The 177,569-nt window shown below is 36.8% G+C and carries 168 protein-coding genes, 3 pseudogenes and 5 other annotated features; of the genes and pseudogenes, 46 read left to right on the forward strand and 125 right to left on the reverse strand.

Annotated elements, in window-relative coordinates:
- Positions 1–330: 330 nt before the first annotated feature.
- Entirely contained in the window at positions 331–966 is a 636-nt protein-coding gene (locus tag ACIGHG_RS13240; RefSeq protein WP_336471085.1) for an NAD(P)-dependent oxidoreductase, read from the forward strand.
- A gap of 42 nt (positions 967–1,008) precedes the next feature.
- Here the strand turns inward: ACIGHG_RS13240 and ACIGHG_RS13245 are convergent, their stop codons facing one another.
- The 3 genes from ACIGHG_RS13245 to ACIGHG_RS13255 all read right to left on the reverse strand — a co-directional run bounded on the left by ACIGHG_RS13245 (position 1,009) and on the right by ACIGHG_RS13255 (position 3,861).
- A complete protein-coding gene (locus ACIGHG_RS13245) occupies positions 1,009–1,440 on the reverse strand; it encodes an Rrf2 family transcriptional regulator (protein ID WP_090919615.1) in 432 nt (143 codons plus the stop codon).
- Positions 1,441–1,747: 307 nt separating this feature from the next.
- Positions 1,748–2,974: an ABC transporter permease gene (locus ACIGHG_RS13250; protein WP_336471084.1), complete on the reverse strand. Its 1,227-nt coding sequence runs from the start codon at positions 2,972–2,974 to the stop codon at positions 1,748–1,750.
- Positions 2,975–2,976: 2 nt separating this feature from the next.
- A complete protein-coding gene (locus tag ACIGHG_RS13255) occupies positions 2,977–3,861 on the reverse strand; it encodes an ABC transporter ATP-binding protein (protein WP_336471083.1) in 885 nt (294 codons plus the stop codon).
- 211 nt (positions 3,862–4,072) lie between these two features.
- Between ACIGHG_RS13255 and ACIGHG_RS13260 the strand changes: the two genes are divergently transcribed.
- The gene (locus ACIGHG_RS13260; RefSeq protein WP_336471082.1) at positions 4,073–4,906 is read left to right on the forward strand and encodes a 5'-nucleotidase, lipoprotein e(P4) family; all 834 of its coding nucleotides are present in this window, start codon (positions 4,073–4,075) and stop codon (positions 4,904–4,906) included.
- A 231-nt stretch (positions 4,907–5,137) separates the two neighbouring features.
- Positions 5,138–5,929, forward strand: a complete 792-nt coding sequence (locus ACIGHG_RS13265) for a M15 family metallopeptidase (protein WP_396548884.1) — start codon at positions 5,138–5,140, stop codon at positions 5,927–5,929.
- A 25-nt stretch (positions 5,930–5,954) separates the two neighbouring features.
- Here ACIGHG_RS13265 and ACIGHG_RS13270 read toward each other — a convergent pair whose 3' ends face one another.
- The 4 genes from ACIGHG_RS13270 to ACIGHG_RS13285 all read right to left on the reverse strand — a co-directional run bounded on the left by ACIGHG_RS13270 (position 5,955) and on the right by ACIGHG_RS13285 (position 9,858).
- Entirely contained in the window at positions 5,955–6,401 is a 447-nt protein-coding gene (locus ACIGHG_RS13270) for an acyl-CoA thioesterase (RefSeq protein WP_336471081.1), read from the reverse strand.
- 269 nt (positions 6,402–6,670) lie between these two features.
- Positions 6,671–7,432 (reverse strand): succinate dehydrogenase iron-sulfur subunit, encoded by a 762-nt coding sequence (sdhB, locus tag ACIGHG_RS13275; protein ID WP_090919635.1) that lies wholly within the window; start codon positions 7,430–7,432, stop codon positions 6,671–6,673.
- Positions 7,425–9,218 (reverse strand): succinate dehydrogenase flavoprotein subunit, encoded by a 1,794-nt coding sequence (gene sdhA, locus ACIGHG_RS13280; protein WP_090919637.1) that lies wholly within the window; start codon positions 9,216–9,218, stop codon positions 7,425–7,427. The genes sdhB and sdhA overlap by 8 nt, the downstream gene beginning before the upstream one ends.
- 13 nt (positions 9,219–9,231) lie before the next feature.
- Complete coding sequence (locus tag ACIGHG_RS13285; RefSeq protein ID WP_336471080.1) at positions 9,232–9,858, reverse strand: succinate dehydrogenase cytochrome b558 subunit; 627 nt, start codon at positions 9,856–9,858, stop codon at positions 9,232–9,234.
- 301 nt (positions 9,859–10,159) lie between these two features.
- Here ACIGHG_RS13285 and ACIGHG_RS13290 point away from each other — a divergent pair, with 301 nt between their 5' ends.
- Positions 10,160–10,609 carry a YslB family protein gene (locus ACIGHG_RS13290; protein ID WP_336471079.1) on the forward strand — a complete coding sequence of 150 codons (450 nt, stop codon included), beginning with the start codon at positions 10,160–10,162 and terminating at the stop codon, positions 10,607–10,609.
- Between the two features lie 198 nt (positions 10,610–10,807).
- On the opposite strand, the gene uvrC is transcribed toward ACIGHG_RS13290, so the two are convergent.
- From uvrC to ACIGHG_RS13370, 16 genes are all read right to left on the reverse strand, one after another.
- Positions 10,808–12,589, reverse strand: coding sequence for an excinuclease ABC subunit UvrC (uvrC, locus tag ACIGHG_RS13295; RefSeq protein ID WP_336471078.1), 1,782 nt, complete (start codon positions 12,587–12,589; stop codon positions 10,808–10,810).
- Positions 12,590–12,604: 15 nt separating this feature from the next.
- Positions 12,605–14,014 carry a hypothetical protein gene (locus ACIGHG_RS13300; protein ID WP_396548888.1) on the reverse strand — a complete coding sequence of 470 codons (1,410 nt, stop codon included), beginning with the start codon at positions 14,012–14,014 and terminating at the stop codon, positions 12,605–12,607.
- Between the two features lie 47 nt (positions 14,015–14,061).
- Positions 14,062–14,967, reverse strand: a complete 906-nt coding sequence (locus ACIGHG_RS13305; RefSeq protein ID WP_336471076.1) for an FTR1 family iron permease — start codon at positions 14,965–14,967, stop codon at positions 14,062–14,064.
- A gap of 18 nt (positions 14,968–14,985) precedes the next feature.
- Positions 14,986–15,741: a hypothetical protein gene (locus ACIGHG_RS13310; protein WP_336471075.1), complete on the reverse strand. Its 756-nt coding sequence runs from the start codon at positions 15,739–15,741 to the stop codon at positions 14,986–14,988.
- 63 nt (positions 15,742–15,804) lie between these two features.
- Complete coding sequence (locus ACIGHG_RS13315) at positions 15,805–16,551, reverse strand: glycosyltransferase family 2 protein (RefSeq protein WP_090916505.1); 747 nt, start codon at positions 16,549–16,551, stop codon at positions 15,805–15,807.
- Positions 16,551–18,023: an alkaline phosphatase family protein gene (locus ACIGHG_RS13320; RefSeq protein WP_336471074.1), complete on the reverse strand. Its 1,473-nt coding sequence runs from the start codon at positions 18,021–18,023 to the stop codon at positions 16,551–16,553. The genes ACIGHG_RS13315 and ACIGHG_RS13320 overlap by 1 nt, the downstream gene beginning before the upstream one ends.
- Positions 18,011–18,973 carry a lysylphosphatidylglycerol synthase transmembrane domain-containing protein gene (locus ACIGHG_RS13325; RefSeq protein ID WP_396548891.1) on the reverse strand — a complete coding sequence of 321 codons (963 nt, stop codon included), beginning with the start codon at positions 18,971–18,973 and terminating at the stop codon, positions 18,011–18,013. The genes ACIGHG_RS13320 and ACIGHG_RS13325 overlap by 13 nt, the downstream gene beginning before the upstream one ends.
- Positions 18,906–19,853: an SDR family NAD(P)-dependent oxidoreductase gene (locus ACIGHG_RS13330; protein ID WP_336471072.1), complete on the reverse strand. Its 948-nt coding sequence runs from the start codon at positions 19,851–19,853 to the stop codon at positions 18,906–18,908. Before ACIGHG_RS13330 ends, ACIGHG_RS13325 begins: the two co-directional genes overlap by 68 nt.
- Before the next feature lie 238 nt (positions 19,854–20,091).
- Positions 20,092–21,264, reverse strand: a complete 1,173-nt coding sequence (locus ACIGHG_RS13335; RefSeq protein ID WP_336471071.1) for a hypothetical protein — start codon at positions 21,262–21,264, stop codon at positions 20,092–20,094.
- A 168-nt stretch (positions 21,265–21,432) separates the two neighbouring features.
- Positions 21,433–21,747 carry a thioredoxin gene (gene trxA / locus ACIGHG_RS13340; RefSeq protein WP_336471070.1) on the reverse strand — a complete coding sequence of 105 codons (315 nt, stop codon included), beginning with the start codon at positions 21,745–21,747 and terminating at the stop codon, positions 21,433–21,435.
- A gap of 210 nt (positions 21,748–21,957) precedes the next feature.
- The gene (locus ACIGHG_RS13345) at positions 21,958–22,935 is read right to left on the reverse strand and encodes an electron transfer flavoprotein subunit alpha/FixB family protein (RefSeq protein ID WP_090916497.1); all 978 of its coding nucleotides are present in this window, start codon (positions 22,933–22,935) and stop codon (positions 21,958–21,960) included.
- Between the two features lie 31 nt (positions 22,936–22,966).
- A complete protein-coding gene (gene etfB / locus ACIGHG_RS13350; protein WP_336471069.1) occupies positions 22,967–23,740 on the reverse strand; it encodes an electron transfer flavoprotein subunit beta in 774 nt (257 codons plus the stop codon).
- 78 nt (positions 23,741–23,818) lie between these two features.
- Positions 23,819–24,592 carry an enoyl-CoA hydratase gene (locus tag ACIGHG_RS13355; protein WP_336471068.1) on the reverse strand — a complete coding sequence of 258 codons (774 nt, stop codon included), beginning with the start codon at positions 24,590–24,592 and terminating at the stop codon, positions 23,819–23,821.
- 16 nt (positions 24,593–24,608) lie between these two features.
- Complete coding sequence (locus ACIGHG_RS13360) at positions 24,609–25,196, reverse strand: fatty acid metabolism transcriptional regulator FadR (protein WP_461781904.1); 588 nt, start codon at positions 25,194–25,196, stop codon at positions 24,609–24,611.
- Between the two features lie 108 nt (positions 25,197–25,304).
- Complete coding sequence (locus tag ACIGHG_RS13365) at positions 25,305–26,990, reverse strand: long-chain-fatty-acid--CoA ligase (RefSeq protein ID WP_336471066.1); 1,686 nt, start codon at positions 26,988–26,990, stop codon at positions 25,305–25,307.
- Positions 26,991–27,308: 318 nt separating this feature from the next.
- The gene (locus ACIGHG_RS13370) at positions 27,309–27,893 is read right to left on the reverse strand and encodes an RNA polymerase sigma factor (RefSeq protein WP_336471065.1); all 585 of its coding nucleotides are present in this window, start codon (positions 27,891–27,893) and stop codon (positions 27,309–27,311) included.
- A 365-nt stretch (positions 27,894–28,258) separates the two neighbouring features.
- Here ACIGHG_RS13370 and ACIGHG_RS13375 point away from each other — a divergent pair, with 365 nt between their 5' ends.
- Both ACIGHG_RS13375 and ACIGHG_RS13380 read left to right on the forward strand, forming a co-directional pair.
- Positions 28,259–28,762, forward strand: coding sequence for a DinB family protein (locus tag ACIGHG_RS13375; RefSeq protein WP_336471064.1), 504 nt, complete (start codon positions 28,259–28,261; stop codon positions 28,760–28,762).
- 127 nt (positions 28,763–28,889) lie between these two features.
- Positions 28,890–29,348, forward strand: a complete 459-nt coding sequence (locus ACIGHG_RS13380) for an NUDIX hydrolase (RefSeq protein WP_336471063.1) — start codon at positions 28,890–28,892, stop codon at positions 29,346–29,348.
- Between the two features lie 124 nt (positions 29,349–29,472).
- Here ACIGHG_RS13380 and ACIGHG_RS13385 read toward each other — a convergent pair whose 3' ends face one another.
- The 8 genes from ACIGHG_RS13385 to ACIGHG_RS13420 form a co-directional block, all read right to left on the reverse strand.
- The gene (locus ACIGHG_RS13385; protein ID WP_336471062.1) at positions 29,473–29,631 is read right to left on the reverse strand and encodes a hypothetical protein; all 159 of its coding nucleotides are present in this window, start codon (positions 29,629–29,631) and stop codon (positions 29,473–29,475) included.
- A 190-nt stretch (positions 29,632–29,821) separates the two neighbouring features.
- A complete protein-coding gene (locus tag ACIGHG_RS13390) occupies positions 29,822–30,514 on the reverse strand; it encodes an ABC transporter permease (RefSeq protein ID WP_336471061.1) in 693 nt (230 codons plus the stop codon).
- Positions 30,515–30,542: 28 nt separating this feature from the next.
- A complete protein-coding gene (locus ACIGHG_RS13395; protein WP_336471060.1) occupies positions 30,543–31,223 on the reverse strand; it encodes an ABC transporter permease in 681 nt (226 codons plus the stop codon).
- Complete coding sequence (locus ACIGHG_RS13400; protein ID WP_396548897.1) at positions 31,216–32,139, reverse strand: ABC transporter ATP-binding protein; 924 nt, start codon at positions 32,137–32,139, stop codon at positions 31,216–31,218. The genes ACIGHG_RS13395 and ACIGHG_RS13400 overlap by 8 nt, the downstream gene beginning before the upstream one ends.
- A 265-nt stretch (positions 32,140–32,404) precedes the next feature.
- The gene (locus ACIGHG_RS13405) at positions 32,405–33,340 is read right to left on the reverse strand and encodes a HAMP domain-containing histidine kinase (RefSeq protein WP_396548899.1); all 936 of its coding nucleotides are present in this window, start codon (positions 33,338–33,340) and stop codon (positions 32,405–32,407) included.
- 1 nt (position 33,341) lies between these two features.
- Positions 33,342–34,037 (reverse strand): response regulator transcription factor, encoded by a 696-nt coding sequence (locus tag ACIGHG_RS13410; protein ID WP_336471057.1) that lies wholly within the window; start codon positions 34,035–34,037, stop codon positions 33,342–33,344.
- Positions 34,038–34,226: 189 nt separating this feature from the next.
- Positions 34,227–35,594 (reverse strand): DUF4179 domain-containing protein, encoded by a 1,368-nt coding sequence (locus ACIGHG_RS13415; protein WP_396548901.1) that lies wholly within the window; start codon positions 35,592–35,594, stop codon positions 34,227–34,229.
- The gene (locus tag ACIGHG_RS13420) at positions 35,584–36,159 is read right to left on the reverse strand and encodes a sigma-70 family RNA polymerase sigma factor (RefSeq protein ID WP_336471055.1); all 576 of its coding nucleotides are present in this window, start codon (positions 36,157–36,159) and stop codon (positions 35,584–35,586) included. Before ACIGHG_RS13420 ends, ACIGHG_RS13415 begins: the two co-directional genes overlap by 11 nt.
- Positions 36,160–36,616: 457 nt before the next feature.
- Between ACIGHG_RS13420 and ACIGHG_RS13425 the strand changes: the two genes are divergently transcribed.
- From ACIGHG_RS13425 to ACIGHG_RS13435, 3 genes are all read left to right on the forward strand, one after another.
- Positions 36,617–37,240 carry a kinase gene (locus ACIGHG_RS13425; protein ID WP_336471054.1) on the forward strand — a complete coding sequence of 208 codons (624 nt, stop codon included), beginning with the start codon at positions 36,617–36,619 and terminating at the stop codon, positions 37,238–37,240.
- A gap of 326 nt (positions 37,241–37,566) precedes the next feature.
- Positions 37,567–37,740 (forward strand): hypothetical protein, encoded by a 174-nt coding sequence (locus ACIGHG_RS13430; RefSeq protein WP_336471053.1) that lies wholly within the window; start codon positions 37,567–37,569, stop codon positions 37,738–37,740.
- Positions 37,741–37,932, forward strand: coding sequence for a YwbE family protein (locus tag ACIGHG_RS13435; RefSeq protein WP_020060052.1), 192 nt, complete (start codon positions 37,741–37,743; stop codon positions 37,930–37,932).
- A gap of 226 nt (positions 37,933–38,158) precedes the next feature.
- On the opposite strand, the gene ACIGHG_RS13440 is transcribed toward ACIGHG_RS13435, so the two are convergent.
- The 6 genes from ACIGHG_RS13440 to zapA form a co-directional block, all read right to left on the reverse strand.
- A complete protein-coding gene (locus ACIGHG_RS13440) occupies positions 38,159–39,355 on the reverse strand; it encodes a class I SAM-dependent rRNA methyltransferase (protein WP_336471052.1) in 1,197 nt (398 codons plus the stop codon).
- A 201-nt stretch (positions 39,356–39,556) separates the two neighbouring features.
- A complete protein-coding gene (locus ACIGHG_RS13445) occupies positions 39,557–40,633 on the reverse strand; it encodes a nitric oxide synthase oxygenase (RefSeq protein WP_336471051.1) in 1,077 nt (358 codons plus the stop codon).
- Between the two features lie 226 nt (positions 40,634–40,859).
- On the reverse strand, positions 40,860–43,220 hold the full coding sequence (locus tag ACIGHG_RS13450) for an endonuclease MutS2 (RefSeq protein ID WP_396548904.1): 2,361 nt from the start codon (positions 43,218–43,220) through the stop codon (positions 40,860–40,862).
- Positions 43,221–43,240: 20 nt separating this feature from the next.
- On the reverse strand, positions 43,241–44,959 hold the full coding sequence (gene polX, locus ACIGHG_RS13455; RefSeq protein WP_396548906.1) for a DNA polymerase/3'-5' exonuclease PolX: 1,719 nt from the start codon (positions 44,957–44,959) through the stop codon (positions 43,241–43,243).
- A gap of 54 nt (positions 44,960–45,013) precedes the next feature.
- A complete protein-coding gene (locus tag ACIGHG_RS13460) occupies positions 45,014–45,553 on the reverse strand; it encodes a CvpA family protein (protein WP_090916461.1) in 540 nt (179 codons plus the stop codon).
- Between the two features lies 1 nt (position 45,554).
- The gene (gene zapA / locus ACIGHG_RS13465) at positions 45,555–45,824 is read right to left on the reverse strand and encodes a cell division protein ZapA (RefSeq protein WP_139207680.1); all 270 of its coding nucleotides are present in this window, start codon (positions 45,822–45,824) and stop codon (positions 45,555–45,557) included.
- A 124-nt stretch (positions 45,825–45,948) separates the two neighbouring features.
- Here zapA and rnhC point away from each other — a divergent pair, with 124 nt between their 5' ends.
- A complete protein-coding gene (gene rnhC, locus ACIGHG_RS13470; RefSeq protein ID WP_336471409.1) occupies positions 45,949–46,887 on the forward strand; it encodes a ribonuclease HIII in 939 nt (312 codons plus the stop codon).
- A 266-nt stretch (positions 46,888–47,153) separates the two neighbouring features.
- Here rnhC and ACIGHG_RS13475 read toward each other — a convergent pair whose 3' ends face one another.
- The 7 genes from ACIGHG_RS13475 to ACIGHG_RS13505 form a co-directional block, all read right to left on the reverse strand.
- Positions 47,154–47,657 (reverse strand): hypothetical protein, encoded by a 504-nt coding sequence (locus ACIGHG_RS13475; RefSeq protein ID WP_336471048.1) that lies wholly within the window; start codon positions 47,655–47,657, stop codon positions 47,154–47,156.
- A gap of 99 nt (positions 47,658–47,756) precedes the next feature.
- Positions 47,757–49,148: an asparagine--tRNA ligase gene (gene asnS, locus ACIGHG_RS13480; RefSeq protein ID WP_336471047.1), complete on the reverse strand. Its 1,392-nt coding sequence runs from the start codon at positions 49,146–49,148 to the stop codon at positions 47,757–47,759.
- Between the two features lie 50 nt (positions 49,149–49,198).
- Positions 49,199–49,452: a binding site (T-box leader), on the reverse strand.
- 211 nt (positions 49,453–49,663) lie between these two features.
- Positions 49,664–50,698, reverse strand: coding sequence for a DUF4179 domain-containing protein (locus ACIGHG_RS13485; RefSeq protein WP_336471046.1), 1,035 nt, complete (start codon positions 50,696–50,698; stop codon positions 49,664–49,666).
- Positions 50,688–51,218, reverse strand: coding sequence for a sigma-70 family RNA polymerase sigma factor (locus ACIGHG_RS13490; protein ID WP_396548910.1), 531 nt, complete (start codon positions 51,216–51,218; stop codon positions 50,688–50,690). Before ACIGHG_RS13490 ends, ACIGHG_RS13485 begins: the two co-directional genes overlap by 11 nt.
- A 169-nt stretch (positions 51,219–51,387) precedes the next feature.
- On the reverse strand, positions 51,388–53,808 hold the full coding sequence (gene pheT, locus ACIGHG_RS13495) for a phenylalanine--tRNA ligase subunit beta (protein WP_396548911.1): 2,421 nt from the start codon (positions 53,806–53,808) through the stop codon (positions 51,388–51,390).
- A gap of 18 nt (positions 53,809–53,826) precedes the next feature.
- On the reverse strand, positions 53,827–54,861 hold the full coding sequence (gene pheS / locus ACIGHG_RS13500) for a phenylalanine--tRNA ligase subunit alpha (protein ID WP_090916448.1): 1,035 nt from the start codon (positions 54,859–54,861) through the stop codon (positions 53,827–53,829).
- Positions 54,862–54,905: 44 nt separating this feature from the next.
- Positions 54,906–55,134 (reverse strand) — a binding site (T-box leader).
- Between the two features lie 165 nt (positions 55,135–55,299).
- Positions 55,300–56,064, reverse strand: a complete 765-nt coding sequence (locus ACIGHG_RS13505) for a TrmH family RNA methyltransferase (protein ID WP_396548914.1) — start codon at positions 56,062–56,064, stop codon at positions 55,300–55,302.
- Between the two features lie 114 nt (positions 56,065–56,178).
- On the opposite strand from ACIGHG_RS13505, the gene sspI reads away from it, so the two are divergent.
- From sspI to ACIGHG_RS13520, 3 genes are all read left to right on the forward strand, one after another.
- The gene (gene sspI / locus ACIGHG_RS13510) at positions 56,179–56,388 is read left to right on the forward strand and encodes a small acid-soluble spore protein SspI (protein ID WP_090916444.1); all 210 of its coding nucleotides are present in this window, start codon (positions 56,179–56,181) and stop codon (positions 56,386–56,388) included.
- 193 nt (positions 56,389–56,581) lie between these two features.
- Complete coding sequence (locus ACIGHG_RS13515; RefSeq protein ID WP_336471036.1) at positions 56,582–57,154, forward strand: HD domain-containing protein; 573 nt, start codon at positions 56,582–56,584, stop codon at positions 57,152–57,154.
- A 150-nt stretch (positions 57,155–57,304) separates the two neighbouring features.
- Positions 57,305–58,021 carry a CPBP family intramembrane glutamic endopeptidase gene (locus tag ACIGHG_RS13520; RefSeq protein WP_336471035.1) on the forward strand — a complete coding sequence of 239 codons (717 nt, stop codon included), beginning with the start codon at positions 57,305–57,307 and terminating at the stop codon, positions 58,019–58,021.
- Between the two features lie 226 nt (positions 58,022–58,247).
- Here the strand turns inward: ACIGHG_RS13520 and ACIGHG_RS13525 are convergent, their stop codons facing one another.
- From ACIGHG_RS13525 to ACIGHG_RS13535, 3 genes are all read right to left on the reverse strand, one after another.
- Complete coding sequence (locus ACIGHG_RS13525; RefSeq protein ID WP_336471034.1) at positions 58,248–59,528, reverse strand: L-cysteine desulfidase family protein; 1,281 nt, start codon at positions 59,526–59,528, stop codon at positions 58,248–58,250.
- Between the two features lie 403 nt (positions 59,529–59,931).
- Positions 59,932–61,737 carry a DHA2 family efflux MFS transporter permease subunit gene (locus ACIGHG_RS13530; protein ID WP_396548917.1) on the reverse strand — a complete coding sequence of 602 codons (1,806 nt, stop codon included), beginning with the start codon at positions 61,735–61,737 and terminating at the stop codon, positions 59,932–59,934.
- Positions 61,738–61,750: 13 nt separating this feature from the next.
- Complete coding sequence (locus tag ACIGHG_RS13535) at positions 61,751–62,404, reverse strand: HlyD family secretion protein (protein WP_336471032.1); 654 nt, start codon at positions 62,402–62,404, stop codon at positions 61,751–61,753.
- Positions 62,405–62,691: 287 nt separating this feature from the next.
- Between ACIGHG_RS13535 and ACIGHG_RS13540 the strand changes: the two genes are divergently transcribed.
- Positions 62,692–63,309 carry a TetR/AcrR family transcriptional regulator gene (locus ACIGHG_RS13540; protein ID WP_336471031.1) on the forward strand — a complete coding sequence of 206 codons (618 nt, stop codon included), beginning with the start codon at positions 62,692–62,694 and terminating at the stop codon, positions 63,307–63,309.
- Between the two features lie 49 nt (positions 63,310–63,358).
- Here ACIGHG_RS13540 and ACIGHG_RS13545 read toward each other — a convergent pair whose 3' ends face one another.
- From ACIGHG_RS13545 to ytxC, 7 genes are all read right to left on the reverse strand, one after another.
- Complete coding sequence (locus ACIGHG_RS13545; RefSeq protein WP_090916432.1) at positions 63,359–64,444, reverse strand: M42 family metallopeptidase; 1,086 nt, start codon at positions 64,442–64,444, stop codon at positions 63,359–63,361.
- 71 nt (positions 64,445–64,515) lie between these two features.
- The gene (locus ACIGHG_RS13550; protein ID WP_090916430.1) at positions 64,516–65,007 is read right to left on the reverse strand and encodes a dUTP diphosphatase; all 492 of its coding nucleotides are present in this window, start codon (positions 65,005–65,007) and stop codon (positions 64,516–64,518) included.
- A gap of 380 nt (positions 65,008–65,387) precedes the next feature.
- Positions 65,388–65,747, reverse strand: a complete 360-nt coding sequence (gene rplT, locus ACIGHG_RS13555) for a 50S ribosomal protein L20 (protein ID WP_090916428.1) — start codon at positions 65,745–65,747, stop codon at positions 65,388–65,390.
- 40 nt (positions 65,748–65,787) lie between these two features.
- Positions 65,788–65,985, reverse strand: coding sequence for a 50S ribosomal protein L35 (gene rpmI / locus ACIGHG_RS13560; RefSeq protein WP_020060080.1), 198 nt, complete (start codon positions 65,983–65,985; stop codon positions 65,788–65,790).
- Between the two features lie 21 nt (positions 65,986–66,006).
- Complete coding sequence (gene infC, locus ACIGHG_RS13565; RefSeq protein WP_020060081.1) at positions 66,007–66,510, reverse strand: translation initiation factor IF-3; 504 nt, start codon at positions 66,508–66,510, stop codon at positions 66,007–66,009.
- 62 nt (positions 66,511–66,572) lie between these two features.
- Positions 66,573–66,691: a sequence feature (ribosomal protein L20 leader region), on the reverse strand.
- A gap of 200 nt (positions 66,692–66,891) precedes the next feature.
- Positions 66,892–68,823 carry a threonine--tRNA ligase gene (gene thrS, locus ACIGHG_RS13570; protein ID WP_336471030.1) on the reverse strand — a complete coding sequence of 644 codons (1,932 nt, stop codon included), beginning with the start codon at positions 68,821–68,823 and terminating at the stop codon, positions 66,892–66,894.
- Positions 68,824–68,873: 50 nt separating this feature from the next.
- Positions 68,874–69,100: a binding site (T-box leader), on the reverse strand.
- A 32-nt stretch (positions 69,101–69,132) separates the two neighbouring features.
- The gene (gene ytxC / locus ACIGHG_RS13575) at positions 69,133–70,014 is read right to left on the reverse strand and encodes a putative sporulation protein YtxC (protein WP_336471029.1); all 882 of its coding nucleotides are present in this window, start codon (positions 70,012–70,014) and stop codon (positions 69,133–69,135) included.
- Positions 70,015–70,163: 149 nt separating this feature from the next.
- On the opposite strand from ytxC, the gene ACIGHG_RS13580 reads away from it, so the two are divergent.
- Positions 70,164–70,361, forward strand: coding sequence for a DUF4177 domain-containing protein (locus ACIGHG_RS13580; RefSeq protein ID WP_336471028.1), 198 nt, complete (start codon positions 70,164–70,166; stop codon positions 70,359–70,361).
- Positions 70,362–70,662: 301 nt separating this feature from the next.
- Here ACIGHG_RS13580 and dnaI read toward each other — a convergent pair whose 3' ends face one another.
- The 11 genes from dnaI to ACIGHG_RS13635 all read right to left on the reverse strand — a co-directional run bounded on the left by dnaI (position 70,663) and on the right by ACIGHG_RS13635 (position 83,725).
- The gene (dnaI, locus tag ACIGHG_RS13585; protein ID WP_090916419.1) at positions 70,663–71,598 is read right to left on the reverse strand and encodes a primosomal protein DnaI; all 936 of its coding nucleotides are present in this window, start codon (positions 71,596–71,598) and stop codon (positions 70,663–70,665) included.
- Positions 71,599–71,627: 29 nt separating this feature from the next.
- A complete protein-coding gene (locus ACIGHG_RS13590; RefSeq protein ID WP_336471027.1) occupies positions 71,628–73,016 on the reverse strand; it encodes a replication initiation and membrane attachment family protein in 1,389 nt (462 codons plus the stop codon).
- 344 nt (positions 73,017–73,360) lie between these two features.
- Positions 73,361–73,822 carry a transcriptional regulator NrdR gene (gene nrdR, locus ACIGHG_RS13595; protein WP_090916416.1) on the reverse strand — a complete coding sequence of 154 codons (462 nt, stop codon included), beginning with the start codon at positions 73,820–73,822 and terminating at the stop codon, positions 73,361–73,363.
- A gap of 362 nt (positions 73,823–74,184) precedes the next feature.
- Positions 74,185–74,568, reverse strand: coding sequence for an adenosylmethionine decarboxylase (gene speD, locus ACIGHG_RS13600; RefSeq protein WP_170857660.1), 384 nt, complete (start codon positions 74,566–74,568; stop codon positions 74,185–74,187).
- Positions 74,569–74,939: 371 nt separating this feature from the next.
- Positions 74,940–75,968 (reverse strand): glyceraldehyde-3-phosphate dehydrogenase, encoded by a 1,029-nt coding sequence (locus tag ACIGHG_RS13605; protein ID WP_336471026.1) that lies wholly within the window; start codon positions 75,966–75,968, stop codon positions 74,940–74,942.
- Between the two features lie 109 nt (positions 75,969–76,077).
- On the reverse strand, positions 76,078–76,680 hold the full coding sequence (coaE, locus tag ACIGHG_RS13610) for a dephospho-CoA kinase (protein ID WP_336471407.1): 603 nt from the start codon (positions 76,678–76,680) through the stop codon (positions 76,078–76,080).
- Positions 76,681–76,728: 48 nt separating this feature from the next.
- On the reverse strand, positions 76,729–77,361 hold the full coding sequence (gene ytaF, locus ACIGHG_RS13615) for a sporulation membrane protein YtaF (RefSeq protein WP_336471025.1): 633 nt from the start codon (positions 77,359–77,361) through the stop codon (positions 76,729–76,731).
- A 121-nt stretch (positions 77,362–77,482) separates the two neighbouring features.
- Positions 77,483–78,313, reverse strand: a complete 831-nt coding sequence (gene mutM, locus ACIGHG_RS13620) for a DNA-formamidopyrimidine glycosylase (RefSeq protein ID WP_336471024.1) — start codon at positions 78,311–78,313, stop codon at positions 77,483–77,485.
- A 12-nt stretch (positions 78,314–78,325) separates the two neighbouring features.
- Entirely contained in the window at positions 78,326–80,959 is a 2,634-nt protein-coding gene (gene polA, locus ACIGHG_RS13625; RefSeq protein WP_336471023.1) for a DNA polymerase I, read from the reverse strand.
- A gap of 296 nt (positions 80,960–81,255) precedes the next feature.
- Positions 81,256–83,016 carry a two-component system histidine kinase PnpS gene (gene pnpS, locus ACIGHG_RS13630; RefSeq protein ID WP_336471022.1) on the reverse strand — a complete coding sequence of 587 codons (1,761 nt, stop codon included), beginning with the start codon at positions 83,014–83,016 and terminating at the stop codon, positions 81,256–81,258.
- A complete protein-coding gene (locus ACIGHG_RS13635) occupies positions 83,009–83,725 on the reverse strand; it encodes a response regulator transcription factor (RefSeq protein ID WP_090916402.1) in 717 nt (238 codons plus the stop codon). The genes pnpS and ACIGHG_RS13635 overlap by 8 nt, the downstream gene beginning before the upstream one ends.
- Positions 83,726–84,328: 603 nt before the next feature.
- Here ACIGHG_RS13635 and ACIGHG_RS13640 point away from each other — a divergent pair.
- Positions 84,329–84,652, forward strand: a complete 324-nt coding sequence (locus ACIGHG_RS13640; protein WP_396548926.1) for a YnfA family protein — start codon at positions 84,329–84,331, stop codon at positions 84,650–84,652.
- Between the two features lie 48 nt (positions 84,653–84,700).
- Here ACIGHG_RS13640 and ACIGHG_RS13645 read toward each other — a convergent pair whose 3' ends face one another.
- From ACIGHG_RS13645 to ACIGHG_RS13665, 5 genes are all read right to left on the reverse strand, one after another.
- Positions 84,701–85,174, reverse strand: coding sequence for a MaoC family dehydratase (locus tag ACIGHG_RS13645; RefSeq protein ID WP_090916398.1), 474 nt, complete (start codon positions 85,172–85,174; stop codon positions 84,701–84,703).
- Positions 85,175–85,380: 206 nt separating this feature from the next.
- The gene (mdh, locus tag ACIGHG_RS13650) at positions 85,381–86,319 is read right to left on the reverse strand and encodes a malate dehydrogenase (RefSeq protein WP_336471020.1); all 939 of its coding nucleotides are present in this window, start codon (positions 86,317–86,319) and stop codon (positions 85,381–85,383) included.
- Positions 86,320–86,339: 20 nt separating this feature from the next.
- Complete coding sequence (icd, locus tag ACIGHG_RS13655) at positions 86,340–87,632, reverse strand: NADP-dependent isocitrate dehydrogenase (protein WP_396548928.1); 1,293 nt, start codon at positions 87,630–87,632, stop codon at positions 86,340–86,342.
- A 132-nt stretch (positions 87,633–87,764) separates the two neighbouring features.
- Positions 87,765–88,883 carry a citrate synthase gene (citZ, locus tag ACIGHG_RS13660; protein ID WP_336471018.1) on the reverse strand — a complete coding sequence of 373 codons (1,119 nt, stop codon included), beginning with the start codon at positions 88,881–88,883 and terminating at the stop codon, positions 87,765–87,767.
- A gap of 428 nt (positions 88,884–89,311) precedes the next feature.
- Complete coding sequence (locus tag ACIGHG_RS13665; RefSeq protein WP_090916390.1) at positions 89,312–89,773, reverse strand: DUF441 domain-containing protein; 462 nt, start codon at positions 89,771–89,773, stop codon at positions 89,312–89,314.
- A 299-nt stretch (positions 89,774–90,072) separates the two neighbouring features.
- On the opposite strand from ACIGHG_RS13665, the gene ytvI reads away from it, so the two are divergent.
- Positions 90,073–91,179 (forward strand): sporulation integral membrane protein YtvI, encoded by a 1,107-nt coding sequence (gene ytvI, locus ACIGHG_RS13670; RefSeq protein ID WP_090916388.1) that lies wholly within the window; start codon positions 90,073–90,075, stop codon positions 91,177–91,179.
- A 160-nt stretch (positions 91,180–91,339) separates the two neighbouring features.
- Here the strand turns inward: ytvI and ACIGHG_RS13675 are convergent, their stop codons facing one another.
- The 8 genes from ACIGHG_RS13675 to dnaE all read right to left on the reverse strand — a co-directional run bounded on the left by ACIGHG_RS13675 (position 91,340) and on the right by dnaE (position 102,073).
- On the reverse strand, positions 91,340–91,729 hold the full coding sequence (locus ACIGHG_RS13675; protein WP_336471017.1) for an FxsA family protein: 390 nt from the start codon (positions 91,727–91,729) through the stop codon (positions 91,340–91,342).
- A gap of 87 nt (positions 91,730–91,816) precedes the next feature.
- Entirely contained in the window at positions 91,817–93,574 is a 1,758-nt protein-coding gene (pyk, locus tag ACIGHG_RS13680) for a pyruvate kinase (RefSeq protein WP_336471016.1), read from the reverse strand.
- 54 nt (positions 93,575–93,628) lie between these two features.
- Complete coding sequence (pfkA, locus tag ACIGHG_RS13685) at positions 93,629–94,588, reverse strand: 6-phosphofructokinase (RefSeq protein ID WP_090916382.1); 960 nt, start codon at positions 94,586–94,588, stop codon at positions 93,629–93,631.
- Positions 94,589–94,716: 128 nt separating this feature from the next.
- A complete protein-coding gene (accA, locus tag ACIGHG_RS13690) occupies positions 94,717–95,691 on the reverse strand; it encodes an acetyl-CoA carboxylase carboxyl transferase subunit alpha (protein WP_336471015.1) in 975 nt (324 codons plus the stop codon).
- Complete coding sequence (gene accD / locus ACIGHG_RS13695; protein ID WP_090916378.1) at positions 95,679–96,548, reverse strand: acetyl-CoA carboxylase, carboxyltransferase subunit beta; 870 nt, start codon at positions 96,546–96,548, stop codon at positions 95,679–95,681. The genes accA and accD overlap by 13 nt, the downstream gene beginning before the upstream one ends.
- A 197-nt stretch (positions 96,549–96,745) precedes the next feature.
- On the reverse strand, positions 96,746–97,381 hold the full coding sequence (locus ACIGHG_RS13700) for a FadR/GntR family transcriptional regulator (protein WP_336471014.1): 636 nt from the start codon (positions 97,379–97,381) through the stop codon (positions 96,746–96,748).
- Positions 97,382–97,395: 14 nt separating this feature from the next.
- Positions 97,396–98,652: an NADP-dependent malic enzyme gene (gene ystJ, locus ACIGHG_RS13705; RefSeq protein WP_170857661.1), complete on the reverse strand. Its 1,257-nt coding sequence runs from the start codon at positions 98,650–98,652 to the stop codon at positions 97,396–97,398.
- 91 nt (positions 98,653–98,743) lie between these two features.
- Positions 98,744–102,073, reverse strand: coding sequence for a DNA polymerase III subunit alpha (gene dnaE, locus ACIGHG_RS13710; protein WP_336471013.1), 3,330 nt, complete (start codon positions 102,071–102,073; stop codon positions 98,744–98,746).
- A 251-nt stretch (positions 102,074–102,324) separates the two neighbouring features.
- On the opposite strand from dnaE, the gene ytrH reads away from it, so the two are divergent.
- Entirely contained in the window at positions 102,325–102,666 is a 342-nt protein-coding gene (gene ytrH, locus ACIGHG_RS13715) for a sporulation membrane protein YtrH (protein ID WP_081625685.1), read from the forward strand.
- On the forward strand, positions 102,663–103,163 hold the full coding sequence (gene ytrI, locus ACIGHG_RS13720; RefSeq protein WP_020062411.1) for a sporulation membrane protein YtrI: 501 nt from the start codon (positions 102,663–102,665) through the stop codon (positions 103,161–103,163). The genes ytrH and ytrI overlap by 4 nt, the downstream gene beginning before the upstream one ends.
- 20 nt (positions 103,164–103,183) lie before the next feature.
- On the opposite strand, the gene ACIGHG_RS13725 is transcribed toward ytrI, so the two are convergent.
- Complete coding sequence (locus ACIGHG_RS13725; RefSeq protein WP_336471012.1) at positions 103,184–104,116, reverse strand: DHH family phosphoesterase; 933 nt, start codon at positions 104,114–104,116, stop codon at positions 103,184–103,186.
- A 116-nt stretch (positions 104,117–104,232) separates the two neighbouring features.
- Here ACIGHG_RS13725 and ACIGHG_RS13730 point away from each other — a divergent pair, with 116 nt between their 5' ends.
- The 3 genes from ACIGHG_RS13730 to murI all read left to right on the forward strand — a co-directional run bounded on the left by ACIGHG_RS13730 (position 104,233) and on the right by murI (position 106,586).
- Positions 104,233–104,535: a YtpI family protein gene (locus tag ACIGHG_RS13730; protein WP_336471011.1), complete on the forward strand. Its 303-nt coding sequence runs from the start codon at positions 104,233–104,235 to the stop codon at positions 104,533–104,535.
- A gap of 14 nt (positions 104,536–104,549) precedes the next feature.
- On the forward strand, positions 104,550–105,308 hold the full coding sequence (locus ACIGHG_RS13735) for an arylamine N-acetyltransferase family protein (RefSeq protein ID WP_336471010.1): 759 nt from the start codon (positions 104,550–104,552) through the stop codon (positions 105,306–105,308).
- 486 nt (positions 105,309–105,794) lie between these two features.
- A complete protein-coding gene (gene murI, locus ACIGHG_RS13740) occupies positions 105,795–106,586 on the forward strand; it encodes a glutamate racemase (protein ID WP_336471009.1) in 792 nt (263 codons plus the stop codon).
- A 117-nt stretch (positions 106,587–106,703) separates the two neighbouring features.
- On the opposite strand, the gene ACIGHG_RS13745 is transcribed toward murI, so the two are convergent.
- Positions 106,704–108,017 (reverse strand): DRTGG domain-containing protein, encoded by a 1,314-nt coding sequence (locus ACIGHG_RS13745; RefSeq protein ID WP_336471008.1) that lies wholly within the window; start codon positions 108,015–108,017, stop codon positions 106,704–106,706.
- A 231-nt stretch (positions 108,018–108,248) separates the two neighbouring features.
- On the opposite strand from ACIGHG_RS13745, the gene ACIGHG_RS13750 reads away from it, so the two are divergent.
- A complete protein-coding gene (locus ACIGHG_RS13750; RefSeq protein ID WP_336471428.1) occupies positions 108,249–108,413 on the forward strand; it encodes a hypothetical protein in 165 nt (54 codons plus the stop codon).
- Positions 108,414–108,452: 39 nt separating this feature from the next.
- On the opposite strand, the gene ACIGHG_RS13755 is transcribed toward ACIGHG_RS13750, so the two are convergent.
- Entirely contained in the window at positions 108,453–109,136 is a 684-nt protein-coding gene (locus ACIGHG_RS13755) for a metal-dependent hydrolase (protein ID WP_336471007.1), read from the reverse strand.
- Positions 109,137–109,433: 297 nt separating this feature from the next.
- Here ACIGHG_RS13755 and pepQ point away from each other — a divergent pair, with 297 nt between their 5' ends.
- Complete coding sequence (gene pepQ / locus ACIGHG_RS13760; RefSeq protein ID WP_336471006.1) at positions 109,434–110,531, forward strand: Xaa-Pro dipeptidase; 1,098 nt, start codon at positions 109,434–109,436, stop codon at positions 110,529–110,531.
- A 108-nt stretch (positions 110,532–110,639) separates the two neighbouring features.
- Here the strand turns inward: pepQ and ACIGHG_RS13765 are convergent, their stop codons facing one another.
- A complete protein-coding gene (locus ACIGHG_RS13765; protein WP_396548935.1) occupies positions 110,640–111,035 on the reverse strand; it encodes a hypothetical protein in 396 nt (131 codons plus the stop codon).
- Between the two features lie 418 nt (positions 111,036–111,453).
- Positions 111,454–111,780, reverse strand: coding sequence for a cupin domain-containing protein (locus ACIGHG_RS13770; protein WP_336471405.1), 327 nt, complete (start codon positions 111,778–111,780; stop codon positions 111,454–111,456).
- A gap of 206 nt (positions 111,781–111,986) precedes the next feature.
- Between ACIGHG_RS13770 and ACIGHG_RS13775 the strand changes: the two genes are divergently transcribed.
- Positions 111,987–112,619 carry a TetR/AcrR family transcriptional regulator gene (locus tag ACIGHG_RS13775; protein WP_336471005.1) on the forward strand — a complete coding sequence of 211 codons (633 nt, stop codon included), beginning with the start codon at positions 111,987–111,989 and terminating at the stop codon, positions 112,617–112,619.
- Between the two features lie 17 nt (positions 112,620–112,636).
- Positions 112,637–113,107 (forward strand): DUF4188 domain-containing protein, encoded by a 471-nt coding sequence (locus tag ACIGHG_RS13780; RefSeq protein ID WP_336471404.1) that lies wholly within the window; start codon positions 112,637–112,639, stop codon positions 113,105–113,107.
- Between the two features lie 41 nt (positions 113,108–113,148).
- Here the strand turns inward: ACIGHG_RS13780 and ald are convergent, their stop codons facing one another.
- Together ald and ACIGHG_RS13790 are read right to left on the reverse strand one after the other, a co-directional pair.
- Positions 113,149–114,282, reverse strand: coding sequence for an alanine dehydrogenase (gene ald / locus ACIGHG_RS13785; RefSeq protein WP_336471004.1), 1,134 nt, complete (start codon positions 114,280–114,282; stop codon positions 113,149–113,151).
- Positions 114,283–114,427: 145 nt separating this feature from the next.
- Positions 114,428–115,227 (reverse strand): annotated as a pseudogene (locus ACIGHG_RS13790) (SDR family oxidoreductase).
- 151 nt (positions 115,228–115,378) lie between these two features.
- On the opposite strand from ACIGHG_RS13790, the gene ACIGHG_RS13795 reads away from it, so the two are divergent.
- The 3 genes from ACIGHG_RS13795 to ACIGHG_RS13805 all read left to right on the forward strand — a co-directional run bounded on the left by ACIGHG_RS13795 (position 115,379) and on the right by ACIGHG_RS13805 (position 116,838).
- Positions 115,379–115,837, forward strand: coding sequence for a universal stress protein (locus ACIGHG_RS13795; protein WP_090916348.1), 459 nt, complete (start codon positions 115,379–115,381; stop codon positions 115,835–115,837).
- Positions 115,838–115,944: 107 nt separating this feature from the next.
- Complete coding sequence (locus ACIGHG_RS13800; RefSeq protein ID WP_090916346.1) at positions 115,945–116,136, forward strand: ProA domain protein; 192 nt, start codon at positions 115,945–115,947, stop codon at positions 116,134–116,136.
- An 84-nt stretch (positions 116,137–116,220) separates the two neighbouring features.
- On the forward strand, positions 116,221–116,838 hold the full coding sequence (locus tag ACIGHG_RS13805; RefSeq protein WP_336471003.1) for a hypothetical protein: 618 nt from the start codon (positions 116,221–116,223) through the stop codon (positions 116,836–116,838).
- A gap of 25 nt (positions 116,839–116,863) precedes the next feature.
- On the opposite strand, the gene argH is transcribed toward ACIGHG_RS13805, so the two are convergent.
- Both argH and ACIGHG_RS13815 read right to left on the reverse strand, forming a co-directional pair.
- Entirely contained in the window at positions 116,864–118,252 is a 1,389-nt protein-coding gene (gene argH / locus ACIGHG_RS13810; RefSeq protein ID WP_090916342.1) for an argininosuccinate lyase, read from the reverse strand.
- Positions 118,249–119,454 (reverse strand): argininosuccinate synthase, encoded by a 1,206-nt coding sequence (locus ACIGHG_RS13815; RefSeq protein ID WP_090916340.1) that lies wholly within the window; start codon positions 119,452–119,454, stop codon positions 118,249–118,251. Before ACIGHG_RS13815 ends, argH begins: the two co-directional genes overlap by 4 nt.
- 169 nt (positions 119,455–119,623) lie before the next feature.
- On the opposite strand from ACIGHG_RS13815, the gene ACIGHG_RS13820 reads away from it, so the two are divergent.
- Positions 119,624–119,941, forward strand: coding sequence for a radical SAM protein (locus ACIGHG_RS13820; protein WP_336471002.1), 318 nt, complete (start codon positions 119,624–119,626; stop codon positions 119,939–119,941).
- A 461-nt stretch (positions 119,942–120,402) separates the two neighbouring features.
- On the opposite strand, the gene ACIGHG_RS13825 is transcribed toward ACIGHG_RS13820, so the two are convergent.
- Entirely contained in the window at positions 120,403–120,636 is a 234-nt protein-coding gene (locus ACIGHG_RS13825; protein ID WP_396548939.1) for a Spo0E family sporulation regulatory protein-aspartic acid phosphatase, read from the reverse strand.
- A gap of 667 nt (positions 120,637–121,303) precedes the next feature.
- On the opposite strand from ACIGHG_RS13825, the gene ACIGHG_RS13830 reads away from it, so the two are divergent.
- Positions 121,304–121,954, forward strand: a complete 651-nt coding sequence (locus tag ACIGHG_RS13830; protein ID WP_090918183.1) for a YitT family protein — start codon at positions 121,304–121,306, stop codon at positions 121,952–121,954.
- 27 nt (positions 121,955–121,981) lie between these two features.
- On the opposite strand, the gene ACIGHG_RS13835 is transcribed toward ACIGHG_RS13830, so the two are convergent.
- The gene (locus ACIGHG_RS13835; protein WP_336471001.1) at positions 121,982–122,812 is read right to left on the reverse strand and encodes an EcsC family protein; all 831 of its coding nucleotides are present in this window, start codon (positions 122,810–122,812) and stop codon (positions 121,982–121,984) included.
- A gap of 125 nt (positions 122,813–122,937) precedes the next feature.
- Between ACIGHG_RS13835 and ACIGHG_RS13840 the strand changes: the two genes are divergently transcribed.
- Positions 122,938–123,369, forward strand: coding sequence for an NUDIX hydrolase (locus ACIGHG_RS13840; RefSeq protein ID WP_336471000.1), 432 nt, complete (start codon positions 122,938–122,940; stop codon positions 123,367–123,369).
- Between the two features lie 40 nt (positions 123,370–123,409).
- On the opposite strand, the gene ACIGHG_RS13845 is transcribed toward ACIGHG_RS13840, so the two are convergent.
- From ACIGHG_RS13845 to ACIGHG_RS13870, 6 genes are all read right to left on the reverse strand, one after another.
- Positions 123,410–124,603, reverse strand: a complete 1,194-nt coding sequence (locus tag ACIGHG_RS13845; RefSeq protein ID WP_336470999.1) for an acetate kinase — start codon at positions 124,601–124,603, stop codon at positions 123,410–123,412.
- A gap of 298 nt (positions 124,604–124,901) precedes the next feature.
- The gene (locus ACIGHG_RS13850; RefSeq protein ID WP_336470998.1) at positions 124,902–125,888 is read right to left on the reverse strand and encodes a class I SAM-dependent methyltransferase; all 987 of its coding nucleotides are present in this window, start codon (positions 125,886–125,888) and stop codon (positions 124,902–124,904) included.
- Between the two features lie 361 nt (positions 125,889–126,249).
- Positions 126,250–126,750, reverse strand: a complete 501-nt coding sequence (tpx, locus tag ACIGHG_RS13855) for a thiol peroxidase (RefSeq protein WP_336470997.1) — start codon at positions 126,748–126,750, stop codon at positions 126,250–126,252.
- 153 nt (positions 126,751–126,903) lie between these two features.
- Positions 126,904–131,022: a right-handed parallel beta-helix repeat-containing protein gene (locus ACIGHG_RS13860; protein ID WP_336470996.1), complete on the reverse strand. Its 4,119-nt coding sequence runs from the start codon at positions 131,020–131,022 to the stop codon at positions 126,904–126,906.
- Between the two features lie 232 nt (positions 131,023–131,254).
- Complete coding sequence (ytfJ, locus tag ACIGHG_RS13865) at positions 131,255–131,650, reverse strand: GerW family sporulation protein (protein WP_336470995.1); 396 nt, start codon at positions 131,648–131,650, stop codon at positions 131,255–131,257.
- Between the two features lie 10 nt (positions 131,651–131,660).
- Positions 131,661–132,296, reverse strand: a complete 636-nt coding sequence (locus ACIGHG_RS13870) for a DUF2953 domain-containing protein (RefSeq protein WP_336470994.1) — start codon at positions 132,294–132,296, stop codon at positions 131,661–131,663.
- Between the two features lie 155 nt (positions 132,297–132,451).
- On the opposite strand from ACIGHG_RS13870, the gene ACIGHG_RS13875 reads away from it, so the two are divergent.
- A complete protein-coding gene (locus ACIGHG_RS13875; protein WP_090918200.1) occupies positions 132,452–133,255 on the forward strand; it encodes an NAD kinase in 804 nt (267 codons plus the stop codon).
- Positions 133,256–133,399: 144 nt separating this feature from the next.
- Here ACIGHG_RS13875 and ACIGHG_RS13880 read toward each other — a convergent pair whose 3' ends face one another.
- From ACIGHG_RS13880 to refZ, 7 genes are all read right to left on the reverse strand, one after another.
- Positions 133,400–134,962 carry an amidohydrolase gene (locus ACIGHG_RS13880; protein WP_336470993.1) on the reverse strand — a complete coding sequence of 521 codons (1,563 nt, stop codon included), beginning with the start codon at positions 134,960–134,962 and terminating at the stop codon, positions 133,400–133,402.
- A 140-nt stretch (positions 134,963–135,102) separates the two neighbouring features.
- Complete coding sequence (gene mbcS / locus ACIGHG_RS13885; RefSeq protein WP_336470992.1) at positions 135,103–136,689, reverse strand: acyl-CoA synthetase MbcS; 1,587 nt, start codon at positions 136,687–136,689, stop codon at positions 135,103–135,105.
- 201 nt (positions 136,690–136,890) lie between these two features.
- Positions 136,891–137,085, reverse strand: coding sequence for an alpha/beta-type small acid-soluble spore protein (locus tag ACIGHG_RS13890; RefSeq protein WP_336470991.1), 195 nt, complete (start codon positions 137,083–137,085; stop codon positions 136,891–136,893).
- A 79-nt stretch (positions 137,086–137,164) separates the two neighbouring features.
- Positions 137,165–138,376, reverse strand: coding sequence for a tRNA uracil 4-sulfurtransferase ThiI (gene thiI / locus ACIGHG_RS13895; protein ID WP_090918208.1), 1,212 nt, complete (start codon positions 138,374–138,376; stop codon positions 137,165–137,167).
- A gap of 6 nt (positions 138,377–138,382) precedes the next feature.
- Complete coding sequence (locus ACIGHG_RS13900) at positions 138,383–139,525, reverse strand: cysteine desulfurase family protein (RefSeq protein ID WP_336470990.1); 1,143 nt, start codon at positions 139,523–139,525, stop codon at positions 138,383–138,385.
- A gap of 398 nt (positions 139,526–139,923) precedes the next feature.
- Entirely contained in the window at positions 139,924–141,633 is a 1,710-nt protein-coding gene (gene ezrA, locus ACIGHG_RS13905; protein ID WP_336470989.1) for a septation ring formation regulator EzrA, read from the reverse strand.
- A 357-nt stretch (positions 141,634–141,990) separates the two neighbouring features.
- Entirely contained in the window at positions 141,991–142,629 is a 639-nt protein-coding gene (gene refZ / locus ACIGHG_RS13910; RefSeq protein ID WP_090918214.1) for a forespore capture DNA-binding protein RefZ, read from the reverse strand.
- Positions 142,630–142,864: 235 nt separating this feature from the next.
- On the opposite strand from refZ, the gene ACIGHG_RS13915 reads away from it, so the two are divergent.
- Positions 142,865–143,344 carry a GAF domain-containing protein gene (locus tag ACIGHG_RS13915; RefSeq protein ID WP_336470988.1) on the forward strand — a complete coding sequence of 160 codons (480 nt, stop codon included), beginning with the start codon at positions 142,865–142,867 and terminating at the stop codon, positions 143,342–143,344.
- Positions 143,345–143,480: 136 nt separating this feature from the next.
- On the opposite strand, the gene megL is transcribed toward ACIGHG_RS13915, so the two are convergent.
- A complete protein-coding gene (gene megL, locus ACIGHG_RS13920) occupies positions 143,481–144,656 on the reverse strand; it encodes a methionine gamma-lyase (protein ID WP_090918218.1) in 1,176 nt (391 codons plus the stop codon).
- A 351-nt stretch (positions 144,657–145,007) separates the two neighbouring features.
- Here megL and rpsD point away from each other — a divergent pair, with 351 nt between their 5' ends.
- Entirely contained in the window at positions 145,008–145,610 is a 603-nt protein-coding gene (gene rpsD, locus ACIGHG_RS13925; RefSeq protein ID WP_090918220.1) for a 30S ribosomal protein S4, read from the forward strand.
- A 69-nt stretch (positions 145,611–145,679) separates the two neighbouring features.
- On the opposite strand, the gene ACIGHG_RS13930 is transcribed toward rpsD, so the two are convergent.
- From ACIGHG_RS13930 to acsA, 12 genes are all read right to left on the reverse strand, one after another.
- Positions 145,680–145,832: a transporter gene (locus ACIGHG_RS13930; RefSeq protein ID WP_090918221.1), complete on the reverse strand. Its 153-nt coding sequence runs from the start codon at positions 145,830–145,832 to the stop codon at positions 145,680–145,682.
- A gap of 225 nt (positions 145,833–146,057) precedes the next feature.
- On the reverse strand, positions 146,058–147,407 hold the full coding sequence (locus tag ACIGHG_RS13935; protein ID WP_336470969.1) for an MATE family efflux transporter: 1,350 nt from the start codon (positions 147,405–147,407) through the stop codon (positions 146,058–146,060).
- A gap of 2 nt (positions 147,408–147,409) precedes the next feature.
- A complete protein-coding gene (locus ACIGHG_RS13940; RefSeq protein ID WP_336470968.1) occupies positions 147,410–148,771 on the reverse strand; it encodes a glutathionylspermidine synthase family protein in 1,362 nt (453 codons plus the stop codon).
- On the reverse strand, positions 148,768–150,147 hold the full coding sequence (locus ACIGHG_RS13945) for an ATP-grasp domain-containing protein (RefSeq protein ID WP_336470967.1): 1,380 nt from the start codon (positions 150,145–150,147) through the stop codon (positions 148,768–148,770). Before ACIGHG_RS13945 ends, ACIGHG_RS13940 begins: the two co-directional genes overlap by 4 nt.
- A gap of 15 nt (positions 150,148–150,162) precedes the next feature.
- Positions 150,163–151,515, reverse strand: coding sequence for a phenylacetate--CoA ligase family protein (locus tag ACIGHG_RS13950; RefSeq protein WP_244547938.1), 1,353 nt, complete (start codon positions 151,513–151,515; stop codon positions 150,163–150,165).
- Between the two features lie 499 nt (positions 151,516–152,014).
- Positions 152,015–152,581 (reverse strand): mechanosensitive ion channel family protein, encoded by a 567-nt coding sequence (locus ACIGHG_RS13955; RefSeq protein WP_090918231.1) that lies wholly within the window; start codon positions 152,579–152,581, stop codon positions 152,015–152,017.
- Positions 152,582–152,642: 61 nt separating this feature from the next.
- On the reverse strand, positions 152,643–153,899 hold the full coding sequence (gene tyrS / locus ACIGHG_RS13960) for a tyrosine--tRNA ligase (protein ID WP_336471402.1): 1,257 nt from the start codon (positions 153,897–153,899) through the stop codon (positions 152,643–152,645).
- A gap of 65 nt (positions 153,900–153,964) precedes the next feature.
- Positions 153,965–154,191: a binding site (T-box leader), on the reverse strand.
- Between the two features lie 101 nt (positions 154,192–154,292).
- A complete protein-coding gene (locus tag ACIGHG_RS13965; protein ID WP_396548947.1) occupies positions 154,293–154,535 on the reverse strand; it encodes a hypothetical protein in 243 nt (80 codons plus the stop codon).
- Positions 154,516–155,061: an RNA polymerase sigma factor gene (locus ACIGHG_RS13970; protein ID WP_336470965.1), complete on the reverse strand. Its 546-nt coding sequence runs from the start codon at positions 155,059–155,061 to the stop codon at positions 154,516–154,518. The genes ACIGHG_RS13965 and ACIGHG_RS13970 overlap by 20 nt, the downstream gene beginning before the upstream one ends.
- Positions 155,042–155,497: a hypothetical protein gene (locus ACIGHG_RS13975; RefSeq protein WP_336470964.1), complete on the reverse strand. Its 456-nt coding sequence runs from the start codon at positions 155,495–155,497 to the stop codon at positions 155,042–155,044. The genes ACIGHG_RS13970 and ACIGHG_RS13975 overlap by 20 nt, the downstream gene beginning before the upstream one ends.
- A gap of 178 nt (positions 155,498–155,675) precedes the next feature.
- Positions 155,676–156,308, reverse strand: a complete 633-nt coding sequence (locus tag ACIGHG_RS13980) for a LysE family translocator (protein ID WP_396548949.1) — start codon at positions 156,306–156,308, stop codon at positions 155,676–155,678.
- Positions 156,309–156,462: 154 nt separating this feature from the next.
- On the reverse strand, positions 156,463–158,181 hold the full coding sequence (acsA, locus tag ACIGHG_RS13985) for an acetate--CoA ligase (RefSeq protein ID WP_396548951.1): 1,719 nt from the start codon (positions 158,179–158,181) through the stop codon (positions 156,463–156,465).
- Between the two features lie 185 nt (positions 158,182–158,366).
- Here acsA and ACIGHG_RS13990 point away from each other — a divergent pair, with 185 nt between their 5' ends.
- The 7 genes and pseudogenes from ACIGHG_RS13990 (at position 158,367) to mscL (ending at position 164,175) form a co-directional block, all read left to right on the forward strand.
- A complete protein-coding gene (locus ACIGHG_RS13990; RefSeq protein WP_396548953.1) occupies positions 158,367–158,999 on the forward strand; it encodes a GNAT family N-acetyltransferase in 633 nt (210 codons plus the stop codon).
- Positions 159,000–159,014: 15 nt separating this feature from the next.
- Positions 159,015–159,659: an acetoin utilization AcuB family protein gene (locus ACIGHG_RS13995; RefSeq protein ID WP_396548955.1), complete on the forward strand. Its 645-nt coding sequence runs from the start codon at positions 159,015–159,017 to the stop codon at positions 159,657–159,659.
- Positions 159,656–160,822 carry an acetoin utilization protein AcuC gene (locus tag ACIGHG_RS14000; RefSeq protein WP_336470960.1) on the forward strand — a complete coding sequence of 389 codons (1,167 nt, stop codon included), beginning with the start codon at positions 159,656–159,658 and terminating at the stop codon, positions 160,820–160,822. The genes ACIGHG_RS13995 and ACIGHG_RS14000 overlap by 4 nt, the downstream gene beginning before the upstream one ends.
- Before the next feature lie 396 nt (positions 160,823–161,218).
- A complete protein-coding gene (locus ACIGHG_RS14005; RefSeq protein WP_336470959.1) occupies positions 161,219–162,076 on the forward strand; it encodes an alpha/beta fold hydrolase in 858 nt (285 codons plus the stop codon).
- Positions 162,076–162,345 (forward strand): annotated as a pseudogene (locus ACIGHG_RS14010) (alpha/beta fold hydrolase); the annotation flags it as partial. The gene ACIGHG_RS14005 and the pseudogene ACIGHG_RS14010, both read left to right, overlap by 1 nt.
- A 365-nt stretch (positions 162,346–162,710) precedes the next feature.
- Positions 162,711–163,460 carry a C39 family peptidase gene (locus ACIGHG_RS14015; RefSeq protein ID WP_336470958.1) on the forward strand — a complete coding sequence of 250 codons (750 nt, stop codon included), beginning with the start codon at positions 162,711–162,713 and terminating at the stop codon, positions 163,458–163,460.
- Positions 163,461–163,776: 316 nt separating this feature from the next.
- Positions 163,777–164,175, forward strand: a complete 399-nt coding sequence (gene mscL / locus ACIGHG_RS14020) for a large conductance mechanosensitive channel protein MscL (RefSeq protein ID WP_396548958.1) — start codon at positions 163,777–163,779, stop codon at positions 164,173–164,175.
- A 44-nt stretch (positions 164,176–164,219) separates the two neighbouring features.
- On the opposite strand, the gene ACIGHG_RS14025 is transcribed toward mscL, so the two are convergent.
- The 5 genes from ACIGHG_RS14025 to ACIGHG_RS14045 form a co-directional block, all read right to left on the reverse strand.
- Positions 164,220–164,492, reverse strand: coding sequence for a DUF3917 domain-containing protein (locus ACIGHG_RS14025; protein ID WP_090918251.1), 273 nt, complete (start codon positions 164,490–164,492; stop codon positions 164,220–164,222).
- Between the two features lie 136 nt (positions 164,493–164,628).
- Complete coding sequence (gene ccpA / locus ACIGHG_RS14030; protein WP_336470956.1) at positions 164,629–165,627, reverse strand: catabolite control protein A; 999 nt, start codon at positions 165,625–165,627, stop codon at positions 164,629–164,631.
- Between the two features lie 305 nt (positions 165,628–165,932).
- Positions 165,933–167,003, reverse strand: a complete 1,071-nt coding sequence (locus ACIGHG_RS14035) for a bifunctional 3-deoxy-7-phosphoheptulonate synthase/chorismate mutase (protein WP_336470955.1) — start codon at positions 167,001–167,003, stop codon at positions 165,933–165,935.
- 227 nt (positions 167,004–167,230) lie between these two features.
- Complete coding sequence (ytxJ, locus tag ACIGHG_RS14040) at positions 167,231–167,557, reverse strand: bacillithiol system redox-active protein YtxJ (protein ID WP_336470954.1); 327 nt, start codon at positions 167,555–167,557, stop codon at positions 167,231–167,233.
- Between the two features lies 1 nt (position 167,558).
- Positions 167,559–168,107 (reverse strand): DUF948 domain-containing protein, encoded by a 549-nt coding sequence (locus ACIGHG_RS14045; RefSeq protein ID WP_336470953.1) that lies wholly within the window; start codon positions 168,105–168,107, stop codon positions 167,559–167,561.
- 361 nt (positions 168,108–168,468) lie between these two features.
- Here ACIGHG_RS14045 and ACIGHG_RS14050 point away from each other — a divergent pair, with 361 nt between their 5' ends.
- Together ACIGHG_RS14050 and ACIGHG_RS14055 are read left to right on the forward strand one after the other, a co-directional pair.
- Complete coding sequence (locus ACIGHG_RS14050; RefSeq protein ID WP_336470952.1) at positions 168,469–169,485, forward strand: trypsin-like serine peptidase; 1,017 nt, start codon at positions 168,469–168,471, stop codon at positions 169,483–169,485.
- 414 nt (positions 169,486–169,899) lie between these two features.
- Positions 169,900–171,015, forward strand: a complete 1,116-nt coding sequence (locus ACIGHG_RS14055; RefSeq protein WP_336470951.1) for an aminopeptidase — start codon at positions 169,900–169,902, stop codon at positions 171,013–171,015.
- A 294-nt stretch (positions 171,016–171,309) separates the two neighbouring features.
- Here the strand turns inward: ACIGHG_RS14055 and ACIGHG_RS14060 are convergent, their stop codons facing one another.
- A complete protein-coding gene (locus ACIGHG_RS14060; RefSeq protein WP_336470950.1) occupies positions 171,310–171,741 on the reverse strand; it encodes a VOC family protein in 432 nt (143 codons plus the stop codon).
- 293 nt (positions 171,742–172,034) lie between these two features.
- On the opposite strand from ACIGHG_RS14060, the pseudogene ACIGHG_RS14065 reads away from it, so the two are divergent.
- Positions 172,035–172,400: pseudogene (locus ACIGHG_RS14065) on the forward strand (hypothetical protein).
- Positions 172,401–172,545: 145 nt separating this feature from the next.
- Here the strand turns inward: ACIGHG_RS14065 and ACIGHG_RS14070 are convergent.
- From ACIGHG_RS14070 to ACIGHG_RS14085, 4 genes are all read right to left on the reverse strand, one after another.
- A complete protein-coding gene (locus ACIGHG_RS14070) occupies positions 172,546–173,043 on the reverse strand; it encodes a GNAT family N-acetyltransferase (protein ID WP_336470948.1) in 498 nt (165 codons plus the stop codon).
- 47 nt (positions 173,044–173,090) lie between these two features.
- Positions 173,091–173,273: a hypothetical protein gene (locus tag ACIGHG_RS14075; protein WP_396548963.1), complete on the reverse strand. Its 183-nt coding sequence runs from the start codon at positions 173,271–173,273 to the stop codon at positions 173,091–173,093.
- A gap of 143 nt (positions 173,274–173,416) precedes the next feature.
- On the reverse strand, positions 173,417–174,331 hold the full coding sequence (locus ACIGHG_RS14080; RefSeq protein ID WP_396548965.1) for a phosphotransferase family protein: 915 nt from the start codon (positions 174,329–174,331) through the stop codon (positions 173,417–173,419).
- Positions 174,319–176,151, reverse strand: coding sequence for a M3 family oligoendopeptidase (locus ACIGHG_RS14085; protein WP_396548967.1), 1,833 nt, complete (start codon positions 176,149–176,151; stop codon positions 174,319–174,321). The genes ACIGHG_RS14080 and ACIGHG_RS14085 overlap by 13 nt, the downstream gene beginning before the upstream one ends.
- 472 nt (positions 176,152–176,623) lie before the next feature.
- On the opposite strand from ACIGHG_RS14085, the gene ACIGHG_RS14090 reads away from it, so the two are divergent.
- A complete protein-coding gene (locus tag ACIGHG_RS14090; RefSeq protein WP_003202991.1) occupies positions 176,624–177,175 on the forward strand; it encodes a dihydrofolate reductase family protein in 552 nt (183 codons plus the stop codon).
- Positions 177,176–177,569: the final 394 nt, after the last annotated feature.

Here is a 177,569-nt window from a genome sequence, read left to right on the forward strand (position 1 = left end):
ATATCTACACAATGCTTTTGAGCTATATCTTTAAAGGATTCTACGCCATTAAGATAAGCAGTAACAGCCGATAACTTGGTTTCTAAAGAGTATTTTGTCATAAAAAAACTGCACCTCCAATTGTTAGACGGTGTCTAACAATTGGGGTGCAGTTCATTCTCTGCGGTGCCTTTTCTATATTTTATTCCCCTTTCTCCAAATTGTTTTTTATGTTGACAAAGAAATACAGTTGTAACTATAATGGTTACATATAGTTGTAACTGAATCTGTTACAAATTAAATGCAGATGGATACATTTTATATAAAACAAAGTGAAAAAGGAGAATGAATATGAAACTTGCAGTGGTAGGCGCAACTGGTAACATCGGAAAACAAATCATCGAGGAAGCTTTAACACGCGGGCATGAAGTAACAGCGATTGTACGCGACGCATCTCGCGTAGAAACAACACATGAAAACTTACATGTTGTAACAGGTGATATCTTTCATGTAAGCAGCATTGCAAAAGAAGCAGCAAATCATGACGTTTTAATTAGTGCATTTGGTCCTAAACATGGTGAGGATGAGAAACTTGTAGAAGCAACACATTCTTTATTACAAGCAGCAAAACAAGCTGGCGTCTCTCGTCTTGTGTCAGTTGGAGGCGCAGGTAGCTTAGAAGTAACACCTGGCTTACAAGTTGTTGATACACCAGACTTTCCTGCAGAATGGAAGTCAATCGCATTAGCTCATCGCGATGCATTAGAGGTATATAAACAATCCGATTTTAACTGGACGAATTTAAGTCCTGCTGCAATGATCGAACCAGGAGAACGTACAGGCAAATATGTAACAGGTACAGATCAGTTATTAATAGATGAAAATGGTGAAAGTCGCGTTTCCATTCCAAACTACGCTGTTGCTTTATTAGACGAAGTAGAAACTCCTCAATTCCTACGTCAACGCTTCACAGTGCGTAACGCTTAACGAAAAAGAACCTAGCCTTGCATGATAGAAGGCTAGGTTCTTTTATTGTTTTATTTTTTCTTCTAAATTCGTAACGAGCTGTTTTACCTTTACATTTGCAAGAACATTTTCCATTGCTTCTTGCGCTTGCAATAATATAATTTCTAACACATTTTGAATGTTTGCCCCAACTGGACATTGTACATTCGGATTATCATGAAAAGAAAATAAATGTCCTTCTTCCACAACTTCAACTGCTTTGTATACATCAAGTAATGTCACTTCGTCTAAATCCCGAGCTAAAGAAGTACCACCTTTTCCAGCTTGTACATCAACTAGTCCTGCTTTTTTTAGCATTCCTGTAATTCGGCGAATAACGACTGGGTTTGTATTGACACTACCAGCAATCCATTCAGATGTACAACGTGAAGTTTTATCAACTGCTAGTAATGTTAACATATGAACAGCCACCGTAAAACGACTACTAATCCCCACTTGTATTCCCCTCCTTTATTCCATTATCTATCATTCATAAAAAATAACGTACCTTTTATTATATACCACTTTCTTTCGCTATATAAAGTGAAACTTTAATCAGTGGGGGGTTCTTCATCCCCCACTGATTATTAGCCCTCCCAATCGGGCTTTTACGGGCAGTTTATCTCCCACCTTACTTCTTTGCTTTCGCTGAATTTTGAGGCGGGAGTATTACTGCCCACGAATAGCGGGATAAAATAAACAGCATTGTAAATCCAGAGAAAAAATCCTGATTTACTTATAAAAGAATCAGGATTTTTCTGTATTAATGACGCTTTATAAATTTAGCAAGATCTTTAAATTTCACTTTATCGGAATAGCTCATGACACCGTTTACGTAAATACGACTTGCAATAAAGTTTAAGAAGAAGATTGTCGCAAGTAATAACGATAAGGCAATGCTAATTTCTAAAGCGCCAGCTTCTCCAGCTACAACTCGTGAGAATGTGACCATTGGCGTAAAGAAAGGAACATATGAACTAATCACAACAATCGTACTATTTGGGTCTGATAATGATTTAATACTAATGAAAAACGCTGCCATAATTAAAATTGCGACTGGAAATGATACTGATTGTAAGTCTTCTGTTTTTGATACAACAGCTCCAGCCGCTGCATACATCATCGCATATAATAAATAGCCAGTAATGAAAAATACAATAAACAGACTAATAACTTTTACATCTAACTTCGCAAAATCAATCGGAAGACCAAATAAAGACGCATTATCTAAATCTACCCATCCAATTAAAACTGGAACGAGAACACCACATGCAAGGATAGCAATTTGTAGTAACGCTGTTGTAACAACAGCAAGAATTTTAGCGTACATCATATACAGCGGCTTCACTTTCGAAAGCATAATTTCCATAACACGAGAGGATTTTTCTGATGCGATATTCATCGCAATTGTGTTTCCAAACGCTATGATAAACATATAGAGTACAAATATAAACACATATGCAATACCGAAGGAGGAAGCACGATCTTTTATTGCTTCTTCTTTCACCGAAATATCTGTTTGTAATTGCTGCGCCACATCAGACGGCACCTTATGTTTCGAAAGAATCACTTGCGTATATTGCTGTTTCAAATAGTTCGCTATAATAGTAGACGTTTCTTGGCTTGAAAAACCATTGTACATATACGTTACTTCGGGAACTCCATTTTTTTCTTTAACATAAAAGAGACCATCTAACTTTCCTTCTTCAACTTGTTTATGAAGTTTTTCTAACTGTTCTTTCTTTTCTATTCGTATTTGAGCTGATGGCAGAATTTTATTTAGTCCCTCTTCTTGCACTATATATGTCGCACTATCCATTACGATTGCCAACTTATCTTTGTCTTTATTTTTATCTTTATCAGAAGTAAAGTGATTAAAAGCAAAAATTCCAAATACCACTAAAAACAAAATCCCACTTGTAATCAGTGATTTTTTTGAAAGAAATGATTCTCTAAAATAAAATGAAAACACATGAAAAAATTTACGCATTCTTATTTCGCCCTTTCTACAAAGATTTCATTTAAGGTCGGTTCTAGCATTTTAAACTGACGTAAATGCACACCTTGCTCTTGTAATTTTTGTAAGATTGATAGGGCTTCTGTATCTTCCTGAACTTTAATATAAAGATAACCAAGACGCTTCTCATACACAATTTGTAATGTTTGCAATGCTTTTTCATTTTCTTCGTTATCTTCGATTGTTAAGTTTCGAAATCCGTATTCTTTTTTTATATTACTTAAGTGACCTTCTACAACCGCCGCACCTTGCTTTAAAATACACACATGCTGACAAAATGATTCAACTTGTTCCATGCGATGACTCGATAAAATAATTGTTTTCCCTCTTTGAATTTGTTCTTCAATAATATTTGCTAGCATTTCAGCATTTACGGGATCCAATCCACTAAACGGTTCATCTAAAATGAGTAACTCTGGGTCATGTAAAAGCGCTGCGATCAATTGTATTTTTTGTTGATTTCCTTTCGAAAGTTCCCCTGCCAGCTTATACTTATATTCAGGGATTGCTAATTTTCCTAACCAAAAATCAATGGCTGTATCTACTTCTTTCCTTGTCATTCCTTCTAATCTCCCAAAATAGCGAAGCTGATCAATTACTCGACTTTTCGTATACAAACCTCTCTCTTCAGGAAGATAACCAATTGTTACACCACTCTTCGAAATCTCTTTCTTATCCCACGTAATACTGCCCTCATTTGGCGTTAATAAACTTAACAGCATTTTAATGGTTGTTGTTTTTCCTGCACCGTTTCGTCCTAGCAGTCCTAATACTTCGCCCTTCGGCAAGGTAAGATTTAAATGATTCACTGCAACGTTTTCACCAAACTGCTTGGTTAATTGTTGAATCTGCAATGTCATACTTTTCTCTCCTTAAAATTAGTCCTATAAATTTAATAATATGCAAAATACGTATATTTTTACCATATTTTATTATAACATTGCACATACTAATTTATATACGTATATCAATATGCAAAATTGCATATAACTTCATTATATTATTGCGATATAATTAATTATATCACAATAATATAATGAAGAAACGAATTACATACCTTGGGAGGACACTATGAAGAAGAGAAAACTAACAACACTGTTATCTGTTGCATTGTTATCTACAACTTTAACAGCATGCAACACAACAGCAGAACAGACATCAGCAAAAGCAAAAGAAGAAAAAGTCCAACTAACAGATCAACAATTAATGGCTGACTTATGGTATCAAACATCTGGTGAAGCGAAAGCATTATACCACCAAGGCTACAACATTGGTACACTAAAGCTAGATGCAGCTCTTGCTAAGGGAACAAGCAAGAAACCAGCTGTTGTACTAGACTTAGACGAAACTGTTGTTGATAACAGTCCACACCAAGCAATGTCTGTAAAAACAGGAAAAGGCTATCCTTATAAATGGGATGACTGGATTAATAAAGCAGAAGCGGCAGCTCTTCCTGGCTCAATTGACTTCTTAAAACATGCAGAATCAAAAGGCGTAGATATTTACTATATTTCAAATCGTAAAACGAATCAGTTAGATGCGACAATTAAAAATTTAGAACGTATCGGTGCTCCGCAAGCAACGAAAGAACACATCTTGCTACAAGATCCGAAAGAAAAAGGAAAAGAAAAACGTCGTGAACTCGTTTCAACAACGCATGATATCGTCTTATTATTTGGTGATAATTTATCAGACTTCATTGGTTTCGATGGATTATCCACGCAAGATCGTAATAAGAAAGTAGAAGAATTAAAAGCGCAATTTGGCGAGAAATTTATTGTTTTCCCAAATCCTATGTATGGTGACTGGGAAGGCTCTTTATATAACTATGACTTTAAAAAAACAGATGCAGAAAAAGATAAAATTCGTAAAGACAACTTAAAAGCATTTGAAGATAAAAAATAAAGGGTGGCACTGTGCCATCCTTTATTTTTTTCTTATAACATAAAAATAGAGTTAACGGCAGGTTATAATTGTGCCACTTAAAACAGACGGAATAATAATCGACATTTTTTTACAAATTTTTTTCATTTTCATTACATCACGACTCCCTCGTTCCTTTTTATGTAAGATAGATTTATAATGTAAAAAGATATTCAAGTACGAGCAGTTTAGAAAGGACTATATCGGTTAAAAATGATTAAAAAACGAATTATAAAAAGAACTCTTTTAATTTCGATTATTATTCTCATTGTTATTTCTTTAATAAATTTTCTTTCCAAATCTTTCATACATAATCAAGCAGAAGCAGTTGAAACAAAAAAGCATGCTGAACATCCAAAAGAGGAGATTCCACCGTTCCCAAAAGCAAGTACGACAGCAAAAAAAACAGATGATCAATATAGCCTTGTCAATAATCCGGATTCATTACTCGTGTTAGTCAACAAGCATCGAAAGCTACCAGACTCTTATACACCAAGTGATTTAACAAAACCAAATGTTCCGTTTTTATCTCCGAAAGATAAAGAAAAAACATTACTTCGTAAGCCGGCAGCAGATGCCTTAGAAACAATGTTTGAAACAGCAAAAAAACAAGGAATTGAGCTTTCAGCTGTATCTGGATTTCGCTCTTATAAACGACAACAGTCATTACACAATACATACGTAGATCGTCAAGGAAAAGAAGCTGCTGATTCGTTAAGTGCCGTTCCTGGAACAAGCGAGCATCAAACAGGACTTGCTATAGATATTAGCTCTAATTCAGCAAACCTTCAATTGGAGCCTGTATTCGGAGAAACACCTGAAGGAAAATGGGTGGCAGAGCATGCGCACGAATTTGGATTTATTATCCGTTATCCGAAAGATAAAACAAACATTACCGAATATGCTTTTGAGCCATGGCATCTTCGTTTTGTCGGCAATCCGCATGCCACATATTTATATACGCATCACTTGACATTAGAGGAAGCAATGGAAGACAAAAAATAAGAGAGCTATACGCTCTCTTATTTTTTTAATCTACTAACCTTTGTTTCCATTCCACCGACCAAGGTACTCCTTTTCCTGTTTTTTTAGAAGCCTGTACCATCGCTCCTCGCCCCACCAAACAAATCTCTCCTGCCTCATTCTTCACCATATAGTGTAAATCTAAAGATGAATTTCCGACATTTTCCGCTTTTACATACACTTTTAGGTTCTCATCAAAGAACACTTGTTTTAAAAAATTACATTGTAAATCTGCTACTACAATCATCGTTTCTGACGATTCATGCACCCACTCTTGCATAAAACCAAGTTCTTTAAAAAATTCAATACGAGCTTCTTCAAAATAAGTAAACGCAACACCGTTATTCATATGTCCAAACATATCCGTTTCACAAAAACGAACCTTTACAGGAATGTAGAATGAAAATGCACTCGCCCACTCTTCAAAATGTTCAATATAATGAATCTTCTTCACAAACACCCATCTCCTTCTCGTATACTCTCTTTAATATTATTTGATTTTTCGGAAATTTAAAATCAAAATGCATTGCTATACTAAACAAAAAGGAACCTGCACCTCTCTTTGTTTTACCGACGCCCGTGGTAGAAATAGGCACTGACCGCTTCTATGCATGGCCAGATCCTCTCGCCCATCCAAAAAGAAAGAGGTTTTTTATGTTGTGCTTCAACTTGTATTTATATAACTATAAAAATTGCCTCTTCAAACTGAAGAGGCAATCTAGATTAATAGTTATTGTCACTACCAAAAAAATCTTTAAAAGATTGAATCGTTGTGTCACGGTTTAATGCAGCAATCGATGTCGTTAATGGAATTCCTTTTGGACAAGATTGTACACAGTTTTGTGAGTTACCGCAGTTTGCAAGTCCCCCATCACCCATGATTGCACGTAAACGATCCGCTTTATGCATTTCACCCGTTGGATGTGCATTAAATAAACGTGCTTGTGAAAGTGGTGCTGGACCAATAAAGTCAGATTTGTTGTTTACGTTTGGACATGACTCTAAACATACACCACAAGTCATACATTTTGATAATTCATATGCCCACTGACGTTTCTTCTCTGGCATCCTCGGTCCTGGACCTAAGTCATACGTTCCATCAATCGGAATCCATGCTTTTACACGCTTTAACGCGTTAAACATACGACTACGGTCTACTTGCAAATCACGAATAACCGGGAATGTTTTCATTGGTTTTAAGCGAATTGGTTGTTCTAGTTGATCAATAAGTGCTGTACATGATTGACGTGGTTTTCCGTTGATTACCATCGAACATGCTCCGCACACCTCTTCTAAACAGTTCATATCCCAAGCAATAGGTGTTGTCTTGTTCCCTTTTACATCAACAGGGTTACGGCGAATTTCCATTAATGCCGAAATAATATTCATATTTGGGCGATAGGGAATTTCAAATTCTTGATCATACTCCTGTGAGTTCGGGCCGTCTTGTCTTGTAATAATAAGGCGGATTGTTTTCTCAGACATGTTGCTTATCCCCCTTCTCTTCTCCCTTAGCAGCTACTTCATGTTTTGAAGAATAATCACGCTTACGTGGTTTGATTAATGAAATATCAACGTCTTCGTAATGGAATGCTGGTGCCTTTCCTTCTCCTTCAAACTTCGCCATTGTTGTTTTTAAGAAGTTCTCATCATCACGATCTGGGAATTCTGGTTTATAATGTGCACCGCGGCTTTCATTACGGTTATATGCACCAATTGTAATAACACGAGCTAATTCAAGCATATTTGCCAGTTGACGTGTAAACGAAGCACCTTGGTTACTCCATTTCGCCGTATCGTTAATGTTAATGTGTTTATAACGTTCCATTAACTCTTCGATTTTCGCATCTGTTTCTAATAATTTTTTATTTTCACGAACTACTGTTACATTATCTGTCATCCATTCTCCAAGCTCTTTATGAAGAACATATGCATTCTCATTACCATCTAACGTTAAAATATTATTGAATTTTTCTGTTTCAATTAATTCATTTTGCTCATATACAGCAGATGAAACAGCATCAGATGATTTTGAAAGTCCTTTCATGTATTCAATTGCATTTGGTCCCGCTACCATTCCGCCGTAAATCGCTGAAAGTAATGAGTTAGCACCTAGTCGGTTACCACCATGCATTGAATAATCACACTCACCAGCTGCAAATAACCCTGGAATACTTGTCATTTGCTTATAGTCAACCCATAGTCCGCCCATTGAGTAATGAACAGCCGGGAAGATTTTCATCGGTAGTTTACGAGGATCATCACCTGTGAATTTTTCATAGATTTCAATAATTCCACCAAGTTTAATATCTAGTTCTTTCGGATCTTTATGAGAAAGATCTAGATATACCATATTTTCACCGTTAATACCTAACTTTTGCTCTACGCAAACATCAAAGATTTCACGTGTTGCGATATCACGAGGTACAAGGTTTCCGTATGCAGGATATTTCTCTTCTAAGAAGTACCATGGTTTACCGTCTTTATACGTCCAAACGCGTCCACCTTCACCACGTGCAGATTCACTCATAAGACGTAACTTATCGTCCCCAGGAATTGCAGTCGGGTGAATTTGAATGAACTCACCATTTGCATAATATGCACCTTGTTGATATACAGCAGATGCTGCTGTACCTGTATTAATAATAGAATTTGTAGATTTTCCGAAGATGATACCAGGGCCCCCTGTTGCCATAATTACAGCATCAGCTCGGAAACTTTTAATTTCCATAGATTGTAAGTCTTGCGCTACGATTCCACGACATACACCTTCGTCATCGACAACAGCGCGTAAGAAATCCCAGCCCTCATATTTCGTAACAAGACCTGCTACTTCATGACGGCGTACTTGCTCATCTAACGCATATAATAATTGTTGTCCTGTTGTTGCACCAGCGAATGCTGTACGGTGATGCTGCGTTCCACCGAAGCGGCGGAAGTCTAGTAATCCTTCTTCCGTACGGTTAAACATTACACCCATGCGATCCATTAAGTGAATAATACCAGGTGCTGCATCGCACATCGCTTTTACAGGAGGTTGGTTCGCTAAGAAATCTCCTCCATAAATTGTATCGTCAAAGTGGATCCATGGAGAATCCCCTTCACCTTTTGTATTTACAGCACCGTTAATGCCGCCTTGCGCGCATACAGAGTGAGAACGTTTCACTGGTACTAAAGAGAATAGTTCTACATTCACGCCTGCTTCCGCTGCTTTAATCGTTGCCATTAAGCCGGCTAATCCACCGCCAACTACGATAAGTTTCCCTTTCATGCTCTCCCACTCCTTACAAGTTTGCTAGATTCGGATTAATGAACGCAAATAATGCGCTCACTCCTACGTACGATAATATTAAGAAAACTGCTAATGTTACATACGTAGAAATACGCTGTGAACGTGGTGATACTGTGATACCCCAGCTAATAAAGAATGTCCATAATCCATTTGCAAAGTGGAAAATAGCTGATAAAATCCCAACTAAATAGAAGCCAAACATAAATGGATTGCCTAAAATATTTGCCATCATATCATAGTTTACCGTTTGTCCAAGCGCAGCCTGAATGCGAGTTTCCCAAACGTGCCAAGCTAGGAATATAAGTGTAAACACACCAGTAAATCGTTGCAGAACGAACATCCAGTTACGGAAATAGCTGTAAGATGTTGCATTGTTCTTAGCTGTAAATGCGATATATAAACCGTATACAGCATGGTACAGCAATGGTAAGAAAATTACAAAAATCTCCAATGCGTACCGAAATGGAAGCTGTTCCATAACATGAGCAGCACTATTAAAAGCCTCTGCTCCTCTTGTTGCAAAGTTGTTTATTACTAAGTGTTGCGTCATAAAGACGCCAATTGGAATGACACCCATTAACGAGTGCCACTTGCGAAATGTATACTCGCGGCCTTTCATGTCCCCATTACCCCCTCGAATGTTTGACTGCTGTTTGTCACATTACTTTATAACAATAGCATTTTTCCACTATTGTTATAAGAAAAACTGAAAAAATTATTCGAAATATTTCAGCATAATTTGATAACAAATTCATTTTACTCCTATTTTTGTCGAAGCGTCAAGAAAACGTATACATAATCTATATATAATTTTCATATTCTTTTTTCATTCTCTACATCAGATTTTTTCCAAAGAAATAGCTGTGTTTATCTATATAAAATGGTATATAATATTGGCAGTATAGAAAGTGGGGAATATTGTGAGTACAAAAAAAATCGAGAGCGAATCTTTACAAAATATTTCAATCAATGCATTTGCCTATGAATTGCTTCGGGGAGAATTACTCCCTGACTTAATAGGGAAAGAATTAGATGCCATTTTATATTGGGCTGGCAGAAACTTAGCACGAAAATATCCGTTAGAAACAATCGATGAAATAAGCCAATTTTTCGAAAAAGCTGGTTGGGGTGACTTAACGGTTATTGAACATAAACGTCGTGAAATGCACTTTAAACTAACAGGTGCTCTTATTGAAGAACGCCAGCAACAAAAGAGACATTCTTCTTACCAATTAGAAGCTGGTTTTATTGCCGAGCAAATTCAAAAGCAGCGTAGTGTGATTGCTGAATCTTACGAAGAGCAGAAAAAGCGCTCTAGCTCTGTTACATTCCTTGTGCAATGGGATGCAAAAGATCCTGTCGAAGTATAATGCACATTCATAAGTCAACTAGACACGACCATGTCCAGTTGACTTTTTTTATCCCGCTATTTGCGGACATGCGCCCCGCTAATGAAAGTTTTACTTTCTCTACATAAATCCATTTTAATTTTTCAATGCATAAACAGTCACTTTATATTATTTGCGACATTTTTTGATTATAACCAAAAAAATAGAAGACATTGCTACCTACAATGTCTTCCCTGTTAAATACGTATGAATGGTTTCGGCTATGTTTTGCGGCATTCCAGCTTCTATAATGTCTGTAACAGATGCTTCTTTCATTTTCTTAAGAGAGCCAAAATGTTTTAAAAGTGTTTTCTTTCGTTTTTCCCCGACTCCTGGTATATCATCCAATGCCGATTGAATAACAGATTTCCCATGAATTTGACGATGAAACGTAATCGCAAAGCGGTGCACTTCGTCTTGAATACGCTGCAATAAGTAAAACTCTTGACTGTTACGCTCTAGCAGAACAGGTTCCGGTGGTTCACCAATTATTAAATGGGATGTGCGATGTTTATCATCTTTCACAAGCCCTGCTGTTGGAATAGAAAGACCGAGTTCATTTTCTAACACATCACATACTGCAGCGAGATGACCTTTCCCACCATCAATTACAATTAAATCTGGAAGTGGTAAGCTTTCTTTTAAAACACGTGTATAACGACGGCGCACAACTTCACGCATCGATTCATAATCATCAGGTCCTTGCACCGTTTTAATTTTATATTTACGGTACTCTTTTTTGGCAGGTTTTCCATCGTTAAATACAATCATCGCGGAAACCGGATTTGTTCCTTGAATGTTAGAATTATCAAATGCTTCAATTCTATGCGGCGTTTCTATCCCTAGCTGTTCTCCTAATTTTTCGACCGCCTTAATGGAGCGTTCTTCGTCGCGTTCAATTAAATAAAATTTTTCATGCAGTGCAATTTTAGCATTCTTACTCGCTAAGTCGACAAGTTCCTTTTTCTGGCCCCGTTTTGGCTGCGTTGCATCTACGTCTAAAAACTTTCCAATCAATTCATGATCAATGCTGCTTGGTACAACAATTTCTTTCGGTTTAAAGTGATTATTTTGTTCATAAAATTGTCCGATAAACGTTAGGAATCCTTCTTCCGGATCATCATAAATCGGAAACATCGAAACATCCCGTTCAATCAACTTTCCTTTTCGAACGAAAAATACTTGCACGCACATCCAACCTTTATCAACCGCATAACCAAACACATCGCGGTCGACTAAGTCACTCATAATCATCTTCTGCTTTTCCATTATTGCATCCATATGAGCAATTTGATCTCGCAATTCTTTCGCTCGTTCAAACTCTAATTTTTCCGATGCTTCATACATTTTCGTTTCCAATTCCGAACGAATCTCTTTATGTCCACCATTTAAAAACTTAATAATTCCATCTACAATTTCTTTATTTTGTTCATCTGTTACCTCTTGTACACAAGGCGCTAAGCATTGTCCCATATGATAATATAAACAAACTTTATCTGGTATATTTGTACATTTCCGAAGCGGATACATACGATCTAACAATTTTTTCGTTTCATGAGCTGACTGTGAATTTGGATATGGACCAAAATATTTCCCTTTATCCTTTTTTACATTTCTCGTAATAAGCAAACGCGGTTGTTTTTCAGCTGTAATTTTAATAAATGGGTATGTTTTATCATCTTTTAATTGGATATTATACTTCGGATCATATTTTTTAATTAAATTTAACTCTAAAATAAGAGCCTCTAAATTTGAAGAAGTGACAATATATTCAAAGTCAACAATTTCTTCTACAAGCCGAAGTGTTTTTCCATCATGTGAACCAGTAAAATACGAGCGCACACGATTTTTTAACACCTTTGCCTTCCCGACATAGATAACTGTTCCTTGCTTATCTTTCATTAAATAACAGCCCGGTTGGTCCGGTAAAATCGCTAGTTTTTCTTTTAAATACTCGTGCACGCGCTCTCTCCTCTCTTACCTTTTCCACTCGTATAACACGATTGTATGATAAACAGGGTCAAATAGCGGGTTAGAACGAAAGACGGCAACTTCTTTTACCTGTCCTTTTATATCAACCCCTTGTTTTTGAAACCCTTCAATTAAATGGTTCGTAACGTATATTGTATCATTCTTATGATATTTTTTATCTTGTAAAAAATAGTCATATGTGTAAAAGCGTTTATGTTCATATGGTACATGCAAATATTCCATAATCCGTGTCTCTTCCCATGTATATACGATGAACGGCTGCTGTTTTTCTTGTAAATACGACACAAGCTGATACGTTGCAGGTACAGCTTCTTTTTGTTCCTGCATAAGCGGTATACTAATAACAAGTTGAAACGTTGCAAATAACAGCAATAAAATTCCGCTATGCCTTTTTAACCATGAAATAGCAAGTACGCAAAGTACTATTGCTACAATTGGATAAGAGTGACGCGGTTTATCAATATTTTGTCCAAGTAAATTCCACACAAAATATACAATGCCGAGCGCGATTAACAATTTCGGATAGCAACGTATGTTCTTCCATTGTAAAACAAATAGAAGCAAAAAGAAAAGAAAGAAACTTGTAAGAACATACGAATGGACACCTATCCCTGCAAATCCAATATTCTCGGAAAGCAAACGAAACAGACGTGATATAAGCGGTTCACTCGTTTCTGTAACAGCACCGCCCCATTCTGTAAAATGACCTTCTACAAATCCAAACGAAATTTTCCATAGTCCCTCTACACCGCCGATATTCCAAATAAGCGCTCCAATCCATACAAGCTGAGAAAGAACAGCTGTACAGCATATGATAATAAACCGCCATTTTTCTTCATGCCACTGCTGCCATACTAGTACAATAAGCGCGATTCCAAATGGTGCATATGATACACGTATTCCCATCAATACCGCGAAGAAAATGACTGGCCAAAATTGAGCTCGAAATTCATTCGTGCGAAATGCACGCTCTACACTCCACAAATACCACCATAGCACTGCTAATGCTGCTCCCTCTGACATTGGCTGTGTTACTAAAATGGAAAAATAACCGCTCGTTTGCAGTGCAGCTACAACAATAAGAGCACTCGTTTTACTTACATAATGACGTGCCATCCAATACATTGGAAAAGCCGCAGTCAGTGCCATAACCGCATTAAAAATCCCTAACGATTGCACAGGACTTTCTATAAAAAGGTGCGTCATCATTCCCCCTAAAATAAAAAATGGATAACCCGGGAAATGAGGTTGCATCGCTAATATGTCATATTGTTTTAGCGCAAGCGAAAAGTCTACTTCATCCCACGAGGCAGCAAACGGACTTGCATAAAAAAAACGAATAACAATCGCACTTGAAAACAGAATAATTGCCCATATACGTAATACTCGATTCATCTTATTTCCTTTCTGCAAAAAAAGTACAAGGAATATTCCTTGTACTTTTAGCTTACTGATTTATTTGCTTCGACTTCAGTTTTCTTTTTTTCAACAGGTTTTTTAAAAACAATTAACATATAAAGGACAACAAAATAACCGATATATGCAAGGATTTCTTCAAGTGATGGCATCGAAGAATATCCTAAAAATGCTTTTAAGAAAATACCGATATCACCGGAAAGAAGCGGCGCAATACCATGATCACGCAAGTAATGATCATAATCAATCGGATGCTCCGGAAGCAGCCACGTAATATCGTATACGTGCGGCATCACACTGCCAAGTATTTTTAAATCTTGGAGTATGGAAATACCTTGTACAAGAAGTCCCGCTGCAATGAAGACAATAAATACTCCCGTTACTCTAAAGAATACTTTTAGTGAAATACGCATCGTTCCTTTAAAGAAAAAGTAGCTGACAAGAACTGCAACAAGAACTCCTGTAATTGCTCCCCACCCTTGCATTGCTGCTTCAATATTTCCGCCTGTAATCGCAGCAAAGAAGAACACTGTTTCAACGCCTTCTCGTAGCACAACAAGAAAGGAGTGTACGACCATCCCAATTACGTTTCCAGTCGTAATATAATGACTCATTTTACTTTCCATAGTGCCTTTTATATTTTTGCTATGTTCTGCCATCCAAAATACCATTTGTGTAAGCAAAATAACGGAAATGAACATAATCGATATCTTTAAATACATCTCACTTCCCATTGCGGCAAAGCCAGTAAACACAACTTGGAAGACAAGAGCAACAATATAACTTGCTACAACCGCAAGGCCTGCTCCTAACCAAACGTATTTCACAAACTGCTTATTATCCGTACGCTTTAAATACGTAGTAATAATCCCAACAATGAGCAATGCTTCTAATACTTCACGAAATGTAATAAGAAATGCCTGTAATTGCATCGCTCTTCCTCCTCATTCTTACTTACGTTTTCGCATTGCGTATACAATAACTCCAACAAGTATAAGTACTATAACAACAATTGGAGCCCAGTTTTTCAATTTGCTTAAATCTGTCCATTCTGTTTTGCCTGCGCTTTTTGAAGCTTCTTCTTTTCCGCTCGCATCAAAATGGCCAACTCTGAAATCTTTAATTTTAAATTCTTTTTGTAAACTTGTTAAAATAACATCTTTACTTTTCTTGAAAGCATCTTGATTTGCTTCCTTTTGTCCTACTCCAAATAAGCCTGGATTTCCAAGTGATTCTAATGCTTTGTTAAATTCATCTTTTAAAGTTGTATCTAACTCTTTATTATGCTGTGCAACAACTGGTGATAACGCTTCATATGTTGCAAATGCTTTTGCTAATAAACGTTTACTTGTATCATAATCTTTAAATTGTTCATCAACATTTGTTAAACGACGATTAATATTAAGAGCAAGAATTTTTTGCATATCAGCAATAAGATCTTCTTTATTTTTCTTATCAAAATCGTTCATAATTGCTTTAGTTGGTTCTTTTCCCATGTGCTGATCAATTTCTGTCTGCACATTTTCATATGCTTTCTTTGCTTCTGTAAAGTTTGGCGGATTTTCATCTAACTTCGCGACCATTTGCTTATATGCCTCTGCAACCTTTTCCTCGTTCGGATTTCCGTACGAATAAGCAAATGCACTTGTATGTATCGAGAATAGTAAAAAAACACCAACAAATAATGAAGTAATTATTTTTTTCATAAACGTTCCTCCTAAAGAGATGATAATAATTATCACTTTCAATGTCAAGAAAAGAAATACTCACTATGAGCATTTCTTTTCTCTTGCTAATACATGCGCTTCATAATCAATTATAACTTTCTCTACCGGGCGTCTCATCTCTTTCCAAATTGCGGGAAAAACGCGCGTCATATACTTACGAAACGAAATAAACGACTCCCCTGTTTCACGCACTTTATACGTAATCGGTACTTCCTGAACTCGAAATCCTTTTCGCACTAAATTTAGTGTAATCACTTGTGCATAATTGTAATCATGCACAATTTCCCCGTGCTCCATCGCTTGCCGTGAAAAAGCACGCATCCCTGATTGACCATCACGAATCCATTTACGTAGCAATATACATTGCAGCATCGTAAAACAATAGTTTCCAAGCCGTCTATGCAGTTTCATACCGCTAATGGTACCGCGAAAACGTGATCCCATTGTATAATCTGCTTTTCCTTCCAAAATGGGCTGCAATATATTCGGAATTTCATCTGCTGGATATTCATCATCCGCATCAATCATCACACTAATATCAGCTCCCAGTCGATAGCTCTCCTTGAGGCCTGCTCGAACAGCTGCACCTAAACCGCCATTTTTTGCAAATGAAACGATATGATCTGCTCCTGCTTCTTTTGCAACTTCTACCGTTCTGTCTGTTGAACCGTCATCAATGATAAGAACTTCTACTGTTACACTCGGATGAAAATGACGCGGTACTTTTCGAATAACATGCGCAATGGATTCTTCTTCATTTAGGGCTGGTATAAATACAATCACTTTCATTACTTTTCCTGCTCCTTTAACGCTTCCACTAACACAGGACCACGGCTATGTGATGGATACGGTGCACCTAATAAATAAGCAAGTGTTGGTGCCATAGAAACGAGGCTTTTCTTCTCTTCTATTTTCACACCTTGTTTAATATGGGGACCGTACATAAAGAATGGCACAAAACGTTCTCCCTCATCTAAATGGCCATGACCGCCAATTCCATCTGCCTGTCCATGATCAGCACAAATGATAAACGTCGTATTCTCTGCTTTTCCTGTTTTCTCTAAATGCTCGATAAAATGTTTCACATGCTGGTCTGCTTCATAAATTTTTTGTAAATACTCATCATATAATACACCGCGGCTATGTCCCGTTTGATCTGTTGAAATGAGTTGTACAATAAAAAGATCTGGGTCTTGTTCATCCATAATTTGTTTCGCCTTCTCCATAATCTTTCCATCCACAACATCATTTTTCATCACAGCTGTAAATGTTTCTACATCTTCACCAAACGCATCGACTAAATGCGCAACGGCTAGCATTTTTCCTGTTTTGTCTACTTTTCGAAGCGAATCAAAAATACTTTCTACGTTCACACCGTGTTTCCAAACCATGTTCGATTTAATGCCATGCTCAAACGAATACGTCCCTGTAAACATAGAGGAGAAACATACAACAGTACGAGCTGGATACACCGTTTCCATGTTTAAAAACTCCGTCCCTTTTTTTCGAAGAGAATCTAAATACGGTGTATGCGCTGCTTCAAAACGATCTTTACGCATGCCGTCAATAACAATGACAACTACTTTTTCATTCAGTGCTTCTTTATTTTCAGGCATATTTTCCGTATAAGTTGGAATTGCTTTTGGCTGCCAATCAAATAAATTACGATGCAAGATAATTGTATATAGTGCAAGAGCACCGTAAAACATAATAATTGTTTTCCAATCTACTGCACCTAGCGTACCGCCTTCTTGGAAGAAAAGATAATAATAATACCAAAGCGATAACAATAGTAAAAACTTTGGCATTTGCTCCTGGGCATTTCCACTTGTAGAATCACTGTTCTTTAACACGAGTTTCCAAAAACGTGTAAAGTTTAGCCAAGACGTTCCAATGCGCAAATGATAATATAACGTTCCCCAAAATAAGATTGTAAAGAAAAAATATAATCCTAATGCAAATAATAATAACGGTATGTGTACCGTTTTAAAGACGATTAAATAGACAACGAACGGTAGCCACAAGTAATTTCGTAAAAACAATGGAAAATCAAACAAATAATATAAAACGAGTAGCGGAACAATGAATAAAAAACCACTAAAAAAGGCAGGAACAAAACCCGGTTGTCCAAACTGTGAAATAGAAAACAACAAAAATGTACCGAATACAAAAATCGGTGTAAATGGTTTCCCTTCATTTAGTAGGTTCCAACAGCGCGCCGCTACTTTTTCAAATTTTGACGCTTTCTTTACTTCTTCCAACGAATTTTTTCTCCCTTCTGACTGAAAAATGAGCGTAATTCCATCGGATATAATAGTAATAGTATTACGCCCACACCATAAGAAAATATAAATTTAAAACCATGACTCATTAACGACCATTGGTAGGCATCAGATTGCATGGTTCCTACTGCTTGCAATGCTAATGTCATAACGGTCTCATACGTACCAATTCCGCCTGGTGTTAGTTGAAACACTTGTCCAGCAATGGTCACGCTATTTACCCAAACGGCTTGCACAAATGATAAAGGCTTAGCGATTTCATAAATTACAAATGCCTCGCAAATCCAGCTCAGCATAATAAGCAAGAGAATCATTCCGCCTTGTAGAGTAAATAGTGACTCTTTCAGTTGCTTCCACTGCTTTTCTGCAAATTGAGGTACTTTCTTATATAAGAGAAATAACATCACGCTTCCTATACATACACACGTTAGAATAACAGAAACATTAAGTAAAATACTTCTCCATAATAGTAACATACCCGCTGCCCCAAACAGACCGAGAATAAACAGATCTAGTATACGAAGTACAACGACAGATTGCGCCGCTTCTCCTAATGTTACTTTCTTCTCTCTTGTAATCGTCGTAATGCGAACAGCATCTCCTACTTTTAGCGGAGAAACATGATTAATGAATAAACTATACAACAGTCCATATAATGCCTCTTTCATCGTAATGCGATGATGAAGATATAATTTCCATGCATATGCACGAAATAAAAAAGCGATGCTGTACATCATAACGAGAAGCATAATTGTGTACGGCTGTCTCCATAAATCTTGAAGATGTTTCCATAATGAGGATGCTTCAAACGATCGCCATGACAAAAGAAAAAAGATACATAGCAAAAAAACACCGCAAATATTAAACAATATCCGAATATTGTTTCGCCCACGCAACGGTTCGTTCCAACCCTTCTGCAAAAGATACACGCGGCCTATATCCAAGTTGTTCTTGCGCTTTTGAAATATCTGCCCACGTTGATGTTACGTCCCCTTTTCTATGCGCTTCTCTCCTTACACGCATAAACGGGAAATGTGTTTCTAACTGCGCGAGTAATTCTGTCATTAAAATAGGCGCGTTAGACCCCAGATTATATACATCACTATGATTTGATTGTAATGTAAGAGCGATTCCTTCTGTAATATCATCGATATACGTATAATCACGACCTGTACCTGTTCCGTACACAACAATTTCTTCCTCGTTTAATAATTTTCGAATGAAGCTTGCAATTGCCATATCCGGACGTCCCCACGGTCCATATACAGTAAAGAACCGTAAAATATTCATTTGAAATCCGTACATATATTGATACGCATGACAAAGAGATTCTGCTCCGTATTTGGATGCAGCATACGGTGAAAGAACACGACCGTTTGCCATTTCCTCTCGCAACGGCATCCCTGTCTGCTCTCCATATACAGAAGAAGACGATGCAAAAATAACATGCTTCACATTTTCTTCGCCGGCACATGTTAATACGTTGCTTGTCCCTTTTATATTAATATCAACGTAAGCACCTGGTATTTCAAGCGATGGTCTTACACCTGGAAAGCCGGCTAAATGAATCACCGCATCGATTTTCTCTTGCTGCATCACAGCTTTCACATCATCTTTTTGTAAAATATCACATTCATAAAATGGAACGTTCCCAACTTTCTGGACTTGTTCTAATTGAAAAAGTTTTCTAGACTTCGCATAATAAGAGTGAAAATTATCAAGAAGCACAACTTGTTTACCTTGCTCTAATAATTTCAACGCAAGGTGACTTCCGATAAAACCCGCTCCTCCAGTAATTAATACTTTCATTTCGTTCACCACCTTCTATCACCCTATGCAAAAGAAGAAACCTTGTCAAGGCAAGGTTTCTTCAAAAGAATATAGACGTTTCGGTTTTATCCCGCATTAACGGACAGTAAGACCCCCGCCTCAAAATTCAGAGAAAAGCAAAGAAAATAGGTGGGGATAACTGTCCGTAAAAGCCCGATTGGTGAGGGCTTTCCATCAGCGGGGGATAAAGCCCCCCCTCACTGATGGAAGTTTCACTTTATTTCGCTGTTTCCACAACTTTATTTAACGTGGATTCAATTTGCGGCAATAACTTGTCTGCTTCTTCTTTCTTTTTCGCTTTTACTGCGTCTAAATAAGATTGTGCTGTTTTTGTTAACTCTGCTGTTTGCTGCTCGCCAAGTACCGTTTTTAAATCATTTTCAATCATGTTAATGAACAATGCACCTTCTAATGCTGTAACAGGACCTTTGTCTTTTCCGAAGTTTTCTTGGCTCTCTTTATACTCACCTAATGCAACTTTTGCGAATCCACGTACAAACGCTTTATTTACCGCTTTTGCGTCAACTGTTTTTACATCTGTTTTTAAATCAAATTGCTTTAAGATAAATTCTGCTTCTTCAGGAGCTGCTTTTTTTACATATGGATAGACAGCTTGATAAAATGCCCATCCCTCAGCTTGCTCAACTTTAGCTTTTTTCTCATCTTTCTTTGCTTCTTCTACCATTTTTGTAGCATAACCGTGCGGCTCAGCGCCCGTTGCAAAGTAGAATGTTTTCATTAACGTTTTATCTACAACTTGCTTGCCAAGAGAAAACGCAAGTTTGTCGCCTTTATCAATTGCTGCGTTCATTTCATCAAAGCCGCCTTTAATCGTAGAAGCCATTTGTGTACCGTATGCCGTATCACGCTTTCCAACTGTACCTTCTACACCTTTATAAAACGCAAGCGCTTCTTCCATTTCTTTTTTCACATCATCTTTTTTTCCCCATTTTGTATCAATTTCTTTGAAATCATGGCGCATAGATTGGAAGAATTCTTTTTGCATTAATTTATCAAATAGTTGTCTTACAACCATTGGTTCCATTTCTTTCTTTTTCCCTGCTTCTAATGCAGCTGTAATTGTTGGATCAATTTGCTCACTAAATTCACCATCACGTTTTTGAACAAGAGATTGTAATTTTTCTTTATATAACTTTGTTACCTTATCAAAGTCAACCTCTTTGCCGTCTTTCGCTTTGTCAAGCTCCGCTATTCCATCTTTGTAAGCTTGTACAAAATCTGCTTCTTGTTGTTTTGTTTCTTCTTTTTTCGCAGTTTGTTCTGTCTTCTTCTCTTGTGCTTCAGATTTTTTCGTTTCCTCTTTCGCACAACCTGCAAAAAGTAAAGTTGTTACCGCTGCTGCAGATAATACTTTTAATTTTAACGTCATGGCTTACGTCCCCCTAAAACTCATTGATAGTGATTTTCATTATTGATAGCTTGATTATAAAAGTAGGGGTGACAAGTGTCAACAACATTTTCGTATCCGTTGTCTTATTTACACAAGGTAATTTTAACCAATATAAAAAGCCCAGCATCATCTGCTGGGCTTTGGAAATTAGAAGTGTTTAGATACTAATTCAGCTAACGCTTCTTTCGGCTTGTAACCTAATGCTTGATCAACCACTTGACCGTCTTTTAATACGAAAAGAGCTGGGATGCTCATTACTTCGAATTTACGAGCTGTTTCTTGGTTTTCATCCACATCTACTTTTACTACCTTTACTTTATCGCCTAATTCTGCATCGATTTCTTCTAATACAGGAGCAATCATTTTACAAGGGCCGCACCAAGGTGCCCAAAAATCTACTAATACAAGACCTTCGCTTGCTTCAGCTGCGAAAGTTTGGTCAGTTACGTTTACAATTGCCATATTATTTCCTCCTTTATAAATTTTCTAACCAAAGTATATCATTATCTTATATACGTGGCGAATAATATGTATCGTTAAGTATTTTAACAAATAAATCGACCTTTATACTAGAGAATTTTCTTCTGAGTGAAAAAGCGAGAAGCAGGGGACCTCTCGCTTTTCTTTATTTATATAGGGGTAATTACTTACTAGGAACTCATTATCCGCAACTTAAGAATGTACTTTTAACTTTTTAAATTCTTCTGTTAGAAGCGGTAATACTTCAAATAAGTCACCAACGATGCCATAGTCAGCTACTTTAAAAATATTCGCTTCCGGATCTTTGTTAATTGCTACGATAATCTTTGAGTTAGACATACCAGCTAAATGCTGAATCGCACCAGAAATACCACATGCAATATATAAATCTGGCGTTACAACTTTACCTGTTTGCCCAATTTGCAGTGAATAATCGCAATACTCTGCATCACAAGCTCCGCGAGACGCACCGACTGCTCCGCCAAGCACATCTGCTAATTCTTTTAACGGCTTGAAACCATCTTCACTTTTCACGCCGCGTCCGCCTGCAATAATTACTTTTGCTTCGGAAAGGTCTACGCCTTCTGCTGTTTTACGGACAACTTCTTTAATCACTGTACGTAAATCTTTTACATCGACTGTCATAGAGGAAACATCGCCTGTACGCGCTTCATCTTTTTCAAGCGGCGCAATGTTATTTGGACGAATTGTCGCAAATAAGACTCCATCTGTTACAACCTTCTGCTCAAATGCTTTACCAGAATAAATTGGACGTGTGAACACAACATTACCACCAGCCACTTCTAACGCTGTCACGTCAGAAACAAGACCTGCCTCTAATTTCGCTGCAAGTTTTGGTGATAAATCCTTTCCTAATGCCGTATGTCCAAAAACAATTCCTTCTGGTTTTTCTTCTTCATACACCGCTAGAAATGCTTGCGCATATCCATCAGACGTATATGAAGCCAATTTATCGCTTTCAACTGTCACAACGCGATCTGCACCGTAAGAAATAAGTTCTTGTGCAAATGAAGCGACGCTTTCACCTAGTAAAAGACCGACCACTTCTCCGCCTTCTGCAATTGTTTTTGCGGCTGCTACTGCCTCAAATGAAACGTTACGTAAAGAACCGTCACGAACTTCTCCCATTACTAATACTTTACGAGCCATATGTTTTCCCTCCTGGATATCCTAGTATTTTTTAAACTACTTTCGCTTCTGTATGCAATAACGATACAAGTTCTTTTACTTGATCTTGCAGTTCGCCTTGTAACACTTTTCCAGCATCTTTCTTAGGAGGTAAATAGATTTCAATCGTTTTTGTTTTCGCTTCTACATCATCTTCATCTAAATCTAAGTCATCTATTTCTAAAGTTTCTAGCGGCTTTTTCTTCGCTTTCATAATACCTGGAAGCGATGGATAACGCGGTTCATTTAAACCTTGCTGTGCTGTTGCTAAAAGAGGTAACGATGTTTCAATTACTTCTGTGTCCCCTTCTACATCACGCTCGATTTTCACGTTTGTACCGTCAATTTCAAGCTTTGTAATTGTTGTTACATATGGGATATTCAGAGCTTCCGCTACACGTGGTCCAACTTGTCCAGATGCACCGTCAATCGCTACGTTACCAGCTAAAATTAAGTCAACATCCTTCTCTTTTAAGTACTCAGCAAGCACTTTTGCTGTTGTATATTGATCGCCATTTTCAACATCATCTTCAATGTTGATCAATACCGCTTTATCACAGCCCATCGCTAATGCCGTACGAAGTTCTTTTTCACTATCTTCACCGCCAACAGTAACGACTGTAACTTCACCGCCATGTGCATCTCTTACTTGAATTGCTTCTTCAATCGCATATTCATCGTAAGGGTTGATGATGAATTCTGCTTCGCCATCGTAAATTGCACCGTTTTTAATTGTGATTTTTTCTTCTGTATCAAATGTTCGTTTCATGAGTACGTAGATGTTCATTCTATTTACCCCCTTGTTTTTTAAGGAAAATTTGGTTAATTATAATTTTCTGTTAATTTATATTAAAAAAATAGAGAACTACTTGCCGTTAAAAGAAGGTTTACGTTTTTCTAAAAACGCTGCTACACCTTCTCTTCCATCTGTGCTTGTGAACACTTCACCAAATATTTGCGCCTCACGTTGTACTCCTTCATAATAATGAGAAGACTTCGTTGTTTGGAGAAGTTCTAATACAGCACGGACAGATGCTGCGCTTTTTCCGGCAATCTTTTTCGCTACCTTCAGCGCCTCTTCTAACAATACTTCTTCAGGGAATGCCCGGTTTGCAAGCCCCATCTCAGCTGCTTCCACACCTGAAATCGGATCGCTTGTTAACATCATTTCACAAGCTTTTGCTTTCCCAACATAACGCGGTAAGCGCTGCGTTCCCGCAAATCCTGGAATCAATCCTAGCGTTAGCTCTGGCAAACCGATTTTTGCAGTTTCACTTACAAAGCGCATATGGCAAGACATCGCAAATTCTAATCCACCGCCAAGCGCTGCGCCGTGAATTGCCGCAATAATTGGCTTTGTAAATTTTTCAACACGTTCAAATATCACTTGTCCATGTTGTGATAATTTTGTAGCCTCGTTTGCTTCTTCAACAGAAGTGAACTCTTTAATATCCGCTCCCGCTGAGAAAAAGCGGCCTTCCCCATGAACAAGGACAACGCGCACATTCTCATCCGTTTCTACTGCATCAAGCAGTTCACCAACTTCACTAATAACTTGTGAAGACATCGCATTTGCTGGCGGATGATTAATCTTTACAATTGCTATGTAATCCTCCACCGTTACAGATAGGAAATTCAAATGTACTCCCTCCCCATTAATTGCGGTAACCACAAGCTGCTACTAATAGCTCATGCACCGTTTTCGAAATTGCGACCAAATCATATTTATGATCGCTCATTACCCAGTTGGTGACAACTTCATCTACTGTTCCGAAAATCATTTGTCTTGCCACGCGGACATTTAAATCCGTGCGAAATTCTCCTTGCCTGATGCCAGTTTCTAAAATTTCATCAATGACTTGCAAGTACCCTTTCAGCACTTCATTAATTTTGAGGCGTAAGTCTTGGTTGGATTGGCGAAGTTCTAGTTGCGTAACGATAGCAAGAGAATCATTTTGCGAAAGTAAAGAGAAGTGTGTTTCTACCAACATAAATAACTTCTCTACAGCGCTTTCGATTCCTGCTGTTTTTTGCCGAATTGTTTCGATAAATTCTCCCATCTTCTCCTGAAATAAGGATATTAATATATCTTCTTTATTTTTGAAATATAAATATATCGTTCCATCGGCAACACCAGCTTGTTTTGCTATTTTGGAAACTTGGGCTTGGTGGTATCCATTTTCTGCGATGACAATCACCGCTGCATCAATAATTTGATTATATTTAGGTCGATTCTTTTTCACAGTACTATCCCCTTCAAGAAGATGACTGAATGATGATTCATTCACATTTCAATAATACTGACTATTTTAAATATTGTCAATGCTATTCACTCAAAAAAAGAAAGGGCATTAGCCCGTTTGCTCATCACCTTGCTTTTGCAATTCTTCCTCAACAAGCACACGACGCAAAATCTTACCAACAGTTGTTTTCGGTAATTCTTTTCGAAACTCATATACTCTCGGCACCTTATACGCTGCTAAATATTTGCGAGCAAACGCATTTAACTCTTCTTCTGAACATGTTACACCATCTTTCACAACAACGAACGCTTTTACCGTTTCACCGCGATACGGATCAGGCACACCAAGAACAATCACTTCTTGCACCTTTTCATGCTCATATAATACTTCTTCTACTTCACGCGGATATACGTTAAATCCACTTGCCACTATCATATCTTTCTTCCGATCTTTCACATAAAAGAAGCCGTTTTCATCCATATATCCGACATCACCTGTATACAGCCATCCATCTTTCAGCACCGCTGCTGTTTCCTCCGGCTTATTCCAGTAGCCTTTCATCACTTGCGGGCCTTTCACAACAATTTCGCCAACCTCACCTACCGGCAGCGGTTCACCTGTTTCTAGTGACAGAATACGCGCATCTGTACTTGGCCACGGCACACCAATACTTCCAGGCACTCGCTTTGTCCATAAAAAATTACCATGTGTAACTGGGGACGATTCTGTTAAACCGTATCCTTCTACAAGCTTTCCACCTGTCACACTTTCAAACTGTTCTTGCACTTCAACTGGAAGAGCAGCTGATCCACTAATACATGCACTAATAGAAGAAACATCATATTTATGAAGCTCAGGATAGTTTAATAGCGCAATATAAATAGTCGGGGCTCCAGGAAATAATGTAACGCGATGTTTTTTAATCGCCTCTAATACCATTTTAATATCAAATTTCGGAACAAGAACCATTTTATATGCTTGCATAATCGATAAATTCATAACAGCTGTCATCCCGTATACATGAAAAAACGGCAATACACCGAGAAGAACCTCTTCACCTGCCCTGCAATTATAAAGCCAATGCATTCCCATCCTTGTATTGGACACGAGATTTTTATGAGTAAGCATAACGCCCTTTGGAAATCCTGTCGTCCCGCCTGTATATTGCAGGAGAGCCAAATCTTCTTCTGGATCACACGGCACATCTACCGCTGCATCCTCTGCACGTTCAATAGACTTCCAAACGTGAATATTCTCACTTTCTTTTACATGAACAACGAGGTTCGTTTGCTTCTTTTGTACAAATGGATACAATAAATTTTTCGGAAATGGTAAATAATCTGCGATGCGTGTAACAATGACATGCTCAATATTCGTTGAGGACTGAACATTGCTGACTTTCGGAAACACTATATCGAGGCAAAGAATAATTTTCGCGCCTGAATCATGAAGTTGGTATTCAAGCTCTCTTTCTGTATAAAGCGGATTCGTTTGCACGACAACACCGCCAGCTAATAGTGTTCCGTAATAACCGATAACACCTTGCGGGCAGTTTGGCAGCATAATCGCAACTCTGTCCCCTTTTTCCAACCCAAGTTTGCGAAGATAATTAGCAAATTGCCTGACTTTACGATCTAACTCTGCGTACGTAATATCTTTCCCTAGAAAATGAAGCGCTTTCTTTTCTGGATATTGTGAAGCAGCTTCCTGCAAATACATATGAAGAGGCTTCATATCAAAGGAAATCGTGTGCGGAATTTCCTTTGGATAACTTTGCAGCCATGGTTTTTCCACTTCTAACTCCCCCTTCTCTACTTTTTAAAAGCATATCTCCCCCGCTTTAACGGCACGCCCGTTCTAAAATAAATGAATGTGTATTCATGTTGCTTATTATCATTATAGTATAGGGATTGTTCGGTTACAATCATAATATTCAGACTATTGTAAACCTATTACCACCCTACGAATATTCTCCAACATACAAGTGTAATAACTCCCGTTAATAACGAAAATGTAACTCAAAATTATTGGTGATGAATTCATTTTTGTTAATAAAGACAAGGACAAGCAAAAAAGAAGACTTTCTTAACAAAAGTCTTCTCTCTTTATCAATTATTCTTTCTTCAAATTAATCTCAATATCTTTTCCATTCTCATCTTTCAAAATCACTTTGAGATCTCCTACTTCATCAAAAGAAGTAATATCAAATGTTTTTAACCGCTGCCTTGCTCTACTTAATCTCGATTTTATCGTTCCTTCTTTTTCACTTAAAATTTCACTTATTTCTTTTGTCGTAAATTTATTTACATAAAATAAAACAATCACTAATCTGTACTCGGCACTTAAATGGCTTAAAATACTTTCGAAATCTAATTTTTGTTCTATCTTTTCATTCATCGTATGCTGACTCGGAACTTGCTCGTAATCTTCGACATATACAATTTTATTTTTTCTTATTATATCGTTACACTTATTCATTAATATTTTCATAATCCATGTTTTAAAATAGCGCGGCTCTTTTAATTTCTTCAAATTACTAAAGGCTGCAAGAATAGCTTCCTGCACAGCATCACCTATATCTTCTTCATTTTTGAGACGTGCTTTTGCGACCTTATACATTTGCGGCATTATGATATCAATTGCCTCAATAAAGGCTTCTTCATCACCCTTTTGCGCTCGCTTTAAGAGTAACTCCATATAGCTCCCCCTTTAAAAGATTTATATACGTATATATTTTTGTACACCTATTAGACTATATAGAGATTCAAATGGTTGCATTTTATAGAATTTTTTTCAAATACTATATAAAGCCATTTTAATTTTTCGACATATAAGTCGCTGCTATGCAGAATACAACATAACCGCTTCTATGCGGCCAGTTGCTCTCGTCTCCCTTAAAAGAAAGGGGTTTTTATGTCGTTTTTTAATTTATATATAACTCCTTCTATACATATATCTTTCTGTAACTCTAACAAAAATCTCTCGTAAATTTAAATACTAGAAGGAAACTACAAAACTTTCACGAATTTACCATTTGAATCTAACCATAGGAGGTTTTTTCTATGTTCCAAACTGTAGAAGGTTTTTTAAAGGCGTGGAAATACGAAGCAGATTCAACCCAAAGAGTATTAGATATGCTAACTGATGAATCATTAACACAAGAAATTACACCAGACAATTGGACGTTAGGACGCATTGCATGGCATATTGTGACAACTGTTCCTGTTATAACATCAAGAACAGGCTTAAAATTCGAAGGAGAAACGGAGGATTACCCCGTTCCAACTTCAGCACAATATATCGCGGACAGCTATCGTCAAATGAATGAAGCATTTACTAAAGCATTACAGACACAATGGACAGATCAAGATTTAGAGACAATAAATGATTTCTTCGGAAAACCAATGCCTAATTCAATCTTTTTAATGACTGTCATTAACCACCAAAACCACCACCGCGGGCAAATGACAGTCCTTATGCGCCAAGCAGGATTAAAAGTTCCTGGCATTTACGGACCAGCAAAAGAAGAGTGGGCTCTAGCTGGAATGGAAGCTCCGAAGATGTAATATGTGCTTATGAAATGAAAACGAGGTTCCTCTTTTTTGAGGAACCTTGTTTTTGTTCTATGATAACAAAACAAATTTCTTTGGTATCATTTATAATGGATATAAATGAATATTGGAGCTGAAACACATGGATTATATAAGTTATTTACGAAATATGGTTGGACATGAAAAAGTAATTATGGTGGTCGCAGGTTGTTTTGTATTGAATGAAAAGAATGAAGTGCTTCTGCAATTACGATCTGATAACGGCAAGTGGGGACAGCCTGGCGGATTTATGGAATTTGGCGAGACAGTTGAAGATACAGCAAGGAGAGAAGTGTTTGAAGAAACTGGTTTGAAATTAGGCAAACTGGAATTCTTTAATGTATATTCTGGAAAGAAATACGAAAGAACGCTATCTAACGGTGATCAAGTTGCCTTAGTGAAATTGACTTATATTTGCAAGGATTTTCATGGAACATTACATACTGATAACGAAGAAAGCTTACAGCTAAAATTTTTCCCCTTAGATAATTTGCCTGAACTATGGCAGAATCAACAAGAAGTTTTTGACGATTTGTTGGAGTTTATGAAAATAAAGAACTAATGTTTCCTATCAAGTAGATAAAAGACCTATATGGTTACGCACTCACCTGCGTTCGATATTCTATCAGACTCAGGTGAGCGCGTTTTTCTTGCAATCGTTATGTGTTTTAAAAATAAATCATCACCTATTTTAAAAGCATTCTAATTCCATTTATAACTATACTTGCCACCCCTATCCCCACTAAAAGTAAATAAAACTTCTGCACTGGATTTCTGTAATATAAAAACCCTCCTATTAAAAGCGCTATAAGCCCACCTACTAGATTAAGTACAAGTAAATCCATAATCGTTCCTCCCTAAATAGACCTTCGAGATATAAGCCTTTGCTATACAAAATACAACATGACCGCAACTTGCTTTCTCCCTTTCGCATGTGGCAAAAAAAGGACCTGACCACTTCTACACGCGGCCAGTTGCTCTCGTCTCCCTCTAAAAAAAGGTGTTTTATATTACTCTTTTAACTTATCTGTAAAACTAAATCGCATCCTCTTTCTCAATGTCACGAATTGCCAAGTAGGCAATTATAATTCCAACAGCTGTAAGGACGAGCTGAATGGGAATAATCATAACCATTGAGAACCCTGGATTATAAGAACAAGCGAATGAAACGACAAGCAATGATGATACAATTGTGATGGGAACAGAATGCCTACGCATCCCGAAATACAGCGGAATTAAACTTGTACCTGCAGCAGCGATTGCAAATGGAATCATATTGATCGCTTGCTGCATCCATTCAGTAAATGTGATCGAGTACGATATAAACGAAAAGTATCCATGTAAAAGAAAGACAGCACCTGTAACAATCGTATTAGATAACCAAATTGTTATAAATGTCAGTATCGCTATAATGGCTAATTTACTAGCAATGATTTTCTTCCGCTTAATCGGATAAGAGAACATGAGCATGATTGTCTTATTTTTATATTCTTCAATAACTAATTGCGCAAGTAATACTGCTGCAAACACAATAAATGTTGCTCGCACCAGTGCCCCTATCAATAAAAAAGCCTCCTCAGCATTCGTCATAATTATATCATTTTCTATTTTTTGGATATAGTTCATAAAAATGAATAAGGCCGTAATAATGATGTTGGCAAGCAACGCTCCTTTTACATACCAGCCAAATTTAAACTTTTTCATTTCGAGCTTCATGAGGTGTAGCATAATGACCTCTCCTCCTAGTTCGCCTAATTTATTTAAACAAATCCACTTGCTCTATTTTTCTTACAGTCATATATGCAATCAATAGTCCAGCACAAGCTAATATAATTGGAATCAAAATAATATCGTATAAGGAATAATGATCTTTTAATGTCGATGTTAGCAGGGACATAATAATAACCGCAGATACAATCGTTGTCCGTACAGAATACTTTTTCATGCCAAAGTATAAGGGAATTAAGCTAATTCCAGTTGCTGCGATGGCATTCATTAATAATTTGGATGCATTTTGCAAAAGAATTGTCATCGTTAACGGCTCTGTTATGACTGAATAATATACATTTAATATATAAATGAAACTAAAAATTACAATGTCAGAAATGACAATCGAAAGAAATGTAAAGGTCACAATAATGATCAATTTTGCAATCATCATTTTTTTCCGATTGATCGGATACATAAACATGATTGTCATTGTCTTTTCTATAAATTCTTGAATAATTAACTTAGCAATTAAACTTGCCCCAAATATCATAAAGGTTGCTTTCACAAAACTATCAATAAACCGAAAGGCATCATCGTAACTTTTAAATTCTCCATCAAGCATAATTAATGTAACAAACCCTAGTGCAATAAGAAGCGCTATGAAGGCTCCTTTAATGACTGGCCATAGTTTAAATTTGACAAGTTCTAATCTTATTAAATTAAGCATGGATTCCCTCTCCATTCATAAGATTTAAGAAGTACTCCTCCAATGAACTATTCTTTTTATTGATACTCTCAATTGCTATATCATTCATAATCAATGTTTTTGAAATAGCTTGTTGCGTTGCTGACATGTCATAAATACGAATTATATTTTCACCCATAATTTTATAATTTGTCAGGTGTAGTTTATTTTCTAACAGATAAGCTGCTCGTTTCGCATCTTGAACCGTGACTTCAATATACTCCGCTTGTTGTCCATTAATGCTTTTCATCGAAACTTCTTTTATTAGCTTTCCATTTTGAATGACACCGATTGTATCTGCCATTTGTTCCATTTCAGCTAAAATGTGACTGGACACTAACAGCGTAATTCCATATTCTTTACAAAGCATTTTAAATAATTCTCGTAATTCTTTAATGCCGATTGGATCTAAACCGTTGATTGGTTCATCTAAAATTAACAACTCTGGTTTGGTTGTAATCGCTCTAGCAATCCCTAGTCGCTGTTTCATCCCAAGTGAAAAATCTTTTACTTGCTTATCATCAACATTGTGTAAGTTTACAAGGTCTAACGCTCGGTCAATTGCTTTCTTGTCATAATAGCCCATATATTCGCAGTGTAAATACAAATTCTCTCTAGCTGTTAGTTTTTCATAAAAGATTGGATATTCAATAATTGTCCCCATTCGTTTTAACACTTCATATGATGTACCTGTTAATTTCTCATCGAAAATCTCAATCTCACCGCTCGTCGGCTTCATTAAATTCGTGATCATTTTCATAATCGTTGTTTTACCAGCACCGTTTGGTCCCAAAAATCCATATATTTCACCTTGTTTCACATGCATATTTACGTTAGAAATAACTTCTTTACCATGAAAAACTTTTGTTAATTGATTCGTTTTCAATACGTACGTCATTTTTCATTCCCCTTTCGCACTCGCTTTATGTTTATCCCGCATTAACGGGCAGTAAGACCCCCACCTCAAAATTGAGAGAATCGAAGAAGATAGGTGAGGATAACTGCCCGTAAAAGCCCGATTGGGCAGGCTTTCCATCAGTGGGAAAAGCGTCACTGATGGAAGTTTCACTTTATATAATAAGAAATGGAATTCTCTTTTTTCTTACCTATTCCTTACAAATTTCTTAAGTTAAAAAAGCTTGTAGAATTGCTCTTTCTACAAGCTAAAAATTAATTCTTCTTAACATAACCGTAAACACGGTTTTCTCATAAGGTGTACTAGACAAATGAATTTCTCCCCCTAATGCTTCTACAAGACGCTTCGTAATCGTAAGTCCAAGTCCACTGCCTTGATACAAACGATTTCGTGAATCCTCCAATGTGTACATACGTTCAAATACTTTATCGATATGAGATTCAGAGATTCCTTTTCCTTTATCCCATATGTCCACGTACACAAATTGATCATCACTTCGCAGTGTAATCCCTAATGTTTTTCCGTCTCCCCCGTAGGCAATTGCGTTTGAAATTAAGTTATTCATAATTCTTCCGATAACTTCTGTATTTCCGTGTGCATATATCGGTGTTTCCGGTATATCGATATGAACGTCAAATCCTTGCGTTGTTAATAAATCATAAAATGACAGCATATGTTCCTGACAAATTTCATTCATATAAACCCGCGTCATTACAATATCTTTATCGCCAGACTCTAGTTTTGCAAGATCGAAAAATTTATGAATAAGATCTAACACTTCTAACGTCTTCGTATGAATCTTTTCTAATAATATCTTCTGATCTTCTTCACTTATCGTTTCATCTACATTTAAAATTTCCACATAACCAAGAATAACAGTTAGCGGCGTCTTTAAATCATGCGAAATGTTAGAAAGCATCTTTCTCATGGAGATTTCCAACTTTGAATGCTTAGCGATTGTTTTTTTCTTTTCATCTAATAAATAATTAATCGCCACTAATAATGACTTCAATTCTTTATCATCTGTCACAACTAATAAATTTTCACTCGTTTGCTTTTCTAGAATCATCTGCAGTTTTTCATATGTATAACGTAAATTCGCACTTCGATTTTTCCCCGTGCGATATTGAAAATAAATCACACCAAGTAATAGAAAAATAATTGCCGTTAAAAATATAACCATTCTATATCACTTCCAGCTTATAACCAATGCCCCATAGGGTCTTAATGTACTGCGGCTGAGAGGGATCATCCTCAATTTTTTCCCGCAACCTTCTCATATGCACATTAATAACATTCTCATCACCGTAATATTCTTCATTCCAAATTAAGCTATAAATTTGCGCCTTCGTAAACACGCGATTTTGATTGGTCGCAAATAGCTTTAAAAGCTCAAACTCCTTCGATGTAAGTTTAAGAGCTTCGTTGTTTTTTTGAACAGTAAAATTAGCCGTATCGACTTTCAAACTCCCAATTACAATCATGTCATCTTGTTTTTCCTGCGGAGCGGAATACGTAGTCGACCGGCGAATTCCAGCCTTCACCCGTGCAGATAACTCAATCATAGAAAACGGCTTACAAATATAATCATCTGCGCCAAGCCCAAGCCCTAATGCTTTATCCAAATCCGTATCTTTTGCGGACATAATTAAAATCGGAACAGAACTCTTTTTCCGAATCATATTCATCACTTCTAAGCCATCCTTTTTAGGCATCATAATATCAAGAATAATTAAATCAAACTGATCTTGTGAAAATTTAGCAAGCCCTTCCTCTCCATCCGAAGCTACTGCTACAACAAACCCCTCTTTCGTTAAATACCCCTTCACCATTTCTTGAATAGATAAATCATCTTCTACCAATAAAATTTTATGTTGCACACCATCACCCGTTTTCTTGAAAATTTATACTTATATTGTAATATGGTGGTTGGATTTGGTAAACGGGATATAGGGCATATTTCTCATTGATTTGAAAACAGGTAAGTATCCCTCCTATAGGCTTAAATCTAGACGCATAAAGCAGAAAGAGCCTCCTCGTAACTACGAGAAGGCTCACCTTACTTCATTTTATTTAAACTCTACCGTAAACGCTTGATCATAATACACGATATTCGGATTTACGATAAATAACTTTTTATCTCCAAACGTTGTTCTAAAGACCTCTACAGATTCTTCTCCTTTGACTGTACTGATACGCTTTTCTCGCTTTCCAAATTCTTTTTTTCCGTCTTCGTCTACTAAGAAGAATGGCCATTCATTACTGATTGGTTTCGTTGTTTTATAATATACATAAGTTTCCCCAGCTTTCTCCTCAATTCTAGTTATGGTCATTTCCTCGTTACTACCGAGAGGAACTTTCGTTTCTCCAGCCTTATTAACAGGAATTTTATTTTTCGTGTCATACCCTGAGTGTTTCTTATTATATAGATAAGGAATGACTGTTATTGATTTCGTATCTCGACTAGTTGTTTCAAAAGCTGCTGTTGAGATCGTATTATCATCAATAATATTCATCTGATTCTCCATTTGCTTTAAGACTTCTCCTTTGTCATCCAATACAAGATAATCAAAGCTTCCACCATTTTTCTCTTCCGCGCTTCCTTGCAAGTAAATTCTAAGAGGAGTTACAACGACTTTCTCTAATTTCGCCTTAGGGCGTAACGCACTTAAATCTTTATTAACAATAATTTCCTTCTCACTTTGTTTCGCTGGCACACTTTGAACAGGCAAATCGAAATCCCATTTCCCATGCGTCTTCCCTTCTCTTCCACCTAATCTATCTATATTAAGAGAAAGATTAAAATTATTTGCTATACCGGATACCTTAATTCGATTTCCATCTTCCTTCGCTTGCAAGTCTGGATTAAAGCTACTGTTATTGAAATCAAATGTCATAGCTCCGGAATATACTTTATGATCTTTATCTTTAAATTCACCATATTCTTGTTTCTGTTCTACGAAATTTTTCTCCTTTGATACAACAATATAGCTATTATCCGTCTCTATTTTCGGCGCTTCATCAAACGGTTTACTACCTTCTACGGTGTAAGAAACGATTAATGTCACTCCGTCGTACACAGTATTATTAATTGTCACTTTCACCCCGTTACTCTCCTTAACGGTAGCAGATTCTTTCGTGATCTTTTCTGTCCCTTCTTTGATATGAAAATAATCTAATACGGGCTTAAAGATTGGGGTTAACGAAGACATATTCGCATAACTTGGCATAGCGGTACTAAATACAGTTATAGCTCCAATACATGCTGCGGCAGCAGCACCTATTAATACTCGTTTCTTGATCAAACTTTTGGATATTACCTTCGTTTGACGATATTCTTCAAACGAATCACTCACTCTATTTTTCAATTTATTGGATGGTTGCATATACTCGGCCTCTCTCTGAAATTCTTCACGCAATTGTTTTTCAAAATCCATTTACTTTGTCCCCCTCTCCAATCGGTGACTTTTCCATCTCTTTTCGCAACTGCCTATGCGCCGTGTGCAACCGGGATTTCACTGTACCGACCGGAATGCCGACAAGTAAGGCAATCTCCTCCAAGCTGTATTCATGAAAATACCGCATAATTATCACTTCACGATGCTTATACGATAGTGTTTTCACTAATTCTAGCAATTCACTGCGTGTTTCCATATGCAGCACCTCTTCATCTGTTCTATGAAACTGGTCCTGCCAAAATTCTTTGCTCTTCTCGAGAATCCGGAATCTGCGCCACAATTTCCTTCTCCAATCTTGTATCTCATGTACAATTAAGCTATGTAACCAAAATGAAAACGGGCGGCTGGGGTCATACTTCGCAAATGATTTCCACATGCGAATATAAACTCCATTCACAATGTCATCTACATCATGCTGATCTACAACGAGAAACGATACCGTTCGATATACATCTTTACTCGTCGCTTCATATATATGTTGAAAGGCCTTTTGGTCACCAGCAACCATCCTTTCTAGCCATTCCTGCCATTCTGTTTTGTCCATGGTTAGGACCCCCCTCTGCTTCTCGTAAAATAGTCTATATTTCTAGATTCACTCCATACCTTAAATGGTGTTGAACCTCTTTCTAAGGGGTGTATAACTTCCTACTGTATATAGTGCCATTTTACAAATTCATTACAATCTAGTGTTATTTCATCTTGCTATCCATCCCTTTAATAATACCAGCCTTTATAACTCACCAGCCTTTCCACCATCAATAGATTCAAGATTTTTGTAAATCTTTTCCCTTAAAGTATTTTTCACTCTTATATTCGCTCTTTTATGTAAAAAGGTTCAGAATTTTTTCGTGAATATAAAAAATAATGTAACTACTCAATCACTCTATGAAAAAAAGCAGCAATCTATATGCTGAAAAACGATAGCATAACAAGGTTTTTGGAAATATTTGCAGAATAATAACTTGTAATAAAAGAAAAAGGCAGAAAGGACAATAATTTGAATGGATAAATGGGATTGTTTAAAGCAACAAATAAAAGAAAAGTACAAAAAGCATAATGGAGATAGACCCTTTATTCTTGCGATAGATGGTTTAAGTGGTGCTGGGAAAACGACATTAGTACATCAACTGAAAAATGTCCTAGATAATGTAGTAATTATCCATATAGATGACCATATTGTTGAGAAAGCTAAAAGATATAATACAGGGCACGATGAATGGTTTGAATATTATCAGTTACAATGGGATACTAATTATCTAAAAGAACACTTATACGACAAATTGTATCAAAACAAAAAGTATCTATCTTTGCCATTTTACAACAAGGAAAAAGATACATTTACACAGAGAACGATAAAGATATCACCTAAAAGTATTGTAATCATTGAAGGTATTTTTCTTTTGAGGGAAGAATGGAAAACAGTTTATGATTACGTAGTATTCTTAGATTGCCCTAGAGAGATAAGATACGAGCGTGTACTTCATCGTGATACATACATAGGGAATTTGGAAGAGAGATTAAAGAAATACCAAAATAGATATTGGGTAGCAGAAGATTATTATTTAAAAAAGCAAAAGCCTTTAGAACTTGCTCATTACGTTCAACAACTAGATGGGGCTGATTAATAATTATTTGCTACTCTAAAAAATAAGCGTATTCGAGTTTCATTTCGAATACGCTTATTAATTTGAAGAAAATAAAAAAACAAGTTAAACAGAGCCAAAAAATTTAAAAATGGTGGAGGGTTCTTCATGGACTATCTTTAACCAACCCCGTCGTCGCTCTCCCATGTTTATTACACTATTAAAGACCCACGACCCATTTCCCACCCGAAAATCCCTATAGAACTTCTTATTTCCCTATAGTGTAGCTTCATTTCTTCCTTCAACAATGATATGATGGAATTCACTATGAATGTTTACAATTCAATGTATATAAAAGGAGATTTCATATGTCAGAAAATAAAAAAGTAAGCTTAGCCGATTTAATGCGTGAGCAACTTGCGAAGAAAAAGCAAGGAAATGGAAATGGAGCCAATGCGCAAAATCAAAGTCAAGCAACGAAGAAGCTACAAAATCAACAAACGAAGAAACCGAACAATCAACGCAGACGCACAGGTGTTTAAATGAACGGACAAAAGCGCGCAAACATATCGCCTGGTCTTGAGGTTGATATTGTACTAAAGCAAGATCAGCGTACAGGGAAATTAACGAGAGGGATTGTGAAAGACATTTTGACAAACTCACCTTCTCATCCACATGGCATTAAAGTACGTCTACAAGACGGACAAGTTGGTAGAGTACAGCACATTGTGTAATAAGAAAAGGAGCTCATTTTATAGCTGAGCTCCTTTTTTGATGTCTTCTATTACTAATTTATAAATCCATTTTGATTTTTCAACGTATAAGTCACTGCTAAGCAAAACAAAAAGTGATCTCCACTCGTTTTCTCCCTTTGTTTTAACATTGCACGTGGCAGAAAAAGGAACTGACCGCTTCTACGTATGGCCAGATGCTCTCGTCCATCTAAAAAGAAAGAGGTTTTTATTTCATTTTTTTAATGAACACTACCTTTAAATAATCACCTTCAGGAAATTGTGAAATAGTTCGGAAGTCCTCTGGTAATGAATGTTCTTCTAATACTTTATACTTGCCATTCATTTCTTTAAATGCTGTATCAATGAAGCCTTTAAACTTTTTCATACCGAAAGCACTGCAATTTGTTGAAGCTACAATAATACCGTTATTTTCTGTAATAGCAATTGCTTCTTTTAATAAGTTTTTATAATCTTTCGCAGCGCTAAATGTATATTTTTTTGAACGTGCAAAGCTTGGTGGATCTAAAATGACCATATCAAACTTCAGCGCTTTTTTTACTGCATATTTGAAATAGTGAAATACGTCTTCTACGATAATATCTTGTGCTTCATAATCAACGCTGTTTACACTAAATTGCTCAATTGTTTTACTTAAGCTGCGGTTCGCAAGGTCTACACTTGTCGTCTTTGCCGCCCCGCCAAGTGCTGCAAAGACAGAAAACGCCCCTGTGTAAGAGAACATATTCAAGACCGTCTTGCCATTTGCATATTTATCGCGAATTTGCTTTCTAACATTACGTTGATCTAAAAATACACCGACCATTGCTCCGTCGTTTAAATATACCGCAAAGTTGACACCATTCTCTTTAACGATGATTGGAAACTCTCCGCGTTCCCCTGTTACGAAATCGTCTTCTTCAATATATTGACCTTTCGTATCAAAGCGCTTTTTCTGATAAATTGCTTTAAATGTAGTCACATTCTGTAAGGACTGGATAATCTCTTTACTAAATCGATAAATCCCCTCGCTGTACCAACTAATTACGTAATACCCATCATAATAATCAATGATTAAGCCGCCGATTCCATCACCTTCACCGTTGAACACGCGAAATGCTGTTGTATCTGGATCCTCATAAAAGTTTTGACGTTTACTTAAAGCGGATTTAATCTTCTTTTCAAAGAAGGCTTGGTCGATTTGTTCTTGTTCTTTTCTTGTTAGGATCCAGCCATATCCTTTATTTTGCTTTCCATAATATCCTGTACCAATAAACTTATTTTTGTCGTCTACAAGTTTTACGATTGTACCTTCTACATTCACATCATGTAAATTTATAATTGCTTCTTTTGAAATAAGTGGATAGCCACTTTTTAATTCGTTTACGTATTTCGTCTTAACCTTTAAAATAACTTCTGTTTTCATTACCTATCCTACCTTTCCATTCCAATGCTTTCTAGCTGTTAAGAAAGGCCCTATACGAAGTCAGAAGTTTTGTCCCAACTTTTTTTATGTATGAAACCACTCTATGTTAGAAGCACAAAAATAGGGCCGTTTATTTAGTATCACCTATAAACGGTCCCTTCTAACTATACCACGTTATTCTTTTATCCACATAACAAGCTCTTACCCTTTTTTATGAAAAAAATTAGGTTTATGAATTTGATTTGGATAAGGCTTATGATAAATATGCGTTGCTGCAGGGGATACAGGTGGAATTAACCATACCCAGTTCCCTGTTACGAGACGGCCGCATGCTGCTTCTTGTTTCTCAAATTGACTAAACTGCTGCGCTGCTGTATGGTGATCTACAATTGTTACTCCTTGTTTTTTGAAAGAGTGTAAAACTGCTATATTTAATTCTATTAATGCTTTGTCTTTCCAAAGTGTACTGTTTCTTGATGTATCTAAACCCATCATCCCCGCAACAGCTGGAAGAAGATTATAACGATCATGGTCAGCTAAATTGCGTGCACCAATCTCTGTTCCCATATACCAGCCGTTAAAAGGAGCAGCTGTATAGGAGATACCGCCAATTTCTAAACGCATATCAGAGATCATTGGAACACCATACCATTTTACTTCCAAAGACGAGAATGAATACTCTGGGTGTTCTAAAGGCACTTCTTTTACATATTCCTCTGGGATTGGCATGTAAACCGGTTCATTTCCATCAATTGAAAATACGAGCGGCAGCACATCAAAATGTGTTCCTTTCCCACTCCAGCCAAGTTCTTGACAAAATGATGAAAATGATAGGGAATGAGAATCCCCGATAATGCCTTTCTCGGTTTCATATCCAGCGTAACGAATCAATTGGTGATTATAAATTTGAATATGATTTTGCTCATTTCGGTATTGTTTAAAAATAGTAATCGTAGGTAGGATTTTCCCGTCGTTTGTAGCATATTGAATATGATGAAGCAATGCCTCATATATACCCTCTGCATCATTTACATCGCGTGCATCTAATACATGAAGCTTATTCCAAAAAAGACGACCGATGCAGCGATTACTATTTCTCCACGCCATTCGCGCCCCGTGAACAAGCTCCTCAAAAGTATGTTCATACGTTCCCGTCATTTGTATTTCAGATTCAATTTGTGATAATCTATCTTGTATTTCATGAGATTTTTCTAGCTCGTTGTAGCAATCTGTAATAAAATTAGTTGCTTCTTCTAACAGTTTTTTTGTTGTAATCATAGCGTCCCCTTCTATTCCTGTATAACATTCTCTATTATACATAACATCTTCTACTCGTGCCTAGAAAACACAATGAAAAAGAACACCAAAAAAACGGTGTCCTCTCCCTTATTTCGCAAAAAACATCAAATATATAACCCCAATAATAAAGAACGTTCCGCAACAAGCTAACAATACTTTTGCAAGTTTGTCCATAAACATAGCCGTTTCCCCTTTGCTTGGTTTCCTACTTCAGTTCTACAACTGTAACACCAAGGCCGCCTTCACCCATATCACCATAACGGAAGCTTTTCACACCGCGGTGTTTTTTCAAGTAATCTTGTACACCTTGACGCAATGCTCCAGTTCCTTTTCCGTGAATAATCGAAACGCGTGGATAGCTCGCAAGCTGTGCATCATCTAAATATTTTTCCACACGTGCTAGCGCATCTTCAAAACGTTCGCCGCGAAGATCCAGTTCTAACGAAACGTGATAGTCTCTTCCTTTTACTGCTGTCACTGCTTTTTTCTCAACAGGATTTGGTGTATTAATATATTCCATATCGGACTCTTTCACTTTCATCTTCAAAATTCCGATTTGAACGTTCCATTCGTTGTCACTTACTTTTTTCAGAAGCTGACCTTTTTGACCGAACGTTAATACTTTTACTTCATCGCCTGGTCTTAACACTTGTTTTGGTGCTGTGTTTTTCACTTTTGTTTGTTGTTTTTTCACAAGCTCCGGCGCTGCTCCTGCTAAACGACTTTTCGCTTCAATTAGCTCATGATCTTTAATATCAGCAAGCTTTGCTTTTCGCAATTGACGAAGTTCACGAATAATTTCTTCCGCTTCTTTCTTCGCAGATTCGACTTTTTCTTCGCCTTCTTTTTGTGCTTTTAGTAATCTTTCATCGCGCTCTTCGTTAAATTCAATAATTTGACGCTGCAGTTCTTTATGAAGTTTTTCAGATTGCTTACGAAGCTCTTCTGCTTCATTCCATTCACGCTCAGCGTTCTTTCGGCTTTCTTCAAGCTTAGCGATCATATTTTCTACTTTATTTGATTCCGTACTAATATGACCACGAGCACGATCAATTACACGGTCAGATAACCCAAGACGTTTTGAAATTTCAAAAGCGTTGCTTCGTCCTGGTACACCGATTAACAATTTATACGTTGGGCTTAATGTGTTTACATCAAACTCAACACTTGCATTAATGACTTGGTCACGATTATAGCCGTATGCTTTTAGCTCAGGATAATGCGTCGTTGCAACAACACGTGCGCCGCGATTATACACTTCATCTAAAATTGAAATGGCAAGTGCTGCCCCTTCTTGCGGATCTGTCCCTGCTCCTAATTCATCAAACAATACTAAGCTTTCAAAATCAGCTTGTTCTAAAATATCAACAATGTTTACCATGTGAGATGAGAATGTACTTAAACTTTGCTCAATGGATTGCTCATCACCGATATCGGCAAACACATTTTTAAACACACAAATTTCGGACTCATCTAAAACAGGAATGTGCAGACCAGATTGCGCCATTAAAATACAAATCCCTACCGTTTTTAATGTAACGGTTTTACCGCCTGTATTCGGCCCAGTAATAACGATTGTTGTAAAGTCTTTTCCAAGCACAATATCGTTCGGCACAACAACTTTCGGATCAATAAGCGGATGACGTGCCAAGCGTAAGTTCATATAACGCTCATTGTTCAAAATTGGTTTTGTTGCTTTTAATCGTTTTGCATAGAAAGCTTTTGCGAAAATGAAATCAAGCTCTGCCACAACATCAACGTTCTCTAAAATGATATCAGCCTCAGCTGCTACTTCTTCTGTTAACATCATTAAAATACGTTCTACTTCTTGTTTTTCTTTCACGCGCGCTTCTTGAAGTGCGTTATTCAGTTCTACAATAACTTGCGGTTCAATAAATAACGTTTGACCAGAAGCAGACTGATCATGAACGATACCACCATATACACCGCGGTATTCTTGTTTAACTGGAATTACATAGCGGTCGTTACGAATCGTTACAATTGCATCTGACAACATCTTCTGTGCATTAGAAGAACGCGTCATATTTTCCAGCTTTTCACGAATGCGACTTTCCGCTGTGCGAATTTGCTGGCGAATGCCACGTAGTTTTTCACTCGCGCTATCAACTACTTCTCCGCCGTCGCTAATACAATTTGTAATTTTCTTTTCTAAATCATATAAAGATATAATGCGAGCTACATACGTATCTAAAATTGGTAGTTCCACACCATTTTCAATCATATCTTCAATAAATCGTTTCATCTGGCGGCTGCCATACATCGTACTTGCAATATCTAAAAGTTCATGCGGGCTTAGCATGCTACCAATTTTCGCACGCTTTACATTGGGACGAACATCAAAAATCCCACCGAGCGGCACATGTCCTTTTAAACGGATGACTTTCGCAGCCTCATCTGTTGTTTCCTGCATTTCTACCACTTCTTCGTAATCTGTGCTTGGCACAAGCCCTTTTACTTTATCTCGTCCAAGTGAAGAAGCAACGTGTTCAAGTAATTGTTCTTTTACTTTTTCATATTCTAATACACGCAACGTTCGTTCTAACATAGTTGCACGTCCCCCTTGTGTTACTTATTACGCTTAATATAATTTAATAAACGTTCAATATCCCACGTGTTGATAACTGTATCTTTTTGAATCCAACCTTTGCGCGCAGCTGCAGTGCCAATCTCCATATCCTCTAACATTTCAAGCGTATGAGCATCTGTATTAATGGCGATTTTCACACCCGCATCTTGCGCTTGCTTTAACAGCTTCGCACTTAAGTCTAAACGATTTGGATTTGCATTTAACTCAAGTACAGTATTTGTTTCTTTCGCAAGCTCGATTAATAAATCTGTATCGACATCATAGCCTTCGCGGCGACCAATTAAGCGGCCTGTTGGATGCGCAATCATTGTCACATGATGATTCTCAATTGCGGTGCGAAGACGTTTCATAATCGTTTCGCGATCTTGTGAGAAACTAGAATGAATGGCACCGATGACATAATCAAGCTCTGCTAATATGTCATCATCAAAATCAAGCGTCGCATCTGGTAAAATGTCCATTTCAATACCACGCAAAATGGTTATATCTGGATGCTTGTCATTCATACGTTCAATTTCTTTTCCTTGTTCACGAAGGCGCTCTTTCGTTAACCCATTCGCTACTTTTAAGTACTGAGAATGATCAGTAATCGCCATATATTTATAACCGCGAGCACGACATGCTTGTACCATTTCTTCAATAGAAAAAGCACCATCACTCCACGTTGTATGCATATGTAAATCACCTTGAATATGAGAGAACTGAATTAAATTCGGATACTGCTCAATTAGATCGATCTCTTTTCCATCTTCACGCACCTCTGGCGGGATGAATGGCAGTCCAAAGTGTGCAAAAAACGCTTCTTCTGTTTCGAATGTCTGCACTTCTCCCGTTTCTAAGTTTTCAACGCCGTATTCACTAATTTTCTCGCCCTTATCTTTTGCAATTTGGCGCATTCTTACATTATGATCTTTTGAGCCGGTGAAGTGATGCAAAGTAGTAATAAATTCTTCCGGCTTCACAAGACGGAAATCAATAGAAATATCGTACTCATACTGAAGGCGCACGGAAACCTTTGTATCTCCGCTTGCGATAACTTCAATCATATTATCAAACTGTAGTAAATGCTCACGCACCTTTTCTGGTTCTGTTGTTGCAATAATAAAATCCAAATCTTTCACTGTTTCACGAACGCGGCGCAAACTACCCGCACGAGAATAACGAATAATTTCTGGTACATTCGACAATTTCCGCTCTATTTCCCCGGCAATAGGAATCACCATTGCTACCGGAAGTCGTTCTGGACGAGAACCAACTTGAGCGATTGCTTCTAATATTTTCTCTTCCGTTTTCTTACCGAATCCAGCAAGTGCTTGAACTTGATTTTCCTCGCAAGCCTTCTTTAATGTTTCTATATCTACAACGCCAAGTTCTTTATATAACTTTGCGACTTTTTTACCACCCAGACCTGGTAATTTTAAAAGCGGTAATAAGCTGCTCGGTACTTCTTTTTCAAGCTCTGTAAGCACTTCTGATGTTCCAACTTCAATATATTCTGCAATAACGGCTGCAGTTCCTTTTCCGATTCCTTGTATTTTCATAAAATCTTCAATTTCTGAAAGGCTGCGATCATCATTTTCTAACGCTGCTGCCGCTTTACGAAATGCTGATATTTTAAAAGGATTTTCACCTTTTAGTTCCATGAAAAGTGCAATCGTCTCAAGTAGCTTAATCACTTGTTTTTTATTTACTTTCATTCTTCTCCCGCCTTCCCATCATAGAAAAAAACTTCTCTTTCTAAAGAAGAGAAGTTATACCTTGCTGCCTGTTTGCCATAATTCCTTAACTTTTTCAGAAAGAATCGGTGTATCATTTACAATTACTTTGCTTATTGTTGATGTATTAAGCGACGTTTGTACTTGCTCAACTGGAAGTACCGTACCGATCACAATTAATACAAACAATATAATATACACTTCTAAAAAACCTAAAATCGCTCCGCCTAATGCGTTAACCTGTCTTACAACAGGGATTTCTGTAAACATGTTTAAAAGATGTCCAAGCAATGTTAGTGCGATTTTTGTAATAATAAATAATGCGATAAACGCAATGGCTTGGTAGAAAACTGTTTCCATACTATTTGCATTGAGCCAATTCGGCACATTTACTTCTTGCTTAAATGGGTATGGAATAATTTTTTGCAATGCAGGTGCTAAATCTTTGCAATACCAATATGCTACAAGATAGGCAATAATAAAGCTTACTAACTTTACAATCTGCAATACCAGTCCTCTTCTTAAACCAAGAAGACATCCCATAACAAGCAATAAAATAATTATAATATCAACCATGTTATTCCAGTCCTTTTTGTCTCATTCTTTCTTTCAATTTTTCATTTTCTTCTTTTAATTTTATATAATCATGTACGACATTGACTGCTGTCAACACCGCCAATCGGTTTGTGTCAAGCGAAGGATTCTTAGCATTCAGTTCGCGCATTTTATCATCCACAATCGCTGCGACAATGCGTATATGACTTGTACTTTCATCGCCAACAACTGAATATTGTTGACCGTAAATTTCTACATTAATTCGACTTCGATTTCCATTTTGTTGTGACAACTTACTGTCCTCCAATCCCGTACAGAATCCTAAAGATTATCATACCATGAAAAAACATCATATGGAAACAGAAACAACTATTCGATATGATAAAAATATAAATAATGAAAAAGGAGTAACCATTTTGTCAAATTCTATTGTCATTCAAGTAAGTTCTGCAGTTATAATGGACATGAAAACACATTACGCACAAGTAGTGCAGCCAAAAGTTCCTCAAGGCGGTGTCTTCATGGCAAAGGTTCCATCTTGCACAATTACAGCCTATAAATCAGGAAAAGTTATGTTTCAAGGTGGACGTGCGACAGAAGAAGCGAGTCAGTGGCAAGCAAATGCCGCGCCCCCGAAAACTTCTGAAAAGAAAAATGTAAATGACCATTCTTATGCACCGCCAGCTTCCATCAGTGCAATGTCTATTCTCGGTTCAGATGAAGTTGGAACAGGAGACTATTTTGGACCGATGACAGTTGTTGCCGTATACGTCGATGCGACGCAAATTCCATTATTAAAAGAACTAGGCGTCAAGGACTCAAAAAACTTAAACGATACACAAATTTGCGAAATTGCAAAACAACTACTGGCGGTTGTCCCTTACAGCTCTCTTGTTCTGCATAACGAAAAATATAACGAAATGTTTGACAAAGGCTACAATCAAGGACAACTAAAAGCAATGCTTCATAATAAAGCCATTACAAACTTATTGGCTAAGATAGCACCAACGAAACCAGAAGGCATCTTAATTGATCAGTTCACACAGCCGGCTACATATTATAAATATTTAGCCAAACAAAAAAATGTTCAACGCGAAAATGTCTATTTCGCTACAAAAGGCGAAAGCGTACATATCGCCGTTGCAGCAGCTTCCATTCTAGCCCGTTATTCATTCGTAAAACAATTTGATGAACTAAGCAAAAAAGCGGGCATGTCACTTCCGAAAGGTGCCGGGAAACAAGTCGATATTGCGGCGGCAAAATTGATTCAAAGGCTTGGGAAAGAAAGATTACCTGAGTTTGTGAAATTACATTTTGCAAACACGGAAAAAGCGTTTCGATTGTTGAAGAAATAGTTATTTTTCAGTATGGACAGGATACGTATAGACTAAACAAGGAGCTGACCCAAAAGGCACCTATGTGCCTTTTGAAGTCAATCCTTTTTTCCATTTCCACCGAAATATCAACCGTTATTTGCAATATATTGACGCTTCGACAGAATATAAAGACATTCCGATAATATTCAACATACGAGTATTCGAGCCACTGAACTGGACCATACCAAAAAGTGAAAGGAGCTGACTAAAAAGTGGACTTTTTAGTGTCAGCTCCTTTGCTTTTACTACTCTATTTTAAACGTCTCTGCAACTTTTTTTGAGGCTTCTTTTAAATCATAAAATTCAACACGTTCTTTCTCTGGAGTATCCTTATGTCCAATTACAATTTCTCCGTCATCTTCTACCCAAACAAAATATTTCCCAATTGAGCCATCACCATAATCAATAGACATATTGTAATGAATAGCGGATTTAGCTGCTTCATCTAGTGATAATGTTTTAGGCTCATCGCCATTTTCCTCCAACCCAACCTGCTCCAGGGCAGATACAAGCTGTTTCATATCTTTTGCTTTTTTCAATACTTTCGTACCTTTTGTTTTCGTAGATGTTAGCTGAATTTCTTTTATCTCTTTTCCTTGAAACGTAACAACCTCTGCCTCTTGTGATGTTGTTGGAACTACTTTTTCTTGTTTCTCTTTTTCCTTTCCACATGCACTTAAACTGATTAGCATGATCGCTAAGAAACATACCATTCTTTTTTTCACAAATTCAGCTCCTTTCTCTTCCACATAATGTTTCTCCTTATCCCGCATCTCTCCCTGCTCAAAAGAAAAATAAAAAGGTATATCAAACAGCTTAATTGCTGTTGATATACCTTTTTTCCAATCTTAAAACTCCGCAGAGCCTGGTGTTCTTGGGAATGGAATTACGTCACGAATATTCCCCATACCAGTAATGTACATTAAGAAGCGTTCGAAACCTAGACCAAATCCAGCATGTTTTGTACCGCCGTATTTTCTAAGTTCTAAGTACCACCAGTAGTCTTCTTCGTTCATGCCTAGTTCTTTAATTCTATCTACTAAAACATCCATTCTTTCTTCACGTTGACTTCCGCCGATTAATTCGCCGATGCCAGGAACAAGTAAGTCTGTTGCGGCTACTGTTTTGCCATCATCATTTAAGCGCATATAGAATGCTTTAATATCTTTTGGATAGTCTGTTACGAATACAGGACGTTTGAATACTTCTTCTGATAAGTATCTTTCGTGCTCTGTTTGTAAATCAATTCCCCATTCTACTGGGTATTTGAATTCTGCACCTGATTTTTGAAGCACTTCAATTGCTTCTGTGTATGTGATGCGTCCAAAGTCAGAGTTAATTACGTTATTCATGCGCTCTAGAACTGTTTTATCAACAAAGCTGTTGAAGAATTCCATTTCTTCTGGTGCATGCTCTAATACGTATTTCATTGCATACTTCAGCATATCTTCTGTAAGATCCATTACATCTTCTAATTCAGCGAATGCAATCTCAGGTTCAACCATCCAAAACTCAGCAGCGTGGCGAGTTGTGTTTGAGTTTTCAGCGCGGAACGTTGGACCAAATGTGTATACATCGCGGAACGCTAATGCATATGCTTCAGCATTCAATTGTCCACTTACTGTTAAGTTTGTTTCTTTGCCGAAGAAGTCTTTTGAATCGTCTACATTTCCATCTTCACCTTTTGGCACGTTGTTCATATCATGCGTTGTTACACGGAACATTTCACCTGCACCTTCAGTATCACTACCTGTAATAATTGGTGTATGAACATGTACAAAGCCGCGCTCTTGGAAGAATTTATGAAGCGCATAAGCTGCAATTGAACGCACACGGAACGTTGCCGAGAATGCATTCGTTCTTGGACGTAAATGAGCGATTGTACGTAAGTACTCAAACGTGTGACGTTTCTTTTGTAATGGGTAATCAGAATCTGATAATCCCTCGATTTCGATTTTGTCCGCTTTAATTTCAAACGGCTGCTTTGCAGTTGGCGTTGCAATTAGTGTTCCCTCTACTTTAATAGATGAGCTTAATGGAAGCTTCGTAATTTCAGTAAAGTTATCTAATTCTGTATCGAAAACGATTTGAACGCTTTTAAAGAAACTACCATCGTTTAATTCGATAAAACCAAATACTTTTGAATCACGTAAGTTACGGATCCAACCTGATACTTGTACTTTTTGGTCTATATACTTATCAGTTTCTCTATACAGACTTTTTACTAATGTGTTTTCCATATTGAAATTCTCCTTTACATATATTTAAATACAAAAAAACCTTCCATCCATAAAGGGACGAAAGGTTAAACTTCGCGGTACCACCCAATTTGTCATAAAGACCAGCTCTAACTCGTATGTATGATACATACTTTCCGGTTTGTAACAGGCCGGATACCCGTCTAAGTCTACTCTTGAATACACAATTCAATTTCGGTTAGCAACTCCAAGGTGTTCTTCACATATACCGCCTCATCAGGCTCGCACCATCCCTGATTCGCTTTGGATTATAGTATATACTACTTTTCCTTATCATCGTCTTTCTTTTTGTTAAACTAAAATTAATGTACTACATTCCTTTGAAAGATGCAAGTTGTCGTTCTATATAAATACAAATTGAAAAACCTTCATAAAACCACTCTTTTTTTGATGGGCGAGAGCATCTGGCCATGCATAGAAGCGGTCAGGGCTTTTTTCTGCCACATGCAAGGGTTAAAACAAAGAAAAAATAAAGTGCAGATGATTTTGATTGCACTTTATTTTCTAACTAACTCTACTTCTCCAAACTTCTTCATTTGGATCTTCAATGTATTCGCTTTATCATAAGAAGTAATCGGGAAATTAACATGTACAGTCGTTTTATCATTTTCAACATCCATACTATACCCTTTTGATTTATATTCTTTTCCTGTTTCATCTATAACCTTCATATCCATAAAAGTATTTTCATCTTCTACTACTTCATTAACTGAAAATGTTAGGTTGAGAGATGTTGGATTTACCTTTGCAGATACAATATGGATGTTAGATGTTGTTTCTGCTGATCTATACTCAACCGTTGAAGTTGCTTCTTCTTTCGTTTTGTCGCTAATCGGTAAATTCCATATACCATCAATTTCTTTCCGTTCATCATTCTCATAAAAAACCTTAACGCTCTCTATTTCTAACACAGCATCTTTTAATTTGGGAATCAAGCCCTGATTTGACTCCCATATCGCTTCGTATAAAACTTTTCCAGTTTTCCTATCTATATATGGATTATTATCTTCTCCTCCAGATACATATAATTTGTTACCTTTCAAAGGCTTTGTGTCTGGAATAGACTCCATAATATATTCGCCATCACCATTTTTTAATCGATAGTCAAAAGACACTTCTTTTACCTGTTTCTTGAATATGCTTGTATCCCCAAATACTAATTGAAAGCTAAACCCTAGTTTATTCGCGTCAGCAAAATAACTGTCAAGTATCACTGTGATCCCTTTATCAGTAGCCGTACTATTGCTTTTTTGTGTAAATCCTTCATCAACCGCTCGCTCAATTCCTTTATCATTAAAATGAAATAATTTGTTTATGTTAGCTCGCACATGCTCATTTGTAAAAACACCACCAGCTATCACAAAACAACAAGCCGCTACTGCAAATTTTCTCCACATCACATTTCTTTTCTTTTTCTTTGCTTTCATACGTATTACATCATAGGAATGATCTAAAGACTTTCTAACAATACTAGGTATTTCTTTTTCCTCATGTAACACATGCTGAAATTCTTTTTCGAAGTTACTTTTCATTTACACTCACTCCTTCACCACTATAATAATGATTACGTAATATTGACTTGGCTCTGGAAAGTCTCGATTTAATCGTTCCTTCCGGTTCTTTTAAAAACACACTCATTTCTTTTATACTAAGCCCAACGATGTAATATAAAACGATCGCCATTTTATAGTCTTTATTCAAACTATTTAGTGCATCTTCCAGTTCTATTTTCAGAAATTCATTGTTATTTTGTTTTTGTTCAATGTGCCCATCTACTAACGTAATTTTTTGCTTTTTGTTTAATATACCGTTACATGTATTGATCAATATTTTACAAATCCATGTATTAAAGTACTCTTCGTTTTTAAGTGTATGTATTTTCTCGTAAGCCACTGTGATTGCTTCTTGCATCGCATCGGCCACATCCTCATCTTTCTGCAACAGTTTACTTGCGACTTTGTACAGCACATCTTCATAGCGCTGCACAAGAGAAACAAATGCTTCTCCATCTCCCTTTTTTGCCTTTTTCACTAAGGCTTCTAACTTCCCCATTTCAGAACCCCCTTGCTAACTAATTTCAATATACGCTTGTTTTCATGTTCTTTACATTCTATTAGATACAAAAAACCAGTATTTGGTTGCATTCATTTTTGCTTTTCATAAAAAAAAGAGGATCATCACTCTTACGATGAGTGACAATCCTCTCTTTTACATATAAAAATTATTTACGCAACTCCGCACCAAATTTCTCTTCTACCGCTGCTAATACACGGCTATGTGCTTCTGTTACTTCTTCATCTGTTAATGTACGTTCTGGATCGAAGTAGTTCATAGAGAATGCAAGTGATTTCTTGCCTTCTTCCATTTTTTCGCCTTCGTATAAGTCGAATAATGTTACTTCTTTTAGAAGTTCTCCGCCTGCTTCGCTAATCGCTTGCTTCATTTCACCAGCTTTTACTTCCTTGGCTACTACAACTGCCATATCACGTGTCATAGATGGGAAACGCGGAATTGCTGAGTAGTAAGTATCTTCTGTATCAGCAGCAAATACTTTTACTAGAGATAATTCGAATACGAATGTATCTTTTACATCTAATTGTTTTTGCGCTTCTGGGTGTAATTGACCGATGAATCCAATTACTTCTCCGTCTAGTAAGATATCGGCTGTACGTCCTGGGTGCATGCCTTCACGTTTTGCAGGAGCATATGTGATGCTGCTTGCAACGCCAAGTACATCGAATAATCCTTCTAATATACCTTTTACAACGAAGAAGTCTACAACTTTCTTCTCACCTTGCCATGCATGGTGAAGAGCAAGACCTGTCATAACGCCAGCAAGATGTTGTTCTTCTTTTGGAAGCTCACCTTTTGCTGTTGGCAAAAAGATAGAACCTACTTCATATAATGCAACACTGTCGTTTTTACGAGCGTTGTTATATGAAACTGCTTCTAGCAATTGTGGTATTAAGCTTAAACGAAGCTGGCTGCGTTCCTCGCTCATTGGAAGTGCAAGATTTACAGGAGCCTTTTCGTTCGGCTCAACCATATATTGTTTCGCTTTATCAGCGCTTGTTAATGAATACGTAATTGCTTCATATAAACCAGCACCTTCTAGGTAGCGACGTACTTTACGACGTTTTGCTTGCGCTACTGTTAATTTACCACGCGTCATTGTTCCAGTTGGTAATGTAACTGGGATATGATCGTATCCGTATAGACGACCTACCTCTTCAACTAAGTCTTCTGCAATTGTAATGTCAGGTCGACGTGCTGGTACGTTTACATGGAATGTTCCTTCTACTTCTGTGAATGGGAACTTCAAGTTTGTAAAAATTGTACCCATTTCACTTGCAGAGATTTCTGTACCTAATACACGATTTACCTTTTCAGTTGTAACTGATACTGTACGTTCTTGTACTTGTAAGTTATCAACTTCTACTACACCTTCAAGCGCTTCGCCACCAGCGTATTTTGCCATTAATGCAGCTGCATGTTGAATTGCTTCGAATGTACGTGTTGGATCGATTCCTTTTTCGAAACGTGCACTTGATTCACTGCGAAGACCTAAGTCTTTTGATGCGCGGCGCACCGTTTGACCTTCGAAGTATGCAGACTCGATTAGAACGTTTACTGTATCGTTATCAACTTCAGATTCAGCTCCGCCCATTACACCAGCAACAGCTAATGCTTTTGTGCCGTTTGTAATCGCAAGGTGATGCGCTTGTAATGTACGTTCTTGATCATCTAATGTTTGAATCTTTTCGCCTTCTTTTGCAAGACGAACAACGATTTCTTTTAAACCTAATTTATCGTAGTCAAACGCATGTAATGGTTGACCGTATTCAATTAAAATGTAGTTTGTAATATCAACTACGTTGCTAATCGGGCGAATGCCAGCTGCCATAAGACGCGTTTGCATCCAGATTGGTGATGGACCAACCTTTACGTTTTTCACCATTTTTGCAATATATAATGGGTTTTGTTCTGTTGCTTCTACACTTACAGAAATATAATCAGATGTTTTTTCTGCCACTTCTTGTAAGTGTGCTGCTGGAAGTTTCACTTCACGGCCGTAAATTGCCGCTACTTCATACGCAACACCTAACATGTTCAAGCAGTCAGCACGGTTCGGTGTTAAACCTAATTCAAGTACTTCATCATGTAAATTTAAGATTTCAAGTGCATCTGCACCAACTTCCACGTCACTTGGGAAAATAAAAATACCTTCTGCATAGTCTTTCGCAACTAATTTGCCGTCAACGCCAAGCTCCTGTAAAGAACAAACCATACCGTGAGAAGCTTCACCACGTAGCTTTGCTTTTTTAATTTTGAAGTTACCAGGAAGAACAGCACCAACTTTTGCAACTGGTACTTTTAAACCTTTTGCAATATTAGAAGCACCGCAAATGATTTGTACTGGCTCTTCTTCACCGATGTCGATTAGACATTTGCTTAATTTATCAGCTTCTGGATGTTTTTCACATTCTAATACGTGACCAACTACAACACCTTTTACACCTTTATTTAATACTTCAATGCCTTCTACTTCAATACCACTTTTCGTGATTTTATCTGCTAATTCTTGTGCCGTTACATCTTGAATATCTATATACTCTTGTAACCAACGATATGATACGAACATATTTATCCTCTCCTTCCCTTACGCTCGTTTGAATTGTTGTAAGAAACGTACATCATTTGTATAGAAATGACGAATGTCATCAACGCCATATTTTAACATCGCGATACGCTCTGCACCCATACCGAATGCGAAACCTTGATATTCTTTTGAATCATAGCCTGCCATTTCAAGTACGTTCGGATGAACCATACCAGCACCTAAAATTTCAATCCAGCCAGTCCCTTTACATGTGCCGCAACCATTTCCGTGACACATCATACAAGAAATATCCATCTCAACAGATGGTTCTGTGAATGGGAAGAAACTTGGACGAAGACGGATTTCACGATCTTCACCAAACATCTTTTTCACAAATACTTGCAGTGTACCTTTTAAGTCACTCATACGAATGTTTTTATCAATTACAAGACCTTCAATTTGCATGAACTGATGTGAATGCGTTGCATCGTCATCATCACGGCGATACACTTTACCAGGGCAAATAATTTTAATCGGGCCTTTTTCTTTATTATTTTCCATTGTTCTTGCTTGCACAGAAGATGTATGTGTACGTAGTAATGTTTCTTCTGTAATGTAGAAAGTGTCTTGCATATCACGCGCTGGGTGATCTTTCGGTAAGTTTAATGCTTCGAAGTTATAGTAGTCTTTCTCTACTTCTGTTCCTTCTGCAACTTCATATCCCATACCGATAAACACATCTTCAATCTGTTCAACAACCGCTGTTAACGGATGGTGACAACCTGTTTCTACAGGGCGACCTGGTAATGTAACATCAATAGTTTCAGATGCTAACTTCGCTTCAATTACTGCTTTTTCTAAGTGGTTAATTTTGTCTTCTAGGCGCGTTTGAATTGCCGCGCGTACTTCATTTACTAACGCTCCCATACGTGGACGCTCTTCTGGAGATAATTTCCCCATGCCGCGTAATACTTCTGTAATTGGGCCTTTTTTTCCTAAATACGCAACGCGTACATCGTTTAAGCCTTTTAGCTCTTTCGCTTCTTCAATCAGCTCTAAAGCTTCTTGCTTTAGCTCTTTTAAACGTGCTTCCATTTGGAACCCTCCTAATGTTAAAAATAAAAAAACCTCGCTCCCTAAAAAGGGACGAGGTAAATTCGCGGTACCACCCTAAATTGACAGAACGAGCCTGCCCACTTAATTCGTTATAACGGCTTGTTAGACCGGAACGCCTTTACATTTACATGGTCCTGGCGTCAACTCCAGAGGTGAATTCACTTCCGTCTACCATAAGAATGCTTTCAGTCCATGACATTCTCTCCCTAAATGGCGATTTTGCAAGCTACTCTTCTCTATCATCGTTTTTTAAACTATTTCACTTTTATTGGATGTTCAAAACGTCCGGTAAAGATAGCTCTCGTATTTCTTCGTTACGTCGCCACTCCGTGTCCTCGTGGCTTCCGTGCCTCGAACTACTCGGCTCTCTTTATCCTCTTTTTTGAACACGTACTTCCACCTATTATAAGAAGTTTTTTAGCGATTCGCAACCGGAGTTTGTAAATAATACGTTAAAATGCCTGCTGCAACCGCAACATTTAATGATTCTGCTCCTCCGTAAATCGGAATGTATAAATTTTGATTACATTTCGCAAGAAGCTCTTGGCGAACGCCATTTCCTTCGTTACCTACAATTAATGCAAAACTTCCCGTCGGTGCTACTTCACCGTATGGAACCCCGTTTTCAAGAGCTGTTCCGTATACAGAAACGTTCTTTTCTGTTAACTTGTCTACCCATTCTTCTAAGTTTCCTTTTACAATCGGTAAATGGAATACAGACCCTTGTGTAGAACGTAATACTTTACTGTTATATACATCGACGCATCCTTCTCCAAGAACAACCGCATCAAGTCCAGCTGCATCTGCTGTACGAATGATTGTTCCTAAGTTACCTGGGTCCTGCAGGCCGTCTAATAGTAGAAACTTTCCATCTGTAAGAGCGATTTCTTTCTCATGTTTCTCACAAACCGCAAATACACCTTGCGTCGTTTCTGTTTCACGTAACAATTTTACAACCGCTTCAGACACAATATACATTTCCACATCAGCAACCACCCAATCTTTCGGAAGGTCTGTCTGCTCTAAGACGATCAGTTCTGTTGCAACTCCTGCTTTTAAAGCTTCCTCTACTAAATGGAATCCTTCTACAAAAAATAACCCTTTTTTATCGCGCTCTTTTTTCGTTTGCAGCTTCTTCCACTGCTTCACACGCGGATTTTGTACTGAATCAATGTTTTTCATTCTATGCATTCCCTCTCTTCTTGTCTTCTCATTATAGCCTATTTTTCATACATATTTACATAAAAAAGAACAAAAACTAACCTCAGTTTCCATTCCTAAAAAGAGGTGAACATGATGAACTTTAATTTACGCGGTGCTGTATTGGCAAACGTATCAGGAAACACGCAAGACCAATTACAAGAAACAATTGTTGATGCAATTCAAAGCGGAGAAGAAAAAATGCTTCCAGGCCTTGGCGTTTTATTTGAAGTCATTTGGAAAAATGCTGATGAAAATGAAAAACATGAGATGTTAGCAACGCTAGAGCAAGGATTAAAGAAATAAGCAAAAGAAAGTCACCTTAGCATAAGAAAGCTAGGGTGACTTTTCTGTTATAAAAAAGACATCAAACTTCCTCTTCTCTTAAATATTTCTACTTTACTAACCCAAGATGATGAAGTAAAATGTTCAAAATATACTTATGTCTATCTATTCGTTTCCATCATACACATCAATGAATAAAAGGAGTGAATGTTTTATGCGCCGTGTCACACTTGAACAAATTTTCAAACATCCTATTACACAAAAATATATAAACCGTTCTGGAATGGTTCACGCAATTGCTGTTGCTTACCATGCGTTTCACTTAGCAAAAAAATATCACGTTTCAGTCGATGCAGCAACAAAAGCTGGTTTTCTTCATGATGTAGGACATTACACATGGTATCGTAATGGGGAATGGGACTATGAATTGTATAAAAAGAATGATATACACGCTATTAAAGGAGCAGAAAGAGCTCATAAATTATTAATCCGATTAGGAGAACACCCAAAACAAGCAAAGGAAATTTCCGTTGCCATTCTCTTACACACTGATTCTTTTCTACTAGAACAAACACTTGAGAGAACACCTCTCCAAAATATTATTAAATGGGCAGACGAAGCAGATGAAGAACCGAGCGGGGCACATCACTACCGAACAATCTCTTATGAAAAAGCACTGCAAGCAATCAAGCGATTAGATCAGATGGTAGATCGTGAATTACAAATCCAACAATCGACATCCTGTGCTCATCTTTCTCCCAATGAAAGAACAGAGCAAATTTGTTGATCCATAACAGGAAAAAAATCACCTTAGTAAATGCTAAGGTGATTTTTACTTTGATTAGAAAATTTCTAACTATTATGTAATATAAAGTTATGGTACATTTTATCCAAATATGTATAATTTTATATATAAACAATAGAGAGGATTCGATATATGCAACATTCTGTACAACTTACATATGATCAAAACCATTCTTTATCATGGGGAAAATTTGTTGGTTCTGTTTTATTTGCTTTTTTTGGGGCACAGATCATAAGCGGTTTATTTATAGGTCTTCCGTTTATGATTTACACTGCAGGCCTTTCCGACAAAAAAACAATCGCCCTATACAGCTCACTTGGAAATACTGGAGGTACTTTATTACAACTGCTCATTTTATTATTGTTTATTTTTAAATACGAACCTATAAAGAAACTATTATTACCTGTTTTAAATTTTCAAGCACTCCAAAAAGTTCGTACATATATATACTTATTTCTTTTCTTCGGACTTAGTATTGCTATTCATATATTTATAATTTCTAAGCTATTTCCTCATGCAACGCAAGAACAAGATTTAGCTTTAAACTTAGAAAATTTAAACCAATATAAAATTCTATTAATTTTAGGAAGTGCGATTTTCGTCCCCATTTTTGAAGAGCTTATTTTCCGCGGAATCATTCTTCAATTTTTCCAGCAACGTTTTCCATTTTGGATAGCAGCAATTGGCTCAAGCTTCATCTTCGGAATCGCCCATATATACTCTCTAGGTGTTATGGTTGGTGCTTTTATGATGGGAATGTTTATGGCCGTATTATGTAAAAAAACGAATTCTATTATTCCAGCTATGTTATTTCATATGATGAATAATACGCTTGCGTTTTTATCTTAAAAACTGAATAAACCAGTTATCACCATCAAAAAGGAGCATAATTTTGCAAACACGCCATTATGGTTGTATAATGGCGTTTCAATTTTTATTTTATTATTATCTCAAACGTTTCCTCATCTAAAGGAGCTTTTGGAACAGTCTATTTCACTTTCATATGTTGAATTATTCAGTAGAATGTACATGGACTCTACTGATTATTAATAGCATCCACGGTGATACATCACTACTATTTTCTTTTATTAATCATCATCTCTAGCATAATCTTATCCATATTCGATGAACCTTCATTTCCTAATCGGCAAAAATTCTCAATTGTTTTATCAACATCTGCTTCGATAAATCCATCTGTAGCAGAGATACACATTCCTTGTGAGGCTAACAGTGCAGATTGTACAGCTGCGCTTGAACAAGTTGCTACTTTCATCGCACATCCTGCCTTTGCTCCGTCACAAATCATCCCTGTTACATTTCCAAGTGTATTTTGGATTGCATACTTTATCTTTTCAATATCTCCACCTAATAAATACGTAATAGCAGCCGATGCACTTGCACCAGCAACTGTTACACCGCAAAGTGCAGACAAACGTCCAAACTGACTTTTAATGTAAATCGCTAATAAATGACTTAACGTAACAGCACGAATTAGCTCTTCTTCCGAAGCATTTAATTTCTCACCTGCAGCTACTACAGGCATCGTTACGGCAATCCCTTGATTACCACTTCCTGAATTAGCCATTACTGGCATTGTCGAACCGGCCATACGTGCATCTGAACCAGCAGCTGCTAATGCCATCGCATGAGTTGTTAAATCATCTGATAGAATTCCTTTCAATACATTTGCCTTTAATGTTTTTCCAACTTGTAAGCCATATTCATTCGACAAACCATCTAGTGCCACATTACGATTCAGTTCAATACTCTTTTTTACAAGTGCCAATTCCTTTACATCTACAGTCGTAACAAATTCATATATTTCTGGAATCGTTAGTTCATCACGTTCTTCTTCAGAAGTGGCAAAGTGTGTATTTCCACATCCATTCTTATAAACAAGCTCCCCATTCACTTCTACTAATGCGATAAATGTGTGATTATCATGAATAATAACCCTTGCATATCCCTCGTCTGTCGTAAATTTCACTTCAATGTATAGCTTTTTAGACGTATCTGCTAATTCTACAGACACTTTCCCCGCTTCTACTAAAGAGATTGCTTGTTCTTCATCTTCTTCTGAGATTCCGGCTAACACTTCTAAATCTTTTTTGCTGTCTCCCGCTAACACCCCTAAAGCAGCAACAAAGTCAATTCCAGTAGCCTTCATTCCTGGTATACCAACCGCCATTGCATTTTTAATGACATTTGTACTTGCAAGTACTTCAATTGACTGTATGTCACCCTTCATATAATCTCTTGCAGTAGCTGCGGCTAACGCAATCGACACTGGTTCTGTACACCCTAAAGCAACGACTAATTCTTTCTCTAACACACGTAACATACTATTCTTGTTCACAAATTGTCCCCCTGTCTTTCAACTACCCATCATGTGAAATGATGAACAAGTTTTCGCAAAAAATTAATTGTTTTCATCTACCTTCGAAAGAAATGTGACGAGCGGATAGTATTGTTGTAATAATATTTCATTCTTCATTACTCCTATACCGCCTGTATTACATTGCGATGATAATTTATTATCGTAATTTAATAGTATTACAATATGTAAGCGATTACAAAGATTTTTTGAACCCCTTTAACATTTTTTTCTATCCCTAGATATTTGCAGTGCAAGCAAACCTTCAAGGAATGGGGGTTTTGTTCTTCGTGTTAGTGGGCGGAATATGCGCATTCAACTATGGCAGAAAAAGAAAGTAAACAGTATCATTCATTTAAAACCGTTCACATAAAAAAAGCAGAGATCATCTCTCTGCTTTTCTGTTTGCCTTATTTCCTGGTTGTAGGAAAAATGATAAGACTAATGCAATGGCCGTTAAGATTGTTGCAATCCAAAATGCATCATTAATGCCGTTAATGACGGATAACTTGGAAACTTGCCCAAATAGCATTTGTGAACTTAATGCATTTCCTGCCTGAGCTGATCCTGTCATGGCAGCAACGCTTTGTCCCATTTGCGATAGTTTGTTTACGATAATCGGATTTGTTGTTGTAATTGCATTTGCGTAATCTGCCATATGATTTGTCGTTTGCTGCGTCATAATTGTGATTAAAAGCGCAGTTCCAATGGAGCCCGCAACTTGTCTTGATGTATTTTGCGTTGCTGTTCCATGAGAAATAAGTTTCATTGGCAGAGCATTCATCCCGGCCGTCATGATTGGCATCATAATAAAGGACATCCCAAACGAACGAATAATATAGTCTCTCATAATTTCACTATAAGGTGTGTCTAATGTTAAATGTGTAAATTGATATGTTGCATATGTTGTAAGGATTAATCCAAAAATAGCAAGTGGTCGAATGCCGTATCTATCAAATAATTTCCCGGCAAATGGCCCCATCATTCCCATGATTAAAGATCCTGGCAGAAGGAGTAATCCTGAATCAATCGGTGTAAATCCACGAATGTTTTGTAAATATACAGGAAGCAATATCATCCCGCCATACAATGCCATCGTAACAATTGCATTGATTAAAAGCGTCGAGGTAAATGCAGAATAGCTGAATACACGAAGGTCTAACATTTTGTTGTCAACCGTTAACTGTCTCCAGATGAATAGACTTAGTCCGATGATACCAATTACGATCGCAATGATAACCTCCATACTACTCCAGCCATTATTCCCTGCCTCACTAAAGCCATATAGTAAGCTTCCAAGTCCGATACTAGAAGCAATCACACCAAAAATATCTAGTGTCGCCTTAGCTACAGGCTGTTTGAGCGTAAAATATTTTAGTGCTAATACGATAATAAGTAAACCAATGATAAACATCGCATAGAACATAACATTCCATGTGTAGTTTTGAATAACCCAGCCTGTAAGTGTTGGCCCAATAGCAGGTCCTAAAATCATCGCAATACCAAGCAGTCCCATCGCAGCCCCGCGTTTATGAGGCGGGAAGATTGTCATGAAAATATTCATTCCGACCGGCATTAAAATACCAGCACCAACCGCTTGAACAACACGTCCTGTCATCATCATCGTAAAGCTTCCAGATACCGCACAAATCATTGAACCTGCTGTAAAGAACAGCATAGCCGCTAGAAATAAGCTTCGGTACGTAAACCGCGAGACTAAAAATGCACTAATTGGCACTAATACCCCGTTCACCAGCATAAATCCTGTTGTAAGCCACTGTGCTGTAGATGTTGATACATTAAATTCATTCATTAATGCTGGCAAAGCAACGTTAATTAACGTTTGATTTAAAATCGAAACGAACATTCCAAAAATAAGAACAGCTAAGACAACTTTTACGTTAAATTCAGGAAGCACCGTTTGAGAACGAGACGTTTTCGGTTTCGTATCTTCCGCTTTTTGTTCTTGTTTTGGTTGTTCCTGTTTTGGTTGTTCTTGTTTTTCAATTGTTTCTTCTTCCTTAACTTCTGGTATTTCTTGTTTTCTTACTGCCTCTTTTTTATTATCTGAAACCCCTTGTGCTCGAACTGGTTCTTCTATCCCTTTTCCTTTTTTTCTAAAAACACGATTTACAATAATGAACACGACAATACATAAAAGAGCGTATCCTACAATAAAGATCGAGGACATATTTCATTCCCCCTTACTTATGAATCCGAACTGTGACATTCATGCCTGGGACAATATTTAATGATTTACTATGATCTAATGAAATCTTAACAGGAATAACTTGTGTTACTTTCGTATAGTTCGCTGTTGCGTTGCTAGATGGTAGCATAGAGAATGCATTTGCTGTTGTTAAACCAATTTGTTCTACTTTTCCTGTTAACGTTGTATCAGGATATGCATCAACATATACATCCACGTCTTGCCCTTTTTGAATCTCATCTACGTCTGTTTCTTTAATATTTGCCGTTACCCATAGATCACTCATATTATAGGCATATGCAAGCGGTGTTCCTGGCGCAATATAAGAATCTCGCGTTGCATTTGATTGAACAAGCGTTGCATTTGCTGGAACTGTAATATCTACTTCTTGTGCAGTACCCCCAGCGTTATTCATTACAGAACCTACTTTATCACCAGCATTATAATTTTTTCCTACTTCCGCTTTCCAATCTGTTAATTTCCCTGCAACTGGAGATGCAATAGGTACTACTTTCCCATCAATTTTTGCATTGTCCGTTTTCAAATAATTTGTTGATTGATTGTAATAATAATAGCCGGCAAATCCACCGCCAACTAACACAATCAATGTAACAATATTGATGATAATCATTCTCCGAAATTGACTCATTGTTTCCCTCTCCTTATTTTCAATATCAATTTATTTTCTAATAAGTCCTGCTCTCTTTTTAATTAACAAGGTTGACCATTCATATTATTAAGGACTAATTAAAAAAAGAGCCTTTTTCTGCGCGCAAAACCCTCTCCTTATTTTGTGCTAAGAAAAAGAATATCGTTTATAATTATAAATAATTCATTTCGAGCGACAACCGACAATTTATTTTGAAATGTTGTTTTTCCAACATTTCACTGTATATATGTTGAAAAAGTATAAAAAACCAAGCAAGGAGAACAAAAATGTCTATTAAAAATTCAAATGATCCACGCGTAAAACGAACGAGACAATTAATACAAAATGCTTTTGTCGCTTTAGTTGACGAAAAAGGATTTGAAAATATAACAGTACAACTTATTGCTGAGCGGGCACCTGTCAATCGTGCTACTTTTTATAGTCACTATCATGATAAATATGATTTATTAGATACAAGTATTGAAGAGATGTTGAATACCTTAACAGAAGTAATTAAACCAAAAAAATTTCAAAAAGAAGATTTTCAGCTTACATTCGATTCTCCTCATCCAATCTTTTTTGCCTTGTTTGAACATATCGCCGAAAATGCTACTTTTTATAACGTAATGCTCGGTGAAAAAGCAGCTGGAAATTTTTCTTACAAAATGATGAAAACCATTCAGGCACATTTCGCATTAAGCCTTTCTATTTCACAGCCAAATGATGACGAACTGATGGTTCCACGTGATATTCTTATTAGTTACGTAACCGGCGCGCATGTCGGTATGATTATTTCGTGGTTAAGAAGAGGAATGGTATACACGCCACATTTTATGGCTTTGCAGTTAACACGTTTAATCATTTTAGGATCCCATACCGCCGCCGGGTTAGAAAGACCTTTTTAATAGGAACAAGAAAAAGCGAAAGAGGGCTCCTCCTTCGCTTTTTCTTATATTAATCAAATGTAATGTTATGTACAGCCTTAGTATCAAGACGTTTCACAACTTCTACAATTAACTTCACTGTATTTTCATAGTCATCACGATGCAACATTGCCGCATGGGAATGAATATAGCGAGTTGCAATTGTAATTGCCATCGCTGGAATACCGTCCACAGAAATATGGATTGCTCCTGCATCCGTTCCGCCGCCAGGAAGTGCATCGTATTGATACGGAATATTTAATTCATCTGCTACGCCAACAACGAAGTCACGAAGACCTTTATGTCCAACGATAGATGCATCGTATAAAATAATTTGCGGGCCATCACCCATTTTTCCTTGTGCTTCTTTTTCGCTTACTCCTGGTGTATCACCAGCAATTCCAACATCTACTGCAAATGCGATATCAGGTTGAATATAATGTGCAGATGTTTTCGCTCCGCGAAGACCTACCTCTTCTTGTACAGTTCCAACACCGTATACAATGTTTGGATGTTTTTCATCTTTTAATTGTTTTAAAACATCGATTGCAATTGCGCAGCCAATCCGGTTGTCCCATGCTTTCGCAAGTAACATTTTTTCGTTTTTCATTACTTGGAATTCGAAATATGGTACAACTTGATCTCCTGGGCGTACGCCCCACTCCAGCGCTTCTTCTTTACTAGAAGCACCGATATCAATAAACATATCTTTAATATCAACTGGCTTTTTACGAACTTCAACTGGTAAAATGTGCGGTGGTTTTGAACCAATGACACCCGTTACATCACCTTTGCTCGTAACAATTGTTACGCGCTGCGCTAACATAACTTGTGACCACCAGCCGCCAACCGTTTGAAAACGCAAGAAACCTTTATCATCAATTTGCGTAATCATAAAACCGACTTCATCTAGATGACCGGCTACCATAATTTTTGGTCCATTGCCGTCACCAATTTTTTTCGCAACTAAGCTTCCTAAGTTATCTGTTGATACTTCATCAGCAAACGGTGCGATATATTTCTTCATTACTTCGCGTGGCTCACGTTCATTTCCAGCAATCCCGCGTGCATCTGTTAATTCTTTTAGCATCGTCAATGTCGCATCTAGTTTTGTCATTGGACAAAGTCCTCCTTTTTCTTCATCTCTTCAATTATACAAGAGTGGAGAATAATATTCAAAAAATTCCATCAATACCCTTCTGTTTGACGCTGATGATTCACTTCATTTTTATCTAAGTATGCTTTTTCAATCTCTTCTTGTCCAAAATCAAGTGCTTGCCCTAAACGAAGATAGCTCGTAAACAATTCAATGTAATTTGTAATAGATGGCTGCTCATTAAAACGAATTGCTTTCGCATATACATCTAAGAAAATTTCTACTTGTGTTTTATTTGTTAGTGCACATTTATAAAACAAGAAATTTTTATCAATTCCTAAATCGATTCCAATAGATAAAATAAAATGCAGCCCATCTACGTACTCTTCTAGCACAACCTGACGCTCAGAAGCTGGCTTATTACTCCAATATTTAAAGCAGCGTGTTTCATTTGCAAGTTCACCAATTTCCACAAGAAGCGCTAACATTTTTTCTTTTAATAACTTTTTCGGCTCTAGATTATGTTCTTTCGTAATACGATCATCTAATTCTTTTTGTAATTTAAATAGTTGTAGTAAATCCAAAACGTACTCCTCCTTCAATATCGAATAAATTTACTCGATATTGCTCCATTCTAATGGTAAATATAAGCAAATAACCAAGTTATATTCTTACATTATAACAGTGTCAGTTTCGTGTGGAAAGACAAGATTGGCCAAAGTCAAGTTCCCATGTTACAGCATATTTCATGCAAATAAACATAAAAAGCCAGAGAACCTCTCCGACTTTTTATGTTTATTCTTCTATATTATTGTAACTTTTATTCTCACTTTGTCATATCTAACACAACACGTCCATTAATCTTTCCTTCTTCCATTTCAGCAAATACATCGTTAATTTCATGAAGGTGACGCGTTTCAATAAAAAAATCCTTAGGAACAATGTCCTAAGGATTTATTATCAATTACTTGTTTAAAGCAGTTTTAGCAGCAGTTGCTAATTCAGCGAAAGCTTTTGCGTCATGAACAGCTAGGTCAGCAAGCATTTTGCGGTTTACTTCGATACCAGCAAGCTTAAGACCGTTCATTAAACGGCTGTAAGAAAGACCGTTCATACGAGCAGCTGCGTTAATACGAGTGATCCATAATTTACGGAAGTCACGTTTCTTTTGACGACGGTCACGGAACGCATACATTAAAGATTTCATTACTTGTTGGTTAGCAACTTTGTATAATGTATGTTTAGAACCGTAGTAACCTTTTGCTAATTTAATAATTTTTTTACGACGTTTACGAGTAACCGTACCACCTTTTACTCTTGGCATATTATTTCCCTCCTAGATATCTATCTGAACAAAATATAAATTACATGTTGTCAAGCATTTGACGAATACGTTTGAAGTCACCAGCGCTTACTACACCAGCTTTACGTAATTTACGTTTAGCTTTTGTAGATTTGTTAGCGAATAAGTGGCTTGTGTAAGCGTGAGAACGCTTTAGTTTACCAGATCCTGTTTTTTTGAAACGCTTTGCAGCGCCGCGGTGAGTTTTCTGTTTAGGCATAGTGATTTCCTCCTCTATTTATTACTTATCATTTTTCGGTGCTAAAACTAAGAACATACTGCGTCCTTCCATTTTTGGCTTAGATTCAATTGTACTAACTTCAGCACAAGCTTCAGAGAAGCGATCTAAAACACGTTGACCGATTTCTTTATGAGTAATAGCACGACCTTTAAAGCGAATAGACGCTTTAACTTTGTCGCCTTTCTCCAAGAATTTAATAGCATTGCGAAGTTTTGTGTTAAAGTCATGTTCATCAATTGTTGGACTTAAACGAACTTCTTTCATACTAATGATTTTTTGATTTTTACGCTGCTCTTTTTCTTTCTTTTGTTGCTCAAAGCGGAATTTTCCGTAGTCCATAATACGGCATACTGGTGGTTTCGCATTTGGAGCAACTAATACTAGATCAAGATTTACGTTTGCAGCCATATCTAATGCTTCTTGACGAGACTTAATTCCAAGTTGATCACCATTTGCACCAACTAAACGTACTTCACGTGCACGAATTTGCTCGTTAATCATCATGTCCTTGCTAATAGTAAGCCACCTCCAAGGTTTTATGGGAATACGTTTCGGGAAGGAAGAACCCAAACAAAAAAGTGCGGGCATACGACACCCACACTTATAATATCTCTAGTAAGAAATACTTACCTGTCAACTGCTTTCGCGTCAATCAGGTGAGAAGCGGGTGCTTCTACTTGTTCCACAAATCCGTATTCTATTATCCTTGATGATTTTACCATAGGACGTGATGCATGTCAAGAAGCTCTACTTCTTAAGTAACAACAAAAAATATTGTAACAAACAAAATGAATACATGCAACATTTTTTTATATAAAGCGAACTTTGGTTCTTATTACCAATCAAAAATGCACAAAAAAGCCGCGGACAAGCCGCGACTTTTTCTTATCGTTTTCCTTCAACCTTAATTAGGTCAACGAATGCATCTAATGAGATTGTTTCTGATTTTTGTTCACCGTATTTACGGACGTTTACACCAGTTTCAGCAACTTCATTGTCACCTACTACAAGCATATACGGAATTTTTTGCATTTGTGCCTCACGGATTTTGTAACCAATTTTCTCGTCACGAGTATCCACTTCAACACGAATGCCAGCACGTTGTAATTCTTCTTGTACTTTCTTCGCATAGTCTAAATGTACTTGCGGAGAAACTGGAATTACTTGTACTTGAACCGGCGCTAACCAAGTTGGGAATGCACCTTTGTATTCTTCGATTAAGAAGGAAACAAAACGTTCCATAGTTGATACAACACCGCGGTGAATAACAACTGGACGATGCTGTTTACCGTCTTCACCGATGTAAGTTAATTCAAAGCGTTCTGGAAGTAAGAAGTCTAATTGTATAGTTGAAAGTGTTTCGTCTTTTCCAAGCGCAGTGCGAACTTGTACGTCAAGTTTCGGACCGTAGAATGCCGCTTCACCTTCTGCTTCATAGTACTCAAGACCCATTTCATCCATAGCTTCTTTTAACATTGATTGAGCTTTTTCCCACATTTCATCGTCATCAAAATACTTTTTAGTATCCGCTGGATCACGATAAGATAAACGGAATGAATAATCTTCTAAATCGAAGTCTTTGTATACTTCTAAAGTTAAGTTTACAACGCGTTTGAATTCTTCTTTAATTTGATCTGGACGAACGAAAATGTGCGCATCATTTAAAGTCATCCCGCGTACACGTTGTAATCCAGATAGCGCACCAGACATTTCATAACGATGCATTGTTCCAAGCTCCGCAATACGGATTGGTAATTCACGATAACTGTGGATATCGTTTTTGTACACCATCATATGGTGAGGACAGTTCATTGGACGAAGTACCAATTCCTCATTATCCATTTCCATCGATGGGAACATGCCATCTCGATAGTGATTCCAGTGACCAGAAGTCTCATAAAGCTCTCGGCTTCCTAGTACTGGAGTATATACGTGATCGTATCCTAAGCTTACTTCTTTATCAACAATGTAACGCTCGATAATACGGCGGACTGTTGCACCTTTTGGTAACCAAAGCGGTAAACCTTGTCCTACTTTTTGGCTATTTGTAAATAGTTTTAACTCTTTACCTAATTTACGATGATCACGCTCTTTCGCTTCTTCAAGCATACGTAAGTGCTCATCTAACTCTGCTTTTTTCACGAATGCAGTACCGTAAATACGTTGCAGCATTTTATTATTGCTATCGCCGCGCCAGTAAGCACCAGCAACGCTTAACAATTTAAATACTTTAATTTTCCCTGTAGATGGAAGGTGAACTCCGCGGCAAAGGTCGAAGAATTCGCCTTGTTCATAAATTGAAATAACCGCATCTTCCGGAAGATCGTTAATCAATTCTAATTTTAGCTCGTCGCCAATTTCTTCATAACGACGAAGCGCTTCAGCACGTGGTACTTCATGGCGAGCAATCTCAAGATTTTCATTTACGATTTTTTGCATTTCTTTTTCGATTTTCGAGAAATCTTCAACTGTGATTGCTTCTTCCATATCGATATCGTAATAGAAGCCATTTTCAATTACAGGCCCAATTCCAAGCTTCACATCTTTATATAAACGCTTTAATGCTTGCGCTAATAAGTGAGCTGTTGAGTGGCGTAAAATGTATAGCCCATCTTCAGAATCTAATGTCACGATAGAAATTGCACCATCTTGCTCAATCGGTGTACGTAAGTCTACCATTTCTTCATTTAATTTCCCTGCAATCGCTTTTTTCTTTAAGCCAGGGCTAATAGAAGCAGCAATGTCTTCAGTTGTTGTTCCTTTTGGAAACTCCTTCACAGCTCCGTCTGGAAATGTAATTTTTACTACATCTGCCATCTTTAGTCACTCCTTTTTCATAGTCAAAATAAAAAACACCCATCCCTATAAAAAGGGACGAGTGTTGAATTCGTGGTTCCACCCTTGTTCCAGCTAACACATTGTTAACTGCTCAAGTTCATGATAACGGCACTTGCCGTCAGCAATTACTAGACATTCGTTCACTGCTGAAGTTCAGAGGTGGTAAGTAATAATCTCGTATTAAGAAGCTCACAGCCTAAGGCTTCTCTCTCTGAGAATCGTGGATAACTACTCATGTCCTCATCGTAACATTTTAATGTATTTTCATGTATGTACGTAATTATATGCTCAAAAATTTAGAAAATCAAGGGCGTTCCCTTTATTTTTGAATTTTGTCACATTCTTTTCAAATTCATGAAGCGCATATAACTGCACTCTCTCCTGAAATACATTTTGAATCGTTACAATCATATTATGATCTTGTTCTTTCGCATACAGATGAATTCTTTTAGGCGCGATTGACAGAAGCGGTGCCATAATATTCGGATCAATGTATAGATCTTTTTGAGAGAGTAATTCTTCTTCTATATACTGAACAAGTTTTTCTTGTTTTAAACGTCTTCCCTTTTCATCATAAAAGACACAACTATCATTAAACACGAGATGCAAGCAAGATAAACGTGATTTTCGGCTGCTTACTTGTTGCCGTAATGTTTCTACGAACATTTGATACTCTTGTTCTAACTTATATTCATCTATCGCCATCTCCGCCGTTCGATACAAAAATTCATTGTACTTTCTCAAGCGAAAACGAATGTACGCTTCAAACGAAAACGACATTGTATCATGTATCCATCCTTGTAAAGAAGACAGTACCAATTCTGTCCCTCTTTCCTTCGAAGGTGCATCTACTAATCCTTTTCGTTTCCCTTTTAAAATAGAATGAGCCATATGTAAAATTTGATTTCGTTCTTCTCGCTCTTCATAATAAAATTTATCTTTTAAAATCGCACTTATCCATTCATCTTGTTTCGTATTGATAATATATTGCACAAATACAGGAATAACCACTTGATCAATGTAGCGTGACTCTTGTATTGGTATATGAACAATTACCATTTGTTCGTACAAGTAAATGCTTATTTCTTCATATATATGATCTGTCCTTTTTTTAAGCTCTTTATATACAACAATAGCATCATTTTTTTCTTCGAAGCAGATTTCAATCACTTTTGTCCCCCCTTTTATAATTCTTGCTATTTCCATATATATTAGGGAGATGTACAAAAAATGATACAAGCTAGCATGAATTTTTCATATTCATAAGCTATTTTTATTGTATAATTTAACTATAAAGATTTTAAAAGGAGCGATACACTATGTACGAATATAAATTTGTTAAAATAGAACTAAAATCTAGTCTAATGAAATCCCAGCCAAAAGAAGATTATCAAACGATCATTACAGAACATGCAAAAGAAGGGTGGCGCTTCGTACAAATTTTTGCTCCTAGTACGGTAGGATATGGATCAGCTGCATATTTTGAACTTATTTTCGAACGAAAACAAACGATATAAAGTGAAACTTCCATCAGTGTGGGGTTCTTCATCCCCACTGATGGAAAGCCCGTCCAATCGGGCAAATGCCAGCAGTTATCCCCCCTATCTTCTTTAGAAAAGCGGAAGTGGCTCGCCCAGAATGTGAGGGGGATGGAGCTTCTGACGTAGAGGTGTTTTTTGCCTCATAGGAAGAAGCGAAGCCACCGAACATTCTAGCCACTGGAGCCGGACAGCGTTTTTCTCTCAATCTTGAGGTGAGGGTCTTACTGCACGCGAATAGCGGGATAATAAAAAAAAGAGCAAACTCACTGCTTGCTCTTTACGTATACCTACGGTTTTTTCCGCCAATAGAAATCGGCTTTGCTAAATATTTAATACGCTCCATAATGCGAGCTGCTTTCATTTCTTCTGCTTCTCCGCGCTGTGTATACGTTAAATGATGCTCGAGCTGTTTAAAATCAAAGTTAGATGTGAAAAACGTCGGTAAGTTCTCAAGCATACGGAATTGTAAAATCGCTCCAAGTACATCATCACGCACAAAGCTCGACATCGCTTCCGCTCCAATATCATCTAACATGAGTACTGGCACATGTTTGACGGCATCAATTTTTTCACTAATCGTATTATTTTGCAATGAGCTTTTAATTTCTCGTAAAAATTCCGGCAAATATACGATCATGGAGCTAATTTTACGCTGCGCTAGTTCATTTGCAATCGCTCCTAAAATAAATGTTTTCCCAACACCAAACGGACCATAAAAATATAAAGCTTGCACCTTTTTCCCTTGCTCGTACTCACTTAAAAATTCATTTGCAGCTCGAATTGCCTCAAACCGCTCTCCATCTGACAAATCAAGAGAAGACATAGACGCCTGCAGAATATCTTTTGGCATATAAATGCTCTGAATGAGTTTTTCTTGTTTCTTTCGTTCATCATAAGCCACTTTTCTCACGCAGCAATCGTATTGAATATCAATCATCTTCCCTTGAATAATAAGCTTTGGTTCGTATCCTTGAATCATGTTTTTGCATGACTCTAAGTTCGGACAATCTTTACATCCAACGCTTTGTCCAATGTACTCATATAACTTCACAAGGCTACGTTCAACCATCGACGTTGTTACTTCGCCTTTATGTTCTTCTATAAACGATTTCACACGTGGATGCGCCATTACCTCTTCTTTTAATACTTCATATCTATTCTTAAAATTTTCATTTTGCATTAACTTCGCAAATGTATTTTGAATTGGTTCCATTTCTTCACCTCAAAGGGAGCTCGCCTCTATTAGTTTCGCTTATATTTTTTCAGCTGTTCCTCTAACTTTTTACGCTCTTCTTCTAAATTCCCCTGCTCTTCACTGCGATGGGATGGCTCGCTATCTTCTGTTTGTTCCTTTAACCAATCTGGTACAAGTTCTTTACGAACCGTTTTCTTCGTCGTCTTCCCTTTTTTCTTTGTTTCCGCCCATTCTTGATATTGACGATTTTCCTCTTTCGCAAGCCCCATCGCTTCCGTTACTGTTGTAATTTTTTTACGAGCCCAGTGTCCGGCAATTTTCTCTACATACGATTTCGCTAACTTCATATCAGAACGAAGCATTACATAATAAATAAGTACATTTACAACACCTGGCGTTAGCTTCTGATGCAACATAACATCTTCAATAATTTGCAAATCAGCCTTCGTCGGCTCAGCCCCGCCCGAAATTTCTTTTAATAACTCTCTTGGTGAAATTTCTTCTAGCTGTTTAATGAGCATCTCTTCTTGTGTTGTCGGTTCTTTCTCCTTCATCGTCCGAGCATGCAACGGCTGCGTCCGCTCACTCAATATAGGAAGTGCCTGTCCATTCTCAAATTGGTACCAATCACGCGCACCTTTTCGCAATCGTTCCATATCAATTGTATTATGCTCCGTAACAGCACCAAGAACAATATTTTGCATGGATAACGGATCAATACCATATACGTAAGCTAATATTATCACACATTCACGCATCTGATCCGTGATTGCTTTACGCGGCACAAGCGCTGATAATCCTTCTACAAATAATGAAAAATCAAAGAAATCATTCCAAATTTGAGGTGCATTCCCCTCAGCTCTGCTCGGCATCACAGTCGCGTTTGGTATAAGCAGTTCTTCCTTGGCATGCTCCACTTGACCTGGATTAAAAGAACCAAACACATCATTAAAGGATCGTGTTGCATTTTCATAAGAAGCAAAATCAAATTCTTCTTCTAAGAAATATTGCTTCACTTGATTATATTTCGCCTTACTTAAGCGGTTATATAAAAAAATACTTAATACAATATCATCAAAAAATTGTTTTGGCATAAGTGGTGGCTGTAACTCATAAATAAACATGCGAATATCTTTTTCTTTTTTCACATACACATTTAAAAGTCCAATCGCCTCTAACTTTATACGTTCTTCATAAATATCCGGGAGCTGCATTTGCATTGTTACCATAATAGAATGATGTGTATTTTCTTTTCCAAATAAACGGTCCTGCTCTAACTCGCCCCACAATGTCATATATAGACTAAAAGCTTTACTGCCAATTAGCGGTTGATATAACATTGTCAGCACTTTACGATCATAATTGCTGAGCAGCCCTCTTGCACTTACTTTGTAACGGTCAATTGGCAACAGCTCCATCCATGACTGTCTTTCCATCCTTGCAAATCCTTTCTGTCATTCGTTTTCATGGTTAGTTCCACTTATCTTCTTCGTTTCTCTTTGAATCTCGAGGTGGAGGCCTAACTACCCGCGAATAGCGGGATAAATCTATTTTGATTTTTCAACATATAAATCGCGGCTATGCAGAATACAACATGCCCGCTACTTGCTTGCTCCATTTGTTTGTAAACCTCGCATGTGGCAGGAAAAGGACCTAACCGCTTCTATGCACGGCCAGATGCTCTCGTCCTCCTCTAAAAGAAAGAGGTTTTATGTCGTTTTTTCAATTTGTATTTATATATTAGTGAAAAAAGAGCTAATAGCTTACGCTTCTAGCTCTTTTATTTTCGTTCTTTTTGAAGAATATCTTTCAGCTCTTCAATAAATACGTTCAAATCTTTAAATTGTCGATAAACAGATGCAAAACGCACATATGCAACATCATCAATATCACGAAGCGCTTCCATGACCATTTCACCAATCATATCGCTTTTTACTTCTGACATTCCTAAGTTACGCAATTCCCGTTCTACATGTTGCGTGATTTCCTCTAATTGTTTCAACGTTACAGGTCGCTTTTCACACGCTTTAATTAAACCACGCAAAATTTTCTCTTTGTTAAATTCTTCTCGCGTCCCTTCTTTTTTTACAACAATGAGCGGCGGCTCTTCGACACGTTCAAATGTTGTAAAGCGATTGAGACAACTTTCGCACTCTCTTCTTCTGCGAATGGATCGTCCTTCGTCAACCGGACGTGAATCCAATACTCTCGTACCATTGTGAAAACAGGATGGACAACGCAATCCGTTCACTCCTTTACAATTTAATTTTATCTTAACAAAACTAAAACATTTTAAACAAGAATTTTCTCTTCTATATTATAAGCACTTGATCAAATACACTTATGTATAAACAAATTCCTTCTTATATAATAGATATATAAGTAATACAATATAAAGTGAAACTTCCATCCGAGGGGGTTTTCTTCATCCCCCTCGGATGGTTAGTTGAACCAATCGGGCTTTTACGGGCAGTTATCCCTCACCTATCTCCTTCACTTCTCTCTGAATCTTGAGGCGGGGGTCTTACTGCCCGTTAATGCGGGATAAACTAAAAAGAGGTGTATTATACACCTCTTTACATTTTAAATCAATTATCTTCTTTTTTAAAGAGCTTTTGTCTCTCTTTGCTTAATTTCGAAGCTACCTGTACCGCGAGGAAGTTCAATACTTTCTCTCGTCTTTGCTCCTAATCCTTCAGCGATATACTCCGCAGCAACATTTGGATCAATGCGATCACCACAAGTATATACATCAATACTTGCATAACCATGCTCCGGAAAACTGTGAATTGTTAAGTGAGATTCAGAAATAATTACAACTCCACTTACACCTTGTGGTGCAAACTTATGGAAAGCAACCTCACGTACTTCAGCGCCTGCTCGAAGTGCTGCATCCACAAATAATTTTTCAATATAAGGCATATCATTAAGCTTGTCGAAATCGCAATCCCAAAGTTCCGCGATTACGTGACGACCCATAGTGTCCATAGTATCCATTCTACAGTTCCCCCTTGTTAATTTAATTTAACTGTTCGAATTGAAAACTAATTTGCAATTTGGCTTGCTCCACTACCACGGGGGAAAGTTAGTCCAGAGAGGTCCTAACCCTTTAAGTAGTGACTACCACCTCAGCTCTTAAGTTTACGAATGTTAGTATACTTTGTTTATTTTCATTTTGCAACAACAGTTTTTTTATTTTCCCAACGACACTTTCCCTTTTACTTTTCTAAAAAAAAGGAAAAGATTCAAAATCACAGTATTCATAGCTATTCTAGGTGATTTACATAGAAAATATATGTAATTTTTTTCTATTACAAAAAGAAAAAAAGACAGGCTAACGCCTGCCCTTTTCTCATCTATTAAATATGTTGTACGTTTTCTTGTTTCGCAAATTGATCTACAACAAGCTTTACAAGGTCTACAACACGACGAGAATAACCCCATTCGTTATCGTACCAAGCAAGTACTTTTACTTTTCGCTCACCCATTACCATTGTAGATAAACCATCAATGATTGCAGAATGCGTATTTGTATTAAAATCTATAGAAACAAGCGGCTCATCGCTAAATGCGACAATTCCTTTTAATGCACCGCTCGCAACATTCATAAATGCTTCATTAATCTCTTCCACTGTTACATCGCGTTTTACATCTACAACTAAGTCAACAAGAGATACATTTGGTGTCGGAACGCGAAGTGCCATACCATGAAGTTTTCCATTTAAATGCGGAAGAACTTTTGCTAACGCTTTCGCAGCACCTGTCGTTGTTGGAATGATAGATTGGCCGCATGCACGTGCTCTGCGTAAATCTTTATGTGGATTATCAATATTTTTTTGGTCATTTGTGTATGCATGAACTGTTGTCATTAAACCGTTTTCAATTCCAAACTGCTCATCTAACACCTTTACAACAGGTGCTAAACAGTTTGTTGTGCAAGATGCATTTGAAATAACGATATGTTTTGTAATATCAAGTTGTTCGTCGTTTACACCAACAACAATTGTTACATCTTCATCTTTTCCTGGCGCAGTTAAAATAACGTTTTTCGCACCAGCTTCTACGTGAAGACTTGCTTTTTCTTTGGAGTTAAACTTACCTGTTGCTTCAATCACAACGTCTACTCCCAATTCTTTCCAAGGCAATTCTTTTGGATCGCGGTTGTTTAAAAGGCGAATCATTTTACCATCTACTAATAGATGATCTTCAAACGCTTCTACTGTACCATCAAATTTACCGTGAACTGTATCATATTTAATTAAATGTGCTAACGTTTCAGATGGGTAGCTCGCATTAATTGCTACAATTTCGAATGCGCTTTCTTTTACTGCCTGACGAAACACCATTCTCCCAATACGTCCAAACCCATTAATTGCCACACGAATCATAATATGTTATCCCCCTTGATTGCGTTATACTATTTATCTCAAATCCCAATAATAGTATAACACAAAAAGAGGATATGTCACTAAACAATTTCATCATTTTCAAAATTTTTTATTTAATAATATTCCATTCCTTTAAAATGCTACTTAATTGCGCTTTCGTTTCTTCTATTGTGCCATTATTATTAATCACTTTATCTGCTAATACTATTTTCTCTTGTAGCGGCATTTGGGCAGCAATTCGTGCTTTCGCCTCTTCTTGTGTAAAATTGTTACGTTCCATTAGCCTTGTAATTTGCGTTTCATTGTCCACATAAACGAGTAAAATTTGATCTACAATACTTGTTAATTTACTCTCGAATAAAAGCGGAATATCGAGCACAATCGCTTGCGCATTTTCTCTTATGTATCTATCCTTTTGTGCATTCATTTCGTTTCGTACAGCGGGATGCACAATACCATTTAACAGCAACCGTTTTTCTTCATTGTGGAATACAATGCTACCAAGTTTCGGACGATTTAACTCTTCATTGTCCCCAAGCACTTCTTTTCCAAATGCTTTTACAATTTCGTTATACGCTTCCTTACCAGGCTCCACAACTTCCCTTGCAATAATATCTGCATCAATGACTGGAATGTGAAAACCTTGAAACATTTTTGATACTGTACTTTTTCCACTGGCAATGCCGCCCGTTAATCCAATTACAACTGTCATCATAATCCCCCTTATAATAAAAGACGTGAAACAATCGTTTCACGTCTCTTACATTTTCCAAATTCCAATAATAATAAGTAATACACCTGGTAAAAACGTGAATTTTTGTAGCCATCGCATATTTGATAATACTGTCCCTACTTTCATTCCACTGAACAAAAATAGCGAGCTCATTACCGCAACTAATCCTGCCATCAGTAATGGAGAATATCCAAGTAAAGATGCCCCAATCCCAGCTCCAAATGAATCTAATGAAAGTGCCACACCAAGAAGAAGCGCTTCTATTCCAGAAATGGTTCCAGACTTATCAAAATCAGCAACAGTTGGTTTTCGTAAAATTTGAATGACAAGACCGAGAGACGCAATTTCTAAGTTCCATACTTTTTCTTCTTGCAGCGCATCCTCTTTTTTATCACTTTGAAAAAATTGATACAACACCCATGCACCGATTGCTACCAGAACGAATCCTCCAATTCTTTTCGCCAGCACCGGTGAAAAAATTTGAGCAATCATATGCCCGATTCCCATTGAGAGTATCATCACAACGGCTGAACAAACCCCGATTACAACAATTGATTTCAGTGGAATCCGAACATTCCGAAGCCCGTACGTAAGCCCTACACTACAGCTATCCAAACTTAACGTAAAAGCTAATAAAATAAGAGAAAAATAATGATACATCGATAAGCTCCTTCCCTATACATAGCTTTGCTTATATATATGACAAAAGCCTATCCGATGTTATTGTGAAAAATAAAATGATATTGCTGTCTATAAATCTGTTTACCGCTGTTTCGTTTGTTTAACTTTTCGGCTGACAAGCCGGACAATAATGTGTACCACGCCCGCCAACAACTGTTTTTTCAAGCAAAGTGCCGCACGTTTCACATGGCTCGCCTTTTCTTCCGTATACATAAAGCCGCTCTTGAAATGAACCAACCTTTCCTTGTGAATTCACATACGTACGAATCGTACTTCCACCACGCTCTACTGCTTCCGATAACGTTGCGACGATTTCTTTGTACAACGTTTCAAATTCTTCTTGTGTTAAAGAAGACGCTTCTCGCTCTGGGTGAATACGTGAACGAAATAATACTTCATCTACATATATATTACCAAGACCCACTAAAATACGTTGATCCAGTAAGGCAACCTTTACTTTCCGAGCAGTTTTTTGTAATTTTTCTTGTAAATACATAGGTGTTAACTCAGTTGAAAAAGGTTCCGGCCCTAAATCCGCAAGCGGCATAACTATAAACTCTGTACCTTTTTCAAACAGATGCATCGTACCAAATTTCCGTACATCTTTGTAACGAAGTTCTGTACCATCTGTAAAACGAAAACGGACATGTGTATGCTTATCCACTGTATCCTCACTATCGTGAAGCATATATTTCCCTTCCATTCGTAAATGAGACACAATAACGTAACGGGTTACATATATAAGAAGAAACTTGCCGCGGCGTTTGACCTCTTCGATTGTTTCGCCGCGCAGCATCTCTTTGAAAAGTTCAGCGTCATCTGGTTCTTTCACTAAATTTGGATATGTTACAATCACTTCTTCAATTGTCTTTCCTTTGACGAGCCCTTCTAGCGTTCGCCTTACATTTTCAACCTCTGGTAATTCTGGCATACTATCACTTCCTTACTTTGCGTCATACCACGTTGGACCGTATGAATAATCAACCTTTAATGGAACGGAAAGCTCAATCGCATGCTCCATCACTTCAGGTACAAGTTTCTCTAACTTTTCTACCTCTTCTTGCGGCACTTCAAAAATAAGTTCATCGTGCACTTGCAGTAGAAGACGTGCTTGTAATCCTTCTTCTTCTAATCGATCCGCCATAATAATCATTGCTTTTTTGATAATATCAGCAGCACTTCCTTGAATAGGTGTATTCATTGCAGTCCGCTCTGCAAAGCCACGCACATTAAAATTACGACTCGTAATTTCTGGGATGTAACGACGGCGATTTAGCAATGTAGATACATAGCCTTTTTGTTTCGCCTCTTGCACAATATCACTCATGTACTCTTTGACTCCTGGAAAACTCTCTAAATACTTTTGAATGAAATCTGCTGCTGCTTTTCGCGTAATACCTAGGTTTTGCGATAAACCGTAGTCACTAATTCCATATACAATCCCGAAGTTTACCGCTTTCGCTTGACGTCTCATATTAGACGTTACATCATCCTTTTCAACGCCAAACACATCCATCGCTGTTTTTGTGTGAATATCCATATCATGTTGGAATGCTTCAATTAAACCGTGATCTTTCGAAATATGGGCTAATACACGTAATTCGATTTGAGAATAATCTGCTGCAAACATGACCCAATCTTTTTCTGACGGAATAAACGCTTGACGTATTTTTCTTCCTTCCTCTAAACGAATCGGAATGTTTTGTAAGTTAGGTTCCGTTGAGCTTAAACGACCTGTTTGTGTTAACACTTGGTTAAAGCGCGTATGAATTTTAGACGACTCTGTATACACAACTTTTAATAATCCTTCGATGTACGTAGAATTTAATTTCCCTAACTGACGATAATGCAAGATTTTCGGAATAATTTCATGATGTTCCATTAATTTTTCTAAAACATCAGCCGATGTAGAATAACCTGTTTTTGTCTTCTTAATAACCGGTAAGTTTAAAGTTTCAAATAAGATGACACCAAGCTGCTTCGGTGAGTTAATATTAAATTCTGTTCCTGCCAGCTCATAAATTTCTTCTTCCATTTTCTTTAGCTGCGTAGCCAATTCATCCCCCATCGTGCGGAGACGATTTGCATCAACTGCAACGCCCTTACATTCCATATCTGCTAATACACGGCAAAGCGGCATTTCCAGCTCAGTAAATAATTCGTACTGCTCATTATTTTTCAACTCTTCAATAAACGATTGCTGTACATCATATAACACATGTACTTTTCGTGCTACGTGTTCCGCGACAACCGTCTGCTCTGGTACAGCACGTTTTGCACCTTTTCCATACACTTCTTCATCTGATTGCACAGCATGCATATCTTTCATTTTCGCAACAGCACGGAAATCTTTATCTGTCTCCGCTGGATCAAGTAAGTAAGCTGCAATTAATAAATCAAAGTCAATTCCCTTTATTTCATAGCCTTTCCACTTTAACGAAACAATTGCACGCTTTGCGTCAAATGTATACTTCTTCATCTCTGGATTTGCTAACCAGTTCGTAAAAGCTTCTGATGAAAGAGCAATATCAGCCTTGACAAAGTAACATCCATTTTCGTTTTGAATACCAAACCCTTGAATATCCGCTCCGTGATAATTATCCTCTTGCACTTCTACAATGATTGCACTATCCTGCTGCAACATTTCTTCCGTTACTTCTTCTACAATTTCAAATGAAATATCATCGAGCTCAGCTGCAGGTGTTTCTACAACCGGTGCGCCGAGCTTCGTTAAGAGAGAATGGAACCCTAAGTTCTCGAACACCGGAATTACATCGCTATGTTCATATCCGTTAAAAGCAATATCTTCTAAATGAATTGTAACTGGTGCATCGGTAATAATTGTCGCTAACTCTTTACTCATCAATGCTTGTTCTTTATTTTCTTCAAGCTTCTCTTTTAATTTCTTACCGCTCACTTTGTCTAAGTTTTCATATACAGCCTCTACTGTTTCAAATTGTGTTAACAATTTAATAGCTGTCTTCTCGCCAACACCAGGGACACCTGGGATATTATCTGATTGATCTCCCATTAGTCCTTTCATATCAATAATTTGCTTTGGTGATAAGCTGTATTTTTCAAATAACGTTTCTTTCGTATACTCATCTACTTCTGTAATTCCTTTACGCGGAATACAAACGCGCGTATTGTCTGAAACAAGTTGAAGCAAATCTTTATCTCCTGAAATCACTTTTACTTCAATCCCTTGCTCACTCGCTTCTTTCGCCAATGTTCCCATAATGTCATCCGCTTCGTAGTTCTCTAATTCGTAGCGAGGCACATGAAACGCATCTAACAATTCACGAATGAATGGAAACTGCTCTGATAATTCTGGTGGCGTTTTTTGGCGGCCGCCTTTATATTCACTAAATGTTTTATGACGAAACGTCGTTTTCCCCGCATCAAAAGCAACGAGCATATGCGTTGGTTTTTCTTCTTCTAAAATTCTCATTAACATCATCGTAAAACCATAAATGGCATTTGTATGTATACCTTTATCGTTATTTAAAAGTGGCAATGCAAAGAACGCGCGATACGCAATATTATTTCCATCAACTAAAACAACTTTCTTTTCCAAATGGAACAACCTCCCCGTAAAAAATTAAAACGATTTCTCAATACAATAGAAAAAGCCGTTGTTTTTCTTCTCTCTATATTACCACGACTGAAAGAGAGAAGAAAAACAATGGCTTTCTTTATAACTATATTCAACATAATAATTAAAAACTATTTTGTCATGTAAAAGGGAAGTGACGAGAATAAGCTTCCTTATCCTCGTCCCAAACTACTCCTTGGATGAAGGGGTTTTCATGTATTATAGTAACAGACCTTTATTAATATAAAATGAAGCTATTGTTAATATAATGTAAACATCTATTTCGTATACTTTTGAAGAGTAACAATAAATGTCGTTCCAACCCCAATCTTACTTTCTACAGTAATCATCCCATGATGTGCTTCAACTAAATGTTTCACAATAGATAATCCAAGTCCTGTACCACCCGTATTACGACTGCGCGCTTTATCAACACGGTAAAAACGTTCAAAAATACGAGGAATCTGCCCTTTTTCTATTCCAATACCTGTATCTGACACCTTTATATATACGTTTTGGCTATCATGAGAAAACGTAACAGAAACAGCTCCTCCGGCCGGCGTATATAGAATTGCGTTATTCATCAAGTTAATAAAAACTTGTTTTAACCGCACTGCATCTCCTATGACAGAAATATGATCATTCACATCAACATGCAAACGAATGTCTTTATCTGTTGCTTTATTATTTAGTATCATACCAACTTCTTCTAGCAGCTCTTTTAAATCGACAACACCCATATTTAATTGAAACCCTTGTTGCTCAATTTTCGATAAATCAAGTAAGTCTTCAATTAACGCTTGCATTCGGTCGCTTTCTTTCAAAATAATATGTAAGAAGTGCTCTCGAAACTGCTGGTTTTCCATCGCTCCGTCAAGTAATGTTTCTGAAAATCCTTTAATAGAAGTAATTGGTGTTTTCAGTTCATGCGAAACATTTGCCAAGAAATCTTTACGCATTTGCTCAAGCTTCTTAAGCTCTGTAATATCATGGAAAACAAGGACAATTCCTTTCCATTCATGGTTCGTTCCAATAATAGGAGCACCGTACACTTCAAAATGTTTTCTTTCAATTTCAAGAGGCAACAACATTTGCTTTCGCACTTTAACCTCTGTCATAAAAATTTCTTCCACGAGTTCGACAATTTCTTTATGTATAAATGCCTGATAATATAACCGATGCAAATACTCTTCATCTGTTACATGGAAAATCTCTTTATAAGAGCGGTTAACAAGACTAATATAACCACGGCTATCAATTAAAATCATGCCGCTCCCCATATTTTCAATAAGTGTATGCAACCGATCTTGCTGCATTTCTTGCTCTAATGTCATCTCTTGTAAATTACGTGCTAAAATGTTCATCGCCTTACTAAGCATTCCCGTTTCATCTGAATGTTTTTCATAAGCACGCGCTTTATAGTTCCCTTTTGCCAATTCAATAGCTACTTTTGTAACAGACTCAATCGGCCGAATATATTGTGCTGTAATTTTCATCCCAAGAAATATAACAACGAGACAAGAACTAATAAAGCCAACAATTAACAAGCCCCACATTTTGGGATGTACAGTTTTCAAAGATTCCATAGAAGCGTTAATAATGAGATACCCTTTCTTCCCCTGTGCATCTTGAATAAAAGTCGCATAATAATAAGGGTATTTATCCTTTGTTTCCTTCATCACCACTGTATGCGGTTGTTTTCTTGCTTCATAAAGAAGTTCTTCTATCACTTCTTTATGTAACACAGTCTGCTCTTTTACAGTATCATATTGAACTTGTTTTTGTTCATCTAGAAACGTTACGTATAAACTGAAGTGCTCTTCTAATTTCGAAAATACATTTGGATCCTTTAGAACATGATCAATTCCTTCCACCTCAACGACAGAAGCAATATATTTTGTTTCTTTCTCGATTCTCTCATGGACATGATCAACATAAAATCCTTCAAATACTTTTTCAATCAACATCCCTGTTCCTACAACAATAAGTACAATGAGAGAAATAAACGTAAGGAGAAGCCTTGAGCGAAATTTATTCATCTCCTTTTGGCTCCTCCAATTTATAACCTAATCCGCGGATTGTTTTAATATAAGTTGGTTTTTTTGTGTTTTTTTCGATTTTATCTCGCAAGTGACTAATATGAACATCAACAATACGTGTATCACCAGCAAAGTCATAATTCCACACTGCACTTAGCAGCTGATCGCGAGTTAACACGCGGCCTTTATGTTTCGCTAAATATACGAGTAATTCAAACTCTTTTGGCGTAAGTTCTAACTTATCTCCTTTAAAGTATGCTTCATAAAAATCTGGTAAAATTTTCAACCCAGCAAGTATAATACTATTTTCATCTTCTGCTTCCGGAGCTTGTTCATCATGAATTTTCGTACGGCGCAAAATAGCTTTTACACGCGCAACTACTTCTCTTGGACTAAACGGCTTTGTCATGTAATCATCTGCTCCAAGCTCAAGCCCTAATACTTTATCAAATTCATCGTCTTTTGCAGTTAACATTAAAATAGGAGTCATTATCCGCCCTAGACGCAGTTCTTTACAAACTTCCATGCCATCCATCTTTGGAAGCATTAAATCTAATATAATGAGATCAGGACGCTCTGTCTGTGCCTTATGCAGCGCTGTTTCCCCATCCATCGCTGTTATAACCTCAAACCCTGCTTGCTGCAGATTAAATTCGATTAAAGTTAAAATAAACTCCTCATCGTCTACGACCAAAATTCGATTGCTCATTCTATTCCTCCAAGTTATAGGTTCTAAACCTTCCTCATCCTAATACCCTTCCCCGATATTTCCATCATACTAGAAAACAAAATCCCTCTCAATACAATTGTGCTTTGAAAAATGTGACTTTATTTCCTACTTTACAAGCAGTCTCCTACTGACTGCTGTTTCACTTTATGCTACCCTTATACAAGAAAACGATAAAATACATTTTCCTATATTGTTAAGCAGTGTAGGCTTTGTTTCCAGAAAGGGGTATTTAGATACCGTAAGTCTAAAACTGGTAACGATATTCTACTTATATTTATTGGTTATATATTGATGATGATATTCTTAGCTTATATTGGGGCGACAGACCATAAATAGCGGGATAAACTACTCTTCTTTTCAAGAGTAAAGAGCATCTAGTGGAGTAATCTTGATCCTTTTTCGACATATAGATTGCGGCCATGCAGAAGAGCCCTCACTTGCTTTCTCTCTTTGTTTTACCTTGCATGTGGCAGGAAAGGGCACTGACCGTTTCTACGCATAGCCAGATGCTCTCGTCCTCCGAAAAAGAATGGTTTTATTTCTTTTTTAATTTGGATTTATATAGAATAGAAAGGAGCTTTTATGTTAAAAGCATTTATTATCTTTTTTCTTGCAGGCTTAGCTGAAATTAGCGGCGGTTACCTTATTTGGAAATGGCTGCGCGAAGGCGGTTCTATTGGAATTGGACTCATCGGAGCAGTTATTTTATTTTTATATGGTGTTATCGCTACGTTTCAAGTATTCTCAAGTTTCGGAAGAGTGTATGCAGCTTACGGCGGCGTGTTTATTGTCATGAGTTTGCTGTGGGGCTGGTGGATTGATAAGAAAACTCCCGACTTATTCGACTGGGCTGGGGCCTTCGCTTGTATCATCGGCGTATTTATTATGTTATGGCCGCGTGGGTAAAAAACGAAAGCTGTCCCAAAAGCACTATTTTTAGGACAGCTTCTTTCATTAAAAATTATCCAGTGATCTTTCAAATATCGTCGTTAAATGATGCGGCGGTGCTACTGTTAGTAACCCTTTTATTACTTCTTCTTCCTGTTCATTGTACGCAACCATTTGCATTTCAATGAAATGATCTTCTGGGTAAACGGAAACAACTTCAAAATGAATTTGGAGCGTTGTGTAGTGATATACAGGCTTTACAAATTCGAGTTCTTGTCTTACAACGTGACTTCCTGGACCAGGTAAGTACTTTGTAACTGCAGTTGTAACAATCCCCGTTAACATAATAGTTGGTACAATTGGTTTTTCATACGGAGTTTGGGATGCGTAATCATGCTGAATATATAACGGATTCGAATCATTCGTTAATCCTAAATATAATAACAAATCTTTGTCTTCTATTTTCTCTGTAACGGATAACTTTTCCCCTAATGTAATTTCATCCATTTTACGACCTAATTTGCTTCTTTTCTTTAACATGATACAATCCCTCCGATCGATATTTTCATTATCCTACTCGAAGTGATATATTATACGAATCTTTATAAAGACGAGAGAACATTCGCTACAAGTCTACGTGTTATATTGTAGGATACCTCTTTGTTAACGCTTTCAAATTATTTTACAAAAACATCCTTCTAATAGTGGAAAAAGATTCGGGAACCCCGAATCTTTTTCCTTCTTTTTTATGCAAGAACTTTCATTACACTGCGTATAGATTCTACAGAACGATCTAATCCTTCTTTTTCTTCCGGAAGAAGATCTAATTCAATAATCTTTTCGATTCCGTTACCACCAAGGATAACTGGAACACCTAAGTAAAGATCGCTATAGCCATATTCACCTTCAAGGTATGCAATAGCCGGTAAAACGCGGCGTTGGTCTTTTAAGATCGCCTCAGCCATCTCTACTAAAGAAGCAGCTGGTGCATAGTATGCACTACCGTTTCCTAATAGATTTACAATTTCACCGCCACCTTTGCGAGTGCGTTCAACAATCGCATCTAGGCGTTCTTTCGGAATTAATGTTTCAAGCGGAATACCACCTGCATAAGAATAACGAACAAGCGGCACCATCTCATCACCGTGTCCACCAAGAACAAATCCTGTAATATCTTTCACAGATAGATTTAATTCTTGTGCAATAAATGTACGGAAACGAGCTGTATCTAATACACCAGATTGACCGATAACGCGCTCTTTCGGGAATCCAGCTTCTTTAAATACAGAATATGTCATTGCATCAACTGGATTTGTTAATACAATAATAATTGTATTCGGAGAATATTTCGCAATTTCCTGCGTTACACTTTTCATAATTTTAGAGTTTGTTGCTACTAAATCATCACGGCTCATCCCTGGCTTACGAGCGATACCTGCTGTAATAATTACTACGTCAGAATCAGCTGTATCTGCGTAATCAGATGTGCCAATAATATTAGCATCGAAACCTTGTACAGGGCTTGCTTCTAACATATCTAACGCTTTCCCTTTTGTTGGATTTTCAAGTTGCGGAATGTCCACTAATACAACGTCTGCTAATTCTTTTTGTGCTAATAAGAATGCTGCTGTTGCCCCTGTAAATCCTGCACCGATGACTGAAACTTTTTTGCGTTTGATTGTCATAATTTCTCCCCCACTTTGAATTATGCGTTTTTAATAATTGCTGCGTCCATATTGTTAATAAGGGCATCAGCAAATTCGGAACATTTCACTTCAGTTGCACCTTCCATAAGGCGTGCGAAGTCATATGTTACCACTTTTGAAGCAATCGTTTTTTCTACAGAATTAGTAATTAAATTCGCTGCTTCATTCCATCCTAAATGTTCTAACATCAATACTCCTGAAAGAATAACTGAAGATGGATTTACTTTATCTAAACCTGCATATTTTGGAGCTGTACCATGTGTCGCTTCAAAAATAGCATGCCCAGTAACATAGTTAATGTTAGCACCCGGTGCAATACCGATGCCTCCAACTTGTGCTGCAAGTGCATCAGAAATATAATCGCCATTTAAGTTCATTGTTGCTACAACGTCGAACTCGCGTGGACGTGTTAAGATTTGTTGTAAGAAAATATCTGCAATTGAATCTTTTACGATGATTTTTCCAGCCGCTTCTGCATCTGCCATCGCTTTATTCGCAGCATCTTTTCCTTCTTTCTCAACAATGCGATCATATTCAGCCCAAGTGAATACTTTGTCGCCAAATTCTTGTTCTGCTACTTCATAACCCCAGTTCTTGAAAGCTCCTTCTGTAAATTTCATAATGTTACCTTTATGAACTAATGTAACAGAAGAACGTTTTTCATTAATTGCATATTGAATCGCAGCGCGAACAAGACGCTTTGTACCTTCTTCAGAAATTGGTTTAATACCAAGTCCAGAAGTTTCTGGGAAACGGATTTTCTTTACACCCATTTCATTTTGTAAAAATGCAAGAAGCTTTTGAACCTCTTCAGAACCTTGCGCATATTCAATACCAGCGTAGATATCCTCTGTATTTTCACGGAAAATCACCATATCAGTATCTTCCGGACGCTTAATAGGAGAAGGAACCCCATCAAAATAGCGAACAGGACGTAAACATACGTATAAGTCTAATTCTTGACGAAGTGCTACGTTTAAAGAACGAATTCCGCCACCAACAGGAGTTGTTAACGGTCCTTTAATTGCGATTAAATATTCGCGAATCAATTCTAACGTTTCTTCTGGTAACCACTCACCTGTTTGATTAAATGCTTTTTCCCCTGCAAGCACTTCTTTCCAAACAATTTTCTTCTCGCCATTATATGCTTTTTCAACAGCTGCTTCTAACACACGAGATGCTGCTGCCCAAATATCTGGTCCAATTCCGTCTCCTTCAATAAAAGGAATGATTGGATTGTTAGGTACATTCATAACACCATTCGTTACGGTAATTTTTTCTCCTGTAGTCAATGTGATTACCCCCATGTTTGAAATTTCATATATATGAAACTGAGGGATAAATCCCTCAGTTCAAATCATAATTCAAGTCTAAATATTTCAATCATTATATCTTTGCGAAAAAGTCAGATTAATGAAAGCGCATTATATTCTTTGTCCGATTGGTACATAGCGTTGGTTAATCGGACCAGTATAGTCTGCACGCGGACGGATTAGGCGGTTATTTTCATATTGTTCTAGAATATGAGCTAACCAACCAGACATACGGCTGACTGCAAAGATTGGTGTAAATAGATCATGATCAATTCCTAAGCAGTGGTACACAGATGCAGAATAAAAATCTACATTTGGTGGAAGATGTTTTGCTGAAGTTACAAGCTCTTCAATTTTAATAGACATATTATACCACTTCTCTTGTCCTGTTAGCACGCATAATCGCTTAGACATTTCACGTAAATGTTTTGCACGTGGATCACCATTGCGGTATACACGATGACCAAAGCCCATAATTTTCACTTTATTGTCAAGTGCATTATGAATATATGATTCTACATTTTCTTCTTCGCCAATTTCCATTAGCATCTTCATTACGTTTTCGTTTGCTCCGCCATGAAGTGGTCCCTTTAAAGCACCAATTGCTGCTGTAATACCGGAATATACATCAGAAAGTGTAGCCACACAAACACGTGCTGTGAAAGTAGATGCATTTAATTCATGATCCGCATGAAGTACAAGCGCTTTATCAAACGCTTCAATTTCAACTTCATTTGGCTCACGATCATTTAACATATATATAAAGTTTGCAGCTAATGATAAATCTTTACGAGGCTCGATAACAGGTAACCCCTTGCGAATTCTCGCATATGCTGCAACAAGAGTTGCAACTTGCGCCTGTAATTTAACCGCTTTCAAATAATTAGATGCCTCATCCATTAATTCAGCACTTTCATCATACAATGATAGCATGGAAATTGCTGTACGTAAAACTGACATTGGATGCGCAACAGTTAAATTTGTGTGTTGTAAATATTCCAAAATATCTTTTGGCACTGCCGCATGCTCGGCTAACTGTGTTTTTAATTCCTCTAATTCTACTTCATTTGGAAGTTTGCGATGCCATAATAAATATACAACTTCTTCAAATGTAGCATTTTCAGCTAAATCATCAATATTATATCCCACATAAGTTAATGTATCATCAATAATAGAGCTTACAGATGATGTTGTTGCTACTACCCCTTCTAAACCTCGAATAACAGTCATTATAATCTCTCCTTTTCCTCGAAATTTCTCCCCAACCTAATACTTTTTCTCAATTAAATGTGTGTTCCACTGTTCAAGAAAGTGAATGAGCACCCGTTCACCTCTTAAACAAGTGAAATACACAATGGCACAATCATTACCATTTTTACATCTATCTATCGTCCCACACTATGTAGCATGGGCGTGAGCTTCTCCCCGAACCCCCACGCCTAAAACGACACATAGTGAGGAAATATAATTTCGGAGAGCTTTCCTATAAAAACAGCATAAAACAATATTAACAAAATTATTTCATGTTATTTTTATTTTATCTGGTGTAGGTCTATGCTGTTATGTAACTCGAAGAAGTGCCTTACATACATTATAAACAATTATCTGACTTTTGTGAATGGAAAGAATTCGAAAATTTTATATTAAAATAAATTTTTTTATTTAAACAGCTGTATAATGTTCATCACAGCGTATGCAATTCCTGCTCCAATTAACGGTCCTACCGCCACTCCATTAAATAGTGCTACCGCAAGAATTGTTCCAAACACAAGAGCAGTTGTAATGTGCGGATCGTGTGCTAAAAGTTGTACACCGCCTTTGGCAATAAGCGCCACAGCAATTCCTGAAGCGAGAGCAATCCAAGCATAATAAGATTTTGTCGCCTCTACAAGCTGCTTAAATCCAATTTCTCCTGTTGCAATCGGGACAAGGACCGCAATTGTTATAACGGTAACCCCAAGGTTAATTCCTTTCGTTTGCAAATAAGGGAAAATTTTATCTCCTAAAAACGTCCACTTTAGTAAAAATAGAACACTAACCGCTACTGTTAAAGATTGATTTTTCGCGATAAGTCCAATGACAAGAAGTATGAATAAAAATAAAGTCGACTGACTAATCATGATGTCGCATCCTTTCTGAAAATAATGAAGAGCTCTCAAATATGTCCCCTTTCTGAAATAAAAAGAGGAATTCGCTCTTCAAATAGAGAATCGTTTCCACTTATACCAAAAGTGATTACTTTCCTTTTCTTTCTTATAAGAAAAAGGTAAAATAAAAAAGAAAAAATCTATATTACATCATACCATACCATTTACAGAAGAGGCATGAAGTACCTCATTATTTGATGTATATTTTCAAGCGAATCATTACACAAGCTTCGCTCATACCTAACATTTTTTACAGAGGAGGGAAAACACCTTTGAGTCGAAATTCACTCTACATAGCACTTCGACTTCTCTTTGTTATTGCAGCAACTATATTAGGAGTATACGCGCTGTTGTATATATCAAGTCTTGTCTATCCATTTATTATCGCTTTTGCAATTGCATATTTAATCAATCCAGTTGTAAACTTTCTCGATCAAAAACTACGATTCCCTCGTGCTTTGTCTGTATTTATTAGCCTCGTTCTTGTTTTTGGCGCCATCGTCGGGCTCGTTACGTATCTTGTAACAGAAGCGATTTCCGCAACAACATATTTGTTACAAATCGTACCAGAAAAATTCCCGGCTCTAGTTCAGTATTTACAGGAATTTGCACTTACCAATATTATGCCACTCTACAACGATTTGATTTCTAAGTTTAAGCATCTCGGTGCAACACAACAAAGCACGATTACAACAAACATTCAAAATCTCGGTACAGAAGCAACACAGCAAATGAAATCTATTTTGACAGCCATTATAAGCGGATTAACAAATTTCATTAGCGCTCTTCCAACCACCTTAACTGTTCTCGTATTCGTCTTGTTAGCCACTTTCTTTATTAGCTTTGACTGGCACCGCCTTGCCTGTAAAATCGAAAAGTTATTACCTAATCGATTACACGGTTATGGAAAAACAATTTTTGTGGATTTACGAAAAGCTTTATTTGGATTTGTGAAAGCACAATTTACACTCATATCCATGACGACCATTATCGTTCTAATTGGACTATTAATTTTGCGTGTACCGTACGCAATTACAATCGCCCTTGTTACAGGATTTGTGGATTTACTTCCATACTTAGGAACAGGAGCTGTTTTCGTTCCATGGATTATTTATATATTCTTTACAGGAGATACCGCCTTCGCACTTGGTTTACTTATTTTATATATCGTTGTCATCGTGCAGCGTCAATTAATGGAGCCAAAGGTATTATCATCTAACATTGGACTTGATCCACTGCCAACATTATTTTCTTTATTTATCGGATTTAAACTATTTGGTTTTTTAGGATTAATTATTGGTCCTGTAACACTCGTTTTATTAAATACATTGCATAAAGCAAATGTATTTAAAGATCTTTGGAAGTTTATAAAAGGGTAATAGCTACATCACCTAAAACAAGGAGAAGCCCCTCCTTGTTTTTTTATTTATAAAAATGAATAAAAATACTATATTTTTCTTCGTTTTTCTACAAATGAATAAATATTCATCTGTTTTTTCGACAAAAAATAACGCTTGAAGAGTTTTTCTCTCTCAAGCGTTATTTTTGCACAATAATTGTATTGTTTCGACTTATTTTTCGTTCCATCCATTTGATTATCATATATTTCACTGGTTTTCTCGCTGCTGGAATCAATAAAATTATTCCTACACAATCTGTTATATAGCCAGGTATCATTAGAAGTATACCACCTGCAAAAATACAAATCGCATCCAATACAACATCACCTGGAAGTTCACCTCTACTGAACCGATATTGAATATCTCTCCATACCGCTAACCCTTGTCGCTTTGCTATATATGCTCCAATTATACTTGTTAGCATAATAACACAAAATGTCGGCCATAACCCAATCCATTGACTCGATCCGATTAACATTGTAATTTCTAACGCTGGAATTAAAATAAACAAGAAGAGAAACACTTTCATTCCTCTCACCTCTTTTTCTAAATCTTCTTATTTTCAAATTTTGTAAAAAAAAGAGAAGGATTTACATCCTTCCCCACATATTATTACTTATAGCACTTCCGCATGTCCATTATATACAATTCCACGCGCCGCATCAACTGTTACTTCTTGGCCGCTTTTTAGCGTAGCAGTTGCAGTTGTTACACCAACGATAACTGGAATGCCGATTGATACACCAACAACCGCTGCATGGCTTGTTAATCCGCCTTCTTCTACAACAAGTGCTGCTGCTTTTTCAATCGCAGGAATCATATCTTTATCAGTGCTTACTGTAACAAGAATTGAACCTTCTGTTACGTTTGCTATTGCTTCCTCAGCTGTTTTAGCTACAACAACTTTCCCTTTTGCCGTTTTACGACCAATTCCTTGTCCTTTAGCGATTTGTTCGCCAACAACATGAATTTTCATTAAGTTTGTTGTACCAGTTTCAGCAAGCGGTACACCAGCAGTGATTACAACTGTATCACCAAGACCAATCATTTCTGCATCCATAGCTGTTTGAATCGCTGTTTCTAACATTTCATCTGTAGATTTTGCTTTTTCTTCTGCCATATACGCTTGTACACCCCAAGATAGCGCAAGACGACGACATACTTGTTCATTAGATGTTACAGCTACAATCGGAGATTTCGGACGATATTTAGAAATCATTTTTGCAGTATATCCACTTTCTGTAGGAGCTACGATTGCCGCTACATCAAGCGCAAGCGCTGTATGTGCAACAGATTGACTAATTGCATCTGTGATTGAGTAAGATTGCTCTTTAAGACGTTTTTGGAACATATCTTCATATTGCAGTGATTTTTCAACACGAAGTGCAATATTCGCCATCATTTTCACTGCTTCAACTGGATATAAGCCTGCTGCTGTTTCACCAGAAAGCATGATTGCATCTGTACCATCGAAAATAGCGTTTGCTACGTCACTTGCTTCCGCGCGTGTCGGACGAGGGTTACGTTGCATAGAATCTAACATTTGCGTTGCAGTGATAACTGGCTTTCCTAATACGTTACATTTTTTGATTAGACGCTTTTGTACTAACGGTACTTCTTCTGGTGGAATTTCTACCCCCATATCACCGCGGGCTACCATTAAACCGTCAGAAACTTCTAAGATAGAGTCGATATTATCGATACCTTCTTGGTTCTCGATTTTTGGAATAATTTGAATGTATCCTGCGCCGTGTGCTTCTAATAGCTCACGAATTTCTAATACGTCAGATGCTTTACGTACGAAAGAAGCTGCAATAAAGTCAACGCCTTGCTCGATACCGAAGACGATATCTTGAATATCTTTTTCCGTAATACCAGGAAGCTTAATACTTACGTTTGGTACGTTTACACCTTTTTTATTTTTTACCATACCGCTGTTTAACACTTTTGTGCGGATATCGCCATTTGCTTTTTCAATTACTTCTAACTCAATAAGACCGTCATCAATTAGAATGCGAGAACCTGAGTCTACATCGTCATAAAGTCCTGCATAAGTTACAGAGAACTTTTCAGCAGTTCCTAACACTTGCTCTGTAGAAATAACAACTTCTGCACCTGTTTTTAGTTCAGCTTGTCCGTCTACAAAGTCATGTGTACGAATTTCCGGACCTTTTGTATCAAGTAAGATTGCTACCGTTTTACCTGTTTTCTTTGCAGCCTCACGGATCGTTTTAATGCGTAATCCATGCTCCTCATGACTACCATGAGAGAAGTTTAAACGACAAACGTTCATACCTGCTCCGATTAATTGTTCTAACTTCTCAATACTTTCACTAGCGGGACCGATTGTACATACAATTTTAGTTTTGCGCATACCGCACCTCCGAATATTTATGAAAACGTTACCATTAACTTAACATTACAACAATTAGATAGATAATTCTTTTGATAATTGATACATCTCTGCATCAATTTCATGTTTTTTCGCTAATGCTTCAATAATATCATGATCAACAAGTTGGTTATCTTGAATACCTACGCAACGGCCACCTTTTCCTTCTAATAAAAGCTCGACTGCTCTTGCACCAAGACGACTCGCTAACACACGATCCATCGCACTCGGAGATCCTCCGCGTTGTACGTGACCTAATACTGTAACACGCGTATCAAAATTAGTCGCTTCTTCGATTTGTTTACCGATTTCAATCGCGCTGCCAACACCTTCAGCTACAACGATAATACTATGTTTCTTACCGCGTTCACTACCGCGTTTTAGACGAGCGATTACATCTCCCATATCATACTCTGCTTCTGGAATTAAGATTGTTTCTGCACCGTCTGCTAAACCAGCCCATAATGCGATATCACCTGCATGGCGACCCATTACTTCAATTACATATGTACGTTCATGGGATGTAGCTGTATCACGAATTTTATCAATTGCATCGATAACAGTATTTAAAGCTGTATCAAAACCAATTGTGAAATCTGTACCAGGAATATCATTATCGATTGTGCCAGGTACACCAACACATGGGAAACCATGCTCTGTTAATTTCTTCGCACCTTGGTAAGAACCATCCCCACCAATAACAACAAGTCCTTCAATACCAAATTTCTTTAATTGTTCAATCCCTTTTAATTGTCCTTCTAGCTCTTTAAACTCAGGACATCTTGCTGTATATAATTTTGTTCCACCGCGATGAATAATATCGCCTACAGAACCTAATTCTAATTTTTCAATATGACCAGAAATTAATCCTGCGTATCCATGATAGATACCATACACTTCTAAATCATGATATATTGCTTTACGAACAACTGCACGAATAGCAGCGTTCATTCCAGGTGAATCTCCACCACTTGTCAAAACACCAATACGTTTCATTAGTACTCACCTCATAAAGATTATTTGCCTTATAATAAAATAACATGAAGAAATATAAAATTACAATGGAGAAGATGTGTCTTTTCATAAGAAAAACGTGCATTCGCGAGATGGAACGCACGCTTTTTCTATTTTACCCCAATGGAAGCGTTTGAAAACGAAACTTGCCCAATTTTCATATATTTTTTATAGCGATTTTCGATTAGCTGCTCTTTCGAAACACCTTCCAATTGTTGGAATGTTTTTTGCAGAGTACGATTTATATATTCCGCTTGCTTCACTACGTCGCGATGCGCACCGCCGCGAGCTTCTGGAATAATTTCATCAATGACACCTAATTCTTTCAAATTAGCCGCTGTGATTTTCATCGTTTCTGCAGCTTCTTTTGATTTCGTAGCATCTTTCCAAAGAATTGCCGCTGCTCCTTCAGGCGAAATAACCGAATATGTGGAGTTTTCTAGCATGTATACATAATTACCTACACCAAGTCCTAATGCACCGCCACTTCCACCTTCACCAATTACAATACAAATAACAGGTACAGTCAGTCCAGCCATTTCAAATAAATTGCGCGCAATTGCTTCACTTTGTCCACGCTCTTCAGCTGCCTTTCCTGGATATGCACCTTTTGTATCAACAAAACAGATGATTGGGCGATTAAATTTTTCAGCTTGCTTCATAAGGCGCAGCGCTTTGCGATACCCTTCTGGATGAGGCATTCCGAAATTACGGCGAATATTTTCTTTCGTATCTTTCCCGCGCTGATGACCAATTACTGTAACAGGCATCCCGTTATATTTCGCAATCCCGCCGACAATTGCTGCATCATCGCCAAATAATCGATCTCCGTGACACTCAAAAAAATCAGTAAATAAGTGCTGGATGTAATCCAGCGTTGTCGGTCTTTCCGCATGACGCGCAATTTGAACACGGTCCCACACTTTCATGTTACCGTATATTTCTTCTTCTAAATGCTCTAATTTGCCTTCCAAGATACGAATCTCTTCACTGAAGTCCATCTGACTGTTTTTCGTATACTCTTTTAACTCGCTAATTTTATTTCTTAGCTCAACAACTGGTTTTTCGAATTCTAATTCTGCCATGACACCACTTCCTCCCCTTGATGAACTTCTAAAATCTTACGGAGCGTGTCTCTCATATCATTGCGATGCACAACTGCATCTAATTGTCCGTGTTCTAATAAAAACTCTGCCGTTTGGAAATCCTCTGGCAATTTCTCACGAACCGTCTGTTCAATTACACGACGACCGGCAAACCCAATTAATGCACCAGGTTCTGCTAGATTGTAATCACCAAGTGAAGCAAAGCTCGCAGAAACTCCGCCTGTCGTTGGGTGTGTCATAATTGAAATGAATAAACCACCTGCATTGCTATGTTTTTTTAAAGCTATACTTGTCTTCGCCATTTGCATTAAGCTTAAAATACCCTCTTGCATACGAGCTCCGCCTGATGCAGTAAAAATAAGAAACGGCGCTTTCATTTCATATGCTTTTTCAACAGCACGCGCAATTTTTTCACCTACAACAGAGCCCATGCTTCCCATTCGAAACCTTGAATCCATAACCGCAACAACAACAAGCATATCCTCGATCGTTCCTTCTCCTGTCACAACCGCTTCATTTAATCCGGTTTTTTTACGATCACTCTCAAGTTTCTCCTCGTAGCCAGGGAATTGAAGCGGGTTTGCCGAAATCATTTCTTTGTCATATTCACGAAATGAATTTTCATCTAACAAACTTTCAAGACGTTCCCATGCATTCATCGGGTGATGATAGCCACAGTTAACACATACTTTTAAATTTTTCAGAAGTTCTTTCGTATACATGATTTTTTTGCATTTCGGACATTTTGTCATGACACCGTCCGGTACATCTTTTCGTACCTGCTCTGAAGGAATTGCAGCATACTTTTTCTTCTTTAGGAATAAATCTCGTAGCAAAGTTTGACCCTCCTTTAGGTGATAAAAGAGCTAAGGTTAACGAGTAAGAAAATGGGGCTAACACCTAAATCAATTGGTGTTAGCCTTATTTTCTCAATTTGCCTTATAACTCGTCTCTTTACGTTTAACTTTAAACGTTATCTTGTAGAATTTGTGTCGGAACGTGTCATGGTTATTTCGACAAATTTTGTATAAAATTACAAATGAAACTGTATATTTCCCATTATTGCCTCATAAAGCTCTAATGCTGTTTGTTCTTGTTTATTCTGTAATGCTATATATAGCTTTTCATGTAACTCGCGCGCGTTTAAATGAACATCACAAGAAAGCGTCGAAGCGTAGTCATGTACAATCATCCAAACACGATACATTAAATAATTATCAACTTGTTCTACAAGCGTTTTTAAAAAAGTTTGATGAAATACTGCGATAGATGATTGTTCATCGGAAAAAATTTCATGAAATGCTTCCAAACAGTTCCCTGTCTGTGTTTGACATAAAACACGAATCGCATCTTTTTCAAGCAATTCTTTCATTTGTAACAAATCTCGCCGCGTCTTTTCATCTTGTAATAAGAACGGTGCAATTAATTGCACCAGACCGTTTTCATAAAAGTTTCGAATGAACGTCCCTTCACCGCGCCGCGTTTCAATTAGACCTACCAGTTCTAACGACCTGAGCGCTTCACGAACAGATGAGCGTCCGACATGTAAACGTGCACTTAGCTCACGTTCAGACGGTAGGCGGTCGCCCGCCTTCAATCCATCCTCTTGTATGATAAACCGAATTTTTTTCACTATTTCTAGATATACTTTTGTTTGTGATGATGTCAATGAACATTCCTCGCTTATTCTTTGCCGATAATCGCTAGATTTCTCGTTCTTTCAGCTACTTCCTTCGGATCAACTTGACGGCGAGCAACACCTGTTTCCATTGCAGCTTTTGCAACATACGCTGCTACTTGTGGTGCTACGCGTACATCGAATGGAGCTGGAATAATATAATCAGCACTTAACTCTTCTTCTGATACAAGTTCAGCAATAGCTTGTACTGCTGCCACTTTCATCTCTTCGTTAATTTGCGTTGCATGTACATCAAGAGCACCACGGAAAATACCAGGGAAAGCTAATACGTTGTTTACTTGGTTTGGGAAATCTGAGCGTCCCGTACCTACAACTGCTGCTCCAGCTGCTTTTGCCATATCTGGCATAATTTCTGGATTTGGATTCGCCATCGCAAAGATAATTGCATCTTGGTTCATAGTACGAACCATTTCTTCCGTTAATGCACCTTCTACAGATACACCGATGAACACATCTGCACCTTGAATCACTTCTGCTAATGAACCTTCTACACGATTTTTATTCGTGTATTTTGCCACTTCATTTTTCACAGCGTTCATACCGACAGAGCGCCCTTCAAAAATCGCGCCTTTCGTATCGCACATAATAATATCGCGTACACCGTAACGATATAAAAGTTTAATAATTGCAATACCTGCTGCCCCAGCACCATTTGCAACAACTTTAATATCAGACATTTTCTTTCCAACTAGCTTTAATGCATTCACAAGACCCGCTACTGTTACAATTGCTGTTCCGTGTTGGTCATCGTGGAATACAGGAATATTTGTTTCTTTTTTCAAACGCTCTTCAATAATAAAGCAATTTGGTGCTGCAATATCTTCTAAGTTTACGCCGCCAAAAGTTGGCTCCATTAATTTTACAGTTTCAACAATTTTATCTACATCATTTGTATTTAAAGCAATTGGAAATGCATCTACACCAGCAAAACTCTTAAATAATACAGCTTTACCTTCCATAACAGGAAGTGATGCTTCCGGTCCAATATTTCCAAGACCTAATACAGCCGTTCCATCTGTTACAACTGCTACCATATTGCCCTTCATTGTATATTCGTATACCTTGCTCTTATCGTCATAAATAACCTTACATGGTTCTGCAACCCCTGGAGAATACGCAAGACTTAAATCTTTTGCATTTTCTACCTTTACTTTTGATACTGTTTCTAGTTTTCCTTGATGCACTCTATGCATGTGAAGTGCTTCTTCACGAAGTGTTGACAAACGATCCACTCTCCTCATATTTTCTTGCTGCATAACGTTATTCATTCTCCAAGGTGGTCTGACCACGAACGCTATTACTACTATAATCGAAATAGTAGGAAATTGTCCATTATATTTTTACAACGACATTTTCCTTTCCGACTATCTCATAAAGCGCTTGTAAACATTCTTCACTTGGATGAATGGATAAGCTACGAGATAATTGTACCATCTTATGCTCTTTTTCATAATAAATTAGTACTTTCGCAAAACCTGAATAGTTAAACAATATTTTTGTGACATTGTTTAACAGCCTTTTTTCATACTGTGATGGTATTTTCACGTAAATAGAAGCGTCTTTCATTTCTTCATAAGTATCCATTTTCTCTAACGGGTACAAGCCATTTACAATCCATTGCAGCTTATTATTTCGCTGTTCAATTGTTCCTTCTATTAAAACAATTTCTCCTTCTTGTAACCGCTCTTTAAAATGGATATATGTTTCCGGAAATACAACTCCTTCCATTTCGTGATTTTGATCACAAAACGTGATAAACGCCATCTTCTGTAATTTTTTCGTCCGAATTATTTTTATATTTGTCAAATATACAATTACCCGTTGTACTTTTCTTCGCTGCTTCATCGCACCTGCAAGTGTTGGGATTTCCAATTCCTTACCAAGCTTTGCGTACTGTGCGGTTGGATAACTTGTTAAGTAAAAGCCTAGCGCTTCTTTTTCTTTATTTAATTGCTGGATAAAAGATAGCTCTGCCTCTTGTGCATACTCCGATTTCGGTACAAGCTCCTCACCAATTTCCCGCGCTAAGCTCGCATATTCTAACGCACCTTTAATACTGTTAAATAAGGCTGAACGCGAAACGTTAAAATCATCAAAACAACCGGCCCAAATCATCGTTTCTAAATTACGCTCTGTCACAAATTTCGCTGGCATGCGCAAACAAAACTCAAATAAATCTTGAAATGGCTTTTTATTTCTTTCTTCAATTAAAGCATTTACTGTCGCCATCCCTACATTGCGGATCGCAAGTAAACTATATCGAATTGTATTTCCTTCTACTTGAAACTCATAACTGCTCTTATGAAGAGACGGCGGTAAAACGCGGAACCCTTTCCGCTTCGTTTCCCGAACATATTGTACAATCTTCTCTTCATTTCCAATTGCACTTGATAATAATGCTGTCATAAACTGAAGCGGATAATTCGCTTTTAAATAAGCAAGCTGATATCCAATCATACTATAAGCAACTGCATGACTTCTGTTGAAGCCGTAATTGGCAAATCGAACAATTAAATCATAAATTTGCTGGGCAGTTTCTTCATCATATCCATTTTGCAAGCACCCTTTCACGAAGTGCGTACGCTCTTCGTCTAAAATATCACGATTTTTCTTACTTACGGCGCGGCGTAATAAGTCAGCCTCACCAAGAGAAAATCCTGCTAAACGAGAGGCAATTTGCATAATTTGTTCTTGATAAACGATAACTCCATACGTATTTTCTAAAATTGGTTTCAAATCAGGATGCAAATAATGAATGGTACGTTTCCCATGCTTGGAATCAATAAAAACTGGGATTTGCTCCATCGGTCCTGGGCGATATAATGCGTTAACCGCAACGATATCTTCAAATTCATTCGGCTTTAACGAACGCAGAACATTCCGCATTCCGCTTGATTCAAGCTGAAAAATCCCTGTCGTATCTCCTCGTCCAAGCAGTGCAAATGTGTTGGCATCTTGAAGAGGCAATTTCCGTATATCTAAACTTTTCCCTGTTGTCTTTACAATAAATATGCGAATATTTTCAAGCAATGTTAAATTACGCAGACCAAGAAAGTCCATTTTTAATAGACCCAGTTCTTCTAATACTTCTGCTGGGTATTGTGTGACATATACATCATCATGGCCGCCTTGAATGGCAACACTATTTGTAAGCGGCTCTTCACTCATAATCACTCCGGCTGCATGAATAGACGTATGACGCGGCAAACCTTCTACACGCTTTGCAATATCAAATACCCTTTGAAAAATTAGATTACTTTGTAAATAACTTTGTAATGATGGCGATTCTGTGTAAGCTTCTTCTAATGTAATCCCAACTTTAGACGGAATATGTTTTGAAAAAATATCAATTTCATTTGGCGGCAGTCCCATTACTCTTGCAATATCACGAATTGCCGCTTTTGCTGCAAGTGTTCCAAACGTTACAATTTGAGCCACGCGCAGTTCTCCGTACTTATTTTTCACATAACGAATCATTTCATCGCGGCGAATATCTGGAAAATCAATATCGATATCAGGAAGTGTAACGCGCTCTGGATTTAAGAAACGTTCAAATAGTAAATTGTATTGAATTGGGTCAATGTCTGTAATTTCGAGCACATAAGATACAAGTGACCCAGCTGCCGAACCACGGCCTGGTCCTGTTAAAATGCGCTGCTCGTGAGCGTATTTCATAAAGTCCCATACAATAAGAAAATAATCACTAAATCCCATCCGAGAAATAGTATGCAGCTCATGATTTAAACGCACTTTATGCACATCGGTCACCGCCACATATCGCTTCTTCAACCCTTCTTCACAAAGGCGACGTAAAAATTGATCGGATGATTCATTTGTTGGTACTGGAAACTGCGGCAATTGATTTGTATGAAACGGAATTTCTACATGACAACGCTCAGCAATACGGAATGTGTTTTGAATCGCTTCTGGTATAGAAGCAAATAACGCCTCCATTTCAGAAGCTGATTTCATATAATATTGATCAGTCTGCAAACGCGGCCTTTCCGAATCGGTCATTTTCGTCCCGCTATGAACCGATAATAAACATTCCTGTACAATTGCATCGCTTTGTTTTACATAACGAATATCATTTGTCGCCACAAGTGGAATCTCAAGCTGCTTCGCAAATGGTAGAAGCTCTTCTTGAAGCAACAATTCCTCTTGAATGGCATGGTGCTGCACGCTTATATAAAAGCTAACAAATATATTTTTATACATCTTTGCTACTTCCTCAGCAGCCTCATGTTTTCCTTGCAATAAAAGCGTTTCAATTTCCCCATCTTTTCCTGGAGAAATCGCAATTAATCCCCCTGCATAATGCGCAAGCCATTTTTTAGGAATACCATCTTTTGACTTTGTCATAATGCTGCTAGAAATTTTAAGTAAATTCCGATAACCAGTTTCGTTTTCAGCTAGTAAAACAAGCGGATACGACTGATCCTCTTCTTCATTCCATATGGAAGCTGTTAAACCGATAACCGGCTGAATCCCCGCTTTTTTACAAGCTTTATAAAACGGAATAACACCATACATCACATTTTCATCTGTAATTGCTAATGCCGAAAATCCAAGTTCTTTCGCTTGATAAACAAGCTCATCTATTTTACAAGCACTTTTCAATAAACTATAAACGGTTTGACATTGTAAATGCACAAACTTCACTTTTATACCCTCTCTTTACCTATTTGACTACTTCCTATTATACGTGAAATCAAAACATACTTCTCCTTCTTTGTCCATATACATACAGTGAAACTTTAATCAGTGGGGAGTTTCCTTCATCCCCACTGATTATTAGTTGAACCAATCGGGCTTTTACGGGCAGTTTATCTCCTACCTAACTTCTTTGCTTTCGCTGAATTTTAAGGTGGGAGTATTACTGCACGTTAATGCGGGATGAAAAAGAAAGGAGAATGATGATGGAAGTGAACCAAAGCTTTTTCTCTCTTCTCATTACAAGCTATTTTATTGCTCTTGGTGTTATGATTGGCGGTTCATTAATTGGCGGAATCGGTGCTTTTTTAGTAGGAAAACCACCGCTCACAATGATTACACAATTTGCAGAGAATTTACGAATTTGGGCTCTCGTCGCTGCCATTGGCGGAACTTTCGATACATTTTATAGCTTTGAACGCAGCTTTTTTGGAGGAGATACAAAAGATATTGTGAAACAAATTCTCCTTATTTTCTTTGCCACGGGCGGTATGCAAACTGGATTTACGATTATTAAATGGATTACACAGGATCACGTATGAAAGTCCCAAGTTCACTCTCTAATCGCTGGAAATTATTTTTAGGCGGTGCGGCGGTTGGTGGTATTTTAAGTTGGATTATTTTTTTGTACATATATGGCGTGTTTCAAGAAGAGCAAACTAAAACACTTGAAACACAAGAAGCACAAATAGAAAAACTAACCGAAGATTTACGTGTACTCACGGAAGATCAAAAAAAAGAAAATGAAAAAAACAAAAAACTGTTAACCATTCAAGAAATTGAAATTGAGATTGCAAATTACGAAAAATACAATTTAGACACGCTAACAGTGGAAACATTACAAACTTCCATTCGCGATGATCTCCGTCACTTGCTTACCCAAAACATTCAAAGCGTCGCAAACAATAAAGAACTACTAAAGAAGGTTATTGAAAATAAAGTATATAAATATTACGACCGTGTCTATCGATTTGAAATCGAAACTGTTTCATTTGATACCATACTGGAAATTAGCGTCAAAATAAAACAAGAAAGGTAGAGCTCCCTCTACCTTTCTTCTTATTTACATAATTCACGTAAGTCTGCAAAAATACGATCTGCTTCTTCCCAAGAAAAAGCTTTTGCTCCCGACGCCATCGGATGCCCACCGCCGTTATATCGCATTGCTAACGTATTAATAACCGGACCTTTTGAACGAAGGCGAACACGAATCACATCTTCTTCCTCTAAGAATAAAACCCACGCTTTTAATCCTTCAATATTTCCAAGAGCTCCAACAACTCCTGAAGCCTGATTCGGAAGCACATCAAATTGCTCTAATACTTCTTTTGTTAGCTTAACGTATGCTGCGCCTTCTTCAGTCATCGTAAAGTTTTGTAGGATATAACCATTTAAGCGTGCAATGCGCTCATTCGTTTTATACATTTCATCATATAATGCTGGGAATTCAACGCCCATTCCTACAAGCTCAGATGCATAACGAAGTGTTTTAGCAGATGTGCTTGGGAATAAGAAACGTCCTGTATCACCAACTATACCAGCTAAAATAAGACGTGCCGCTTCTTTTGATAACGTTAATCCTTTATCCTTACCGTATAAGTAAAATTCATAAATCAGTTCACTTGTAGAACTAGATGTTGTATCTACCCAAACAATATCACCGTATGGATCTTCATTCGGATGATGGTCAATTTTAATTAACTGCTTTCCTTTTGTATAACGCTGATCGCAAACACGCTCTTGGTTTGCTGTATCACAAACAATGACAAGTGCCTCTTCATACGTAGCATCATCAATTTCATCCATTACGCGTAAGTACGCTAAAGATGGTTCATTGTATCCTACCATATAAATCTTTTTCTCTGGGAATGACTCTTGCAGCATCGTACCAAGTCCGCACTGTGAACCTAATGCATCTGGATCTGGACGAACGTGGCGATGGATAATAATTGTATCAAATTGCTTAATTGCTCCTAAAATTTTCTCATGCATATGTAAAATCTCCTTTTCGGCCAATTTATTCCTATTATAGCTCAAAACACTTCATACAGGTGGAGAATTGAATTACAATAGAGAAAGAACATACAAATAGATGGGGGATTAAGGTCATGCCAGTATTAGTCTTTTGTATTATCGTTACATTTATGTTGTATCTCTTCTACAAAACAAAATATTTTCGCACAAACCGTTCTATGGAGAAAGGATGGCTTGCTGGAAAATCAGCAATTGCACTCGGGTTATTTGTTGCATTATTTGGCGCAAATCAATTTTTTTTAGATGTTTCAACGGCTCGTATTATCGTTGGCGTTTTATTTATAATCGTTGGCGGAGCTAGTATTTATAATGGCATTCGCCAATATAAACATTTCTTACCACTTGCGATTGAAGAGGCAGAGCAGTTACAAAAATAATGAGGTGAGATGAAATGAACACCTTTCTAAACGATTTTTTCAACCGTATTCAATATGAAAAGCAAGATGTAACTTTTGAAGATATTTGTGCGTTGCAATCTCAATTTGCGAAGCATATACCATTTGAAAATATGAGCATTATCAAAAAAGAAAACATTGATCTTACCTTTGAAGATTTAAAAAGAAAGATTATAGACAACCGGCGCGGCGGTGTTTGCTATGAACTGAATCCTTTATTTTACTACGCTTTAAAAGAACTAGGATTTGACGTTCATTTAATTGGAGGAACTGTTTTTAGCAATGAAGAAAATCGGCTTATCCAAACACACTTTGCAACGATTCTGCATCATAACGGGCAGCGGTACTTAATCGATGTTGGTTTCGGTTCCCATCACGCTCTGCAACCGCTTCCGTTTACTGGGGAAACAGTAACTTCTTCAACAGGTGAATACCGCATTCAAAAGAAAAAAACAACTTTCGGAGAATACGCATTTGAAAAATATCAAGACGGGAAGTTAGAAATTGGCTACGACTTCTTCACATCGCCAATTGATGAAACAGCTTTACAGAACGCACAACAAATCATTACCCACCATGAACAATCACCATTTAATAAATCTCCACTCCTTGCAAAACGAACAGACGATGGTCACATTACGCTAACAGACAAAACGTATACGGTAACAAAAGGAAAACAGAAATCTAAACAAACGATTGATAGGCAAACTTTTCAAGCACTTGCTTTACGTGAATTTGGCATTGCGGTTGAATAGGAGTCATTCCTTTATCTAATAACTGTAGTTTTTCTGTAAGATTCATTGAAGACATAAAAAACGGTCATCCTCTCATGCGGTATTCATGAAGGGATGACCATTTTTTATTTTCAAATTGAAATCCTGTGTATAAGTTTCCCTATTATTTCATTATTGAAAACAAGTTAATTCACCATAAAAATGGTACTAAAAAAATGTAAGTGATAAAATAAAGTGAAACTTTAATCAGCCCTCACCAATCGGGCGCATGCTAGCAGTTTATCTCCCACCTAACTTCTTAAGAAAAACGGAAGTGGCTCGTTCAGAATGTGAGGGGGATGGAGCTTCTGACGTAGAGGTTTTTTTACCTCGTAGGAAGAAGCGAAGCCACCGAACATTCTAGCCACTGGAGCTGGACAATGCTTCTCTCTGAATCTTGAAATGGGGGTCTTACTGCCCACGAATAGCGGGATAAAATTGAATTGATTAAGAAAGAGAGTGAACGTAGTGAGAATTGGATTTTTTGACTCTGGCATTGGTGGAATTACTGTACTTCATCAAGCATTAAAAGTCTTACCAAATGAAGATTATATTTTTTATGCTGATACTTTACATGTTCCATATGGTGAAAAACAAAAAGAAGAAGTAAAGCAATATATTTTTAATGCCGTTGATTTTATCGCTAATCAAGATGTGAAAGCATTAGTCATTGCTTGCAATACGGCAACCAGTATTGCCGTGGAAGACTTACGTAAAAAATATGATTTTCCCATCTTAGGAATTGAGCCTGCTGTAAAACCAGCTGTTCAAAAAAGTGAAGAAAAACGAAAAAAAGTTTTAGTGTTAGCAACTAAACTGACTCTTCAAGAGGAAAAGTTTCAAAATTTAGTAAAAAGTATAGATAATCATGATATTGTTGAAAGTCTACCTCTTCCTGGCCTTGTGGAATTTGCTGAGGAATTCGAATTTAGTGAAGAGAGAGTTTTACCCTATTTAAGACAGCAATTAGCTTTATTCGATTTAAAACAGTATGGAACGGTCGTTCTCGGTTGTACTCATTTTCCATATTTTAAATCTATTCTAAAGAAGCTTTTTTCCGAAGACATAGACATTATTGATGGAAGTGTTGGAACCGCTAAAAATTTAAAGAGAATTCTCAAGGAAAATAACCAAATTAACAATGGGACAGGAGATATTTCATTTTTTCAATCTGGTTATAAAGTTGAAGATGAAGATACTTTATCTAATTATAAAAAATTATTAGGAATATTAGATAAGGAACTCTCATTCACAAAATAATTTTATACTAGCAAATAACATTTGCTCGCCACCTTTTTCTTCCATTAACGGACAGAACAGAAAATTCAGATATTTATTTATATAAGAAAAGCCGCCCTTTCTGGCAGCTTTTCCTTCTTAACGGTCAATCAATTGAACCATAAGTAATGCTTTTCCAACAACACTACTTTCGTAACGTACTTCTACTTCGACCTTTCCAAATTTACGCCCGATTTCTAGTACTTTCGGATGGACGGATACAATGTTGTCAATTTGAACCGGTTTTACAAAGTAAATGGTTAAGTTTTCAACAATTACATCACCTTTTTTCAACGCGCGTAGTACACGATTGGTCGCTTCCGTCACAATTGTTGTAAATACACCGTACGACAAAGTTCCAATCGAATTTGTCATTTGCGGAGTAACAGAAAAATGATATGCGTGATCTTGTTTTGCTTCTTTCTGATTCATAAATTGATTCGTTACAATATCATCAATCGTTTCTCCGACTTGCGGCTGCCGATGAATCATTTGGAGTGCTTGCAGCACATCTTGACGACTAATAATCCCTTGCAATGTATTACTATCGTCAACAACAGGAAGAAGTTCAATTCCTTCCCACACCATCATACGTGCCGCTGCTGCAACAGACATTTTTCCGTTTACAGTAATCGGCTGTTTTGTCATTACTTTTTCAATTGGTGTTTCTTTTGCTACACCAACCATATCTTTAGACGTTACAATACCTAGCACTTTATTTGCTTCATCTACAATCGGATAACGGCCATGCATCGTTTCTTCATTATACTTATGCCATCTTTCTGCTGTATCATTTGGCTGTAAACATACCGTCTCTTCAATTGGTGTTAAAATATCTTCAACAAGAACAATTTCTTTTTTTATAAGCTGATCATAAATAGCACGGTTAATAAGCGTGGCTACTGTAAATGTATCATAGCTGCTTGAAATAATCGGCAGCTTTAACTCATCTGCTAATTTCTTCACATGCTCTTCTGTATCAAATCCACCTGTAATGAGTACAGCCGCTCCTTCTTCAAGTGCTAATTGATGTGCTTGTGTACGGTTTCCGATAATAAGTAAATTCCCGGCTTCTGTATAGCGCATCATCGCTTCTAGTTTCATTGCCCCAATTACAAATTTATTTAACGTTTTATGTAAACCTTCTCTCCCGCCAAGTACTTGGCCATCAACTATGTTAACAACTTCCGCAAATGTTAGCTTTTCGATATTTTCTTTCTTTTTTTGCTCAATACGAATTGTCCCGACCCGTTCAATTGTACTTACATACCCTTTATTTTCCGCATCTTTAATCGCACGATACGCTGTTCCTTCACTCACGCCGAGCTCTTTTGCAATTTGGCGCACAGAAATTTTATGCCCAATTGGCAAACTGTTGATATACTCCAAAATTTGGTTGTGTTTCGTAGCCAAATAATTTCACCATACTTTCTTTTCCCTAAATTCTTCATGCGTTGTATTTTTAGTATACTATATTTCCAAAACTGTTACACTTCATGTTCTATATCTGTACTATTTTTTTTATAACAAATCCATACAAGTTTCTTACAATAATGTAATTTCCTTGTCACCTCATTCGATGGTTTGTTTCATTTCCTTATCGTACAATGAAAACAAGAAATAAGAGAAAAGGAGCGATATGATATGAAAAAAGCTTTAAACATAATCAGTGCGGTATTGTTAGCATTCGTGGATGGAAAGAAAGTAGCGATAGCTTTAAACGAAGCAGCAGAAATAGAAACAGGCACACCACAATCTAAAATTGATATAACAAATAAAACATTTACATTATACCCTTCTCACATATGAAAACCTTCACTTTGCCTTACAAAATGAAGGTTTCTTTTTTTACAATTCAATACCTTCCCCAGCTTCTAACACTTTGCCTACACTGCTGGTTAGTTTCTCTACAAATTGATACGGATCTTGTTCGATAACTGGGAATGTATTATAGTGCATTGGCACAACAACTTTTGCTCCGATCCATTCTGCTGCTAACACGGCATCTTCTGGTCCCATTGTAAAGTTATCCCCAATTGGTAAAAATGCTAAATCGATATTATTAAGAGAACCGATTAACTTCATATCAGAAAATAAAGCTGTATCTCCCGCATGATACACTGTTTTTTCTTCTGCGGTAAATAAAATCCCGGCTGGCATTCCTGTATATGTAATTGTCTGATTTTCTTCATCAATATAACTAGACCCATGGAATGCTTGTGTAAATTTCACTTTTCCAAAATCAAACACATGCGAACCACCGATATGCATCGGATGTGTATTCACTCCTTGCCATCCTAAAAATGTTGCTAGTTCAAATGGTGCTACAACAACTGCATTATGTTTCTTCGCTAGTGCTACTGTATCTCCAACATGATCGCCATGACCATGAGAAAGAATAATCGCATCCACTGTTATATCTTCTACTTTTAAATCTGTTTTCGGATTTCCTGTAATAAATGGATCAATTAAAATAACCTTTCCATTCGTTTCAATCTTTACAACTGAATGACCGTGATAAGATACTTCCATCTATTTACTCCTCCTTTGTTTATCCCGCATTAACGGGCAGTAAGACCCCCACCTCAAGATTGAGAAAGAAGCAAAAAAGATAGGTGGGGGATAACTGCCCGTAAAAGCCCGATTAGTTCAACTAACCATCAGTGGGGGATGAAAAAAAAACACTGATGGAAGTTTCACTTTATATTCCTCCTCTTATTCTACACGATTTCACAATTTCCTGTCTTTTCAAACATCGATTCGCTTGTCATAACACTTTCACTCGATGTAAAGTTATACATGTAATCAAAATTTCGGAGGTGCAAATCTATGAATACTAGATTAGAAAAATTAACAGAGTGGCTCCAAGAACAAAATACAGAAGCTGCATTCTTAACTTCTACACCGAGCGTCTTCTATATGACGAACTTCCACTGTGAACCGCACGAAAGACTACTTGGTCTATTTGTATTCCAAGAAAAAGAACCAATGTTAATTTGTCCAAAAATGGAAGAAGGACACGCGAAAAGCGCTGGCTGGAATCATGAAATTATTGGATATACAGATACAGACAACCCATGGGATATGATTGCAAAAGCAATTGAAGCACGTGGCATTGATGCAGGTGCAGTAGCAATTGAAAAAGAACACTTAAATGTAGAACGCTACGAGCACTTATCACAATTATTCCCAAAAGCAACTTTCAGATCAGCCGAAGAAAAAGTACGTGAACTTCGCTTAATTAAAGACGAAAAAGAGCTTGCGATTTTACGCGAAGCTGCTGCTATGGCTGATTATGCAGTTGAAATTGGGGTAAATGCCATTCAAGAGAATCGCAGTGAACTTGAAGTACTCGCAACAATTGAGCATGAATTAAAGAAAAAAGGCATTCATAAAATGTCCTTTGACACAATGGTACTAACAGGTGCAAACTCTGCGCTTCCACACGGCGTACCAGGTGCAAATAAAATGCAGCGCGGTGATTTCGTCCTATTTGATTTAGGTGTAATTATCGACGGTTATTGCTCTGATATTACACGTACAGTTGCATTTGGCGAAATTTCAGACGAACAAAAACGCATTTATGAAACTGTATTAAAAGGTCAATTAAATGCTATTGAATCATGTAAACCAGGCGCAACATTTAGTGAAATCGACCGTGCTGCTCGTTCTATAATCGCAGATGCTGGCTACGGCGACTTCTTCCCGCACCGCCTTGGTCACGGACTTGGCATTAGCGTTCACGAATATCCAGACGTAAAAGAAGGTAACAATTCGCCATTGCGAGAAGGAATGGTCTTCACAATTGAACCAGGTATTTACGTGCCAAATGTAGGCGGCGTTCGTATTGAAGATGATGTTTACGTAACGAAAGATGGCGTAGAAATTTTAACGAAGTTCCCGAAAGAATTGCAGTTTGTAAAATAAAGTGAACCTTCCATCAGTGAGGGTTTTCTTCATCCCCCACTGATAGTTAGTTGAGCCAAGCGGGATAAATATAATGCAAAGAAGGTACTTTAGAAAGTACCTTCTTTTTTATGCTTTCTTATATGTACATCGTTTATCTACATCACTGAAAAACACTTCTAACTTGTCCCCATCTCTTTTCATTTGCTGTTTTGAAGTAAAGGAATTCCCATAATCAAGAATATATGAATCTCCTTTATTCTCTTGTTTATATGTCCCTTTATATTTATCTTGTTCTTTCTGGTTATTTGTATACATCTCTACCAAATGATGAATAACTTCCTTTTTCTCTTCCTTTTTTGTAACTGTTTCAAACTTATAATATACCGGGCATTGATTTTGTTTACTTTGAGACAATTCCCATGTCCCGTCTACCCCATTCTTTCCACACGCACTTAACATAGCCGTGCATGCAACAGTAAATACGAATTTAAAAAACGTCCTGCCCATTCTCTTTTCTCTCATTTTATATGTCATCCTTAATTATGAATATTATTTATTGAAATTAGTAACATCAATTCCATATTATACCACAAAAGTTTTTCCTTAATTAATAATTCCCCTAAAATTCTCTCTAAATTAGTATTTATACGAATCCATTTTTAAAATTTCCTGACATATAAGTCGCTGCTATGAAGAATACAACACGACATGTACTCGCTCTCTCCTTTTGTTTTAAATCTTGCATGTGGCAGAAAAAGGCACTGACCACTTCTATGCACAGCCAGATGCTCTCGTTCCCCCCTAAAAGAAAGGGGGTTCTTATGTCGTTTTTTTAACTTGTATTTATACTACTTAATTACATATTGAGTATACGAAAGGTGAGACCTATATATTTTCTTGTAAGCTTGGAAGAATTCTTTTCACACTCAATTCTTTATACCTATTCCACGATAACTGTATCGGCCTCTAAATTTTCAAAACAAAGATTTACCGTGCGCTTTAATGCTCTCGTTCTATGAATTGTACCAGCTGGAATTAAGATCGAATCGTTTGGCTTTAAAATAGCTGTCTCCTTATCTTGAAAATCAATAAGTAGCTCTCCCTCAAGTACTATAAATAACTCATCTGAATTGGAATGATAGTGCCAGTCATATTCCCCTGTAAACACCGCAATCCGCAAACAGTGATTATTTACATTCGAAACAACGAAATTTTTATGATTTTCTGTGATATTTTTCGTAATCTCTAATAAATTAATTTTTTCCAGGTTTATTTCTTTTGTTAATTTATTCTTCATATTTATCACTCCATTATTCAAGTAGTATATTACAATTTCTTCTAATTTCATCATATCAAATCTTTGTCTAATTTAGTGAGGTAAAATTCTAAAAAATCAAACTAATGAATTGACCAAAAAGTTAACTCGTGTTAATTTATTAATATAAGTTAACTTTTAGCAACAAGGGGTATATTATGAACAAAAAAATTCCACTACGGGAAATCAAAAAAGCCCGAACAAAAATCAAGCTATTTCACACGGCATTAGACATCATTGGAGAGAAATCATTTCGAGAAGTATACGTAGAAGAATTATGTGATCAAGTAGAAATTTCGAAGGTTACATTTTTTAAAATGTTCTCTCGAAAAGAAGACATTCTTATTTATTTTATGAGGTTATGGTTAACAAATTGTATGTTGGAACTACAAGAAACGAACAAAAAAGGAATGGCTGCACTTCGCTATATGTTTGAAGCAGTTTCAGAGTATGCAAAAGAAAAACCTGGACTGATGCTGAGCTTAATTGCCTTTCTCTCAGAAGAAAAAATGCATCCCTGTATGCCTCATTTAACCGATGCAGAGATTCACCTATTATATCCAGAAAAAGAAGAACAAGTGCGAAAGCTCATTCCAAATTTAAATGAATTATTTGCAAACTGCGTAGAAGAAGGAAAAGTCGCAGGAGAAATTACGCTTAATATGGACACCTCACAGATTGTGAGACTATTACACTCTATTTTTTACGGCGCCTATTTAACAGCTCATGTCTTTCAAACTCAACATGTAATGGACATGTACGATCTTCATTTAAGTATATTAAATCCATAATAAAAGAGGGATAAATGATGAAACCTGTAATACATGGACGTTATACTGCACAGATGGACGATTCCTTTGTAGTATTTGTAATCGGTATGCGCATTAATAAACTATTCGCTGTTTCGAAATGGTTCCCAGTGGCCGGAGCAATGAGTGGCATGCTGAAAGAGTTATATAAAAATAAAGAATTCGGTTTTCTCGGTACAGAGTCTTTCTTCAACGGTCGCACCATTTTACAAATTCAATATTGGAAGTCATTTGAAGCCCTTGAACATTATGCACGCCATGCATCCTTACATGTAGAAGCATGGAAAAATTTCAATCTAAAAGCTTCCAAAACTAAAACAGTTGGTATTTTTCATGAAACATATGTGATTGAGAAAGGCCAATATGAAAGTGTATATGTAAATATGCCGCGTTTTGGGTTAGTAAAAGCAGGAGAATCTATTCCTGTAAACAGGAAACACGAAACTGCACGAGCACGTATGAAACCATAATAAAAGCGACTACCCAACAGGTAGTCGCTTTACAGTCTTTCTTATGATAAAGCAGGTGCTTTTTTAAGAAGTTCTTTTGCATCTGCATATTGTAAACCATGTGCTTCTGCAACTGCTTCAAATGTTACGTAGCCATCTAATGTATTAATCCCTTTTAATAAGGCAGTATTATCTAAGCAAGCTTTTTTGTAGCCTTTGTTTGCGATTTGTACTGCATATGGTACTGTTACGTTAGTTAACGCAAGTGTTGATGTACGTGGAACCGCACCAGGCATGTTTGCAACTGCGTAATGAACAACGCCATGTTTTTCGTAAGTTGGGTTGTCATGTGTTGTAATGCGGTCAGTTGTTTCAAAAATACCACCTTGATCAATTGCAATGTCAACTATAACAGAACCTGGCTCCATAGATTTAATCATTTCTTCTGTTACAAGTTTTGGCGCTTTTGCACCTGGAATTAATACTGCACCGATAACAAGGTCAGATTCTTTTACAGCTTCTGCGATGTTATATGGGTTAGACATTAATGTTGCTACTTGGTTGCCGAAGATATCGTCTAATTGACGAAGACGATCTGGACTTAAGTCGATAATTGTTACATCCGCACCTAGACCAACGGCAATTTTCGCTGCGTTCGTACCAGCTTGACCACCGCCGATAATTGTTACTTTGCCGCGTTTTACTCCCGGAACGCCAGCAAGTAAAATACCTTTACCGCCTTTATTTTTTTCAAGGAACTGTGCACCAATTTGCGCAGCCATACGGCCTGCTACTTCGCTCATAGGTGCAAGTAATGGTAAAGAACGGTTGTCTAATTGAACTGTTTCATAAGCGATACCAACCACTTTGTTGTCAATTAATGCTTTTGTTAATTCTGGTTCTGGAGCTAAGTGTAAGTAAGTGAATAAAATTAAACCTTCGCGGAAATAGCCGTATTCACTTGGGATTGGCTCTTTTACTTTCATAACCATCTCTTGATTCCAAGCCTCTTGCGCTGCTTCTACAATTGTTGCTCCTGCCTCGACATACGCTTCATCTGTAAATCCAGATCCTAAACCAGCACCTTTTTGAACAAAAACCTCATGACCGTTTTGCACTAAATGAACAACACCCGCTGGCGTCATTGCTACACGATTTTCATTGTTTTTAATTTCTGTCGGTACACCGATACGCATTGAAAATCCCCCCTTGAAATTATAAAAATTACCCCTAAATAATTATTGCATTTATACTTTCAGAAAACGCTTTCCGTTCTCTTATATTTTATCATAAATTCTCATTTTTCGACAAAGAGGATACGAGTTGTCCGATAGAATTTGTCTAATTTTGACGATATCGATGAATGACATCAACTGCTCCAGTTACTTCTATAATGGTTCCCGTAATCATATCCGAATCTTCCTCACATAAAAAAGAAATTGTACGAGCGATATCTTCCCCTGTACCAGAACGTCCAATTGGTGTACGAGAATCAGATAATGTACGCGCCTTAGCAATTGTTGCTTCTTTCATATCACCAATAATATCACCGGGACATATCATATTTGATGTAATCCCATATTCAGCTTCTTCATAAGCAATTGTTTTTGTAAGTGAAACTAGTCCGACTTTTGCAGCTGCAAAAGCAGAACGATATACCCATCCCGGCGCGCTATCCGCTCCTTGAAATCCATAATTCACAATACGACCAAATTTTTGCTGACGCATAATAGGAACAACAAGCTTTAATAAATGAAATACGGCCGTTAAATTACCATGAATCATTTCATTCCATTCATCATCTTTATATTCAACTAACTTTTTACGCTCGAATACGTATGGACCTGCATTATTAATAAGAAAGTCAATGCGGCCAAAACGATCCATCGCTTTTGTTACTACTGTATGTAAATCCTCTTGTTTCGTTACATCCGCTTGCACAAATTGTATACGATGTGCAAGATGTTTATATTGCCGCTTTAACATTTCCATCGCTTGTACATCACTGCGATATGTTACTGTTACCGAATATCCTTTATGTAATAAACTCTCTGTTACCTTCTTCCCTAAACCTTTTGTACCGGCTGTAATGAGCGCATGTCTCACAAACATAAGCCTCCTTTTTTCTTGCTATAATTCATATGTAACAACTTCTTCATACAATTACAACTAAAATGTTTGAAACAGAGTTTTCGAAATTCTGTAACGTTTCTGTCAAACTATTTTCCATAATTTCCTTTATAATAAAGATGTAAAGAGTTATAACGCTTATAGAATGAGGAGGAATTGTTCATGAATACTACATATACAAATATTTTAATTGCAGTCGACGGCTCTAAGGAAGCTGAAAAAGCATTTAAAAAAGCAATTCAAGTAGCAAAACGTAACAATGCTACATTAACAATCGCCCATATCGTTGACGTTAAAGCTTATTCTGCGGTAGAAGCATATAGCCGCGCAATTGCAGAACGCGCAAATTTATTTGCAGAAGATTTATTAGAAGACTACAAAAAGACTGCACTAGAAGCAGGTGTTACAAAAGTAGAAACTGTATTAGAGTTTGGGAATCCAAAATCAAAAATCTCAAAAGATATTGCTCCAAAGCATAAAGTAGATTTAATTATGTGCGGTGCAACTGGTTTAAACGCAGTAGAACGTTTCTTAATCGGCAGCGTCTCTGAACATATTATTCGCTATGCGAAGTGCGATGTCCTTGTTGTTCGCGGTGATGAAGAGCAAGGGGAAATTTAATAAAGCAGCACCAAGCCTTTATTTAATAGGCTTGGTGTTTTTTATTTCCTTCTAAATAAAATTATTCTCTAAGGTTATGCTAAGAAAAAAGAAATGAGGGCGACTGCATGGAAAGTAATGAACGTATTATACTTGATTTAAACGGACAAGAAATCGACATGGTAGAAACAATTTGTGCCCACTTCAAAGAAAAACATGGTGTAGAGTTAAGCCACGGTGCACTGTTTCGCGATTTAATGGACATAGAATATATTCGCATTACAGAAGGAAAGCATAAATACGAGCAAGAAAAAATATAGCCAAAAGGTTGCTTGCATTGTACAAGCAACCTTTCTCTTTATGCATACATTATATATATGTCCAAGCATGAAGGTGTGATTTTTTTGAATAATGAAAAGAAAAAAAACAGCAAAACCAAAGTCAAAAACAAACGCACTACTCCGCTTATAAACTTATGTATCTTTACTCTTCCCGGCTGTAATGTAACAGAAAAAGAAATTAAGCAGCAAGTTGATTTAGCAACAAAAATATGGAAGATACAATTTGTTATTACTAGCATCACAATGCTGAAAGATTTTTCTGTTCGAACGAATGATACCTCATTTCGAACAAAGCAAAGTAAAAATATAAAACGATTATTTAACGAAAGGAAATATCTCTTTCCAAATCCAAATAGTATTTCAATCTTTTATACAAGTGCAAGACACCTCTCAAATAATACAACGGGACGATCGTTCTCTTCCCTTATGACAAAAAGCCGTTTTAATCATATTATCCTCACAAAATCTTCATTAGAAAATACACTTGCGCATGAACTCGGACATATTTTATTCTACTCTCATCGAAAACTACAAGGAAAAAATCCAGATGCAAACTCTTATCGAACGCATAGTCTAGATTCTAAAAATATTATGTTTGGAACTGCCACAACCCGTAAATGGAAGACAACATCTCTACAAAGAACGAAAGCATTAGAGAGTACATTAATTAAATATATGTAACAATTATGAAGACCCCCGTGAAATATTACATGTTCACGGGGGTTTCTACTCGCTCCTTCGCTATTTGAAGTGCTTGCCTAATTTGTTCGAACCCTGTACCGCCTGCACTGTTTCTTCTTTTTACTGCGGCGGACGGCGAAAGTACTTCGTATAAATCCTTCTCAAATAATGGGCTCATCTCTTGATAAGTTGCTAACGGTAGATCAAGTAAATATACACCTTCGTTAATGCAAAGAAGGACAAGCTTTCCTACAATTTCATGTGCCTGACGAAACGGTAAACCTTTACTCGCTAAATAATCTGCTATCTCAGTCGCATTTGAAAAATCTTGCGTGACAGCTTTCGCCATATTGTCTTTTTTCACCGTCATCGTCTCAAGCATACCGGCCATTACATGTAAACACCCTTTTACTGTATTGACTGTATCAAACATGCCTTCTTTATCCTCTTGCAGATCTTTATTGTAAGCAAGCGGCAATCCTTTCATAACTGTTAATAAGCTAAACAAGTTGCCATATACTCTTCCTGTTTTCCCGCGAATGAGCTCTGCCATATCCGGATTTTTCTTTTGCGGCATAATGCTGCTGCCCGTTGCATAACTATCGCTCATTTCAATAAATTGAAATTCCTGACTGCTCCATAAAATCAGTTCTTCACAAAAACGTGATAAATGCATCATTAATATAGAAGCATTACTTAAAAATTCAAGAATAAAATCACGGTCGCTTACTGCGTCTAAACTGTTCTCATATATCCCATCAAACCCAAGTAGCTGTGCACTATATTCACGATCAATCGGAAATGTTGTCCCAGCAAGTGCCCCGGCTCCGAGCGGAGAAATGTTAATGCGCCCTAGTGAATCTATAAAACGATTTCCATCGCGTTCTAACATCCAAAAATATGCAAGAAGATGATGTGCAAAAGAAATCGGTTGTGCACGCTGTAAATGCGTATATCCTGGCATAATTGTTTCAATATGTTTTTCTGCTTGCGCTGTAAGTACAGTCTGCACTTGCTTAACTGCCTTGATAATATGCTGCACTTCATTTCGCAAATACAAATGCATGTCGGTTGCTACTTGATCATTACGGCTTCTTCCTGTATGCAGCTTACCGCCAACTTCACCAATATGCTGAATTAACATTTTTTCAATGTTCAAATGAATATCCTCTGCTTCAACAGAAAACGTAAGTTCCTGCTTCTTTGCTTTTTCAAGTAAATACTGAAGACCGTTTTTAATTTTTTCTCCTTCTTCCACTGTCACGATGCCACATTTCACAAGCATCGTAACATGCGCAATGCTTCCTTCTATATCTTCTACTGCTAATTGTTGGTCGAAGGAGATCGAGGCTCCAAACTCCTCAACCCACTGTTCAGCCTGCTCTGTAAAACGACCGCCCCAAAGTTTACTCATGCCTCCACCTTCTTTTGATTCACTTGGCTATATACTTTTGTTGGTAAACCAAATAATGAAATGAAGCCAACAGCTGCATCGTGATTAAATTCATCTTCTACTGTATATGTTGCTAATTTTTCATCGTATAGAGAATAATCCGATTTACGTCCTTCCACAATTGCATGTCCTTTAAATAGTTTTACACGTACTGTACCTGTCACATGTTTTTGCGTTTCTTGTAAAAAGGCAGCAAGGGCATCTTTTAAAGGCGAGAACCATAAGCCGTTATAAATTAACTCTGTTAATTTTTGTTCAATCATCGGTTTAAAATGCGCTACTTCTTTTACAAGTGTTAAATCTTCTAATTCCTTATGTGCAGTAATTAACGTCATCGCTGCTGGGCATTCATACACTTCACGTGACTTAATACCGACAAGACGATTTTCTACATGATCAATGCGGCCAATCCCATGCTTACCAGCAAGAGAATTTAGCGTTTTAATTAACTCAGCTAGGGAATACGATACACCATTTAATGTTGTTGGTACCCCTGCTTCAAACCCAATTTCTACAAATTCAGGTTTGTTTGGTGTATTCTCCAGTGCTAACGTCATTTCATATGCCTCTTCTGGCGGCGCTGCCCATGGATCTTCCAAAACTCCACACTCATTGCTTCGTCCCCATAAATTTTGATCAATTGAAAACGGGCTGTCTAAGTTAATCGGAATTGGCACATCGTTTTCTTTTGCATACGCAATTTCCTCTTCACGTGACCATTTCCATTCACGTACCGGTGCAATCACTTCTAAATACGGATTTAACGCTTGAATAGAAACTTCAAAGCGTACTTGGTCGTTTCCTTTTCCAGTACATCCATGTGCAACTGCACTTGCTCCTTCCATCTCTGCGATTTCTACCAACTTCTTCGCAATTAACGGACGAGATAATGCGGATACAAGTGGATATTTCCCTTCATATAACGTGTGAGCTTGCAGTGCTTTTAATGCATATTCATTCGCAAATTCTTCTTGCACGTCAATCATATAAGATTGAATAGCTCCAACGGATAATGCCTTTTCTTTCACAAATTCTAAATCTTTCCCTTCGCCTAAATCTAAACAAAGTGCAATAACATTGTATCCTTTTTCTTGCAACCACTTAATCGCAACGGAAGTATCAAGACCTCCGGAATATGCTAATACAACTTTCTTATTCTCCATTTTACATCCCCCTAAAAAGAATATTTATTCATCATTATTAATATTAATTCATAATTTATCATCTTTTAAAAAATGGCGCAAGGGATATTTACAAATATTTTTCAAACAATTTCATCGAAGTTCGTTCTCTTTTTCGATACAATAGAAACAGAAAATGGAGGGAAGAGGCATGAAACAATATTTCATATATAATGAACATCTAGGAATTGAAATACCTGATTTACAAGAAGAATGGAAAGAGATTCCTACAGCTGTACAGCATGCCATTTTATTAAAGTGGGAACAAATTCGCGGAAAAATACCTGATCGGATTCAAGAACTTGAACATATCATTAATACGAAACAACATAAATTAAATAACGAAGAAAACTTTGAGCTTTCCTGTAAACTGAATACAGAAATTGCCGATCTTGCTTCCATCATTAACGACCTTTGGCTTTGGTATCGTCTTACTCAAAATGTCTCTGAAGGAAAGGCGCATCAGTAAAGAAGAAATGGTTTTTTTCTTATTTGGAGTTTACATGCTTAATTCTTAAATACAATTTCTTTCATAGGAGATTTCATATACTTTGGAATGCAAGGGCTGCCAGTAAAAGTGGGAGGATGTATCTGATATACTTTCATGGAAGCAAAGAATGATTTCCAGTTTTAGTGCACCTTCTTCATAACCGCTTACTCCACTTGCGCTGGCAGATTCATATGATCTTGTTACTTCATAAGGTGAAACTTCCGTCAGTGGGGGTTTTACTGCCCACGAATAGCGGGATAAACTTTATTTTAAACGCTTCTCTAGACGCATTTACAAACTCTCCAAATAAAAAATTTTCATCAGTGGACCTCTACCGATGAAAATTCCCCAACAATCAAACTATTATGGACTTCTCTTTTTATCACAATAATTCGCAAGCGCTTTCAAACATAGGTAATAAAAAAGAAAGCTTGTTCCAACTAAGGTGAATGTATATTGTTATTCGTATTTTTCTTTGCAGAAATAGAAAATATACTTTCTTGATAAGTAATACTTTCCATCAAACGATAGACTAAATCATCTAACTCTTGGCTACATACAACTACCTTCTCATGATTAAATCCGTACATTCTTACAAGTCCAATTAGTTCCTCTCTTTTTTCCTCTATGCTTACTTGTATATCTACTATTTTCATACGAATCTCTCCAGTCATCGCTAATATGACTTGAATTATAGGGAATATTCCCTTTAAAATGAATATTATGTAATTAATTAAAGTACATTTTTCATAACCAAAAACTTTCGACAGCAAATATTAGTTTATTACACCATTTCCCCTCATATTTACAAAGTGTGTAGGTTTTTCTTTGCCCATTCTCAGTTTCCAACAACATACATTTCCCAAAAGTATGATATAATAGTATAAAATCTTTCACAGAAAGGATTTAGATATCATGATCGCTCGAAGGAGCATGTGGCATCGAAAAGACGAATCTTACACGTAGCGTATTTTTTGCTTAGATACTTTATCTAGCGAAAAAAATACGAAAGTGGGGAAATTATGATTGCCCGAAGGATAATTTGGCAACAAAAAGACTCTTCTTACACATAGCGTTTTGTTTAGGTTGTGTGACACTTACTAAACAAAACCTAGAAGAGAATAGGATTGCTAAATAAAAAATCCTACTCTAAGTTTTGTTTAGTCTATTTTAGGCCTAAACTAAAACGAAAGTAGGGAGAATTGATGGACGAGAGGATTATTCGTTATTTCTTCAGTGATATATAGCGTAGTTAGACGTATGTAAACTAACTGCTGCTATATAGGCGTAGTTAGTTTATGAAAAATAGAAAACTACTAACTACGGAGAGAAGGAATAACGATGGAGAACATCCAAAGTCGACGAATTATTAAAGAAATTTTCATGGTTTTACTTGGTTCATTTATTTTAGCTACCGCGCTATATCACATTCATTTTCAAAACCACTTAACTGAAGGTGGCTTTGTCGGAATCGCACTGTTTTTACAAAATTTTGTTGATATTTCACCATCCATTTCAACGGTTTTAATGGATATTCCAGTCATTTTACTATGCGCTACATTTTTAGGTAAAAAAATGGTCGGCTATTCATTTATCGGTTCGATTTCATTCGGAGTATTTTATTCTTTAATGGAAAATTATTCTCCGTTCACGGTTGATTTATCTAATCATTTATTTGTAGCTGCAGTAGTAGGCGGAGCTTTAGCTGGAGTTGGACTTGGTTTTATTTTACGATTCGGCGGTGCAACAGGCGGAGATGACATTTTAACAATTGTATTAAGCAAAAAAACACGCTTTACGGTTGGGCAAATTTTCTTCGTTTTTGACGCAATTGTCATTGCACTTTCACTATATTATTTAACATGGACTGAGATTGCCTTTACGATTCTTTCCCTTGCTGTGCAGGCGAAAGCACTAGATTTAATCTATTATCCAGCAGAGGAAAAGAAAACCGTGGCAATTCCATTATCAAAACAACATGCAACAAATTAGAAGCGAAAGGCAGCTGCCTTTCGCTTTTTATACTTTTTGGCGTAAATAACGCATTTGATAAAATCGATTCGCAAATTCTGTTACGCTCCGCGTTAACCGGTAATTCGCCGTTGATCCAACCGCAATCCCAAGTACTGGTACACCTTGAAACAACTTGCGGCGCAGTGAATAAATAATGAATGTTTTCAAAATTTGTTTTAGCATCACTTGGACAGATGCTGGATTTAACACTTCTTCTTCTCCCTCATAAAAAAATGGAGCCGGTTCTTCTTGTTCTAACTCTTGCAGCAAATTGTACCAAGCATACTGCTGCAAATGCGCTGGCAATATAGCTGCATGAAACACTTTTAACGCTAACATCATTTCATACGGTTTATTCACATCATGACCAAATGATGTAGCAATCAGTTGTACGGCTTTCACATTTAAAGCAATCAGTACTGGGAAATCTGCACTTAATAATAAAAAGCCGCCAATTCCAGTTACTCCTCCTTGCACGAAAGAATATAAACGATGACGAGCTGTTTGTTGTTCTGCTATGTATGTTAATTGATGAATGGATAGTTCTCTCATTTCTTCAATATGTTCAATAGAATCATCAAACACACGCGCCGCCCCCAAAATTCTTCCGCGTACATCAAGCTGCGACTGCGAGCTTTGTATGAACGCATGTAAATGAAAAAGCCATCCATCTGCTTTTGAAAAAAATTCATTTCGTTTCTTCTCTGGCAATTTCGAAAATGTACGATTTACCCATTTATCAAACATTTGCTGAAAATCCGTTGATTCGTGTTGCACTAGTTGCTGCTCCCAGCTTTTTAGATCATGTAAAATTCGTTCCTCGCTCTTTGACAACATACAAACATCCCCTTGAATTATTTTTCTACACTGTAATATATTTGCTGCGAGAGGCCGTACGCCCTGTTTTTTTCTGAAAAATATGTTATTTTCAAATAAGTCGCAATAAAAAAGGGAGGTATGTTATGTATCCGCGTGCAAAAGCATTAGGCATTATTAAACACAATGATTGCATCCTTGTTGAAGAATATAAAGGAAAACATGAAACTGGTGAGGGATATTATTATCGACCACTTGGAGGAACAATTGAACTTGGGGAATACGGGGCGCAAACTGTTATCCGAGAATTTGAAGAAGAACTTAGCGTTACTGTAGAAATCAGTACATACTTAGGCTGTTTAGAAAACATTTTTCAAATAGACAATACAATTGGCCATGAAATAGTCCAATTGTATTCTGCTCATTTTTCAAACAAAGAACTTTATAAACAGAATCGATTCACCATAACAGAAGGAGATCACATCTCTTATGGTGTATGGATCCCGATTGAAACATTTTTACAAGGTGAAAAAACATTATACCCAAACGGATTAACGGAACTACTTTCAAAAAAATAATAGAAAAAAGACGGGAATCATCCCGTCTTTTTATCATATATTAACCAATATTTCCAAGACGTACTACGTCACGAGCAATCATAACTTCTTCGTCTGTTGGAATTACGATTACTTTTACTGGAGAGTGAGGGAAGCTAATGAATGCTTCTTCACCGCGGATATTGTTGCGTTTTGGATCGAAGTATACGCCCATAAACTCAAGACCTTCTAATACACGCTCACGAATTAATGCACTGTTCTCACCAATACCAGCTGTAAAGATGATTGCGTCTACACCTTTCATACGAGCTGCATAAGAACCGATGTATTTATGAATGCGGCCTATAAATATTTCTAATGCTACTTCTGCACGGTGATTTCCTTCTTCTTCAGCTTGCTCAATATCACGTAAGTCACTTGAGAATCCAGAAAGACCTAACATACCACTTTTCTTATTTAATACGTTAAGAACTTCATCTACATTTTGTCCTGTTTTCTTCATAATATATGGAATTAACGCAGGATCAAGGTTACCAGAACGTGTACCCATTGTTACACCAGCAAGTGGAGTGAAGCCCATAGACGTATCAATTGATTTTCCGCCTTCAACAGCTGCGATACTTGCACCGTTACCTAAGTGACAAGAAAGTAAACGTAAGCTTTCAAGTGGACGGCCTAATAATTCAGCTGCACGTTGCGTTACATATTTATGAGAAGTACCGTGGAATCCGTATTTACGGATGCCGTATTTTTCATAGTATTCATAAGGTAAGCTATATAAGAAAGATTCTTCTGGCATTGTTTGATGGAATGCTGTATCGAACACCGCTACTGAAGGTACGTTCGGAAGAACTTCTTGGAACGCTTTAATACCAATAACGTGTGCTGGATTATGAAGTGGTGCTAACTCACTTAAAGCATCGATTTCTGCTAGTACTTTATCGTCAATTAGAGCAGAATCTGCGAATTTTTCACCGCCGTGTACAACACGATGACCAATACCGCTAATCTCATCAAGAGATTTAATAATACCTGTTGCAGTTAATTTGTTTAAAAGCATATTAACCGCAACGCCATGGTCTGCGATATTTGTTACTTCTGTTTGTTTTTCGCCGTTTACAGTAATTGTAAATATGCTATCTTCTAATCCGATACGTTCTACTAAACCTTTTGTTAATACTGTTTCACTTGGCATTTCGAATAATTGAAACTTTAAGGAAGAGCTTCCTGCATTAATCGCGATGATTTTTGACATCTAGTCTTTCGCCCCTTTTTCTCTAGCTGTGTGGAATCCCTCCACAAACCGCTCAATTTTATGTCTTCAATTTTTCTCAGATAACAGAACCGTTTCACTGATAAAAATTTAATACTCACGATTTTAATTTAAACATCGTACGACATATATTTCAAGTGAAAAAATTGTAACACAACAGATTTTTTTATATTACAGATTGAAAGTTTTCAATTTCGTCACCTATATATATTACTGAATTTTGTAAACAATATAAAACTGTACTATATATACGTGTATATCTGTTATACATGTACCCGTTTTAGTTTTTCTCAGCAAACCAACCATTAATTTGCTGCATAATGTTCTCCATCGCTTGCATATTAGAGAATTTCGGTAATTCTACTAATAGCGCTTGTTTTGGCATGTTTACGTTTTGCCCTTTCTTTTGGAGAACAAATATACTTTTTGCATTTTTTTCATTCTTAAACATGGAAACAGGTAACTGAAGTAATCCTTGCACAAAACATGTTTCTTTAATAAATGCATGAAGCTTTGGTGCTTGGTCGCTTTCAAAAATGAAGTTTGGCACTAAGAAAAATAAATAACCACCTTCTTTTGTATGTTTGACACTTTGTTCGATAAAAAGATGATGTGCATAAGACATACCTTCGTCTGCTTTTAACGTATATTCACTTGCACCGATTTCATTTGGATAATAGCCGATTGGTAAATCACACACAACTGCATCAACTGGATCAATATAAAGAGACGCTAGTCCATCTTGATTAAAGAACTCGACCGCTTGTTTTTGTAAATTCGCATTGACTAATGCAAGTTTAACAAGCAAGTCATCCACATCTACTCCAAAGCCACTCATCGTTGTACCTTCTAGGCGACCATTGAAGATTGTCGTTAATAAATTTCCTGTTCCAACTGCAGGATCTAGTACAGTTATTTCCTCTTGATCCTTCATAAATTTATGGAATAAATAACTCATAAACATCCCAACTGCATCAGGCGTCATTTCATGATTTGCTTGTACGCCTTCTTTCATCCCTTTTAAGATGGCAAGTTGAAACGCTTTGCGAATTTCTTCGCCTTTATAGTTTTCTTCATTAAACTTGCTATATTCACGCTCTAATCGTTCAATTGTTGGTTGTTCTAAGCCTTCTTGTAAAATTGTTCCTTCAAATAAATTATCACCTGTTTCTACAAGTGCTTCTAAATACGTTATATCTAATTCTTTACGTAAAATTACGGCAGAAGAATCAAAAATAGAAAATAATGTTTCTACTGTTGAACTCACGAAAATTCCTCCTTCAAACTAAAATACACATAACTTATATCATACCATATTCTTAATTCTTTTCATTCTTATTGAATCGACAATATATAAATACAAATAAAAAATCACTTTTTTAGGTGGACGAGAGCATCTGGTCATGCATAGAAAGCGGTTAGACCCCTTTCCTGCCACGTGCAATATGAAAACAAAGGTAGAAAACGAGTGCCGATCACTTTTTATTTTGCATAGCAGTGACTTATATGTAAAAAAATCAAAATGGATTTATATGTCGACACTTCTACAATATACGGCATGAAATGTAGAGAATTTACTGTCAAAAAAAAACGACCCCTTGATAAGAGATCGCCTTGTGTTACCTACATTATTTTGCGGCTTTTGCTGCTTCTAATGCTGCTTCGTAATTCGGATGGCTTGTACCTTCGCTTACGTATTCTACGTAAACAATTTTGTCGTTGCTATCTACTACGAATACTGCACGTGCAAGTAAACGAAGTTCTTTCATTACAACACCGTATGCCTCACCAAAAGAAAGGTCGCGGTGATCAGAAAGCGTTACAACGTTTTCTAAACCGTTAGCTGCACACCAGCGCTTTTGAGCAAATGGTAAATCAACGCTAATTGTTAATACTTTTGCGTTTTCAATGCTAGCTGCATCTTCGTTGAAACGACGAGTTTGTGCATCACATACACCTGTATCAATAGATGGTACAACACTAATCAATTTCACTGCGCCTTTATATGTTTCTAAAGTTACCGGAGATAAATCATTCGCTAACACTTGGAAGTTTGGTGCTTGGTCGCCTACTTTAACTTCTGTGCCAACTAAAGTGATTGGGTTTCCTTTAAACGTTACGTTTGCCATTTGAAAATCCTCCCTTTTCTAAAAAACAAAATATGTACAGTGTTAATGATAGTCATAATGCCCTTAAAATACAAATGAAACTAACTCAATTTATATAATTTTTTCAACAAAAAAGCCTATTTAAATTTATCCATATTCCCTGTCCTCGCTTTATTATTGCTCCTGTTGTTGTAAAAGCGCCTGTATATCTTCCACACTAATTGTATATTTCCGTTCTTCCATTCGCTCTTCTATTGGCAAGGTAGCGATACGATAATCTAAATTTTTCATTGCCTGTTCAATAATCTTACGAGCCAAACCTGCATTCCCATATGTTTTATCGCGATTTTCATACAGATAAGTAAAATATTCAACAAGCATGTGTCTTGCTTCAGTTGACATACTATACAGCTTTTTAGTCATATAATAATTTGCAATTTGAATCATTTCTTCTGGTGTATAATCTTCAAATACAAGGCGGCGATCAAAGCGACGACGAAGGCCTTTATTGCTATCAAGGAACTCTTCCATCTCATCTTCATATCCAGCAACTAATACGATAAACTCTCCGCGTTTATCTTCCATTTGTTTTAGCAATAATTCCACAGCTATATGTCCAGAATCCTTGCTCCCCTTATTCGTCAGTGTATATGCCTCATCAATAAACAGTGTGCCTCCCATTGCTTTTTGTAATACACTCGCTGTTTTCTCTTCCGTTCCCCCTTGATATTTATCAACCAATTCTTTTCGATCTACTTCCACACAATCTCCGCGCTCTAAAATTCCTAATGCCTCATACACCTTTGCAATAATTCGCGCAACCTCTGTTTTTCCTGTTCCTGGATTACCAATTAATGAAATATGCATGGAAAGTTCTCTTATATCCTTACCTTCTTCTCGATAATAAGAAACAAGCTGGATTAATCTTTCAATTTCTTTTTTCACCTTTGTTAAACCGATTAAACTATTCAAACGGTCCATTTGTTCTTGTAGTAATTTCTCATTAATTGGAACAGCCACTTTTCTTGCGCCTCTTTGTTGGAATGCTTTTTCAACATCCTCCAAACGAATTGTCGTCAATACTTCTTTGTTCTTCCATTCACTTCTTGGTAATGTACTAATTCGGTTTGCTTGCAATGTAATCCATTTATCTACTTGTTCCCGAACCATACGCGCGTTTCCAAAATGTTCATCCCGCTTTCTATACAGCCATACAAATTGTTCATATACATAATTTTCCGCTTCTTCTGTTAAGCGGTACTTCTTATCATCTAACAAGCGATTTCCAATTTCCATCAATTCATCTGGTGTATAATCTTCGAATTTCATATAAGATACAAAACGGCTTTTCAAACCTGGATTAGAAGCAATAAATCGGTCCATTTCTTTTTCATAACCAGCAACGATACATAAAAATTCTCCGCGATGATTTTCAAGAGCTGCTAATAAAACTTCAATAACTTGTCTCCCAAAATCACGTGCACCATCTTCAATACTCAACGAATATGCTTCATCAATAAACAAAACCCCACCCATTGCTTCATCAATACGCTGTTTTGTTTTCTCTTCAGAATGACCAATATACGCTCCGACCAAGTCTTCACGCTTTACTTCAACAACATGCCCTTTTTCAAGCAATCCAAGTGATTTATATACTTTCCCTAGCAAACGAGCAATCGTTGTTTTTCCCGTCCCTGGATTCCCATAAAAAACGGTATGTTTTGGTTTAATATCTCCCCCGGAGTCAAGACCTGCTTCTTTTCGATAACGAGTAATTTCTACAAGGTTAATTAAGTGTTTAATTTGTTCCTTAATACTGTTCATTCCAACAAAACGTTCTAACTCCGTCATTATATCGTTCGATTCTATAATTTCCTGCTGTTCTTGTACCTCTTCCACATCCTGTTTTTCTTCTTTTGATTCTTCAGTGGATTGTACTTTCTGACGCGTTACCTCTACATACGTTTTACAATTTTCTAATGTAGCTGAACGATCATCAGTAATTTGATAAGCCGTTTTTTCTATATCAAAACACTTGATATCCTTTAAAATAATTTGACTTTCAGAAGCAATCTTAACGCCCATAAAAGCATCATAAATGTTACACTTTTGAACAGTACCTTTTACATGTGAATTGATTTCAATTGCTGATGATTCATCTACTTGAGACATTTCACATTGTTCTATCCAAAATTCACTTTCTTTTCCCACTAAAAATATTGGATTCTTACAATGATTAAAACTACTTTTCTTTACATCAAATTGACTTTCTTCACTATATATCATCGGATATTCAAATTGAGAAATACTCCCATTTATAAAAACAACATTACTATTATTTTTAATATTAAGTGCATTTCCACCACAATTTTCAATTTGAATTTTCTCGATTACAGCTTGTCCCTGATTTAGCCAGACAGCTGTTTCTCGGCAATCATATATATCACACTCTATTATTTTTGAATTGCTACCACTTACGACTCCAACCCCTCTTAAAGAGTTATACATTTTATTTCGTTGGAGCAATACTTCGCTTTCCTCATAAATTTCTACGCAATCTTCATTGAAATCTGATATATTACAATCTTCAATGGAAACAACGCTATTCTTATTAATATTCACAGCCGTATATTGTCCTTTATACAATTCACTCTTTGTAAGTGTTAGATAACTCTCCTCTATCCCAATCATTGAATAGTTATCACTAAAAAAATTAAATATTTCACATCCCTCTATTGTCAACTGACTGTTTTCTATAAAATTAAAAGCATTATTATTCCCCTCATATAATTTACAATTTATTAATTTCAAATTACTTTGTACCCCTTGAATCATTGCATAGGATTCATTTTGAAATTGACAGACTTCACATTCTTCCATGATGCAACCACTGTTATTTTCTAAATAGATTGCATCTCTAGTACCCTTATAAATTTTACATTTTTTAAACTCCGGAATACCTTGGTTAACATATATAGTAGAATATTTTTCATTTGAAAATTGATATATTTCACATTCTTCAAAAAGGCCGCCGCCATTTTGATAAAATGATATTCCGTTCGCTTCACCATCATGAAATTTACACCTTCTAAACATTGGTCTACCAGTAACTACTGCTACAATTTGCTTTTTAAAATTAAACGCTTCACACTCTTCAATAAAAGGTCGACTTTCTTCTTGAATATAAAAAGCAGATGATTCTCCATCATACATTTTACAAAATCTAATGCTAGGCTCTGACCTCACAATTTGAAAGGCGTGGCCTTCTGTTTTATAAATTTCACAATTTTCTATTACCGCTTTACTTCCTTCACTTATATAATAAGCATTATTTGCAGTATAACTAATTTTACATTTCTTCCATGTAGGTTGACTCGTTTCTATCCAAATCGCTGGATATTCTTCACCTAATAAATTAAATATTTCACATTCCTCAATTAATCCTGCACTCTGCTCTTTAAAAGTTACGGCATTTGTGTTCCCATCAAACATTTTGCAACCCTTCATAGCTGGCTGACTCTCACGAATATATATCATTGTATTTTTAAACTTGAATATCTCACAATTTTCTATTATCGGTTTACTTCCCTTTTCTATGTAGATAGCATGATTTTGTCCATCATGTATTTTACACTTCTTTATGGTAGGAGCACTATTAGATATATACAGAATGACACCTTGTATATCAAACAAGTCACAGTTTTCTATAAATGGGTTACCATTATTTTTCATAAAAACAGCATCGCTCGCACTATTATAAATGCGGCAATTTTTTATAATCGGATTACTATTACTGATAAATAAGGATGGATACTTTTCTCCCTTCATTCCATGTATTTCACAATCTTCTATTGTCCCTTGACTTCCCTCTCCAAAGTTGATTGCATTTGTATACCCACCAGTTATTTGACAGAATTGCATATACAATATCCCTTGTTGGTGCACCCATACACCTGAACCATTTTGTGGATAAATATCGCAGTCTTGTATTTGTATTGTTCCAGAAGAACATTTTATTAAAGCTGTATCATCTTGTCCAAGCTGACGAATTTGAATTCCTTTTATAAATGTTTTACTCCCATTCTCAATTAAAAAAGCTGTTTGAAACGTTTCAATTACAGTATCACTCTTATCACCTTCACTAATTATGTTAATATCTTTATCAATATGGATATTTTCTCGATACACACCAGGCTTTACTACTATTGTTGTACCTGGTGAAACACCCTTTACGGCATCCGCAATTGTTTTATACCTTGAAAAAAAGGATTTCGAAACTGTAACTTCATTCATACACCGGACCTCCCCTTCCACAATAATCCATATTTTACATTATACATAAATATAAAATTGAAAAGAATTAATTTTCGGAATTTAAGAAAAGTTATGTTCTATCCTATAAGGGGTCTTACTGCCCGCAAATAGCGGGATAAATCTAAAGAAGATGATTTCTGTTAATACAGAAATCATCTTCTTCATGTGGCATCATTTTTTAACGCCCTTTACAAAAGGTACATTTCATTTTCTATATTTCATACTCTGGCTGTTCATCCTTTTGTTTGTTCATCATTTCTTTCACTTTATCAACTGCCTGAGGTGCTAATTCCATTATTTTATCAAGTATATGCGTCTGTTTATCTAAATGAAGTACTTTCACACCTTCACTATTTACAATAAGAAAAGCAACCGGGTTAATGGAAACACCGCCGCCGCTACCACCGCCAAATGGATGATGATTATTATTTTCAAGTTTCCCAAATTCACTACCACCTGCCGCAAAGCCAAATCCTACTTTAGAAACTGTTAAGATAACACTTCCATCAGGTGACTGAATGGGATCACCGATGATTGTATTTACATCAATCATATGATTTAAATGCTGCATCGCTGTTGTCATTAATCCTTGAATTGGATGTTCCATATAATCCCCCCTATATTTTTTGCTGCATCGCATGATCTGTCGGAATAACTCCTTGCTTCTTCAAAAATATAAACAACCGAATTACTGCCTTAACTGCACGATATATGCGAAATGAAGCCGTTAATTCACAATGGGATGCCACAGTTTTCCCTTGAAAAATTGGAGTAATTTCAAGCTGCGGCGCACCAATAATTTCTACATATTGACCGGCAGCGCCAACAATGATTCCTTTTACCGACCATACATAACCTGTAATAACTCCAGTACTCGCTGCATCACCTGTTCCAATTTGCGAATACCATCTCCAATTATTGATTTTCACTTTTTGAAGAAAATCTTTAAACATAGTATGGATTTCTTGCAGCCTTTTTATAATCTCAGCTATACTGTCAAGCCATGCCACAAATTTATCCTCGGTTCCGCCTTCCTCTTCTGCTTTTTCAATTTTTTGCTCTGTTTTCCTTTGCTGCTTTTCAATCCGTTCTAGCACATCAAACGTATAATGAATCATCCATATTTTCACTTCAAGCAAACATTGTTTTTCTGTTTCTGTATATAACAAACTAATTTTTAGCGATAATTTCGATAATAAAATAAGTAAGACCAACAAAATAAGTATTCCAATTCCAATCACAAGCCACTTCATCGTACCATCCTTTCATTCCGTATTCATTATCGACACGGCATAAAAAAAATAAACAAAATTGAAAATATAGATTTTTCTAAAAACAGAAGGGTTTTTCATATTTTTATCGAAATATACTATTTGAACATATTATTTACTGCATGGAGGAATACAAAATGGAAAATCGTCGCAATTTATTTTTCTTTTACGGTGATGATAAAGCAACGCTTATCGAAAAAATGAAACCAGTATACGACATTTTAAAAGAAAACGGATTTACAATATTAGACCATCCACAGCACGCAAATGCTATTGTTAGTGTTGGCGACGATGGTACATTTTTACAGGCTGTTAACAAAACAGGATTTCGTGAGGATTGTTTATACGCAGGAGTTTCGGCAACAGATGATATTTCCTTTTACTGTGACTTCCACATCGACCATGTGGATAGCGCCCTTCAAGAAATCACAAAAAATGAAATTGAAGTAAGAAGATATCCAACAATTCAAGTAACTGTCGATCATGACACATCTTTTCATTGCCTAAATGAATTCTCACTGCGCTCTAGCGTGATTAAAACATTTGTGTTAGATGTGTACATCGATGATTTATATTTTGAAACATTCAGAGGGGATGGTTTAGTCGTTTCTACCCCAACAGGAAGCACTGCATATAATAAATCACTAAGCGGAGCTGTCGTGGATCCATTAATTCCATGTTTCCAAGTAAGTGAGCTTGCTTCTTTAAATAACAATACGTACCGGACCCTTGGTTCTCCATTCATCTTAAGCAACGATCGTACGTTAACATTAAAATTAACTCATAATGACAAAGACTACCCTGTCATGGGTATGGATAACGAAGCACTTAGTATTAAACAAGTGGAAAAAGCAGTTGTACGTTTAAGCGATAAGCAAATCAAAACAGTGAAACTAAAAAACAATTCGTTCTGGGAAAAAGTACAAAGAACATTTTTATAAAGTGAAACTTCCTTTTGGAGTGTTCTTCTCCAAAAGGTTAGTTGAACCAATCGGGCTTTTACGGACAGTTTTCTTCCCTGCTCTTCTCCAGCCTTTACTGCCCACGAATAGCGGGATAAGAAATAAAGGCGGCATGTGCCGCCTTTATTTCTTATATACAACTTCACCATCCACAACTGTCATCATAACGTTTATCTCTTTTATTTCCTCTTCCTTCACATGAAATATATCTCTATCTAATATAGTAAAATCCGCCTCATACCCCCCTGCAATTTTCCCGCGGCTCTCTTCTTTTCCAATCGCATATGCACTTCCTGTTGTGAACAGTGAAACAGCTTCAAATACTGTTAACCTTTCTTCCGGCACGTAACAGTTTTCATCCACAAAGCTCTTTCTTGTTACGGCGCTGTATATACTTAAAAGCGGATTGACCTGCTCGATTGGTGCATCCGAACCACCTGCGCAGTGTAAACCAGCAGAAAGAAGTGTTTTCCATGCATATGCATATCGAAGCCTTCGCTCCCCTAGCTTTTCAATAACAGATGGAAAGTCAGAGGAAACGAAGACAGGTTGAATATCTAAAATTGCCGGAAGCTTCTTCATGCGCCGGATTAATTCCTCACGCGCAAGCTGACAGTGAATAATCCGATCACGCTGCCCTGCCTTTGGCGGATGCATTTCAAGCGCATCAATTACATATTCAAGCGATAAATCACCAATTGTATGAATTGCGACGGGCATATAGAATTCTCTTGCTTGTTTTACGAGTTCCGCAAGTTCTTTATGAGAAAAAATAGCAACGCCATTCGTTTCCTTTGCATCTTCATATGGTTCACTAAGCAGCGCTGTTCGTCCGCCAAAGGAACCGTCTGAAAAAATTTTCATTGCCCCAAACTCAATATAGTGTGTATTCTCATATTGCTCACGTTCGTGCGCTACTTCATGATGAACAAGAAGATGCGCTTTAAACGGCAAATTTCGAATCACTTCTGTAAAGGCACTGTATGTTTTTTGAAAACTACCATAGTAATTTAAATCTTCTGTATGACCGCCAACTAGTCCGTATTGCCAACAATCTTGAATTGCTGTTTGCAGCGCCTTCGTTAAATAAGCTGCATCGATGTCCGGTAGAATAGGGGCGATTAAATCTTGCGCTTGTTCATACAATAAGCCTGTGAATTCACCATGTTGATCGCGTCCAATTTTTCCGCCTTTTGGGTCTTTTCTACCTTGCATAATTTCAGCTTTCTCAAAAATATAAGAGTTCACCAACGTTACATGACGGCAAACGCGTTTTAATAAAATAGGATGATGGCGTGACAAATCATCTAGATCCCGTTTATGTACATCTTTTCGGTCTGTAAAATTATTTTCATTCCAGCCCTCACCAATAATCCATTCTCCTTGCTTCGTTGTTTTCACTCGCTCAGCAACAAGGCTTAATACTTCCTGATAAGATGTGCATGCTGATAAATCTAAGCGAAGTAATCGCTCCCCGTGTCCAATAAGATGCATATGGCTATCGACAAAACCAGGAAGCATTGTTTTTTCTTCTAAATCAACGAACTGCTTCGGATGATAACGAGCTTCTAACTCTTCTTTCGCTCCAACCTCAACAATTGTACCGTTTTCTACATAAACCGCTTCTACGACGCCTCCTTCTTCTTCCATCGTATAAATCTTTCCGCCGTGCCAAAGTTCTCCCATTTTCTTTCCCCCTAAACTTTAACCTTATAACAACCTAATTATCTTAATTTTCTTATAACACCATTATAAAACAACCCCTCCCATTAAACAAAAAACCCAATTCTATCCGGATAGAATTGGGCAGAGTGAAATGTACAACATTACTTTGAAGCCAATTCCATTTCACGTTTTCGCAGCTCCACGCGGCGGATTTTACCGGAAATTGTTTTTGGCAGTTCTTTTACAAATTCAATTTTACGCGGGTATTTATAAGGCGCCGTTAATTCTTTCACATGCTCTTGCAAGAGCGGAATCAACGTACTGTCATGCTCATCTACATTTTCCTTTAACACGATAAAGGCTTTTACGATGCTTCCTCTTATTTCATCTGGACTAGCCACAACAGCACACTCTCTGATGTATGGATGTTTAACAAGTGCGTCCTCCACCTCAAACGGTCCAATTGTGTAGCCCGAGCTAATAATAATATCGTCGCCTCGCCCTTCAAACCAGAAGTAGCCATCTTCATCTTTTTTGGCTTGATCACCTGTAATGTAATAATCACCGCGAAATTGCATAGCCGTGCGCTCCGAGTCTTTATAGTACTGTTTAAATAATGCTGGTGTTTTCACATGCACTGCAATATCCCCTACTTCTCCTGGAAGAACTGGCTGACCATCTTCATCCACAATATCAACTTGATTGCCTGGCGTCGGTTTCCCCATGGAACCAGGCTTTATTTCCATTCCTTTTAACACGCCAACAAGTAATGTATTTTCTGTTTGACCATATCCATCACGAACCGTTACATGAAAATAATTTCGAAATGTATCAATAACCTCTCTGTTCAATGGCTCTCCTGCTGAAACCGCACTATGCAAGGAAGAGAGGTCATATCGCTGTAAGTTCTCCACTTTCGCCATTAAACGATATTCGGTCGGCGTGCAGCACAGTACATTTACTTTATTATCACTTAATAATTGTAAATATGTTTCTGGATCAAATTTCCCGTGATATACAAATCCCGTTGCACCTGAACCGAGCGTTGCAAGAAATGGACTCCACACCCACTTTTGCCATCCTGGACTTGCTGTTGCCCATACAACATCATTCTCTTCGATTGCTAACCAATTTGCAGCGCTCGTACGAAGATGAGCATATGCCCAAGCATGGGTATGTACAACGCCCTTTGGATTACCCGTCGTTCCAGATGTATACGATAAGAAAACCATATCATCACACTTTGTCTCTGCCATTTCTAATACAGCACTCTCTGCTTTAAGCGCTTCCCCTATATTGCTCCAGCCTTCTAACGGTTTTTCGCTTAATACAAATTTATGAAGGGAATGCACTGCCTCGATTCCGTCGAATTGTCCTACATACGGTTCATAACTCACAATCGCTTTTACCTCTCCGTGCTCGATTCGGTATTCAATATCTTTTTTGCGCAGCATTTCTGAACTTGGAATGACAACAAATCCCACTTTAATTGCAGCAATATACGTCATATATGTTTCAATGAGACGCGGCATCATAATAAGAAGCTTGTCCCCTTTTTGCAGGCCACTTTTTATAAAAGCGTTTCCAATTTTATTTGCTCCTTCTAACAATTCCCCATATGTAACTTCCCTTTTATTCCCTTGATCATCTTGCCAAATAAGCGCAAGCCTATTTGGCTCACATGCATAACGCTCCATCTCTTCGACTAAATTATACATCGGCGGCGCTAATAACTCTTCCCGGTTCATACTCTTCCCCCTTTATTATGTCCATCCTTCTTTTAATAATAAAGAATTTTCTGTAAATTTAAAACTATCTTCTTTTGACAAATTGTTTTATATTTTGACCAGTTGGCTACAATAGTAGATGTTTTCTCTTATTTTTTGACATAAAACAACAAAAAGAAAGAGCGGGGAATCCCACTCTTTCTAAGCCATTGTATATAGTTGTTATCGTTGGAAACCGCCTAATTGTTGTTCAGCCATTGCAACTAAACGTTTTGTGATTTCACCACCAACAGATCCGTTAGCACGAGATGTTGAATCTGGTCCAAGTTGTACACCAAACTCTTGAGCGATTTCGTATTTCATTTGATCTAAAGCTGCTTCTGCTCCAGAAACTGCTAATTTATTTGTGTTTGCCATATGGTATCACCTCCTTGTGAGTATAGAGTGTGATAAACCATACAGCTTCATACATATCTTTTAATGGTAATTTATGGTTTTAAAATAAATCTTCAAATTTTTCTTCTTCTGCTACTTCTACTGTTTGCAATACCATCTTTTCTGTATTTGCAACAGCGGATTCAATAAGCGGTGTAAAATCATAGTATGATTCAAATTTATTCGCTTTTTCACGCTTCGGTTTTGTTGTTGGACTTGCTGGCGTAAAGACTGTACAGCAATCTTCATACGGACGAATTGAAATGTCATACGTACCGATTTCGTTTGCAATTTTAATAATTTCTAGCTTATCCATTGCAATAAGCGGACGGATAATTGGATAATTTGTCACTTCGTTAATCGTATGCATACTATCTAACGTTTGACTCGCTACTTGGCCAAGACTTTCACCTGTCGCAAGAGCAAGCGCGTTACGCTCTTCTGCAATACGCTCTGCAATACGCATCATCATACGGCGCATAATTGTCATTGAATAGCTAGATGGAATTTCTTTATTAATTGTTTTTTGAACTTCTGTAAACGGTACAAGATGAAGTGTCACACGTTTACAATACTTCGTTAGCTCCTGCGTTAAATCAATTACTTTCTGCTTTGCACGCTCACTTGTAAATGGAGGGCTATGAAAATGAATAGCTTCCACAGCTACGCCGCGCTTCATTGTTAAGTAAGCTGCAACTGGGCTATCAATACCACCAGAAAGAAGAAGCATTACTTTTCCGCCAACACCAACTGGAAGACCGCCAGCTCCCATGCGCTCATCACACATAATATAGCTATAACCGCTTCGAATTTCAACGCGGATATTTACATCTGGATTATGAACATCTACTGTAATATCCTCTGTATTTTGTAAAATATACCCGCCGATTTCTGGAAGAAGCTCCATCGTTTGCATCGGGAAGTGTTTGTAAGAACGGTGAACTGTAATTTTAAATGTTTTCACATCACGCTTTACTTGTAAAAAAGCAGCAAGTGCACCTTTTTTAATTTCTTCTAAATCTGTTGGTACTTTCATTGCTAAGTTAAACTTGTGAATCCCAAACACATCTTGTAATTTTTCAGCAACCGCTTCATGATCTTCACCATTTAATTGAATATACATGCGGTCATGCGTCGCATCAATTTTTAAGTTTGTAAATTTCTTCAACTTATGTTTCACATTATCTTTTAACGTGCTCACAAACTTAGAACGATTCTTTCCTTTTGTTGTCATTTCGCCGTAGCGAACTAAAATATATTCGTATGTCATCATCTTTCCTTACCTCATCACTTCATATAATTTTGGCAATGTTTCTTTTATAATTCCTTCAAATTGTTTTACTTCTTCCAGCGTATTTTCCGCAGTTAAACTGATACGAATCGCACTTTCTGCTACTGTATGCGGCAAACCCATCGCTAGTAAAACGTGGCTTACTTCGTTTGCTCTTGACGAACAAGCAGACTTTGTTGACACATACACACCACGTTCTTCCAAAGCATGCACAACAACTTCTGGCTTTAATCCCACAAATGATACGTTTAAAATATGCGGTGCCGTATGTTCTTTCGGTGTATTAATTGTAACATCCTTCATGCCCTTAAACATACGAATGATTTCTTCTTTTAACGTTCGAAGATGCCTCATATTTTCTGACTGTTTTTCTAAAGTCATTCGCAAAGCTTTTATCATCGCAACAATTCCTGGCAAGTTTTCTGTACCAGAACGGTAACGCAATTCTTGTCCACCACCTGATAAAACCGGGTCGAGCCTTACACCATCACGAACATATAGAAGTCCTGTTCCTTTTACACTATGGAACTTATGTCCTGAAATCGTGCAAAGGTCAATATGATTTTCATACAAATCAAGCGGTACCTTTCCAATTCCTTGCACATGATCGACATGAAATCGTACTTTCGGATAGTTCGCTAACAACTTCCCAACTTCATCAACAGGCTGAATCGCTCCTGTTTCGTTATTGACGTGAATCATGGAAACAAGAATGGTATCATCTCGAAGAGCACGTTTTACATCTTCTACTGATACAACACCATTTTCATTTACCGGCAAATATGTAACGTCAAAACCAAGATTTTCTAGTTGTTTATATGCTTCAAACACAGAAGCGTGTTCAATGTTTGTTGTAATCATATGCTTACCACGGGAGCGATTTCTCATCGCAATCCCCTTAATTGCAAGGTTATTTCCTTCTGTTCCTCCAGACGTAAAGACAATTTCTGAAGGCTTTACACGAAGAAGCTGAGCTGCAATCGTACGTGATTGCGTTAATAAACGCTCTGATTCTCCTCCAAGGGAATGGATAGAAGAAGGATTTCCAAAATATTTTCCTGCAACTGTCACATAGGATTGCAAGGCTTCCGGGTACGGCTTTGTCGTCGCACTATTATCAAAGTAAATCATCGTTATTCCCCTTTCACCGATATTGAAATCCCATAAAGTGAAACTTCCATCAGTGACGCTTTTCCCACTGATGGTTAGTTGAACCAATCGGGCCTTTACGGGCAGTTTATCTCCCACCTAGCTTCTTTGTTTTCACCGCATTTTTAGGTGGGAGTATTACTGCCCGTTAATGCGGGATAAAGTGAAACTTCCTTGCTTTACGAGAAAGATCCTCGTAGCGGGATAATCATATCATAAATTCATGTATTTCCGCTAAGCTTGCTCATAGTTTCCGTTATTAAAGCGGAAGTATGTCTACTTTTAACGAAAAAACGTCCCATATTCCGCTATTCATTATATCAATATTACATGATAATGCATATAAAAGTTATTTGAACAAAAACAAACCCCTTAATCAATTAAGGAGTTTGTTCTAAGTCAACAAATTCAGCAATCTTTTGGACAATACCTGGTTCAATTTGCTCTAATACAGAAGCTGCTTGTTCTAAAGCAGCATCATATTCATATTCACGGAATAATTGCTCTGCGTTATCTAAGCTTTTCGCCAACATTTCATCATCGCTGCGGTAACGATTACCATACTGAATTAATTTTTCTACTAAATATGCTTGTTCAATTAACTCCTGTGTTGCTTCGTAAACACCATTTACAATAGCTACCGTTTCTTCTAGTGTACGATTTACCGCACCCATATCAAGCGGCTTTAATTCTAGGTGCTCATACACACTTTGTATCGCATGTTGTCCATTTTGCAAGTCAGCCACAACATGATTTGGCAACCCAGGTAAATTCGACTTTTGCATCATGCGCTTTGCTTCCATCATCGTATGACGCATTTCCTTTAACGCCTCACGCGCTTCAAACTCATCTTTACGCATCGTTTGCAACATGTCTTTGTACTCAGCATGAAGTACTTTTAATGTTTCACATTGCTCATAAATTTCTTCTAACTCTTCTCTAATCACAGAAAATGCGATATCTTGCTCTGCAATACGAAGTTGCAACACTTCAAAACGCTTCATTAAGATGTGCATCTGTTTCTCAATCACTTTTTGAGATTCAATATCTTTTTCCTGTAATTGATAGCTTTGCTTCACAAATTGTGTTTCTGCTTTCGTTTCCAGCGCTTGCTCTCGAATTGTTTCTAAATCTTCGTACACAGTTACCGTCTGCTGTTCAACATAATGTTTGGCTCTTACTTCTAATTCTAATTGTTCATATAATGTATCAAGATGCCCTTTTAAGACTTCCACTTTTTCTTGTGCTTCCACTACGTGTAAAGATTCTAAATCGGCAAGGCATGTTTGCAGTTGTTTGTTCATCTCTCTTACTTCTTTTGGAATTTCTAAATGATTTAATACATAGCCTTGTTTTTTCATATCGTCGTGACCTTGTGATAAATCTTCTAATTGCACTGGTAATGTCGCTTGACATTCTACTAATAGCTCTGGTACTTCATGCACAATTACTTCTAAATGTGTTAGTCCTTCTTCTAAACTCCCCACAATTTCACGTGCTTTTAAGTAATCTCCATTTTGTGTTGCTTCTTCAAACGTTTGAAATTTCTTTGACTCTACATCAAGTAGCCCTTCAATCTTCTTCTCGGCTGAACCGAACATATGGCGATGAGCAAGCACACTCTTTTTCAAATTGCGATATGTATCACGCAACTGCTCAATTTCCGAATTGTTTTTTTCATAACTTTCCAATAATTCTTGTAGTTCATTTAAAATATCCATAATCCGATAATCTGCTTCATCTAAACTGCTTCTGGATTCATTAATTGTATGTTTTGCTTTTCGGAAGGAAAATTGCGCGGCAAATTTTTGAGCGCTTTCTAATTCTTTTTCTGCTTTCGGAAGAATATTAGCAACAATTTCATCCCATTCGTTGCGCCATTTTCCAAACAGCTCTTCTGTTTGTCCGGTCATCTTTAACTCTTTCACCCGTTTCAGTTCATCCGCTACAGGTTTATCCTTAATTTCTTTCTTCCATTGCTCTAGTGCTTCGATATCTTTATATAAACGATTTCTCATCACAAGCTCTACGATAAGAAAGAGCAAGATAGCACTCACGATGATGATAACGATCGTTAAGATTGAATCCATTCAAAAGCCTCCTATTTATCTGTTTTTTGTCCGTTCCGTTTTTTAAAATGGAAGGCGTTATGTAAGAAAAGGGAAATCCCCCATATTTAACAACTAGCAATGTATTAATCATACCATGTAATTATGTGTTTTTGGCCTAGTTTTTCGAAAAATTTCATGAAAGAATTTACTACTTCCAAGTCGATCCCGTACACACCTCCAACCCAAAATTATAATTACGAAAAGTCTGTATTTTTTCAAAAACAATAACCACTATATAAGGATTTAAAAATAAGATACTCATTCATGAAAAGCAAATAAAAACAGCTTATTCCCATACATATTGGCAACAAGCTGTTTTACGTTTTTTTGTTTTCTTCATACATACGCCGCCCTCGGCAGAGGATATTGTAAATGCTCTGTACAAAGTGCTTGCTCCATCCACTTCTCTACTTCCCTCATATACATTTCGATAAAAAAGATTTCTGACGGAAAGGAATGCAGCACTTCTGATATATATTGCGGATATAAATACGGCATACTAATCATTCCCTTTAACTGCGTCATAAACATCGCGAATGATACATTTTGAAATTCTTTGTTTTCTTGCCCTTGTCTAATGAGTTGCTCTATATAGTATCTCTCTTTTGAAAAGTAAATCGTCATAATTTCGCGGATTAACGTGCTATCTAACGAAAGTTCTCTGTAAAAAAAACGAGTAAGTTCTCTTCGCTCAAATTGATATTGTAAAATATTTCTCACCATCTGAAATAATACTTCTTTTGAAGACAAAAAATTCCGCTGTTCAAATGTCATTTCAATAGTGCGTAAGTAGCCCTCTAAAAAGTCTGACACCAACTGTTCCAGTAAGCCTTGTTTCCCGGCAAAATAATACGAGATATTTGCAACATTGACATCTGCTTGTTTCGCTATATCACGCACTGATGTACCATTATAGCCTTTCGCATAAAACAGTGAAATTGCCGCATCAATAATCTTCTGTCTCGCCTGTGTCACACACTCACTCCCTTTCATCCCGCTATTCGCGGGCAGTAAGACCCCCAACTGATAGAAGTTTTACTTTATCGAACAGCTCCCTTTTAACAAGCAGAAAAGGCACGATTAATTGAACTTGATGTAAATTTCTTGACTTTTAAGACAAATTCCTTTAATTTTCTATCGACAAAGTCTTGCGAATTATAGCTTATTTTGCAATAACTTTACATTTACCTACAGAAAGGGCGGCGTTTCCATGTTTACAGCAGAAGGATATACAGGTACACGTGAAGAGCAATACAGAGCAGTAATTAAACAACTCGATGCTTTATTAACAGGTGAATCAAATGTAGTAGCTAACTTAGCAAATGCATCTGCTTTACTCAATGTGTTTTTACAAGATATTAACTGGGTAGGTTTTTATGTAACAGAAGGAAATCAGCTTGTACTTGGTCCATTCCAAGGATTACCAGCTTGTGTTCGCATTCCATTTGGCCGCGGTGTATGCGGCACAGCAGCAGAAACGAAAACAACACAACTTGTCGCTGATGTTCACAAGTTCCCTGGACATATCACCTGCGATGCAGCCTCTAATTCAGAAATTGTTATACCGCTTATCAAAAACGATGAAGTCATCGGCGTACTAGACATCGATAGTCCAACTAAAGGGCGCTTCGATGAAATAGATCAAACATATTTAGAGAAATTTGTCGCAACTTTATTGAAACATATATAATGCAAAGGAGCTGACTTAGGGTCAGCTCTTTTTAGTGCGTTTGGAGCGTCGAGCATCGTTGAAGGGTCTTTATATCGTGTCGAATCGCCGATATATTCTAAGAAACGGTCGATATATTGAATAGACAGCATTTTTCTTACGATAAAGCTGTTTTTTCTTTTTGCAGTGCGTGCGCTAAGTCCCTTACAATATCTTCCCAGGACTCAAGCCCTGCAGATAAGCGTAATAAATTATCAGAAATCCCCATCTGCTCACGAACATGTTTTGGAATCACCGCATGTGTCATCGTTGCTGGATGCTGAATTAACGTTTCTGTATCACCAAGACTCACTGCAATTGCAATTAATTTTAAGTTGTCCATTACAGCTTGCGCTTCCATTTTCCCACCCTTTACTGTAAACGACAGCACACCGCCTCCGCGCTTCATTTGTTTATTTGCAAGCATTCCTTCTGGATACCAAACATCTTCTACTAGTTCATGATTTCGAAGAAAGGCAGCAATTTTTTCGGCATTGTCAGAATGGCGATCCATTCGAACTGCTAATGTTTTTAAACCTCGTAAAAGTAACCATGCATCAAACGGTGCCATAATCCCGCCAACATCTTTACGAATAGGACGAATTTTTTCGGCAAGCTCCTTCGTTTTACAAATTGTAACACCGGCCACAACATCACCATGACCGCCAATATATTTTGTCGCACTGTGCAAGACGATATCACAACCTACTGTAAGTGGTCTTTGCAAGTACGGTGAACAAAATGTATTATCAACAATAACGAGCAGTCCATGCTGCTTTGCTACTTTAACGACAAGTTCTAAATCAATTAATTTCATCGTTGGATTAATCGGTGTTTCTACAAAAATGATTTTTGTATTCGGCCCAATACTACTTTTAATCTCCTCTTCTGTTTCCATTTCGCATAATGTATGCGTAATTGCAAATTTCTCTTCTAACACTTCTAAAAAGCCATACGTACAACCGTATAAGCCATTCGAACAAATAATATGATCTCCCGCTTTTAAAAAGGCCAAAAGTGTTCCTGAAATAGCTGCCATACCGGAGCCAAACGCAAGTGCCGCTTCTCCTTCTTCTAATGCTGCCATTCTTTCCTCAAATAACTCGACTGTCGGATTGCCAAGTCTAGAATAAATATAAGCTGAATCATATCCAGCAAAGCTTTCTTCTCCTTGCTGCGCTGTTTCAAATGTATACGTAGATGTTTGGAATAACGGCGGTGTTAAACTTCCTTTATGCTGTGCTGCATCATACCCATGATGAATTAACGTCGTTTCGATATGTTTCTTTTTCATACAAACATCCCCCTTATATCTCATCTTATGTAAGCGTTTTCTTTCTGTTGCTATCCATTCCATGAGTGTTTATAAAATTCCTTCTTGCACTTTTCCAAAATTTAAATGTATAAAATGAAATTTGATGTTCTTGACTCCCTCCTAATAAGCAGATATAATAGCCTTTGTGTAAAATAAAAAGGCAGCCTTGTAATGTGAGTTTATTGTTTGTATTTTGTTCCTCACAATGAGGTGTATCGTGTAACTCCCTGCTGCTGGAGCGAGGATACATGAAAATGAAATACGCATAAATGTCAATTACGTCTGTTTTTATTTTACAAAAATAAAAACATTTTAAAGGAGGAGTCATTCATGGCTCGTTATACAGGTCCATCTTGGAAACTTTCTCGTCGTCTTGGAATCTCTCTAAGCGGCACAGGTAAAGAATTAGAAAAACGCCCTTACGCACCAGGTCCACACGGTCCTAACCAACGTAAGAAACTTTCTGAATACGGTTTACAATTACAAGAAAAACAAAAACTTCGTCACATGTACGGCATGACTGAGCGTCAATTCCGTCGCACATTTGACCAAGCTGGTAAAATGATGGGTAAACACGGTGAAAACTTCATGATCCTTCTTGAAGCTCGCCTTGACAACCTAGTTTACCGCATGGGCTTAGCTCGCACTCGTCGCGCTGCTCGTCAATTAGTAAACCACGGTCACATCATGGTAGATGGCGCTCGCGTAGATATCCCATCTTACCGCGTTAAACCAGGCCAAACTATCAGCGTTCGCGAAAAATCTCTAAACCTAGCTGTAGTTAAAGAAGCTATCGAAGTTAACAACTTCGTACCTGAGTACTTAACTTTCGATGCTGACAAATTAGAAGCTACTTTCACTCGCTTACCAGAGCGCGCTGAGTTAGCTGCTGAAATCAACGAAGCGTTAATCGTAGAGTTCTACTCTCGTTAATGATGAAAAGCCAATCCTTTTGGATTGGCTTTTTTCGTTGTATAAAAACATTTATCTCGCAGTTTCACTTTATTTCAGTTTTATATTCATCGTTTTATTCTCTGCTTGTTTCTCCACATAAACATGTTGTTCACTACATTTTTTTTGTAATTGACTTGTTTCGTTTTCTGCTAGCTGTCCTGCATTTAGTAGTGAAAAAATAATTAATGCTTCTAGTGACATATAGATAACTCCCTCTTTTCTATCACTTTTGATATTTACAGCATACATGTTTGTTATGAACTTGAAGTGAACATACGGAAAAGTTTTGAACAAAAATTCAACATGACATAATAATGAAATTTGTTATTTCACCTTTCTCATTTGTTTCAGAAAAAGTGATAAGCAAAAAAATTGTATCATGCTCATTCACACTTATATGATATTTCAATTTAAATGTTTTCTAAATTAAACACACTCTTCACTCGCTGCCACATCTTTCATTTCTACACTAGACCAATCTAGCTTCAAATACCTATATCCAAATGCAACAAATAATCCTAAAATATAAATGTAAAACCCAATCCATGGACCATAAACCCCTAATTTCCACACAAAGGTGAAAATAAAAGATATTGGAATAAACATGAACCATCCTAATAATAAAGCTACTTTCATTGTATAAGAATTATCACCAATACCTCTTAAAGCACCAGCTAAAATTAATTGAAGTCCATCAAAAATAACGAACAATGAAGCAAAACGTAACACTTCAGCAGTTAGTGAAAGTACTACTTCTTCTGTAGTAAATAATTTTGCTACATATTCCGCTCCAAAAAAATAAATGATTGTAAATGGAACAATGAAGTAAAGTCCTACTTTCATTACATCAAATCCAATTTCTTTAGCAATGAGAGGTTTCCTTTTTCCAAGTTGTTGTCCAAGTAAAATTGTTGCTGTAATTCCAAATCCAATCCCTGGCAAATATGCGAGTGATATTACATTTAAAACAATTTCTGTAGCAGCTAATTCTATATCACCAACTCTAGAAATGAATATGGTAAAAACAAGCATTGCACCACTCATTCCTAGTTCTTCTAAGCCGATCTTTAATCCCTCTATATTAACTAGTTTAAACTCTCCTTCTTTAAAACTTATAAGCTTTCTTGTTGGAAATACATTATTTTCCCTAAAATAGCAAACTAGCAATCCTGTAACTTGAACAATTTCTGAAACAATAAATGCCCAACCTGCACCTAATACACCTAATTTAGGAAAGAATAAAAATCCATTTACCAACAATAGTGCTAATATTACATTTAAAGTATTACCTAAAATTGAAAAATACATTGGAGTCTTTGTATTTCCTATCCCTCTAAAAAATCCATTTAATACTACCCGAAACATGTTCAGTGTAAATGAAATAATTCTTAATCCTAAATAACCTACTCCAATCAATGCAATACTTTTTGAAACCCCCATAATTCCAAAAAACCATGAAGGCACAAATAATGCGAATAATAAGAAAAAAGGAACTAGAGCTATAACAGAATATATTCCTGTATACGTGTATGTAACACATTTTTTTAAATCTCTAGCTCCATAAGATTGTGATACTAAAAAGTTTACAGCGAAGCCAATGCCACTAAATAGAGCAAACAAATTTAATATAACTACGTTTGTAATACCCACTGCAGCAATTGCTTCATAACCTAAGTGTCCAATAATGATAAGATTTACCACTCCCATTAAGTTAGTGGAACTCATCTCAATGATAGTTGGAATAGTCATTTTCAAAATTTTCTTATATCTATTCATGTTTAACTCCTATAAAAAAGACATGTTACAGCTGCACCATTTTTCAGGTTCACTACATCACTTTGCTCACAAGGTAATCCCCTTAACATCGCTCCTGCGAATCCTCCATTAATAATGTATACCCCCCAACACATGATGGCTTTCTTTAAATCAATAGTTTCCTCTATTACAAAAGGAATTTCTTCTTCAAGTGGATATACCCTTTCCTGGACAATATACACAATATCAGAATTTAATAAATTTAAAACCGCTTTTTCCCAATCATTCTCATTGTACTTCCAGCCTAAAAATACCTCATTTCCTCCATAACCAATCGTTGCCTTAATCACAAGTTTATCTTTATTTTTTAAAATATACTCCATTCCCTCAACCTCTAGATTATCTTCTGACGTTACCATGTCTTTTAAAAATCGAGTCCAAGGAATGCATCTTTTTACTAAATCTAATTCTTCATTTGTAAAGAAATGACTATAATAAGGATCTGAAAGGAACACAAGATTTCCTTTATTTCCATAAAGTTCAGTATGAAATCCTGTTAACAACTCCAGATTACCAGCTTGGGAAGCTTGGACAATTGCTTGTACTTCTTCTGGATTATATAGCGCATCATCACATAAAAATGCACGATACAAAATATCAATTTTCCGGCCATTTACTGTAAGCATATTATCCTTAAGTTCCGCTTCTTTTTGAGAGCATATAATCGCATTATATCCAGCTTCTTCTAGTCTTAATTTAATATAATTTAAGGTCCCATAGTAACTATCAAGATATTCATCCCAATCCATAACAGCTATAGTTATGTCACTATAGTTTCTCCCAATCTTTATAGCTAGTTCATTTATATTTTCTATTAATATATCCATAGGATCAACATAATCCCATTTTTCAGAATCCTTTAGCATTTTATAAAACTCAAAAGAACGCATGCTTTTATTTAAATATCCTATATCTAGTCCTCCAACACTGCTATCTACATTAAATTCCAAAAATTTATATCCATCTTTTGTAAAATACATATCGCTGCGAGCTATCAAATTCTTATTTTGATACGTTGTCATCATTAATTGATATTGTTTTTCTGAAAAACCTAAAGTTGTACACATTTTTAGGATATCCCCTGAAAATATACGTTCTGGTAAAGATACAATAATATCTAATAATGCCTTGGTATCTCTACTAAGGATGTCCAATTTTTCTCCGCTTAACAATCCAGGCTTTGGAATTATCATAGTTTCTTTATCAGAATAATACTGAAGAACTCTCTCTTTAACCAATTTATTTTGTAATTGTTTAAATGAGCTGATTGCTAATTGGGAATTCTCTCGTACACTCACATTAAATTCATCAACATGTGTCTTCATACACTCATTACCTTTTCTTTCACATCTTTTAATACAATTACAGGTTGCTCATATCCACCTTGGCCAAGATTAATAACAGCTTTATCCGAAATACGTGATACGACTCCAGCATATTTTCCACCAAACATAAATATATCAATTCCGAATTTCTTGCTTTTTTTCACAATATTTTCACCTTCGGATTCTAATATACTTACACTTGGAATTTCGTTATATTCCTGAATAATCCAATTTGTATTTTTATTATCATTTACAATTTTAGCCCATACCTCTTCATCTGTATCTTTACCTAAAAATACATTTTCCCCTCGTGTAGAATTATCAACTTTTAAAACAAAGCGATCTTTATTATCAATAACATATTCAATTAAATTTATTATTTCCCCTTTAAAAGAAGTTATAGTTTCTTCTAACTTTCTTGTCCATAAAATATGTTTATTAACCATCTCGATTTGTTCGTAAGATAAATATTTTTCTTGAAATCTCGGATCTGTAAGTAAGGCTAATGTCATTTTACTCTCTCCGATAAACATAGAAGGATATGAGTTAACATTACAAACTAGCCCTTTCTCACATGCTTCAATTACATCCTCCATATCTTTATTACCTAGTTCTAATTGATCAACTTTATTATAAATAATATCGATGGGACATTCGTTATACATAAGTTGCTGCCTTTGTGAATCTAATTTTAGATCTCGCAAATCACAAATAACAATGTTATGTCCCATTTCACGACCATATTTTTTTATGTGCTCCAATTCGTATGAATAGTTACCAGCATAATTTACAAGAGCAATTTGAGGCCTATCAATATTACCTCCCATTTCTTTATAAGCATTTAATAATTCACTAATAAATCCATTAGGTGTATCACACAAAAATTGTTCCTGTTCATAAGAGCTTGTAATTTCTTTAATAAATGATAGATTAGCCCATTGCTCTTTCAATTTACCTAATACAATAACCCCTCCTGGGCAGCATGCATTTGGTTCAACGACTTTAAATCCATCTCCTCCATTCCATATACAATCAAATCTTGAGATTCTAATTTTGCGCTTATACCTTGGATTAATGTTAATTAATCTTGTATATTTATTGTAGTATGAAAAAAACTCCTTAATCTCGTCATCTTTCTCATATGCTTCTAACACTATTTCTAATGCATCAGAAAGTGTTTCAGAAGCTCTCTGAAAATATTTGTTTTCTTCTTCAGTAATAGCTAAAGGCTGAACAGAAAAAGGGAGTGCCTTTTCTTTAAATATTAATCCTTCTTGTTGAATGATTTGATCTACTTCTTTTAAAGTCTCTTTAAAGCCTCTTTCATTTTTTTCTGCTAAATTATGAAATTCTTCTCCAATTTGTTTAAATAACATATAAAATCCCTCCGTTTATTTTCTTTGATCTATAACTCGAACGATTTTTCCTGAACTTTCAGAAACCTTAAGATTCTCTCTGCTTACTAAACTGATTACTAAGGGGGCGATTACCTGTAATTGAATCATTTGTTTAAGCTTCGGTGTATAAGTTAAAATCCGCTCCCTAATTCTGTTTATTAAATTTGCTTCAATTTCTTTATCCATAGCTTTTCCTGATACTTCAAAAAAAACATGAATCATATCTCTATTTGCCTGTTTTTTTACTACTAATTGAAATTCTCCAGTCAACTCGTCTAAATGACTGCATGCCTGAGCGAAAATTTGCGGAAAGATTTGTTCACCACCTAATTTAATGATTTCCCCTTTTCTTCCGATTAATTTAATCCTTTGATTCGTTCTCCCACACGGGCACAAAGAATCTATTTTTAATACCAAATCATTTGTTTGGTATCGAATAACTGGCATCAATTTTCTTTTTAAATTCGTAATGACAAGTTCACCAACTTCTCCATCTTGTACAGGTTGGCCTTGTTCATTCAAGATCTCAACATACTGCAATTGATCATGTATATGGTACGTACCTGCTTCACAGTAATCACATTGAAAACCAATAGTCCCAACATCCATACTTTGAAACACTGATTTGAAATCTTTCACTCCTAAAGCAGATTCTAAATAATTCTGGGTAGAAGAATACATTTTTTCTCCGCCATAAACAATTCGATTTATTGAAAGTTGACTTTTGTTTTTTTCTATATATTGTGCTAAGGGTACGACATCCGAAGGCATGACTAACAGGGTTGTAACATTGAACATTTTTATATACCTAGATAACCTTTCAAGATCCGAACTCATCCCTATAGGAACAATTGTACATCCTGTTCTTTCAAGTCCTAGATAAACAGTAAACTCAGATGTTAAAAATCCTGGTACTCCAAATGTGGCAACTGTATCACTTTTATTAATTCCGGCCATTGCATAACCTTTACCATGAAAAAATATATTTTCTTTTAGCTCATCTGCTGTTAAATAAATCAGTTTAGGTTCTCCTGTTGTTCCCCCACTTGTAAATACGTAAGAATTGTGAGGAGAACTGGTCAGCATATGCTTTGGCGGAATTTCTTTCATAATATCTCGAGAACTAATCATAGGAATTTCTTCATACTCTCTAAGATTGCTTACATTCACATTTACATTTTGATATAACTCCTGGTAAAATCGCGATTGTTCGTTAGCAAAAGATACAATTTTATTTAGTTGTCCTAATTGCTTTATTTGTTTATCTTTCCTCGGGATAAAATCTGTCGTTTTCTCTAAATTTGTAAATATTGAAGTGCTAAACAATAAATCTCCTCCTTTGTTCATGATAAAAGAAATGATTAGCTTCTTTCACAATCACCATCTCTTTACTGGCATCATGTAATCACAGAAAAACACCAATATTAATCCGAAAATATTTTTTACCTTTTTTTCATAAATATTACAGTTAGAAGTTTATACGCATTAGATTTTATTTTAAATATTAAAAACAAGACAAAAATCGACACTAATATTATTAAAATGAATTTTTTTTTACTTTTTTTATTTTTTATTCCTAAATTTGTAATTAACACTAGATAAATAAAAGGGGGTTTTTTAGAAATTTTGAATACGTTATAAGTGACAGAAAAATAAGAATTGTTTTGATAAATTAAAGTGCGTCCTTTTTAAGTACCTAAAAACAAAAAAACAAGACAATTTTGTCTTGTTTTTCCACTATATTTTTTTACAAAATATTTCTTCCGTATCTTCTGGTATAAGAAAGTCCTCATACACATTTTATAAGACTCCGGCATCACCGAAGTCCTTTTTCAACCATATTCCCTTACGCTATTTCTTTACGTTTTTCACCTAAAGAGTAGTTCGCAACTTTTGTAATTGAACTGTTCGCAACGAAGTAAATCTCGCCGGTTTCTGCAACGAGCTGCGTCGTACGAAGCCCTACTTCTTCGATGATACCGTCAATATCATTAATTTTCACTTTATCGCCAACTGAAAATTGATCTTCGAAAATAATAAAGAATCCTGTTACAACGTCTTTTACTAAGTTTTGTGCCCCAAACCCAATTGCTAAACCGGCAACACTCACCCCAGCAAGAAGCGCTTTAATATCGATTCCTACTGTTTCTAAAACCGTCATAATGACCATGAAATACACAACATAATGAACAATATTTTGACAAAGCTTCGTTAATGTCGCTTCACGTCTTTCATTTGTACGCACAGGCGCTTTGCTGCTCATCTTAAATATTTGTTCAATTCCTACAGAAGCTACGCGAATAATCACTTTTGCCGCAATAAAAATAACAATAATTTTCAGGATGGTTTCCCCAAAGCTAATTAATTTGTCCGGATTTAAAATATACTCATCTACAATTTTCTGAATATCCAAAATGTTAACTCCTCTCCTTTAAAATGCAAAAAGCGTAAGAATTCTTACGCTTTTTGGCATGTTAGTAACGAATTAAGAAATATTTTTTCTTCCCGCGGCGAATGATTGTAAATTTACCTTCAATGCGGTCTTTTTCTGTTATCATGTAGTCTAACTCTTGTGTACGTTCACCATTTACATAAACCGCACCATTTGTAATATCTTCGCGTGCTTGACGTTTTGACGGTGAAATTTTACTTTCCACAAGTACATCCACTAACAATGCATCTTCTACACTACGCTCTACAGATGGTACATCCTTAAATCCTTGCTCAATTTCCGCTGCTGTTAATTCTGCAACAGAACCGCTAAATAATGCTGCTGAAATTTTAATTGCTTGCTCTAATGCTTCAACACCGTGAACAAGTTTTGTCATTTCAGAAGCTAATGCTTTTTGTGCTTCACGCTTTTCAGGTGCTTCTGCAACTTGTTTTTCTAACTCAAGAATCTCTTCATGAGATAAGAATGTGAAGTATTTTAAGTATTTCACAACATCACGATCATCTGTGTTAATCCAGAATTGGTAGAATTCGTACGGCGTTGTTTTTTCTGGGTCTAACCAAACCGCTCCGCCTTCTGTTTTTCCAAACTTCGTACCATCAGATTTCGTTACAAGCGGTACAGTTAAGCCGAATGCTTTCGCATCTTCTTCTGATTTACGGATTAATTCTAAACCAGCTGTAATGTTCCCCCATTGGTCACTACCACCAATTTGTAACCTACAACCGTGCGTTTGGTATAAGTTTAAGAAATCGTATGATTGTAAAATCATGTAACTAAACTCAGTGAATGAGATACCTGTTTCTAAACGAGATGCAACTGTATCTTTTGCTAACATGTAGTTTAAGCCAAAGTTTTTACCGATATCGCGTAAGAATGTAATTAAATCTAAAGAACCAATCCAATCGTAGTTGTTTGCGATTGTTGCTGGATTACCTTCTTTATTGAAGTCTAGGAAGTTAGAAAGCTGCTCTTTAATACGCTCACTGAAAAAGGCAACTGTTTCTTTTTCATTTAATGTACGCTCTGCTTTCTTACCACTTGGGTCACCAATTAAACCTGTAGCTCCGCCAACAAGTGCGATTGGCTGATGCCCTGCTTGTTGGAAACGACGTAATATTAAAATTGGTAGCATATGACCAATATGTAAACTATCAGCTGTTGGGTCAAAACCGCAGTATAATTTCACACTTTCTTTCTCTAATAGTTCTTGCAAACCTTCTGCATCCGTTTGTTGGTTAATTAGGCCACGAAACTCAAGATCTTGTAAAATGTTCATCATATTCACTCCTTTAAAAATAATTTGTGCGCGGAATTTAAAAACATAAAAAAATCGCCCCTTCAATAAGGGACGATTTTAATCATCGCGTTACCACCCTAGTTGCAGATAAAAAACCTGCCACTTCATTCACATAACGGCTCATCACCGTCTTTCCCCTTTCGGATGAAATCCAATCGAAGAAAGATGCTCCAGGGTCGTAATTCGCGATCATTTATGTGCTGATTTTCACCGGCCATCAGCTCTCTAAAACAGGGAAATGATCACTACTGTTCCCTTTCCACGCTCGATTATTTATATACTTCTCTTTATAACATCATTTGTATATGCCTGTCAAATGCAGCTGGAAATTTCTCGGTTGTGATTTCGTTATATTACTTTTCCAAAATTTCACTAGCGAGCAATAAGTATCGTCAATAAAGAAAGGAGCGGAACACTGGCTAACAGAGAGATGTGAAACACAATTGATAAATCATTACCAATTGTCGCTTCAACAGGATCTTTAGCCGGAGACCCAAGAAAGCGTAAAAATCGATCTCCCCTATTCACTTTTTGCGGAAAATCAGGAACTTCCACATGATCACTATCTAAATGCTGTTTCAATCTATATTCTTTATCAAAGGGATTTTCGGTCAATTTCATCCACCTCCAACAATTGCTTCAATTTCTTAATACCATGATAAAGCCTCGATTTCACCGTTCCTATAGGAATATCTAGTACCTCTGCGATTTCCTTTTGTAGCATATCATGATAATAAGAAAGAATAAGGACCGCTCGTTGGTCTTCTGGAACCTTCAAAATTGCTTCTCTCACTGTAAGACGGTCTTCTTGCGAAAATTCCTTCTCTTGAATCGGTACAAGAAATGGTATAAGTGAACGCCATTTCTTTCTTCGATTCAGTTTATTAATCATAAGCCGATAACCAATTTGAAACAAATATGTTTTAATCTTTCCTTTTTCAATCGCATACATATGTTTCTTACGTTCTAACGTCAAAAATGTGTCTTGAACGAGGTCTATACTCAGCTGTTCATCACGGTTAAAACGATATAAAAATGTATATAACGCCGGTTTGATTAAAACATATAATCTCTCCCCCGCTTGTTCATCTCCTTTTTGATAGGCGAGCATTAATTCCTCCTCAACCCCAATTTGCGTCATGTTTTTTAATCTCCTTTATCCCCTTTAATGTTAGAGATAAGCGGATAATTAAATATAAACTTGCAACAATCGTCCATACTTGTGATTGATTCGTAAAAAATTGTACATACGGATTTCGAACTGTTAATCCGCTTGAAATTAGGAAATTTAACACCTGTACACATATACAAGCGTATGCTGCAATGCAAACCGATATGGTATCAAATACATTCCAGTGAAAATAAACTTTTGTTTTTGTAAAGTCGATTTTGTTCCCAGCTTTTCGCACGATATATTTCTTATCAAAAGGGATAAGGATGGAAAATATAATGATCATCATACATGCTATCGTAATCATTGAAACTTTAAATCCTATCGCTATAGGCAAAAGTGTACCTAAAGCAATTACGATTATAATACTGATCAAAACGAATGAAAGCATCCATTTATTCGACATATGAAGCGCCCCCTAATTTATTTTTCATAAACTTATACAAATGATGGAGGCAAATGGTTCAAAAAATTATTTTATTTTTTTATCCTGCTGCTTTTGGGCAGTAAGAGTCCGATTGGGTGAGCTTTCCATCAGCAGGGATGAGGCTCCCCACTAACGGCAGCTTTACTTATAAAAGTGACTATGGTCGTTTTTCCAGCGCTAATTTAATCCCAAATGCCAAAAGTACAAAACCACTTATCCCTTGAATAGCCCGCTCTGTAGACGGCTTTTTCATCCATGTACGAATTGCATTGATTAAATAAGTATAGAGTATAAACCATAGAAAGGTTAAAACTGTATATGTCATTCCCATAATAAAAAGTTGAAAAAACGTATTTCCATCATGCTGTATAAATTGCGGTAAAAACGTTAGAAAGAAAATAGCTACTTTGGGATTTAACAAATTGGTAAGAAAACCTTGTCGGAAGCAAGAAGCACCTTGATACTTATTTTTAACTGTACTATCCTCTGTTTGTTTTCCTTTCTTCCGTAAAGACCATAATGATACGCATCCTAAATAAATAAGATAAATAGCACCAATATACTTAAAAATAAAAAATAAAAATGCCGATTTAACAAGAATTGCAGAAATCCCAAGTACAGCTGCTAACGTATGAATACTTAAACCGCATAGAATACCAAAAACAGTCTTCATTCCGCCTTGTTTCCCCTGCAGTATTGTATTCTGAGTTACTAATCCCGTATCAGGTCCTGGCAAAATAATAAGAAAAATTGACATAGTAACAAAAAGATAATATTGCGTCACTAACATCCCTCCAAAAGATAAAATCTTTTCTTTATGTCATTGTATTAACCTTCTTGCATGCTCTGCTACATATTACGTATAAGTTATCTGTAACGCTGCACAATTTCATTATACGCTAAACAAGAAAGGCCTGAACGAAGAATGTTCAGACCTTTCTTGTTTAATCTTCCATCGTAGACAAGTCACCTGTTGGTAAGTTTAACTCCCATGCCTTTAATACACGGCGCATAATTTTACCGCTTCTCGTTTTCGGTAATTTATCTCGGAATTCAATTTGTCTCGGTGCCGCATGAGCTGCAAGACCTTTTTTCACAAATTGGCGAATTTCTTCTTTTAATTCTTCAGATGGTTCGTAACCTGCGCGCAGTGCGATAAACGCTTTAATAATTTCTCCGCGAACTGGATCCGGAATACCAATTACACCAGCTTCAGCTACAGCAGGGTGCTCGATTAATTTACTTTCTACTTCAAATGGACCAACGCGCTCACCTGACGTCATAATAACATCATCAATACGCCCTTGGAACCAGAAGTAGCCATCTTCATCCATATACGCAGAGTCACCTGACACATACCAGTCTCCTGGCATAAAATAAGACTCATATTTTTGCGGGTTATTCCAAACAGCACGCATCATCGATGGCCAGCCTTTTCCAATCGCTAAGTTCCCCATTGTGTATGGCGGCAATTCGTTTCCTTCATTATCAACAATTGCTGCCTTTACGCCTGGTATTGGTTTTCCCATAGAACCCGGGCGAATTTCCATGCATGGATAGTTACAAATAACTTGTCCTCCTGTTTCAGTCATCCACCACGTATCATGAATGCGAAGATGGAACACTTTCATCGCCCAGCGAATTACTTCTGGGTTTAACGGTTCCCCAACACTTAAAATATGACGAAGATCTGATAAATCATACTTCTTCAGCGTATCGTCACCAGCACCCATTAACATGCGAAATGCTGTCGGAGCGCTATACCAAACTGTTACACCGTAATCTTGAAGCGTTTCATACCAAGCATCCGGACTAAAGCGTCCCCCTAAAACTACATTGGAAGCTCCGACTAGCCACGGCGCAAAAATACCGTATGATGTTCCAGTTACCCAGCCTGGATCGGCCGTGCACCAATACACATCATCTTCTTTTAAATCCAGCACCCATTTTGCTGTTTGATAATGCTGCACCATTGCATTTTGAACATGCAGCACACCTTTTGGTTTCCCTGTTGAGCCAGATGTATAATGTAAAATGAGCCCATCTTCTCTTCCAAGCCATTCAATTTTTAACTTATCAGAAGCTTGTTCAAAAAGTGGATTAAATGCTACAATTTTACCGCCTTCTTCTACACCTTCTCCAACAACAAATACCGTTTTTAACGCTGGTAAATCATTAAATGGTATACGTTCTAACAATTCCGGTGTTGTTACAAGCACCTTTGCTTCACTATCCACCAGGCGGTCACATACAGCCGCTTCCATAAAAGCTTCAAATAATGGACCAACGATTGCTCCAAGCTTTGTTGCACCAAGTAAAGTAAAATACAATTCCGGCGAACGGGGCATAAAAATAAAGGCACGGTCGCCTTTTTCAACATCCCCATAATTTTTTAAAACATTTCCTGCTTTATTCGACAATTCCTTCATTTCTTTAAATGTATATTTCTCTTTTCTCACACCATCTTGATAATACAATGCTACTTTATTTTTTCGGTGGGATTTGGCATGTCGATCAATGGCCTCATAGGCCATGTTTACTCGCCCAGTTTCATGCCAAGAAAAATTTTGATTAACTTCTTCCCAATTAAAGTTTTGATATGCTTCATCATAATTTAACAAATTGTTTTCCCCTTGAATAACTGGAAGTGTTTCTACTTTCATTCTTTACATCCCCCTTCTATGTACCGTATAAGTGTATTATAAATATATATTTTATAATTTTCAGTATTTTTTAAGAATTTTAGACATTTTTTTACTGACAAATTTCGATTCACATCGCATACTGAGTACAGTAGTATGAAAATAGATAGTAGATTCACAAAGCCCTGAAGGTGGTGAGCCTAAAATTGATTCATAGCAAAGTTTACAATGTAAGAAATTTAAAAACACCAAAAGGAACTTTAATTATTGAAGGTCCTGTCCAGACACATAATTTAGAAACATATGAATTTCATCCTGATTTAATTGCCTTTCGACCTGCGGCTCAGCAGTATAAAGCAATTGTCGAGATTTCTAAGTTACCAGAAGCTCGAATTATTATTGCTCGTCATGAACATACAATTGTTGGCTATGTAACATATTTATACCCAGACCCTCTTGAACGATGGTCTGAAGGAAAAATGAAAAATTTAATTGAGCTTGGTGCAATTGAAGTTGCTCCTGATTTTCGCGGCTGCGCTGTTGGAAAGAACTTATTAGAAGTTTCTATGATGGATGACCATATGGAAGACTATATTATTTTAACAACTGAATATTATTGGCACTGGGATTTAAAACAAACTGGACTCAATGTCTGGGAATATCGAAAAGTAATGGAGAAGATGATGAATGCTGGTGGACTGGAATGGATGGCAACAGATGATCCTGAAATTTGTTCACATCCAGCAAACTGCTTAATGGTTCGCATTGGAAAACGCGTTGATACAGCATCCATTCAACAATTTGACCGCTTACGCTTCAAAAATCGTTTCATGTACTAAAAGGGGGATTACATCATGATCGTTGAAGAAATCATGAAGCAAAATGTAACAACGCTGCGCCCAACTGACACGATTGAAACAGCCTTGAGAACATTAGCAGCACATAGTATTCGGCACATTCCAGTTGTAAATGAAAAATATGAAGTTGTCGGCATTATTTCCGACCGTGACGTTCGCGATGCGAGTCCGTCCATTCTTGATGAACACGTTTTAAAGGATTCTCTTAAAGAGCCGATTGAACGTATTATGAAGCATCCTGTTATGACATGTCATCCTCTTGATTTTGTTGAAGAAATTGCCACGTTATTTTTTGAAAATAAAATTGGCTGTCTTCCTGTTACAAAGAGCGGTAAACTTGTCGGCATTATTTCGGAATCAACAGTATTACATACACTCGTCAAATTAACAGGTGCTCATCAACCAAGTTCACAAATTGAAATTCAAGTAAACAATGAACCTGGTATTCTCGGAAAGGTCGTTGCTGTTTTCAGTGAACTGAAAATTAACATAGTGAGCGTTCTCGTCTATCCAGCAAAAGAAGAGCGCGACAAAGTTCTTGTATTCCGCATTCAAACAATGAATCCTCTTAAAGCAATTGAAGAGCTAGAACAAAAAGGCTACCATGTTTTATGGCCAAATATTGCGGGGATGGGAACATGAAAAATGTATTCATTTACTCAGAAAATTATCAGGGCTATTCCTTTAGTCCTGATCACCCTTTTAATCAGCTTCGGGTAAAGCTAACGTATGATTTACTGCAAAAAGGTGGATTCATACATCCTTCACAGATCATTCCTCCACGAATGGCAACAGATGAAGAAATTGCTTTAATTCATACAGAAGAGTACATAAATGCGGTAAAACGTGCTGGAGAAGGAACAATAGAACAATCACTTGCAATGTCCTATGGTCTTGGAACAGAAGATACACCCATGTTTCAAAACATGCATGAAGCGAGCGCCCTTCTTGTTGGCGGCACCTTAACTGCGGTCGATGCAATTCTTGAGGGAAAGGCAGAGCATGCTCTAAATCTCGGCGGTGGATTACATCACGGCTTTCGCGGAAAAGCATCTGGGTTTTGTATTTATAATGACAGCTCGATTGCCATTAAATATATACAACAAAAATATGGTCTTCGTGTTTTATACATCGATACAGACGCTCATCACGGTGATGGTGTGCAGTGGTCCTTTTATGACGATCCTAACGTATGCACAATTTCATTGCATGAAACAGGGCGTTACTTATTTCCAGGAACAGGAGCTGTAAATGAGCGTGGTCAAGGGAATGGCTATAGCTATTCTTTCAACGTTCCTCTTGATGCTTTTACAGAAGATGACTCATTTATTCATGCATATCGCACTGTTATTCGAGAAGTCGCTGACTATTTCAAACCTGATATTATTTTAACGCAAAACGGAGCTGATGCTCATTATTACGATCCTCTTACACATCTTTGTTCAACAATACAAGTTTACCGTGAAATTCCAAAGATTGCTCATGAAATTGCTCACGAATACTGCAATGGCCGCTGGATTGCAGTCGGCGGCGGCGGTTACGATATATGGCGCGTCGTTCCAAGAGCTTGGGCGCTCATTTGGCTCGAAATGAACAACATCCAAAACATCTCAGGACATCTCCCACCAGAATGGATTGAAGCTTGGAAAGGACAAGCTAAGACAGACCTCCCGCTCACCTGGGAAGACCCAGACAACATGTATAAACCGATTCCACGCAAACAAGAAATTGAAGAGAAAAACGAATTAACTGTAGCAAAGTGCCTTGAGATAATTCGGAATAATATGAAAAAGGTGTTATATTAAAAAAACGATATAAAAACCCTTTTCTTTTTAAGGGGAGACGAGAGCATCTGGCCGCGTATAGTAGCGGTCAGGTCTTTTTTCTGCCACATGCGAAGTTTTACACAAAGAGAGAGAGCAAATAGCGGGCATGTTTTGTCTGCATAGTTGCGACCTATATAAATACAAATTAAAAAATCGACATTAAAACCGTCTTTCTTTTTAGGTGGGCGAGAGCATCTGGCCATGCATAGAAGCGGTCAGGGCCTTTTTCTGCCACATGCAAGGTTTAAAACAAAAGAAGAAAGCAAGTAGCAGTCATGTTGTATTCTGCATAGCAGCGACTTATATGTCGAAAAATTAAAATGGATATATATATTGAAAATTTAAAATAGATTTATATAAAAAGGAGATACACTTATGTGGAAACAACAACTTATCCATACAGACCGAGGAACTTTTGAACTATTTACAAAAGGACACGGAGAGCCGCTCTGTATTACACACCTTTACTCCCAATTCAATGAAACGGGCGACTATTTTGCTGACAGCTTTACATCCTTACATAAAGTTATATTAATTAATTTAAAAGATGCAGGAAATTCAGTAACTGCTTCTCAAGAAGACGAGTTAAGTATGGAAGAAACGATTCAAGATTTAGAAGCCATTCGAGAAGCGCTGCGCATTTCATCATGGCATTTTGCAGGGCATTCTACTGGCGGTATGCTTGGACTTTTATATGCTATAAATTATCCACAGTCCTTACAATCGTTAGTAGTCGTTGGCGCTGCTGCTAGTGATTACTCCAAAATGAAAGACTGTATTTATCATCCAGAACATCCGCAGTTTGCATATATGCAGCAGCTCATCGAGGATTTGAAATTACCACATCTTACGAAAAAAGAAAGAACTACTTTATCAACTGAGCGTACAAAGTTATCCTTATACAAGCCAGAACAATATGAAACATACTTCTCAAAAGCAATCTATAAAACGATGGCCGCAAGCCGTATGAACTATTTTGCAAAAGAATTTCGCAGCTTTGATGTAAGCGAACAACTTGCTAATGTAACAACAAAAACGTTAATACTTTGTGGACAACATGACGTACAATGTCCAATTGCATCTTCCTTGCAAATTCATAAAGGCATACGAGACTCTTCATTCATTCCTTTCGAACACAGCAATCATTATCCATTTTTAGAAGAGGAAGAGAAATTTTCATCGGTGATTACAGCATTCTATCATTCCTTGAAGGAAGGTAGTGAACATTTATAATGCTTCAAAATGGAATTACTTACATAACAGTGAATCACATACGACATTGGTGTAAAATTGCCGGTGCAGAACATAAGACAATACCAATTGTCGTTGTTCACGGTGGGCCAGACGGAAATCATTATACATTTGAACGAACAATTGGTCCAAAACTAGAGGAATTTACGACTGTCATTTACTATGAACAACGCGGGTGCGGACGTTCTGATGCCCCCGAAAATGAAGAAGATTACTCGATCCCTATTCTAGTCGATGACCTTGAAAAACTAAATTTGTAGCCTCCTTTTTCTATATGGGAGCATTTTTATTTTTCAACATATAGATTACTGCTATGTAGAAAAAAGAGGCCCGCTCTCGCTTCTCTCAAAAGAATGAATCTATATCGTTTTTATTTGTGTTTATATATTATATGTGTATCCTCTTAACACTCCATATAAGCGAATCAATCCCTTTTGAAAAATAAGAAATCGTTTTTTCCTTAAAAACATTAATATGAAAAGAAGAAAAAATTGTATTCCTTCTGATTAAACCGAATCCGTGATCTTTTGAATATTTTCATAAGAAATGAAAGAATCTAATTATACAAACGCTACCATTACAACATGTATGGCACTATATAACAAAGGTGGATGCTATGAAAAAATTTTTAATTTTGTATATCCTATTCACAGTTATAACAGGCCATTCGTCCAAACAGGAAGAAGCCGAATTAACAAAAAATGTGAAATATTCACCATCCCACAATGAAACATCGCAACCTCCTGCTCCTACAGCTCCTCCAAAACAAGAAAAAGTTATTTTAGATGTACCGCTCATACCTCAAAAACCCGAGCTGAAATTCGGCTGTGAAGTGACGAGCTTAGCAATGGTACTGCAGCACGCTGGCGTAAAAGTCGATAAAATGGAATTAGCCAACAATATCAAAAAAGACAATGATCCTCCGTCTGTGAGTAAAAACGGAGACATTCTTCAATGGGGAAATCCTAAAGAAGGTTTCGTTGGAGATATAACAGGAGAAAAGATGGGATATGCCGTCTACGTTGAACCACTGCAACAATTAATGGAGCGTTATCTTCCAAATCGCACAATAAATTTAACTGGAAAATCTTTTGATGATGTACTAGCTCAAGTCAAAATGAATAAACCTGTAGTGGTTTGGACGACAGGAGATTACAAAATTCCTGACAGATGGGCATCTTGGCAACACGGAAACGAAAAAATTACAGCTCCTCTAGATTTACACGCCGTTGTGCTCGTAGGTTTTGAGAACGGTTATATTTATATTAATGATCCTTTAACTGAGAAAAAAGCACTGAAAGTAAACAAAGAAACATTTATTCAAGCTTGGGATGCGTTAGGAAAACAAGCTTTGTCGTATCGTTAACAAATACAAAAAGGATGTGCTCTTTAAAAGCACACCCTTTTTCTCATTATTTTGCTTCCGTCTGCAGCTTGTAGCTCTACTTTGCGTCCGGCAAATAGCTCTATTTTTGGATCTTTATCTAAAATAACTTGGATAGACTTATTATCAATTGCTTCATACCTTACTAGAAATTTGCAACAAAAAAAGGAAAACGTGTTCAGTTTTCTGAATTTATTTTTATTCTCCTCTACTCTTTATTTCTATCTTAACTTTATATAGAATGTGTTGATAGGAATAATAAAATTCATAGTGAGTCGTGGAAAGGGTGGAATTATAAATGTGGAACGAGTTTAAAAAATTCGCTTTAAAAGGGAACGTTATGGATTTAGCCGTCGGGGTTGTAATTGGCGGCGCATTTGGTAAAATTGTTTCTTCATTAGTAAATGATGTTATTATGCCATTGATCGGAATTTTACTAGGTGGTATTGATTTGACAGATCTTGCTTATCCAGTAGGTAAAGCTACATTAAAATACGGTGCATTCATTCAAACTATTGTTGACTTCTTCATCATCGCGTTCTCTATCTTCTTATTTATTAAGTTATTTAATAAGCTAACATTCAAAAAAGAAGCAGAAAGGAAAGAAGAAGTACCAGCACCAACAAAAGAAGAAGTACTTCTTACAGAAATTCGCGATTTATTAAAACAACAAAACGCATCAAGAGATAATGCATAATCAAATAGATAAAGAGAGCAGGTACTGTATGCCTGCTCTCTTTTCTATAACGTTTCTGAGTTTGTATGAATAAACAAAATAATTCCTGCAACAAGTAAAATAATGATAGCGCCTACAAATAATGTAGTAGAAAAAAATATAAACTTCTCATGTACTTGTTCTCCAGCGCTTTCTAAAAAAATGGAAGCAACATATGTGATTAGGGCTATTCCTGCCAAAGTACTGCCAGGAATAAATCGTCTTATACCACTCTGTTTTAATGTCATATAAGCAAATAGAGCCGTCGCACAAAGTGTAATTCCCCAAAGAATGATCATTTCATCTCCCCCTCACATAGCCTTTAGTATCATTATACATTAGAAATAATGTTAAAGCGAAGCTTCCATTTCAAAGCAACTATACTCGTTTCAAAATAAAAAACTCGCGGTTATATTCCCACGAGTTTTCTTCTTATTACTTCGTTGAATTTCTAAACTGAATGCGGTGCGGTAAAATAACTGTATGATCTTCCACCGTTTCTTTGTTCATATATTTTGTTAATAAACGCATTGCAACCGCTCCGATGTCATACATTGGTTGTACAACTGTTGAAAGCTGCGGGCGTACCATAATGGCAAGGCGTGTATTGTCAAAACCAAGTACTTCTAAATCATTTGGTACGTTTAAACCTTTATCTTGTGCTGCATGAATTACGCCTAGTGCCATTTCATCAGAAGATACGAATACAGCTGTTGGTTTTTCAGCAAGTTCCCATAGTTTGTCTAATGCTTCCATACCAGAATCGTACGTGTAGTCACCATCCACAACAAGCTCTTCATCGTAAGCAATACCTGCTTCTTCTAATGCTCGTTTGTAACCTTGTAATTTTTTCGCACTGCCTGCTTTATCAACGTAAGGGCCAGATACGAAACCAATTCTTGTATGACCTTTCTCTAAGAAATGCTTCATTGCATCATACGCTGCTTGTGTGTAATCGATATTTACAGATGGTGTAATATTTTGCTCATCAAACGATGCCGCAAGTACGATTGGAACAGGAGATTTTTTAAATTCTTCTACGTGAGTCTCTGTAATATCTTCTCCCATAAATACGATACCATCTACTTGTTTCCCAAGCATTGTATTTAATAAATGGAATTCTTTCTCTTTATTTTGGTCAGAGTTACTTAAAATAATGTTATATTTGTACATTGTTGCGATATCTTCAATACCACGTGCAAGTTCTGAATAAAACGTGTTAGAGATATCTGGAATAATAACTCCAACTGTTGTTGTTTTCTTACTTGCTAATCCGCGTGCTACTGCATTTGGACGATAACCAAGGCGCTCAATCGCCTCTAATACCTTCTTTCTTGTTGTTGGTTTTACATTTGGATTACCGTTCACAACACGTGATACTGTTGCCATTGAGACATTTGCTTCACGCGCTACATCATATATTGTTACGTTCATCTTTTCACACACTCCTTTATAAAATTCATCTATATAATATGTATCAGTTAACTTGAATGAAAAAAAAGACATCCACTCTACTTAAAGATGTCACTTCCGAGCCCTTTCACTAATGATACGATACAAATAAGGATTGAGACAATATTTTCCCGAAAAAGTTTCGAAAAAATTCGTTCCTTTTCTTATATTTTCATATTTTTAATATAAAAATACCCATTTTCCAGAAAAAAATCTATGCAGCACACAGCTACATAGATTTTCGAAGCCATTATCCCACTATTTGTGGATAGTAAGCTATCCGCTTACTATCTCATACGAAATGCTTTTAATTCATTCATAAATGCATTGAACTCTGGAATATCCATTTGCTGCGCCGAATCAGAAAGTGCTACAGCTGGATCAGGATGTACTTCTGCCATAATTGCATCTGCACCGATTGCCATTGCCGCTTTTGCAGTTGGCAATAATAAATCACGGCGCCCTGTTGAATGTGTTACATCAACAACAACTGGCAAGTGCGTTTCTTTCTTTAAAATTGGTACAGCAGAAATATCTAACGTATTTCGCGTTGCTTTCTCATACGTACGAATACCGCGCTCACATAAAATAATATCGCCATTTCCTTGTGCAATAATATATTCTGCCGCATACATAAATTCTTCAATTGTTGCGGATAATCCTCGTTTTAATAATACCGGCTTATTCACAGAACCAGCTGCTTTTAACAGCTCGAAGTTTTGCATATTACGTGCACCAATTTGAATGACATCTACGTAATCAAGCGCCATTTCAATATCATTTGGATTTAGAATTTCACTAATAACAGCTAAATCATACTCATCTGCTACTTGGCGTAAAATTTTCAACCCTTCAATACCAAGACCTTGGAAATCATATGGTGATGTACGTGGTTTAAATGCTCCGCCGCGCATAAGTTTTAAGCCTTGTTCTTTCATTACCTCAGCTACTTGGCGAACTTGTTCATAGCTTTCAACTGCACATGGTCCCATAATAAAATGCGCATTGCCATCACCAATTTTTTCACCTTTAATGTTAACAATCGTATCATCTGACTTTTTCTTACGGGATACAAGAAGGGCCTTACGATGATCATCTTCTTGCAACTCTAACCCTGTTTTAAAAATTTGTTTAAATAAATGTTGAAGCGTTGATGTTTCAAATGGCCCATCATTATTTTCCGCAATTAAATCGAGCATTTTGCGTTCACGTACTGGATCAAAACGTTTCACACCTTGTACTTCTTTTAACTTGCCGACTTCTTGTACAAGCCGACCGCGTTCATTTAATAACTTTAAAATTTGTAAGTTCGTTTCGTCAATTTGAGAACGTAATCGATCTAACTCCTGTGATGCCATAATAAAGCCACCTCTTTCAAGTTTTATATGTATACTAATAAGTAAATATAAATATCATTCATAAGATAATTTATTATATATGATACATATGCAGATGTCACTTCATACACATCGCACGAGAATGCATATGGAATCGTTATTTCCCCTTCATTTAATCGTAAAATATATAGCCCGTCAATATTATTTTCAGAAAATAAAGAAAAGCAAGCGTGTTTGCTTGCTTTTCCTTATTTCATATTTTCTTTTAATGCTTGCTTTGTAATGTTCCAATGTGATGCATGCCAGAAAACTTTACCATCTTTTATGTATAATACTTGCGGCGATTCATGTCTAATTCCAAAGTGCTCAGCAATCTTATTGGAAACAGGACGTGCATCCTGTACATATAAATAATATGCTGGCACAGCTTGCTCTTCACTGCGATATTCTTGAAACGCTGTGAAAGCACCGTGGCTAATTGGACATGTTGTACTATGTTTAAACAAGATATATGGCTCTTTACTTGCTGTTATTCCTTCGAATTGTTCCATTGTTTCAATCTTTGTCATATTCATATTATTCACCTCTCATTCGAATCGGAAGCCGTGGCAATTTCTTTTCTTTTTTCGGCTTTTTCTCTGTTCTTTCAAACTTCTCTACTTCATCTTCTTTCTTTTTTGTCCGGAAGCGATTGTACACATCAATGACCGCATTACTCCATTGTACTACTTGCGCTACTTTATCAGCATTATTTTCTACTTGATGTGCAACAGAATCAGAAACGCCGCGTAATCGTGTATTTAGAGAATGAATCGTTGTTCCGATTCCCTCTACACCTTCCATCACTTTATTTAGCGACTGTGATTTCTTTTGAATATCATCTGCTAATGCATTTGTTTTATGAAGAAGTTGCTCTGTTTCCACTGTAATGCCCTGCATTTGTTTTTCCAGGCCTTCCATCGTACTTGCGACATTTTCTAACGTTTTTTGAACAGATACTAATGTTCTACATACATATACAACTAATACGGCAAACGCAATTGCGATAATGGCTACACCGACGTATAAAAGAATTTGCATACGAACCACTCCTTTATATTTTTTATTCTTTTTTCTATTATACAATCATTTTCTGTTTCATTCTAATTGTTCCATATTTGGCTATGAATTTTACCTTTTATTGAAATAAAGTGAACCTTCCGCCCAATTAAGTACATGCCAGTCCCCCACATATTTTCTTTGTTTCCTAAATATCTTGAAATGGGAATGCAAGATGAATCCATTTTAATTTTTGAACCTATAAGTCACTGCTATGTAAAACAAAAAGTGGTCTTCACTCGTTTTTTCTTTATATGTGGTCATGAAAGGGACTACATACAAACAAAAAATTTTATGCGAATGTTTCAATTTGTTTTCATAGTGAATAACGAATTGAAATATGATATGATTGTGGCTGCAATTACCAAATATATCCAAGGGGGCATTTATGAAAAGACTACATTTTTTGGTTTTTGGAACTATATTTAGTATAATTTTCACATTATGTTTAAGTACTAATTTAGCATTTGCAACATCTAATGATGAAAATACTACTTTAAGAAATAACGATTCTCTTACCCAATCTAAAACTGCTCCAACAATCCCACCTACTATTCAAGATCCAAAAAATACAGAAGATCCTGCCGGCTATTGGACAAAAGAAAAGATGAAAAATGCAATTCCAGCAGACAAAATTAAAAATGATGGAAAAAAAGAAACGAATCCAGAGCAATTTGAATCTTCTTTAATAGGAGAGCCTACTAATATTTCTGATCCCGTTCTACCCGAAACTAACAATAACATAAACGAAGCAAATGTAGTTGTTCCATCTACAGCAGGAAAAGTATTTTTTTCATATGGCGGAAAAGATTATGTTTGTTCTGCTTCTTCAATTAATAATAATTATAAAAATCTTGTTATAACAGCAGGCCATTGTGTCCATGGAGGGAAAGGGAAAGGATGGCACTCAAATATTGCATTTGCTCCGGCATATCGTAATGGTTCAACACCTTATGGTATTTGGAACTGGAAAGACGCTCGGACATTCAACTCCTGGATAAATGATAGTAATTTTAGCTACGACCAAGCATTTTTTACTGTTTTCCCGAGGAATGGAAAAGACTTAGTAAATACGATTGGAGGGAACGGACTTTCGACTGGATATGGTACGAAGCAACCAGACGTTCGTATTTTTGGTTGGCCCGCCGAAAAACCATATGATGGACAGATAGCTTATTATTGCGACGGACCTACAACTAGTAGAGGATTGTTTAGCAGCGATGCCGCCATGAGTTGTGGTATGAATGGAGGAGCTAGTGGAGGGCCTTGGTTGAGAGAAAGAATTAATCAAGATCTTGGTTATGTTTTTGCAGTGACATCTCGGCGTTCAACTTCTGGCACACCAACTTTATATGCAACCCCTAACTCTAAAGATGTTAAAACAATGTTTGATCAAATGAAATAAAGTATAAACTATTTATTGATAAATAGCATGTATAAAAAAAGAGTAACCAGAAATACATACTGGTTACTCTTTTTCGTTTTAGGAAACCCGAACTTTCATCTCCTCAATTTATTGAGGAGATAAAAGTTTGGTCAGATGCGGTAGGTATTTACTACCTATCAAGTATCTGAAAGTCTTGTGACAACCAGTAGTGGTGTTGAGCACGCCCGTGATGTACCGACTTTTGTTGGGAATCCGAAGCTCTCCATTTTAATGGAGATGTAGTTCACGGCAGGAAATAACCCTTATCTACAACTTATCCTTTTCACATTTTACATTTATAATTTTCTTGCCAATATTTTGATAAATTATTAAACAAATTCAGATAAGTAGGTTACAATAAGGAAGGATACATATATAAGGGAGGCTTTACATATGAAAGACCCACGTATTGAAACATTAGCAAAAAATTTAATTAATTACTCTATTCGTTTACAAAAGGGCGAAAAAGTATTAATTGAAAACTTCGGTTTACAAAAAGAGCTAGTAACAGCACTTGTAAAAGCTGCATATGAAGCTGGTGGCTATCCATTCGTACTATTAAAAGATCATCAAGTAGACCGCTCTTTAATGATGGGCGCAACAGAAGAACATTTCGAGCAAATCGCTGCGTATGAAGCAAGCGTAATGAAAGATATGGATGCTTATATCGGCCTTCGCTCTGGTGATAACGTAAATGAACAAGCTGACGTTCCGAGTGAGCGTATGAAAATTTATGGAAACACAGTAGGTAAAAAAGTACATAGAGACATTCGTGTTCCAAAAACAAGATGGGTTGTCCTTCGTTATCCAAACGCTTCTATGGCACAGCTTGCAAAAATGAGCACAGAAGGATTTGAAGACTTCTACTTTGACGTATGTAACTTAGACTACGCGAAAATGGATAAAGCGATGGATAATCTTGTTGAGTTAATGAACAAAACAGATAAAGTACGTCTTGTTGGACCTGGCACTGACTTAACATTCTCTATTAAAGACATCCCGGCAGTTAAGTGTGCTGGTCATTTAAATATTCCTGATGGCGAAGTATACTCTGCACCTGTTCGCGATTCTGTTAACGGTACAGTTTCTTACAACACACCATCTCCATACAACGGTTACATGTTCGAAAATGTAAAACTTACATTTAAAGACGGTAAAATTGTTGAAGCAACTGCAAACGATACAGAACGCATTAACAAAATTTTCGACACAGACGAAGGGGCACGCTACGTTGGTGAATTCGCAATCGGCGTAAATCCATACATTTTACATCCAATGGGTGATATTCTATTCGACGAGAAAATCGACGGTAGCTTCCACTTCACTCCTGGACAAGCATACGACGATGCGTGGAATGGCAACAACTCTAACATCCACTGGGATTTAGTATGCATCCAACGCCCTGAATACGGCGGCGGAGAAATTTACTTCGACGACGTATTAATCCGTAAAGACGGCCGCTTCGTTGTACCTGAATTAGAAGCGTTAAATCCAGAGAACTTAAAATAAAAAACAAAAGGTGAGCACAGGTTGTTGTGCTCACCTTTTTATTATATAAATACAAATTGAAAAACTAATATAAAAAACCCTTTTCTTTTTCGGTGGGCGAGAGCATCTAGCCATGCATAGAATCGGTCAGGGCCTATTTCTGCCACATGCGCAGCGAAAACCAAAAAGAGCAAACAAGTGCAGGTTCCTTTTTTTCATAACACCAATCTATATGTTAAAAAACAAATTGGATTTATATATAAGACTCTGTTAATTTCTTCTTGAACGCACCCGATAGTAGATGTACTAAATAAATTAGAAAGCAATCATAGCCCCTCTTTCATCAAATACAGAATCCGGGTTCCAAGCAACCTCCCAAAGATTGTTTTCAGGGTCAGCAAAATATGCTGTTCTCCCTCCCCAGAACGCATCGCTTGGCTCTCTTAAAATTCTTCCGCCTACTTTGCGAATCTCTTCAATTGTTGTATCAACTTGTTCAGGATGATCTACGTTAATCGCAAAAGTGACACCGCGAAACGTTTCTACATCTTGAGTAATTGAAACGCCAGCATCCTTTGCTAATTCCTCAATAGGAAAGATAGAAAGAATAACACCTGCCGTTTTAAAAGCAGCGTAATTATCTGAACTTATTTCCGTTTCTTCCCACCCTAAACTTTTGTAAAATGCCCGAAGAACCGGCAAGTTAAACGCACCAATTGTTATTAAGCTTACTCTTTGTAGTACCATGATATTCCCCCCATAATATATAGAAACACTTGTTAAGTGACAAAAAGTTGTTTAATTTACAATAAAGTCGGTTAAAAAATAATAAATTTCTTTAATTCTTATTGGACTAACAGGCAGGTTAGTTGAAGAGTGTTAGTTAACTTGTGTTCAACAATTGGGCCATATTGTTGAGAATCCCTCTCAAAGAGAGTTAGTTATTTATGTTAAAATATTGCGAGTGAAATAAGGGCTCTTAACGATTTTATCAAGTATCAAGCAAAATAATTCAGAAACGAAGAAGGGACAGTACTAATATGGAAAACGTATCAAATGTAGATAAATTGGAATCAATAAAATCTTTACAATCGACAATTAGTAAACTCGAAAATGCCTTGTCATAGATGACTCAGAAAGGTGCAAATACTACCTTAGTAAAGAAACGACTCAAAGCTGTTTGCATCGGCTTAGCAATGCTAGAAAACGTTTGGAATCAAAGACCCCATCATTACACCCAGGAAGATTTAGCAGAGGCTCGCAATGTTCTTACTGGTTTGCTTCCATCAATTGAGACCATTTATGATAAGTCAAAGGCTAGTAGTCCCCAAAGAACGCTTTTAGAAAGAAGAATAAAAGCGTTGAAACTAGCTATTCAAGTGATTGACAACTTTTCTAATAAATAACTCCCCTAACTAAATAGAGTATAACGGGGGCTTTATAGTTCAATAAAAATTAAACAACTTTAAAGAGTCTTACTACAAGAAAATGTAGTAGGGCTCTTATATTTTTATATCGAAATTAAATAACTTTATTATCACTTTACAACACTTACATACTCCCGCTCGAATGAAACACTTGAATTGGACCATCCCAATCTGCTTTCCTAATCTCTCGATACTCATTATTTGTGTATAAAGAAATGACTTTTCTCCAAAACGCTTGAGCTGGAGTATTTTCTTCCATCTCTGCAACTTCCCATTCCCCAGGGAATTTACAAAACAATTGGATAGCTGCTTGTTTTCCTACACCATTTTTCCGATACTTTTTCATTACAAAAAATTCTGACATCGAATAGTATGTACGACCATTTTCCTCGATCTCTCTGATCAATGCGAAACCTGCATATTTTTCGTTCACTTTTATAAAAAATGGAAAGCGACCTTCCTCTGTAAAATAATGATCTACGTACATATATTCATACAAACCGTGCTCATTCACATCTTCAGGATCAAATTCGCTGAAATCGTATTTATATAGTTCCGTCAAATTCTTTAAAACTGTTTTGTTCTCTAGTTTTACTTTTTCAATTTTAAAATTGATATCCATGTTCTTTTCTCCTACTTATAGTATATATTCATATAAAATGTCTTAATCTAAGTTCTCGCTATAATAATAGCTGCAAAAGGCATATTTGCTCCGCTACCTTGTTCTGTAAATACGATAGAGAATCCAACCGCCTCTAATTCGGTTACATATCCTTGTATTGATAATGTTTTCCCGGCTGAACATAAGGGCACTTCAACCTTTTTTATACCTTCAGGAGTAGAGACCTGCACTTGCTTTCTCCCTTTGTTTTAACCATTGCACGTGGCAGAAAAAGGCCCTGACCGCTTCTACGCATGGCCAGACGCTCTCGCCCACCTAAAAAAATAAGGTTTTTATGTCGTTTTTTTAATTTGTATTAATATAAAGTTTCACTCTATAAAACTTTATGTATTTCGTTATTAATTACTTCAACGCGTTCCTTATAATACAGCCCTTTCTCTTTTATTTTAAGCTGAGCGATAAAAAGGTTCGCAAGCATCAACGCCGTATCAAGCCTGTAAAACAGACAAACACTTTGAGGAAGAGAATCAAAAATATGCTCATCTTTATACCCAGCTTTAAATTCACTCCAATTCACTTCATTCACTTCCGCTATTCTCATCAGTTCGAGAAGCGGATGACCAATAAGAGCATTATCCCAGTCAACGATTGCCTGAATTTCTCCGCCATGACCAATTATATTGGCAGGTCGAATATCCATATGAAGCAGCCTCTTTATCTGTTCCCCCTCCTTTAAAATTGCTTCAATTTCTTCTGCTTTTGGAAATGGAATACGTAAAGAAGTAATTTCGTTAAATGATTGTAGCCTTCTAACAAGGCGCTCTGCTATATGCTTTTCTGTCGACTGTCCATTTTCATTTTCATAATGTAAATCTTCAATCGGCATATGATGAAGCTTATTGGCTAATTCTCCAATTTTGTAAGAAGAAATCGGAGTGGAGTCAGTAACTATATAGTCTGAAATTAGAAAATCAAGTTCCTCAGAAAGATGCAGTCCATGAGCAGCTGGCACAGGAATTCCTTGAGAATGACAAAACTCTGAAAGCTTTGCTTCCTTTTGTAATGAAAGGCGACTGCTAAATAAATTTTCATTTATATTAGCGACTTCACGTTCCCATGGTACACGAAAAGCGAAAGAACCTGTTTCTGAATCTCCTCGAAACACAACATTTTGTACACCGCTTCCTGCTACTTCCAAACTTTTAATTCCCAACTCTTTATATTCGCTAGTTAATATGTTTTGTAGTTTCGTTCTTAACTCTTCTGTTTTTGATGCTACATTCGGCATTTCATTCCCTCCACACTCAGAGACTTCTCTGTTAAAGCAAGAAAATCTTTTATATCTTGTAAAACAATTTGCATTGCTTTCTCCCAAAATTCTTGTTTTGTTAAATCAAAACCAAGATGTTGAAAAGCTAATTGCTCAGCAGTCATTCTCCCAGTATCTCGAAGCAAATCTATATACTTTTCTTCAAAGGAATGTCCTTCTTGAAGAGCATTTGCGTAGATCCCTTGGCTAAATAGAAAACCAAATGTGTACGGGAAATTATAAAAAGGTTTATCTGTGAAATAGAAATGACGATTCCAAATCCATGAAAGATCATGATAAGAAGCAAGATAATCATTGAACGCATACTGTTGAGCCTTCTCCATCAACTGGCTCAATTCATCTACTCCTACAACCCGCTTTTTTCGGATTTCATAAAAATCTTTTTCGAATATAAAATTTCCCTGTACTCCTATTAAATAACTAAGCGCAGTTTGTATCTTTGCCTCTAGAAGGAGCAGTTTTTCATGTTCATTTGAAATATCTTGCATGACCTTATTTAAAATAATCGTTTCAGCAAAAGTAGAAGCTGTTTCACTAACAGCCATCGTATACTGCTGGGCAAATGGAGGAACATCACTTGAAATAATGCCTTGATGAAAGGAATGTCCTAATTCATGGGCAAGTATAGCGAGATTATTATGTGTTCCTTGGAAATTCATGAAGATGCGCGCTTGCTTTGTTAGTGGAAATCTAGCTGAGAATCCCCTACTTGCTTTTGTATCTCTGTTTTCAGAGTCAATCCAGCCTTCCTGAAATGCTCTTTCTGTGTAATCCGCTAATTTAGGGCTAAAAGAGTGAAAACCAGTAAGGATTATTTCAGCAGCCTCTTCATATGTATAAGTCTTGGCTACTTTTCCTATAGGCGTATAGATGTCGAACCAATCCATTTTTTCTAATCCTAGTAAACGTGCCTTTCTTTTTAAATATGAATTTATTATTGGCTTACTTTGATTGACAGCTTCCCACATAGAATCAAGCGTTGTTTGTGACATTCTATTGTAGCGAAGCGGTTCTGTTAAAATGGAATCTACTCCCCGGTGTTTATATACTTGCAATCGAAAACCAGCAATGTTATTTAAAGCTGCTGCGCATGTCTCAGCCACTTTTTCCCCTGCATGATGTAAGGCATTTACGCGATTTCTTCTACTATGGTGATTGATAGATGAATGTAATAGATTATAGACTTGTCCAAAACTAAGGTATTGCCTTTGTCCTTCTTCCTCTAAAACAATCTTCGTTTTTCCAGTGACAGAGTTATATAAATTGACCCATGCATGATATCCATTAATAGAAAGATCCTGAATTAACTTTTCCTGTGCTACTGGTAATTTCCCTCTCGCCTTTTCTCTTTTTTCTTGCAGTGGATAAGCAAGCTGGTTTATTTTTTCCAGTTGCAATAGCCGCTCCCAAATCTCATCCGGTATATGTACCAACGCTTGTTCAAAATCGTTTATGACAATCTCAAATTGTGATGAAATATCCCTTACTTTTTCACTTAATATAATAGCCTTCTCATCTTCAACATTTTCTGATTTCAAACATTCCACAAAGTGGGTTGCCTCAAGTAAGCGAGTAGATAGCTCTTGGATTCGATTCATTTGTTCGATCCACCGTTCGAATCCACTTATTGCTTCCAGTTCCTTCGTTTCTATTGTTGTCGCTGTTTCTTTAGAAATATCTTCCTCTAGTTCTATGAGAAATTGTTTAAATTCAGAAGACTCACTTCCTCCAGGGAAAATTCCCTCCAAACTCCAACGTTGTTGTAAAGCCTCACGCAATGCATTCGCCCCCTAAAAAAACCATCATTATCCATATTATACCACAAAAATATTAGTAAATTCAGAAAAAAGAAGAAACGCCTCTCTGTACTTAAATAGACTAAACTAAGAAGAGGATATTATGTTCAATATATGAGCATATATCCTCTTTTCTTATACATATTAGATTAGTTATACAGATATTGAAAATACAGTTTAATATGCATATAATATTCAGAAAATATCGCATACTTAGGCGGAGGACGTAACCCATAGCGGGAGGCGTAGTGAGTGTAAAATGACAATAAAATTGTTGAATTTCCAAAGGAGTAGTTACATTTACAATAGAGTTATTTAAAAATGTCAGTGATGGTATTCAATTAACGAAATAAAGTTTATTCAGTTAACTGAGCAGTTTGATTAATACATAAAGGAAATTAAGCTGGTTTCATAGAATTAATTAGGCAATTCATTATCTTGGAGGAATGACTGAATGGCTGAATTGATTTATCATGTTGCGGTTTCACTGGACAATTTTATTGCGGATCAAGGTATGATAGAAGGAAATATTAATAATTCTCTCTTTTTATTTGAGGGGGATCATGTCCCAGACTTTTTAGCAGATATTCAGGAATACGATGCCGTGTTGATGGGGGGGAAAACATATGAGTTTGGGTTTCAATTCGGTGCTAAACCTGGTGAACCTGGATATAAGGGCATAAAACATTACATATTTTCAAACTCCATACAGTTTGAGGCAAACGAGGAAGTTGAACTTATTAAAGGAGATGCTATAGGGTTTATTAAGAACCTCAAAAAACAATATAACGGTAAAATTTGGTTGTGTGGAGGCGGAGAATTGGCTGGGTCGTTGTTTAAACATAAACTTATTGATCAATTAGTATTAAAGGTTAATCCAATTATAGTCGGTGAAGGTATTTCTCTATTTGGTAGCGTAAAACCACGTCTTAAATTAAAGTTAGTGGACATGAAACAGTATTCTAATGGAGTTATCAAACCTACTTACAATATTATTTATACTTAGAATTATCATGGAGAACTACTTTTTTAAATTAATTTTAAAAAATAAAATTTCATCCAATTGTTCCACTATTGCAGAAGAATACTTAACTTATTAAAAAACTTTATTGTTGCTGATTTTTTTAAAATTAGAGAAGGATAAATAAAATTAAACAATTATTCTAAACATCGTTCGATTGTTCGGACGCTGTTATGCGTGTTTATAGCGTAGAAATTAAACAACTTTATTATCATTACATAATTAAGGAGAAGGGAGTTAAATGGAATAAGATTGCTTAATAAAAGAAGTAATGAAAATATGACTACAAGGGGAAGAGTTATGAAGCATAAAACATCAGAAAGATTATTTAGAATAGATTGCGGAGATATCTATCTCCAAGAGTTTTCCATTAAAGATG

Origin of the sequence: Bacillus sp. NPDC077411, from assembly GCF_044543425.1 — a bacterium.
GTDB classification, from domain to species: Bacteria; Bacillota; Bacilli; order Bacillales; family Bacillaceae_G; genus Bacillus_A; species Bacillus_A bruguierae.

Excerpts from the sequence above, each read along its gene's own strand:
- ACIGHG_RS13240 (WP_336471085.1), top strand. The coding sequence starts at position 331 with ATGAAACTTGCAGTGGTAGGCGCAACTGGTAACATCGGAAAACAAATC.
- ACIGHG_RS13250 (WP_336471084.1), bottom strand. The coding sequence starts at position 2,974 with ATGCGTAAATTTTTTCATGTGTTTTCATTTTATTTTAGAGAATCATTT.
- ACIGHG_RS13255 (WP_336471083.1), bottom strand. The coding sequence starts at position 3,861 with ATGACATTGCAGATTCAACAATTAACCAAGCAGTTTGGTGAAAACGTT.
- ACIGHG_RS13260 (WP_336471082.1), top strand. The coding sequence starts at position 4,073 with ATGAAGAAGAGAAAACTAACAACACTGTTATCTGTTGCATTGTTATCT.
- ACIGHG_RS13265 (WP_396548884.1), top strand. The coding sequence starts at position 5,138 with ATGATTAAAAAACGAATTATAAAAAGAACTCTTTTAATTTCGATTATT.
- sdhB (WP_090919635.1), bottom strand. The coding sequence starts at position 7,432 with ATGTCTGAGAAAACAATCCGCCTTATTATTACAAGACAAGACGGCCCG.
- sdhA (WP_090919637.1), bottom strand. The coding sequence starts at position 9,218 with ATGAAAGGGAAACTTATCGTAGTTGGCGGTGGATTAGCCGGCTTAATG.
- ACIGHG_RS13285 (WP_336471080.1), bottom strand. The coding sequence starts at position 9,858 with ATGAAAGGCCGCGAGTATACATTTCGCAAGTGGCACTCGTTAATGGGT.
- ACIGHG_RS13300 (WP_396548888.1), bottom strand. The coding sequence starts at position 14,014 with ATGAATCGAGTATTACGTATATGGGCAATTATTCTGTTTTCAAGTGCG.
- ACIGHG_RS13305 (WP_336471076.1), bottom strand. The coding sequence starts at position 14,967 with ATGCAATTACAGGCATTTCTTATTACATTTCGTGAAGTATTAGAAGCA.
- ACIGHG_RS13310 (WP_336471075.1), bottom strand. The coding sequence starts at position 15,741 with ATGAAAAAAATAATTACTTCATTATTTGTTGGTGTTTTTTTACTATTC.
- ACIGHG_RS13315 (WP_090916505.1), bottom strand. The coding sequence starts at position 16,551 with ATGAAAGTGATTGTATTTATACCAGCCCTAAATGAAGAAGAATCCATT.
- ACIGHG_RS13330 (WP_336471072.1), bottom strand. The coding sequence starts at position 19,853 with ATGAAAGTATTAATTACTGGAGGAGCGGGTTTTATCGGAAGTCACCTT.
- ACIGHG_RS13335 (WP_336471071.1), bottom strand. The coding sequence starts at position 21,264 with ATGACGTTAAAATTAAAAGTATTATCTGCAGCAGCGGTAACAACTTTA.
- trxA (WP_336471070.1), bottom strand. The coding sequence starts at position 21,747 with ATGGCAATTGTAAACGTAACTGACCAAACTTTCGCAGCTGAAGCAAGC.
- ACIGHG_RS13345 (WP_090916497.1), bottom strand. The coding sequence starts at position 22,935 with ATGGCTCGTAAAGTATTAGTAATGGGAGAAGTTCGTGACGGTTCTTTA.
- etfB (WP_336471069.1), bottom strand. The coding sequence starts at position 23,740 with ATGAACATCTACGTACTCATGAAACGAACATTTGATACAGAAGAAAAA.
- ACIGHG_RS13370 (WP_336471065.1), bottom strand. The coding sequence starts at position 27,893 with ATGGAGTTACTCTTAAAGCGAGCGCAAAAGGGTGATGAAGAAGCCTTT.
- ACIGHG_RS13375 (WP_336471064.1), top strand. The coding sequence starts at position 28,259 with ATGTTCCAAACTGTAGAAGGTTTTTTAAAGGCGTGGAAATACGAAGCA.
- ACIGHG_RS13380 (WP_336471063.1), top strand. The coding sequence starts at position 28,890 with ATGGATTATATAAGTTATTTACGAAATATGGTTGGACATGAAAAAGTA.
- ACIGHG_RS13385 (WP_336471062.1), bottom strand. The coding sequence starts at position 29,631 with ATGGATTTACTTGTACTTAATCTAGTAGGTGGGCTTATAGCGCTTTTA.
- ACIGHG_RS13390 (WP_336471061.1), bottom strand. The coding sequence starts at position 30,514 with ATGCTACACCTCATGAAGCTCGAAATGAAAAAGTTTAAATTTGGCTGG.
- ACIGHG_RS13395 (WP_336471060.1), bottom strand. The coding sequence starts at position 31,223 with ATGCTTAATTTAATAAGATTAGAACTTGTCAAATTTAAACTATGGCCA.
- ACIGHG_RS13400 (WP_396548897.1), bottom strand. The coding sequence starts at position 32,139 with ATGACGTACGTATTGAAAACGAATCAATTAACAAAAGTTTTTCATGGT.
- ACIGHG_RS13405 (WP_396548899.1), bottom strand. The coding sequence starts at position 33,340 with ATGGTTATATTTTTAACGGCAATTATTTTTCTATTACTTGGTGTGATT.
- ACIGHG_RS13415 (WP_396548901.1), bottom strand. The coding sequence starts at position 35,594 with ATGGATTTTGAAAAACAATTGCGTGAAGAATTTCAGAGAGAGGCCGAG.
- ACIGHG_RS13420 (WP_336471055.1), bottom strand. The coding sequence starts at position 36,159 with ATGGACAAAACAGAATGGCAGGAATGGCTAGAAAGGATGGTTGCTGGT.
- ACIGHG_RS13425 (WP_336471054.1), top strand. The coding sequence starts at position 36,617 with ATGGATAAATGGGATTGTTTAAAGCAACAAATAAAAGAAAAGTACAAA.
- ACIGHG_RS13430 (WP_336471053.1), top strand. The coding sequence starts at position 37,567 with ATGTCAGAAAATAAAAAAGTAAGCTTAGCCGATTTAATGCGTGAGCAA.
- ACIGHG_RS13435 (WP_020060052.1), top strand. The coding sequence starts at position 37,741 with ATGAACGGACAAAAGCGCGCAAACATATCGCCTGGTCTTGAGGTTGAT.
- ACIGHG_RS13440 (WP_336471052.1), bottom strand. The coding sequence starts at position 39,355 with ATGAAAACAGAAGTTATTTTAAAGGTTAAGACGAAATACGTAAACGAA.
- ACIGHG_RS13445 (WP_336471051.1), bottom strand. The coding sequence starts at position 40,633 with ATGATTACAACAAAAAAACTGTTAGAAGAAGCAACTAATTTTATTACA.
- ACIGHG_RS13450 (WP_396548904.1), bottom strand. The coding sequence starts at position 43,220 with ATGTTAGAACGAACGTTGCGTGTATTAGAATATGAAAAAGTAAAAGAA.
- polX (WP_396548906.1), bottom strand. The coding sequence starts at position 44,959 with ATGAAAGTAAATAAAAAACAAGTGATTAAGCTACTTGAGACGATTGCA.
- ACIGHG_RS13460 (WP_090916461.1), bottom strand. The coding sequence starts at position 45,553 with ATGGTTGATATTATAATTATTTTATTGCTTGTTATGGGATGTCTTCTT.
- asnS (WP_336471047.1), bottom strand. The coding sequence starts at position 49,148 with ATGGAAAACACATTAGTAAAAAGTCTGTATAGAGAAACTGATAAGTAT.
- ACIGHG_RS13485 (WP_336471046.1), bottom strand. The coding sequence starts at position 50,698 with ATGAAAAGTAACTTCGAAAAAGAATTTCAGCATGTGTTACATGAGGAA.
- ACIGHG_RS13490 (WP_396548910.1), bottom strand. The coding sequence starts at position 51,218 with ATGGGGAAGTTAGAAGCCTTAGTGAAAAAGGCAAAAAAGGGAGATGGA.
- pheT (WP_396548911.1), bottom strand. The coding sequence starts at position 53,808 with ATGTTCGTATCATATCGTTGGTTACAAGAGTATATAGATATTCAAGAT.
- pheS (WP_090916448.1), bottom strand. The coding sequence starts at position 54,861 with ATGGAAGCACGTTTAAAAGAGCTAAAGCAAGAAGCTTTAGAGCTGATT.
- ACIGHG_RS13505 (WP_396548914.1), bottom strand. The coding sequence starts at position 56,064 with ATGAAAAACATTGATTCAGTACAAAATCCGCGTGTGAAGCAGTGGAAG.
- sspI (WP_090916444.1), top strand. The coding sequence starts at position 56,179 with ATGAACTTTAATTTACGCGGTGCTGTATTGGCAAACGTATCAGGAAAC.
- ACIGHG_RS13515 (WP_336471036.1), top strand. The coding sequence starts at position 56,582 with ATGCGCCGTGTCACACTTGAACAAATTTTCAAACATCCTATTACACAA.
- ACIGHG_RS13520 (WP_336471035.1), top strand. The coding sequence starts at position 57,305 with ATGCAACATTCTGTACAACTTACATATGATCAAAACCATTCTTTATCA.
- ACIGHG_RS13530 (WP_396548917.1), bottom strand. The coding sequence starts at position 61,737 with ATGTCCTCGATCTTTATTGTAGGATACGCTCTTTTATGTATTGTCGTG.
- ACIGHG_RS13535 (WP_336471032.1), bottom strand. The coding sequence starts at position 62,404 with ATGAGTCAATTTCGGAGAATGATTATCATCAATATTGTTACATTGATT.
- ACIGHG_RS13540 (WP_336471031.1), top strand. The coding sequence starts at position 62,692 with ATGTCTATTAAAAATTCAAATGATCCACGCGTAAAACGAACGAGACAA.
- ACIGHG_RS13545 (WP_090916432.1), bottom strand. The coding sequence starts at position 64,444 with ATGACAAAACTAGATGCGACATTGACGATGCTAAAAGAATTAACAGAT.
- rplT (WP_090916428.1), bottom strand. The coding sequence starts at position 65,747 with ATGCCAAGAGTAAAAGGTGGTACGGTTACTCGTAAACGTCGTAAAAAA.
- rpmI (WP_020060080.1), bottom strand. The coding sequence starts at position 65,985 with ATGCCTAAACAGAAAACTCACCGCGGCGCTGCAAAGCGTTTCAAAAAA.
- infC (WP_020060081.1), bottom strand. The coding sequence starts at position 66,510 with ATGATGATTAACGAGCAAATTCGTGCACGTGAAGTACGTTTAGTTGGT.
- thrS (WP_336471030.1), bottom strand. The coding sequence starts at position 68,823 with ATGGCAGATGTAGTAAAAATTACATTTCCAGACGGAGCTGTGAAGGAG.
- ACIGHG_RS13580 (WP_336471028.1), top strand. The coding sequence starts at position 70,164 with ATGTACGAATATAAATTTGTTAAAATAGAACTAAAATCTAGTCTAATG.
- dnaI (WP_090916419.1), bottom strand. The coding sequence starts at position 71,598 with ATGGAACCAATTCAAAATACATTTGCGAAGTTAATGCAAAATGAAAAT.
- ACIGHG_RS13590 (WP_336471027.1), bottom strand. The coding sequence starts at position 73,016 with ATGGAAAGACAGTCATGGATGGAGCTGTTGCCAATTGACCGTTACAAA.
- speD (WP_170857660.1), bottom strand. The coding sequence starts at position 74,568 with ATGGACACTATGGGTCGTCACGTAATCGCGGAACTTTGGGATTGCGAT.
- ACIGHG_RS13605 (WP_336471026.1), bottom strand. The coding sequence starts at position 75,968 with ATGATTCGTGTGGCAATTAATGGGTTTGGACGTATTGGGAGAATGGTG.
- coaE (WP_336471407.1), bottom strand. The coding sequence starts at position 76,680 with ATGACAGTTGTAATTGGATTAACGGGCGGCATTGCCAGTGGAAAAAGT.
- ytaF (WP_336471025.1), bottom strand. The coding sequence starts at position 77,361 with ATGTATCATTATTTTTCTCTTATTTTATTAGCTTTTACGTTAAGTTTG.
- mutM (WP_336471024.1), bottom strand. The coding sequence starts at position 78,313 with ATGCCAGAATTACCAGAGGTTGAAAATGTAAGGCGAACGCTAGAAGGG.
- pnpS (WP_336471022.1), bottom strand. The coding sequence starts at position 83,016 with ATGAATAAATTTCGCTCAAGGCTTCTCCTTACGTTTATTTCTCTCATT.
- ACIGHG_RS13635 (WP_090916402.1), bottom strand. The coding sequence starts at position 83,725 with ATGAGCAATCGAATTTTGGTCGTAGACGATGAGGAGTTTATTTTAACT.
- ACIGHG_RS13640 (WP_396548926.1), top strand. The coding sequence starts at position 84,329 with ATGTTAAAAGCATTTATTATCTTTTTTCTTGCAGGCTTAGCTGAAATT.
- ACIGHG_RS13645 (WP_090916398.1), bottom strand. The coding sequence starts at position 85,174 with ATGTTAAAGAAAAGAAGCAAATTAGGTCGTAAAATGGATGAAATTACA.
- mdh (WP_336471020.1), bottom strand. The coding sequence starts at position 86,319 with ATGACAATCAAACGCAAAAAAGTTTCAGTCATCGGTGCAGGATTTACA.
- citZ (WP_336471018.1), bottom strand. The coding sequence starts at position 88,883 with ATGACTGTTATTCGAGGTTTAGAAGGGGTAGTAGCAACAACATCATCT.
- ACIGHG_RS13665 (WP_090916390.1), bottom strand. The coding sequence starts at position 89,773 with ATGATTAGTCAGTCGACTTTATTTTTATTCATACTTCTTGTCATTGGA.
- ACIGHG_RS13675 (WP_336471017.1), bottom strand. The coding sequence starts at position 91,729 with ATGAAAGTGTTTCTCTTCTTGTTTATTTTAATTCCAGCGTTAGAAATT.
- pyk (WP_336471016.1), bottom strand. The coding sequence starts at position 93,574 with ATGCGCAAAACTAAAATTGTATGTACAATCGGTCCCGCTAGTGAAAGT.
- pfkA (WP_090916382.1), bottom strand. The coding sequence starts at position 94,588 with ATGAAACGTATTGGTGTTTTGACAAGTGGTGGAGATTCACCTGGAATG.
- accA (WP_336471015.1), bottom strand. The coding sequence starts at position 95,691 with ATGGCAGAATTAGAATTCGAAAAACCAGTTGTTGAGCTAAGAAATAAA.
- ystJ (WP_170857661.1), bottom strand. The coding sequence starts at position 98,652 with ATGAGGAGAGTGGATCGTTTGTCAACACTTCGTGAAGAAGCACTTCAC.
- ytrH (WP_081625685.1), top strand. The coding sequence starts at position 102,325 with ATGATGATGGAAGTGAACCAAAGCTTTTTCTCTCTTCTCATTACAAGC.
- ytrI (WP_020062411.1), top strand. The coding sequence starts at position 102,663 with ATGAAAGTCCCAAGTTCACTCTCTAATCGCTGGAAATTATTTTTAGGC.
- ACIGHG_RS13725 (WP_336471012.1), bottom strand. The coding sequence starts at position 104,116 with ATGCATGAGAAAATTTTAGGAGCAATTAAGCAATTTGATACAATTATT.
- ACIGHG_RS13730 (WP_336471011.1), top strand. The coding sequence starts at position 104,233 with ATGCCAGTATTAGTCTTTTGTATTATCGTTACATTTATGTTGTATCTC.
- ACIGHG_RS13735 (WP_336471010.1), top strand. The coding sequence starts at position 104,550 with ATGAACACCTTTCTAAACGATTTTTTCAACCGTATTCAATATGAAAAG.
- ACIGHG_RS13750 (WP_336471428.1), top strand. The coding sequence starts at position 108,249 with ATGAAAAAAGCTTTAAACATAATCAGTGCGGTATTGTTAGCATTCGTG.
- ACIGHG_RS13755 (WP_336471007.1), bottom strand. The coding sequence starts at position 109,136 with ATGGAAGTATCTTATCACGGTCATTCAGTTGTAAAGATTGAAACGAAT.
- pepQ (WP_336471006.1), top strand. The coding sequence starts at position 109,434 with ATGAATACTAGATTAGAAAAATTAACAGAGTGGCTCCAAGAACAAAAT.
- ACIGHG_RS13765 (WP_396548935.1), bottom strand. The coding sequence starts at position 111,035 with ATGAGAGAAAAGAGAATGGGCAGGACGTTTTTTAAATTCGTATTTACT.
- ACIGHG_RS13775 (WP_336471005.1), top strand. The coding sequence starts at position 111,987 with ATGAACAAAAAAATTCCACTACGGGAAATCAAAAAAGCCCGAACAAAA.
- ACIGHG_RS13780 (WP_336471404.1), top strand. The coding sequence starts at position 112,637 with ATGAAACCTGTAATACATGGACGTTATACTGCACAGATGGACGATTCC.
- ald (WP_336471004.1), bottom strand. The coding sequence starts at position 114,282 with ATGCGTATCGGTGTACCGACAGAAATTAAAAACAATGAAAATCGTGTA.
- ACIGHG_RS13795 (WP_090916348.1), top strand. The coding sequence starts at position 115,379 with ATGAATACTACATATACAAATATTTTAATTGCAGTCGACGGCTCTAAG.
- ACIGHG_RS13800 (WP_090916346.1), top strand. The coding sequence starts at position 115,945 with ATGGAAAGTAATGAACGTATTATACTTGATTTAAACGGACAAGAAATC.
- argH (WP_090916342.1), bottom strand. The coding sequence starts at position 118,252 with ATGAGTAAACTTTGGGGCGGTCGTTTTACAGAGCAGGCTGAACAGTGG.
- ACIGHG_RS13815 (WP_090916340.1), bottom strand. The coding sequence starts at position 119,454 with ATGGAGAATAAGAAAGTTGTATTAGCATATTCCGGAGGTCTTGATACT.
- ACIGHG_RS13820 (WP_336471002.1), top strand. The coding sequence starts at position 119,624 with ATGAAACAATATTTCATATATAATGAACATCTAGGAATTGAAATACCT.
- ACIGHG_RS13825 (WP_396548939.1), bottom strand. The coding sequence starts at position 120,636 with ATGACTGGAGAGATTCGTATGAAAATAGTAGATATACAAGTAAGCATA.
- ACIGHG_RS13830 (WP_090918183.1), top strand. The coding sequence starts at position 121,304 with ATGGAGAACATCCAAAGTCGACGAATTATTAAAGAAATTTTCATGGTT.
- ACIGHG_RS13835 (WP_336471001.1), bottom strand. The coding sequence starts at position 122,812 with ATGTTGTCAAAGAGCGAGGAACGAATTTTACATGATCTAAAAAGCTGG.
- ACIGHG_RS13840 (WP_336471000.1), top strand. The coding sequence starts at position 122,938 with ATGTATCCGCGTGCAAAAGCATTAGGCATTATTAAACACAATGATTGC.
- ACIGHG_RS13845 (WP_336470999.1), bottom strand. The coding sequence starts at position 124,603 with ATGTCAAAAATCATCGCGATTAATGCAGGAAGCTCTTCCTTAAAGTTT.
- tpx (WP_336470997.1), bottom strand. The coding sequence starts at position 126,750 with ATGGCAAACGTAACGTTTAAAGGAAACCCAATCACTTTAGTTGGCACA.
- ACIGHG_RS13860 (WP_336470996.1), bottom strand. The coding sequence starts at position 131,022 with ATGAATGAAGTTACAGTTTCGAAATCCTTTTTTTCAAGGTATAAAACA.
- ytfJ (WP_336470995.1), bottom strand. The coding sequence starts at position 131,650 with ATGGAACATCCAATTCAAGGATTAATGACAACAGCGATGCAGCATTTA.
- ACIGHG_RS13870 (WP_336470994.1), bottom strand. The coding sequence starts at position 132,296 with ATGAAGTGGCTTGTGATTGGAATTGGAATACTTATTTTGTTGGTCTTA.
- ACIGHG_RS13875 (WP_090918200.1), top strand. The coding sequence starts at position 132,452 with ATGGAAAATCGTCGCAATTTATTTTTCTTTTACGGTGATGATAAAGCA.
- ACIGHG_RS13880 (WP_336470993.1), bottom strand. The coding sequence starts at position 134,962 with ATGGGAGAACTTTGGCACGGCGGAAAGATTTATACGATGGAAGAAGAA.
- mbcS (WP_336470992.1), bottom strand. The coding sequence starts at position 136,689 with ATGAACCGGGAAGAGTTATTAGCGCCGCCGATGTATAATTTAGTCGAA.
- ACIGHG_RS13890 (WP_336470991.1), bottom strand. The coding sequence starts at position 137,085 with ATGGCAAACACAAATAAATTAGCAGTTTCTGGAGCAGAAGCAGCTTTA.
- thiI (WP_090918208.1), bottom strand. The coding sequence starts at position 138,376 with ATGATGACATACGAATATATTTTAGTTCGCTACGGCGAAATGACAACA.
- ACIGHG_RS13900 (WP_336470990.1), bottom strand. The coding sequence starts at position 139,525 with ATGATTTACTTTGATAATAGTGCGACGACAAAGCCGTACCCGGAAGCC.
- ezrA (WP_336470989.1), bottom strand. The coding sequence starts at position 141,633 with ATGGATTCAATCTTAACGATCGTTATCATCATCGTGAGTGCTATCTTG.
- ACIGHG_RS13915 (WP_336470988.1), top strand. The coding sequence starts at position 142,865 with ATGTTTACAGCAGAAGGATATACAGGTACACGTGAAGAGCAATACAGA.
- megL (WP_090918218.1), bottom strand. The coding sequence starts at position 144,656 with ATGAAAAAGAAACATATCGAAACGACGTTAATTCATCATGGGTATGAT.
- rpsD (WP_090918220.1), top strand. The coding sequence starts at position 145,008 with ATGGCTCGTTATACAGGTCCATCTTGGAAACTTTCTCGTCGTCTTGGA.
- ACIGHG_RS13930 (WP_090918221.1), bottom strand. The coding sequence starts at position 145,832 with ATGTCACTAGAAGCATTAATTATTTTTTCACTACTAAATGCAGGACAG.
- ACIGHG_RS13935 (WP_336470969.1), bottom strand. The coding sequence starts at position 147,407 with ATGAATAGATATAAGAAAATTTTGAAAATGACTATTCCAACTATCATT.
- ACIGHG_RS13940 (WP_336470968.1), bottom strand. The coding sequence starts at position 148,771 with ATGAAGACACATGTTGATGAATTTAATGTGAGTGTACGAGAGAATTCC.
- ACIGHG_RS13945 (WP_336470967.1), bottom strand. The coding sequence starts at position 150,147 with ATGTTATTTAAACAAATTGGAGAAGAATTTCATAATTTAGCAGAAAAA.
- ACIGHG_RS13950 (WP_244547938.1), bottom strand. The coding sequence starts at position 151,515 with ATGAACAAAGGAGGAGATTTATTGTTTAGCACTTCAATATTTACAAAT.
- tyrS (WP_336471402.1), bottom strand. The coding sequence starts at position 153,899 with ATGAACATTTTACAAGATCTTGAGTTTCGTGGCCTAATTAACCAACAA.
- ACIGHG_RS13970 (WP_336470965.1), bottom strand. The coding sequence starts at position 155,061 with ATGACGCAAATTGGGGTTGAGGAGGAATTAATGCTCGCCTATCAAAAA.
- ACIGHG_RS13975 (WP_336470964.1), bottom strand. The coding sequence starts at position 155,497 with ATGTCGAATAAATGGATGCTTTCATTCGTTTTGATCAGTATTATAATC.
- ACIGHG_RS13980 (WP_396548949.1), bottom strand. The coding sequence starts at position 156,308 with ATGTTAGTGACGCAATATTATCTTTTTGTTACTATGTCAATTTTTCTT.
- acsA (WP_396548951.1), bottom strand. The coding sequence starts at position 158,181 with ATGAAAGTAGAAACACTTCCAGTTATTCAAGGGGAAAACAATTTGTTA.
- ACIGHG_RS13995 (WP_396548955.1), top strand. The coding sequence starts at position 159,015 with ATGATCGTTGAAGAAATCATGAAGCAAAATGTAACAACGCTGCGCCCA.
- ACIGHG_RS14000 (WP_336470960.1), top strand. The coding sequence starts at position 159,656 with ATGAAAAATGTATTCATTTACTCAGAAAATTATCAGGGCTATTCCTTT.
- ACIGHG_RS14005 (WP_336470959.1), top strand. The coding sequence starts at position 161,219 with ATGTGGAAACAACAACTTATCCATACAGACCGAGGAACTTTTGAACTA.
- ACIGHG_RS14015 (WP_336470958.1), top strand. The coding sequence starts at position 162,711 with ATGAAAAAATTTTTAATTTTGTATATCCTATTCACAGTTATAACAGGC.
- mscL (WP_396548958.1), top strand. The coding sequence starts at position 163,777 with ATGTGGAACGAGTTTAAAAAATTCGCTTTAAAAGGGAACGTTATGGAT.
- ACIGHG_RS14025 (WP_090918251.1), bottom strand. The coding sequence starts at position 164,492 with ATGATCATTCTTTGGGGAATTACACTTTGTGCGACGGCTCTATTTGCT.
- ccpA (WP_336470956.1), bottom strand. The coding sequence starts at position 165,627 with ATGAACGTAACAATATATGATGTAGCGCGTGAAGCAAATGTCTCAATG.
- ACIGHG_RS14035 (WP_336470955.1), bottom strand. The coding sequence starts at position 167,003 with ATGGCATCACAGGAGTTAGATCGATTACGTTCTCAAATTGACGAAACG.
- ytxJ (WP_336470954.1), bottom strand. The coding sequence starts at position 167,557 with ATGAATATGACAAAGATTGAAACAATGGAACAATTCGAAGGAATAACA.
- ACIGHG_RS14050 (WP_336470952.1), top strand. The coding sequence starts at position 168,469 with ATGAAAAGACTACATTTTTTGGTTTTTGGAACTATATTTAGTATAATT.
- ACIGHG_RS14055 (WP_336470951.1), top strand. The coding sequence starts at position 169,900 with ATGAAAGACCCACGTATTGAAACATTAGCAAAAAATTTAATTAATTAC.
- ACIGHG_RS14060 (WP_336470950.1), bottom strand. The coding sequence starts at position 171,741 with ATGGTACTACAAAGAGTAAGCTTAATAACAATTGGTGCGTTTAACTTG.
- ACIGHG_RS14070 (WP_336470948.1), bottom strand. The coding sequence starts at position 173,043 with ATGGATATCAATTTTAAAATTGAAAAAGTAAAACTAGAGAACAAAACA.
- ACIGHG_RS14080 (WP_396548965.1), bottom strand. The coding sequence starts at position 174,331 with ATGCCGAATGTAGCATCAAAAACAGAAGAGTTAAGAACGAAACTACAA.
- ACIGHG_RS14090 (WP_003202991.1), top strand. The coding sequence starts at position 176,624 with ATGGCTGAATTGATTTATCATGTTGCGGTTTCACTGGACAATTTTATT.